This window comes from Streptomyces sp. NBC_01268 (assembly GCF_036240795.1).
Classification (GTDB): Bacteria; Actinomycetota; Actinomycetes; order Streptomycetales; family Streptomycetaceae; genus Streptomyces.
Window position 1 is genome coordinate 7,610,717 of the sequence record NZ_CP108454.1, and the last position, 230,686, is coordinate 7,841,402.

A 230,686-nucleotide genomic window follows, 5' to 3' on the forward strand; every position below is an offset into this window, starting at 1 on the left:
TCCAGGACGTCCGTGCCGTCCTGCGCCTCGACGCGCCGGGCCACGGCGGGATCGTCCAGGACGAGCGCGGCCGTCCCCTCCGGCAGCACACCCCGGGTCGCGCCGGTGACCACCGCGAGCCGGGGCCGGGCGTCGCCGAGCATCCGCGCCACCCGGTCGGCCGGGTAGCGCACGTCGACCGGCACGTAGGCGGCCCCCGACTTGAGCACGGCGAGCAGCGCCACCACCATCTCCGCGGTCCGCGGCAGCGCCAGGGCCACCAGGGTCCCCGGCCCCGCGCCCGCCGCGAGCAGCACGCGCGCCAGCCGGTTCGCCCGGCGGTTCAGCTCCCCGTGGTCGACGGTCCGCCCCCGGTACGTGAGGGCGGGGCGACGCGGGTTCCGCGCGGCCTGCGCCTCGATCAGGGCGGGCAGCGTGCCCGGCGGCACCGGGCGGGCGGTGGCGTTCCACTCCTCCAGCGTCCGCCGCCGCTCGGCGTCCGACAGGACCGGCAGACCGACGACCGGGCGGTAGGGGTCCTCGGCGATCGCCTCCAGGATCCGCGCCAGACGCTCGGCGACCCCCTCCACGGTCGCGCGCCCGAGCAGATCGGGACGGAAGTCGAGCCGGAGGCCCAGCTCCTCCGCCGGCGTGCAGATCAGGGAGAGCGGGTAGTGGGTGGCGTCGAAGCCCGTGACGTCGACGAGCAGGGCCTCGCCGAGCCGGCGCCGGCCCGCGCCCATCGGGTAGTTGTCGAAGACGGCCGTGGTGTCGAACAGGGCCCCGAAGCCCGCCCGGCCCTGGATCTCCGTCAGCCCGACGTGGTGGTGCTCCAGCAGGTCGAGCTGCTCGTCCTGGACCCGTTCGAGCAGGTCCAGCAGCGTGTCCCGCGGCTCCGTCCGCACCCGCGCCGGGACGGTGTTGATGAGGAGCCCCACCATCGACTCGACGCCGTCGACGTCGGCTGTCCGCCCCGACACCGTCATCCCGAACAGCACGTCGCTCTGCCCGGTCAGCTGCCGCAGCACCAGCCCCCACGCGACCTGCATCACCGTGCCGAGGGTGACCCCCGCCTCCCGGGCCCGTTCCGTCAGCGCGGCCGTCGTCGCGGCGGGCAGCGCGCGCACCACGCGTTCGGGGACCACCGTGCCCGCGGCCCGGGCCCGGGGCGCGACCAGCGTCGGCCCCTCGATCCCGGCGAGCGCCTCCGCCCAGGCGTCCCCGGACCAGTCCGGGTCGACCTCGCCGAGCCAGTCCAGGAAGGAGCCGTACGCGGGGGCGGGCGGGAGCGGGTCCGCCGCGGTGGCGCCGTCCCGCGCGTCCGACGCCTCGTGCCCGTCGTGCGCGTCGTACAGCTGGAACAGCTCGTCGAGAAGGATCGAGGTGGACCAGCCGTCCAGGATGATGTGATGGTTCGTCAGCACGAACCGCCACCGGGCGTCGCCGAGCCGGACCAGCAGGAAGCGGAGCAGCGGCGGCCGGGCGACGTCGAAGCGCCGCCGCCGCTCCTCCTCGACCAGCCGCACCGCCTCGGCCTCCCGGCCGCCCGGCGCGGTTCCGGTCAGGTCGGCCTGCCGCCACTCCAGTGGGACCCGGGGCGGCACGAACCGTACGGGCGCGCCGGAGGAGTCCGTACGGAATCCGGAACGCAGGCTGTCGTGCCGGTCCTGGAGCACCTGGCAGACCTCGCGCAGGCGCACCGGGTCGACCGGGCCCTCGAAGTCCAGTGCCATCTGGATGGTGTAGATGTCCTGGCCGTCCGCGTCGAACGCCGTGTGGAAGAACAGCCCCTGCTGGAGCGGCGACGGCCTCGACGTCGGCCCGTCGGGGTGGGTGCGGTCGGGTGTGCTCACGCCGTGTCTCCCGGTTCGCCGCTGCGTGCGGTCAGGTTCGTCGAGTTCGTCGAGTTCGTCGGGTTCGTCGAGTTCTTCGGGTTCGTCGAGTAGGTCGGGTTCTTCGGGTTCGTCAGGGTGTCCAGGGCCTGGAACCAGGCGTCGGCCAGGGTCTCCACCCGGTCCCGGTCCAGCAGGTGCCCCGGGTACATCCAGGTGACGTGGAGCTCCGGCCGGTCCCCGCGGTCGTGGACCACCGCGGACACCTCCAGGAGGTGCGTCAGGGGCATCTCGGGGTCACCCCCTCCGGCGACCGCGCCGGCCTCCGGTGCCAGACCCCAGTCGGTCCCGTCCGTCCGGTCGAACCGGCCCAGGTAGTTGAACAGGACCTGCGCCTCGGGACGGGTCCTGAGCACCGGCCGGGCCTCCGGATGCAGATGGCGCAGCAGGCCGAAGCCGAGCCCCTTGTCGGGCATGCTCGTCAGCTGCTGCTCCACGGCCCGTACGGCGTCCACCGCACCGTCCGGATCGACCGGTCGCCCCGCGAGCCGTACGGGAAACATGCTGGTGAACCAGCCCACGGTCGCCGACAGGTCGAGGCCCTCGGCGATCTCCTCGCGCCCGTGCCCCTCCACGTCCACGAGGAACGGCGTGTCCGCGGAGGCGCCTTCGGGCCCGAACCGGGCACGCCAGTGCCCCGCCGCCGTGCCGAGCGCGCCGAGCAGGACCGCGTTCACACCGACGCCGAGCCGGGCGGGCACGTCCGACAGGAGCGGTTGCGTCCGGTCGGCGGGGAGGACCCGGGTCACGGCGTGCTTCGTGGCCTCCACGTCGCGGGCGGCCACGAGCTCCACACCGGGGACGAGGGCGCCCGCCCCGTCGAGGAGGCCGAGCCAGAAGGGGAGTTCGGCCGTCCGCCCGCGCGCCTCGCGCTCCAGGAGCCGTCCCCAGTCGGCGAACGACACGGGTGCGAGGTCCGGCTCCGCCGTCCCCGCCGTCCGGGGGGCGGCGCCGGTGCCCAGGTCCTCCAGGAGGATCCGCCACGAGACGCCGTCCACGACCAGGTGGTTGATCATCAGGAGCAGCCGGCCGGGCCGGCCGGGACCCGCGTCGAACCAGACCGCCTGGAGCATGTTCCCTTCCTCCGGGGCCAGTCGCCGCCGTGCCGCGTCCGCCTCGGCGCGGACCCGCTCCGCGAGCTCCCCGGCCGCGAGCCCGGCCGCGTCGATCCGGACGAGGCGCCCGGCCGTGTCGACCGCCTCGCGGGGCAGCACCTCAAGGCGCCACGCGGGGGTGCGCGTCAGGCGCGTCCGCAGGGCGTCGTGCCGGTCGACCAGAGCCCGGAGCAGTCCCCGCAGGCGTCCCTCGGACAGGTCGGCCGGGGTCCGGACGAGCACCGACTGGTGGAAGCCGTCGACAGGACCGCCCCGCTCGCGCTGCCAGTGCACGATCGGAGTGAGCGGCACCTCGCCCGTCGGCACCGACGCCACCGGGGCCGGTACCGATGCCACCGGCGCGGGTCCCGTCGCCTTGCCCGCCTTGGGCGGCCGCACCTTGGCATGGGCGGCCAGTTCGGCGACGGTGCGGTACCGGAAGACGTCCCGCGTGGAGAGCGCGAGACCACGGGAGCGGGCCCGGGACACCAGCCGGATCGACACGATGCTGTCGCCGCCGAGCGCGAAGAAGTCGTCCTCGACGCCGACGGAGGGCCGTCCGAGGACAGCCGCGAACAGCTCGCAGAGGATCTCCTCGGCGGGCGTGCCCGGCTCCCGGACCACCCGTGCGGCGGGCGCCTGCGGGGCGGGCAGCGCGGACCGGTCCAGCTTCCCGTTGGGCGTGAGCGGCAGCCCGTCCGGAAGGACGACGACCGTGGGGACCATGTACGGCGGCAGCACCCGCCGTGCCCGCTCGGTGAGTTCGCCGGCGAGGCCCTCCGTGCCGGCCACGCCGTCGGCCGCCCGGACGGGAGCGACGTAGCCGACGAGCCGACGCTCGCCCGGCCGGTCCTCGCGCACCACGACCGCACTGCGCGCGACCCGGTGGTGCCGGTCCAGGACCGCCTCGATCTCGCGCGGCTCGATCCGGAAGCCGCGCAGCTTCACCTGGGCGTCGGTGCGCCCGAGGAACGCGAGCTCCCCCTCGGGGGTCCACCGGACCAGGTCGCCGGTGCGGTACAGACGGGTGCCGGGCGGACCGTACGGATCGGCGACGAACCGCTCGGCCGTCAGCCCCGGCCGCCCGAAGTAGCCCCGGGCCACGCCCGCGCCCCCGAGGTACAGCTCGCCCGGCACCCCCACGGGCACCGGTCGCAGCACCTCGTCCAGGACGTACACCCGGGTGTCGCCCAGCGGGGAGCCGAGCGGCGGGCGGTCCGCGTTGTGCGGACCGATCGAGGCGGCGAGGGACCAGATGGTCGTCTCGGTCGGCCCGTACACGTTGGTGACCTCCGAGGCCAGGGCGACGAGCCCGTCGGCCAGGGCGGGCGGCAGCGCCTCTCCGCCGACGAGGACGCGCAGGCCCCGTACGGCGTCGGGGACCTCGGTGACCAGCCCGGACCACAGGGACGGCGTCGCCTGGACGGCGGTGACCTCGTGCCGGGCGACGAGCCGCCCCAGGGCCTGCGGATCACGTACCTCGTCGGGGGAGGCGAGGACGACCGCGGCGCCGTCGAGCAGCGGCAGCAGGAGCTCCAGGTGGGCGATGTCGAAGGCGACGGTCGTCACGGCGAGCAGGCGGTCGGCCGGGCCGAGCGGCAGCCGGTGCCGCACGGCCGCGAGCAGATGGGCGAGATTGCGGTGGGTGACCGTGACGCCCTTCGGCCGGCCCGTCGAACCGGAGGTGTAGAGGACGTACGCCGTGCCGTCGGCCGGGATCGCCCGCCCGGCCCCCTGCCCTTCGGGGCTCGCCTCCACCGTGCCGAACCGGGGGTCGTCCACGGTCAGCCAGGCGTCGGTGCCGAGCGCGTCGCGGGTGGCGGGGTCCGTGAGCACCAGGAGCGGCGCCGCCTCGGTCAGCACGGACGCCACCCGGTCCTTGGGGTGGTGCGGATCGACCGGGAGGTATCCGGCACCGGTCCGGTGCACGGCGAGGAGCGCGACCAGAAGATCGGGCGTGCGGCCCATCGCGACGGCGACCAGCCGCTCCGGACCGGCGCCGAGCCCGCGCAGCCGCCCGGCCAGCAGCTCCACCCGCGCGTCGAGCTCTCCGTACGTGATCCTCCGGGACCCGTGGAGCACCGCCGGCGCGCCCGGCGTCCGGGCGGCCTGCTCCCGGAACCGCTCCGGGACGAGGACGTCCGTCACATCCGCCGCGCCCGCGCCCGGTCCGCCCCACCGGGTGAGGAGGGTGTGCCGCTCGGCGGGGGTGAGGAGGTCCAGTCGCCGCACCGGCAGGGCGGGACGGGAGACGGCGTCCGCGAGGAAGGTGGCGAACCAGCGGGCGAACCGCTCCGCCGTGCCCGGGTCGAAGAGGTCGCGGGCGTAGACGAGGGTGCCGTCGAGACCGCCGCGGGACTCGGTGAGGTCGAAGAGGAGGTCGAAGGGGATCGTGTGGTGCCGGTCGTGGTCCAGCGCCTCGACGCGCAGGCCCGGCAGGTCCACGGTGCCGGTCGCGTTGTTCTGCAGGCTCAGCATGACCTGGAAGAGCGGGTGCCGGGCCGCCGACCGGACCGGGGCGACGGCGTCCACGACCCGGTCGAAGGGCACGTCCTGGTGCTCCAGAGCGGCGAGGACACGGGGGCGGACACGGTCGACCAGGTCACCGAAGCCGGGATCCCCGGAGACGTCGGTCCTTATCACCACGGTGTTCACGAAGCAGCCGACCAGCTCGTCGAGGCCGCTGTCGGCCCGCCCGGCGACCGGGCTGCCGACCAGGACGTCGGTCCCGGCGCCGAGCCGCCGGAGCAGGGCCGCGAGAGCGGCGTGCAGCACCATGAACACGCTCGCGCCGTGCTCCCGCGCCAGGGCGGTGAGGCGCGCGAAGTCCTCGGGGCCGACCCGGAACGGCACCTCGCCCGCGCGCTGGCCGGCGGTGGCGGGGCGCGGCCGGTCGGCGGGCAGCGGGAGCTCCTCGGGCGCGTCGGCCAGCGCCCCGGTCCAGTGGGCGAGCTGCCGGGCGTAGAGGCTCGCGGGGTCGTCGGGCTCCCCGAGCGCCGCCCGCTGCCACAGGGCGAAGTCGGCGTACTGCACCGGCAGTTCGGGCAGCTCGGGGACCTGCCCGCGCAGCCGCGCGGCATAGGAGGCGGAGAGGTCGCGGAGGAAGGGGGCGGCGGACCAGCCGTCGAAGGCGATGTGGTGGTGGGTGACCGCGAGGACGTGCTCCTCGGGTCCGCAGGCGAACAGTTCGGCCCGCACGGGCATCTCGCGCGCCAGGTCGAAGCCGCGCTCCGAGGCCGCGGCCACCGCCGCCTCGACGTCCGCCCGGGACACCTCCCGCACCGGCAGATCGAACTCGACCTCCTCCAGGACGAGTTGGCGAGGGGTGCCGTCGGTGACGGGGAACACGGTGCGCAGGCTCTCGTGCCGGGCCACCACGTCCCCCAGGGCCGCCGCCAGCGCGGCGGCGTCCAGCGGGCCCGTGAGCCGGAGGGCGGTCGTGACGCTCGGCGAGGCGGCGCCCGCCGCCAGCTCGCCCTGGAGCCAGAACCGCAGCTGCGAGAAGGACGGGGGCAGCACGTCCCCGCGCGGCCCGGGCCGCAGCGGGCCGCGTCCGGCGCCCGCGACCCCGAACCTCTCGGCGAGCCCGGCGGGCGTCGGCGACTCGAAGACCGCACTCATCCCGATCCCGGCGTCCAGCACCTCGCGCAGCCGGTTCACCAGCCGGATCGCCAGCAGCGAATGCCCGCCCAGCGCGAAGAAGTCGGCGTCCGCGCCGACCCCCGGCACCCCCAGGACCTCGGAGAACAGCCCGCACAGCAGCCGCTCGGCCGGCGTCGCGGGTGGGCGGGAGCCGGAGCTTCGCGCGGGGGAGGGCAGCGCCGCCCGGTCCAGCTTGCCGTTGGGCGTCAGGGGCAGCCCGTCGGGGAGCACCACGACGAGGGGGACCATGTAGTCGGGCAGGGCCCGACGTGCGTACGCGTCGAGTTCCGTCGCGGGATCGGCGTCGGGGTGCCGTACGGGATCGGCGTCGGGGCGCCGTACGGGCTCGGCGTCGGCGCGCGACGCGGGCACGACGTAGGCGACCAGGTCACGCTCCCCCGGCCGGTCCTCCCGTACGAGGACGGCGGCGCGGGCGACCGCCGGGTGGCGCTCCAGGACGGCCCCGATCTCGCCGGGTTCGATGCGGAAGCCGCGTATCTTCACCTGGTCGTCGGTGCGGGCGAGGAAGTCGAGCTGGCCGTCGGCGGTCCAGCGCACCACGTCCCCCGTGCGGTACATGCGGGTCCCCGGCGGGCCGTACGGATCGGCGACGAAGAGCCCCGCCGTCAGCTCCGGACGGCCGAGGTAGCCACGGGCCAGTCCGGCGCCCGCGAGGTACAGCTCGCCCGGCACCCCCACGGGCACCGGCCGCAGCCACGGGTCCAGCACGTACGCCCGGGTGTTCGCCATCGGCCGGCCGATCGGCGGCTTCCCGCCGTCCGCGTCCCGGCCCGGGTCCACGCGCCCGAACGTGGTGAACGTCGTGTTCTCGGTCGGCCCGTAGACATGGGTCAGCGCGGTCCCGGGGAACTCCGCCAGCATCCGCCGCACGGCCCCCGCCGACGGCTGCTCGCCCCCCGTCCAGACCTGCCCGACCCGGCCGAGCAGCGAACTCCGCTCCGCGACCAGCAGGTTGAAGAGCGAGGTGGTGAGGAACACGCTCGTCGCGCCCCCGTCGGCCGCGGCCCGCTCCAGCGCCCGCGGCGAGGAGTCGCCGGGCGGCACGAGCACGACCGCGCCGCCGGCGAGCAGCGGCACCCACAGCTCGTACGTCGAGGCGTCGAAGGAGTGCGGGGAATGGGCCAGCACCCGCGCGTGGCCGCCGTCCGCCGCCCAGCAGGGATCGGCGGCGAGGGCGACGATGTTCCGGTGCGTCACCAGGACGCCCTTCGGGCGCCCGGTGGAGCCGGAGGTGTACATCACGTACGCGGCCCGCCCGGCGTCGATCGCGGGCCAGGCCGTCGCCTCCGCACCGGGATCGCCCGGATCGGCGCCCGGCGCCCCGCCCGCGCCCCCGTCCCTTCCGGCCGGACCGGTCCCCTCGACCAGCACCACGGGCACGTCCGGCGCCGCGCCCGCGAGCGCCTCGGCCCGCTCCTTCATGGACGCGTCGGCCAGGAGGAGACAGGGCCGCGCCTCCTCCAGGACGATGCGCTGCCGTGCGGCCGGGTTGCGCGGGTCCAGGGGCAGGTAGGCAGCCCCCGTCTTGAGTACCGCGAGCAGTGCGACGACCAGGTCGGGCGAGCGGTCCATCGCCACGGCGACCAGCCGTTCCGGGCCCGCGCCCCGGTGGCGCAGGCGCCGGGCGAGGCCGTCGGACCGGGCATCGAGCTCCGCGTAGGTGAGCCGGGAGGTGCCGCAGACCACGGCGAGGGCGTCGGGGGCGGCGGCCGCGCGGCGCCGGAACAGCTGCGGCACGGATCCGTCCGGGAGCGCGGTGGCCGGGCCGTTCCAGGTCTCCAGCACCGTGCGGCGCTCGTCGGGCGCGAGGAGCTCCACGGCGCTCGTGGGCCGTTCCGGTGCGGCGACCGCCTGGGTGAGGAAGGCGGTGAAGCAGCGGACCAGGCGCTCCGCGGTGGCGCGGTCGAAGAGGTCGCGGGCGTAGACCAGGCTGCCGTCGAGCGCCCCGTCGGTCTCGGTGAGGTCGAGGAGCAGGTCGAAGGCGGTCGTCCGGTGCGGGGCCGGGTCCAGCAGCCGGGCGTCGAGGCGGGGGAGCCGTACGGCGGTGCCCGCGTTGTTCCGGAGGCTCAGCATGACCTGGAAGAGGGGGTGCCGGGCCGCCGACCGCGCCGGGTTGACGGCCTCGACGACCTGCTCGAACGGCACGTCCTGATGGTCGAGGGCGGCCATGACACCGGTCCGGGCCTTGCGGACCAGGTCGTGGAAGTCGGGGTCGCCGGAGACGTCGGTCCGGACGACGACGGTGTTCACGAAGCAGCCCACGAGCTCGTCGAGGCCGACGTCGGTGCGGCCGGCGACCGGGCTGCCGACCAGGACGTCCGTACCGGCCCCGAGGCGCCGCAGGAGCCCTGCCAGGGCCGCGTGGAGCACCATGAAGGTGCTGGCGCCGTGCCGGAGGGCGAGCCGGGACAGGTCGCGGAAGGCGTCGGGCGGCAGGTGGAAGGGGACGGCTCCGGCCCGGTGGGTGGCGGTGGCGGGGCGCGGCCGGTCGGCGGGCAGGGGAAGCTCGGCGGGCGCGTCGGCGAGGGCGCCGGTCCAGTGGGCCAGCTGCTCGGCGAAGAGGCTGCCGGGGTCGTCGGGCGCGCCCAGCTCCTTGCCCTGCCACAGGGTGAAGTCGACGTACTGGAAGGGGAGTTCCGCCCAGGACGGCGGCCGGCCTTCGAGGCGCGCGGCGTAGGCGGCCGAGAGGTCGCGGAGGAAGGGGCCGACGGACCAGCCGTCGAAGGCGATGTGGTGCACGGTGATCGCCAGCACATGCCGGTCGGGCCCGCCGACGGCCAGCAGGACGGCCCGCAGCGGGAGTTCGCGTCCCAGGTCGAAGACGTGCCCGGTCGCGTCGGCCACGGCCGCCTCGACGTCCCGCTCCGCGACCCGCCGTACGGGCAGCTCGACGTCGACCGCCTCCAGGATCCGCTGCCCCGGTACGCCGTCGGTGACCGGGAAGACGGTGCGCAGGATCTCGTGCCGCGCCACCACGTCGCCCAGCGCCTCGCGCAGCGCCGCCTCGTCCAGGTGGCCGGTCAGCCGGAGCACCATCGAGGCGTTGGGCCATGCGCCGTCGCGGTCCAGCTCTTCCTGGAACCAGAACCGCAGCTGCGAAAACGACAGAGGGATCACGGTGGTCTCGGCCTTTCGGGTCTCTCGGGTCTCTCGGTCCGCCGGGTGCGCCCGGATCGGCGCTCGGGTCAGGGCGCGTCGAAGGCCGCGCGCAGGGCGTTCAGATGGTGCAGCCCGTCCAGCACGGTCTTGGTCTCGATGCCGAAGTCGATCAGGCAGGCGATCTCGTCCACCCCGACGCCGCGCAGCCGCTCGACCGTCGTGGACGCGTCCGCCACCGTTCCGAACAGGCCCCGCTGCTCGACATAGGTGTCGAGGGACTGGTCGACGAGGAAGTCGAGGTCCTCGTCCTCCAGCGCGTCGATGTCGAAGTCCGGGTCGAGAGCGCCGAACGAGCGGGCGAGGAGATGGACCGAGCTCCTCAGGTAGGCGCGCAGCGGCGCTTCGACGGTGGCACGCACCTCGTCGCGGTCGGCCCCGAGGAACGAGTGCAGCATGAGGACGACGTGCCCCTGCCAGCCGTCGTGGGCCGCGCGCGCCGCCCGCCGGTACTCGGCGATCTTCCCGGCGAGTTCGTCGACGTCCTGGTGCAGCAGATGGGTGAGGACCCCGGCCCGCGCCCGCGCGGCCGTACGGAAGGTCTCCGCGTCGCCCGCGCTGGTCACCCAGAGCGGCAGCTCCCGCTGCACGGGAGGCGGGAAGGCCCGCACGGTCGCCGGGGCGCCGTTGCCGTCCACGACCTCGACGCCCTCCCCGCGCCACAGCCCGCGGAGCTGCTCGACGCTGTCCGCCAGCAGGCGCTTGCGGTCCTCGTACGGTGCCCGGCCGAGCGCGAAGTCCACCGGGTGCCAGCCGGAGGCGAGGGACACCCCGGCCCGTCCGCCGGAGAGGTTGTCCACGACGGCCCACTCCTCGGCGATCCGCAGCGGATGGTGGAGGGGCGCGACGACGCTCCCCGCGCGGATGGCGACCCTGCTCGTGATCATCGCCAGGGCGGCGCCCACCACGGACGGGTTCGGGTAGAGCCCGCCGAAGGGGTGGAAGTGGCGTTCGGGCGTCCACACCGCGCGGAAGCCGTTCCGGTCGGCGAAGCGGGCGCCTTCCAGCAGCAGCTCGTACCGGCCGGCGTCCCCGCCCGATGTGCTGTCGTCGGCGAAGTAGAAGAGGCTGAAGTCCATCCGGGATCCCTCGATAACACTGGTGGTGATCAGGTCGTGTGCCCGTGCCCGTGCCCGTGCCCGCGCTCGTGTCGGCGCCGCTGTCAGTCGGGGCGGGGCATCCTCCGCAGCGCCGGTCTCGCCCGGCGGGCACCCGTCAGCCGGGCCGCGAGGCCTGCTACGGTGGGCGCCTCGAAGACCGTGGCCACCTGGACCTCCACCCCCAGCTCCGCGCGGACGCGGCTCACCAGCCGGGTCACGAGCAGGGAATGGCCGCCGAGTTCGAAGAAGTCGTCGTCGATCCCCACGACGTGCCCGGAGCGCGCGGAGTCCGGCGCGTCCCCGTCCTGCCCGTCGCCGTCCGGCCCGCGCAGCTCGTCCTGCGCTTCGTGCGCGTCGTGCGTGGGGGATCCGTCGGGCGGTCCCGCCGTGCCGAGCCCGAGCACCTCGGCGTACATGCGGCACAGCGCCGTCTCCTGCGAGGTCCGCGGCGGGCGGCCGGCGCCGCGCCGGGTGCCGTGCGGGGCGGGCAGGGCGGCCCGGTCCAGCTTCCCGTGCGGGGTGAGCGGGAACGCGTCGAGGACCACGACCGCGGACGGCATCATGGACCCGGGGAGGTACCCGGCCGCCCACGCGGTGACCTCCCGGACGAGCTCGGTGTCGTCGCCGGCCGCGAACGGCACGTTGACGTGCCGCTCGGGATCCGTCATCGGCCCGGTCCCCTGGGTCCCGGTGCCCACGGTCCCGGTCCCCGGCGGGAAGTCCCCCTCCCCGGAGCCGAATTCGACGTCGACGTGGTCGGGCCCCGCCTTCGCGGACCAGCGCACCACGACGTGGTACCCGAGCCGTTCGCCGAGCCGCGTCAGCTCCTCGGGGTCGGCGCCGGCGCCGGGCGTCCCGCCCGACGCGCGCAGATCGTCGGCGAGGCGCGCGTTCGGCACCCCGGCGACCCGCACGGGGGAGTGGTCCCCGGCGTGGTCGCGCAGCGCGTCGGCGAGGGCGTCGAGCGTCCGCACGTCCGCTCCCCACCGGAGCTCCGTCACCGTGCCGTGCCCGGCGGGCGCCCCGTCGCCGGGCCGCGCGTCGTCGGCGCGGCGCAGGACGACGTCGTAGCGGTAACGGGTGAGCTCGTTGTGGTGGCTTCCCCGCTTCAGCCGTACGTCGCAGCTCGCGAACAGCGGCGCGGCACCCTCGGTCGCGACCGTCAGGGACGGGAAGAACGCCGGGTCCACCAGCAGCTCCGGCTCCATGGCCAGGCCGCGCGCCGTCGCGCGGCGGTGCTCCGGGCCGCCCGGCGCGTCACCGGCCGTCCGGGCCGCGACCGCGCCGTGGAAGGTCTCCGCGAGCCCCAGGTGCCGGACGTCGCCCACGAACACCGAACCACCCGGCCGCAGCGCGGCCGCCGCGAGACCGAGGACCCGCGCCAGGTGCCGCCCGCTGGGGAAGTACTGGGCGACGGAGTTGAGGACGACCACGTCGAAGTGCCCGCGCGGCACGCCCTCGTGGGCGTCGGCCGGCCTGCTGTGCAGCACGACCCGCCCGGCCAGGTCCGCTCGCGCGTCCACCTGCCGCCGCAGCCGCTCGATCACGCGGGGCGAGAGGTCGAGCCCCCAGTACGACTCCGGCTCGGTGAGACCAGGGGCGAGCCGCGACAGCAACAGGCCGCTTCCCACGCCGAGTTCGAGGATCCGCCGGGGCCGCAGGGAACGGATGCTCCGGACCGTCGCGTCGCGCCACTCCCGCAGCTGCTCCAGCGGCAGCGCGCCGCCGTCGTACGCGCTGTTCCATCCGGTGAAGTCCTCGCCGAAGGGGGTCGAGGCGTCGGCCGGTACGGCGTCGTGGACCCGCCGCCACGCGGCCACGCGGTCCGCGTCGCTCGGGCGCGCGGCGTCCGGGGGCGCCGTCGGCTCGCGGCGGACGTAGGCGATGAGCCGCCGGTCGCCGTCCTGGTCCTCGCGCACGGTCACCGCGGCGGCGGCCACCCGGGGGTGGGCGGCCAGCCGCGCCTCGATCTCGCCCGGCTCGATCCGGTGCCCGCGGACCTTCACCTGGTCGTCCGCGCGACCGGCGAACTCCAGTTCGCCGGAGGCCGTCCAGCGGGCCAGGTCGCCGGTGCGGTACATCCGTGTCCCGGGCGGCCCGTACGGGTCCGCGACGAAACGCCGCGCCGTCAGTCCGGGCCGGCCGAGGTAGCCGCGGGCCAGCCCGGCCCCCGCGACGTACAGCTCGCCCACCGCTCCGGCGGGCACCGGGCGCAGCGCGGCGTCGAGGAGGTGCAGCCGCGTGCCCCGGATCGCCCCGCCGATCGGCGGCGTGGTGGTGCTCTCCGTGAGGGGCCGGCTCATGGTGGCGCAGACCGTGGTCTCGGTCGGCCCGTACGCGTTGATCAGGGTGCGGCCCGGAGCCCAGCGCCGTACCTGTTCCGCGTCCAGTGCCTCACCGGCGGCGACCAGGACGCGTACGCCCGGGAGGGCGTCGGCGGGCAGGACGCGCAGCACCGACGGCGGCAGGGTCGCGTGGGTGATCCGCCGGTCCTCGGCGAGACGGCTCAGACCGGGCCCGGGCAGCAGGCTGCGGGCGGGCGCCAGGACGAGCGCCGCCCCCGCGGACAGCGCCATCGCCAGCTCCCAGAAGAACGCGTCGAAGCCCGGCGAGGCGAACTGCAGCACCCGGCTCTCGGCGTCCACGGCGAGGGTGTCGCGCTGGTGGGCGGTCAGGTTGGCGAGCCCGGCGCGGGTCACGACCACGCCCTTGGGCCGGCCCGTGGACCCCGAGGTGTAGATGACGTACGCGGGGAGGCCGCACTCGGCGCGCCGGGCGCCGGCCGGCGGGCCGGACGCCGGGGCCCGCAGCAGCGCCGCGCGGGTCTCCGGAGCGTCCAGGTCGGTACGGGGGACCGCGCTGCCGGCCGGGAGGACCGTGCCGGACTCCGCGAGGAGCAGCGCGGGGGCCGCGTCGCCCAGGATGTGGGCGATGCGCTCCTCCGGGTAGCCGGGGTCCACCGGAAGGTGGGCGGCCCCGGTCTTCAGGACCGCGAGGACGGCGACGACCAGCTCCACGGAGCGGTCGACCGCCGAGGCGACCACCGTCCCCGGTCCGGCCCCCCGCGCGGCCAGCAGGTGGGCCAGCCGGTCGGCGCGCGCGTCGAGTTCCGCGTACGTGACCGCCTCCTCCTCGAAGAGCACGGCCGTGGCGTCCGGGGCGGTCGTGACCCGCTCCTCGAAGAGGTCGAGCAACGGGCGCGCGGGGGCGTGCGCGTCGTCCTGGGACGCGGCGCCCTCGGCGCTCCGGACGTTCGCGTCCGGGGCTGCGCCCTCGGGAGGTAACGGGTGTTCGGGCGCGCTGGTGACCACGGACAGCTCCTTGCACGGGAAAGGGGGTGGTGCCGGTGCGGGTGCAGCCGGGGTGACCGGGCGCGGGCGCGAGCTGGACGTCGTCGAGCCTAAGCGGCACCAGCGGGAAATGGCCACTCTGGTTTCCAGGGCGGGGAACTTGTACGATCCAGCACCAACTCCCGGCCCCCGCACGTACGCTGAGGCGCGTTCGAACATCCGTCGCGTCTGCTCCATCGGCGTGTGACCGAAGTCCGGAGGCCGTGCCGGTGTCCGCCCCGCCCACTGCCGCGCGGTCCGCGCGAGGCCACGCCCCCCGCCCGCACCGGAACGTCCGGTTGCTGCTCGTCGGCGAGACCACCAGCAAGCTGGGCACCAGCGTGACGTCCGTCCTGCTGCCCCTCGTGGCCGTCACCGCCCTCGACGCCTCGCCGTTCATGATGGGCGTGCTCACCGCCGCCCCGTGGCTGCCGTGGCTGCTCATCGGTCTGCCCGCCGGTGCGTGGGTCGACCGGCTCGCCCCGCGCCGGGTGATGCTCGTGTGCAACGGCGTCTCCGCGGCGGTGTTCGTGAGCGTGCCGCTCACCTGGTGGCTGGGCGCGCTCACCCTGGGGCACGTCCTGGCGGCGGCCCTGGTCTCCGGCGCCGCCTCCGTCTTCTTCTCCACCGCCTACTCGGCCTATCTGCCCCGGCTGGTCCCGACGGACGCCCTGATGGGACGCAACGCGCAACTCCAGGCCGGGGACCAGGCCGCCAGGGTCGCGGGTCCGGGGCTCGGGGGGGTGATCGCCCAGACCGTCGGCAGCGTGCCGGGCCTGCTGCTCGACGCGGCGTCCTTCGTCGTCTCGACGGTCTGTCTCCTCGCCATCCGCACCGAAGGTCCGGGCCCCGCCCCGGCGCCCCGGCGCCCGCTGGGCCGGGAGATCGCCGACGGCCTGCGGTTCGTCGTCGGGGATCCGTGGGTCCGGGCCGTCACCGCGTTCGGCGCCGCGGTCAACCTGGCGATGGCCGGGTTCCAGGCCGTCCAGATCGTCTTCCTCGTACGGACCGTCGGCGTCGGCTCGGACACCCTGGGGTGGCTCGTCTCCTGCGGCGGTCTCGGCGGGGTCCTCGGCGGCCTCGTGGCCGGGCGGCTCGCCCGACGCCTGGGCACGGCGCGCGCCCTGCTGGCCGTCCAGTTCGCCGCCGCGCCCTTCGGGCTGCTCGCCGGGCTCGCCGGGCCCGGGCCGAGGCTGGCGTTCTTCGTGCTCGGTACGGGCGTGATGTTCGCGGGGGTCGTGGCCTGCAACGTCATCGTCGTCAGCTTCCGGCAGGCCTACTGCCCGCCCGGGATGCTGGGCCGTGTCACCGCGACGACCCTGTTCCTCAACTTCGGCACCATCCCGGTCGGCGCCCTCCTGGGCGGCTCCCTCGCCTCCCTCGTCGGCGCCCGCGCCACGCTGTGGGTCGTGACCGCCGCGCTGCCGGCCGCCGGCCTCTTCCTGGTCGTGGGGCCGCTGCGCGGCCTCCGCGACCTCCCCGGCGCGCCGGCCGCCGACGGCTGACCAGCGCACGGGGGGGTGACGTCCGCCGGTGCCCGGTGGGCACCGGCGAACCGGTTCACCTGGTCTGCGTGGAGAGGCTCACCCCGCTGAAGTCCTGCGCGGCGGCGAGGCTGAAGTAGACCCAGCCGGCGGGCGGGTTGTCGATCGTCAGCGTCTCGCCGTTCCCGGAGTTGGTGGACTTCGCCTGGTAGGCGGTGGTGGTGGCCCAGCTGCCGCCGCCGTAGTAGAGGTCGGCGTTGCCGGTGCCGCCGCTGCTGGTGATCGTCAGCTGCTTCACGCCGGCCGGCAGGTACACGAAGTGGTAGCTGTAGTTCCCGGTGGCGGCGGAGAGGCCGTCCCGGCGGCAGTTCTGGTCGAACTGACGGGTGTCCGCGATGGTGCAGAGCGGGACGGCAGCGGCCGTCGAGGCGTCCGGCAGCGTTCCGCAGCCGTTGGTCGCGCAGTCCGTCGACAGCCAGGTCGCGAAGTCGGCGTCGTAGCGGGTGCCGATGGTCTGCTTCAGGACGGCACGGGCGCCCGTCCAGTCACCGGAGCGGTACTTGCCGAGCACGGTCTGGACGTCCGCGGGGTGCTTCTGCAGCATGTAGCGGACCGCGAGCCAGCCCCAGCGGTAGACCCGGTTCGAGTTGACCTCGGGGTCCTCCTCCTGGCCGTAGACGGTGTCGAAGAGGTCGCTGAGCTTGTACGTGTTCTTGGCGGCCTCGGCGATCGCGTCGGAGTTGCGCTCGTTGCGGTAGCCGTACGAGATGTTCTCGGCTATGCCCTCGACCCACCAGATCGTCGGCGTGACGATGCCCGCCTCGAAGTCGCCGTACATGTTGTAGCGGCCGTCGAGGTAGTGGGTGTACTCGTGGTTCAGGTTCCAGATCTGGAAGTCCGGGCGCAGCCAGCTGGCCTCGTGGGCGATGAAGCGGGCCTGGTTGCCGGGGACGGCCGGGTTGCCCTCCTCGTACATGCCGCCGTTGTCGACGTCGATGTTGTAGATCGCCCAGGCGTACAGCGCGTACTGGGTGTAGTCGTCGAAGGCGACGACCTCCAGGTTGGTGTTCACGTCACCGGGGATCGCGCCCTTGTCACCGATGATCCGGTGGAAGTAGGCGTCCTGGTTGACCAGGCTCGTGCAGGTGCTCGCCAGCTGCGCGGGCGACATGTCCTGGGCGCGGATCGTGAGCTCGGGGCCACAGGTGTGCTGGATCGGCAGGACCAGCGGCAGCACCCGCTCGCCCAGGTCGCAGATGGCGTACGCGGCGCAGTTGCCCTTGTCGTACTGGCGCGTGGCCCAGCCCAGGTTCATGGTGATCGGCGCGGTGGGGCCGACGTTCGGGTACCGGTTGATCAGGTTCTTCAGGAGCGGGCGGACCCGGTCCTTGAGCTCGGGGACGTCGAGGGCGTAGCCGAGGTAGCGGCCGACGTTGCTGACGACGTCGAGACGGTTCAGCTGCGCCTCGTTGCGCGTGATGAAGCCGGCCCAGGTGTCGAGGATGGCGGGGTCGGCCTTGAGGGCGGCCCGCCAGCCGCGGGCGTCGTTCTTCGCCTTGAAGCCGTTCTCGACGACCCACTCGACGTGCTGCATGGTGAGGTTCATCTGGCTCGGCCACGTGCCGTCGTAGCCGCCGAGCAGCCACTTCACGACACCGGCGTAGCGGCCGGCCTCGTGGGTGCTGTCGATCAGCGTGACGACCTCGTTGAGGATCGCGCCGTTGGCGTCGGTGACGTCCTTGCTGCGCGGGGCGGCGAAGAACGCGTCGAGCGCGCCGCGCGCCGCGCCCTGCAGCGCGGTGCCGTAGTCGCCGACGACGTCCGCGTTGTTGTCCTGCACGTAGTAGCCGGCGCGCAGGAACAGGACCAGCTGCCCGACGGAGGCGCTGTTGTCGCCGGTGTAGGTGGCGGAGCTGTCGCGCAGCGCGTTGGCGACGGTCACCATCTGGGCCTCGCGGAAGGTCTTCCGCGCGTCCTCGCCGGTGAGGCTGAACAGGGGGTACGTACAGGTGATCTGCGGGAGCGCCTTGAGCTGCTGGACCAGCGTGCTGCCCGTGGAGTTGATGACGCCGGAGAGGTCACCGCACGCGTCCGCGGCGGCCGACGCCGACTTGCTCGCCTTGAGGGCGGGGGCCGCGACCGGGCCGGACTCCTCGGCGCCGTCCTGCGAGGAGAGCCGGAAGCGCGGGTTCTTGCTGATCGCGTTCGGCGACTTGGGGACCGGGATCGCCCGCGGCGCCGGGGCCGCGGCGCCGTGCGCCCGCGCACCGGCCGGAGCGGTGTCGCCGAGGGCGGCGGCCTGGCCCTGCGGGGCGAACAGACCGAGCGTGATGAAGACGGCTGCGCCGAGGACCGGAAGTCTTCGCGCGCGGGTCTTCGCTGTCCGGAAGGGATGCATCTGTGGGGGCCTCCGGGGCCGTTGAGGCCACGTGCTGGGTAACACGGGCAGTCGACATGTGACGTGTAAAATTTCACATGTCGCATTGTTCTGGAAGCCCTCTGGCCGGATTCCTTTTCCGGCTTCGTGGAAAGCCCCGGCTCAATGCCCCGGTATGGCTCTTTAGCTGGCGCTATGTGGCAGACGCCGTTGCGCGGGTGCCGAGCGGGAACCGCCGCCCCGGCGAGCCGAGGCGGCCCAGGAGACGGGCGGGAGGAGGTCGCGCAGCTGCCGCTCGTTGCAGGCGGCGGTGCCGACGATGGACTGGGCGAGCCAGGAGAGCAGGAACAGCAGGGCCATCGCGGTCCCCGGGGACCGCGAGTACAGGTGCTGCCGCCGGCCCTTCGTCCCCGCCCAGCGCGGCGAGTCGGCGTGGGCGTGCGCGCCGATCTCCTGCTCACCGTCGCTCTCCGGACCCGCCTTGTGGAGCTCCTTGGACTCGGGCGAGCCCCCCCCGCGACCTTCCACCCGCGACGCGTCGGCCCCGCACCCGGACAACAGGAGGGCCGTCAGCGCCACGCCCAGGACCGCCGCCGCGCTCCTCCCGCGGGGCCCGCGGGAGGAGCGCCGGCAAGGACCGTCACTCGCCCGCGCTCGGCACCGCGAGGGGAGCCCGGGAAGCCCTGCCCTTCTCGGCCTCCAGCCGCTCGCCGAGCTCGGTGAGCCGATTGCGCCCCATCGCCTTCCGTACGTCGGGGAACCACTCCTTCTCCTCTTCCTCGACGTGGTGGCGGACGTTCTCGATCAGCACGGTCGTCTTGGCCTCGAAGCGTTCGTCGGCCGCGTCCATGTCCTGGAGCTCGGAGAGCGTCCACACCACGGCGTGGTGCTCCTCGATGCTCTCGAGGATGTGATCAGTGGTGTCCGGAGCGGCCTCGCGGGCGGCGGGATAGCCCTCCCGGCCCCGACCGGCGGCCGGCCGTCTGTGCCTCCGCGGCTACCCCGGCACACGTCCCGCAACGGCATCGGGTGCCTCGGGGGCCGGGCCCGCCACGAAGGGGCGGATCACGGCCGCGCGTCCCCCGTTACGCGGCGCATCTTCGGGTAGCCGCACCGCATGACCCCTCCCAAGCCCTTCGCGGCTCCCCTGCACGACGGCACCCTCGGCGCGCTGGCCCAGGGGTACGCGTGGCTTCCCGACCGGATGCGGTCCGTCGACGGCGCGGTGTACCGGACCCGCCTGCTGGGCAGGCCCGCCATCGCCGTCCGGGGGCCGGAGGCGGTGCGCTTCTTCTACGACGAGGGGCATGTCGTGAGGAAGGAGGCGCTGCCCGGACCCGTTCTGGACACCCTCTTCGGGCACGGGGCCGTGCAGAGCCTCGACGGGGAGGCGCACCGGGCCCGCGAGGTGCTGTTCCCGGCCCTCCTCAAGGACGAGAGGGGCATCGCGGACCTGGACGCCCACGTCAGGCGCCGTTGGCGCGAGGCGGCGGCAGCGGCGGCCCGGCACGGCGACCCCGTCGTGCTGTTCGACGAGGTCGCCCAGGTCCTGGCCCTCGCCGTGCGTGACTGGGCGGGCCTCCCCCTGTCCGACGCGGAGACCGGGGAGCTCGCGCGCGACTGCACGGCCATGGTCGACGGTTTCGCCACCCCCGGTCTGCGCCACCTGCGAGCCCGCAGGGCCCGGACCCGGCAGGAGACGGCGCTGGGTGCCCTCGTCGACGCCGTGCGCGAGGAACCGCCGCCGGCCGTCGGCCGGCCGACGGTGCTGGAAGAGGTGGCGCGGCACCGGGACCCGGACGGCACGCTCCTCGACCCGCACACGGCGGTGGTGGAACTGCTGAACATCGTCCGCCCCACGATCGCGATCGCCTGGTTCGTGACCTTCGCGGCGCACGCCCTGCACCGCTGGCCGCATCATCGGGGGCTGCTGCGCGCCGACCCCACCGGCGTGCATGCCGTGGCCTTCGCCCATGAGGTGCGGCGCTTCTACCCGTTCGCGCCCTTCGTCGGCGGTCTCGCCGCCCGGGACCTCACGTGGCAGGGCGAACGGATCGAAGAGGGCGCCATGGTCCTGCTCGACCTCTACGGGCAGAACCACGACCCGGATTTGTGGGACCACCCCTACCGCTTCGACCCGCACCGTTTCGCCGGTGCCCACCGACCCCCCGACCGGCTCGTGCCCCAGAGGGGAGGAGACCCGGCCCTCGGGCACCGCTGCCCCGGCGAGGACATCACCGTCACGCTGCTCGCGACGCTCGTGGGCGAACTGGCCCGGCTGGAGTACGCCGTCCCCGACCAGGATCTGACCATTCCCCTGTCGAGGGTGCCGACCCTCCCCCGCAGCGGCCTCGTCCTCCGCTTGCCGTGACGAGGCGATCGTGGGATTGATCCGCATTCTGGCGGGTACGCGCGCAGAGATCCCGATTGGTCCTTGAGGAAGCGAAGGAGGAAATGATCGTGAGCATGGTGGAGCAGACGATCGACGTGGATGTCCCGCTGCGGAACGTCTACAACCAGTGGACCCAGTTCGAGGACTTCCCGCACTTCATGGAGGGCGTGGAGGACGTCCGGCAGATCGACGACAGCCACTGCCACTGGAGCACCAAGGTCGGCGGAGTCCGGCGCGAGTTCGACACCGAGATCATCGACCAGCTCCCGGACGAGCGCATCGCCTGGCGCACCGTGGGCGGCGACGTCAAGCAGAAGGGTGTCGTCACCTTCCAGTCGCTCGACCCGGACCACACGCGGGTACGGCTGGCCATGGACATGGACCCGCAGGGCATGACCGAGAAGGCCGGCGACGCGCTCGGCTTCCTGGACCGCCGCGTCAAGGGTGACCTCAAGCGGTTCAAGGGCTTCATCGAGGAGCACGGGCACGAGACCGGCCAGTGGCGCGGCCGCATCCGCCCGTCCGACAGGACGTCGCCCGGCGGGATGGCGACCGGCGGGCCGCCCTCCGGGCAGACGCCCCCCGGTGGGATGACCCCGGATCCGCTGCGGGACGGGGGCCCCATGGGCGGTGGCACGACGGGTCAGCCCGGGCCCCGCCCCGCCCCCGACACCTGGCAGCTGCCGCCGGGGCCGGGTGACCCGGGAATCCGCTGACGCCGCCGCGTTCCCCACCCGGACGACAAGGCGTCCGACGGGGCGAACCAGACCCTGCCCGTGCCCGCCCCGCCGGACGCCGAACGCCGGACCGACGCGGGCGGCCGCGGCAGGGCCTGACAGATCCGACGGGCCGCCGTAGGCATCGGCCGGGCCGGGCTGGGCAGACGCTCACCGGTGGGTCGCGCCTCACGTAGTACAGGAGCACCGATGCGCACCGTCGGAGTCGAAGAGGAACTGCTGCTCGTCAGCGCCACGACCGGGGCGCCGATCGCCGTCTCGTCCGCGGTGCTCGCCGCCCTGGCGCTCGGCGGTGACGAACACGCGCGGGGCGTCTTCGAGAAGGAGCTGCACCAGGAGCAGCTGGAATTCGCCACCCGTCCCCTGAGCGACATGCGCGAACTGCGCACCGAGATCGTCCGGTGGCGCGGTGAGGCCGCCCGCCACGCGAAGGAGGCGGGGGCGGGGGTCGCCGCCCTGGCGACCTCGCCGCTGCCCGTGGAGCCCTCCAGGAACCTCGGCCGCCGCTACCGCTGGATGGCGGAACAGTTCGCCCTCACCACGCAGGAACAGCTGACCTGCGGGTGTCACGTCCACGTGTCCGTGGAGTCCGACGAGGAGGGCGTCGGCGTGCTGGACCGGATCCGGCCCTGGCTGTACCTCCTCAACGCGATCAGCGGCAACTCGCCGTTCTGGGGCGGCCAGGACAGCGGGTACAGCAGCTACCGGAGCCGCGTCTGGAACCGGTGGCCGTCCGCCGGGCCGTACGAGCCGTTCGGCAGCGCCGAGGGCTATCACGAGCAGGTGCGCGACATGCTGGCCACCGGTGTCCTGCGCGACAAGGGTATGATCTACTTCGACGCCCGGCTCTCCCACAGCTACCCCACCGTGGAGATCCGCGTCGCCGACGTCTGTCTGGACGTGGACACCACCGTGCTGGTGGCGACCCTCGCCCGCGGCCTCGTCGAGACCGCCGCCCGCGCCTGGCGCGAGGGCGCGCCGCCCGCCCGCGTCCCGGTGGGCGTGCTGCGGCTCGCGTCCTGGCGGGCCGCCCGGTCCGGACTCCGCGGGCCGTTGCTCGACCCCCGCACCCTGCGCGAGACTCCGGCCGAGGCGGCCCTGGAGGTCCTGCTCGACCACACCGACGCGGCCCTGCGCGCCTGCGGCGACCGCGACCGGGCGCATCGGACCCTGGCGGCCCTGATCACCCGCGGCGGCGGCGCACAGCGACAGCGCGAACTCCACCGGGACGGCCGGGACCTCGTTGAGGTGGTTCGGGAGTGCGTACGGATCACGGCCGACGCCGACGCCTGACGGTGCCCGTGTCCGCATCTGTGCCCGTACGCGCACCCCGGTCCACGCTGCGGCGCCGAACCCGTCGCGCCGTGTCACGCAGCCAGAGGGCGCTGCGTTTGGGCGTGCGGGACTGGGTCCCGCGGTCGACGCGCACGATGCCGAAGCGGCCCGCGTAGCCGTACGCCCATTCGAAGTTGTCGAGCAGGGACCAGACGAAGTAGCCCCGCACGTCGGCTCCGGCGGTACGGGCCCGGGAGACGGCCGCCAGGTGGGCGGAGAGGTAGGCGGTGCGCGCCGCGTCGTCGACGAAGCCGTCGGCGTCCGGCTGGTCGTCGTAGGCGGCGCCGTTCTCCGTGACGATCATCGGGGTGCCGGGGTAGTCGCGTGCGACGCGCAGGAGCAGGTCGGTGAGGTCGTGGGGCATGACCTCCCAGCCGAGGCCGGTGACCGGGAGGCCGCCGTGCGGGAGGGCCCGGGTGACGGGGAGGCCGCGGGCGCCGGCGGCCGAGCCGTGCTCGTCCACGCCCGAACTGCGCATCGAGCGATAGTAGTTGACGCCGAGGGTGTCGATGGGGGCGGCGATGACCTCCAGGTCGCCGGCGCGGACGGGGATCTCGATCCGGTGGGCGGCGAGGTCCTCGATCAGGTCCCGCGGATAGCGGCCGCGCAGGATCGGGTCGAGGTAGAAGCGGAAGCCGAAGGCGTCGGCCCGGCGGGCCGCCTCACGGTCGGCGGCGGAGTCCGTGGCGGGGCCGCTGGTGCCCAGGAGGTGGGTGACGGCGAGGTCGAGCGGTCGGCGGGCGGCGGCGCGCAGCCGCTGGACGGCGAGGCCGTGCGCGAGGTGCAGGTGGTGGACGGCCCGGACGCCGTCGGCGAGGGAGCGGCCGCCCGGCGCGTGGACGCCCTCGACATGGCCGAGGACCGCCGAGCAGAACGGCTCGTTGAGCGTGGTCCAGTGGGTGACGCGGTCGCCGAGGCGGGCGTGGACGAGCTCGGCGTAGTCGGCGAACCGGAAGGCGGTGTCACGGGTCGGCCAGCCGCCGGCGTCCTGGAGCTCCTGGGGCAGGTCCCAGTGGTAGAGGGTCAGCCAGGGCGTGACGCCGCGGTCGAGGAGCTCGTCGACCAGACGGTCGTAGAAGGCGAGTCCCGCCGGGTTCGCCGGGCCCCGCCCGCCGGGCTGGACCCGGGACCACGAGACGGAGAAGCGGTAGCTGTCGAGGCCGAGCGCGGCGAGGAGGGCCACGTCCTCGGGCATGCGGTGGTAGTGGTCGCAGGCCACGTCGCCGGTGTCGCCGTCCGCGACGGCGCCGGGCACGCGGCAGAAGGTGTCCCAGATGGAGGGGGTGCGGCCGTCCTCGGCGGCGGCACCCTCGATCTGGAAGGCGGAGGTGGCGGCGCCGAGCCGGAAGTCCGGGGGCAGGAGGCCGATCACGGCCTCGTCGTCGGTCGCGGCGTACGGGCTCCACGTCATGGCGTACGGACTCCTCGGAGGGCGTCGGTACGGCCCGGGCGCGCCGTGCGGGCGTCCGGGCCGTACGGGGGAGGGGACGGGAAGAGGCACGGGTGGAAGAGGGACGGGTGACGCGGGCGGGGAGGGGCGCCGGAAGCGGACCGGGCCGGACCGGACCGGACCGGACCGGGAAGGGTCAGGGCAGGCGGTAGTCGGCGCCCAGGACGGCTCCGCGTCCGGGCTGGTTCTGGTCGTAGCCGCGGGCGTCGCACTGGAGGCCGCCCACGACGCAGTGGTCGACGAGGGCCTTCAGGGTGCGGTCCTCCCATGCGTTGAAGAAGTCGTAGTGGAAGGAGTGGCCGCTGCCACTGGAGAGCCGCACCCGTGCCATGTCGCCGGCGACCGGGAAGGCCATCTTGAACTCGACCATCGGCACGGCCACGGGGTGCGACGGCGGGCAGACGTCGTCGTTGGTGCCGGGCTTGACCACGGGGTACGCCATGTGGCTCCGGTGGTCGGGGGTGTCGAGGTACCGGCCGTCCCAGCAACTCGGGGACTGCATGCGGATGTTGAGCTGGGTGCCGGCCGGGCAGTGAGCGGGGAAGTCGACGTTCTTGAAGCTGTCGCCGCACTCCCACCCCTCGACCCAGCCGTCATGGGCGCGGAACTCCTCGGCGGACTGGGTGGGGCTGCCGACGACGAACCGCAGCCCTTTCGGGAAGGGCCGCACGCTCCGGTAGTCGGTGACCCCCGACTTGTAGTAGATGACCTGCGGGCCGACGGGCAGGACCTTCCGGTCGCCGTCGAACAGCGAGGGCATCCAGTACGCGGAGGCGTCGGCCGGTGCGTTGCAGGTGGTCGGGCGGTCGACGAGCGTCGCCGTGACGGAGTGGGCGTTCGTGGTGGTGTTGCCCAGGAACGTGTGGTCGTGCGAGGCGCCGGGCTGCCCCGGGTAGACGATCGGGTCGTCCGGCGCGCTGTGGCCGGCGGCACAGTTGGCCTGGAACTCGTGGAAGTAGGCCGGGGGCGGCACTTCCTGGGAGGGAGTGACCCCGGTGACGGGCGGGTTCGCGGGGATGTAGCCGTCGCCGTCCGGGTCGTCCCCGGAGGGCAGGGCGGAGGCGGCCATGGCGTGCCCGAGGTGCGGGGCGGCGGCCGGGGCGCCGCCGCGGGCGGTCGTGCCACCGGCTGCCGTGACGGCGTCGACGGAGAGGGCGGACACGCCCAGGGCGGTGGCGAGCAGTAAGGCGGACAGGGTACGGCCGCGGATTCTCATCGGACTTCTCCTCAGGTGGTCTGCTGTCCGGGGTTCCTGGATCGGGTGCGGGTCAGGCGTAGATGCCGAGTTCGTACAGCGAGTAGCCCCAGCCGGTGGCCCGGGCGGTGAGCCGGAGGCGTACGTGGCGGGCGGTGGCGGCCGCGTCGATCGTGTCGACGTCGCCGTCGCCGGCGGTCGTGGTGTGGACGGTGCGCCAGGTCGCCCCGTCGTCGGACACCTGGACCTCGTAGGCCCGCGCGTAGGCCGGGTCCCAGACCAGCTGGAGCCGGCTGAAGGAGCGCACGGATCCGAGGTCGACCCGGATCCACTGCGGGTCGCTCCAGTCGCTCGCCCAGCGGGTGGCGGCGTTCCCGTCGGTGGCACGCTCGGGCGGGCAGGGGCAGTCGCCGTACGAGGACTGGGAGGAGGAGGCGGTGGTGGGGCGGCCGAGGGCGATGTTCGTGCCCGCGACGGGCGGCGCGACGACCCGGACGGACCGGGCCTCGATCCCGGCGTTGCCGTGCCCGTCCTCGGCCTGGACGTACACCTTCCACACGCCCAGCTTCTGCGGCGCGGTGACGGCGAACGCGCCGTCGGGGAGGGTGCGTCGGGTGACCTCGACGAGCCGCTTGTCGCCGTCGGCGTAGTTCCCGCTGAGGAAGATCCGGGTGGTGACGGGGTCGCCGTCGGGGTCGCGGACGTCGGCGCGGACGGTGAACTCGCCGCCCGCCGGGGCGGATCCGGAGGGCGTCACGCTCATCCCGCCGATCACCGGTGGTGTGTTGTCGCCCGCGGTGCTGCCGCTGTACGCCTTCTTCACCGCGTAGTACGAGAGGCGCTTGAGGCCGTCGGGCAGGAGGTTGAACCAGACCCCGCCGAAGTCGTGCTCGGTGCCGTAGTGGAAGACGGTGGCGCCGAGGGCCACGCCCCGGTGTCCGGTGACGCAGTTCCAGGCGCGGGTGTAGCCCTCGGCCTTCTGCACGTCCGTGGGCTCGTCGGCGACCCCGTTGGCGTCCTTCGGCGTCTCCCACTCGCCGGCCGGGCCGGTCTCGGTGATGAGGTACGGCTTGGTGTAGCCGCCGTCCGTCCAGTCCTGGCGCACGCCGCAGATGTCGCCGTAGGCGTTCATCGAGTACAGGTCCAGGTCCGGCGCGTTGCGCCGGTAGTACGGCCAGGCGCCGGTCCAGGCGTCCGTGGAGGTCACGGGGTGGTCGGGGTCGATGGTGTGGATCTTCTTGGCGACGTCGTTGACGAAGGTGGTGTACGCGTTGCGCTGCGCTTCGAGCTCGGCGCCGCCGTAACAGTTCTGGAGGCCGAGGACGGACTCGTTGCCGACGTTCCACATGAGCGTCGCGGGGTGGGACCGGTACGTCTCGACCCACTTCGCGACCTCGTCGAGCATGGTGCTCCTGTACGCGGTGTCGGTCACGTAGTTCACGCAGCCGCCGGAGCCGGGACCGCCGCCCGGCTGCAGCCAGAAGCCGTTGATGACGCGGATGCCGTGCGCGGCCGCCGTGTCGAGCAGGGGTTTCGTGCCGCCGTCGGTGCCCCAGGTGCGGAGGGTGTTGACGCCCATCGCCTTCACGTCGGGCATGTAGCGGGCGGCGTCCGCGACGGCCGGACCCCAGGTGACGCCCTTGACGGTGTACGGCTGGCCGCCCGCGGTCAGCTGCCAGTCGCCCTGGGTGCCGGTGACCCGGACCGCCCCGCCGGGCGCGGGCGGCTCGTCGGCGGGGGTGCCGTACACCTGGAACTCCCACAGGGAGTAGCCGTATCCGGTGCCCCGGCGGAGACCGTTCATCCGGACGTAGCGGCCGGTGCCGGAGAGCGTGAGGTCGTCGGTGCCTCCGTCCCCGGCGGTCACGGAGGTCACCGTGTGCCAGTCCGTGCCGTTGTCGGAGAGCTGGATGTCGTACGCACTGCCGTAGGCGGCCTCCCAGGTCAGGACGGCCCGGCTGAGGTCGGCGCGCCGGCCCAGGTCGATCCGGATCCACTGGGCGTCGCTCCACTGGCTGGCCCAGCGGGTGCCGGTGAGGTCGCCGTCGACGACGGCGCCCGGGGCGAAGGGGCCCTCCTCGGAGGACGCGGTGACGGGCCTGCCCTGGGAGAGCAGGGCGGGCGCCGCGCCGGCGGGGGCGGCGGTGAGGGCGGTGAGGGAGGCGGCGAGCAGGGCGCCGAGGGAGACGAGCGAGACGAGGGGCGCTGTCGTGCGGGCAAGCCGGTGACGACGTGGTGCCGTCGGAGTGTGCGCGGACATGGCGGCTCCTGGACGGGCAAGGGGGTGGGGGCCTTCCGGGCGGCCCGCGGGGACGGTCGGCCGCCCGGAAGGGGGCTGCGGGGCCGGCGCCGCGCGGCGTGAGGGGGCGCGGCGCCGGCGGGGCCGTCAGGGGAAGCTGACGACGGTCGAGGGGACGGTCGCGGTGCCCTCGGTGGGGGCGCCGGTGTCGTTGATGACGTGGTTGAACTGCCCGTTGCCGCCGAGCGAGACGGTCAGCAGGCCGTGGAACCTCACGCCGGGCTTCACCGGGGCCTTGAAGCCGTGGTCCTGACGGATCGTCGGGTCGACGTTGTAGTAGCAGTAGCTGCCGAGCCCCCAGCCCTCGTGGGTGGTCACCGAGTCGTCGACGCGGTAGGCGGCGTACCCCTTGGTGGCCCCGTTCTGGACGGCGGCCTGGTTCGGGGCGTCGTAGGCCTTCTCGTTCTGGAAGAACACGGTGCGCCCGCGGTCGCCGTACCACTCGACGTCGTACTTGTTGAAGTGCTCCACGAACAGGCCCGTGGCGAGCACGTCGTCGCCGTTGACGCGGACGCCGTAGTCGGCCCGGTTGGTCTCCCAGCCGACGCCCTCGCCGTGGTCGGCCCGCCAGACCCAGGTGTGGTCCACGAGGGTGTCGTCGTTGTTGACGATGATGCCGACGGTGGCCTTGCCGGCGCCCGCGCCGCCGACCCGGACGTAGACGTCCTGCACGGTGGTGGGGTTGGCGGCGTGGTCGGCGCCGGCGTTCTGCGGGCCGACCTCCAGGAGCGAGGGCGAGTTGACCGGGCCCGCGTCGAGCAGGAAGCCCGCGAGCCGGACGCCGTCGACGTCGGCGACGCGCATCGCGGTCACCCCGTTGTCCGGGACGAGCGTGGCCAGGCCCAGTCCGAGGACGATCGTGTTCGCCCGGTTCACCTCGATCGTCCGGTCGACGTGGTAGACACCGGGCGTGAACAGCAGGTGCAGGCCCTGGGCGAGCGCCTGGTTGAGGGTGGCGGCGGTGGCACCGGGCTTGACGACGTAGAACTGGCTCAGCGGGATCTTCTCGCCCTGGGGCGCGCCGTTCGCCCAGGTGGTGCCGCGGGCGTTGGTCCGCTTGGCCGGGGAGAACACCTTGTACTGGTTGTCCTCCCAGATCAGGTACGGCTTCTCGCGGGAGACCGGGGTGGTGTCGAGGGTGGTGTACCTCGGCTCGGGGAAGGCCTGCGCGGGGGCGCCCTCGGTGCCGGAGAAGACCTGGTTCCAGACGGAGTTGGACCAGCCGCCGATGGAGCTGTCGCGGGTGTACCACTGCTGCTGCGAGTAGTTGCCGACCTGGCCGTCGATCTTCGAGTCGGCGATGTAGCCGCCGCTGGCCCAGCCGTAGCCGTTGGGTGCCAGGTTCAGCCCGCCCTTGACGTGCATGCGGCGGAACGACGAGGCCTGGGCGACGGCCCAGCGGTCCGTGCCGTTCACCGGGTTCAGGGCGAGGCCCTCGGCGCCGCGCCAGAAGTTCTGGGTGGCGTTGCCGTTGAACCAGCCCGCGTCGACGGTGACGTCGCCGTTGATCGTGGTGTCGTCGGGGCGGACGCCGAGACCCGCGATCTGCGTGTAGAAGCCGATCTGGGCGTTGAGGCCGTTGTACGTGCCCGGCTTGAAGAGGAAGGCGTGCCGGCCGTTGCCGAACTGGGCCGACTCCTGCTGCCGGAAGACGTCGTCCAACTGGCCCTGGACGTTCGGCGTGGTCGGGTCGACGACGTGCACGTTGGGGCCGAGGTCGCCGCCGCCGGGAAGGGGCGTGCCGCCGCCGGCCGGGGTGCCGTACACCTGGAACTCCCACAGGGAGTAGCCCCAGGCGGTGCCCCGGACCAGGCCGTTCATCCGGACGTAGCGGCCGGTGCCGGAGAGGGCGATGTCGTCGGTGCCGCCGTCGCCGCCGGTCACCGTGGTGACGGTGCGCCAGTCGGTGCCGTTCTCCGAGGCCTGGATCTGGTAGCTCTTGCCGTAGGCGGCCTCCCAGGTCAGGACGGCGCCGCTGAGCGTGGCGCTCTGGCCGAGGTCGACCTGGAGCCACTGGGCGTCGGTCCAGTCGCTCGCCCACCGGGTCCCGGCGAGGTCGCCGTCGACGGCGCCGCCCGCGGTGAACGGGCCTTCGGTGGAGGAGGCGGTGGCCGGCTTCCCCTGGGAGAGCAGGGCGGGTGCGGCGGAGGCCGTCGCGGCGGGGACGACCGCGAGGAGGCCGCCGGCGAGCGAGGCGACGAGGGCGCCGACGGTGGTCCGTCGGACGGCTGGGACGGGGCGCCGGAAGGCCGGCGGGGACCCGACGGAAGACATGGGGGCTCCTGGGGGGAGGTGGGGGAAGGGGGGAGAGCGTTCTCAGAAACCTTGCCCGGCGGGGGAGTTGGTGGTCAAGGCGTGCGACAAGGCTTTTCTTTTGTCTTTCATTAAGTGTCGATTCCAGCCTTTCCGGAGACCGCCGGAGACCCGCGGAGACCGCGGGAGCCGCGGGGCCGCGGCTCCGCACGCGGACGACCCGCTGCCGGTGAAGCCGGTGGCAGCGGGTCGTCCGAAGGTGGTGGGGTCAGCTGTGGTCCGCCCGATGGGCGCGGATGAGCTCCGCGTACCGCCGGCCGCTCGTCTTGACCGTCCGGCGCTGGGTCGCGTAGTCCACGTGCACCAGGCCGAAGCGCTTGTCGTAGCCGTAGGCCCACTCGAAGTTGTCGAGCAGGGACCAGGCGTAGTAGCCGGCCAGCGGAGCGCCCTTGCGCACGGCGCGGGCGCAGGCCGCGAGGTGCTGCTCCAGGTAGCGGGTGCGGTCCGGGTCGTGCACCTGGCCGTCGGGGCCGACGGTGTCGGGGAAGGCGCAGCCGTTCTCGGTGACGTACAGCTCGCGCACCCCGTACTCCTCGGTGAGGCGCAGCAGGAAGGCCTCCAGGCCGCCGGCGTCGATCTGCCAGTCCATACCGGTCCGCGGCACGTCGGGGAGCCGTACCGCGCGGGCGTGCGGGACGGGCCCCGCCGGGTCGTCGGCGACCGTCTCCGGGAAGTAGTAGTTGAGGCCGTGCCAGTCGAGCGGGGCCGCGATCAGCTCCGCGTCGCCGGGCCGCTCGGGGAGGTCGACGCCGTACAGCTCGCGCATGTCGGCGGGGAAGCCGCGGCCGTAGACCGGGTCGAGCCACCAGCGGTTGGTGTGCCCGTCGGCGCGGCGGGCCGCCGCGACGTCCTCGGGGCGGGTGGAGGCGGGGGCGATGGTGGAGTGGTTGGTGACGAGGCCGATCCGGGCGCCGGGGACGGCGGCGCGGACGGCGGCGGTGGCGAGGCCGTGGCCGAGGAGCAGGTGGTAGGAGGCGCGGACGGCGGCGGTGAGGTCGGTCAGGCCCGGGGCCATCCGCCCCTCCAGATGCCCGATCCAGGCCGAGCAGAGCGGCTCGTTGAGCGTGGCCCACCGGGTGACCCGGTCACCGAGGCGGCCGGCCACGACGGCGGCGTAGGCGGCGAAGTGCTCGGCGGTGGCGCGCTCGGTCCACCCGCCGCGGTCCTGGAGGGCCTGCGGCAGGTCCCAGTGGTAGAGCGTGACGTTGGGGGTGATGTCGGCGGCGAGGAGGGCGTCGACGAGCCGGTCGTAGAAGTCGAGCCCGGCCGCGTTGACGGGGCCGTCGCCACCGGGCAGGACGCGGGGCCAGGCGATCGACATCCGGTACGCGTCGGTGCCGAGCTCCTTCATGAGGGCGATGTCCTCGGGCCAGCGGTGGTAGTGGTCGCAGGCCGTGTCGCCGTGGTCCGCGTTGTCGATCTTGCCGGGGGTGTGGCTGAAGGTGTCCCAGATGGAGGGGGCCCGCCCGTCCTCGGCGACGGCGCCCTCGATCTGGTAGGCGGAGGTGGCGGTGCCCCAGGCGAAGTCGGCAGGGAAGGCCCCCAGGTCGAGCGTGCGGTGGTGAGTGGATTCGGACACGGGGCACCTTTTCGTGACGGGCCGGAGGGCGGCGGAGGGAGCGACTCGGACGGCGGGCGCGGCGGGGCGGGTCACTTGACCGCGCCCGCCGTGAGGCCGGTGACGAGGTAGCGCTGCAGCAGGAGGAACCCGGCGACGACGGGCACGCTCACCACGAGGGAGGCGGCCATGACCTGGTTCCAGTAGACGTCGTTCTGGGTGGCGTAGCCCTGGAGGCCGACGGCCAGGGTCCGGGTGGTGTCGTTGGTCATGACGGAGGCGAAGAGCACCTCGCCCCAGGCGGTCATGAAGGCGTAGACGGCGACCGCGACGATGCCCGGGGACGCGGCGGGGACGATCACCCGGAGCAGGGCGCCGACCGGGCCGCAGCCGTCGACTTTGGCGGCCTCGTCGAGCTCCCGGGGGATCGAGTCGAAGTACCCGGTGAGCATCCAGACGGAGAAGGGCAGGGAGAAGGTCAGATAGGTGAGGATCAGGCCTTCGCGCGAGCCGAAGAGCGCGATGCCGGTGGCGTTTCCGATGTTGACGTAGAGGAGGAAGAGCGGCAGCAGGAAGAGGATGCCGGGGAACATCTGCGTCGACAGGACGGTGACGGCGAAGACCCGCTTGCCGCGGAAGTCGTAGCGGCTGAGGGCGTACGCGGCGAAGACCGCCACCGCGACGGAGAGCACGGTCGCCGCGCTCGCCACGGCCAGCGAGTTCACGAAGTAGTCGGCGAGCGGGACGGTGTCCCAGATGTCGAGGTACGGGCGGACCGTGAGACCGGAGGGGATCCACCGGAACTTCCCGGACACGTCGGCCAGGGGCTTCAGGGAGCTGGAGACCATCACGTACACCGGCAGCAGCACGAAGCCGGTGAGCAGGGTGAGGAAGATCCGGCGGGTCCAGAGGAAGGAGCGCGGGGCGGCCATCGGGGAGCGGGGGGCGCGCCCGCGGGGGCGGGCCGCCGGGGCGGCGGCGAGCGCCGTGCCACCAGGGTGGGGCTCAGGCATCGGAGGACTTCCTTCCCCTGGTGGTGAGCAGGAGGTAGACGCCCGTGACGAGGAGCAGGAAGAGCAGGAGCAGCACGGACATCGCCGATCCGGTGCCGAAGTTCCACGTCTGGAAGGACGACTGGTAGATGTGCAGGGAGATCAGGTCGGCCGCTTCCGGAGCCGCCTTGCCGAAGAGCACGAACGGCGTGTTGAAGTCGTTGAACGTCCACAGGAACAGCACCAGGACGAGGACCTGGTTGACCTGCCGCAGCGACGGCAGGGTGATGTGGCGGACCTGCTTCCACACCCCGGCCCCGTCGAGGGCGGCCGCCTCGTACATGTCCCGGGGGATGTTCTGCAGACCGGCCATGACCGTGAGGAAGGCGAACGGCCAGCCCTTCCAGACGGAGACCACGAGCAGCGCCCAGAAGCTGTTGTCGCCGATGAGCCAGAACAGGGGGCTGTCGCCGATGCCCAGCTGGTCGTGCAGCACGTGGTTGATCAGGCCGTTGTCCCGCTGGAACATGAACGACCAGGTGATGACCGCCGCGTAGACCGGCAGGGCGTAGGGGACGAGGAACAGGGTCCGCAGGATGCCGCGGCCGCGGAAGTTCTCCTGGAGGAAGACGGCGGCGGCCGTGCCGAGGAGCCAGCACAGGGCCACCGACGCCAGGGTGAACAGGCAGGTGGTGAGGAAGGACTTCAGGAGCGCCTGGCCGACCGGCGCGTCGAAGTCGATCGAGACGCCGTAGTTGTCGAGGCCGGCCCAGGGCGCGGCCGACCAGTCCCGGATGAAGAACTGGGTGAGTTCCTTGAAGCTCATCCCGATGCCCATGAGCATCGGCAGGAGGTGGACGAGGAGTTCGAGGACGAGTGCGGGGAACAGCAGCAGGTAGGGGAGGGCGATGCGGCGGCGCCCGGAGCGGTGCGGTGCGGGCGCCTCACCGGGTGCGGCCTTGCGCACCGCGCGCTCACTCCGCTGAGTGACGGCGGTCTGGGTCATGGAGGCGCTGCCTACTTCTTCGGCATCTGCTGCTGGGCCTTGTCCAGCTTGGCCCGCACGGACTCGGCGGTGACCGGGCGGCCGGCGGCGGCGTCGGCGAAGAGCTCCTTCACCGCGGTGCCGACGACGGTCTCGAACTGGGACTCCTCCGGGACCTGAGGCAGCGCGGAGGCGCTCTGGGCGAGGGTGTCGCGGATGACCGCGAGCGAGGCCGTGCCGAAGGCGGCGTCGGCCTGCGCGGTCTTGACCGGCGGGACGGAGCCGTACGTCTTGTTGAGGAGGATCTGCTCCTCGTCGCCGGTCATGAACTTCACGAACCGGAGGGCGCCGTCCAGGTTCCTGGTGTTCTTGAAGACGGAGATGTTGATGCCGGCGACCATCGAGTTGGTCTGGGCCCCCTGGCCGGGCGCGCCGGACGGGACGGGGGCCGGGACGACGCCCCACTCCTCGGGCTTCATGCCCTGGGCGGCGAAGGTCTGGGAGGGCGTCTGCCACAGGACCATGCCGGTGCGGTTCTTGGCGAAGTCGGCGAGCGACTGGTTCTGCGCGTACTCGGCGTTGCCGGGCGCGACGATCTTCGAGGCGGCCATCAGGTCGACGTACTGCTTGACCGCGGCGACGGCGCCGTCGGAGGTGAAGTCGGGCTTGCCGTCGGGGGTGAAGAAGTCGGCGCCGTGCTGCTTGCCGAGGACGAACACCTGGTGGATGTTGTTGGAGAGGTTGGAGCCCTCGACCCCGATGCCCCACTTGCCGTCCTTGCTCAGCCTCCTTCCGGCGGCGTCGACCTCGGCCCAGGTGGTCGGCGGCTTCGCTATGCCGGCGTCGGCGAACATCTTCTTGTTGTAGTAGAGCGCGTAGGCCATGGAGTACAGCGGCACGGCGGCCGGGTCCTTGCCGGGGGCGCCGGTGGAGCCGAGCGCGGAGTCGACGAAGCGGTCCTTGCCGCCGATCGCGCCGAAGTTCTTCGCGTCCCAGGGCAGCAGGGCGCCGGTCGACTGGAGCGAGGCGCTCCAGGTGTTGCCGATGTTGAGGACGTCGGGGCCCTGGCCGGAGGTGGTGGCGGTGAGGATGCGGTTGAGCAGGTCGGACCAGGGGATGACCTCCAGCTTGACCTTGATCCCGGTTCGCTTCTCGAACTTCGCGAGCTCGGGAAGGAGGACCTTCTTGTCGGCCTCCAGGCTGGGGCCCTGGTTGGTGGCCCAGTAGGTGAGCGTCTTCGGCTGGGAGTCGGAGCCACCCGAGCCGTCTGTGGTGCCGCCGCCGCAGGCGGTGGCGGCGAAGGCGAGGGAGAGGGTGACGGCACCGGTGACGGCGGCTCTGATTGTGCGCATGCTCCAGGACCCTTCAGGGACGACGGGAGGACCGAAACGGTGGGCGGGCCCGGCCGCCTCCGTGGCATCGGCTTAATTTAGGATGTGAGTTAAACCTCACGAGAAGGTCGCGTCAAGGCCTGGAATCCGGGTATGTTGCACCCAAGGACTTCAGAGACGGGAACCCACGTGCACGCGACACATGGCCGTACGGTGCGTGACCTGCGGCGCGAGAACCGCACCGCGGTACTGCGAAGGCTGTACTTCGACGGACCGATGAGCCGTCTGATGCTCGGACCCGCCATCGGGTTGAGCTCCGGATCGGTCAGCAACGTGGTCGCCGAGCTCGTCGCGGAGGGCCTCGTCGAGGAGGCCGGCAGCGTCGACTCGGCCGGCGGCCGCCCCCAGACCCTGCTGCGGATCAGCGCCGGAAGCGGCTGCATGATCGGCGTCGACGTCGGCGAAACCCGTGTCAGGGTCGAGCTGTTCGACCTCACCCTCAACGAACTCGCCCGCACGGAGCGCGCGTTGCCCAGCACCGGGCCGCGAACCGACCGCTACGACGTGGACCTGGTGGTCCGTCACGTCCGGGACGGCATCGCTGAGGTCCTGCGCGCGGCGGGCGTCTCTCCCGAACAGCTCCTCGGCGTGGGTGTCGGCGTGCCCGGCATCATCGCCTACACCCCCGAGGAGGGCGCCGTCGTCCACGGGCAGACCGTCGGCTGGGACGCCGTCCCCTTCGAACGCCTGCTGCGCCAGGCGGTCGACCTCCCCGACAGCGTCCCCTACTGGATCGACAACGGTGCCAAGACCCTCGGCCAGGCAGAGATGTGGTTCGGCGCCGGACGCGGCGCCCGCAGCGCCGTGACCGTCCTCTTCGGCTCCGGCGTCGGCGCCTGCGTCGTCACCGACCCGCTCGGCTCCGGGCGCGCCCTCGAATGGGGCCACCTCACCGTCAGCGTCCGGGGGCGCCGCTGCCGTTGCGGCTCCCAGGGCTGCCTCGAGGCGTACGCGGGCGCCGAAGCCCTCCTGGAGCGCTGGGCCGAAGCGGGCGGCCGCCCGCCCGCCGGCACCGACGAGGAGACCGCCCTCACCGCGATGCTCGCCGCCGCCTACCCGGCCGACGGCTCGGGGACCGCCCCCGACGCCACGGCCCTGGCCGTCCTGGAGGAGACCGCCGAGTACCTCGGCGCCGGCTTCTCCGACCTCGTCAACCTCTTCCAGCCCGAACGCATCCTCGTCGGCGGCTGGGCCGGCCTCCAGCTCGGCACCCGCTTCCTCGACACCGTCACCCGGTACGCCACCCGCTACTCGCTGCGGTACCCGGCGAGCCGCACCAGCGTGGCCCTCGGCACCCTGGGCCCGGAGGCGGTCACCGTCGGCGCCGCCCTCCTGCCCCTCGCGGACTTCTTCGCCCGCGGCGGCCGCCGTCCCGAGACCACCCCGAGCGCCCCGGCCCCGGCCTGGCAGACGGCCCTCGCGGACCGGGTCACGCCTTAGGCCTCCGGGCCACCGGCGCCGAACTCGACCTCGACGAGGACGACTTGGCAGGGGCCCGGGAGCCCGGGAGGACGTCGGCTGAGCGCTCGCGGCATCCGCGGCGCTCCGGTCAGATGTCGACGCCTCCGATCTCGAAGGTCTGCACGCTCTGCGCGTCGAACCACGACCAGAACCGCTTGCCGTGCAGGTACGTGTCGTCGTTGCGGTAGGCGTACCGCTGGCTGCCGGCGGTGGACGTGTACCAGCGCTCCACGAGGGCTCCGTCGGTCGACACGGTGGTGAAGCGCGAGAGGTCGAAGTCGATGTACTGGCCCGCGCCGTGGTTGGCGGCCACGATCACCAGCTTGCGCGAGGGACGGTCGTAGGCGGCGACCACGTCGGGGTGACCGGACTCGATGATCCGCATGCCGGGCCGGATGTGGCGCATGTACTGGGCCAGGACGTAGTACTTCGTGTTGACGAGGCCGAGTCGGCCGTCGACGAGCTCGATGGGGCCCCAGCCGCCACCGTTGCTGTTGTCGACGATCTGCCAGTGGATCCACGCCGTGGGGTGGAGCCAGCGCATGTCGTAGCCGATGCTCCGGGCGATGGTCATCCCGCTGGCGTCGCCGTCGGTGTACTCGGACATCCAGATCCGCTTGCCCGACTCCGCCGCGGCGGCGTGGAGCAGGTCGCGCCGGGTGTCGGAGCGGTATCCGTGGACGTTGATCCGTCCGACCGCCTGCCGGGTGTCGGGGCCGAACTCGTTCCAGGCGGTCAGCGCGTAGTCGTAGCCGTTCTCGTCCATGGCCGGGATCTCCATCCAGGACAGGCCACGGGCGTCGAGCTGCGTGCGGGTCTCCTTGACGAGCCGCGCCTGCTGGGCGGGATCGAAGAAGCAGCCCTCCTGGCCGCGGCCCATCTCCGGGGTCCACGGCAGGCCCGGCTCGTTGACCGGCTGCACCGAGCGGAAGTCGATGCCCCAGTGGTCGTGGGCGTACCGGGCGATGGTGGCCAGATAGGCCGCGTGGCGCCCGTAGTTGCCGTCCTGGAGGTTGCTCGTCCACCCCGCGTCGTGGCCGCGCGGGTCGTCGTTCCGCAGCATCCACCACATGGGCGAGTTGGAGAACAGCTCGAAGGTGTCGGCCCCACGGTCCCTGGCCAGCCACATCATGTCGCGCTGGTTCGCGTCCGCGTACCAGTTCCAGCTGGCGGAGGAGGGATCGGCGTCGTACCAGTCGAGCTGGTACCCCTCGATCTGCTTGTACCCGTCGATGCTCGGCGCCGGCTTCATCGTGCGCCCGTCGATGCTGTTCGTCCCCGACGCCCCGGCGTTGTAGCGCACGATGTTCATGCCGAGCCCGGGCAGGGTCTGCCCCAGCAACTGGACCGTACCCCGCCCGAACAGGGCGTCCGCCAGCTTCGGATCCGGCCCCACCGCCTTGGCCCACCAGCTCAGCGAGGTGCCCCAGCCCTCCCACGTGCCCCGGTCGGCGGCGGGGTCGATGACCGTCGCGAAGTCGGCCCTCGCCGTTCCCGCGCCCAGACCCGCCAGCGCGGCGGCGCCCGGTACCGCCGCCAGTCCGCGCAGCACGTTGCGTCGGTTCAGCATCACAAACCCCCACCTGTTCCACGAGCCCCCTCGGGCCCCGACCGATTGTCAGGGACTCGTCCAAGATCGACAACCAGGGGCGGGCCGGGGTGCGCGCCGGGCCCTTCGTGCGTCGAGACGCACCGTCGCCGCCTCAGACCGAGAGCAGGTCCACGACGAAGACCAGGGTCGAGCCCGCCGGGATCAGGGGCGAGGGCGACTGCTTGCCGTAGCCGAGGCGCGGGGGAACGATGATCTCGCGACGCCCGCCGACCCTCATCCCCCGAACGCCGCGGTCCCAGCCCTTGATGACCCGGCCACCGCCCACGGCGAACTTGAACGGCTGGCCCCGGTCCCAGGAGGCGTCGAACTCCTTCCCGGACTCGAAGGTGACCCCGACGTAGTGAACCCGGACGACCATGCCCGGCTTCGCCTCGGCCCCGTCCCCGACGACCAGGTCCCGGATGGTCAGCTCGGTAGGAGCGTCACCCTCCGGAACACGCACCTCGGGCTTGGTCGGTTCGGTCATGGCAGCCTCATTCGCTCTTCGCCGGAACTCTTCGCGGGAACTCTTCGCCGGAATCCGTCGCACGGACCGGCAGGCCGCACGGATGCTCCACGCGGCAGACGAACACGCTACCGAGAGTGCCGACCGCCGCGGTGCACCGCATCCCCGGCACCCGCGCACCCGCGCACGCGCGCACGTGCCGAGGACGCCGGTCCCGCCGTTCTGCTAGCCTTCCGGAGGCCGTGCGAGAGAACGAGGAGGTGGTACCCGTGAACGCAGTTTCGACATGGGTGCTCCCCTCCGGGGTCACGGTCGGACGATAGGCAGGTCGTCCGGGAGCGCCGTTCCGAGCCCTCCCGAAAGGCACGACCGTGCACTTCACTTCCGAGAACCGCCTCGACGACGGCGTCCTCGAACGCGCATTCACCCTCGGCGAGATCCCCGGCATCCTGTGGACACCCGAGTCCGCAGCGGCGCCGACCCCTCTGATCCTGATCGGCCACCCCCCGCTCGGACTGCGCAGGATGTACCCGCGCCTTGTGGGACGCGCCCGGTACTACGCGGCGGAGTACGGCTTCGCCGCGGCCACCATCGAGCTTCCCGGGAGCGGTGACCGGCCCCGCTGGCCCGCCCTCGAGCAGGCCCGCGCCGACCTGCGGCGGACGATGGAGGCCGGCGGGCCGGTCGGCGACGACATCGTCGACGCGCTCGTCCTCCCGCTGGTCGAGAAGGCGGTCCCCGAATGGCGGGCCGCCCTGGACGCCCTCCTGTCACTGCCCGGGATCGACGGCCCGGTCGGGTACGAGGGCGGCGTGATCTCCGTCGGCATCCGGCTGGCGGTGGTCGAGCCGCGCATCGTGGCCGCCGGCTTCTTCGCCGGGAGCCTCGTGCCCGCCGTCATGTTCGAGGAGGCCCGCCGGGTCACCATTCCCCTGCACGTCCTGCTGCAGTGGGACGACGAGGGGAACGACCGGCAGGCGGCCCTTGACCTGTTCGACGCCTTCGGCACCAAGGAGAAGACCCTGCACGCCAACATGGGCGGACACACCGGCGTGCCGCAGTTCGAACTCGACCCGGGGGCCCGGTTCTTCGCCCGGCACCTGCGCTAGCCCGGACGGGTGGAGGCGGCATGGACCCGGTCGGCGGGCGGCTGGATACTGGCCGCTGACCGCAGGACCCGACCCCCTGGAGACGCCGTGCGTACCCGCCTCGCCACCGCCCTCGGTTCGTCCGCCCTGCTGACGTGCGCCACCCTGCTGGCCGCCGCCCCGCCGTCGAGCGCTGCCGCCTATCCGGTCAGCGGCTTCGATGTCACGTACGGTCAGACGTACACGCGGGGCACCATCACCTGGTACGGGCGGTCGGTGGTGGTGGCGGGTGAGCACAAGTCGGTCGACGTGAACAGCTGCCGTGGCACCACGGCGTTCACGCTCGACTCGCAGAGCCACCAGATGGGCGTGGGCCTGTCCGGCAACGTCTGCGGGGCGAGCGACACGTTCTCCTTCACCGTGCCGGCGGACGCCCCGGGAGGAGCCGCGGTGGTGCGGGTGTGTCTCGACAACGGGGCGGACGGCCCGCAGGTCGTGTACCTGAAGTGCGTGAGGTACGGCCACCCGTGACACCCCCTCCGCGGGGCGGGCGGGGCCGCGGCACACGGGACCCCCGTGTACCGCGGCCCCGCGGTCCCCGCAGCGGCGGGCCGTTCACGCACCGGTGAGCACCGGGCCGAGGAAGCGGATGTGGGGGCGCCCGTCCGGACCGGGGCGGGTCACCGCGGCCCGGACGCCGTAGACGTCCGCGACGAGCCGTTCGGTGAGGACCTCCTCGACCGCACCGGCGGCCACCACCCCGCCCTCGCACAGGACCACCACGTGATCGCAGTACATCGCCGCGAGGTTGAGGTCGTGCAGGGCCACGACGCAGGTGAGGCGCAGGCCCGCTACGAGGGTCAGGAGGTCCAGCTGGTGCTGGATGTCGAGGTGGTTCGTCGGCTCGTCGAGGAGGAGCTCGCGGGGCTCCTGGGCGAGGGCGCGTGCGAGGTGGACGCGCTGGCGTTCGCCGCCTGAGAGGGTCCGCCAGGTGCGGTGCGCGAGCCCGGTCAGCCCGGTGTGCGCGAGCGCGGACCGGACGGCCTCCTCGTCCGCGGCCGTCGTCGGCGACCAGGCCCGGCGGTGCGGGACGCGGCCGAGCCGTACGGCGTCGGCCACGGTCAGGTCGACCTGGGTGTCGGCGTTCTGCTCGACGACGGCGACGCGCCGGGCGAGCGCGCGGCGCGGGACGGCGTCCAGCGGGTCGCCGTCCAGGGTCACCACCCCGGTGTCCGGCGCGAGGACACCGGCCAGCAGCCGCAGGAGGGTGGACTTCCCCGAACCGTTCGGGCCCAGAAGGCCGGTGAGCGTGCCGGGGCGCGGCGCGAGGGTCACGCCGTCCAGGACGAGGGCGCCCCCGGCCGTGCGGGAGACGCCTTCGGCCCGCAGCCCCGCGGCCCCGCCGGGGCGGATCTCCGAGCCGGTCATCGGGTGCTCCTGGTGCGGTACAGGACGAGGACGAACGCGGGGACGCCGATGATCGAGGTGACCACACCGACCGGGACCTCCTGGGGGTCGAGCACCGTACGGGCGAGGGTGTCGGCCCACACCAGGAAGACCGCCCCGGCCAGTGCGGACAGCGGCAGCAGCCGGGCGTGACCGGGGCCCGCGAGGGCCCGGATCGCGTGCGGCAGGACCAGGCCGACGAAGCCGATCGCACCCGCGGAGGAGACCAGGACCGCGGTCAGCAGGGCCGTCACCGACAGGAGGACCAGGCGGGTCCGGGCCACGGAGACGCCGAGCGCCGCCGCCGCGTCCTCGCCGAACGCGAACGCGTCCAGGGTGCGGGCGTGCCCGAGGCAGACGGCCAGCCCGACGGCGAGCACGGCGCCGCACACCCCGACGTCCGTCCAGCCGGCGCCGCCGAGCGAGCCGAGCAGCCAGAAGAGGATGCCCCGGGTGGTCTCGGCGTCGGCTGCGGTCATCACCACGAACGAGGTGAGGGCCGAGAACAGCTGCATCGCCGCCACCCCTGCCAGCACGACGCGGTCGGCCGACCCGCCCAGCACGTGGCTGAGGAGCAGGACCAGGGCGAAGGAGCAGAGCGCGCCGAGGAACGCGCCCCCGGTGACGGACAGCAGGCCCCCGCCCGCACCGAGGACGACGACCGCGACCGCCCCGGTCGACGCGCCCGAGGAGACGCCGAGGACGAACGGGTCGGCGAGCGGATTGCGCAGCAGCGACTGCATCACCGCCCCGCACACCGCCAGACCCGCTCCGCACACGGCCGCGAGAAGCGTGCGGGGCAGCCGCAGGTCCCACACGATGCCGTCCCGGATGGCGCTCAGGCCGGACGGGTCCCCGCCGAGGTGGGAGGCCACCACGGACCAGGAGTCCGCGACGCGGATGTCCGCCGGACCGATGGTGAGGGCGAGGGCGACCGAGACGCACAGGAGGACAACCCCGCCGATCGTGGCGACCGGCGCGAGTGCCCGGGAGGAGCGGATGGCGGCCCGAGCGGACGGGGTCACCGCCGCCGGGCGGCCGGCGGCGGGCGCGCCCGCCGCGGCCACGGTCTCCGGCCCGGTCCGGGTCACTTCGCGAGACCGTACGTCTTCAGCGCGGCGGCCACCTTCTCGATGCCCTCGACGGTGCGGATCGTGGGGTTCATGGCCTGTCCGCTGAGGATCACGTACCGCTTGTGCTTCACCGCCGTCATGTTCCGGGTGACGGGGTGCGTCTCCAGGAACTCGATCTTCTTGGCGGCGCTCTCGGCCGACTGCGCCTTGCGGGTCAGATCGGCGATCACCAGCACGTCGGGATCGCGGTCGGCGACGGTCTCCCAGTTGATCTGCGGCCACTCCTCCTTCGTGTCGTCGAAGACGTTCCGCACGCCGAGCGCCCCGCTGACGATCCCCGGTGCGCCGCAGCACCCGGCCATGTACGGGCCCTGGGAGTCGGAGAACCAGTAGAGGGCGGACGCGTCGCCGAAGTCGGCCCCGGCCGTGGCCTTCCCGACCCGCGCGCGGAGCTCCCCGACCAGCTTCTCGCCGCGCTCCGGCACGCCGAACACCCGGGCGAGGTCGCGGATCTCCCCGTACACGGTGTCCATGGTCAGCGGCTCGGTCCGCACGCCGTCGCCGTCGCCGCTGTTGTCCTTGCCGACGCAGTCGGTGGGGGAGAGGTAGGTGGGGACCCCGAGTTTCGCGAACTGCTCCCGGGGGGCCACGCCGCCCTTGCCCAGGGTGTAGAGGAAGGAGGCGCTGACGAAGTCGGGCTCGGTGTCGAGGACCTTCTCGAACGACGGGTAGCGATCGGCGAGCCGGGGCACGGCGGCGTTCGCCTTCTCCAGTCCCTCGAGGACGGGGTCGGTCCAGGTGGCGGTGCCCACCATGCGGTCGCCCAGTCCGAGGGAGAGCAGGATCTCGGCCGATCCCTGGTCGAGGGCGACGGCACGGCGCGGCGTGCGGTCGACCTCGACCCGCTGCCCGCAGTTGTCGAGCCGGACCGGGTGGCCCGCTCCCTTGGCCTCGGGCGAAGCGGCCTCGGTGCCGGTGCCGGTGCCGCAGCCTGCGACGAGAACGGCACCGGCCACGAACAGCACGGCGGAACGGGCGGAGTGTGCGAGGGGCACGGAAGGAGTCCTCTGCGTCACGGCTCATGCGCGGAGCCTGTCGTACGGTGCTCCCCGGGCGACGGCGCGCGACGCCAGGGCCGCCAGCAGGTCTTCGGACTCGGGGTCGTCCGGACGGAGCGCCTTCCCGGGCCCCTCGGGGCCCAGTGGCCGATGCTCCGCCCGTCACCCTCACCGCTGCGCGTCAGCTCCGGATTCCCACCGGATTCCCTGACCCGTGCACATACCGTGTCGATACGTACAGAGGTGCGACTGGCCCGGGCAAGTTACCACAGGCCGCCCCTGCTCCTGACGGGTCGTCCGTCAGGAGGAAGCCCCGGTACGGGACACCTCGTCGCGGACGGCACGGGCCGCCGCCACGAGGTTCTCCAGGGAGACACGGGTCTCGGGCCAGCCGCGGGTCTTCAGCCCGCAGTCGGGGTTGACCCAGAGCCGCTCCGCGGGGATCGCCTCAAGTCCCGCGCGGAGCAGGGCGGTGGCCTCCTCCGGGGACGGGACGCGGGGGGAGTGGATGTCCCAGACGCCGGGACCGGCCTCGCGGGGGTAGCCGTGGGCGGCGAGTTCGCGGGCGACCTGCATGTGGGAGCGGGCCGCCTCCAGGCTGATCACGTCGGCGTCGAGGTCGTCGATGGCCTGGACGACGTCGCCGAACTCGGCGTAGCACATGTGGGTGTGGATCTGGGTGTCGGGCCGCACTCCCGCGGTGGTGAGCCGGAACGACTCGGTCGCCCAGGCGAGATACGCCGGGTGGTCGGCCTCCCGCAGCGGCAGGGTCTCGCGCAGCGCGGGCTCGTCGACCTGGATGACGGAGGTGCCGGCGGCCTCCAGGTCGTTCACCTCGTCGCGCAGCGCGAGGGCCACCTGCCGGGCGGTCTCGCCCAGCGGCTGGTCGTCGCGGACGAAGGACCAGGCGAGCATGGTGACCGGGCCGGTGAGCATGCCCTTGACCGGCTTGGGCGTCAGGGACTGCGCGTACGTCGTCCAGCGCACCGTCATCGGCCGCGGACGGGAGATGTCACCGGCGAGGATCGGCGGACGGACGTACCGGGTGCCGTACGACTGCACCCAGCCGTGCCGGGTGGCGAGGTAGCCGTCGAGCTGTTCGGCGAAGTACTGCACCATGTCGTTGCGTTCGGGCTCGCCGTGCACCAGGACGTCGAGCCCCGCCTTCTCCTGGAAGGAGACGACCTCCTGGATCTCCGCCCGGATGCGCTCCTCGTAGCCCTCGTCCCCGATCCGTCCGGCGCGCAGGTCCGCGCGAGCGGCGCGCAGTTCGGCCGTCTGCGGGAAGGACCCGATGGTGGTGGTCGGGAGCAGCGGAAGCCCGAGGTGGGCCCGCTGGGCGGCGGCACGCCGCGCGTAGGACGGCGAGCGGCGGCGGTCCGCCTCGGTGACGGCCCGGACCCGGGCCCGGACGGCGGGGTCGCGGGTGAGGGGGGAGGCGGCGCGGGCGGAGCGCGCGCTCCGGTTGGCGGCCAGCTCGCCGCTGATGGCGTCGGTGCCCAGGGACAGGCCCTTGGCCAGGGCGACGACCTCGTCCGTCTTCTGCCGGGCGAAGGCGAGCCAGGCCAGGACCTGCGGGTCGACGTCCTCCTCGGCCGCGGCGTCGAGCGGCACGTGGAGCAGCGAGCACGAGGCCGACACGTCCACGTGGCCGGCGAGACCGAGGAGGGTGCCGAGGGTGGTGAGGGAGCTCTGCAGGTCGTCGACCCAGACGTTGCGGCCGTCGACCACGCCGGCGACGAGCCGCTTGCCGGGCAGGCCTCCGACGGCCGCGAGTCCGTCGAGGTTCGCGGCGGCGGGCCCGGTGAAGTCGAGGGCGAGTCCCTCGACGGGCGCCTTCGCGAGCACCGGGAGGGCGTCGCCCAGCCGGTCGAAGTAGGAGGCGACGAGCAGCTTCGGCCGGTCCCGGGCGGCGCCGAGATCGCGGTAGGCCCGTGCGGCGGCGGCGAGTTCGGCGGGCGTGCGGTCCTGCACCAGGGCCGGTTCGTCGATCTGCACCCACTCCGCGCCGGCGGCCCGGAGGTCGGCGAGGACCTCGGCGTAGACGGGCAGCAGGCGGTCCAGCAGGGTCAGCGGCTCGAACTCCGCCGCCACGCCGGGGGCGGGCTTCGCCAGCAGGAGATAGGTGACCGGTCCCACCAGGACGGGTCGGGCGGTCAGACCCAGCGCGAGGGCCTCGCGCAGCTCCGTGACCTGCTTGGCCGAGTCCGCCGAGAAGACGGTGTCAGGGCCCAGTTCGGGGACGAGGTAGTGGTAGTTGGTGTCGAACCACTTGGTCATCTCCAGCGGCGCCACGTCCTGGGTGCCGCGGGCCATGGCGAAGTAGCCGTCCGTCGCGTCGGCCGCCACGGCCTCCTGGTGGCGGCGGGGGATCGCGCCCACCATGACGGTGGTGTCCAGGACGTGGTCGTAGTACGAGAAGTCGCCGGTCGGCACTTCGGTGATGCCGGCGTCGGCGAGCTGCAGCCAGTTCGTCCGGCGCAGCGCGGCGCCGGTGTTCCGGAGGGCGTCGGCGGTGACGCGGCCCTTCCAGTAGCCCTCGATCGCCTTCTTGAGTTCGCGGTTCCGCCCCTGACGGGGGTAGCCGTACACGGTGGCCCGTGCTGCCGCGGCTGCGGACTTCGTGGTCACGGAGATCTCCTTCGCGAGATGAATCCCTGAGGTCCGGAGACCTGACGAGGGGCGAAGGGAGACCGGGAACAGGCGGATGCGCACGCGCGCAGCAAGGCACGCTCGTCCGCCTGTATGGTCGCCGACCCGCCCTCGAGGTCACCGGATGGCCGCGCGCGGAATCGTCCGCGTGCGGGCAACGGGCAGGTCTTCGGACTCGCGGGCACGTCCCGTCGTACGGGACTCCTACTGGCCGTCGCTTCCCAGGTCCGGTACGTCGGACCCAGTGCTGTGTGACGGCGGTCGTTCCCACTCACCGCTGCGGGGCAGTCCCGGATTCCCACCGGGTTCCCTCTTACGACGCATCCCGCCTGGCGGACGGGGCGAACCAGCTGCGCCCTCACTCTAGACCACGGGCCACACCGGCCGGCGGGTGAAGCCGGGCCCGGCACACCGGAGTTCACGTCGCGACCAGGCCGCAGGGGATCAAGGACCCTGTGGAGGTGGCTGGTTCTGTGCCATCGGTCAGGGTCGGGTCCTCCTTCAGGGGGAGATGATGCCGTCCTTCGGGGGGATTCCGGCAAGTCCCCTCTGAGCAAGGGTTCTTGGGACAGAACGTCCACCTCCCGCGAGGATCTCCATCACCGTGCGAAGCAGACGAACAGCGCCCGCCGTGGCCCTCGGCGCCATCGCGACGCTCCTCCCCGTTCTCACCCCCGCCGTGGCCTCGGCGGCCGGACCGGCGCCCCGGGCCGCCACCGCGACCACCGCCACCCCGTCACCCGACCCGCTCGCCCGCTACGGCCGGCAGAAGCCGCGCTGGAGTCGCTGCGACGCCGAAGGGCCGGCGGAGTACGAGTGCGCGACGATCGAGGTGCCCCTCGACTACGCCCGCCCGAACGGCCGCACGCTCGACCTCGCCGTGTCCCGGACGAAGGCGACCAGCGCCCGTGACCGGCGCGGTGTGCTGCTGCTGAACCCCGGCGGGCCCGGCGGATCGGGCCTCGACATGCCGGTCTGGATGGCGCCGATGCTGTCGGACGACGTGAGGAAGCGGTACGACCTGATCGGCTTCGACCCCCGGGGCGTCGGCCGGAGCAGCCCGGTGAGCTGCGGACTGAACGACGCGGAGACCGCGTGGCAACGCCCTTACAAGGCAGCGACGTTCAAGCGGGACGTCCAGTGGGCGCGGACCGTCGCGGAGAAGTGCCGGGCGCGGAACGGCGCCGTCCTGTCGCACCTCACCACCCGCGACACGGCACGGGACATGGACGTCATCCGCGCGGTGCTCGGCGAGAAGAAGATCTCGTACCTCGGCTACTCCTACGGCACCTATCTGGGAGCCGTCTACACGCAGATGTTCCCCAAGCGCGCCGACCGGTTCGTGCTCGACAGCGCGGTCGACCCGGAGCGGATCTGGCGCGGCATGATCCGGATATGGGCCGAGGGGGCGGAACCGGCGTTCACGCGGTGGACCGGCTGGGCCGCCGAGCGGAACGCGACCTACGGGCTCGGCGCCATCCCTGCCGAGGTCGGCGCGACGTTCTGGGCGCTGGTCGCCCGGGCGGACCGCGAGCCGATCGAGCTCGACGGCGTCGCCCTGACGGGCGACGACATCCGGCTCGGGTCGCGGGCCGTCTTCTTCGACGTGGCCTACGCCGCCGAGGCGGTCGTACGGCTCAAGGACGCCGCGGAGGGCCGGACCCCGGCGCCGGCGCGGCGCGGCACGCCGCCCGCCCCGGTACCGTCGGCCTTCGCCCGCGCGGCCGACGCCCCGGCCGACGCACCCGCCGTCCCGGCGGACAACATGGACGCCGCCTTCTGGTCCGTGGTGTGCGCCGACACCCGCGCGTGGCCGCGCGACCCGGAGCGGTACCGGCGCGACGCGATCCGCGACAAGCGCCGGTACCCGCTGTACGGGGACTTCGCGTCGAACATCAAGCCGTGTGCGTTCTGGCGGGGCGGGGCCGAGCCCGCCACCGAGGTGAACAACTCCGTCGCCGCCCTCGTCCTGCAGAACGAGTGGGACTCCCAGACACCCCTGGCCAGTGGGCAGGGGCTGCGCCGTGCGATGAAGGGGGCCCGGATGGTCACCGTCCTCGGCGGCCAGGGCCACGGCGTCTACGGCCTGGGATCCTGCGCGGACGCGACCGCCACCGCCTACCTGGTCACGGGCCGTCTGCCCGCCGGGGACCTCACCTGCCGGACCCCGGCCGACCAGGCCCACCGCTCCACCGGGCTCCCGCTGCCGACCCTCCCGCAGCGCCTCCCGATCGGGCAGGGCCGCTTCTGACGGCCCCCTGACCGGCCCTGAGGGCGGGACCCCGCGCGGCGGGGCCCCGCCCGCATGGGCGACCAGGGTTCACGATCCGCCGGTCGGGATCAGGCCGCGGGGGCCCTGAAGTGGCAGTTCGTGGAGATGGACGAGGTGGTCGTGCCGTCGGTGGTGCGGACCCGCCAGCCGTAGGCGTGGCCCGGGATCAGCTGGGGGACAGGGACGGAGACGGTGCCCTGGCCGCGGACCTTGGTGCTCGCCGAGCCGGCCGCGCCCATGGTGATCGGCTGGGGCTGGGTCTGGTCGGTGTTGTCCCAGACGGAGAACTCGGCCCACACCTCCTTCGACGGGTCCGGGTGCGTGACCTTCGCCGTCAGCGTCGGCGTGAGGGTGGTCGCCGTGCCGTAGTCGGCGCCGAAGGGATCGAGGTTCTGGTGGCAGCCCTGGGACAGCGGCTCGCCCGGGGCCTCGCGCAGCTGCGTGCCGCGGCCGGTCGGCGCCGTCAGCTTGCCGGCGTACGAGGCGATCTGGTCGTCGCGCAGCGGGTAGTCGAAGGCCGCCACGCGCTGCACGGAGCCGTTGAAGTAGGCGTTGTAGGCGCCCTTCACCTTGTCGCGACCGACGACGAACGGGCCCGTGGCGGCCCAGCGGTCGGCGTCGGCGTGGACGGCCGTGGCCTTCTTCACGCCGTCCACGTAGAGGGAGACCGCGCCGGTGGTGGCGTCGTACACGCCCGTGAGGCGGGTCCACGTGCCGACCGTGGCGCCGGGAGCGATGGCCTGGTCGACGCTCCACGTGGTGCTGTCGGCCTTCGGCAGGGCGAAGCGCCAGGAGCTGTCGCCCGGGTTGTAGAAGAGCATCATGCCGCTGATCGTCGTCCCGTCCTGGGACAGCACGACCGAGGTGCCCGCGCCAGGGTTCACCTTCGCCCAGGCGGAGACGGTGAAGCTGCGGGTGGTGTCCACGACGGGCCCGGCCGCCGTGGCGGTACCGGTGGAGCCGTCGAGGGCCAGCGCCCCGCCGTGCTCGCCCGGCGCCCAGGAGGCGCCGCCCGTCAGGGTGCCGCCGAATCCGTCGGGGCTGCCGTCGAGCCGCCAGGAGAGCGCCCCGCCACCCTGCGTGTGGCCGTACAGCGGGGTGTGGTCGGAGTAGCCGGTCGCGTCCGGCCTGCACGGGTCGGGGACGCTGGACGGCGTCGTCTTCGTGCAGGTCGGCTGGACGGAGACCCGGTAGTCCGTCTGGTCCGCGAAGTCGGTCCGGGAGTCGCAGCCGGTGAAGCCGCCGGTGGCGAAGAGGTAGTCGATCTTCGTGGTCGTGTACCCGGAGTACGACAGGATCCCGCCGTTCGCGTCCTGCGTCACGCCGCCGAGCGTGAACTTGGTCGGCTCGTTGGAGGCGTCGCCGATGCCGTACGCCCGCTGGTCGCACTCCGACATCAGGCTGTAGAGCGGCTGGAGCCGGTCCTGGAGCCGGGTGTTGAAGTCACCGCCGATGACGACGGACGGGAACGCCCCGACCACGTCCGCGACCGTCGCGATCTGGTCGTCGTAGTACTGGTCGGCCTGCGCCTGCGTCAGCAGCCCCTTCGGGACGTCGGCCCCGAAGTTGGACACGTGCGTCGTGCACAGGTGGTTCTCCCAGCCGGCCGCCTCCACGCACAGCACGCTGCCGCGGCCCATCGACAGACCGAGCGGGGTGGTGAAGTCCGTCTCGGTCTTCCAGGTGATCCGGCCCTTGACGCCGATGGCCACGCCCAGCGTGCCGGACAGCGAGCCACGGCACTTCGAGCCCTGCGTGTCGATGAGCTCGACTCCCGGCTGGTCCGGCTGGTACGTGTCGCCCGGGCGCGTCCCGCCCGCGAGTGCGAACGTCCAGTCGGAGCCCGGGTCGTCGGCCTCCAGCTTCGCCTCCAGCGGGGCCAGGTGGCTGACCGAGCACACCTCCTGGAGCATGACCACGTTGAGGTCCCGCTCCGCGACCAGCTGGGCGATGCCCTCGATCTTCTTGCCGGGCACGTTGCGGTACGGGCAGTAGCCGTCGTCCGTGGCGATCCGCCCGCCCGCCTCCCCGCAGATGTTCCAGGTCATCGCCCGGACCGACTCCCGGGTGGTGGCCGTGCCGGCCGCGTCCCCCGGGACCGTCGTGACGGCGGCGGCGGGCGCCGCCTGCCCTCCGAGCAGGACGACGGTCGCGAGGACCGTCGCCATGATGTGCAGCCCGTGGGCCGCGATTCTTCTCATGAGTCGTCTCTTACCGGCGGACCTGTGGGGGTCCGCTGCTCCCCCCGCCCCGGCTCCGGGGCGGTGTCATGACTCTGCCAGCCGCATCGGTGCAGGTCGACGCCCGGGTCGCCCTTCGCGGGCTCAGGCGAGGGCGGCGACGAGGAAGGTGAAGGCGGCGATGATGACGGCGACGCGGACGTAGTGGAGGCGGTCCCAGCGGTTCGACTGCTCCTTCCAGTCGGCGGGCCGGTTCTCGGGGGTCCAGTTCTTGCCCTGGTCGTTGATCGGGACGAGGAGCAGGACCGACATGATCACGCTCACGATCAGCAGCGCGCCGGCGGTGACGACGAGGCCGGCTCCGGGGCGGTGCCATCCGGCGACGGCCCAGACGGCGGAGAGGACGAGCGAGGTGATGTACCAGACCGGCATCGCGGCGCCGAGCATCCGGCCCCCGTGGGCGCGGCCGAGGAGGCCGCTGTCCTCGGGGAGTGCCTTGAGGATCGGGTTCATGACGAAGGCGACGGAGAACTCCACCCCCACCATCAGGCCGACGATCACGGTGGTGAAGACCTCGAGTGCGGTGAACATGATGACCCCTCCAAGGATCTAGCAGCGCTAGGTGATGTGGCAACGCTAGTACTGCTGCCGCTCGCTTGTCTAGCGGTGCTAGGATCGAATCATGTCGGTACAGGAACGCAAGCAGCGCGAACGGGCGGACCGCGAACGCCTCATCGTGGCGACCGCCCGCGAACTCGCCGAGCAGCAGGGCTGGGACGCGGTCACCACCCGTCGGCTCGCCGAGCGCATCGAATACAGCCAGCCCGTCCTCTACAGCCATTTCCGCGGCAAGCGCGAGATCATCGGCGCCGTCGCCCTCGAAGGCGCCGCCGACATGGCCGCGGCGCTGCGGGCGGCGACCTCCGCCGCGGACGGCCCTCGCGCCCGCGTCACGGCCCTCGCCCGCGCGTACCTCGGCTTCGCCGAGCGCAACCCGGCGGTCTACGACGCGATGTTCCAGCTCGACGGCGGCCTGGCGTTCGCCCAGGAGGACACGCCGGAGCAGCTGAAGGACGCCTTCGCCGCTTTGCTGGAGAGCCTCGGCGAGGTGGCGGGGGAGGGCGTCGACCCGGGCTTGTTCACGGAGGTGTTCTGGGCGGCCCTGCACGGGCTGGCCACCCTGACCCGGGCACGACGCCTGCCGCCGGAGGACACCGAGCGCAGGGTGGAGCTGGTGGTGGACCGGCTCGCCGTGTTCTGAGCCGGCGGGCGGGGGAGCCGGATCCTCCCGAGGGGCTACCTCACCGCGCTCAGCGTCGCGTAGACGACGGTGTTGGCCCGGTAGCCGGTCTTCTCGGACCAGGTGCCGCCGCAGGTGATCAGGCGCAGTTCGGGGCGGGTGGAGCCGCCGTAGACCTTCTCGTCGGGGAAGGCGTCCTTCGCGTGGACCTCCACCGCGTCGACCCTGAACAGAGCCGTCCGGCCGTCCTGGCGGTCGACCGCGATCTCGGCCCCCTTCTCCAGGGCGCCGAGCTCGTGGAAGACGGCCGGTCCATGAGGGGTGTCCACGTGCCCTGCCACGACGGCCGTCCCCCGCGAGCCCGGGGCGGTCCCGTCGGCGTACCAGCCGGCCAGGGCGGGAGCCGACGCCGGTGGCGGCTGCAGGGTGCCCTCGGCGTCCAGCTCCAGGCGCGCCAGGAAGGCGTCGACCTTGATGGCCGGGATCCGGATCCGCACCGGGGCCGACGCGGGCAGCGGACCGGGGCCGGGGCCTTTCGCGGCGGTCCCGGGATCCGTCCGTGCCCCGGGCCGCAGGCCGGCCTGGGCGGCCGTGGGCTGCGGCGGGTCGTCGTGCCGCAGCGCACCGGCCACCAGCAGCGATCCGAACAGCGCGACCCAGGCGAGCGTCCTGAACGAAGGGGCGCGCCGCGGCGGCTCGCCGGGGGACTCGGGCCTGGAGCCTTGCCTCATGGTGCTGGTGCCTTTGCTCGGTGCCGGGCGCCCGACGGCCCCCGGCCACCTCGCGGGGTGCCGGGGGCCGGGGCTGCGGGCCGGGTCGGACGTACCGTCAGGCCGAGGTCCCCGCTCGCGCGGAACGCCGGCGCATGCGGAGCACACCGCCCGCCACGGCTCCGCCCAGCAGCAGTGCGCCCAGGGCGAGCTGGGTGGTGTCGACGCTGCTCTCGTCGGCACCGGCCGCCCAGCCGAAGCCCGCCGCGACGGCGCCGTGCGGACGGCCGGAGATCTGGTACGTGACGGTCTGCTTGATCCGCGGCGGGCACTTGAGGGTCACCGTGTCCGTGCCCGAGGCGGCGTCCTCGGGCACCTGGAACGTGCCCACCAGGACGCCCTTCCGGTCACCCGGCAGGAGGTGGAACTTGCCCCCCACCTCCGACTCGCCCTTGCCGTAGGTCTCCTTGCCGCAGGCGCTCGTGCTGACGGTGACGGTGGAACCGGGAAAGGCCTTGTGAGGGCTGAGCCGGACCGTGCCGGCGGCATCCACGGTGGTGGCCGGGCCCGCGGCGCCGGAGTCCCCGTCGGAGCTCCCGTCGACGGCGAGGGCGGAGGGGGCGGACAGGATGAGGGCGCCGACGATCAGGGCGACCGGCAGACCGCTACGTGCGAGACGCATGTATCTCTCTTTCTGCTTCCACGGAGCTTTCTCGGCCGGCCTGTGCGCGGCGCCTGTGCTGTGCTCCGTGCACGAGCGAAACGCCCCCCTGTGACCACCGCAACGCGAGAAGCGCGACCCGGTGTCCTCCGTCAGGGTGGCCCTCGGCCCCGTCCGCTTCCGTCGCCGCAGGTCACGAGGGGTCGAGCGGGGCGAAAGAAAGGATCTTGCCCGAGTGGCGAACGGCCTAGCCTCCGACCGGCCGGCACGGCGCCCGGGGACCTTCCGGGGGACATGCGGCTCACCCGGGGGATCAGCGGTGGCAGACCGGAACTCCCCCTCATAGCTTCGCCATATGACCAAGCGACAGATCGCAGGCCTCGCCTGCGCCGTGGCCCTCGCGGGCTCCGGACTGGGCGCCGCCGTCCCCGCGGCCGCCGGAAGTCCCACCGTGCACCGGGTGAAGCCAGGCGAGTCCATCCAGAAGGCCGTGGACGCCGCCGAGCCGGGGGACGTCGTCGTCCTCTCGCCCGGCACCTACCGCGAGAGCGTCCGCCTCACCACACCGAACCTGACCCTGCGGGGCTCGACCGTCTTCCCCACCGTCCTCGCGCCCGGCGAGGCCGCCGCCGGCGACACCTGTGCCAAGGCCGGCCACGGCATCTGCGTGACCGGCACGGACGGCGCGCCCGTCAAGGGCGTCACCGTGCGCTCGCTGACGCTCCGGGGCTTCGCCAAGAACGGCCTGTGGGCGTCGCGGACCGACCGCCTGAAGGTCGACCGGGTGACGGCCGAGAAGAACGGCAACTGGGGCATCGCCCTGGAGCGGTCCGTCCGCAGCGTGCTGACCCACAACGTCGCACGGGACAACGCGGACGCCGGACTGTTCGTCTCCAACACCGTCGACACGGAGGCCGGGGCCGTCGACACCGAGGGGACCCGGATCAGCCGCAACCGCCTCTCCGGCAACCGCGTCGGCATCACGGTGCGGCGTCTGCGGAACCTGACCGTCGACCACAACGAGGCGACCGGCAACTGCGCCGCGGTCTTCGTGGTGGGCGACGAGTCCACCCCGCGCGCCGGGGCGATGAGCCTGCGCCGCAACCACATCCACGCCAACAACAAGCTCTGCCCCAAGACCCCCCGGCTGCCCTTCCTGCAGGGCTCCGGAATCGTCCTCACCGGCGCCGAGGAGACGCTGGTGGCGGAGAACCGGGTCGAGGACAACGTGGGCGCCTCACCGCTGTCCGGCGGCATCGTGCTGTTCAAGAGCTTCGTGGGCGCCCGCAACGAACGCAACGACATCCGCGACAACGTCGTGCTGCGCAACGGCTCGGCCGACCTGGCCGACCGGGACACCGGCCAGGGCAACACCTTCCGCGGCAACACCTGCGGGGTCTCGGAGCCCGCGGGCATGTGCTGACCGGCCGGTCCCTACCCCCCACCCACGGCACCACCACCGCACAGACAAGGCGACAGATGACGACTGTTGAACCGGCTCCTGCCCATCCGGCGACCCCGCCGCCCATGCGGCTGCGGGAGCTCGTCTTCGGGGCGGCCTGCGCCGCCGCCGTACGCGCGGCCGCCCGCCTGGGCGTGGCGGACGCCCTGGGAGACACCCCCATGACCGTGGAGGACCTGGCGGCGGCGGTGAAGACCCAGCCGCGGACCCTGCGGCGGCTGCTGCGCGCACTGTCCTGCCAGGGCGTGTTCACCGAACACGCCGACGGGACCTTCGCGCACACCGAGATGTCCCGGCTGCTGCGCGAGGACGATCCGCAGAGCCTGCGGTACATCGCGCTCTGGTGCACCGAGCCGTGGACGTGGGACGTCTGGCCGAAGCTGGACGAGGCGGTGCGCTCCGGCCGCAACGTCTTCGAGGACGTGTACGAGAGGGAGTTCTTCGCGTACCTCAACGAGGACGCGCCCGAGTCCGCGTACGTCTTCAACCGGGCCATGACGACGTCCAGCCGGCAGTCGGCCCAGGACGTCGCCGACCTGCTCGATCTGCACGGCGTGTCGTCGGTCGTGGACATCGGCGGCGGTCAGGGGCACGTCCTGGCGAGCCTGCTGGAGAAGCACCCCGGCCTGCACGGCGCCCTGCTCGATCTGCCGAGGGTGGTGGAGAACGCCGATCCGCGGCTGCGGGCCGGCGGCGAGCTGGCCTCCCGGGTCCGCATCGTGCCCGGGGACTGCCGCGAGGACATCCCGGTCCAGGCCGACCTCTACATCATCAAGAACATCCTGGAGTGGGACGACGACAGCACCCGCAGGGCGCTGGCCAACGTCCGCAAGGCGGCGCTGCCCGGCGCCCGTGTCGTCGTGATCGAGAACCTGGTGGACGACACTCCGTCGATGAGGTTCACGACGGCCATGGACCTGCTGCTGCTCCTCAACGTCGGCGGTGCGAAGCACACCCGGCAGAGCATGGTCGACCGGCTCACCGACGCCGGGCTGGCCATCGGCGAGATCCGTCCGGTCAACGCGTACCTCCACGCCTTCGAGTGCACCGTGCCCGCCTGACGGGGGCGCAACCCGAGGCCGCCCGCTCCGCGTCTGTCGCGGGGCGGGCGGCCTCGGGTCTCCGCGCCGTGCGTGCGCACGGGAAGGAGCTCAGGAACGGGCGTCCCGCTCCCAGCGGTAGAAGCAGTGCGCCATGGCGTCCTTGGGACTGCGCCAGGTCGTCGGGTCGTACGCGCTGACGTACGCCGACAGCTTCTCGCTGGTGTCCCGGAACTCCGGGTGCCCCGTCAGCTTCGCGATGGCGGGCGCCGGGTCCCGCTCGGACTCGATCAGGTGCAGATAGACGTCCCCGAACTGGAAGAGGCTGCGCCGGGTGACGCCGACCAGGTGGGGGAGTTCGCCGCGGTCGGAGGCGGCGAACACGTCGGCGATCGCCGGCGCCGAACCGGGTGCCATGCGGGCGACGATCAGGGCGTGGTGCATCGGGCGTCCTTCCTGGGTGTGCGGGTGTGGAGGCGTGCGGTGGGGGGCCGGACGGTGCGTGGGCCTCAGCCGGGCAGGACCGGAGCACCCCGGCGGTCGCGGGCGACCTGCTCGATGCGGTCCCGGATGAGCGCCATCTGGGTGCGGGAGTTGCGGTTGATGTTGTCCGTCATCCAGGTGTCGTCGACCGGGGCGTCGGGCTTCATCGCGAAGTCCTGCACCCAGCGCATGCGGACGCCGGCCGGCGTCTGTGCGTACTCCCACCGGATGTCCATGTGCGCGAAGGGTCCGGTCTCGACGCGGCGGGCACGGACCGTCCGCCCGGGCCGGTCGACGGTGCGCTCCGACACCCAGCTCCAGACCTTCCCCGCCTCGTCCGGGTGCATGGTCAGCCGGAAGGTGGTGGAGTCGCCCTCGCGGGAGAGCACCTCCAGGGAGGCGTACTCGCTGAAGAGGTCCGGCCAGTTCTCGATGTCGTTGGTGATGTCCCAGACGAGGTCGAGGGGAGCGTCGATGGTGATGCTGTTGTCGGTGTGCCCGGCCACGTCAGACTCCCGTCTGCAGCGTCTTGTTGACGAGGCCGACGAACTCGCCCGGCGTCTTGCTGCGCTCCGCGTCGGTGGGCAGGGAGACGCCGTACCGGTTCTCCAGCTCGCCGACGATGCCGAGCAGGCCGAGCGAGTCGAGGCCGAGGGTGCTGAAGGGCGCGTCGGGCGCCTTCTCGAGCTCCCGGGGGTCGGCGGTGACTCCGGCTGCCTCCTTCATCAGGACGGCGAGTTCGTCGAAGGTCAGTGCGGTGGTGATCATGTGTGTGCTTCTCCTTCGTGCCCGGTCTACCGGGCGGATGCGTCGCCGCGGCGCACGACCAGCGCCGCGTTGGATCCCATGAGTCCCCTGCTGAGGACGAGGGCCGTGCGCAGCTCGGCGGGGCGAGCGCGGGACATCACCAGATCGAGGTCGTGGCTGATGTCGAACACGTTGGGGGTGGGGGGGACCAGACCCTGTTCCATCGCGAAGACGGCGGCCGCGATGTCGAGGACGGGTGCCCCGCAGTAGGCCCGGCCGATCCCGGTCTTGGGCGCGGTGACCGGCACGCGGGTGGCGTGGGCCCCGAGGACGTCGGCGATCGCGAGCGCCTCGGCGCGGTCCGCCTCCGGAACGCCCAGGGCGTCGGCGAAGACGACGTCGATCTCCTCCGGGGCGCACGCGGCCTCGGCGAGGGCGTCACGGACGGCGCGGGCGAGCCCCTCGCGGGACTCCTCCCAGCGGGAGGCGCCGGTGAACGTGGCGCCGTGACCGGCCACGACCGCCCGGAGGGCCGCTCCCCGGTCACGGGCGCGGGTCTCGTCCTCGACGACCAGCATGGCGCCGCCCTCCGCCGGGACGAAGCCGCAGGCTCCGGTGGTGAAGGGGCGGTAGGCGCGGTCCGGCTCCTCCACGGTGCTGAGCTCGGGGTATCCGAGCTGGCAGACCATCGAGTACGGGGCGAGGGGGGCCTCGGCGGCGCCGACGATCACCGCGCCCGTGCCGCGCCGCACGGCGCGGGCCGCATGGGCGACGGAGTCCAGACCGCCCGCCTCGTCGCTGGCGACCACGCCGCACGGCCCCTTGAAGCCGCTCCGGATGGAGATCTGGCCGGTGCTCGCCGCGTAGAACCAGGCGATGGACTGGTAGGGGCCGACGAACTTGGACCCCTGCCCCCACAGCTTCTGCAGCTCGCGCTGACCGAACTCGCCGCCGCCGGACCCGGCGGCGGTGACCACCCCGATGTCGAAGGGCTCCGCCGGGTCGTCGCCGAGGCCGGCGTCGTCGAGGGCCATCGAGGCCGCGGCCATGGCGTAGTGGCTGAACCGGTCGGTCTGGACGACGAAGCGCTCCTCGATGAGGGAGGAGGCCTCGAAGCCCCGCACCTCGCCCGCGACCTTCAGGGGCAGGTGCTCGCACCCTTCGCGGGTGATCCGGTCCAGAGCCCCGACGCCCTCGCGTACCGCCTTCCAGTACGCCTCGGCGCTCAGGCCGTTGGGGGCGATCACACCGATGCCGGTGACGACCGCGCGCCGTGGTCGGTGACTGCTCATCGTGACCTCCCTCCCGGCCCGGTCAGGAGGACCGCGGACTGGAATCCGCCGAATCCGCTGCCCACGGAGAGCACGTTCCTCAGCTTCCGCGAGCGGGCGGTGCGCGGCACGTAGTCCAGGTCGCACTCGGGGTCGGGCGTCTCGTAGTTCGCCGTGGGCGGTACCACCTGGTGCTTCAGCGCCAGGACGCAGGCGACCACCTCTATCGCGCCGATCGCGCCGAGTGAGTGCCCCACCATCGACTTGATCGAACTCATGGGGGTGTCGTAGGCGTGGGCGCCGAGGGAACGCTTCACGGCGGCGGTCTCGTGCCGGTCGTTCTGCCGGGTGCCCGAGCCGTGCGCGTTGACGTAGTCGATCAGCGTGGGATCGAGCCGGGCCTGGTCGAGCGAGGAGTCGATCGCCCGGGCCATCTCCAGCCCCTCACCGGTCAGACCGGTCATGTGGTACGCGTTGCCGAAGGTGGCGTAGCCGCCGATCTCGCAGTAGATGTGCGCACCGCGGGCCCTGGCGTGTTCGTACTCCTCCAGGACGAGGACCGCCGCGCCCTCGCCCATGACGAACCCGTTGCGGCGGTCGTCGAAGGGCCGGGAGGCGTGCTCGGGGTCGTCGTTGTCGGGCGACGTCGCCTTGATGGCGTCGAAGCAGGCCATGGTGATCGGGGATATCGGCGAGTCCGACGCGCCGGCGATGCAGACGTCCGCCCGGCCTTCCTGGAGGGTGTGGAAGGCGTAACCGACGGCGTCGAGGCCGGAGGTGCACCCGGTGGAGACGGTCTGCACCGGGCCCCGGGCGCCGAACTGCTCGGCCACGACCGAGGCGAGCGTGCTCGGCGAGAACGCCATGTGCAGCTTCGGATCGGCCGCGCGGTGGTCCACGTCCCACCGCTGCCCGCCCGCGCTGACCAGGACGTAGTCGTGTTCGAGCCGGGTGGTGCCGCCGACGGCGCTGCCCAGGGAGACGGCGACGCGCCAGGGGTCTTCCGTGTCGGTGTCGAGCCCGGAGTCCTGCACGGCTTCCCCGGCGGCGACCATGGCGAACTGGATGTACCGGTCGGCGTGTCGGCTCACCTCCGGGTCCAGGCCGTGGGCCGTCGGGTCGAAGTCGCACTCGGCGGCTATGCGGGAGCGCAGGCCGGCCGGGTCGAACAGGGTGATGCCGCGGGTCGAGGTGCGGCCGGCGGCGAGGAGGTCCCAGAACGCCTTCGCCCCGGTGCCGCCCGGAGCGACCACACCGATGCCGGTGACGGCCACGCGCCGGGTCACTCGATGGCCCCGCTTCGCTCGGACACCTGGACCGGGTCGTGCACGGTCAGGTGCGGCCCCGTCGCGGCGAGCTCGCCGTCCTCGGCGACCTCGGTGTCGACGTGGCCGAGGCTCGGTCGCGGGGCGAGCGGGCCCAGGTGGAAGACCATGCGGGCCTCCACGTCACCGACGTTGCGGAACCGGTGCCGCATGTCGATGGGGATCAGGAGGCCGTGGTCGGGCTGGAGCGCGAACGTCTCGCCGTCCAGGTCGACCTCGAGTGAGCCCGAGACGACGTACACGAACTCCTCGGAGTACGGGTGGTAGTGCTCACCGATGCGCTCGCCGGGTGCGACGATCGCCAGGCCCATGAAGCCGCTGGTGGAGCCCACGGTGGCCGGCGTGAGCATGGCCCGCAGGTCACCCCCGCGCCTGCGGTTGGGTTCCGTCTCGCTCAGGGACACGATGCGAGGACGCTGCTTGAGCATGGTTGTTACCTCCGGTGTGGAAGTGGCGTGCGGAGGGGCGACGGCCGCGGCCCTTGCCGCGGCCGTCGCCGCACGTCAGGAAACCGCCGAGCTGCGGTCGGTGACGGGCAGCATGTCGGCGTGCGACAGGAGGCGGTTGATGTTGCGCTCCGTCTCCAGGGAGCCCTCGACGCCGATCGCGGCACCGTCGAGGAGTCGTTCCAGCTCAGCGGCGATTCCGGGGCCCTTGAGGCCCAGCGAGGCGACGGGGTCGGCGTCGAGCTCGCCGGTGAGGTCGACGAGGCGCACCACGATGTCGTCACGCTGGAAGACGGTGCTGCCGTACACCGGGCTCTTCGGGTCGTCCGCGGCCGCCGCGTCCTGATGGGCGAGCAGCCGGGCCAGCTCCATCCCGAGGCCTTCCTTGGCCGGGTAGTACAGCGCGTGGCGCCGCACGTCGTCCGGTGCCGGACGGCCGGACACCACGTGGTGCACGGCCGGGAGCGCGGCCCGGGTGAAGAAGACCCGCGCCGACTCGGGGTCGGTCAGGTCCCGGTCCTGCTCCAGGTACGGGTTGATGGCCTCCTCGACCGCGCGCACCTCGGGCTGGCGGGCGACGTGGCGCAGGGCCGCGAGGAGGTCGCCCTCCACTTCCACGGCCCGCACGACACGGTTGCCGTGCATGAACAGCGAGGTGCGGCGCAGGCGGGTGTTCTCGTCGACCTGGGCCTCGGGCGACTCGTACCCGGCCAGCAGCTCCGCGACCTTCGACTCGGAGCCCGGCTTGACGGTGAAGGTCAGGGCGTGGCGGGCCGCTCCGTCGCCGACGCGGGCGGCCACCTGTCGGCGGGCCGCCGCCGACTCGGGCGCGAGCGGCTGACGGGGGCCGGTCTCCCTGAGGATGCTGTAGCGCATCGACCGGGTGTCCCGGACGCAGCTGTGCATCGGCTTGACGGTTTCCACGTGCTCTTCGCTGTTCACCCAGGCGAGGAACGGCGGAGCACTCTCCCACTCGCTGGTGATGAGCCACTGCGAGGGGTTCTCGATCGACTGGCAGAGCTGGTCACTGATGTGACCGGGTACGGACGCGACCTGCTTGCACATGAGCTCGTACGCGTCGAGGAACTGCTGCTGGGCGCCTTCGTACAGATCGAGCAGCAGGATCACCCGCAGCCTCGAGCCGTCGAACGCCGATTGCGAAATACGTCCCGAGATGGACATCCAGCGCACCACTTTCTCTTCCGCGAGGAGGGCCGGGAAGGACCGCCGGGCCCCGGAGGCCCGCGGTCGTCATGTGCCGATCGTTGGCGCAGGGCGCGATCCGCGCGAGCCCCACGGGGCACCTGAGTGAACCGCTCGTTCATTCAGGTGCCCCGGACACGCGATCCGGCCCGTAGCGGGCATGCATCTGCAGTCCACCCCTGGCTTGCGTCGAAGACGACGCTGGAGGCGATCAATGAACCGAATGGAAAAGGCCGGCGACGTCGGTCACCACACGCCCGTCCTCATCGTCGGCGGCTCGCTGGTAGGCCTTGCCACCTCGCTGTTCCTGGGGCGTCTCGGCGTGCCGCACACGCTCGTCGAACGGCACCGGGGCACCTCGTTCCACCCCCGAGGGCGCGGCAACAACGTGCGCACGATGGAGCTGTTCCGCGGCGCCGGTGTCGAGCGGCGCATCCACGAGGCCGCGGACGTCCTGGCGCGGAACAACGGCATCCTGCAGACGCCGAGCCTGGTGGGCGATGTCGGCGAGTGGCTGTTCAAGCAGATCGACCCCGGCGGCGGGGTCGCGCGGTTCAGCCCCGCCGGATGGTGCCTCTGCAGCCAGAACGACCTCGAACCGGTGCTCCTCGACAGCGCTCGCGAGCTCGGCGGAGACCTCCGGTACTCCACCGAGCTGATGTCGTTCGAACAGGACGCCGAGGGAGTGACCGCCCAGGTCAAGAGCCGTGACACGGGTGAGCACCAGACGATTCGCGCCGACTACCTCGTCGCGGCGGACGGCCCGCGCAGCCCCATCCGCGAACGGCTCGGCATCGGGCACAACGGCCCGGGCGACCTGTTCCACAACGTGAGCATCACCTTCGAGTCCCGAAGGCTCGCGGACGTCGTCGGCGACCGGCGCTTCGTCGTCTGCTACCTGACGAACCCGGAGGCCGACGGGGCGCTGCTGCCGGTCGACAACCGGGAGCGCTGGGTGTTCCACGCGCCCTGGCATCCCGAGAACGGCGAGTCGGAGGAGGCGTTCACCGACGAGCGGTGCCGGGAGCACATCCGACGGGCCGTGGGAGTGCCGGACCTCGACGTGGAGATCACGGGCAGAGCGCCCTGGCACGCGGCGGAGAGGGTCGCCGAACGGTACGCGGACGGCCGGGTGTTCCTCGCCGGTGACGCGGCCCACGAGATGTCGCCCACCGGGGCGTTCGGCTCCAACACCGGCATCCAGGACGCGCACAACCTGGCCTGGAAGCTGGCCGCCGTCCTGGGCGGATGGGCCGGCCCCGGCCTGCTGGAGACCTACGACGCGGAGCGCAGGCCCGTCGCCGAGGCGACGAGCTCCCGCGCCTCGGCCCGTTCGGTCGAGCACAGCCACCCCGGCTACGCCCCCTCTCCGGAAGCCGCCGGCGCCGGTGCCGGTCCCGGGGGAAGGAAGGGCGGGATCCTCAACGTGGCGCTGGGCTACCGCTACCCGCAGGGCGCCGTCCAGGGCGCGGACCAGGAGGTCCCGGTCGTCCCGGACGGCCTGCGGTTGACGGGCGAGCCCGGCAGCCGGGCGCCCCACATGTGGCTCCGCCGCGCCGGCGAGCGGGTCTCCACCCTCGACCTGTACGAGCGGTCGATGGTGCTCCTGAGCGCCGCGGACGGCTCCGGCGGGTGGCACACCGCGGCGCAGCAGGTCGCGGAGCGGCTCGCCGTACCGGTCGACGCGTACCGCGTCGGTGCCGGACCCGGCGCGGAGCTGTCCCCGGAGGGCGAGACGGACTGGGCGGAACTCCACGGCGTGAGCGCGGACGGTGCGGTCCTCGTGCGCCCTGACGGGTTCGTCGCCTGGCGGTCCGAAGGGGCGGTCGCGGACCCCGGAGAGGCACTGCGGCAGGTCCTCACGGTGATCCTCGACCGCGACTGACCGCATCCCGGCACCTCCGTGACGGCTGCCCGGGGCGCCCCTGACCTCAGGGGCGCCCCGACGCGTCCGGGGACGTCACCCTTCCTGCTCCTGCCGCAGGCTCATGACGAGCTCCCGCGGCAGTCCGTGGGTGTCGTGGAGGTAGTGCAAGTCGCCCTCGCCGAGCGGCCCTTGGAAGCGGGTGCGGTTCAGGACCTGCCGGCCGCGATCGAGGAGCCGTCCGAACCGCCGCTGCTCGTCGAGCAGCACGCCCCGGATCTCGCCGACGTCCATCCGCTGCCGGAAGTGGTCGAGGGTGTGCTCGACCAGCTCGACCGGCAGCTCCTCCAGGCTCCGGGACGGATCGCCCCGCCACAGCACGGTGAGCACCCTGCGCAGCAGGCGGCGCGGCACGTAGCCCCGCCCGGTGTTGCTCGGGTGCACGCCGTCGCCGAGGATCACCACGGCCGAGCGCAGATGGTCGTAGACCAGGCGCAGCGAGGACTCCTCCAGCGGCCACATCGGGGGCACGAGCCGGCGCCAGGGGTCGAAGACGTCGCCCTCGTACACGGACGACCGGCCCTGCAGCAGCGAGGCCAGCCGCTCCAGACCGAGCCCCGTGTCGACGTTGCGCTGCGGCAGCGGCACGAGGGAGCCGTCGTCGAGGCGGCGGTGACGCATCATCACGTGGTTCCACACCTCGACCCAGCGGTCGTCCTGGGTGGGTGTGGACCGCGGCGGGGTGTCGCCGCTCCACAGGAAGATCTCCGAGTCGGGGCCGCACGGCCCGGTCGGCCCGTTGGACCACCAGTTGTCCTCCACGGTGAGCTCCACCGGGACGCCCCGGCTCTGCCAGAACTCCAGGGAGGCGGTGTCCGGGCCGGTCCGGTCGTCGCCCCCGTGGACCGTGGCGTGCAGCAGCCCCGGATCGATGCCGAGCCCCTCGGTGAGCAGCCCGTACCCCCAGTCGAGGCTCTGCGGGCCCTCGTAGTCGCCGAGGGACCACGTGCCGAGCATCTCGAAGACGGTCAGATGCGTGGCGTCGCCGACCTCCTCCAGATCCGTCGTGCGCAGGCAGCGCTGTACGTTGACCAGCCGCCCGCCCAGCGGATGCGGACGCCCCTCCAGGTACGGGGTGAGCGGATGCATCCCCGAGGTGGTGAACAGCACGGGGTCACCGGGCGGCGGCAGGAGCGTCGAGCCGGTGACGCGACGATGGCTGCGCTCCTCGAAGTACTCGACGAACGTGCGGACGATGTGTTCGGTCTTCATGGGATGACTCCTTCGCGTCACTGCAAGGGAGGCACCGGAGAACGGGGCCGGCTCGGGCGTGGGGGCCGGGGCTGGGACGCCACGAGAGAACACCGGCGGACCGTTTCCGGTCGCCGGTGGGAGAAGAGAAGGTCAGGCGGCGGCAACCGGCGAGCTGGTCGCTCGTGCGGTCGCGGTGGTGTTTCGGCCGATGACGTTCATGCGGTCGATCATAACGTGGGGCGTTGCCGCGCACGCGGATTTCCGTGGGGGAACGGGCGGCGGGGGAGACCGTACGTGCTCCAGGGCGGCGGTGGGCGGCTGGTTCCGTGTTCCCCGGGGTGTCCGCATAGGCTTGTCGCGTGGGTGACGCGCAGACGGAGACGATCGTGACGGACGAGGGCAACACGGCCGACCTGCAGCGGTTCGCGGTCGCCCTGCGGCGGACGATCGGCGAGATGAACCGCCTGGTCCACGGCTTCGCCCTGAACGAGGGTCTGCATCCCACCGACGTCCACGCGCTGGCGTTCGTGCTCGACCACCCGGACACGGCCACCCCCGGACTCCTCAGGGAGCACCTGGGTCTCACGTCCGGCGCGGTGACCGCGTGCCTCGACCGCCTGGAGAAGGCCGGACACATCCGGCGCAGCCGGGCCGCGGACGACCGCAGGGTGGTGCGCATCCACTACGCCCCGGGAGCGCGAGCCTCGGCGAGGGCCCACTTCCTGCCGCTCGCCCAGGCCGCGGGCCGTGCGCGCGAGCGGTTCAGCGGCGACGAACTCGCCGTCGTCCTGCGGTATCTGGACGCCCTGAACGAGGAGCTCGGCGCGTTGCGCGCCCCGCGCCGCTGAGCCACGGCCACGCCGCCGGGGTGCTCTTCCGTCCGGATGCCGTGCCGCTCAGGCCGCACCCGAGCGGAGGTCGTCCAGGACCGTGCGGGCCGCCCGCGCTCCGGACGCCAGCGCGCCCTGGAGGGAGGCGGTCGCCCGGTGGTCCCCGCAGGTGTACCGGCCGGGCGCCCAGCGCGCGGTGCGGGCCAGCGGCGTCGGGCCCGGCATGGCCGGCAGGGCGTCGGCGACCGTGACGTGGTGGACCAGCTCCCAGCCGCTCGTGTCGACGCCGTACACGTCGCCCAGGTCGCGCTGGACGGCGGCCGCGTCGGCCGCGCCGGCGGAGCCGAGCACCGACGTGGACACCAGCGCCCGGCCGTCGGTGGAGAACCCGGGCTGGACGGCGGTCAGGACGCAGGTGTTGAGGAACCTGCGCCGGGAGTCGACGACGAGGACGGGTTCCTCCAGCGGAGGCCGGGCGGCCGCGTGGTACAGCGTCGTCACCGTCCGGCCGTCCGGTACGCGCAGCCCCGGGAGCAGCTCCGCCGCGGCCCGTTGGCCGGTCGCGACGACGACCGTCCGTGAGGGCACCTCGCGGCCGTCCGCGAGGGTCACGCCCCCGGGCGTCACGGCGGAGACGGGGGTGGCCGTGCGCAGCACGCGCGGCGGCAGTCGCGACGCGAGCTGGGCGGGTACCGCGCCGATCCCCCCGGCGGGCAGGCAGAGGGTGCCGCGCAGCATGCTCCGCCACACCAGGTGGAAGAAGCGCGCCGAGGTCTCCAGGCGGTCCTCCAGGAAGACGCCGGAGAGGAACGGGCGGAAGAACGTCTCCACCAGTCGCGGTGACACGCCCGCCGCCGCCAGGGCGTCGCGGGTCGTGCCGTCGGCGCCGTGGCGCAGCACGGACGCCGGTGCCAGGGCGTCCCGGGCCGACAGCGCGGAGAGGGCGAGCAGGTCGCGTCCGGACGCGAGCCGCCCGGGGAGCATGTCCCGGATCCGCCTCGGACGCCGGCTCGGGTCCGTGAACCGGCGCAACCCGTCCTCCGTGTGCACGAGCACCCCGGGGGTGAACGGCCGCAGCCGCAGTGCCTTGAGCTCCATGCGGCGCTTCACCTGGGGGTACGCGGTGTTGAAGACCTGGAAGCCGCGGTCCACGGTGAAGCCGGCCACCCGGTCGGTGCGCATCCGCCCGCCGACCTCGTCGCCGGCTTCCACGAGCAGCACCCGCAGCCCCGCCGCGCACAGGTCGCCGGCGCAGGCGAGCCCGGCGGCGCCCGCTCCGACGACCACCACGTCGTAGGGTCCGCTGTCCTTCGTCCTCGCCATCCCGTCCTCCTTCGGTCCGGACTCCCGGTCCCGGTGCCCGCCGTCCCGCATCCGTCCGTGCCGGGTGTTCCGTCGCGCCACCCCGTACTCCTTCGCCCCGGAGGCGGTCGACGGATGCGGCGGGCGCCACGGCCAACCGGCGGATTCCGCTCCGGCCGCATCCACGACGCACCGATGTACGGAACAGGGGGTGTCGCGCGGGCCCGGTCCGCCCTGCGGGCAGGGCGGCTCCACGGACCCCCTCGGGCGCCGTGGTTCAATATCTCTCGATTATTGAGATAGTCGACCATCAAGAGATTGTGGGGCCGCTCCATGTCCACACCCGCGCGCTGGGCGAGCAGGCTGCTGCCCCTGCTGGTGCTCGTCGTCTGGCTCGCCGTCGGAGGCGGGCTCGGCCCCTACGCGGGCAAGCTGGGGGAGGTGGCCACCAACGACCAGGCCGCCTTCCTGCCCCGGAGCGCCGAGTCCACGCAGGTCCTGCGGGCCCAGGAGGCGTTCCGCCAGGAGGAGACCCTTCCCGCCCTGGTCCTGTGGACCGCCGAGGACGGCGGCACCGTCGACCCGTCCGCGCGGGCCGCCGCCACCCGGGCACTGGCCTCCCTCAAGGGCGCCGAGGGCGTCGTCGGCGCACCCTCCCCGGCCTTCCCGTCCGAGGACGGCGAAGCGCTGCGCGGCGTCGTCCAGCTACGGCCCGACCTCGGCGACGGACTGCCCACCGTGCTGGAGGAGATCGACGCGGCGGCGTCCGCCGTGCCGGGCACCCGAGCGTGGCTGGGCGGCCCCGCCGCGACCCGGGCCGACCTCGGCGACGCGTTCGCGGGCATCGACGGCCTCCTGCTGGTCGTCGCACTCGTCGCCGTCCTGACGATCCTGCTCCTGGTCTACCGGAGCGTCCTGCTCCCGGTGCTCATCATCGTCGGCGCCGTGTTCGCCCTGGGACTCGCCTGCGCCGTCGTCTACGTCCTGGCCGACCACGGCATCGTCCGGGTCGACGGCCAGGTACAGGGCATCCTGTCCATCCTGGTCATCGGCGCCGCCACCGACTACGCCCTGCTCCTCGCCGCCCGCTACCGCGAGGAACTGGGCGCCCGTGACGGTGATCGCGTACCCGCCATGCGGGCCGCCCTCAAGCAGTCCTTCGGCCCGATCGTGGCCAGCGCCGCCACGGTCGCGCTCGGCCTGCTGGCCCTGCTCTTCAGCGACCTCACCAACAACCGCGCCCTCGGCCCCGTCGGCGCCATCGGCATCGCCTGCGCCGTCCTGAGCGCGGTGACCTTCCTGCCCGCCGCCCTCGTCCTGCTCGGCCGCGCCGCGTACTGGCCGGCCCGCCCCAGGGCCACGGCGGACGGCGAGGCGGCCCACCCCGCCTGGCGCAAGGTCGCGGCGCTCGTCGACCGCGCACCCCGCAAGGTCTGGGCGGCGTCCCTCGCGGCACTCCTCGCCTGCGCCGCCTTCTCCATCACCCTCGACTCCAAGGGGGTGCCGCTCGACGAGATCTTCGTCAACGACGCGCCGTCCGTCACCGCTCAGGAGCGCCTGAGCCGGCACTTCCCCGGCGGCGCCGGCAACCCCGCCGTCGTCATCGCCGACGCGGACGCCGCGCAAGAGGTGCGCACGGCGGCCGAAGGCGTCGACGGCGTCGCCTCCGCCACCCTCTTCGCCGTCCCCGGCACGTCGCGGCCGCTCGTCGCCGACGGGCGCGTCCGGGTCGACGTGACCCTCGCCGACGCGGCGGACTCCGACGCCGCCAAGAAGACCGTCGCCGCGCTGCGCACCACCCTGCACGCGGTCCCCGGCGCCGACGCCCTCGTCGGCGGCACGACGGCCCAGCAGTACGACACCCAGGTCACGGCCGAACGGGACAGGAAGCTCATCGTCCCCGTCGTGCTGGCGATCATCCTGGTGATCCTGGTCGGACTGCTGCGCTCGCTGCTGCTGCCCGTGCTCCTGGTGGCCACCGTCGCGCTCAACTTCCTGGCGACGCTGGGCGTCTCGGCCCTCGTCTTCGGGCACGTCTTCGGGTTCACCGGCACCGACTCGGCCGTCCCGCTGTACGGCTTCGTCTTCCTGGTCGCCCTCGGCGTCGACTACAACATCTTCCTCATGTCGCGGGTGCGCGAGGAGACGGAGCTGCACGGCACCCGCGAGGGCCTGCGCCGGGGTCTGGTCGCCACCGGCGGGGTCATCACCTCGGCCGGTGTCGTCCTCGCCGCGACCTTCGCGGCGCTGGGCGTGATCCCGCTGGCGTTCCTCGTCCAGATCGCCTTCATCGTCGCCTTCGGCGTCCTGCTCGACACCCTCGTCGTCCGGTCGCTCCTCGTGCCGGCCCTCGTCCGGGACATCGGCCCCGCGGTCTGGTGGCCGGGCGCACTGCGCCACCGGCCCTGACCCACAGAGGGCCGGGCCGTACGGGCGGGGGCGTGCGGCGGTCCCCGCCCGGCACCGGCGACGGGAGGGAACCGTCTCCGGGGCCTGGGGCCCGGAGACCGTTACCCCTGTTGCGCCGCGTCCCGGACCTGCTCGGCGATGTCCTCCAGCACGGCCTTCGGGTCGGCGGACGGGGCGACGGCCTTGCCGATGTTCCGCTTGATGGTGTCGCTGGCCCGCAACCAGGAGGGGTCGTCGACCGGGTAGAGGCGGGCCGTGCGCAGCGCGGTCAGGAACTGCTCGGCCCCGGGATCCGTCGCGGCGTCCCGGGAGGCCTGGGTGGCGGACACCGTCGAGGGCAGCAGGTGGTAGCGACCGGCGAACGCGGTGAGGTTCTCGTCCTCGTAGACGAAGTCCAGGAAGGAGCCCACGAGTTCGCGGTTGCCGTCGTGCTTGAACGCCATCATCCAGTCGGCGACCCCCACCGACGGTGGAGTCTCCCGGCCGCTCAGCGCGTCCGACACCGGCATGGTCAGCGTGCCGACCCTCATGCCCTTCGCCCGCGCCTCGTGGAGGAGGGAGGGGTAGCCGTTGACCATGCCGACGTCGCCGCGCAGGAAGGCGTCGAAGGCGTCCTGCCGGTCGAGCCGGGCGGGCGGTACCGGGCCGGTGAGCTTCGGCGTGACCAGGTTGTCCCTGATCCAGCGGAACGTCTGCGTGTTCTGCGCGGACGCGATGCTGTAGCTGCCGCTGTTGTCGGTGTATCCGCCGCCGTTGCTCAGTTCCCAGATCAGCGCTTCGGCGTGCGCCTCCTCGGGGCCGAGCGGCAGGGCGTACGGGTAGAGCACGCCCTCCTCCTTCAGCGCCTCGGCCGACTCCTTCAGCTCCGACCAGGTCCGGGGCGGTTCCGTTCCGGCCTTCTCGAACAACTCCTTGTTGTAGAAGAGCAGTCGGCTGCTGGCCACGAAAGGCAGGCCGTAGAGGGTGTAGTCGACCGAGCCGGCCTCCCGGAGCGGAGGAAGGAAGTTCGCCTCCGACCTGACCGACAGCACCTCGTCGGCGGAGTACAGGCGGTCCTGCGCGGCGAAGTCGGAGTACGCGCCCATCAGGGCCACGTCCGGGGCGTCGTTCTCCTTCACCATGCGCGTGACCTCGCGGTCGATGTCGGCCCACGGGTAGAGCGTCACCTCGACCGTCTTCCCGGGGTGGGCGGCGGCGAAGGCGGCGGTCAGCTTGTCCCAGTACACCTTGGAGCTCGTCGCCGGCCTGTCGCCGTACTCGGGGACCACCAGGCGCAGCGTCGTCCCTTCGCTCCCGGACGAGCCGCAGGCGGTGAGGAGGGAGCCCAGGAGTCCGCATGCGGCCAGGGAGGCGGCGATGCCGGAGATTCTTGGTCGCACGGATATTTCCTCTGGATCTTTTTGGACAGTGCGTCCGGAATCCTCTCCCGGTCCCGGGGTGTATTTCGCCCCCTACTGGCGGGTTGTAGTGAGAGATCCAAGCGGGTCCATTCCGAATGGTGCTTTCCGATATACCCGACGTCCTCTGTGGGCCACGCCCTTTCGCGACGTCGCGCGTGCCGCGGGTGCCGTGCCGAGTGGTTGCCCGCACCCGGTACGGGGGCGCCCCGCGCCATTCGAGCGGGAAGGCGATCCGACGCAGTGCCTCGTCGGGGGTCACGGCAGCGGGTTCCACCGGTGGCGTCGACGAGCTCACCGGTGATGCGCGTCCATGTGGTCCGGCCGCCCGGATTGTCGACGCGTAGCCGGTCCCGGCGAGAAGAGCCGTGCGGACGACCCGGCTCGCCCCGCACGGCCGGTCGGCGATCAGGGGGCCCGGGGCCGTGGAGTGCGCGGCGCACCCCGGCATAGGAGCCTGGTGGTGTGGTGAACCGGAGGAAGGCGGCGGACAGAGCGCATCGGCGGGGCTGGCTGCGCGGGGCCCCGCCGCCCCGCTGGGTGCGGGTCCTGCCCGTACTGCTGCTCCTGGGGGTCGGGGTGGCCTCCCTCACCGACTCCGTTCCGGTGGACATCGGTTTCCTGCTCGGCGCGGTGCCTCCGCTGGCCGTCCTGGCCTACGGGCCGTTGGCCACGGCCCTTCTCGGCGCCGCGACGATCGGCCTGCTGACCCTTCCCGTCTTCCATCTGAACCGGCCCGGCAACACCGACCTCTTCACGCTCGGCTTCGTCGCCATGCTGAGCGTCTTCGTCTCCTTCGTCCGCGGGCGCCGGGACGAGCAGCTCGACCTGGAACGCACCGTCGCCGAGACGGCCCAGCGGGCCATCGTCCCGGACGTACGGCGGCGGGTCGGGCCCGTGCGCTGCGCGAGCCTGTACCGCGCCGCCGAGCGCGGCACGCTGGTGGGCGGCGACTTCTTCGACGTCCGGCCCGGCCCCCACGGGGTGCGGGCGGTCCTCGGCGACGTACAGGGGCACGGCCTGTCCGCCGTCGCGACGGTCGCCTCCGTCCTGGGGGCGTTCCGCGAGGCCGTGCTGGACGACGTGGACGCGGAGGCGGTCGCGGCACGGCTGGACCGCAGGCTCGTGGTCGACTCCGCGGGCGAGGAGCACGCGGAACTCTTCGCCACGGCCGTCCTCCTGGACTTCGCGCCGAGCGGGCGGGAGGTCCGTGTCCTGGCCTGCGGCCACCCGGCGCCGGTCCTGTTGCGCGGCGGATCCGTGAGCACCCTGGAACTCGACCCCGGACCGCCGCTGGGGCTGGGCCTCGCCGACGCCTTGCCCGGAACCGCCGCCACGGTGTCGCTGCTGCCGGGGGACCGGCTGCTCCTGGCGTCGGACGGCGTCCTGGAGACGCGCGACGCCTCCGGTGCCTTCTACCCCTTCGTCGAGCGTCTGGCCCGCATGACCGCTGTCGGCCTGGACCGGCTGCCCGACGAGATCTGGGCCGACCTGAGCCGCTTCGCCCCCAGGATCCAGGACGACGTCACCCTCCTGGTCCTCACCCTGGACCCCACAGGGCCGGGCTGACGGGACAGGGCCCCGGCGCGCCGGGCCGCGTCCACGGGCGGTTGCGCGGGCGCCGGCCCCGGCCGCGTGCCTGAGGTCGCGCAGCCACGCCTCCAGGCCCTCGCGCGGGAGCCGGGGCACGACGGGGACGTCCGCCTCCACCTCGGCGCCGCTGTGGGTCTCCTCGGCCCGCACCAGGACCCCGCCCCCACCCCGTTCGACGCCCACCTGGAGACCCACCGGAAGGGGGCCGGAGACCACCCGGCCCTGGCCGGCGCGCTCCACCGGTTCCTGGTGAGGCGACCGCGGCCCGCGGGGCGTTCGCCATGCCCTGCTCGGCGGACCCGGTTAGCGTCCACGACAGGCGGGGAACTCCCCGCTGACCGTCCTGAGCCTTCTTCAAGGGGAGAACCGGATGACCTCCAAGAAGACCGTCCTGATCACCGGCACCTCCTCCGGCATCGGCCTGGCCGCGGCCGTCGCCGCTGCCCAGGCCGGCTGGACCACCGTCGCCACCATGCGCGACACCGGCAAGGCCGAGGCCCTGCTCGAGGCCGCCGCCGCGTCCGGGGTCGCCGACCTCGTCCAGGTCAAGCGCCTGGACGTGGTCGACCCGGAGAGAGTCGCCGCCTGCGTGGACGAGGTGGTCTCCGAGCACCGCCGCCTCGACGCGCTGGTCAACAACGCCGGCGCCGCCCACATCGGCACCATCGAAACGGGCGGCCTCGAAGCGGTCCGCGCCGCGATGGAGGTCAACTTCTTCGGCGTGGTGGCCACCACCCGCGCCGCCCTGCCGCACCTGCGCGCCGCTCGGGGCCGGGTCGTCACGGTCACGAGCGTGGGCGGTGTCGTCGGGCAGCCCTTCAACGAGGCCTACTGCGCGGCAAAGTTCGCCGTCGAGGGCTTCATGGAGTCCCTGGCGCCCGTCGCCGCCACCGTCGGCGTCGATGTCGCCGTCGTCGAACCGGGCGCGGTGGCCAGCGAGTTCGTTGCCAACCTCGGCCTGGACGTCCCCGCCCTGCTGGCCGCGGCCGGCCCGTACGCCCCGGCCCTCCAGGCGTACATCGCGCGCACCCAGAAGTCCTTCGGCAACGCCCAGACCCCCGCCGAGGCCGCCGCCCCGATCATCGAGGCCCTGAGCGGCGACCGCCCGGCCTTCCGGATCCAGACCTCCGCATGGGCCCGTGACTTCGTCGCTGCCAAGCTCGCCGACCTCGACGGCTCGGCCGTCCAGACCCTCACCCACGACTGGGTGCGCTGAACCGACCGCCCGCAAGGCCCGGCGAGGCAGTGGCCGCCTGACCTGCTCGACTCGTCGGGTGCCGCCGGGTCCGGCCTGGGACAATGGAGTGCGGGAGGCGATCGGACGCCCTCGCGCCCGAGGTCCCGCCGTCCGGCTCACCCGGGAGGACGTCCCCGTCGCACCGGCGCCCATCGTGTGGAGCGGAAGGACTGACGCGAAGCCCGTGGAACCGAGCATTGACCACAAGGCGTTGTTCATGGCCACGCCCAGTCCGTATCTGGTGCTGGATCCGGGCCTGGTGATCGTCGACGTCAACGAGGCGTACCTGGAGGCCACCGGCCGGAGCCGACAGGACCTGGTCGGCCAGTACCTGTTCGACGCGTTCCCGGACAATCCGGCGGATGCGCACGCGGACGGGGTGCGGAACCTGCACGACTCGCTGCGACGCGTCCTGCGGTCGAGGGAGCCGGACACGATGGCGGTGCAGAAGTACGACATCCCCCTCCCGTCCCGGAACGGGATGTTCGAGGAGCGGTGGTGGTCGCCCATCAACACCCCCGTCCTCGGCCCGGACGGGCAGGTGGCGTGGATCATCCACCGGGTGGAGGACGTGACCGAGTTCGTCCGCTCGCGCCCGTCCGACCCGGCAGGAGGACCCCGGGGCCGACGGGACGTGATGGAGGCCGAGCTGTACGCGCGGGCGCGGGAGCTGCAGCGCCTGAACGAGGAGCTGCGGCAGGCGCACGCCCGGGAACGCCGGGTCGCCGTGACCCTGCAGGAAGCCATGCTGCACTCGCCCGACCTGGACCGGCACGAGGACATCGCGGTCCGCTACGTGCCGGCCGTCGGGTCGCTGAACGTGTGCGGCGACTGGTACGACGTCGTCGACCTGCCCGACGGTTGCTTCGCCGTCGCCGTCGGTGACGTCGTGGGCCACGGCCTCGAAGCCGCCGCCGTCATGGGCATGCTCCGCAGCGCACTGAGCGCCGCCGTCAGGGCCCTGCACGAACCGGCCAGGTCGCTGGAGCTGCTCGACCTGTACTCCCGGGCCGTCGAAGGGGCGCTGGCCACCACCGCCGTCCAGGCCGTCGTCGACACCCACCACCAGCGGATCACCTACAGCAGCGCCGGTCACCCGCCACCCGTACTGCTCCACCCCGACGGCACCTACGAGCTGCTGGACCAGGCCACCGACCCTCCCCTCGGCGCGCGCCCCGACCACGTCCCGCGGCCGCAGGCCGGGGTGCCCTACCACCCGGGTGGCTACCTGGTGCTGTACTCGGACGGCCTCATCGAACGCCGCGACCAGGACATCGACGTCGGGCTGCGGCAGCTCGCCGACGCCCTCGCCCGCCATGCCCGCATGAGCCCCGATCGCCTCGCGGACGCCGTCCTGGCCCGCCTCGGCGTCGCCGGCGGCGCACGCGACGACATCGCCCTGATCGCCGTCCGCCTCTGACGGCGCGCCGAGGCGGACGGCGCTCACCCGCACGCGCCGGAGCCCCGCACACGGCTTCAGGGCAGGGTCCAGAACTGCCGCGTCACGAGGTAGAGGACGATCACCCAGAAGCCGAGCGTCGCCGCGACGATGCCGCGGCCGACGAGGCCGGTCCGCGCCTCCAACGCGACCGTGAGCGTGATCATCGGGCCGGCGGGGAGCGACGTGCAGATGCTCCCGCCGACGGTGCAGGTGGCACCTATTCGAGGCCGGCGTCGCTCGGGACGAGCGGGTCCCAGGGCAGCGACGTCAGGTCGACCAGGCGCCGCAGGCCGGGCTGTTCCGTGGAGAACAGCCAGGTGACGCCCGCGAGCCAGGCGTCCCCGTCGTGCCAGTCGGAACCCGGCCGGTCGGCCGGGTGTCGGACGACCTCGGCGACGGTGTTGAGGTCCATGGGCATCGAGCTCCCTCACGAAGGATCGTGAACTGCTCAGGGGCGGACCGGCCCGGCGCGGAGCTTCCCTTTCACGGTACCCACAACGGGTCACGCGGTCGCGCGGGACGCGTAGGCGCGGACGTCGGCGTCCGGGTCGTGGGCGGCTGCCGCGAGGGCCGTCCGGGCATCGGGGTCGGCGCCGTGCTCCAGGAGGGACAGGACGGCGGCCTTGCGGACGTCCGCGTCGGGGTCGGCCAGGGCGCGCGCGAGGGCCGTCACGGCCTCGGTGACCGGGGCCGCCCGCAGAGCGCTCGCGGCACCCGCCCTGACCTGCCAGGCCGGATCGGCCAGGGCGGCCGCGGCCCGCGCCGCGAACGGCTGCGGGCAGCCGGTCAGGGCCAGCGCGCCCCATGCCGCGCCCCTGACGAGCGGGTCCGGGTCGTCCAGCAGTCGGTCGAGCGTCGCCGGATCCGGGGCGTTCACGGCCGCGAGACCACGGGCCACCGCGACCCGCACCTCACGGGCCGGGTCGTCCGCGGCCACCGCCAGTTCGTCGACCGCGTCCACGGACACCAGGGCCCGCACGGCGGTCACGCGCACCTCGATGTCGGCGTCGGCCAGCGCGGCCGCGTAGGTCACGGCATCGCCCAGCCGCAAGGCGCGCGACACGTCGAGCGCCGCCGCTCGGACGCCCGGGTCGGCGACGGCCGACGCAGCCTTGAGCGCGGTGCCCAACTCGGGTGCGGCGGGCAGCACTTCGACGAGCTCGCGCAGCACCGCCGCGGCGGCGGACCGGACCACCGGTGCGGTGTCCAGCAGCCGAGCGGCGAGGACGGGCCCGGCGCCGGCCGGCGCCGTCTCGCCGAGGGCGGCCACGGCCGCCGCCCGTACCGCCGGATCGGCGTCGGTGAGGTACGGACGGAACTTCTCCAGCCCGGCGGACTCCTCGGTGAGGGAGAGGAGGCGGAGCAGGGCCGGGCTGGGTGCGGCGCCCCCTGCCGGGGCCGAGTCGGCCGCCTTCTCGGCGGGACCGGCGGGACCGGCGGTCGGGCGGGCGGCGAGCGCCGTCGTCGAGGCGGCGGGGGCGGCGTCCTTCGGCCCCGCCGTGGCGACCGGCACCAGGGCGACCTCGCCCAGTCGCCGCTCGGGCCCGGGCTCCGGCGCGAACCCCGGCACCGGCACCACGTACGGCTCCACCGGCCGCGCGGTGAACTCCATCGCCCCCGAGGCGGACTTGCGCAGGTCGAGGTGGTGCAGCCAGCCCGCGTCGTCCCGACCCGGGTGGTCCAGCCGCTCGTGGTACAGGCCCCACCGCGACTCGGTCCTGGCCAGGGAGGCCCGGGCGGCCATCTCCGCGCAGTCCCTGATGAAGGAGACCTCGGCGCACCGCATCAGCTCGTGCGGCGTGCGCGCCCCCATCCCGTCGATCTCCGCCGACATCCGCGTGAACGCCTCGACAGCCAGGGACAGCTTCGCCCCGGTCTTCGGCGGTGCCACGTAGTCGTTGACGAACCGGCGCAGCTTGTACTCGACCTGCGGCTGCGGCGGTCCGTCGGGATGGCGCAGCGGCCGGTAGACGAGCTCATGGGCGGCGGCGAGTTGGTCCGCGGGCAACTCGCCCTCGAACGCGCGGTACCGGGCCGCGTCCTCACCGGCCAGATCACCGAAGACGAACGCGCCGATCATGTAGTTGTGCGGGACGCAGGCCAGGTCGCCCGCCGCGTACAGCCGGGGCACCGTCGTACGGGCGTGGGCGTCCACGCGTACCCCGGAGGCGGAGTGTCCGCCGCACAGCCCGATCTCCGAGATGTGCATCTCGATGTCGTGGGTGCGGTAGTCATGGCCGCGGTTCGCGTGGAACGTGCCGCGGGTGGGCCGTTCCGTCGTGTGCAGGATCGACTCGACGGCGCCGACGGTCTCCTCCGGCAGATGGCTGAGCTTGAGGTACACCGGCCCCCGGTCGGAGGCGAGTTCGGCGGCGAACTCGGACATCATCCGGCCCGACCAGTAGTCCGACTCGACGAAGCGCTCGCCGTGCCGGTTCACCTGGTACCCGCCGAACGGGTTCGCGACGTACGCGCACGCCGGCCCGTTGTAGTCCTTGATCAGCGGGTTGATCTGGAAGCACTCGATCCCGGTGAGCGCGGCCCCCGCGTGGTAGGCCATGGCGTAGCCGTCGCCGGCGTTGGTGGGGTTCTCGTACGTGCCGTACAGATAGCCCGAGGCAGGCAGGCCGAGCCGGCCGCACGGACCGGTGGCCAGGATCACCGCGCCCGCCCGGACGACCACGAAGTCGCCCGTACGGGTGTGGAATCCCGCCGCGCCTATCGCCCGTCCGTCGTCCGGGTGCGTGAGCACCCGCACCGGCATGACCCGGTTCTCGATCCGGATCCGCTCGCGCATCTCCCGCCGCCGCAGCTGCCGGTAGAGCACCTTCTTGACGTCCTTGCCCTCCGGCATCGGCAGTACGTACGAGCCGGAGCGGTGCACCTGGCGGACCGCGTACTCGCCGTGCTCGTCCTTCTCGAACTTCACCCCGTACGACTCCAGGCGCTGGACCATCCCGAAGCCCCGGGTCGCGGTCTGCCGGACGGTGGACTGGTCGACGACGCCGTCGTTGGCGCGGGTGATCTCGGCGACGTAGTCGTCGGGTTCCGCCCGGCCCGGGATGACCGCGTTGTTGACCCCGTCCATTCCCATGGCCAGGGCGCCGGAGTGACGGACGTGCGCCTTCTCCAGGAGCAGCACGGACGCGCCGTTTCCGGCGGCGGTCAGCGCGGCCATCGTGCCCGCGGTACCGCCGCCGATGACCAGCACGTCGCAGGAGAGTTCGGTGGCGTCGGCGAGCGCGGGGATGGCCGGAGGGGTGTCCACGGGGGTGCCTTTCGGGGGAGAGGTGGGGAGCGGAGACTCGGATGGGTCTCGGGACGGCCCCTGGGCGGATTTCACAGGGACGCGAGGATGCGGCGGCGCGCCTCTGTGGTGCCGGGGGCCGTGCGGGCGTCGCGATCGCGCGGGTGCGGGACGTCCAGCACCCGCCCGGAGCCGAGTCGGAGGACCCGGTCGCCGAGGTGCAGGGCCTCGTCCACGTCGTGGGTGACGAAGACGACGGTGGCACCGGTACCGCGCAGGATGTCGACCAGCAGGTCCTGCATCCCGGCCCGGGTGTGCGCGTCCAGCGCACCGAAGGGCTCGTCCATCAGGACCGCACGGGGGCTGCCGACCAGGGCGCGGGCCAGCTGGACCCGTTGGCGCTGGCCGCCGGACAGCTGGTGCGGCAGCTTGTGGGCGTGGTCTGCGAGGCCGACCCGGTCCAGCCAGTCGGCCGCCGAGCGCCGCCGCTCGGCACGAGGGACCCGGCGGATCGCGAGCGGCAGCTCCACGTTGGCGCGGACGGTCCGCCAGGGCAGCAGCGCGTCGTGCTGGAACACCAGGGCCCGGTCGGCGGACGGCCGGTCGATCGGCTCCCCGTCCTGGCTGACCCTTCCCTCCCGTGGGGGCAGCAGCCCCGCGAGGGTGCGCAGCAGCGTCGACTTGCCGCAGCCGGAGGGTCCGACCACGGCCAGGAGCTCGCCGGGCGGGATGCCCAGCGTCACGGTGCCCGGAACGGTGGCGCCGTCCGGGTGGCCGAGCCGCACGGCGTCCAGGGTGAGTTCGGCGCCGGCGGCCGCGGGTGCGTGTGTCATGGAACCGGCTCCTTGCGGGGAACGGCGGTGGGGTGCGCGGTGTCGGCGAGGGCGTCGTGGGCGGGGGTCTCAGGGGTCGTACGGGCCGTCGGTGCGGCCCGGCGGAGCAGTGCGCGCGAGGCGTCGGCTCCGCCACCCGCCGTCGGACGGGGCAGCCACGACGTCGCGCGACGGCCCAGGGACTCCACCGCCGTCGACGTGAGCCAACCGAGGCCGCCGATGGTGGCCATGCCGACGAACATTCCCGGATAGTCGACGACCGTGTAGTCCTGCCAGGTCCGGTAGCCGACCCCGTACTCGCCGGAGATCATCTCCGCGGAGATCACGCAGATCCACGCGACGCCGACGCCCACCGACAGCCCGCCGAAGACGCCCGGGAGGGCTCCCGGCAGCACCACCGAGCGCAGCACCCGCAGCCGGCCGCCGCCCATGGTGAGCACGGCCTCTTCCCAGGCCGGAGTGAGCGCCCGGACCGCGTGCCGGGTCGACACCAGAACGGGGAAGAAGGCGGCGGTGAGGGTGATGAAGACGATGCCCTGCTCGTTGGTGGGCAGCAGCAGGATGGCGACCGGGACCAGGGCGATGGCCGGCACGGGCCGTACCACCTCGACCAGGGGGCCCAGCAGGTCGGCGGCGAGCCGGGAGCGGGCGACGGCCGTGCCGGCCGCCACCCCCAGGACCGCGGCCAGCAGGAAGCCCGCCGCGATCCGTCCCAGGCTGTGCCCCAGGTCCTGCCAGTACGTCGCGGTACCGACGCGGTCGGCGAAGGCCGAGGCCACCTCGACGACGGTCGGGAACTGCTCGAACCGCAGCCACAGGTTGACGTCCAGCGAGGTCAGCAGGTGCCAGATCAGGAGGGCCGCGGCGAGCGAGCCGGCGCGGACCAGACGGCGGCCCGCGCTCATGACGCGAGCCGAACGGCGTCCGGATAGCCCACGACCCGGGCTCCGGGATGCCCGGAGACGTACGTCCGCGCGTTGGCCGGGGTGACGAAGGCCCGCAGCCGCCGGCCGTCCGCGACCCACACCGCCTTGTCGGCGAACCACAGGGTGCCGGTCAGCGCGTCCGGCACGTAGGCGGCTCTCACGTCGGCGCCCTTGGCGGCCTTCAGGAGTTCCTCGGGAGTGTCGAAGGAACGCGTGGTGGCCTGCCCCTTGAGCCACAGCTCAGGCTTGACCGTGGTCGTCTTCGGGTACGCCGGGCTCGACGCGGCCCGCTGGAGCGGAGCCGTGTCGACGAACGCGTCCACGTCGACGTCGCCGACCAGCTTGGCGGCCTTCAGCAGCGGCACGTCCTCCTTCAGAGCGGCGATCAGCTCCGGGCGGAGCCGCGGGTCGAAGGTGGAGATGCCGTTCGCACCGTTGTAGAGGTAGACGACCTCGGCGGGAAGTCCGGTGGCCTTCGCCACCGATTCGGCCGCCGCGACGGGCTGGGTGCGCAGGTGGTCGGTGGCCCGGCGCTGCGCCGTGAGGAAGTCGTCGAGGATCCCGGGGCGTCGTTCGGCGAACTTCTGCCGCACGGTGACCCCGTGGAAGGTCGGCAGATCGAGCACCGCACCGTCGTACAGGGCTTCGGCCCGGCCCTCGAAGGCCAGCAGGCCCGGCCACGCGACGAACTGGGACAGCGCGTCGACACTGCCGGCGGTCAGCGCCGACGCGCCCACGCTGGGCTGCTGGTTGAGCTTCCGGACGTCCTTCTGCGGGTCGATGCCGGCCCGCTCCAGCGCCCGCACGAGGGTCCCGTCGGCGGCCGAGCCGACACTGGTGGACACCTTCCTGCCGCGCAGGTCGGCCAGCGACTTCAGGGGCGAACCGGGGGCGGTCACCACGGTGTTGAGGCCGCCGCGCAGGTTGTAGCCGGTGACCGCGACCAGCCGGGTCGGCTGCCCCAGTTGCTTCCCGCGGGCCGCGTTGATGAGCAGGGGGAAGTCGCCCATCGACCCGATGTCGATCTTCCCGGCCGTCATCTGGGCGGTGATCGGCGCACCGGTCGCGTAGTCCTGCCACACGACCTTGTACGAGACGCCGTCCTTCTTCCCGCGCGCCGCGAGCTCCTCCTCGAAGTAGCCGAGGGAGCGCAGCAGTGTGCCGGCGGTGACGGTGTTGATGGTCTTCGACTGGTAGCCGACGGTCACCGTGACCGTCTTCCCGTCGTCGCTGTCGGCGCCTGCCGTGCCGCCGCAGGAGACGGCGAGGGGAAGCAGTGCGGTGGCCAGGAGCGGGAGCAGGGGAACTCTCTTGCGGGGCATGGAAGGCCGGCCTTTCAGCGGAGCAGATAGGGCATGTTGACGGTGACCGCACCGGTGGGACAGCGCGCCGCACACGGGCCGCAGTACCAGCACTCGTCCACGTGCATGTACGCCTTGCCGTCGTCCTCGCGGATGGCGAGCGAGTCGAGCGGACACATGTCGACGCAGAGCGTGCAGCCGTCGATGCACTTGGACTCGTCGATGGTCACGGGCACGTCCGTGCGCTGTGGAACAAGAGGCATGACTGTCTCCAAGACCCGAAGGGGCGGGAACGAGAAAGAAGGGGGGAAGGGAGATGGCGGAATGCGGAATGCGGAATGCGGAATGCCGAGCTGGGAGCTGGGAGCTGGGAGCTGGGAGCCGGGAGCCGGGAGCCGGGAGCCGGGAGCCAGAAGTCGGGAGCCCGGGGCCGGCTCCCTCGCGTCACGGTGACCGGCGCAGCACGCCGCTCATGGTGATGCGGTCGCCGCGGAACCGGATGAACTCCAGATCCACCGGGCGCCCGCCGGGCAGACAGGTCAGCCGCTCCAGCAGCAGCACGGCCGCGCCGCGCGGGGCCTGGAGCACCGCGGCGGAGTGCGCGTCGGCCGTGACCGCCTCCAGGGTGATCTCGGCATGCCCCAGCGGACCGCCGGTGAGCGCTTCCAGGAGCCGGAACACATCCGTGTTCTCCAGGTCGCAGCCGAGCAGTTCACCGCCCACGTCCATGGGCAGGTAGGACAGGTCCAAGGACAGCGGAAGTCCATTCAGGCGGCGCAGCCGCTCGATACAGAGCACGTCGCTGTGATCGGGCAGCCCGAGTCGGTGCGCCACCGGGCCCGGGGCGGAGACGGGGCCGACGGTACGGACCTCGTTGGTGACCCGGCCGTGCTCGTGCAGGGTCTCGGCCAGGCCCTGGAGGCGGTCCAGGCCGTGGGGGTACTTCTCGCACACCACCACGGTGCCGACGCCGGGCTGCCGCTCGACGAGCTGTTCGCCGCGCAGCAGGTCCAGGGCCTGTCGCACGGTGTTGCGGCTGGCCCGGTAGTCCGCGGCGATGACGTCTTCGAGGGGGAGGACCCGCTGGGGGAAGACGCCGGCGAGGATCTGGTGGCGTAGCAGATCGGCGAGCTGTCGCGCCCGGTCCGCACGCAGTCGTCGACGGCGCGCGGCGGCGACCGGGCGGGCTGCGGGGGTGGGTTCGGCTGGCATGGCAGGGAACGTACCGGTGGAGTGCCGCCGATGGTGTTGCCGCAGTATTGCGCCACCTGACGCCTTGTGTGAACCCTTCTGACCTGGGATTTCTCCGGCCGAGTGGCAAGATCCGCCACAGCGGCGTCCACCACGTGGACGGCAGGACCTGATCGCGCGTCGGCCGCACCCCACGGACGCCCGCAAGTCGCTCGTCGAGCTGACGGGCGCCGGCCGGACCGCACTCGAAGCAGAGCGCGGCCGCAGGGCCGGCTGGCTCGCTCAGGCCATCGAGTCCGAACGCACGGCCGAGGAGCGGGCGTTGCCGGCACGGAGCGCGGTACTCCTGGAACGACTCGCCACCCGCTGACCCCTCGACGGGCCCAGGCCTCTCCGGTGGCCGTTCCGGAACGAGGCCGTCAGCCGGGGCCGGACCAGTCGAAGGTGATGGTCTTGCTGGACTTGCCGGTGCGGTTCCAGGTGAAGCCGAAGGCGTCGGCCTGGTCGGTGAGGGCGCGGCCCCAGGTGGCGAGCTGGCCGGGGCCGGTTTCGCAGCCGGGGAGGTTGGTCGACTGCACGCGGGCGCCGGCCGGGGTGGTCGGGCCGGTGAGTGCCTCGGCGCGGGCCTCGAGCCGCCCGGGGACGCTCGCCCGCCAGCTGGCCAGGTCCTCGTCGATCTCCACCTCGATGGGCGCGAAGTCCATGCCCCGCACCTCGAAGGCACCCATGCTGACCAGCTGCGCGGGCCAGCTGCCGGCCTGGCCGCTGAAGATCATCTGCAGGGCTTGGCGCTGCCCGTCGTCGGCCCGCTCGTCGAAGATGAACGCCGCGTACGAGTCCGAGTGCTCGGCCCACACATTGCCGACGAAGACGCCGAGCATCACCATGTTCAGCCCGTCCAGTCGGACGTCGCCGTAGGTGCCCTCGCGTATGTGCCACACCAGGATGCCTTCGCAGTCGCCGGTGGTCGGCGGCTGGGCGAACGAGCACGGGCACGGAATGTCGCACTTGCACACGTCGAACCAGTCACCCGCCAGACGCCAGGCCGGCACGGTCACTGCCGCCTGTGTCATCGCGCTCACTCCTCCCACAACCATGCAGGTCCGCGGGTCGCGGGAGGGAGCAGAAGGGTCGGGCCCGGATCCGCGTTCCTTCGTCCGGCCGCGCCCGGCGACCGGAACGGGGCGATTCCTTTCCTCACCTCCATGGTGCGCCCGGGCCGCCGGGGCGGCCAGTGGCGAGAGCGGTTGCCGTGCTCGGGATCCGTGCTGTGCTGGAAGGATCCGATGGGAGTGCGTCATGCGTACGGTTCGGCGGCCGGACAGGACCGACCACCCGCTGCGGGCGGGAGTGCTGCTGCCGGTCCGGGACCTCGCCGTGGCCTGGGCGCTGATCGTCCTGATCGCGGCCCTGGCCTGGGTGCTCACCGTGGACCAGGCCCGGGGCATGGGGGTCGGGCCCGGCACGATGGGGATGGCGCTGCCGCTGTTCCTCCTGCTGTGGCTGGCGATGATGGCGGCGATGATGCTGCCCTCCGTCGCCCCCGTCGCGGTGACCTGGGCCAAGGGGATCGCCCGCCAGTCCAGCGGAGCCGGGCGGGCGCTGCGCACCACCGAGTTCGTCTCCGGCTACCTGGTGGTGTGGACGGCGTTCGGCCTCCTCGCGTACGGCGGGCTGGCGCTCACTGGCGCCCTGGTCGATCGTGACCCGGACGTCGGGAAGTGGATCGGGGCGGCCGCCTTCGCACTGGCCGGGCTGTACCAGCTGGGCCCGCTCAAGGACATCTGCCTCCGGCACTGCCGCAGCCCCATGGCCCAGCTGATGCGGTACGCCGCGTACCGGCCGCGGCTGCGCGACCTGCGGGTGGGGCTGCACCACGGCGCGTACTGCGTCGGCTGCTGCTGGGCGCTGATGGGCGTCCTGATCCCGCTCGGTGTCATGAACGTCGCGGCGATGGCGGGGGTGGCGGCGCTGATCTTCCTGGAGAAGCTCTGGTCCCGGGGGCCACAGCTGGCCCGGCTGGCCGGCGTCGCGTTCCTGGTGCTGGCCGTGTTGGCGCTCTTCCAGGACTGGCTGCTGCCGGGCCTGCGGAGTTCGATGACGCCGATGTGAGGTCCTGCTGCATCAGGGGCGGCCCCCTTCCGCAGTCGTCTCCTCCGCCGTGCGGGCGCGGATCCGACCGGTTGCCGCCCGCCTCGACGGCCGCCGATGTTCCCGGGAGGCCCAGCGCCGGACGCGGTCGGGGTCGAGGGGAGTGCCGTGGCCGACGTGGAGGCTCGTGGGGTTGAGGGCGAGCATCTTCCGCAGGCTGGCGAGGTTGAGCACGGGGTCGTCGTGGAAGGGCGGATTGGCCGGCCGCGGACGGGACCGAAGAAGGAGTTGGCGCTCAGGTCGCCCGCGACGAGGTCGCCTCCGACGGTCAGGACGGAGACCGATCCGGCGGTGTGCCCGGGGGCATGATGCGTGCCGTGATCCCGAAGTCCTCCAGGTCGGTCTCGCCGGTCACGAGCACGTCGGGTCCGAACGGTTCGACCTGCGCGTGGAGGTCCTCGTTCCTGGCCATGAGGCGGCCCATCGGGCCGGTGGGCAGATAGGGCTCGCGGACCCGGCCGGTGCGGTACGGACCGAGGGGCCCGTACCCGTCCGGCGGCGACCGCCTTCGCCGGGGCGCCCGCCGCCGAACCGGCCGACGCCCCGCGCTCGGTAGCCGACCGGTGACGGGTCAGATCCAGCCGCGGCGTGCGGCGACGACGCCGGCCTGGAAGCGGTTCACCGCGCCCAGGAGTTCGTGGAGGCGGCTCATGCGCCGGCGCATGGTGCGGACCGACCAGCCGAGCTGGCGGGCTATGGCCTCGTCCTTGAGGCCGCTGACCAGCAGGGTGAGCATCAGACGGTCCTCCTCACCGAGCGGGTCCTCTGCGGGTACGTCGAGGGGCAGGGCCTGCTTCCAGCACAGTTCCCAGTAGTCGGTCAGGGCGTCCAGCAGGGTGGAGGGGCGGATGACCGCGGCGCGCACGCCGTCGAGGTCCAGGGAGAGCGGCATCAGCGCCAGCCGGCGGTCCGCGATGGCCAGTTTGATCCGCAGGCCCGGCATCACCCGGGCCTGCTCGCCCCGGCGCACGAGTCCGCGGATGTCCTCGAGCACCCCCGGCCACTCCAGCGCCTCGGGGGCGTAGACCGCGCGGTAGCGCACGCCTCGCCCCAGCGCCGCGCTCTCCACCGGGTTGGAGGTGGTCAGCGCGTACGGCGGCCGGTCCAGTGTCCTGACGTCCGCGTCCGCCTCCTGCTGGAGGCGGACGAACCAACGGCCGAGCGCCTCCCGGCCGGTGACGATCTCCACCTCCTCCTCCCCGGCGGTGCCGGCCTGGGCCGCCGCGAAGAGGCGGGACAGCTCACCCGCCGCCGAACGGACCCGGTCCAACTCCGCGGTCCTGGCCCGTACGAGGGATTCGACCGCGGCGCCCGGCTCGATCGCCGCGTACCGGCGACGGACGCCCGCGAGCCGCCCGACCAGGCCGTGGTCGTGCAGCCGGTCCAGCGCTCTGGCGGCGCGGAGAAGGGAGCAGCCGAGGTCGGCGGCGAGCTCGGTCGGGGCTGCCGTACGCCGGGTCAACACGGCCCGGTAGACGCTCTCGTCGAACGGGTCGATGCCTGCCGCGGTGAGCTCGTTCGTCATATGCGGATCCTGGCCCACTTGTGCCAGGTGCAGCAATGGGCCGTCAGGATCCGTTGTACGGAGAGTGACTTCGGCGCTAGGACTTCTTCCCATGGCCAAGAACCCACGTAGAAGCCGACGCCTGGTCGCCGCCACGGTCACCACCGTCGCGCTGGCCGGGACCCTCACCGCGGCACCCGGCACCGCGACCGCGAAGTCACCGGACCCGAACCAGCGGGTCATCGTCGAGCTGTCCGGGGACGCCGCCGTCGCAGCCGCCCCCGACGGCTCGCTCACCTCGCTGTCCGCCGGCACCACCTCCGCCGTCGGCGACGCCCGACGGGCCCTGGCGGAACGGCAGGACGCCTTCGTCAGAACGGTGCGGAACGCCGGACTGCACCCCGGCTCCCCCCGCAAGCTGGCTCTGCTCGTCAACGCCGTGGCGATGACGGTGCCCGCCTCCGAGGCGGCGCGGCTCGCCGCGCTGCCGGGCGTCAGCGCCGTCCGGCCCGACACCCGGATACAGGTGCGCACGGACACCAGCGTCCCGCTGACCGGCGCTCCCGAGGTCTGGAAGCGCGAGGACCCGGCCGGGGTGAAGGCCACCGGCAAGGGCACCGTCGTGGCGGTCCTGGACAGCGGCGTGGATTACGGCCATCCCGACCTGGGCGGCGGCTTCGGCAAGGGCCACAAGGTCGTCGGCGGCTTCGACTTCGCCAACGGTGACGACGACCCGATGGACGACAACGGTCACGGCACCCACGTCGCGGGCATCATCGCGGGCAAGGCGGCCAGGAAGGGAGGGACCACCGGCATGGCGCCCGACGCGCGCCTGCTGGCCTACAAGGTCATCGGCGCCGACGGCAGCGGCTACACCTCCGACATCATCGCCGGCATCGAGGCGGCGGCCGACCCGGCCAACCCCTACCCGGCCGACGTCATCAACATGAGCCTCGGCGGCCCCGGTGACGGCACCGACCCGCTGGGCCGCGCGGCGACCGCGGCCGTACGGGCCGGAGTGGTCGTCGTCGCGGCGGCGGGCAACGAGGGACCCGGCAGCGGCACCGTCGGCACTCCGGCGTCGGCCGACGGCGTCATCGCGGTCGGCGCCTCCACCAGCGGGCTGCGGATACCCAGCGCGTACCTGGCGGGCAAGGAGCCCGAACTGATCCAGACGTACCGAGGCGTCCTGTCCGCGAACCCGCCCGCGAAGCCGGTCACCGCGCCGCTCGTGGACGTCGGTGCGGGCACCGCCGAGGACTGGAAGCGGGTCGGTGACGTACGGGGCAAGATCCTTCGGGCCGACATCCTCGTCGCGCCCGCCACGGACGTCCTGAGCCAGAGCGACATCGACTGGGCGCGCGAAGCCGAGAAGCGCGGCGCGCTCGCCGTGCTCGGCGGCCTCCCGTCCCACGCCGGACCCGTGCTCGCCGCCACCCCGGGAACGGTCGAGGCCCGGGAGACCCCGGCCCGTCCCGACCTCACGAGGACCGCGGCCTCCGGCGACTCGTTGCGCATGGACCGCCTGGTCGTCATGGGCATCGACACGACCCAGTACGCCCAGCTGAGCCGTGAACTGGCCGCCGGGAAGGTGTCCGTCACCCTGAGCGGCACCGACTCCACCGACGCCATCGCCTCGTTCTCGTCGCGCGGACCCGGCACCGGCTTCGGCCTCAAGCCCGACCTGGTCGCACCCGGCGTGGAGATCCGCTCCACGATCCCGACCTCGATGTACGAACCCGGTGTCTACCGCATGTCGGGCACCTCGATGGCGAGCCCGCACGTCGCCGGAGCCGCCGCCCTGCTGCGCCAACTGCGCCCGGACCAGGACCCCGACGGGGTGCGGTCCGCACTGGTCGGCACCGCGAAGCAGCTCGCCGGCACCGGCCTCACCGTCCAGGGCAACGGACGGCTCGACGTGGCCGCCGCGGCGTCGGCCACCCTCGGCGCCTCCCCGACGAGCGTGTCGTTCGGCCTCGCCGACCTGGCGGACAGGACCGTCGGCGGCACCGCGAAGGTACGGCTGGCCAACCCCGACGGCCGACCGCTGACCGTCGACCTCACCAGCACCGGGCCCACCACCGTGTCTCCCCGGCGGGTCACCGTCCCCGCCCGGGGGTCGGCAACCGTCGACGTCACCCTGCGGGCGGACCGCCCGGCCACCGACACGGAGATCAGCGGCCGGATCACGGCCACCCCGCCGCGCGGCCCGGCCCTCCGGGTGCCGTACCTGCTCGTCGTCCGGCACCTGGTCGTCCAGGCGTCCCCCGACCCGAGCGACGGCCGCTCCACCGTGCACGTCGCCGCCCCGGCCGCCCTGGACGCGCCGCCGGAGATCACGGTGACGCCGCCGCACGGCAAGGCCTTCACGCTGCCCACCACCATGAACGGCGCCGGCTACTACCAGGCCGACGTGACCGGGAAGGCGGCCGGCGCCTACCGGTTGGCCGTGCGGGCCACGACCACCGACGGCCGTAGGATCACCGGAACCGGCGCCTTCGAGGTCACCCCCGCCGCCGGCCGCGGCGACCGCTGGGAGCCCATCGGCCCGAACAGCGAGGCCGGTCACGTCGCGCTCTCGCCCGCCCGGCCGAGGCAGGCCGTCGTGACCCAGTTCCGGAAGGCCGCCCCCTGGCTGACCACCGACGGCGGCGCCCACTGGCGCCAGGTGGGCAGGCTGCCGATCGCCGACGGCAACGGAACCGGAGCGGTCGTGGTCGACGCCCACCGCCCCGATCGCTGGTGGTACGCCGTGAACAGGGCCGCCGACCCCACCCGTCGTGGCACGATCCTGCGTACCGACGACAACGGCCGCACCTGGCGCAAGCTCGACGTGCCCGACGCGCACATCGACGCGTTCGTCGCGGACGAGCAGACCCGCACCCTCGCCGCGGTGGTCGACGGCACGCTGCTGGTCAGCACGGACGCGGGCGACAGCTGGGCGACGTACCCCACCGGCGTGAGGGGTGACGTCCGCGACGCCACCCTCGTCGGCGACACCCTCTACCTGGCGACCTTCGACAGCGTCTGGCGGATCGACGGCGTCGGCAGGGGCGACCCCGGTACGGCGCACCTCGTCCTCGACGAGCGGGTGAGCACCCTCCGCGGCATGGCGGCCGACTCCACCGTGGTGGCGGCCTACGTCCCCGGGACGGGCGTCCGCGGCTCCTACGACAAGGGCCGCACCTGGACCACGCTGCTGCCTCTGGCGGCGGGCGGCGACGGACTGTCCGCCTCCGGCGGCGACCTGTACCTGCGCGCGCTGTTCGGCGCCGGGCAGGTGAGCCGCGACCACGGCAGGACCTGGAAGCCCATGCCCGCCCCCTCGAAGGCCGCCATCGCGATGGACTACGACCGCTGGGCCGACGGATCGGTGACCGTGTCCAGCGAACAGGACGGCCTGTACCGCGGCTCGGCCGACGGCACCGGCTACCGGAGGATCGGCGTGCAGGGCCTGACCACCTTCGCCCTCGCGGCCGCCGGCGACCAGCTGCTCGCCGGAACGGTGAGCGGCACCTACCGCACCGCGATCCCCGTCGCCGGCCCCGAGTGGGGCCAGTCCGGGGCGGAGGGCAGGACCGGTCGCCTCACCTCGCACATCGCCGTCTCGCCCAAGGACACCAAGGTGGTGTGGCAGGTCCGGCGCACCGCGACCGGCCTCTTCGAGGTCTCCCGCAGCGGTGACGCCGGCCGGACCTGGCAGGTGAAGGGCACGTCGTCGGAGATACCGACCTCGATCCTGGTCCACCCCGCCGACCCGGACCGGGTGGCGATCAGCTTCCGGAGCATCTTCGGCGACGGACTGTTCTCCACGTCCGACGGCGGCAGGACGTGGAAGAACCTCTTCCACGAGAGGTCCTTCGACGCCCTGGCCGGTGACCCGCGCGACCCGCGACGCCTCTGGCTCGGCAACGCCTCGGGCCTCTACCGCTCGGACGACGGCGGCGTCACCAAGACCAAGGTCGCCGAGGGCCCCGTCTCCGCGATCGCGACGGACGGCCGACGCCTGGTCGTCGGCGGTTCGTCCGTCCGGGTCAGTACCGATGACGGCAGGACCTTCCGCACCGCCGACACCGGCCCGCTCGCGGTCCACGTCGCGGACCTGCTGAGGGTCGGCGGAGCGCTCTACGCGGCCACCACCGGCTCGACCGCGTCCGGACTCGTCCAGGGCGGCCGGGGCGTACTGCGCAGCACCGACAACGGCCTCACCTGGGAGAACGTTTCGAGCGGTCTGCAGAACACCGACACCACGAAGCTGGCCGCCGCTCCCGACGGGCGCACGCTCTACGTCGGCACGGTCGACGGCGGCGTCCACCGCCTGAAGCTACGCCGCTGACCCACCCCGCACCTCACGCGTGTGACCGTACGACCGACGCGCCCCCCTTGACCGGCGCGAACGCATGACCGCGGCGATCGCCGACCGGACCCGGAAGCACCGGGTCCGGTCGGCGATCGTGCGCGTGGCCGGCGGGACTCGAGTGCGAGGCGCCGTCGAGTGTTGCATGTGCCTCACCGGTAGGTGCTGTTCAAGGGGAGCTCTCGACGGCCAAGCTGAGCGGCGTGCTCCGGATCATCGCGGGCACACCCCGATCGAGTCGAGAACACGCCGGTGTCGGCCAGAGCAGCGAACGGGAGAACACTCGTGATTGTCGGAGTCCTCAAGGAAGCGCGGGCAGGTGAGCATCGCGCGTCGGCAACGCCGGCCACGATCGAACAGATCCGCAGACTGGGGTACGACGTAGTCGTCGAATCGGGCGCGGGCGTCGCCGCCGGCTTCACCGACAGCGCCTACGAGGCCGCCGGTGCCACCGTCGGCGACGCGACGGCCGCGGACGTGGTGCTGGGCGTCAACGCCCCGACCCCGTCCCAGCTGGACCGGGTACGGCCGACGGCGACCGTGATCGCCCTGTTCGCCCCGGCCTTCGACCCGGCGATGGTCGAGGAGCTGGGCCGACGTCCCTTCACGGCGCTGTCGATGGACGCCGTGCCGCGCATCAGCCGCGCGCAGTCGATGGACGTGCTGTCGTCCATGGCGAACATCGCCGGCTACCGGGCCGTCATCGAGGCCGCGCACGAGTTCGGGCGCTTCTTCACCGGCCAGGTGACCGCGGCGGGCAAGGTGCCCCCGGCGAAGGTGCTCGTCGCGGGCGCCGGCGTCGCCGGCCTCGCGGCGATCGGCGCGTCGGGAGCGCTCGGTGCGATCGTGCGGGCGACCGACCCGCGACCGGAGGTGGCCGACCAGGTCCACTCGCTGGGCGGCGAGTACCTGTCGATCGCCTCCCCGGAGGTCGAGGTCTCGGCCACCGGCTACGCCAAGGAGATGGGCGACGACTACAAGGCGCGCGAGGTCGAGCTCTACGCCGCGCAGTGCCGCGAGGTCGACATCGTCATCACCACCGCACTGATCCCCGGTCGTCCCGCGCCGACACTGATCACCGCGGAGATGGTGGCGAGCATGAAGCCGGGATCGGTGATCGTCGACATGGCCGCCGCCAACGGCGGCAACGTCGTCGGCACCGAGAAGGGCGAGAAGGTCGTCACGGACAACGGTGTGACGATCATCGGCTACACCGACCTGGCGGGCCGCCTGTCGGCGCAGGCCTCGCAGCTCTACGGCACGAACCTGGTGAACCTGCTCAAGCTGATGACGCCGGACAAGGACGGCCGTCTGGTGCTGGACTGGGACGACCCGGTGCAGCGCTCGATCACCGTCGTACGCAAGGGTGAGCCGGCGTGGCCGCCTCCGCCGGTACAGGTGTCGGCGGCTCCCGCCGCCGGTCCCGCCGCGGCGCAGACGGCGCCGAAGAAGCCGTCGATGACGGCGAGGCGGAAGCTCGGCGGCGTGGCCCTCGGCGCCCTGGCGCTGTTCCTCACCGCCGGACTCGCCCCCGCGGCGATGCTGCCGCACGTGACGGTCTTCGTCCTCGCGATCGTGATCGGCTACTACGTGATCGGGCACGTCCACCACGCGCTGCACACACCGCTGATGTCGGTGACGAACGCGATCTCCGGCATCATCGTCGTCGGCGCGCTGCTGCAGATCGGCCACACGAGCACCGCGGTCACGGTGCTGTCGGTCGTCGCGATCCTTCTGGCCAGTATCAACGTCTTCGGCGGCTTCGCGGTGACGCGTCGCATGCTCGCCATGTTCAACCGGAGCTGACATGTCTGCGACCCTCGCCGCACAGTCGGCCTATCTTGTTGCCGCGCTGCTCTTCATCCTTGCGCTGGCAGGACTTTCCAAGCACGAGTCGGCACGGCTCGGCAACGCGTTCGGCATGCTCGGCATGGGCGTCGCGCTCGTCGCGACGGTCGTGCTCGCGGTGGACGGCGACGCCGGCACCGCCGGCCTCGGCCTGATGGCCGTGGCGATGCTCATCGGCGCGCTCATCGGTGTCCGGCGGGCCCGCGGCGTCGAGATGACCGGCATGCCCGAACTGATCGCGCTGCTGCACTCCTTCGTCGGCCTGGCCGCCGTACTGGTCAGCTGGAACGGCTTCCTGAACGTCGAGCACGACCCGGACGGCCACGAGGCCGAGGCCCTGGACGCGCTCGGCACCCTGGGAATCCACCACGCCGAGGTGTTCATCGGCCTGTTCATCGGCGCCGTGACCTTCACCGGCTCCATCGTGGCCTACCTCAAGCTCGCCGCCAGGATCGACTCCAAGCCGCTGACGCTGCGGGGCAAGAACGCCCTCAACCTCGGCGCGCTGCTCCTGTTCGTCGCCCTGACCGTGTGGTTCGTGATCACACCGGAGCTGGGGCTGCTGATCACCGTGACGGTCCTGGCGCTGGCCCTCGGCTGGCACCTGGTCGCCTCGATCGGCGGCGGCGACATGCCGGTCGTGGTCTCGATGCTCAACAGCTACTCCGGCTGGGCCGCGGCCGCCTCCGGCTTCCTGCTCGGCAACGACCTGCTGATCATCACCGGTGCGCTGGTCGGCTCCTCGGGTGCCTACCTGTCCGCCCTCATGTGCAAGGCCATGAACCGCTCGTTCCTCTCCGTCATCGCCGGCGGCTTCGGCATCGAGGCGCCCTCGACCTCGGACGTCGACTACGGGGAGCACGCGGAGATCACCCCGGAGGGCGCCGCCGAGCTGCTCGCGTCGGCCCGGTCGGTGGTCATCACGCCCGGCTACGGCATGGCCGTGGCCCAGGCGCAGTACCCGGTCGCCGAGCTCACCTCCAAGCTGCGCGCGAAGGGCGTCGACGTACGGTTCGGCATCCACCCGGTCGCCGGCCGCCTGCCCGGACACATGAACGTCCTGCTGGCCGAGGCCAAGGTGCCGTACGACATCGTCCTCGAAATGGACGAGATCAACGAGGACTTCGCCAAGACCGACGTGGTCCTCGTCATCGGCGCCAACGACACGGTCAACCCGGCCGGGGCCGAGGACCCCGCCAGCCCGCTCGCCGGCATGCCGGTCCTCACGGTCTGGGAGGCAGGCAAGGTCATCGTCTTCAAGCGCTCCATGGCCTCCGGGTACGCGGGCGTCCAGAACCCCCTGTTCTTCCGTGAGAACACCTCGATGCTCTTCGGTGACGCGAAGGCCAGGGTCGAGGACATCGTCGGCGCACTCTGACCCGCGGACGGGGACCGGGCGGGGAACACGCGGCGCGCCCGGCGGCGAACACGCCGGGCGCTCGTGATCGACTCGCGCCCCCGACCGGCTCCCCGCCCTCGGCCCGCGGCGCGCACGGGGGGCCACGGCGCGGCGCGCCCACGCGGCGGGGCGGCGTCCGCCGGACAGGCCTCACCTCCAGTCGCCGAACCTCTCGAAGAAGGCCTCGGCGGAGCGCACGCTCGCCGCCACGACGGCGTCCCGTTGCACCTCCCAGTCGCCGGCGAACGCCTCGACGAGCACCTCCGCCGCCCTGGGCGTACCGATCACCCTGCGCAGGCACTCCTCGCGGCGCGAGCCGTCGAAATGGACGAGGGCCACCCGTGCCACGTTGTACGCACGGCTCGCGGAGCTCAGACGGTAGGGCGGGTACGGGCGGAACCGGTGCTCCAGCCGTGCCGACGGGACCGCCAGCACGTCGATCCCGGCGCGCCACGCCCGCAGGCTGAAGTCGACGTCCTCGAGCCCCAGCTCGCGAAAGGCCCCGAAGCCGCCCAGCCGCTCGAACACCGCCCGCCGCACCGCCAGGCAGCCGCCCGGCGCGACGGGCACCGGGTACGGGGCGCCGTCCGGTCCCGGCGGCAGCCAGCGCACCCGAAGGTCGGCGTCGATCAGGCGGGCGCCGCAGCCCGGCGCCGTGCCGCCGAAGTCGCGCAGGGCGGGTGCGAGGACCGCATCGGGTCCGGCCGCCAGCGCAGCCCGCAGCCGGCCGAGGCAGTCCCGCTCCAGCCGGCAGTGCGCGTCCAGGAACAGCAGGTGGGTGCCCCGGGCGAGCCGGGCGCCCGCGTTGCGGGCCGCCGCGACGCCGCTGCGCGGGATGCGGTGGACCACGACCCCCCGCGCGCGCCACTCCTCCAGCTCCAGGGCGGCACAACTGCCGTCGGTGCCGCCGTCGTCGACGACGATGGTCTCGTCGGCGACGTCCGACCCGGCGAACACGGACCTCAGGGTCTCGTGCAGCTCCAGGCCCTCGTCCAGGCTCGCGATCACCAGCGAGACGGTCGTCGAGCGCCCGAGAGGCACCCGCCCCGCCCCGGACGCCGTGCGGGTCATTCCATCGGGGGGCCGGGCGTGCCGGGCGGAACTCCCCCGGGAGGAGACGTGGCGATCAGGTCGATCAGCCCCGGCAGCACGGCCGCGTACCGGATCGAGTCCTGCAGGTAGGCCGCGATCCCGGCGCTCAGCGCGAAGTGGTAGGAGTTCAGCCGGTCGAGCTCGCCGCCGTCCAGGGCGAGTGCCAGAAGGTCGCCGAGCCGCAGCCGGCCCAGGCTCAGCACGTCGAGCACCTTCTGCGGTGCGGCGGAGAACTCCAGGTAGTCGGCGAAGTCGGTGGACGACTGGAAGTCGGCCTCGGTGAAACCGGACTGCTGGAGCGCCCGCTCGAGAGCCCGGTCGCCCTGGCGGACCAGGTATCCGGCCGACGGCACGTTCGCCTCGCGCAGGTGCTCCAGCAGCTGCTTGGTCACGGCACCGACGAGGCCGATGTTGGTGGCGTTGCGCCGGTCCGTCAGGACAGGGGTGAGATGGGCCCGGTTCTCGCTGCCGATCATGGCGATGCCCACGGCCTCGACGGTCTGCGACCCGATGCCCTTGGGCGGCCAAGGCCGCTCCGTCGTGGCCAGCGCCAGCACCAGGCCGCCCCGGGACAACAGCGGTTCGAGGACCTCCGAGTAGAGGTACGGGTACCGGTTGCGACGGCAGAACGCGGCGAGTGCGGTCCGCGTCTCGACGTCGGGCTCCTTGGTCACCGCCATCCGGACCGACTCGTTCGTGGGGGAGTGGTGGGTCATCGTGGGCCTCCGAGAGCGGGGGAGTCTGCACGGGACATCCACCCCGCGACCGCGTACCGCGTGCCGTCGCGCACGTGGGCCACCTCGTGCATCAGGGAGGAGCGGAACAACAGCAGCATGCCGGGCTCGGGCACCACGACCACCCGGCGGTCGCGCAGGCCCGGGTCCGTCTCGTAGACGGTGAGCGCACCGCCGTCGAACGTCGGCAGGTCCTCGCCGCCGTCGCGCCCGTTGAGGTAGAGCAGCAGCGACCACCGGTGGGCGGCCAGCCGGGGCGGATCGTCCTTGTGGTTGGCCACGTCCCGGTGCGCGCGGAAGTAGCTGCCCTTCTCGTACGACATGAAGTACGGTCCGTACAGATAGTCCGCGTCCGAGTCGAACTCCGCGCGGTGGTCGCCGAAATAGGAGGCCATGCGCGCGCCGATGCGACGCTTGAAGTCCTCCGGGAAGTGATGGTCGAAACACAGGCGCAGCGACTCGTCCAGGATGGACTCACCCGCGCGCACGATCTGGGCCCTCTCCCGCCGCGCCTGCGCCATGGCCCGGATGACCTCGGCGCATTCGGCGACCGAAAGGAATCCGGGGGCCGACGCGATGTTCTGCGTCCTGAACTGGGGCTGCATGTCCTGGCGCCTCCCGGTCGCGTACGTCTCATGGGCCGGCACGAGACTCCTCCAGCCAAGCGCCGACCGGCATGCGCCGCACGCCGGACTAGCCCGACCGACGGGTACGCCCACCGATGGGCCGGCCGATGGCCCCGCCGCCCCGCCCCGGCCGGTGCCCCGTCGCCGAGGGAGGTCAGGGCGGCGCGGCACCGGGGGGCGACAACGACATGGACCTCACCGCCGGGGACACTTCGGCGGGAAGCGAGGTCCTCGGCTGGACGCCCTGCAGGTGCAAGAACAACCAGGTCTGGGATCTGCACGCCGACGACCAGAACATCCGGCGCATGGCCCCCATGGCACTCCACTCCCGGCACGTGTCCTACGACGCGCGGGACAAGACCGTCACCCTGATGGACGCGGTTGTCGACAACAAGGGCGCGCAGTGGCGCCCCGAAGCGGTCGGAGGCGTCGAACGACCTGGGCCAGCTCTGGAAGATCCCACTGAACAACCGGTAAGCACGGCGCACCCCTTCACGGCACGGTGCCTACCGAGCCGCGACCGCTCGACCGGGACCCCCTCGCGGGGAGGGGACCTCGGCGGGCGGTCAGCCCGCGACTGAACTGCGGCGCTCCAAAAGGATCACGTCGCGCCAGTTGCCGTGGTGCCGACCGATCCGCTCCCGAGTGCCGATGATCCGGAAGCCGGTGCGCTCGTGCAGGGCGAGGCTGGCGGTGTTCTCGGGGAAGATCCCCGACTGGATCGTCCAGATCCCGGCCGCCTCGGTGGATGCGACCAGGGCGTCCAGGAGGGCGCGGGCCACGCCGCGGCCACGGACGTCGGGGTGAACGTAGACGGAGTGCTCGACCACGCCCGCGTACGCGCACCGGTCGGAGACCGCGCTCGCCGCCACCCAGCCCAGCACCCGCCCGTCGTCGAGGGCGACGAAGCGGTGGCCGGGCAGCTTGGCCTCGTCGAACGCGGCCCACTCGGGCGCCTGGGTCTCGAAGGTGGCGTTGCCCTCGTCGATCCCCGCCTGGTAGATGCCCAGCACCTGCTCGGCATGCTCGTCCACCATCGCCTCGATCCGCACGCCGGTCACGCCGCCTTCGCGGGGCCGGCCGACAGAGGGCCCTCGTTCAGCGGGGGGCGGCAGGCCTCGACGAGGTCCGGCTCCCCGGGCGGCAGAACCTTCACGTTCGACATACGCCCATGTTGACATGCGTCGAACCAAGGCGTCCGGGTGGGGTGCGGGCCAGGTGGACGGCCAGGCCCGGCCTGTGTCGGGTCGACGCCTCGGAGCGGGCTCGGGTCCACGAGGACGCAGCGGGTGCCGGTGTAGATCGTCGGCATGCAGCGGTTTGCCGTGGACGCACAGGGACGTAGATGGTCATGCCGGAAGGTGCCTTCCTGGACCGGACGGTGGGTCAGTGGTTGAAGGCCAGGAGCTTGGCGATGCCGTTGCGCTGGATCTCGGAGGTGCCGGTGAGGACACGGAACATGCGGATCTTGCGGAAGAGGTACTCGATCTCACTGCCCTGGGTGAGTCCTTCCTTGCCGTGGATCTGCACGGCCTCGTCGAGGATGCGGAAGGCGGACTCGGCGACGAACAGCTCGCACATGAACGCCTCGGTGTGGACCTCGCGGCCCTCGTCCAGCGCCGCCAGCGCGTCGTACGTCATGGAGCGCGCGGCGTACAGCCCGGTGGCCATGTCGGCGACCTTGTGCTGGATCGCCTGGAGCATGAGCAGCGGCGCGCCCGCGACCTGCCGGGTCCGGGTCCGGTCGAGCGTCAGCTTGACGGCGCGGCGGGTGGCGCCGAGCACGGTGGGGCAGTGCAGGAGGCGGTTGGTGGTCACGCGGCCGAGCGCGACGCGCATGCCCTTGCCCTCCTCGCCGAGCAGGTTGGCGGCGGGGACGAAGCAGTCGTCCAGGACGATGTCGCTCTCGATGTGCTCGCCGGACATCGGGGTCGCTCCGTCCTCGACGCGGCAGCCGGGGCTGTCGAGGTCCACGAGGAACGCGGAGAACAGCGGCTTGTCGCCCTCCTCCTCACCGGTACCGGCCATGCGTGCGACGACGATCGAGAAGTCGGCGAAGGGGCCGGCCGAGGAGAACACCTTGTGTCCGGTGAGCCGGTAGCCGTCCCCGTCCGGCACGGCGACGGTGCGCATGGAGCGGACGTCGGAGCCCGCGTCGGTCTCGGTGAGGGAGAAGCAGCAGGCCCGCTCGCCGCGGATCAGCACGGCACCGAGCCGCACACCCCCGCACTTCAACGCCTCGGCGGCCAAGTCCTACATCGGCCTGATGGTGGCGACCCTGGCGCACCAGGGCCTCCTGGACCGGTCCGCCCCCGCATCCGCCCACGTTCCCGAACTCGCCGGTACGGCGTTCGGCGACGCCACGATCGAGGACCTGCTGCACATGGGCACCCAGGTCTGCTACGCGGGCAGGCCCTTCGACAAGGCGATCGAGGCCCAGCGGTACTTCGCCGTCATCGCCCCGCAGCTACGGCCGTACGGCTACAACGGCCCCACCACCATCCGCGAACACCTCCTGACCGCCCGCGCCACCGGCCGGCCGGGCACCGGGTTCCGCTACGAGAACGGCAACGTCGAGACGCTGGCCGAGGTCCTGCGCCGGGTCACGGGCCTGACCACCTCCGCGCTGCTCAGCGAGATGATCTGGTCGAAGATCGGTGCCGAGGAGGACGCCTACTACATCCTCGACGGCGACGGCGTCGAGGCAGCGTGCGGCGGCTTCAGCGCCACCGCGCGCGACGTCGCCCGGCTCGGCGAGATGCTGCGCTGCGGCGGCGCGATCGGCGACCGGCAGGTCGTTCCCGAGGGGGTGGCGACGACGATCACCAGCGGCGTCCCCGACGGCTATCCCCGGCGCGTACGCTTCCCGGCCGCACCGCCCGAGTCGCCGGCGACGCTCTCGTACCACGATCTGTGGTGGATCCCGAACGACCCGTACGGCTCCTACCTCGCCAGCGGCATCCACGGCCAGCGGCTCCTCGTCTCTCCCGGGCTCGACCTCGTCGCCGTCCACTTCGGAGCGCAGGTCATCTCCCCGGACGTGCCCGTCGCCCGCTCGTCCAGGCGTTCCTGCGGATCGGGACCCACCTCGCATCGACTCGGTGAACTTCCTGTGAATCAGGCAGCGGTGACAGCGGCCCTGCCGGGGATCCGGGCCTCGCCCTGCGGAGTGAGGCCCGGAACTCCCAGGAAGTTCCCAGAATCTCTCCGGAGGTGATCAGGACGGGCTGACAGCGTTCGGTGCCTGTTCCGATACGCCTCGACCGACCTGGAGCGTCTGCTGTGGCCACATTCCTTTCCCGGCTGGGCCGGTTCTCCTTCCGGAGGCGCCGGCTGGTCGCGTTGCTGTGGGTGGTACTGCTCGTGGGGACGGGGGTGCTGGCCGGGAGGGCCCCCGCCCCGCCCCCCAACGACTTCTCGATGCCCGGCACCGAGGCCCAGCAGGCCTACGACCTCCTCGACAGGAACTTCCCCGAGCTGAACGCCGACGGCGCGACGGCCAGGGTCGTTTTCCGCGCGCAGGACGGCAGGATCACCGACCCGGAGGCGACGAGGGCCGTCCAGGAGACGGTCCGGGAACTCGCCGACGATCCGCAGGTCACGCGGGTCACCGACCCGTACGCCACCCGGTCCGTGAGCGCCGACGGCTCCACCGCCTACGCGCAGGTCGCCTACGAGGTGCCCGCCTCGAAACTGGCGGAGAGCTCGCGCACGGCGCTGCGGGACACCGTCGGGCAGGCGGGCTCGACGGAGCTGACGGTCGAGGTCGGCGGCAACGCCGTCGACGCGGTCGCCGGCGGCCACTCCTCCGAGGCCCTGGGCCTGGCGGTGGCCGCCGTGGTGCTCGTCATCACCTTCGGCGCGCTGCTCGCCGCCGGACTCCCGCTGCTCACCGCCATCCTCGGCGTGGGCATCGGCGGGCTGGCGATCAAGGTACTGGCGGAGCCGCTCGGGCTCGGCTCGACCACGAGCGGTCTCGCCACCATGATCGGCCTCGCGGTCGGCATCGACTACGCCCTGTTCGTCGTCTCCCGCTACCGAGCCGAACTCGCCCGCGGCCGCAGCCGCGAGGAGGCGGCCGGGCACGCGGTGGGCACCGCCGGATCGGCAGTCGTGTTCGCGGGCCTGACCGTGGTCATCGCCCTCGCGGGGTTGGCTGTCGTGGGCATTCCGTTGCTCACGCGGATGGGACTCGCCGCGGCCGGCACGGTCGTCCTCGCGGTGCTCATCGCCGTCACGCTGATCCCCGCCCTGCTCGGGATCTGCGGCCGCCGGATCGGTCCGCCCCGCGCCGGGCGGCGCCGGGGCGAGGACGACGGCCCGAAGCCGGCCATGGGCGTGCGCTGGGCCCGCTTCGTCGTCCGGCGACCGGTCGCCGTCCTCCTGGGCGGCATCGCCCTGCTCGGCGTGATCGCCGTGCCGGCGGCGTCCCTGGAGATGGGGCTGCCGGGCGACGAGAGCAAGCCCGCCTCGACCACGCAGCGCCGCGCGTACGACCTGGTCGCCGACCGCTTCGGCCCCGGCTACAACGGCCCGCTCACCGTGGTCGTCCAGGCAGCGGGAGGCGGCAGCGCCCAGGCCACCGCCCAGGGCGTGGCCGAGGACATCCGCGACAGGAAGGACGTCGCGGCGGTCGGACAGCCGAGGCTGAGCGAGAACGGTGACACCGCCGTCCTGAACGTCGTCCCGGCGACCGCGCCGTCGAGCACCGAGACGGCCGACCTCGTGCACGCGCTGCGCGACCCGTCACTCGCGGGTGACAACGAGGCCCACGTCCTGGTCGCCGGAACGACGGCGATGAACGTGGACGTCTCGCAGAAACTCTCCGACGCACTGCTCCCGTACCTGGGACTCGTGGTCGGCCTGGCCTTCCTGCTGCTCATCGCCGTCTTCCGCTCCCTCCTCGTCCCGCTCAAGGCGGCCCTCGGCTTCCTGCTCTCCGTCCTCGCCGGCCTCGGCGCGGTGGTCGCGGTGTTCCAGTGGGGCTGGCTGTCCTCGGTCTTCGGGGTCGCGGTACCGGGACCGGTGATGTCGATGACGCCCATCTTCATGGTGGGCGTCGTCTTCGGACTCGCCATGGACTACGAGGTGTTCCTCGTGACCCGGATGCGCGAGGCGTACGTCCACGGGCAGTCGCCGAAGGACTCCGTGGTCAGCGGATTCGAGCACAGCGCACGCGTGGTGACGGCGGCTGCCGTGATCATGATCTCGGTGTTCGCGTCCTTCATGGGCAGCGACGAGCAGATGCTCAAGACCATCGGCTTCGGTCTCGCCGCCGCCGTCCTGTTCGACGCCTTCATCGTGCGCATGGCACTCGTCCCGGCGGTCCTGGCCCTGCTCGGCCGGCGCGCGTGGCGGCTGCCCCGATGGCTGGACCGCCTCGTGCCCGACCTGGACGTCGAGGGCGAGCGGCTTGAACGGGACCAGGCCGATCCCACGGGTACGGGAGGCGAAGCGTCACCCGACGGCGGCCGGGACCCGGTCGTCGAAACCGCGGGAAGGGGCCCGGGCCACTGAGCCCGATCCCCTGAGCGGGGCCCGCGCACGTCGATCCCGCATCCGCATCCGCACCCGCACCCGCATCCGCACCCGCGCACCCGCACCCGCACCCGCGCACCGGCGTCCACGCATCCGCGTCCACGCGCCCATGTCCACGGGGCGGCGGCCCCCTCCCGCCGCCCCGTGCCCTCTCCCGTACCCGGTCGTCTCGCACCCAGGAGCCTGCCCATGTCCTCCGCCCCGCCGCCCCCTCGTCCTCCCGGCTCGGCCTGGCGCCACGCCCTTGAAGGAGCGCTCTCTGTTGCGACCGCCGTCCTGGCGATGACGGCCGCCGCGTGGGCGGCGCTCGCGGTCCTCGGCGCCGGGGCGGTCGCCCCCCTTTCCCGCCTCGTGCCGACGTTGGTGAGCATGGCCGTCGGCGGCGGTGTCACCGTGGAATCGGCGCCCTCCGCCGAGTCCTCCGACGGCGGCCTCGGCGGGCTGCTCGGGGGACTGGGGGGCGGAGGTGGAGGCCTGAGCCTCGGCCTGACCGGTGAAGCGGCGGTGACGCCACTGATGCTGACGTTCCTCGGCACGGCCGTCCTGGCGATCGGCTTCTTCCGGCCCCTGCGCCGACGGCAGCGGCCTGCCCCGGCGCTGCTGTGGGTCCGGTGCGGCGGCGCGCTGGTGACCACGGTCGTGGTCCTCCCCATCCTGGCCGGCATGGCCCAGGGCACGGCCCGGTTGCCGGAGAGCGTGACCCAGCGCTTCGGGAAGGGGGCCTCGTCGGGAGCGTTCAGCCGGTTCGGAGGCGGCGGGGGAGGAGGTCTCACCAAGGGCCTGTCGTCGGTGATGTTCGAGACCGATACCGCGGCGACCGTCCTCTTCGGTCTGCTGTGGGTCGGCGTCGTCCTCGCCCTCGGCTGCCTCGCCGCCCGTCGGACGACCCTCCCGCGCCCCCTCGCCCTCAGCCGCCTGCGCCTGAAGTGGCATGCCGTCAGCTCCACCGTGACCGGGATCGGAGCCGTGCTGTGCTGCTCGGCCCTGGTCGTCGCGCTCCTGGCCGGGGCCGCGTCCCTGACCGGCCGCGACCAGGCGGCCAAGGCGGCCGGTCTGCTGCTGCTCCTCGCCCCCAACCTGATCGCCGTCCTGCTCACCGCCGGCCTCGGCGCCTCCTGGCAGGCCGGCATGGAAAGGCTGCAGCCCGAAGGCGGTGGCGGGATGCTCGGCATGCTGGGCGGTGCGGGCGCGGCTCAGGGTGACGCGGCGGGTACGGACAAGTCGGTCGACCTCGGCGGCTGGTCGGGCGCCGGCGTGCCGCTGTGGCTGCTCGCCATGGCCCTCATGCTGCTCCTCCTGGTGATCGCCGGGTACGTGGCCTCCGCCCGCACCCCGGCCCGCACCCCGCGCGAGGACTCCGAGGCCCTGCTCGACCGCCACGCGGAGATCGCCCTGCGCACGGGCGTCGCGGTGGGTGTCTCCGCACTGCTGCTTCCCCTTCTCGCGCAGGGCTCGCTGCGGATCGGCATCAGTCTCATGGGCAACGAGATGGGCGGCATGACCGCGGGCCTGGAAGGCGGCCCGGGGCTGTCCGCGCTGACCGGCTTCGTCCTGGCCGCCCTCGCCTCGTACGCCGGCAGCCGCCTGCACGGCCGACGGGCCCGGCGTTCCGGCCCGGCCCCGCGGCGGCGCGACATCACGGGCGGCCCGCCGGCCGCCGACCGACCCGCCCGCCGGGTCCCCTCGGACACGGTGTCGTGAGCTCCATGTGATCTCCTGAGAAGGCCCCTGTCAGCCCAGTCCCCAGTCCGTGAAGGCGGCGATCCACACCATGGCGGCAACCGCACCTACCCCGCACTCCGTGGGTCGCCCCGGCCGGGACCACCTGCTCGTCGTCGACGACGAGCCGACCGTCCGGGAACTGCTGCGCACCGCACTGAGCTACGCCGGCTTCGCCGTCGACGCCGCCGCCACAGGTCAGGAAGCCCTCGACCTGGCCGCGGACCGTACACCGGATCTCGTCCTGCTCGACGTGATGCTCCCGGACATGGACGGCTTCGAGGTGATCCGCCGCCTGCGGGCCCAGCCCCGCTCACCCCTGCCCGGCCGAGGCGGCGACGTGCCCGTCCTCTTCGTCACCGCACGCGACGCCCGTCAGGACCGCCTGAACGGCCTGCGGCTCGGCGGAGACGACTACGTCACCAAACCCTTCGACCTGGAAGAACTGATCGCCCGCATCCACGCCGTACTGCGCCGTACCCGGGGCGAGCAGCCGGCCCGGATCACCGTCGGCGACCTGACGCTGGAACCCGACAGCCACCACGTCGCCCGGGCGGGACGGACCGTCCGGCTGTCCCCGACCGAATTCCGCCTCCTGCACTTCCTCGTCGCCAACGCCGAGCGGACCATGACGAAGAACCAGATCCTGGACGCCGTGTGGGAGTACGACTTCGGCGGCGACCCCAGCATCGTCGACACCTACATCAGCTATCTGCGCCGCAAGGTCGACAAGGGCGAGCCCAGGCTGATCCACACCGTCCGAGGCGTCGGCTACGTGATCCGAGAGCCCCGGTCGTGAAGCGGCCCGCCCTGAGGCCGCCCGGACACCGGTGGCTGCGCCGGCTGTCACTCCGCACCCGACTGCTGTGCCTGACCACGGCCCTGGTCGCGGTCGGCCTCCTCGGCACCGGCGTGATCGTCACCGCGGCCCTGCACGGCTATCTCCAGAACCGCGTCGACGACCGGCTCGTCCTCACCGGCGAGATCGCCGCCCGCCTCGTTCCGCCCGCCGACACCGGGACCCCGCCCAGTGTGCAGGCCCTCAGCGTCCTCGGCGACACCACCGTGACCTATCTGGACGACGACGGCGCCACCCGCAGGACGTTCGAGACGAGCACCGTACCCCCGGGTGGCGGCCCGGAACTCCCGCCCCTCGACCGAACGTCCGTCGTCGCCCACGGGGCCCGGCCCTTCACCGTGCCCTCGAAGGACGGCGACCACGAGTGGCGGGTCATCGCCCTCACCCAGCCGGCGCAGCTGTTCCCGCCCGAAGACGCCGAGAGCGGCGGCGTCGTCGTCGTGGCCACCTCCCTCGACGAGGTCGACCGCACCGTCACCAAGACCCGCAACCTCTCCCTCACCGTGGGCGCCGCCCTGCTCGTCGTCCTCACCGCCGCCGGCTGGTTCGCCGTCCGCTCCGGGCTGCGCCCGCTGACCCGCATCGAGGAGACCGCGACGGCCATCACCGCCGGCGACTACTCCCACCGGGTCCCCGAACTGGCCGCACCCCACACCGAGGTGGGACACCTGACGGCATGCCTCAACCAGATGCTCGGGCGGATCGACACGGCCTTCCGGGCCCGCGCGGAGGCCGAGGCGAGGACCCGCCGCTTCTTCGCCGACGCCGGCCACGAACTCCGCACGCCCCTCGTCGGGATCAAGGGCTACACCGACCTCTACCGGATGGGCGCCCTGCCCACCCGCGAGGACGTCGACCAGACCATGACCCGGATCGCCGCCGAGTCCGAACGCCTCACCCGGCTGGTGGAGGAGATGTTCCTCCTGGCCCGGCTGGACGAGGAGGCGGTCTCCGACCGCGAGCCGGCCCTCGCCCTCGATCTCGCCCCCATGGACCTGCGCACCCTGGCCGCCGACGCACTCCACGACGTACGCGCCCTGGACGCCGCCCGTCCCGTCACCCTCACCGGACCCGGCGGGGGGAGACCCGCCACCGCCCCCGCCGTCGCCGACGAGGCCCGCCTCCGCCAGGTCGTCACCAACCTCATCGGAAACGCCGTCACCCACACCCCGCACGGCACCCCGATCCGTATCGGCGTCGGCACCGTCGACGACCGGGCGGTGCTCGAAGTCGCCGACGAGGGCCCGGGCCTCACCCCGGCCGAACGCGACCGCGTCTTCGACCGCTTCTACCGCACCGACGACTCCCGCGCCCGCACCACCGGCGGCTCCGGCCTCGGCCTCGCCATCGCCCACGCCCTCGTCACCGCCCACGACGGTCGGCTCACCCTGGACACCGCGCCCGGCCGGGGCTGTACGTTCCGCATCGAACTCCCCCTGACCGGTCCGTAGCCCGAAGAGGCCGAGTCCCTGGCCGGAAGTCGGCCGATCAGCCGAAAAAGGGTGCATGCTGAGCATCAACAGCGGTCGAGTTCCTGTTCTGGAGGTCGAAAAAATGAACGGCGGCGAGGGAAGACGGCGCCTGGCCGCCCGTGCTTCGGCCGGAAAGGGTGCCGCGGCGCACCGCTCGGCCGGAGCCCGCAGACGACTCGCCCGGGGCGGCGAGGTGCCGCTCGACCGGCTCACGACGCGAGGTCGGCTCGCTTGGCTGAACTCCGCCGGTTCCCGCATCGGCACCACCCTCGACCTGGAACGCACGGCCCAGGAGCTGGCCGAGTTCACCGTGCCCCGCTTCGCCGACGGCGCTGCCGTCGACGTCCTGGAGAGTGTCCTGCGCGGCGACGAGGGCGCACAGTGGACGGGTACGGGCGTCCCGCTCATGCGGGCCACCGCGCTGTGCTGCATCGATGAGCTGTCCTCCCTGGAGCCCACACCGGTGGGCGAGACCTTCGTCCGCGCCGAAGAGGCGCACGAGACGCTGCTGCACCGCTACTGTCTGCGACAGGGCAGGCCGGTGCTGGTGAGCCGTATGCGGAGCGAGGACTTCATCAAGGTCGCGCCGACGGAGAGCGCGGCGGCGAAGATGCGGGCCGCCGGAGTGCACAGCTATCTCGCCGTGCCGCTGATCGCCCGCGGGCTGTTGCTCGGCAGCGCGGACTTCGTCCGCGGCCGCGGAGCACCTCCGTTCTCCTCCACCGACCTCGCGCTGGCGGAACAGCTGGCCTCCCAGGCCGCCGTCTACATCGACAACGCCCGGCTGTACGGGCGTGAGCGCGAGCACGTCGTCTCGCTGCAACGCGCACTGCTGCCGCGCGCGACCCCGGTGACGCCAGGGCTGCGCGTGCACTCCGAGTACGCGCCCTCGACGGCGCACCACGGCGTGGGCGGGGACTGGTACGACATCATGGCTCTGCCCGGCGGACGTACGGCCCTGATGGTGGGCGACGTCATGGGCCACGGTCTGCCCGCCGCCGCCACCATGGGGCGTCTGCGTACGGTGGCGCGCACCCTGATGACCCTGGACATGGCTCCGGAGCGCGTCCTGGCCCGGCTCGACCTCGCCACGCGTGATCTGGAGGACGAGCAGGTCGCCACCTTCCTCTGTGCGGTGTTCGACCCGGCCGACTCCACGTACACGCTGGCCAGCGCCGGGCACCTGCCGCCGCTGTTCCTTGACGGACACGGCTCCGCCGAGTTCGTGGACGTACCCGTCGGCGCGCCGCTCGGGGCCGGAGTGATCCCGTACGACCCGATCCGTTTCAAGGTGCCGAGGGGCGGCAACCTGGTCATGTACACGGACGGGCTCGTCAAGTCCCGGCGCGAGGACATCGACCACCAGTTGGAGCGTCTGCGCTCCACGGCCTGCGGCCTGGCATCGGAGGCTCTCGAAGCCGGCGGCCTGATCGAGCGTGCCCCGGCCGACGCCAACCGTTTCGACGAGGCCGTCCTCGTCGTCGCGACGGCCGTCTCGGACGTCCCGGCCGATCTGTGCGAGTGGCAGTTGCCGCAGGAAGGGCGAGCGGCGTCCGTCGCCCGGAGCCTGGTCACGGACCAGCTCGCCGAGTGGGACCTGACGGAGCTCGCCGACGTCTTCGAACTCGTCGTCTCCGAACTCGTCGGCAACGCCCTGCGCTATGGCAACGGGCCCGGCAGGCTCCGGCTGCTGCGCGGCGACCGACTTGTCGTGGAGGTCTCGGACACGGGCCCCGACCTGCCCCAGATCCAGCACGCGGATCTCAGTGACGAGGGCGGCCGAGGTCTCCAGCTCATCAACATGTTGTGCCGCCGATGGGGTTCCTGCCGCACCGTGACCGGCAAGGTGGTGTGGGCGGAACAGAACCTGCCCTCCTGAGGACGGCGGGAACGCCGACGCCGGGGCCGCACGGGGAGTGGCCGGCCGCACCCACGTTCATCGGCCCTCGCGCCGAGGCCGCGACCACGCCGCCGGACCGCTTCCCGAGGCCTTCGGACCCTCGGGAAGCCCCCTGGGATCCGCCTCGCTCCCGGAGATCGCCGCGTGCAGCATCCGCAGGGCGATCAGGAGGACGCCGATGTCGTCCAGATAGACCGGGTCAGGGATCAGGTCGACCGGGGAGACCGTGTAGACCACCGCTGCCCAGAACAGGGCCTTGGACCGCAACGGGACACCGGCGTCCAGCAGGAGCCTCCGAGCCCGGAAGACGCGGACGAGCAGAACAGCCGCGAATCCCGCCGCGACGAGCACGAGAACCACGGCCACGATGAGGAAGAGGGAGCTGTCCATGCCGCTCTCCTGCCCCGCAGTGGTCCAGGCCACGCGGGGGTGCGCGGCTGTCACAAGGCTACGGCACCGGGACCGCGGCCCGGCTCCATGGGCCGTGCCCGTCGTCGGCTCCGTCCGGCCGATCCGGTGCCACGGGCAGGCCGTCGCCTCGGAACGGGGCGAAGGGCCGGCCGGCGGGAGTCGCCAGGGCTCGCGGGGCCACACCTCGCCCACAGGCACGGCTCACGGCGCGTGCAGGCGTACGGCCAAGGCGGCGATGTCATCGTCGAGGGCGCCCCTGCTGTGACGGAGGAGGTCGTGGTGCAGCGCCGTGAGCAGATCACGGGGAGGCGTGGGGGGCTGCCGGCGCATCCACGCGGTCAAGGGGAAGAACTCACCGTCCCGGGCGCGGGTTTCGGCGATCCCGTCCGTATAGAGGAGGAGAAGCTCGCCGGGAGCGAAGTCGAAGGCGTCCGCACGGTACTGGTCGCCGAGCAGTTCCGCGAGGCTGAGCAGAGGCGAGGGGACGGACGGCTCGAGGACGCGCACATCCTTGAAGCCGTGGATCAGGGGCGGAGGGTGTCCGCAGTTGACGATGGTGATGCGGCCGCCTTGATGCGGGATCTCGACGAGCAGCGCCGTGGCGAAGCGTTCCATCGGTGCCTCGGGTGGATGGGCGGCGTTGTGCCGGGCACAGCTCGCGTCGAGCTTGCGGGCGACCTCGGCCATGGAGGCCTCGCCATGTGCCGCCTCCCGGAAGGCGTTGACGATCGCCGCGGCCGCCCCCACGGCCGGCAGGCCCTTCCCCCGCACGTCGCCGATGAGCAGCCGTGCCCCGTACGGCGTATCGACCACCTCGTAGAAGTCCCCGCCGATGCGGGCTTCCGCGGCGGCCGCGAGGTACAGCGATTCGATCTCGACGTTCCGGAAACGGTGCGGCAGGGGCCGCAGTACCACCTGCTGGGCCGCGTCGGCGACGAGCCGCACCTGGAAGAGCGTGCGCTCCCGTTGAAGTCGGACATGGCTTCCGTAGGCGGCGGCCACGGTGACCGCGACGATTCCCCCGCACGTCCACCACGTCCCGAGATCGGGGAAGACGAAGCTGAGGCCGATCATCAGAAGGAGGCAGACGGTCCCCAGGAGCACAGTCGGGAGGACCGGCCACATGGCGGCGGCCAGAGCAGGCGCCGCGGGCAGGAGGCGGCTGAAGGCCATCTCCGGCGGAGTGGCGTAGGCCAGGCCGGCGATCACGACGGTCAGAACCACCGGCGACAGCCGCACGAGCGTGCCGTAGCCGTAGCTCCGACGGAGCCACGGCCGTCCGGACTCGATCATGAATCCCAGAGTATCCGCGAGGGGCTCGCTCAGCGACGTGACAGGCGGGCGCCCCACCTGTCCGCCCGGGACGTCATGACACCCGTGCCACGCCCCTTCGTGGACGAGTGGTGCTCTTGAGGCACGACGTGACGGCGGGTTCCCTCGAAGGGTGCCCTCCACCTCACCTTAGGGTGATTCCCGGGCCCGCGCGCAGCGGCAGCACGTACCGGCCCGCGTCACGCCGTCGCCAGGACGGGGCGACACCGGCGGCCTAAGCTGATCGGGTGCTGTCCGGTCCGCCTCAACGTCGGCGCACAGGTGCTCCGCATGCGGTCGGCCGGGCTGAAAGGGGCCCGCGATGGAGGACTATCCCCTGATCGAGGACCACGGTCTGATCGGTGATCTGCAGACCGCGGCCCTTGTGACGACCGACGCGACGATCGACTGGTTCTGTTGCCCTCGCTTCGACTCGCCGAGCGTCTTCGGCTCACTGCTCGACCGGCGGAAGGGCGGCCACTTCACCGTGCGGCCGGTTGCCGACACGTTCACGACCAAACAGCTCTACCACCCGGACACGGCCGTTCTGGTGACGCGCTTCATGACGGAGGCAGGGGCGGGGGAGGTCGTGGACTTCATGCCGGTGACGGGAGCCACCGCGACCGATCGGCACCGTCTCGTCCGCCTGCTCCGCTGTGTGCGCGGCAGCATGACGTTCGAAGGGGAGATCGCTCCGCGCTTCGACTACGGACGCAAGCCGCACGAACTCCACCTGTCCGAGCACGGCGCCCTGTTCACCTCGGAAGACCTGAACCTGGCCGTCCACGCCGTCCGTGAGCCGCAGGACGAGCGGCGGATGAGCGTCCTTCCGGGAGCCGACGACGACCTGCGCTTCTCCTTGAGCCTGCGGGCGGGGGAGCAGCGCGGCCTGGTCATGGAATCCGCCCCCGACGGGCCTCCGCGCGAGGTGCGCCTGGAGGAGTTCGAGCGGCTCTTCCACGAGACGGTCCGCTTCTGGCGTTCCTGGCTGGGACAGTCCACCTACTCAGGGCGCTGGCGGGAGGCGGTGGAACGCTCGGCCATCACGCTGAAGCTGATGACCTACGCGCCGACCGGCGCCCTGGTCGCGGCGCCCACGGCGGGGCTCCCGGAGCAACTGGGCGGGGAGCGCAACTGGGACTACCGGTTCACCTGGATCCGTGACGCCTCCTTCTCGGTGTACGCCCTGCTGGGCCTGGGGTTCAAGGAAGAGGCGTCCGCGTTCATCAACTGGCTGCACGACAGGGTCAAGCAGGAGGCCGGTCAGGGCAACGGTTCGGGGCCGCTGAACATCATGTACCGGGTCGACGGCTCCGCCGACCTGTTCGAGGAGACCCTCGGTCACTGGGAGGGATACCGAGGCTCCGCCCCGGTCCGGATCGGCAACGGCGCGGCGAGCCAGCTCCAGCTGGACATCTACGGCGAGGCGCTCGACAGCATCTACTTCGCGCACGAGCACGGCATGCACCTCGACCACGGGGGCTGGAAGGCCCTGCACACCCTGCTCGACTGGCTGGTCGACCACTGGGACCAGCCCGGCGAAGGGCTCTGGGAGACGCGCGGGGGCCGGAAGGACTTCACCTACGGTCGCGTGATGTCCTGGGTCGCCTTCGACCGGGCCCTGCGGATCGCCTACGACGACGGCCGCCCCGCGGCCGGCGGACGCTGGGTCGACGCACGGGACGAGATCTACGCGCAGGTGTACGACCGCGGCTGGGACCCGGGTAAGCGGGCTTTCGTACAGCACTACGGCGACGACGTGCTCGACTCGGCGCTGCTTCGCATGCCGACGGTCGGCTTCATCACGCCGGACGATCCCATGTGGAAGTCCACTCTGGACGCCATGGAGCGTGAGCTCGTCAGCGACAGCCTCGTCTACCGCTACAACCCCGAGGCGTCCCCCGACGGGCTGCGCGGCTCCGAGGGAACCTTCTCCCTGTGCACCTTCATGTACGTCGACGCCCTGGCCCGGGCGGGACGCACCGACATGGCCAGGCTGGTGCTGGAGAAGATGCTCACCTACGCCAACCACCTCGGGCTGTACTCCGAGGAGATCGACCTGACGGGACGGCAGCTGGGAAACTTCCCCCAGGCCTTCACCCATCTGGCACTGATCGACGCCGCGATCACCCTGGACTCGCTGCTTCAGGACACGCGGCGCGCCGGACCGTAGGCCGGGCGTACGCCGCACCGGCGCCTGCGTCACCTCATGGACCTGGCCGGAGTCAGGACCCGGATGCAGCTCGGGGCCCACGCCATGCGAAACGGCTGGGCAGAAGTTCCTTGACCAGCCGGCACCGGCGCGCCGTCCCGCGCGGCACCGCCCCGCTCGAGTCGTCGCGGGGCGATGCCGGACGGTGTGATCAGGAGACGCGCTTGAGGGTCCAGGCGTTGTTGTTGAAGCCGGAGTTCGGCCAGGCGACGCACGAGCTGCTGTAGTAGGAGCTGGTCGCGGTCCAGCCGGCGGGGTAGTACGTGGACCCGCAGGCCTGGACGACGGTGCCTATGGGCAGGCCGGTGAGCTGCTTGATCTGCTTGATGTTCGGGTCGAAGTTCTGGGTGCCGCAGCTGGCGCTGTACCCCCAGCTGACATCGACGTAGCCGAACGGGGTGGCGGTGCTCGCACACGTGGTCGTCACGTCACCGGGGGCTGCCTGGGCGGGCGCGGCACTGAGGGCGAACATCGCGGCGGCGCCGGCGAGGGCCATGGTGGTGGTGCGGAAACGGCTCATGGTGGGCTCCTTGGATCCAAAAATGACCAATGGCATAGGGCAGCCCTGTTTCTACGGTGTGTACGCGAGCCGTAACAGCCTGTTTCCGGTCTGGTGGAATCAGGCCACGCCGCCGGTAGGCCCGGACCCGAGCCCTCCCCGCTTCAGGCCCCTAGAAGAACCCGAGCCTCTTCGGCGAGTAGCTGACCAGCAGATTCCTCGTCTGCTGGGTGTACGGCAGATGCACCCAGGCTGACCGGGGGAAAGGCAGTTCATGCGGCTCCCTGCCGGGGGCTGGTCCGGACCTGGTCCGGGAGGCCCTCGGGCGGAGAGGCCGGGGTGGGTTGCCGCCCACCCACTCGCGGCTTGACGCACGACATGAGGGTCTACCCGCCACGAACGGCCCGGTACTCCGAGGCGGGTGCCTCTGGTCCCACCTGTGCGGGTACGGATCCCGATCCTGACGCTTGGCGGGTTTCCGGCCGCACCCCGAGGTGCCGTGCCGCACGTCGGCACAGGAGAGGCAGGAAGGTGTAGAAGCGGTCGGGGAGGAACACGGCGTCCGCGACGATCATCGCGCCGGAGAACAGGGGGAGCCCCATGAGTACGGCGATACCGATGTGCATGCCGAGCAGTACGGTCAGAACGGGATACTTGAGCCTGCCGAAGAGCACGAACGGGAAGGCGACCTGCACGAGGACCGTCACGTAGCTGGCGATCGCGATCACCATCGGGAACTCGTCCACGAGGTGGGAGAGCGCGGGCCAGGGCTGGAACAGTTCGAGGTTCAGCGCGTAGTGCAGAGCGGTGCCGCCGCCCCAGGTCGAACCCTGGACCTTGTACAGGCCGGCCGATCCGTAGAGGAAGCAGACCTGTGCGGCGATGATGAGCATGCCGCAGTTGTGCACCACCGTGGTGAGGGTGACGCGGGCCTCTGTGACGTGCTGGGCGTGGAAACCCCTCACCGGTTGCGGTGCGTCGGCCGCGCGAGCCGTCCTGAGCCGGTGTCGGCGTGCGTCCAGGGACCAGCGCCGACCGCATGCGGTGAGAACGAGGTACAGCACCATCAGCAGGACCAGGTTGTCGCCCCCGTCCGTCATGAAGATCGCTCTTGCGTGGAACGAGATCACCACGACGGCGAAGAGGACGGACATGAGGCGGGTCCGCCAGCCCAGCGTGAACAGCGCCGACGTGACGAGGGCCATCACGTAGCAGAGTTCGAAGTACACGCGGCTCTCGGAGAGGGTCAGGATGCTGTTCCAGCCCGTCTGATCGAAGAGCTGCTCTGCCAGTGCGGGTGTCCAGGGGGAGTCGGGGCCCCAGATCTCGTCACGGTGCGGGAACTCGCGGAGCAGAAAGGTCAGGTAGAGCAGCCCGTAGCCGATGCGCAGGACCGAGGCGGCGTACAGCGACAGCGGCTGGGTGGTGAGAAGCACCCACAGGGCGCCGACCCGGTCGAGGAGCCCTCCGTGGACGGTGGGGACGAGCGGTGTCTCCCGGTCCACGGGGCGATGCGGTGCGGGGGCTGTCGGGGGGAGTCGCGGTGTCTGCTCAGTTCCCACGGGGGACCACCTTCCACCAGGGCAGGAGCCGGTTCTCGGTGGGCACCGGCGGGCGGTTCCCGGCCGTGCCGGGCGCAGCGACGGGCAGCGTGATGACCCGGAGCTGAATGAACTCGAACGTGCCGCTGTCGTCACGGGCGGCGACGCGGTCCGCGGCGATGTTGCTCAGATACTTCTGCAGCATCACAGCCCTTTCCGAGCGTGCCGTGTCGCTGCCTCCGTGTGTATCGACGTAGGAACTCCAGGCGCGGCGCAAGAGGTTCTGAGCCGTATGGCTCGGGAATGCACTGTGATCGACTGCGGAATTGTCCACGGCGGTGAGGTCGAACCAGCGGCTCACCCGTACCGATCCGTCGGAATCCGTGTGCGCGGTTCTCGCCAGAACCTGCCGGTTGAAGGAGTCGGGGTCCGGGGCGAAGAGCCGCCAGTTCTGTTCGAAGAAGGGGTACACCCATCCGTTGACCTGTGAGCTGTAGCGTTTCGACACCGGGTTGGGCGGGGCCACATGAAGGAACACCATGACGACATGGGCCAGCGTCGTCATCAGGCACAGGACGACGGCGGTGTACAGCCCTGCCTTCAGCGCCCGGGCGCCCGGGGGCCGGATGCCCGGCACGACCGTTCCGTCATGAGGTGGCCGGGAGGCCGTATCGGAATCGGACTGCTGAAGTTCCTTCACGGCCGCTGACTCGGTTGCGCTCGACACCGCCCACCCTCTCCTTCTCGTATGAGCTGCTCATGCCTGAGGTCTCCGCGATTCTCGGAAACTGCGCGCGGTGCGCGGCGGATTCGGTGAGGATTCCGCCGCGCACCGGCATCCGGTGATTCGCTCCGTGAAGCCTGCTGCCTAGCCCTCGTGGCCTTCGTATCCCTCATGGCCCGCCGGCTGGTCGGCGTATCCGTAGTTCCCTTCAGGGTGCTCACCGTGGTCCGGCTTGCCGGGGCCTTCGTCATGCCCGTGGTCCGGCCCGCCGTGGTCCGGCCCGCCGTGGTCCGGCCCGCCGTGGTCCGGGCCGCCGTGGTCCGGGCCGCCGTGGTCCGGCCCGCCGGGCTTGCCGCCGTTCGCGCCGGCGACGTTCCCCCCGGTGATGGACCCGCCGGTCGTGTTTCCGGCGGTGTTGCCCGTCGTGGCCCCGCCCGTGGTGTTCCCCGCGGTGTTGCCCGCGGTGTTCCCGGAGGTGTTGCCGGCGACGTTCCCCGAGGTGCCGCCGCCCACCAGGTTGACGCTCGGCCCGCCGATGAGGCTGCCGCCGATCAGACCCAGAGTCGTACCGGTCGTGGTTCCGGTCGTCGTTCCCGTGGTTGCTCCGGTGGTCGTGCCGGTCGTCGTTCCCGTGGTTGCTCCGGTGGTCGTGCCGGTCGTTGTCGCACCCGTGGCGCACCCGCCGAGGAAGATCCTGTTGTTGTTGAGCGTCACCTCGCCGTTACGGGCCAGCGCCCGGCCCTCGACGCTCGCCCCCTGGTTCACGAAGATCGAGGTCAGAGCCATGATGGTGCCCACGAAGGTGGAGGTGGTGCCGAGGGTCGCCGAACTCCCGATCTGCCAGTAGACGTTGCACGGCGAAGCGCCGTTCGTGAGCAGGATCCGGCTGTTGGAGGCCGTCGTGAGGGCTTCGGGGATCTGGAAGACCCAGACCGCGTTGGGGTTTCCTCCGGCGTTCAGGATCAGGTCACCGGTGAGGCCGACACCGGAGGTGGCCCGGTGGACGCCGGGAAGCAGCTCCTGGCCCCCGCCGATGCCTGCGGCGAGCGGGAAGTCCGGTGCCTGGCCCGTCAATTGGCCGGCCGCGTTGTTGTACGCCACGATCAGATCGCTCTTGGCCTGGGCGGCTGCGGCGTCCGCGGGGTGCACCGCGCCGAGCACGAGGCCGGGAGGGAATCCGGTGATGGCGGGGTTCGGGTGCGTCCCGAGGTCGTGGTCAAGCACCGAGTTGCCGGTGTTGGTGACTCCCTGACCCGCCAGAACGGAGTAGCTGGCTGTCGTGCCCAGAGGCACGGGCGTTGCGATGGCCAGTGCCTGTGTCGACGTCACGGCGACCATGACGCCGGCAACCGTTGCGGCGAGGGCCGAGGCCAAGCCGCCGGACAGGAGGCGGCGCCGAGTCCTTCTAGGGATGTGCAGCTTCATCAAGAGGCCAATTTCTGTGCGGGGCCGTGGCATACCGGGCCCTACCGAGTTCCCGGCATGCCTTCTAGCTGTCGCCGCATATTACGCAGGAAAATCCACGCGCCAATGCCGAGTGAGAGCGGGGAGGGGGGGATTGATATAAGCACATTCAACTTCGCGGGGCGTGATGAAAATATGCAGCCTTTTACCTTCGATTGACCCGAACATCACTGGATGAGTGGGGCTCGGTCGGCTCGCGCGAACTGGCTCCGTACACCTGTCCATAAAGCCGGCCTCGATGTGAACACGGATGTACGGCCGGCCGGGTTAAATCCGAAATCCCGCGGAGTGGGCGTGGCGCACCGCTTCCGGCGCACGCGGGCCGAAGCGCGGCGGACGGGACAAGAGGCGGACAAGGCCGCAGATCCGTAGGAGCGGCAGCGGCTGAGGGGCAGGGCCCGCCGGATCAGGCAGCAGAGCGACCGGGAGAGCGGTGAGGGTGTCGATCCGATGCGGGTCTGCTGACCGTGTCAGCGTGCTGTGCGGCTGCCTCTGGTTCCGCCTGGTGGCGTGGTCGTCGTCGTCACGGACTCGGGGAGTCGGCCCTCAGGTGTTCATGACGCGGAGACCTTGATGGCGTCGGCGATGAGATGCCTGCTGTGCTCCGGGGTGAGGGCCCGGGCGCGCAGGTGGGCGTGCGTCACGCTGTACTGCTGCACGTCGGACGGCTTGTCCAGGCGGAGGCCGCTGCAGAACCTCTTCAGGTACACCACTGCCTCGCGGCTGTCGGGGAACTCCAGGACGGAGAATTGTCCCGACACGCCTGGGTGAGCGCCCGCGCTGTGAGGAAGGACTTGCACGGTGATGTGTGGCTCGGTACTGAGCGCGTGCAGGTGATCCAGTTGCTCGCGCATGATCTCCCGGCTGCCGACGACGCGCCGCAGGGCTGATTCGTCCAGGACGACCCGCAGGTGCAACCGGTGGGCAGGATCGTAGATCCGGTACTGACGGCGAAGCCGCACCCTCAACTGCGCGGTGGCCTGGTCGACCGTAGGGAGAGGGATCGATTCCTCGATGACCGAGGCAGCGTAGGCGGGTGTCTGCAGCAGTCCGGGGATCACCATGGGCCCGTACGCGCGAATGGACGCGGCGGCTGCCTCCAGGTCCAGGTAGACGCTGTGGGGGATGTCGCCGTAAGCCTGCCACCAGCCCTGCCGGCTCGACTCCCTGGCCAGCGCTGTCAGCTTGTCGACGACATGCCGGTCGGCGACGCCGTAGAGCCTGCAGAGGTCGCGCACGTCGCGGGGGCTGACCGCACGACGGCCGGTCTCCATGTGGCTGACCTTGGCTTGGGAGATCAGCAGTCGCGCCGCCACCTGTGTGCCGGTCAGACCGCTGTCCTTGCGGAGCCGACGCAGCTCCGTTCCCAGTCGTCGTCCTGTGACGGTGGGGTTGTTGTTGTTCGCCGCCATGGGCGGTGTACCTCCGGCTCCAAGCCACTTCGTGCCCGAGCAGGGTGGCATGTTCCAGCGGCTGCTGATCACGCGACGTGCCGCCTGTGCCGGGCGACGGGAAAAAGGATTGTGACGGTGTAATTTGCCGTGCGGCGCGCTGGGCCGTGAGGCGGCGGACCCGGTTCGCTCCGGGCTTGATCGGCGGGGTCGAGACCGCCGAGGAGCACTACGTCATGGCGCTGGGGCTGCTGGAGCGCACCGGCGCGAGCGGCGATCTCGCCGATCTGTGCCGTCTGCTGGCCTGCGTCCGCCAGTCGGCGGCGACGGCCGGGAGGGGGACCTGGGCCTCAGAGCCAGCCGTGACGACTCGCCTGGACGCCGAGCTGGAAGCGGGTCCGTGCGCCGAGGAGTTCCTGGAGACGGGTGATGCGGCGGCCCACGGTCCTTTCGCTGACTCCGAGTTCGCGGGCGATCGACTCGTCGGTGAGACCACCGCTGAGACAGGTGAGGAGCTGTCGGGTCTCGGCGGTGGGAGTCGCACCGGTGTCGTCCACCGTGTCGACGGCGTTGGGCAGCGGGACGGCGATCTGCCAGTACGACTCGAAGACGCCGATCAACGCCTCCAGGAGGTCCGATCGCCGCACGACGATGTGGTGACGGCGATCCCAGTCGCTCGCCGGGGGACACACGAGGGCGAAGCGGTCGTCGCAGATGCCCATGTTCAGGGGGACGCCGGTGAAGACACGCGCCTGCTCGCCGAGGTCGATGGAGTTCTGGACGGCCTCCAGGGCGGGCCTGTCGTGCAGGACCTGGGACCCGTAGACGACCGAGGTCCTGACACCGCGTGACAGTGCCTCCCTACAGCCCGGGGCCATCATGTTGGGGCGTGCCGACCGGCCGCTGTAGCCGATGGTCAGGGCGCGGATCTGGTCTGTGGCCTCGTCGTACAACCGTCGGCCGATCGCGGTGCGGCCCGCCTCCGTGCGGACGATCTCGAGGTAGCCGGCGCTCTCCGCGTGGTGGTCGTGCCAGAACCGGGTCAGCTCCTCGACACCGTCGCGCAGCGTGGCGAGTTCCCTGCTCCGGCTCTCCACCAGGGCGTCGAGCGCGGCGCGTGGCGGGTGGGCCACGAGCCCCGCGCCGTCCGGGGCCACCAGGCCGAGGGCGGTGAGTTCACCGACCGCCGCGGTCATGGCGTGCGGGGTCACGTGCAGGACGTCCGCCAGTTCGGCCGCCGTCGTCGGGCCACGCTCGACGAGGGAGAGGTAGACGTCCTCGGCGGTCGCGCTGATGCCAATTCCTTGAAGTGAATACACGTTCAGACTATTACATGACCGGCCACGAGGGTCGTCGCGGTCTTCGCGGGCGGGGCCTGTCCTCTTTCCGCCATGCCGGTATCCGACACCGTGATCCCTTCACTCCCGCACAGGTTCCTCGCACACTCTGCGTACGGCATGACCGGCCGACCGCGCCTTATCCCATAGGAATATTCCGGGACTCGAGGATTCCGCGAGTGCGGTGTCGTGCGCATTCGGGCGCCCGCGTCCCCGCGTGGGTTCCTTCGTGCTGCCCTGCGCCCGCTATCAGCTGTGCCACCGATCATGAACTCCCGCTGAGATTGAGTCTGTTGGGTGCACGCATGTTGACTCTTGAGTTGTTGTGTTCAAGTATGTGCGAAGTTGATTCGTCGGCGGGAAGGGTGCCGTCGGCGAGGTGGGCGTCGCCTCCCGGACTCGGAAAGCGCGTGCAGGGATACGCGGGCCTTTTGAATTCGCGTGAGTTCGGCGATGCGTTGCCGTTCGCGTGACGCCGGTGCTTTTCGAGCCGTCTCTCAAGGAGTAATTCCATGTCCCCTCATCGCAGCCGCCGACGTGTCGCCGCCGTCGCCCTGGGAACGGTCGTCACCCTGGCGCTCGGCGCGTGTTCCAGTGGCCAGGACACCGTGACGCCGGGTGGCGACGACGCGGCGAAGGTCGAGGGGAGGATCTCGCTGACGTATCTGCAGAAGCAGGGAGACCAGGAGTACTTCATCGGTGAAGCCGCGGGGGCCAAGGCGAAGGCCCAGGAGCTCGGCATCGACCTGAGCGTGGTCAACCTGGGCAACGACGCCAACAAGGCGATCAGCGAGGTGCAGTCCGCCATCGCGCAGAAGGCGAACGGCCTCATCGTCGTCGTACCGGACCCCGCCGTCGGCCCCCAGCTCGTCCAGACCGCCAAGGACGGCAAGGTCGCGCTGCTCACCTCCGACGACCAGATCTGCACCACCGGCCCGGATCCGGCTGCCTGCGCTTCCGACGCCCTGGTGCCGCGCATCGGGTTCAGTGGCGCCCAGATGGGTGGTGAGGTCGGCAAGCGTGCCGCCGAGGAGTTCAGGAAGGCCGGCTGGAACGCCGCCGACACCCGGACCGTGTCCGCCTGGAAGCAGGACGTCACGGTCTGCACCGACCGGGTGAAGGCGGCGGAGAAGGCCTTCCAGGACGGCGCGGGCGCGGACGTGAAGAACATCGCGGTCCCGACCGACAACACGCCGACCGGCGCTCAGGACAAGATCGCGGCGACCGTCACCGCCAACCCCGGCGTCAAGCACTGGATCGTCTGGGGCTGCAACGACGAGAACGTCCAGGGCGGTGTCACCGCACTGGAGAACGCCGGTTTCAAGGCCTCCGACGTCGTCGGCGTCGGCCTCGGCGCCTACCTGGCCTGCAAGAACTGGAGCTCGGACAAGCCATCCGGGATGAAGGCCGCTCTCTTCATCGACGGGGCCGACGTCGGTGCCCTGGCCGTCCAGACCATGTACGACAGGCTCAAGAACGGCAAGGCGTTCCCGAAGGAGGCCTTCGCGCCGACCAAGATGGTCGACGCCGCCAACTGGAAGGCCTCCGGGGTCACGTGCAGCTGACCGGGCGCCTCACGCCGGCCGGCTGATCCGACGCTCCTCGCCGGCCCGGCGTGGCGCCCCTCCGCGACCGCCACGCCGGCCTGCCACCACCACTGCCGTCGCTGCCCGGGGCCCCGCCACCGCGGCGTGCCCCGAGCGGCGCGGCCCCCCTCACCCCCGTGCCACCGCCGAGCCCGACCCGCTTCCAGCCTGCGAGGCCCCCATGAGCAAACCCGGCGCCGAACCACCGGAGCCCATGCCCCCCACCGACCGCCCCGGCCCGGTGATCACCGTCGAGAACGTCGTCAAGCGGTTCGGGGCCGTCCAAGCGCTCGGCGGTGTCACGCTCGACTTCCGCGCGGGGCAGGTCACCGCGCTGATGGGGGAGAACGGCGCGGGGAAGTCGACCCTGCTGAAGATCCTCACCGGCGACCACCAGCCCACCGAGGGCCGTGTCCTGCTCGACGGCGAACCGGTCGCGTTCGCCGCCCCTCAGGACGCCCTCAGGGCCGGCATCCGGATCATTCCGCAGGAACCGGAGATCATCCCGCACGTCTCGGTGGCGGAGAACGTGTACGCGGGCTCCCTGCCCCGCAAGCGCGGACGCGTCCTCGACCGTGCGGAACTCCGTCGCCGGGTCTCGGCCGACCTCACCCGCCTGGGCTTCGACAAGGTCATCGACCCCGACGCCATCGGCTCCGAACTCACCGCTGCCCAGCGTCAGTTGGTCGAGATCCTGCGGGCGCTGACCGGCGAGGCCAAAGTCATCGCCTTCGACGAGCCCACCTCCTCGCTGTCCGAGCACGAGGTGGAGGCGCTGTTCGGGCTCATCGGCCGCCTCCGCGCCCGAGGCATCGCCGTCATCTACGTCTCGCACCGCATGAAGGAGATATTCCGGCTCGCCGACCGGATCGCCGTCCTGCGCGACGGCACGGTGGCCGGAGTGCTGGACGCCACGGCGACAAGCGAGGAGGAGGTCGTCCGGCTCATGGTGGGCCGCGACCTCTCCTCGCTCTTCGTCCGCCAGGACGTCGCACGGGACGAGGTCGTCCTCGAACTCCACGACGTCACCACCGACGACGTGACCGGCGTCAATCTTCGGATCCGGGCCGGTGAGGTCGTCGCCCTCGCCGGACTCATCGGCGCCGGACGCTCGGAACTGGCCGGCGCGATCGCCGGAGACCTCCCGATCCGCTCCGGCAGCATCGGCATGAACGGCCGCCGCCTCTCCCTGCGCGGCCCGAAGGACGCCATCGAGGCCGGTATCGGGCTCGCCCCCGAGGAACGCAAGGCGCAGGCGCTGTTCCTCCAGCGCTCCATCCGGGACAACACCTCACTCGTCAGCCTCGCGAGGCTGCGCCGCCTCCGATTCGTGAGAAGGCGTCAGGAGCGTGCCGTCGCCCAGGAGTACACCGACCGGCTCCGGGTCCGCACGCCCTCCATCGAGCACGAGACCGGCAGACTCTCCGGTGGCAACCAGCAGAAGGTGGTCCTCGCCCGCTGGCTGGCCGGCGCGCCCCGGCTGCTGATCCTCGACGAGCCCACCCGCGGCATCGACATCGGAGCCAAGGCCGAGATCTACCAGATCATCGCGGACCTCGCCCGCAGCGGCGTCGCCCTGCTGGTGATCTCCTCCGAACTCCCCGAGGTGCTCGGACTCGCGGACCGTATCGCCGTCATGCAGAACGGCCGGATCACCGGGGAACTCAGCCGGGCCGAAGCCACCGAGGAGGCCATCCTCGGCCTCGCCATGGCCGACGACCTCACCACCCCCGCCATCCCCCTTGGAGCACTCCGATGACCGACACCACCGTCTCCCGTACCCCGGACCGGACGGAGGACGCTCCGGCGCCCGCCGTGTCCGGCCGCCGGTTCCGGATCGCCGCGGTCGGCGGGCAGAACCTCAGCCTGATCGGTGCCCTCGTCGTGGTGCTCGCGCTGTTCGGGTCGCTCAACGACAACTACCTCAGCTGGTCGAACATGCAGGTCATCGGCGAGGCCGCGACCCTCGTCGGGCTCCTCGCCGTCGTCCAGACCGTCGTCATCATCTGCGGCGCGCTGGACATCTCCGTCGGCTCCCAGGCCGGACTCGCCTCCGTCGTCAGCGCCATGGCGTTCACCTCCACGGGCTCCAGCGCCGTCGTCGGCATCGCCGCGGCCCTCGGCACCGGAGCCCTCGCCGGCGTGTTGAACGGCGTGATCATCGTCTACGGGCGGGTCAACCCGACCATCGCGACGCTCGCCGGACTCGCCGCGTACAAGGGCATCGCCCAGCTCGTCTCGGACGGCCGGGCGCAGGGCTACGTCCTCAACGACAGCTTCTTCGTCTTCCTCGGCCGAGGGAAGATCGCCGGACTGCCGGTGATGATCTGGATCCTGGCCGTCGTCGCGCTCTCGGTGCACGTCCTCCTCACGTACACGGACATCGGCCGCAACCTCTACGCCATCGGCGGCAACGACACCGCGGCCCGTCTCGCCGGCATCTCCATCAACAAGTACCTCATCGCCGCCTACGCCCTCTGCGGCGTGGTAGCGGCCGTCGCCGGCGTCCTGCTCACCGCACGCACCGGCTCGGGACAGCCCGTGTCCGGCAGCGAGGGCCTGGAGCTCAAGGCCATCACCGCCGCCGCACTGGGCGGTTGCGCCCTCAAGGGCGGCAAGGGCGGCATCGGCGGCACTCTCCTCGCGGTCGCCCTGCTCGGCGCCCTCGAGAACGGGCTCACCGTCCAGGGCATCAACACCTTCTGGCAGAACGTCGCCCAGGGCGCGCTGCTCGTCGTCGCCGTCGCCATCCAGCAGCGCCGCAACAAGGAACGCCGCATCGGCCTCCCCACCTGAGGAGACCACGAACGGACAGCAACACCCCGTCTCACAAGGAGTGGAGATTTGACGCGCAGACCTACCTTCCTCAGGGCCGGAACCGCCGTGGTGTCGGGAGTCGTGGCCGGCTCGCTGCGCTCAGGGACCGCGACGGCCGCCCCCGGGACCGTCGACGGAGCGGGAGCGGGGGCCCCGGCCGGCGCCCTGCCGCAGCCCACGGTCACCCTGACGCCCGTGCCCGACACCGTCGCCGGGGTGCGCGAGCCGGTGCTGAGCCTCAACGGCAGCTGGTCGATCGCCACCGAACCGCCCGCGGAGTTCTGGCGCGACGACGTCGACACCTCGGGCTGGCCGCGGATCGAGGTGCCCGCAGAGCCCGCCATGCAGGGCGTGGACGTGGAACCACCCGGACTTCGGTTACGGCGGCGGTGACTACTACCGGCCGGCGGTGCGGGTCACCGACGGTAGGACGGGCACGGTGTCGCTGCGGCTGGGCACGTTCGCGACGACCACCTGACGTGTGGGGCCGAAGGGCCCCTTCCTCTTCCCCGCAGGCATTCCGGCGCCAGGAGTCCACTCCGGGCGCCGCCACCCAGAAGGAGTCCACATGACCCGGGCACCCGTGCGCGTCCGCCGCACGCTCGCCGCGTTGCTGGGCCTGTCGTTGAGCGTGCTCAGCGGCCTGGTCGCTCCCACCGTCGCACAGGCCGCACCCCCGCCGCCGCCCGCGTCCACGACGTCGATCACGGTCAACGGGACCAAGCCGGGCCTGACCTTCGACGGCGTCGGCGCGATCTCCGGCGGCGGCGGCAACTCCCGTCTCCTGGCCGACTATCCGGAACCGCAGCGAAGCGAGCTGCTCGACTACCTCTACAAGCCCGGCTACGGTGCCTCCCTCCAGCTGCTCAAGCTGGAGATCGGCGGCGACACCAACTCGACCGACGGCGCCGAACCCAGTCACATGCACACGGCCGGCACCGTCGACTGCGACCAGGGCTACGAGTGGTGGATGGCCGAGCAGGCCAAGGCCCGTAACCCGCGCGTCAAACTCGCCGCGCTGTCCTGGGGCGCCCCCGGCTGGATCGGCGGCGGCGACTTCTGGTCCCAGGACACCATCGACTACCTGATGTCCTGGATGGACTGCGCCGATCAGCACGGACTGACGATCGACTACCTCGGCGGCTGGAACGAACGCGGCTACGACAAGACCTGGTACCGGAACCTCAAGGCCGCGCTGGTCTCGCACGGCTACGCGACCAAGGTCGTCGCCGCGGACAGCGACTGGGGCGTGGCCGACGCCATGGCCCAGGACCAGGCATTCAAGGACGTCGTCGACGTCGTCGGCGTGCACTACCCGTGCGGCTACCTCGGCGCCTACACCGACTGCCCCAGCACCACGACCGCCCAGCGTCTGGGCAAGCCGCTGTGGGCCAGCGAGAACGGTTCCCAGGACGCCCACACCGGCGCGGCCGCAGTGGCGCGGTCGATCAACCGCGGTTACCTCGACGGAAAGATGACCGCCTACTTCAACTGGCCGGTGATCGCGGCCCTCTACCCGAACCTCTTCTTCTCCACCGACGGCATGTCCGTCGCCAACCAGCCCTGGTCCGGGAACTACAGCATCGGCAAGACCACATGGGTGACCGCGCACACCACGCAGTTCACCCGGCCGGGCTGGCACTACATCGACTCGGCGGGCGGCTACCTGGGCGGCAAGCGCCCCAACGGCAGTTACGTGACGCTGAAGTCGACGAACAACACCGACTACAGCACGGTCATCGAGACGATGGACGCCACCGCCGTCCAGACCGCCTCCTTCTCGGTCACCGGAGGTCTGTCCACCGGCCAGGTCCACGTCTGGGACACCGACGTCAGGTCGGACGACTCCTCGCGCTGGTTCGTCCGGCAGCAGGACGTCGTCCCGAGCGGCGGAACGTACACACTCACCCTTCAGCCCGGCCACGTCTACACCGTGACCACCACGACCGGCCAGGGCAAGGGCACCGCGACGGCGCCGGCCCGCCAGGCGCTCGGTCTGCCGTACGCCGACAGCTTCGAGACCCCCGCCGCCACCACCTCGCCGAAGTACTTCACCGACATGAACGGCGCCTTCCAGACCGTCTCCTGCGGCGGTGGACGAGCGGGCACCTGCCTGCGTCAGATGGCCCCCATGTCGCCGATCCGGTGGACCGACGAGCCGTACAACGCCCCGTACACGATCATGGGCGACGGCACCTGGAGCAACTACACCGTCAAGGTCGACACACTCTTCGAGCAGTCGGGAAGCGTCGAACTCCTCGGTCGCGTCAACCAGCAGGGCAGGAACAACAACGGCCTGAACGCCTATCACCTGCGGGTGAGCGACACCGGCGCCTGGTCCATCGACAAGAGCGACATCAAGTGGAACTTCACCACCCTGGCGAGCGGTACCACCAGCGCACTCGGCACCGGCAGCTGGCACACCGTCGCGTTCACCCTTGAGGGGGCGACCCTCACCGCGGCGGTGGACGGCGTGACCCTCGGCAGCGCCACCGACTTCGGCTACAGCAACGGCCAGGCCGGTCTCGGCGTCACCGGCTACCGCACCGACCAGTTCGACGACTTCGCCCTGACCCCGGGCACGGTCACGACCCACCAGGGCCCGGTCACCTCCGGTCTGACCGGCAAGTGCGCCGAGGGTTCGGGCGATGTCGGCGGCACTCCGGTACGGCTCTGGGACTGCGACGGGGGCACCACCCAGGAGTGGACCTGGTCCAACGGAACCCTCACCCACCACGGACGGTGCATGGACGTCACGGGGCAGGGCACCACCAGTGGCACGGCGGTGATCCTGTGGGACTGTTCGGGCGGGGCGAACCAGCAATGGGAGCCGCAGCCCGACGGCAGCCTGAAGGGTGTCCAGTCGGGACGCTGCCTCGACGTCCCCGGAGGCTCGACCGCCAACGGCACCGAGCTGGTGATCTGGGACTGCAACGGCGGAGCCAACCAGCGGTGGACGCTCCCCTAGTCTGTCGGCCCGGCTGACGAAGCACCACAGGCCGAGGGGCTGTCCGGGTGACCCCGGACAGCCCCTCGGTGTCCTTTCCCGCTCCCCCCCGCCCGGACAGGTCGAGGACTCCGTGGGGACGGCCCACTCGTTCACCGTCGCCACCGTCGGGTCAGGTCGGGTCCGAGGCGGGCCGCCTCTTCGACGGCATCGGTTCTGCCCCTGTCGCGCTGCGGCAAAGAGATCCGATGATTCATTTGATGTCGGAAACGTGAGCGGCGTAAGGGCGGCGTCTCGTGAAGGCCGCTGCACGGGTATTGCCCCATAGATCGGATGTATTGGAGACTCCGGTGCTGCAACCAAGCCCTTCGGACAGCCGCGCTCGGTTCGCTACAGGAGGCCTGAGAGATGAGACGACGATGGTGGAGGCCGGCCTGGGCCGGTGTTCTGACGACGGCGCTGGTGGCGGCGGTGCTCGCCACCGGCGAGACGCCCGCCCTGTCGGCTGCCGCCGCACCCGACCCGTACACCCTCTGGTACGCACAGCCGGCGGCGGACTGGGAGAAGGAAGCGCTGCCCATCGGCAACGGGGCCATGGGTGCCATGGTGTTCGGGGGCGTGAGCTCGGAGCAGCTGCAGTTCAACGAGAAGACCCTGTGGACCGGCGGCCCCGGTTCCCCCGGCTACGACTTCGGCAACTGGACCTCGCCCAGACCGACCGCGCTTCAGGAGGTCGTCGACGAGATCGACGCCAAGGGCAAGGCGGACCCGGGCTGGGTGGCGGGCAGGCTCGGGCAGCCCAAGACCGGTTTCGGCTCCCACCAGACCTTCGGCGACCTGCGCCTTGACATGGCGGGTGGCGCCGCGTCCGGCACCGGGTACCGGCGGTCCCTCGACATCGAGGACGCCCTCGCCAAGGTCACGTACACCAGCTCCGGCGTGGCCTACACCCGTGAGTACTTCGCCAGCCACCCCGACAACGTGATCGCCGGACGGCTGAGCGCGAACCGTCCCGGGAAGATGTCCTTCACCCTGCGCTACACCTCACCCCGCAGCGACTTCGCCGCCACCGCGAACGGCGGGCGGCTGACCATCCGGGGCAGGCTCGCCGACAACGGCATGACCTTCGAGTCCCAGGTCCGGGTCATGGCCGACGGCGGGACGGTCACCGCCGGCAACGGACAGATCAAGGTGTCCGGGGCGAACAGCGCAACCTTCGTGATGAGCGCCGGCACCGACTACGCCCAGTCCTACCCGACCTACCGCGGAGCGGACCCGCACGCGAAGGTGACGGCCGCCGTCGACGCGGCAGCGGCCCGCTCGTACGACAGCCTGAAAAGCACCCACACAGCCGACCACCGGGCGCTGTTCGACCGGGTACGACTCGACGTCGGCGGGGTCATGCCCGACAAGCCCACCAGCCAGCTCCTGGCCGCCTACACGGGTGGCGGTTCCTCCGACGACCGCGCGCTGGAGTCGCTGTTCTACCAGTACGGCCGCTACCTGCTCATCGCCTCCTCGCGGCCCGGGTCCCTGCCGGCGAACCTGCAGGGCGTGTGGAACAACTCCACCTCACCGCCGTGGAGCGCCGACTACCACACCAACATCAACGTCCAGATGAACTACTGGCAGGCAGCCCAGGCCAATCTCGCCGAGACCGCCGAGCCGTTCACCGCGTTCGTCGAGAACCTGAGGCAGGCGGGCACGGTCAGCGCCACGGAGATGTTCGGCTCTCCCGGCTGGGTCGTACAGAACGAGACCAATCCCTTCGGGTTCACCGGCGTGCACGACTGGTCCACCGCCTTCTGGTTCCCCGAGGCCAACGGCTGGCTCGCCTCCCAGGTCTACGACCTGTACCAGTTCGACAGGGACCAGGCGTACCTGCGCGACCGGGCCTACCCGCTGCTCAAGGGCGCGGCCGCATACTGGCTGGCGAACCTGCGCACCGACCCCCGCGACGGCAAGCTCGTCGTGACCCCCAGCTACTCGCCCGAGCACGGCGACTTCACGGCCGGTGCCTCCATGGCCCAGCAGATCGTCCACGGCCTGTTCACCGACACCCTCGCTGCCGCGAAGCAGCTCGACACGGACACGGAGCTGCAGGGCCGACTCACCACCGCGCTCGGAAAGCTCGACCCGGGCCTGCGGGTCGGCTCCTGGGGGCAGCTCCAGGAGTGGAAGGCCGATCTGGACGACCCGAGCGACACCCACCGGCACGTCTCCCACCTCTACGCGCTCCACCCGGGCCACCAGATCTCGCCCGACACGGCCCCCCAGCTCGCGGCCGCCGCCAAGGTCTCCCTGAAGGCCCGGGGCGACGGCGGCACCGGCTGGTCCAAGGCCTGGAAGATCAACTTCTGGGCGCGGCTCCTCGACGGCGACCACGCGCACAAGCTGCTCGTCGAGCAGTTGCGGGGCAGCACCCTGACCAACCTGTTCGACACCCATCCGCCGTTCCAGATCGACGGCAACTTCGGTGCCACCGCCGGCATGACGGAGATGCTGGTGCAGAGCCAGAACGGCGAGATCCGGATGCTGCCTGCCCTGCCCGCCGCCTGGTCGGCAGGCTCGGTCAGCGGCCTCAAGGCGCGGGGTGACGTGACGGTCGGCGCCACCTGGCAGGCCGACGGAAGCACGGAGTTCACCCTCGCACCACGCGACAGCGGGCAACTCGCCGTTCGCGACGCCCTGTTCACCCATCCGTACAGCTTGGTGGACACCACGACCGGCCGGACGCAGACGGTCTCCGCCTCCGGTGACCGGATCACCTTCGCCGCGGTCGCGGGCCACACCTACCGCGTCAGCGGGACACGCGCGGTGAGGCCGGAGAACGGCCGCACGTACACCATGACCAGCATGTCCAGTGGCAAGGCGGCCGACGTCCGGGACGCCTCCACCGCCGACGGCGCCGCGGTCATCCAGTACACGCCGGGCGACGCCGCCAACCAGAAGTGGCGGCTCACCGACACCGGGAGCGGGACCTTCACCCTGACCGCCGCACACAGCGGCAAGTGCCTGGAGGTGCCGGCCGGATCGACCGGTACCGAAGGCGCCGGCATCCGGCAGTGGGGCTGCTCGACCGGCACCCACCAGCAATGGCGCTTCGAGCCGGCCGGGCCCGACGTCTACCGGCTGGTGTCCGCCGGCGGCACATGCCTGGACGTGCCGGGGTCCTCGAACGCCGACGGCGTCCAGCTGATCCAGTGGACGTGCGGCACGGCCGCCAACCAGAAGTGGAGACTCGCCCTGGCCGAGTGAGCCACCCATGGCGAACGGCGCCCGCCTTCCGGCGGGCGCCGTTCCTGTGTGTCGGGGCGCCGTCTCCGTGTCAGGGGGTGCACACGGCGAGGCCGGGGGAGCCGACGGCCGTGCCGTCCGCCAGCCAGTGCTCGACGGCGGCGACATGCACGGCGCTGGCACTCGCGGCGAGCGACGCGTCACCCGCGGCGAGCGCGCGCCAGATGGCCTCGTGCTCGCGGTGGGCCTGCTGCCGGGCGGGTGCGTAGCGCGTCCCCCGGACGATGCGCAGCCGCTGGGTGTGGGTGGAGAGGATGCCGAGCAGGGTGGAGAGGACCGGGTTGCCGACGGCGTCGGCGATGATCCGGTGGAACTCCATGTCCAGCTCGACGAACTCCTCGATGCCGATGTCCGCGGCGCACTGGTCGAGGACGGTACGCAGCGTCCCCAGCTGTTCCGCGGAGAGCCGGCCGGCCGCCAGCGCGGTCACCTGGGGTTCCAGCAGGCGCCGGACCTCCAGGAGCTGACGGGCCGTGTGGCCCTCGGAGACGTCGGCGGCGAAGGACAGCGATTCGAGGAGAAGGTGCGGTTCGAGCCCGGAGACGTACGTCCCGTCGCCCTGCCGGGGGACCAGGATGCGCATCGCGGTGAGCGCCCGGACGGCCTCGCGCAGCGAGCTGCGGGACAGACCGAGCTGGTCGGCGAGATCGGCTTCGTTCGGCAGCCTGGCACCGGGCCGGAGAGCACCGCGGACGATCATCTCCTTGATCTTCTCGATCGCCTGGTCGGTCACGGCCATCGTGGGGACTCCCTCGTGGGTGGGGTGAGGAGGACGGCAGGGGGTGACGGCGGAGCGGCGCGCCCCTGGTGGGACACGCCGCTCCGACGGCTCGCCGACCGCCCCGGGGGGCGTGATGTCACTCCTGCTTCTCGCCGGAGGCGAAGCGGGAGATGATCAGCGCGACGATGATGATCGCGCCGTTGAGGAACTGGTTCCACAGCGGTGGTACGCCGGCCAGCGTCATGACGTTGACCACGAGCTGGAGCGTCAGCACACCGGTGAGGGCGCCGAAGAGCGTGCCACGGCCGCCGTTCAGGCTGACACCGCCGATGACGGTGGCCGCGAAGACCTGGAAGATCCAGCCGCTGCCCTGGTCGGCGGAGATGGAGCCGTAGTGGCCGGTGTAGAGGATGCCGGCGAAGGCGGCGAGCAGACTGCCCAGGATGAGCACCGTCCAGACGATCCGGTCCACGCGGATGCCCGCGGCGCGCGCCGCCTCCGCGTTGCCGCCGATCGCGTAGAGCGCGCGTCCGTGCCGCAGCCAGGCGAGGGCCGAGCCGCCGAGCAGGAACAGCACCGCGCAGATCCACACCGCCGCGGGGACGCCGAACCAGCTCGCGCGCCCGAGGTAGCTGAAGGAGGCGGGCACGTTGACGATCGACTGGCCCTCGGAGATGGCGATCTGCAGGCCCCGGAGCAGGGTGAGCCCGCCCAGCGTGACGATGAAGCCGTTGAGCCGCAGCTTGAGGATGAGGAACCCGTTGATCGCCCCGATGATCGCGCCCACCAGCAGACAGAGGGGGACGGACATCCACTCCGGGAACAGCCCGAGGCCGGTGAACCTCGCCCCGTGGTCGGGCAGCACCAGCCACACGGCGACGACCGGCGCGAGGCCGATGGTGGACTCCAGGGAGAGGTCCATCCGGCCGATGATCAGGATCAACGCCTGAGCCAGGACCAGCAGGCTCAGCTCGGTGGCCTGCTGGCCCACGCCGAGCAGGTTGTCCGACGTGAGGAAGGCGGGCGAGACGATGAAACCGATGACGCCCAGGACGAGGAGGACGGGTACCAGCGAGAGATCGCGGAACCGCGCCAGCGCGAAGCGTCGGCCGGAGGGCTCGGGGACGGTGGCCGTCGGCGGCTCGCGCAGCTCAAGGGTGGGGGACATGCTGTTCCTTCTCGGTCGGCTTCTCGGTCGGGACGGCCATGCCTTCCATGGCCGCGACCAGGTCTTCGTCGCTCCATCCGTGCGCGAACTCCGCGACCACCCGGCCGTGGAACATGGCCACGACCCGGTCGCAGACGCGCAGGTCGTCGAGTTCGTCGGAGACGATCACGGCGGTCCGGCCTTCGTCGGCGACCCGGCGGACGGCGCCGAGCAGGGACTCCTTGGACTTGACGTCCACGCCGTTGGTCGGACGGATCGCGACCAGGACGTGCGGGGCGGTGGCCAGCGCGCGGGCGATGACGACCTTCTGCTGATTGCCGCCCGACAGGGCGGTGACGGGGACGGCGGGGCCGGGAGTCTTGATGTCGAGGTCGTCGATCATGCGCTGCGCGAAGGCCCGTGTCCTCGACGGCAGTACCAGGCCGTACGGACCCAGTTGGCCGGTCACGGTCAGGGTGGCGTTCTCGGCCACGCTCCGCTGCGGGACGAGGCCCTGGATGTGCCGGTCCTCCGGTACGAAGCCGATGCCGGCCGCCAGCGCGGCGGGGACCTGCCCGGTGCGGACCGCGCGGCCCGCCACGGTGATCGTGCCGTAGTCGGGCCGGCGCAGACCGGCGAGGGTCTCGCCGAGCCGGACGTTGCCGCTGGCGGCGGCCCCGGCCAGCCCCACCACCTCACCCGCGTGCGCGGTGAGGGAGACGTCCTGGTAGCTGCCGGACAGTCCGAGGCCTGCCACGTCGAGCAGCGCGGGCCCGTCCGGCCGACTGGTGCCGCTCACCGGCCGGCCGGGCTCCGCCCTCCCGGAACCCTCACCGGTCATCGCCTCCACCAGGGCCCGCTGGTCGAGCTCCGCGACGGGCGCGGTGACGATGTGGCGGGCGTCCCGGTAGACGGTCACCGTGCCGCACAGCTCGTACACCTCCTGGAGGTGGTGGGAGATGAACAGGAAGGCGACACCCTGCTCCTGGAGCGCGCGCAGCTTGCCGAAGAGCCGGTCGATCCCGCGCGCGTCGAGCTTCGCGGTGGGTTCGTCGAGGATGATGAAGCGGGCGCCGAAGGACAGTGCCCGGGCGATCTCGACGAACTGGCGCTGCTCCACCGTCAGGTCCTCGGCGCGCGCGTCGGGGTCGACGTCCACTCCGTACTCGGCCAGCAGCTCCGTGGCGCGGTGTCGCAGCCGCTTCCAGCTGATGGGGCGGAGCGCCCCGTCGCTCTGCCGGTCCAGGAAGAGGTTCTCGGCGACGGTGAGGGCGGGGATGATCGTGGAGCGCTGGTAGACGCAGGCGACCCGGGAGCGCCAGGCACGGGTGTCGCCGAGGGCGGGGGCGGGCTCCCCGCCGAACCGCAGGGTGCCGGTGTCCGGACTCCGCAGGCCGGTGAGGAGGGAGACGAGCGTGGACTTGCCGGCGCCGTTGCGGCCCACCAGGGCGTGTGACTCGCCGGGTGCGACGCTGATGCGGGCGTCCTTGAGCGCGACCGTGGCGCCGAAGCGCTTGCTGATGCCGTCGGCTTCGACGACGGGAGCCCGGACGGGGCTGGAGTCCGCCATGGCGGGAGGTTTCCTTTCCGCGGTGGCCGTGAACGGCGTGCGCGCGGGCGGGGCGTTGGATGACAGCCCGCCGCTCACGGGGCCTGTGGACGGGGCTTGACCGGCGAGCTCCGGAAGACCGGAAGAGACGGCCTAGCCGATGGTGTTGCCCCAGAGCGCCTTGTCGTCCACGTTGTCCTTGGTGACGAGCGGAGCGGGGAGCTGGTCCTCCAGACCGTTGGGCAGCTCGACGATGGTGGAGTCGTGGTCGGTGGGGCCCGGCTTGAAGGTCTTGCCCTCGGTGGCCGCCTTGGCGTAGTACAGGGCGTACTTGGCGTACAGGTCGGCGGGCTGGGAGACGGTCGCGTCGATCTGGCCCTTGCGGATCGCGTCGAACTCGGCCGGGATGCCGTCGTTGGAGACGATGGCGATGTGCCCGGGCGTTCCGGCCGGCTTGAGCAGGCCCTTCTGCTGGAGCAGGGTGAGGGTCGGCTGCAGGAAGACGCCGCCGGCCTGCATGTAGACGCCCTTGAGGTCCGGGTGCGCGGTGAGGGTCGACTGGAGCTTCGCCGAGGCGACGTCGCCCTTCCAGTCGGTGGCCAGCTCGATGACCTGGATGCCGGGGAACTCCTCCTTCATGCAGGCGGCGAAGGCCTCGGAACGGTCGCGGCCGTTGACGGAGTCGAGAGCCCCCTGGAGCTCGGCGACCTTGCCCTTGCCGCCGAGCTGCTTGCCGAGGAACTCGCAGGCCTGGGTGCCGTACGCCTTGTTGTCGGCCCGCACCACCATGTAGACGTTCCCCTTGTCGGGGCGGGTGTCGACGCTGACCACCGGGATCCTCGCGGCTTCGAGCCGGTCGAGGGTGGAGGCGATCGCGCCGGTGTCCTGCGGGGCCATGACGACGGCCTTTGCGCCGGTGTTCTGGAGGACCTGGACGTTGGCGACCAGCTTGGTCACGTCGTTCTGGGAGTTGCTCACCGGCAGCGCGTCGAGGCCGAGGGCCTTGGTCTCGCTGTCGATGTACTGGGCGTAGGAGTTCCAGAAGTCGGAGTCCGCCCGCGGGAGATCGATGCCGATGGCGGCCTTGCCTGCGGAGCCGGAGTCGGCGCCCTCCCGGTTGCAGGCGGTACCGAGACCGGCCACGGCGACCACGGTGGCGGCCATGGCCACGATTCTGGCGGAGCGAGGCTTCATGCTGGGGATCTCCTTGGCTGGGATGCCGGCGTACCCGTGCGGGGCGTGAGCCGGGGTGTCCGGCCCGGCGGGGAGGGCCCGCGGAAGAGGCGGGTGACCTGGTGGATCTGGGGGCCGACGACATGGATCGCGCCTCTGAAGTCATCCGATGACTTCCGGGTCACGAGGACCATACGAGTCGGAAACCCGGCTGACAAGAGGGGGGAGCGGATCTCTCGCGACCACTTCTCACGTGCCCGGATGGGGTGGTGGGGCCCTGTCGTCTGCTGGTGAGTCGCACCGGTGGGAGGTGGTGGGCGGATTCGATCCGCAGACATCGGATGTCTTCTTGCGGCCGCGCGGCTCGGACTCGTATGGTCCTGGGCAAGCAGATTCATCCGATGTGTTGGTGAGGCGACGACTCGCCCTCCCGGCACCAGGACAGGAGACGGATCATGAGGCTATTGCGCGTCGGTGCCCCGGGGGCGGAGATCCCGGCGGTCCTCGGCGGCGACGGCACCGCCCACGCGCTCACCGGACTCACCGCCGACATCGACGGGGCGTTCCTCGCCTCCGACGGCGTCGAGCGCGTCCGGCGGGCGCTCGCCGAAGGCACGCTGCCGCCCCTCGACACGGAGGGACAGCGGATCGCCGCCCCCGTCGCCCGCCCCGGCAAGATCGTCTGCATCGGCCTCAACTACCGTGACCACGCGGCGGAGACCGGCGCCCCCGTGCCGGAGCGGCCGGTGGTGTTCATGAAGGATCCGGCCACCGTCGTGGGGCCGTACGACGAGGTGCTGATCCCGCGCGGTTCGGTGAAGACCGACTGGGAGGTGGAGCTCGCCGTCGTGATCGGCCGCCGCGCCCGGTACCTCGACTCGCCCGAGCAGGCACTCGGCCATGTCGCGGGGTACGCGATCAGCAACGACGTGTCCGAGCGGGAGTACCAGCTGGAGTACTCGGGGCAGTGGGACCTCGGCAAGTCCTGCGAGACGTTCAACCCGCTGGGGCCCTGGCTGGTGACCCCCGACGAGGCCGGTGACCCGCAGGCGCTGGGTCTCCGGCTCGCCGTCAACGGCGACACGCGCCAGGACGGCGACACCCAGAACATGATCTTCGGCGTCGCCCACGTCGTCTGGTACCTGAGCCGGTACATGGTGCTCAACCCCGGCGACATCATCAACACCGGTACCCCGGCGGGCGTGGCCCTCGGTCTGCCCGGCACCCCCTACCTGCGCGCGGGCGATGTGGTCGAGCTGTCCATCGACGGCCTCGGCACCCAGCGCCAGACCTTCGCACACGCCTGAAAGGCACCACGTTGAGCGCACACGCCGCGCGGATCACCGCCCTCGACACGTACGACATACGCTTCCCCACCTCGCGCGAGCTCGACGGCTCCGACGCGATGAACCCCGACCCCGACTACTCGGCCGCCTACCTCGTCCTGCGCACCGACGCGGGCGACGGCGCGGAGGGCCACGGCTTCACCTTCACCATCGGGCGCGGCAACGACGTCCAGGTCGCGGCCATCGGCGCCCTGCGCGAGCACGTGCTCGGCCGGCCGGTCGCCGACCTGTGCGCCGACCCCGGCTCCCTGTACCGCGATCTGATCGGCGACAGCCAGCTGCGCTGGCTGGGCCCCGAGAAGGGCGTGATGCACATGGCGATCGGCGCCGTCGTCAACGCCGTCTGGGACCTGGCCGCGAAGCGGGAGGGCAAGCCCCTGTGGCAGCTCCTCGCCGACGCGGAACCCGCATGGCTGGTCGGGCAGGTCGACTTCCGCTACATCGAGGACGCCCTGACGCCCGCCGAGGCACTGGAGCTCCTGACCGCGGGCAGGCAGGGAGCCGGGGAGAGGGCCGCGCGACTGCGCGAGCGGGGCTACCCGGCGTACACGACCTCGCCCGGCTGGCTCGGCTACTCCGACGAGAAGCTCACCCGCCTCGCCCGGGAGGCCGTCGCCGACGGCTTCACCCAGATCAAGCTGAAGGTCGGCGCCGACCTGGAGGACGACATCCGCCGCTGCCGCGCCGCCCGCGCGGCCGTGGGACCGGACATCCGGATGGCGATCGACGCCAACCAGCGCTGGAACGTCGCCGAGGCCATCAGCTGGACGAAGGCGCTCGCCGAGTTCGACCCGTACTGGATCGAGGAGCCCACCAGCCCCGACGACATCCTCGGTCACGCCGCCGTCCGGCAGGGCGTCCACCCGGTCAAGGTCGCCACCGGAGAGCATGTACAGAACCGGATCGTCTTCAAGCAGCTTCTCCAGGCCGATGCCATCGACGTCCTCCAACTGGACTCCGCCCGCGTGGGCGGAGTCAACGAGAACCTCGCGATCCTGCTGCTCGCCGCCAAGTTCGGCGTTCCCGTCTGCCCGCACGCGGGCGGCGTGGGACTGTGCGAACTCGTCCAGCACCTCTCGATGTTCGACTACGTGGCCCTGTCGGGCACGGTCGAGGACCGCGTCGTCGAGTACGTCGACCATCTCCACGAGCACTTCGTCGACCCCGTCGTCATCGAGGCCGGTCACTACCGGGCACCCACCACGCCCGGCTTCTCCGCCACCCTGTACCAGAGCACCATCGACACGTTCACCTATCCCCACGGCACCTTCTGGGCCGCCGACGCGGCCCCCGTCGCCGCGACCACGGCCGGTGCGGACACGGAGGATGCGGCATGACCCTCGACCTCGGCGGACTCACCGCCCTCGTCACCGGAGGCGCCTCCGGCATCGGACTGGCCACCGCCCGGCTCCTGCGCGAGCGCGGGGCGGACGTCGCCGTCCTCGACCTCGACCCGAGCGGCGCCGACGCTCCGCTGCACGGCTTCACCGCCGACGTCGCCGACGACGCCTCCGTCCGTTCGGCCGTCGAGGGGGCGGCCGAACGGCTCGGCGGCATCGACATCCTCGTCAACAACGCCGGCATCGGCGCCGCCGGCACCGTGGAGGACAACGACGACGAGCAGTGGCACCGCGTCCTGGACGTGAACGTGCTCGGCATCGTCCGCACCACCCGCGCCGCCCTCCCGTACCTGCGCCGTTCGACGGCCGCCGCCGTGGTCAACACCTGCTCCATCGCCGCCACCGCCGGACTCCCGCAGCGCGCGCTGTACTCGGCGAGCAAGGGCGCCGTCCTGTCGCTGACCCTCGCCATGGCCGCGGACCACGTCCGCGAGGGCATCCGCGTCAACTGCGTCAACCCCGGCACCGTCGACACGCCCTGGGTGGGCCGGCTCCTCGACCAGGCGCCCGACCCCGCCGCCGAACGCGCGGCGCTCGACGCCCGCCAGCCCACCGGCCGGCTCGTCACCGCCGACGAGGTCGCCGCCGCCATCGCCTACCTCGCCTCACCCTCCGCCTCCTCCGTCACCGGCACCGCACTCGCCGTCGACGGCGGAATGGCCGGCCTGCGCCTGCGCCCGGAGCCGAAGTCATGAGCCGACGCGACGACCCACTCGGCCGCGGCACACTGCGCGTCAGCGAACTCGCCTTCGGCGCCGCCGGGATCGGGAACCTCTTCACCCCGGTCAGCGACGCCCAGGCCGAACGGGCCGTCCTGGCCGCCTGGGAATCCGGCGTACGGTACTTCGACACCGCCCCGCACTACGGCCTCGGCCTGTCCGAACGGCGCCTCGGCGCCGCTCTGCGCGGTCTGCCCAGGGACGAGTACGTCCTGTCCACCAAGGTCGGCCGACTGCTCCGTCCCCGGACGGAGGCCGCCGGCGACGACCTGGCCCACGGCTTCGCCGTCCCCGCCACCCACGAGCGGGTCTGGGACTTCAGCGCGGACGGCGTACGCGGGAGCCTGGAGGCCAGCCTGGAGCGGCTGGGCCTGGACCGGGTCGACATCGTCTACCTGCACGATCCGGACGACCACGCCGAGCAGGCGCTGACCCAGGCGTATCCCGCGCTGGAGGCACTGCGCGCGGAAGGAGTCGTGGGCGCGATCGGCGTCGGCATGAACCAGGCCGGGCTCCTCGCCCGCTTCGTCCGCGAGACCGACGTCGACGCCGTCCTGCTGGCCGGCCGCTACAGCCTGCTCGACCAACGTGGCCTCGACGACCTGCTTCCCCTGGCGGCCGGGCGGGGGGTCGGCGTGGTCGTCGGCGGCGTCTTCAACTCAGGGCTGCTCGCCGACCCCCGCCCCGGCGCCACGTTCGACTACGTCACCGCGCCCGACGGCGTACTGGCCCGCGCCCTCGCGCTCAAGACCGTGTGCGAGGACCACGGCGTGCCCTTGCGCGCCGCCGCCCTGCGCTTCCCGTTCGGGCACCGGGCCGTCACGAGCGTCCTGGTCGGGGCACGCAGCGCCGCCGAGGCCCAGGACGCCGCCGCCATGCTCCGCACCCACGTGCCGGCCGCGCTGTGGGGGGAACTCAAGGAACGCGGGCTGCTCCCCGCCGACGTCCCGACCCCCGAGGGGACGGACTGATGCGCGTCGCCCTGTTCATCACCTGCTTCAACGACACCCTCTTCCCCGGCAGCGGACGGGCCGTGGTGAGCGTCCTCGAACGGCTCGGCCACACCGTCGACTTCCCGACGGAGCAGACCTGTTGCGGGCAGATGCACTTCAACACCGGATACCGCCGGGACGCCGTGCCGCTGGTGACCCGGTTCGCCCGGACCTTCGCCGAGTACGACGCCGTGGTCATCCCGTCCGCGTCCTGTGCCGGGATGGTACGGGAGAACCACCCGCTGCTCGCCGAGCGGTACGGGGAGACCGTCCTCCAGCGGCAGGTGGACGAACTGATGCCCCGGGTCCATGAGTTCACCGAGTTCCTCACCGACGTCCTGGGCGTCACCGACGTCGGCGCGCACTTCCCCCGCCGGGTCGCCTACCACCCCACCTGCCACTCGCTGCGCGGCCTGCGGCTGGGTGACCGGCCCCAGCGCCTCCTGAGCGCGGTCGACGGCCTCGAACGCGTCGACCTGCCCTCCGCCGACTCCTGCTGCGGCTTCGGCGGCACCTTCGCGGTCAAGAACGCCGATACGTCGAACGCGATGCTCGCCGACAAGGCCGCCGCAGTCCGGGACAGCGGTGCCGAGGTGCTGTGCGCCGCCGACAACTCCTGCCTCATGCACATCGGCGGCGGCCTCTCCCGACAGGGCGACCGGGTCCGGAGCATGCATCTGGCCGAGATCCTGGCGAGCACCGAAGGAGAGCCGTGGTGAGCGATCCCCGCGGCCGCGGCGTGATCTGGCTGGGCTCCCCGGCCTTCCCCGAGGCGGCCCGCACCGCCCTCGCGGACGAGCAGCTGCGCGCCAACCTGAAGCGGGCCACCGGCACGATCCGCGACAAGCGGCTCGCGGTGGCGGCCGAGCTGGACGACTGGGAGGAGCTGCGCGAGTCCGCCGCCGCGATCAAGAAGCGCGTCTCGCGCCACCTGGACCGCTACCTGCTGGAACTGGAAGCCTCGGTCACCGCGGCGGGCGGTACCGTCCACTGGGCCGCCGACGCGGCCGAGGCCAACCGCATCGTCACCGAACTCGTCCGCGCCACCGGCGAGTCGGAGGTCGTCAAGGTCAAGTCCATGGCCACCCAGGAGATCGGCCTCAACGAACACCTCGCCGAGGCCGGCATCACCGCCTACGAGACCGACCTGGCCGAGCTCATCGTCCAGCTCGGCGACGACCGGCCCTCCCACATCCTGGTCCCCGCGATCCACAAGAACCGCACCGAGGTCCGCGACCTGTTCGCCGCCGAGATGGGCCACTGGGGGCAGCCCGCCCCCGAGCACCTGAGCGACGACCCCCGTGAACTCGCCGAGGCCGCGCGCCTGCACCTGCGGGAGAAGTTCCTCACCGCGAAGGTCGCCGTCTCCGGCGCCAACTTCGCCGTCGCCGACACCGGAACCGTGATGGTCGTCGAGTCGGAGGGCAACGGCCGCATGTGCCTCACCCTGCCCGAGACCCTCATCACCGTCATGGGCATCGAGAAGGTGATCCCCACCTGGCAGGACCTGGAGGTGTTCCTGCAACTCCTGCCCCGCTCCTCCACCGGCGAGCGCATGAACCCCTACACCTCGACCTGGACCGGAACGACCGAGGGCGACGGCCCTCGGGACTTCCATCTCGTCCTGCTCGACAACGGCCGCACCGACACACTCGCCGACGAGACCGGCCGCCAGGCACTCGCCTGCATCCGCTGCTCGGCCTGCCTCAACGTCTGCCCCGTCTTCGAACGCACCGGCGGCCACGCCTACGGTTCCGTCTATCCCGGGCCCATCGGCGCCGTCCTCACCCCCCAGCTCGTCGGCATCGAGAACGCTGCTTCCCTCCCCTTCGCCTCCACCCTGTGCGGAGCCTGCTACGACGCCTGTCCCGTCAAGATCAACATCCCGGAGGTCCTCACCCACCTCCGCGCCGAGGCCGTCGAGGCGAAAGGCAGGACATCCGCCGAAGCACTCGCCATGAAAGCGGCGGCCACCGTCCTCGACTCACCCCGCCTGCTCGCCACCGCGCAACGCGCCGCCGCCCTCGGCGGCAGGGTGCTCGGGCGGAACGGGCGCATCGGCCGCCTGCCGGGACCGCTCAGCGGCTGGTCCGACACCCGTGACACCCCCGCACCGCCCGCGGAGTCCTTCCGCACCTGGTGGCGCAAGAACAGGAAAGAGGAGCGCCCGTGAGCAGCCGCGAGGCCGTCCTCGCCCGCATCCGCGCCGCCCTCGCCGACGTGCCGGCCGAGGAGCGACCCGAGGACGTGCCCGTCCCCCGCGCCTACCGCCGCAGCCACGTCGAGCCCGGGCAGGACGTCGTCGCCCTGTTCGCGGAACGGGTCGCCGACTACCGCGCGAACGTCATCCGGACCGACGAGGCCGGGCTGCCCCTCGCCCTCGCGGCGGCGCTCGGCGGGCGGGGCGCCCGGAACCTGGCCGTGCCCCGGGGGTTCCCCGCCGGCATGCTGCCGACCGGCGCGTGGCAGTGGCACGCCGAGCCCCTGGACGTCCCCGAGCTGGACGCCCTGGACGGAGCGATCACGCTGGCCGCCGCGGGGATCGCGGTCACCGGCACGATCGTCCTCGACACCGGCGCCGGACAGGGACGGCGTGCCCTCACCCTCGTCCCCGACCACCACCTGTGCGTCGTCCGCGCCGAGCAGATCGCCGACGACCTCCCGGAAGCCATCGGACGCCTCGACCCGAGTCACCCGCTCACCTTCATATCCGGCCCGTCCGCCACCAGCGACATCGAACTCGACCGGGTGGAAGGCGTCCACGGTCCCCGCACCCTGGACGTCGTCATCGTCGACCCCGCCCCACCGGAGCAGCAGCTATGAGGATCGCCCTGCACACCCGCCTCCGCGTCGGACCGGATCGACGAGTACGAGGCGGCCCACCGGGTCGTTCCGGCCGAACTCACCGCCGCCATCCGGGCCGCGGGCGTCACGTCGTGGACCATCTGGCGCAGCGACCGCGAGCTCTTCCACGTACTCGACTGCGAGGACTACGCCCGCCTCCTGGCCGAGCTGGAACCCCTCCCCGTCAACATCGCCTGGCAGGCGGAGATGGCCGAACTCCTCGACACCGTCCACGACTACTCCTCGGCGGGGGCCGGGGCCGGACTTCCGGTGGTGTGGCGGCTGTGACGACCCGGGAGATCATCGACGCCCATCACCACGTCTGGGACCTGACGGTGCGGCCGCAGCCCTGGATCACCGGCGACGGCCTCGCCCCGCTCGCCCGCAGCTTCACGATGGACGACCTCGCGACCAAGGCGCGGGCGGCGGGCGTGGTCGGCACCGTCCTCGTCCAGACCGTCTGCGTTCCCGAGGAGACGCCCGAGATGCTGGCGCTCGCGGCCGACAGCGACCTGATCGCGGGAGTCGTCGGCTGGACGGACCTGACCGCGCCGGGCGTCGCCGACGCGCTCGCCGCCCTGCGCGAGGCGCCGGGCGGAGACCGTCTCGTCGGCATCCGCCACCAGGTCCAGGAGGAGCCCGACCCCGAGTGGCTGCTCCGCCCCGACGTACGGCGCGGACTGGCGGCCGTCGCGGAGGCGGGGCTCGCGTACGACCTCGTCGTCACGCCGCGGCAGCTGCCCGCCGCGACCGCGGCGGCCGCACGGGTCCCCGGTCTGACGTTCGTGCTCGACCATCTCGGCAAGCCGCCGGTCGCCGGTGGCGAACCCGGCCCCTGGGCGGCCGACCTCCGTCGTCTGGCGGCCCTCCCCAACACGGTCGCCAAGCTCTCCGGCCTCGTCACCGAGGCCGCCCCCGGAGCCTGGCGGACCGAGGACCTGGCACCGTACGCCGACACGGCGCTGGACGCGTTCGGCCCGGGCCGGCTGCTGTTCGGCTCCGACTGGCCGGTCTGCACCCTGGCCGCCGACTACACGACGGTCGTCGATATCGCCGAGACACTCGTGCACGCGCTCGCCAGGGCGGAGAAGGACGCGGTGTTCCGCGGCAACGCGATCCGTGTCTACGGACTCGAGGAGACCGGTCGGCCACCAGTGGGGGAGACGGGCGCCCCGCGCTCGGGTGAGCCCGGCACTCTCGGCCCGGGCTGAGCGGGGCGACCGCGGGAGCGAGGACTATGCTGCACGGAGCAGGAGCGAGGGAGGCGGAGCGGGTGCCGGTCACGGACGAGGCGATCGAGAAGATCAAGGCCATGATCGTCAGTGGCGAGCTCGGACCCGGCTCGAAACTCCCCAAGGAGGCCGATCTCGCCGAGCGGCTCGGGCTGTCGCGCAACTCCCTGCGGGAGGCGGTCAAGGCCCTCTCCGTCATCCGGGTGCTCGACGTGCGCCAGGGCGACGGCACGTACGTGACCAGTCTGCAGCCCGAACTTCTGCTGGACACGCTGGGCTTCGTCGTCGACTTCCATCAGGACGACACCGTCCTGGAGTTCCTGGAGGTCCGCCGCATCCTGGAGCCCGCCGCCGCTGCCATGGCCGCACGCGTCATGCCCGACGAGGACATCGCCGCGCTGCGGGAGGTGCTGGACGACCTCGCCGAGGACGCCTCGCTGGAGGAGCTGATCGCCAACGACTTCGCCTTTCACCGCGCGATCGCCGTCGGCTCGGGCAACACCGTGCTCTGCTCGCTGATCGAGGGACTCTCCGGGCCGACCGCGCGAGCGCGGACATGGCGCGGGGTGACGGAGGAGGGCGCCGTGGAGCGGACCCGGCAGCAACACCGGGCCATCTTCGAGGCCATCGCGGGTCGTCGTCCCGATCTCGCGCATTCCTGGGCGACGGTCCATGTGGCAGGAGTCGAGCAGTGGCTGCGCGACACCCTCGGCGCGGACGGGTCTCCGCTCGGCTGAGGCGTGGCCACGGCGGTGAGGCGCCGGCGCCGTATGGCGCGGTCTTCGGCGGGTACAGCTACCGGCTGGCGCCTCGTGGACGTGGTCCTGTGTCCAGGCCGGGTTGGCGGCCCGCGGCTCGTTTGCAAGGAAGGCCACCGGCCTTCCCGAACGGGACCACCTGACACGTCAGGCCGCCTGACGCGACACCAGTCCACGTCACTGACCCTGCGTCAACTCTCCCTGGACCTCCGGGGGTCGTCGAACGTGACCATTTCAGGGAGGAGTCGGCGTGGCGGCGTGTGCGAGGTGGAGGCGATGCGGAGGGTCTCTTAAGAAACCTTGTTGAATAACGGCTTACCTCGGGTTCGCTCTTGATTTGCTCCTGTCAATCCGCACAGGGTTCTCTCGAACGTTTGACGCCCCACACGTCAACACGAGGAGAGATCCCCTTTCATGGCAACTCACAAGCGATCCCACGGTCTTCGCAACGCGGCCATAGCCACAGGTGTGGCAGGTGCCGCCGCCGCGGCGCTGTTCGCCGGCAACCTCGCCGGGGCGGCCGCCCCGGCCGAGGGGACCGTGTACGGACTCGGCGCCCCGGGCGCCGTCGACGGCAGCTTCGTCGTCATCCTCGACGCATCCGCGAACAAGGCGGACCTCGCGAAGAAGTACGGCGGAACCCTCCAGCGCGCCTACGGCTCGGAGGTGAACGGCTTCTCGGCTTCGGGTCTGACCGTCCAGGAGGCCAAGCGGCTCGCCGCCGACCCGGCCGTCGACACGGTCGTCCAGAACAAGCGCTTCAGCATCAAGGAGACGCAGGAGAAGCCCCCGTCCTGGGGCCTGGACCGGATCGACCAGACCGAGACGGCCGGCGACGAGAAGTACACGTACCCGGACGGCGGGGGAGAGGGCGTCACCGCGTACGTCATCGACACCGGCGTCCGGATCTCGCACCAGGACTTCGGCGGCCGGGCCACCCACGGCTTCGACGCCGTCGACAACGACGACTCGGCCGACGACGGCAACGGCCACGGCACCCACGTCGCGGGCACCATCGCCGGCACCGCCCACGGCGTCGCCAAGAAGGCCAAGATCGTCGCCGTGCGGGTGCTCGACGACAACGGCTCCGGCACCACCGAGCAGGTCGTGGCGGGCATCGACTGGGTGACGAAGAACCACTCCGGCCCCTCGGTCGCGAACATGAGCCTCGGCGGCGGCGCCGACGAGGCGCTCGACGCCGCCGTCCAGCGCGCCATCGCCTCCGGCGTGACCTTCGCGGTCGCGGCCGGCAACGAGTCCACCGACGCCGGCCAGGGCTCGCCTGCGCGGGTGCCCGAGGCGATCACCGTGGCGTCCAGCACCAAGGACGACGAGCAGTCGGACTTCTCGAACTTCGGTGCGGTGGTGGACCTGTACGCCCCCGGCTCGGACATCACGTCGGACTGGAACGACAGCGACACCGGCGTCAAGACGATCTCCGGTACGTCCATGGCCACGCCGCACGTGGTGGGGGCCGCGGCCCTCTATCTGGCGGCCCACCCGTCGGCGACGCCCGCCGACACGGCCGCCGCACTGACCGGGGCGGCCACGCCGGACGCCATCAAGAACGCCTCCTCCGGCACGGCGAACAAGCTCCTGAAGGTGGCGCCGTAAGCGCACACCGACAGCCGAAGCGGATGGCCCCCACGACGTGGGGGCCATCCCCGTTCCGGCCGGGTAGTGGGTGACGAACAGCCCCTGTCGCGGCCCCGGCCGCGCAGGTGGTCGACCAGCTGAGCGATCGCTTGTCCCGCCCCTGGTCGGTACCTGCCCGTGGAGCACTCCTGTCGACGTGCTGGGGATCCCGTTCAGCGCGCACCCCACGCCTCGCGCGGGACCTGGCTTGCGGCTCGGCGGCCGGGAGCCGTCAGTGCCGAGGTGTCCCGTCGTCCCCTGCGGTGAGCAGGGCGGGAAGGTCGGCGAAGGAGTCGAGGACGTGGTCGGGCGTGCCGGACGCGGCGTGGTGCGTCTCGGGAAGGTACTTGCCGGTCCTCACCAGTACGCCGGTGATGCCGGACCGTTGGGCGGCCAGTACGTCGGACTCGATGTCGTCGCCGACCATCAGTGCCTCCGAGGCGTCGACGTCGAGGTGGGCGAGGGCGATCTCGAAGAACGCGGGAGCCGGCTTGCCCGTCACCTCCGCCTCGGTGCGGGCGGCCTTCTCGAGGCCTGCGAGGAAGGCACCGGTGTCCAGGTCGAGGCCGCCCTCCGTGCGCCAGTACAGATTGCGGTGCATCGACACCAGCCGGGCCCCACGCTGCAGCTGCCGGAAGACGCGGTTGAGGGCCTCGTAGCCGAACTCGGGCCCCGCGCCGCCGAGCACGACGACGTCGGCGTCACCCCCCTCGACGAGTGTGACGCCCGGTAGGTCGTCCCGTACGTCTCCGCTGTTCAGGAGGAGGCAGCGCGCGCCGGGGAAGTGCTCGCGCAGATACGCCGCCGTGGCCGCCGGGGCGGTCAGGACGTCTCCGGCAGCGATGGGGAAGCCGAGGCCGGCCAGGCGCGAGGCGAGGGCGGCCCGGGTGCGGGACGTGTTGTTGGTGACCAGTGCGACGCGGAGTCCCGCGGCGCGCAGCTGCTCCATGGCCGGGACCGCTCCCGGCAGGGCCTTCCAGGAGACGGTGAGGACGCCGTCGATGTCGACCAGGACCGCTCGGATTCGCTCCATGGAGCCGACGGTAGCTCCTGGAGCTCGGGGCCGCCGCGTCCGCGGCACGCGGGTCGCGACAACCACCCTTGTCGCACCGTGTGAGGCGGACATCCGCCTCACACCGCATGCCCCTGACCACCGCCGTCACGGAGATGACCGCTCATGGCTCCGTCGTAAGCGCCACCGGCAGGCGGCCCGCCGACAGTTGCGGATTGCGTACGACCTGTTCACCCCCATGGGCAGGACCGCTTTCGCGGGGCGGTCCGCCGGGCAGCGCTGCGTCCGTGGCGTGCCAGACGCCCATGGCCGGCGTCTGCGACGAGTCGGCGTACCGAAAGGGTTGCGGCGTGAAGTTCGTGTCCCCCGGGGCCGGGGAGCCGTCCTGGTGCAGCTCAGTGGGCAGGGTTGACGAAGTGCAGGGCCTCACGGGCCAGTCCGTCCCAGCCGAGCTCGGAGTCGGGATCCAGGCTGAGCCACTCGCGCATGAGTCGCCCGTGCCCCGGGTCGAAGCGCTCGCCCTGACCCGCGTCGACCAGCTCGTCGACCCGGGCCCGCGGGAGCTTCACCACGAGACGGCCCTGCGCGAGCATCGCGAAGATCTTCCCGCCCACCTTGAGCGCAGCAGCGCCGAACTTGCCCTCCTGTCCGGGCTCGTCGCCAGGGAGGGTTACCCCGTCCATCTCCGCGAACTGCGCGATCAGCTGCTCGTACCGTTTCTCGGGGGAGACTGCACGCCGTCGCTGCATCGGCTCCTCGAATCGTGCCGGCCGGTGTGGGGTCTCCTGCGGCGGTGGACCGCGACGCGTAGGCGCGTCTTCGACCCGACCGGACTCAAGCCTGGTCGTCCGTCGGTGTCGAGGCCGGCGAATGGCGACCCTCAGTGACCTGGGCGAGGAGGAGCACGGTGTCGTCGGTCGGGCCGGTCGGGAGCAGGTGTGTGAGGATGCTGTCCGCCCTCTCTTCCAACGTACCCGTAACACCGGCCAGTTGGGTGCGGAGTGCTTCGATGCCTTCGTCGATGTCCTTGCCGCGCGCCTCGATGAGGCCGTCGGTGCACAGGGCCAGGATGTCTCCCTGGTGGAGTGCGATCTCGATCGTGCCGAAGGGGAAGCCGCCGACACCGAGGGGGACTCCCAGCACGTCGTCGATGATTCTCACCGTGCCGTTCGGCCGGCGTACGAGGGGCGGGGGGTGGCCGGCGTTCGCGATGTGGGCTCGGCCCGTTTCGGGCTCGTAGCGGATGTAGAGGCAGGTCGCCAGCTCGATGCCCGCCTCCTGGGCGCAGGCGTCGAGTTCCGCGAGGAGGTCGTCGGGTTCGAGGTTCTGGCGGGCCAGTGCCTTGGCGGTGATCCGTAGCCTGCCCATCGCCGCGGCCGCCGGTACGCCGTGTCCCATGACGTCGCCGACCACGAGGGCCACCCGTCCGCCCGGCAGGTCGATCACGTCGTACCAGTCGCCCCCGACCTCCGTGAGGTGGCTGCCGGGGAGGTAGCGGTGGGCGATGCGCAGCGACGGGCTGGTCGCCAGGTTGGTGGGGAGCAGCGCGCGCTGGAGGGTGAGCGCGATCTCCTGGACCTGGCTGTAGAGGCGGGCGTTGTCCAGGCACAGGGCGGCGCGCGAGGCGAGTTCGCCGGCCAGGCTGAGGTCCTGCTCGGTGAAGGCAGGGCGGGCGGCGGAGCGGCCGAACATGGTGATTCCCTGGACCGTACCCCGGGCGATGAGGGGAGCGATGAGGAGGCAGGTCAGGCCGCTGTCGATCAGCAACCGACTCCGGGCCTGGTGGATCACGGTCCGGGTCATGAACTCCTCGTTCACGGGGACGCAGACGGGCAGCCCCGTTCTCAGTGTCTCGTGGATCGTGGAGCCCGGTGGGTACGTCACGCGTTCCAGTCCGCCGACGAGTTCGGGGGCCGGAGGCGGCAGGCTGGTACCGGATGCGATGCGTCGCGTGACCAGGGGCATGTCCGGGTCGAACATCTCGGGTTCGTCCATCCACTCCACGACTTCCACGACGGAGGCGTCGGCGAACTCCGGAACAGCTGCTCCGACCAGCTCACGGGCGGTGACGTCCACGTCCAGTGTGGTGCCGATCCGGGCCGCGGCCCGGTCCAGCAGAGCCAGCCGCTGCCGTCCGGCCGTCGCTTCCACGATGGCCTGCTCGCGGTCGGTGACGTCCACGAGGAGACCGCCCAGCCCCGGCCGCGTATCGCCCGCCTGGCTCAGGGGGAAGAAGCTCACCGACCGCACCTGGTCCCGGTCGGGGCGGCCCGGTGTGCGAAGTACGACCAATGCGCTCACGACGGGCCGCCCCTCGTCGGCGACGGCGTGCAGCATGCGCTGGTACTCGCCGCCGTCGGACGTGATCATGAAGTCTTCCACGCTGCGTCCGATGTGGTCCTCGATCGGGATCCCGTCCATGTCGGCGAGGGCCTGGTTGAGGTGGGCGTAGCGCAGGTCCTCATCGAGCATGACGAGGCCGATCGGGCACGTCTCGAAGAGTGCGTCGAGGAAGGCGAGGTTGGTCTTCACACGGTCGAGTTCGTCGCCTCTGCTGGCCAGGCCGACGATGACGGAGCGGCCTTTGTCGCCCGTCACGGGGAAGACCCGGAATCCGCAGTCGAAGACCGTGCCGTCCTGGCGCAGGGCGGGCATTCTTACCCGCCAGTAGCCCAGGGTGCGGCCACGTTCCGCGAGCCGTTCCGCCGCACTGGTCCCGTCCACGGGGGCGGCGGGGAAAAGGGTGGCGGCGGGCTTGGAAAGGACGTCCCCGGCCTCGTATCCGAAGAGCCTCTGCGCTCCGGGTCCCCAGTAGCAGATCCGGTCCTCTTCATCCATCCCGAGCACGGCGACGGCCACGTGCTCCAGCAGGGTTCCCGGTTCCGACCAGATCGGACCGGGAGCCCGCGCTTCCCCCGGTGGATTCGATGACACCAGGTGTCCTTTCCCGCGCACACGCCGCAGCGGAGTGCCCCACTCACCGGCGGACTGGAGCCTTACGTCAATTCTGCTCGCCGTCTGAGGTTCGGACATCACGGAGACAGCACGCCGACCGAGGAGGGGAGGGGCGGTGGGGCGCGAGGGAATCCGACCCCCTCATGGCCTACGCGGACGACGGGCAGATCCTGCGGGCCGTGCACGTCGCGGCCGGCGACGGCGGACTGATCACGATGTACGCCGGGACAACGTGCGCGTTGTCGTGTGGTTCGACGACCGAGGGCCAGCCGTCGGGCGGCCCGGCACACCGGAGGCGCCTGACGGCGAAGCCAGGGACGGGGCTGGCGACGTGCCAGGTGAGCTGGTCGGGGATCTGCCGACCGCCGCCCGCTCGCAGTCCGTCGCGTGTCGGCATCTGAGGGCTCCGTTCGCCCGCCGCCCTGTCGGGATCGGCCGGGTCTGAACATGAACGGCTCGATACGGCCTTGATAAGTGCGTGCCGGATCCGTTGACGCCTCCCTCTGTAGGCCCTACAACACTAAACACATAGGTGACAGTGCACATAGGGGCGGTGGGTCGGTGAAGTTCGAGTACGTGCTGCTCGCGTTGATCGCGGGACGTCCGCGGAGCGGTTTCGATCTGGGGCGTTGGGTCGAGTCGGAGGGACAGTTCCTGCGGTCGCGGGCGCATCACAGCCAGATTTACCGGCTGCTCGGCCGGATGACGGCCGACGGCTGGGTGGCGTTCGACGTCGATCCGCGGGAGGGGCGGCCGGACGCGAAGGTGTACCGGCTCACCCCGCGCGGGAGTGAGGTGCTGTGGGGATGGGTGCGTTCGCCGTACGAACCGACCAGCCGATTCCAAGACCCGGACTTCCTGGCCCGCTTCGCCTTCACCGCACCCCTCGACCGGCAGGCCGCGATCGAGCTGATCGACACCGAACTCGCCTACCGGCGCGCCCAGATCGCCCGCAACCGCAACCGCGACCGAGACCGCGTCCTGCGCTTCGAGAGCCCGCTCCCCGAGATGGACAAGGGGCTGGCCCAGGAGGTCTTCGACGAGCTGCACGCGTACGGCTCGTCGGCGGTCGACACCTGGGTGGACTGGCTTGAGGGCATGCGGCACCGCCTCGAACAGCACCGGACGCCGGACACCGAGAGAGGGGATTCCCCCGCATGAAGGCCATCATGGTCATGTTCGACAGCCTCAATCGGCGCATGCTTCCACCGTACGGATCCGACTGGACCCATACGCCGAACTTCGCTCGCCTCGCCGAACGGGCGGTCACGTACGACAACGCGTACGCGGGTTCGCTGCCCTGCATGCCGGCCCGCCGGGAGTTGCACACCGGCCGTCACAACTTCCTGCACCGCAGCTGGGGACCGCTGGAGCCGTTCGACGACTCCATGCCCGAACTGCTCTCGCGGAACGGCGTCTACACCCATCTCGCGAGCGACCATCCGCACTACTGGGAGGACGGCGGGGCCACCTACCACGGCCGGTACAACACCTGGGAGTTCTTCCGCGGGCAGGAGGGCGACCCGTGGAAGGGCCACGTCGCCGACCCCGAGATGCCCGAGGGGCTGAAGCGGATGCGTACCCCCGCGTACCGCCAGGACTGGATCAACCGCTCCTACATGGCGACGGAGGACCGGCATCCGCAGACACTGACCTTCGACGCCGGCCTGGAGTTCGTCCGCGCCAACAAGGACGCCGACCGCTGGTTCGTACAGATCGAGACCTTCGACCCGCACGAGCCCTTCTTCTCCCACCAGCGGTACAAGGACCTCTACCCGCACGAGTACGACGGGCCGCACTTCGACTGGCCCGACTACAAGCGGGTGACCGAGAGCGACGACCAGGTGGCGCACGCCCGCTTCGAATACGCGGCGCTGCTGTCCATGTGCGACCGCTCGCTCGGCCGCGTCCTGGACACCATGGACGAACTGGAACTGTGGGACGACACGCTCCTGATCGTCAACACCGACCACGGGTTCCTGCTGGGCGAGAAGGGATGGTGGGCCAAGTGGGTGCAGCCCTGGTACAACGAGCTCGTCCATCTGCCGCTGTTCGCCTGGGACCCGCGGCATCCGGGGGCGGCGGGCGAGCGGCGTTCGGCGCTCGTTCAGACGATCGACCTGGCGCCCACGATCCTGGAGTACTTCGGCGTCGACCGCCCGGCCGACATGCAGGGCGTACCGCTGTCGGTCGCCGACGACACTCCCGTACGAGAAGCCGGCCTCTTCGGCGCGCACGGCGGGCACGTCAACGTCACCGACGGTCGGTACGTGTACATGCGGGCGCCCGTCTCACCCGACAACGCCCCGCTGTACGAGCACACGTTGATGCCCACCCACATGCGCGGCCGGTTCAGCCCGGCCGAGCTGGTGGACGCGGAGCTGGCCGAGCCGTTCGGCTTCACCAAGGGCGTCCGTCCCCTGCGCACGCCCGGGCGCAGCCTCCTCAACCCCTATCAGCACGGCACTCTCCTTTTCGACCTGGCGAGCGATCCGGAGCAGCAGGCCCCGCTGGTCGACGACGAGGCCGAGCTGCGCATGGCCTCCCTGCTGGTCGGCCTGCTGAGGGAGGGGGACGCGCCGCCGAGCCAGTTCGAGCGGCTCGGGCTGCCCGCCGACGGCCCGGTGACCGAGAAGCACCTGCTGGTGCGTGCCCAGCGCGCCCAGGCCGAGCGGGCTGCGGAAGCGCTGCCGCGTCCCGAGGAGTTCCCGGCCGGGCGCCTGTCGCTGCGGACGCCGATGCGGACCCTGATGTCCGACCCGGTCACCTCCGTCGTACTGCGCAGGCATCTGCCCAGCCTGTTCGACTCCGAGCTCCTCCAGCTCCTCGGGCCCATGCCGCTGATCGACGTCGCGGCGGTGGCGGCCGGGGCCATGCCCCGCGACGCGCTCATGGCGGTCGCCGAGGAACTCGCCGCACTCTGAGCCACCGACGAATTGGCCGGTGACGGGGTTGCCGCCCCGTCACCAGCCGACACACCCCTTCTCCCCGTGCATCTCCAGCGAAGAGACCACACACCTAGAGGAAGCGAGGCGCCATGCCCGAGCTTATCCACGATCCCTCCAGAACCGGACCGGCCCCGAACACCAGAGTTCCCGGCCGCTGGCGACAGCTGTCGCTCCTGGGCGGCGCCATGCTCGTCGACAACACCGAGGCCGGCATGATCGGCGGCCTGTTCCCGGTGATCCGGCAGGCCCTCGGGCTTTCGCTCGGAGCTCTGGGCGTCCTGACCGCCGCCGGCAAACTGATCGGCGTGATCACCACACCGCTGTGGGTGTGGGCCGCCGAGCGCTGGTCCCGCAAGGCGGTGCTCGTCCTCTGCGCCGGCATGTGGGGCGTATGGGGCATCGCCGCTGGCTTCGCGCAGAACTTCACCCAGCTCCTGCTGTTCTCGACGCTGCTCACCGCGGGATACGCCGGAGCCCACCCGATCATCACCACCTTCGTCGGTGACCTGTTCGACAGCTCGTCCCGCGGCCGGGCCGTCGGCATGCTCTTCGGGGCGACCGCGCTGGCGTCGTCGGTCTTCGCCGCGCTCAAGGGCCAGCTGGCGGGCGTGGAAGACGGGTGGCGCTGGGGCCTGTGGGCGATCGGTACGTTCAGCATCCTCTTCGGCCTCGTGCTGTGGCGGTTCCTGCGCGACCCGGGCCGGGGCGCCTCCGAGCCGCAGCTCGCCGACCTCGACCCCGCCACCCGGAACGCCACCGGCCTGGTGAACCGACGCCAGGTCGCCTCTCTCCTGAAGATCCCCACCCTGGTGGTCCTCCTCGTCTCCCGGCTCCTCTCCGGCCACCTCCTCGTCTTCTCCTTCGCCGTCGTCTTCCTCGTCGAGGTCTACGGATTCACCACCCAGACCGCGTCCGTCGTCCTCATGCCCCTGGGGACCGGCTATTTCGCCGGAACGATCCTCGGCGGCCTGGCCGCCGACCGGGCCGCCCGCCTCAGCCCGCGCCACGGGCTGCCCGCCGTGCTCCAGGCGGCCCAGATCCTCTTCGCCGCCCTGGCATTCCTCGGCACCCAGTTCCACTACGCCGGCATCGGGCTGTACGCGCTGTTCTTCGGCCTCATGGGGGTGGCGCAGGGCGTCAACCCGGGCATCAACCGGCCGATGATCATGGCTGTGGTTCCGCCCGAGCTGCGGCCTGCGGCCTTCACCCTCTACATCTCCGTCTTCGAGGCGATCGCCTGGGCTCTGTTCGGCCTCGGCGCCGGCTTCCTCGGCGACGCGATCGGGCTGCGGCCCGTCTTCCTGTGGGTCCTGGTGATCCTGATGCTGGTCAACGGGGCGTTCCTGACCCTGCTGCACCGCACGTACGCCCGCGACACCGCCCGCCTGCAGGCCGAGCTCGACCGGCGGCGCGAGCAGGCCCTGTCATGAGCCAGGGACCCTTCGCGCCGGTTCAGGGCGAGGAGGCGGAGCCGTACGCCCCCGGCACCCCAGCCGCCTGCTGCGCACCCGGACGGCGGCCCGGCCTCCCTGACGCACCTCTCCGGCTGCTCTCGCCACCGCGGCCACGGCACGACACCTCGGCCGTCGGGATGGTCATGCTGCCAGGAGGCGAGTTCCTCATGGGAACGGACGACGCGGAGGGCTTTCCCGGCGACGGTGAGGGACCCATCAGGCGGGTGCGGCTGAAGCCGTTCCTCATCGACACCCGTGCCGTCACCAACGACGCCTTCGCCCGCTTCGTCGCCGACACCGGTCACGTCACCGAAGCCGAACGCTTCGGCTGGTCGTACGTGTTCGCCGGCTTTCTGCACGCCACACTGCGGCGCGGCGCTCCACGCCCGGAACGCACCCCGTGGTGGTGCGGAGTCTCCGGGGCTGCCTGGAACAGGCCCGAGGGACCCGGAAGCACCCTGGAAGGGCGTGGAGACCATCCGGTCGTGCACGTCTCCTGGAACGACGCGGCCGCCTACGCGGCCTGGGCCGGCAAGCGTCTGCCGACCGAGGCCGAGTGGGAGTACGCCGCCCGCGGGGGCCTGGAGCAGAAGCGCTACCCCTGGGGCGACGAACTCGACCCGGACGGCATCCACCGCTGCAACATCTGGCGGGGAACCTTCCCCGCGAAGAACACCGCCGCCGACGGCTTCCGCGGCACCGCCCCGGTCGACGCCTTCGAGCCGAACGGACACGGCCTGTACAACACCTCGGGCAACGTGTGGGAGTGGTGCGCCGACTGGTGGACCACCGACCATCCCGCCCGGCGCCCACTGGACGATCCGGCCGGCCCCGCCACCGGAACCGCGAAGGTCATCCGCGGCGGATCCCACCTGTGCCACCGCTCGTACTGCAACCGCTACCGCGTCGCCGCCCGCACCGCGAACACCCCGGACAGCACCAGCGGCCACGCCGGATTCCGCTGCGCCCGCAGCGCCTGAGCACCCCGTCCCGTACGCACCGCCAGGAGACCCCCATGCGCAAGAGCCGTACCTTCGGCATGCCCAGAACCCGCCTCCGTGCCCTCGCCGCCGTCCTCGCCGCGCTGACGACCACGGCTCTCGGCCTCACCACGACCGACCCCGCACACGCCGCCCCCGCCACGGGGGTCCACTACGTGGCCCTCGGCGACTCCTACTCCGCCGGCGGCGGCTCCTCGACCACGTACCTCAACGACTGCAACCAGAGCGTCAACTCGTACCCCTACCTCTACGCGCAGCTCACCGCCCCCGCCACCTTCGACTTCCAAGCGTGCGGCGCCGCGAAGACCACCGACGTCCTCGACAAGCAGCTGGCTCCGCTGGGCGACACCACCACGCTGGTCAGCATGACCATCGGAGGCAATGACATCGGTCTCGGCACGGTCATGGCCACCTGCCTGTTCGGCAGTGACAGCGCCTGCCTCGACGCCATCGCCACCGCCGGGACCACCGCACACGCCGAACTCCCCGGCAAACTCGACACCGTCTACGACGCCATCCGCACCCGCGCCCCACAGGCCCGCGTCGTGATCCTCGGCTACCCGAGGTTCTACGACCTCGCTGCCACCGCCTGCCCCGGCATCAGCGCCACCAAGCGCACCGCGCTCAACAAGGGAGCCGACGTCCTCAACAGCGTGATCCGCGACGAGGTCGCCCAGCACAGCGGCTTCGTCTACGAAGACGTCGCCGACCGTTTCACGGGCCACCAACTGTGCGACAGCACCCCCTGGCTCCACGCCCTCAACTGGCCGATCGGGCAGTCCTTCCACCCCAACGCGGCCGGCCAGTCGGGCGCCTACCTGCCCGCCCTCCAGAACGCCGCCTGAACGCGAGCGGGCCACCCGCTCCGGCGGCTCGGTGTGGCGGACAAGAGCGTCGTCCGCCAGCCGCCACCACTCCTCCAGCCGGCCACGCAACTGTTCCAGGCCCTCGGACGGCAGCGCGAAGACGATCTCCGCGTCGGCGAGGAGGCCCGCGACCGCTCGCCGGGCCACCTCGTCGACGCCGATCGCGAGTGGGACGTCGACGGACAGTCACCCGGCCCCCTCCTGCCTGTCCCACTCGTCCAGGGTGCGCAACGCGTGGGCGCGGATGGCCGGGTAGGGGTCGTGGGCGGCGCGTTCGAGGGCGGGGAGGGCCTGGGCTCCGGCGCTCCGGCCGAGGTTCTCCAGGGCCGCGTGACGGACCGCGGGTGCGGGGTGGTGGACGGTGAGGTGTTCCAGCAGCGGGGTGTTCCGGTCGTCCGCGAGGTGGCCGGCGAGGTCGCACAGCAGGCGGTGCGCGGAGACGGACCGGCTGTGGTTCGTGCGGGTGATGGTCGAGGTGGCGGGGTCGAAGAAGCGTTGCTCGGCCAGGGGGTCGGGGCTGTCGAGCAGGAGGTTCAGCGACACCGACAGTTCGGTGGGGTGGTGCTGGGCGTGGATGTCACGGCTTGCCCGGTAGTACATGATCTTGCCGGGCGGGAGCGTGGTCTGTTCGAGGAAGGTCAGGTCGACGGGTTCGCCGGGGTGGCCGTTGACAGCTGTGGGGTCGTACTCCCAGATGGTGGTGGCGTATCCGGGGCCGAGGTGTCCGACGGTCAGGAACGAGAAGTCGTGGTCGTGCGGGGTTTCGTAGGAATGCAGGGCCTGTTCCTCGTCGGCGGTCAGTGAGCTGGGCGGCATCCAGATGTTGGCGCGGACCAGGAAGCCCTCGCCTCGGCCCAGGAGCAGGCTCTGTCCCGCGTAGCGGTTGTCGGACTGCCAGCTGGCCAGGTCGGCCAGCTCCTGGTGGAGGTGGTCGACCAGCAGGTCGGTGTTGTCGCTCAGCGCGCGCAGCGCGCCGGCGGACTCCAGGACGGAGTCCGGGTCGTGGGGGTCGACGGTGGCGCGGATGTGGTCGAGGTAGTCGGCCAGCTCCAGGCGGCCGGACTCGGCCGGGGTCAGGGTATGGGTCACGCGGGGGCCTGGGATTTCGGGAGCGGAGCCTGGACGGCGGTCTGGGATTTCGGGAGCAGGGCCTGGAGGGCAGCCTGGCGGACCTCGGGATGTGGGTCGTGGGTGGCGTCGTGGAGGAGTTCTCGGCCGGCCGCCGGATCGATGCGGTGCACGGCGCGGATCGCCTCCCATCGCACCTCGTGCGACGGGTGCCCGGCGAGCGATCGCAGGACGGGCAGGGAGGAGGGCCGGCGGCAGGCGGCGAGCAGGCGGACGGTGTACGTCAGGCGGGACGCCGTGCCGTCCGTGCTGATCATCCGCACCGGCCCGAGCGTGGCCCGGTCGTAGGCGAACCGGTAGGACAGATGCGGATGGGCGGCGAGCACCAGGTGCACCAGCCCTGTGTCACCTGGCGTCAGACGCGCCACCTGGGAATCCGCGCTCAGGGTGAACACCTGCCCCGGCCGGAGGGGGTGCCGGCCACGCGGTGTGAGCCGAGCCGCCGGGTCGAGGAGATCGGGGCGGGTCCCGGCCGGCCGGTCGAAGCACTCCATGCTCCCGCCGTCCCGTGCGCCGGAGGGGACGGCGAGCATGTAGTCGGCCGCTGAGGTGACCAGCAGGTTCTCCGGCAGGGAAGGCGCTGTCGCCCGCAGCGTCAGAGACCAGCCCGACCCCCGCGCAAGCACGAAGGACCCGCCGTCGAACCCCGCCACCCGGTGCCGGGGCCCGGCCTCGACAGCGCGGCGCAACAACCGGTGCACCGCCTCCGCCACAGTGGCCGACCGTGCCAGCTCCTCCAACAGGCCACGGCAGCCGGCCAGCGACGGCCGTGCGCCGTCGGCAGCCGGCTGTCGGTCGATCCGTTCACCGAACGCGGCGAACAGCCCGTCACCCGCCGAAGGACCGGAGCCCCTCGGCGAGATGACCTCATCAGCCATCGCTACTGCTTCTCACCGCCGTCGGAGACGCCCCACCCGAAGATGGCCGGCTCCCACGCGACCAGGTTCTCGACCGACCCGACCGCACCACCGACCGGCGCCACGGGCGTCGCCAGGTCGGGAAGCTCACCCTCGCCGCAGGAGTCCACCGAGATGCCGGACGAGGCACCCGATCCCGTACCCGCGGCCGTGTTCTTGACGACACCAGTGCTCATGCGCTGACTCCTGGATGAAGGAAGGAACGTGATCAGTACTCGACGGACCGTGCAACGACCACGGTCCGCCCGGGTCACGGCCGGGACTTGCGGGAACCGGTTCTCGCGGAGCACGGCGACGGGTGCCTCTTCGGGGTGAGGGACCTTCTGATCCTCTGACGGTGGGTCACCTCGCGCGATAGACGTACCGCATGGGGGTCGCCGTGCTGTTCACCCGGCAGGGGGCCGTCCAGCGGAGACCGTTCCACCCCCGCGGGCGCGCCCGCGACGGCTCCGCGCCTGTCACCAACCGGTCCGGCCCCGGGCAGCACCGGCAACGGCGACTTCCGTACCTGTCCGGCCCCGGTCTGCGCCGGGTCACCAGCACGACCGCGGGTCTTGTACGTGCTCTGGCGAGTGCCGGTCCTCCCCCCTGCCCAGGCCGGTCCGGACCAGGAAGCCGGGGTCCGCGTCCCACGGAGGGGCAGCGATGTGCACCCGCTGGGTGCCGGGGATGCCCACCTCGACGAGGGCCCCGCCGCGGAACATCCACAGACCGAACAGGTCGTCGTCCTCGTCGTGCAGCATGACCTGCACGCATGCGGGGTCGTTCCACGGCAGGGTCTCTGACGGTGGCCGGGCGTCGCCTGTCCTTCCTCGACTTCGGCGGTCCGGGTCGCCCTCTACTCGCCCTGCACGGGCACTTCGGAGATGGCCGCACCTTCGCGCACCTGGCCCGGGAGCTGAGGAACTCCTGGCGGATCATCGCGCTCGACCAGCGTGGACACGGCCTCTCCGACAGGCCTTCCGATTTCTCCCGCACCGGCTACGTCGAGGACGCAGCGACGGCGCTACAACATCTGGGGATCCACCGGGCGGCCGTACTCGGCCACTCCCTGGGCGGCGTCAACGCCTACCAGCTCGCGTCCCGGTTCCCCGGACTTGTGGACGCACTCATCGTCGAGGACATCGGCGCCGAGGTCGATGACGACGTGTCCTTCAGCCTGGCCTGGCCGCACCGGGCACCGACCCGGGCCGAACTGTTGGAAGAACTCGGCGCCTCGGCGCGATACCTCATAGGCGCAGTCCGTGAGTACCCCGACGGATGGGGCCTTGCCTTCGACCCGAAGGATATGAACGCCTCGCAGCAGGAGCTCAACGGGGACCACTGGAACGACTGGACCTCCAGTGACTGCCCAGCCTTGCTTGTCCGCGGCAGCCGGAGCACAGTGCTCAGCGCGGAGCACGCGAAGGACATGGCGACGCGGCGCCCCCATACCCAGCTCATGGAACTTCCCGCCGGCCACACCGTCCACGAGACGGTCCCAGACGAGTTCGCCGCAGCTGTCAACGAGTTCCTCGGTTCACCGTGGACCTACCCGAATGAGACCTTCAGTCGGTAACCCACCGTAACGGACCGCACGACCTGAGCCAGGGCCTGAGCTTCGACAGCAGTTCCTGTTCCGAATCGCCTGGTGCGCCACGGCGGTCGGGCTGGTCATGTCGGCGGCGGTGCCGGCCCAGCCTGCCGCCGCCGACACGACCCCTCGGCTCCTGGTGGTCCAGGTGGTCGAGGAGACGAGGACCGTCGGCGACTTCCAGCAGGTCTTCGCGTGGTGCGGCGACGGGTCCGAGGCCATCAGCGGCGGCGTCGAGGCGGCCGCCCCCAGCGTCGGATACGACGCCGTGGCCCTGGTCGCGAGCTTCCCCTACGCCCGATACGGCGAGAACAAGGCGCGGGGGTGGGTCGCCGACGCCCGCAATTTCGGCGGGAGGCCACCACCGTGACCGTCTGGCCGGCCTGCGCCGCCCCTGACGAGGGTGACGTCGTCGGGCCAGTCGTGGGCGAACGCCGCGCTGGTGGCGTGGGGAACGACGGTGTCGGCGGTGCCGTGGAAGAGAAGCACGGGCTGCTTCGGGCCGCCGCTGTGCCGGTTGGCGGTCAGGGTGTCGACGGCGTCGAGGTCAGCGCCGGAGCGGATTTCCACGAACGCGGAGAGGACGTCGGTGACGGCTCCGGGCAGGGAGAATCGATCGACGATCGTGCTGATGGCGGCGCCGTAGTCCAGTGCGGGGGAGTCCACGACGGCCCCGCGAACGAGACTGGTGTCCGTGGCGCGGTCCAGGTTGGTCTCGACGATGCCGCCGCCCATGGAGAACCCGTACAGGACCACGCCGTTGGCAAGCGTCCGCTGCGGGCGAGGCCGTGGGTGATGGCCTCGTGCGCGCTGCCGGTGTGCTGGTAGTGCTCGCGGATGGAGATCAAGGCAGCCACAGAGCTCGACCTCCTGGAACATCGCATGTTCGAGGCCACCCCCGAACTCCAGGCCCTGCGGAGCATTCACTACTCCGACGCAGTCCGGGCGGGCACCGCCTCGATCGCCCGCGACATCGGAGCGGCCCCCGACGATGCCGGGCCCGCCCTCGCCGCCGCTGCCATCGTCGCCGTCATCACCCAGGCGTACGCCCCAGCCGAGAACCAGGACGCAGAACAGGCCCTGCGGACCGGCTTCGTCTTCCTCGAAGCCGGCATCGCATCTCTCGCCCAACCATCGAAACCCTGAGGGGTCGTCGCCCGGAAGCGGCCGGACGTGCCCAGGTCAGGCGCCCCTTTCTGTGGTGCCTGGCGAAGAATGCGTCCGCGCGTCCGAAGCGTCGGTGAGTTCGAGTGCCGCCCGCCATGTCGCACCGCCGGCATGCCGTTGGGTGCCGTGCCGTGCTGAGCAGGAAGGGCGGCGACGATGGCCATACCGGATGGACAGGAGGCGCCGGAACGGGGGGGCGGTGCGGGATGGGGCCGACGTGGTCGTCCCGACCACTCGTCAGGCGAGGACGTTGACGGCACGGGCGACCACGAGCCCGAGAATGAGCAGGGAGACCAGGGACTGAACGCCCATGGTGATCTTGGCCCAGGGTGCCAGGGGCATGACGTCGGTGGGGCTGAAGGCGGTGGCGTTGGTGAGTGCGAGGTAGAGGTAGTCGATGTAGCGGGGCCGCCAGTCGGCGCTGCTCAGCCGGGGATCGAGCTGTTGGGGGAAGGCGAGCGCGGGGGTGGAGGGCATGCGGTGGGCGCGGGAGGCGGGCCCACCGCTGTCGAGCTCGAAGAACAACAGGGAGAAGGCGAGGACGGTGCAGGCCCACACCGTGCCGCCGGTCTGCAGCAGGCTGGTGGCGGAGCTGGTCTCCTTCCCGGCATGGAGGATGTCGTCGACCAGTTGCACGGTCGACCAGACGGCACTGAGGGCCAGAACTCCCACCAGGGCGATCGACATGCTCCGCAAGGCGGCCGTGCGCCGGTCGATCCGGCCCGGGTCGCCGGCGATGAGCGCCAACAGGAGCAGTCCCTCGATGGCAGGGAGAACCCAGCGAGGTGCCAGACGGAGGTCGTCGGGGAGGAAGACGGTCAGCACCATGGCGGTGACGACGGCCGCCGCCATCGGCCATCGCGGCTCGCCCAAGGACTCGTCCGGTCTCGGTCTCTCGGTCGTCTCTGGGGTGCGTCCGGTCACGGTGGCGGCCCTAACGGTCGAATGTGGAGTGATGGCGCTGTCCTGCCCTCGGAAGGTATAGCCGCCGGGCGGGCGGGCGTCGGATCCCACGCGTGGTGCGCGACAGCGCCGGACCCGACCGTGAGATGCGCAAGGAGGCAAAGGACGGTACGACCCGCGGTCCAAGCGCCCGTGGGACGACGAGGGACGACACCTCCATGGCACAGGCCCACCAGCCCACCGGCACCGACTCCGGGGCCCGTTCGCCGGGCTTGGCGTCGGGTGCGCCGACGCAGGGGGTGTCCAGGTACGCGGGGTCCGGAACCGCCGGACAGAACGCCGGGAGCAGGCCGAAGGTGACGTCCGGTTCGGGGTGGGGCCCTTCCCACGTGTGCCGGGTGGCGGCTGACCAGACGCCCACGCGGGATCGACGCCCGGTCCTGGGCCCGAGGGCTGCTCCAAGGCCCGGGGAGTCGAACGGACCCGAGCTTCTTCGGCGAGTACGACACGAGAAGGTTCTTGGCCTGCTGGCGGTACGGCATCGGCAGGTGTCTGATCAGCGGAAGCGATGGCCACCGGGCATGAAGTCAGCCAGGTGGTCCGGGAATGGTCCGGCGTCCGGTCACGGCAGGGTGATTCCCGCCGATGCCCTGGTGGTCGGCCTGCTCCGCGACGGCTCGGCGGGCGGAGTCGGTGAATTCGCGCTCGATCGCCTCCTGTAGGAGGAGCAACTGCGCGCGTACGGCGGGGTGCTGAGATGGCGGCAGGGCGTCGAGCAGGCCGTCGAGCATGGCCCGGAGCCTCCGGCAGATCTGGACGGACGAACCTCCGTAGTCACGGATCTCGCAGACGGCGAGCTCGAGGTAGTTGTCCCAGTCCCGGCCCGGGAGCACGAGCCGCGCGTCCCCGCCACGATCGGCCAGGACGTAACGTCCGGGCAGCCGCGTGTTGCCGACCGTGTGCAGGAACCACTCGATGTAGTTGATGACCTGCACCGCGGTCGTGGGGTCGTTCACCGCGGGAGAGAGGGCCCTGATCGCGACGTCGACGAGGACTCTGAGCGCGAAGGCGGGATCCTGTTCGATCGTACGCTCGGCTCCGAGGGCGACATGACGGTTCACCCGCTCCGGGTCGGGTCTGGACGTGCCCCCATGGACCTCCACCAGCACGGTTCCGGGCGGTACGAAGTCCCCGATCAGCCGGGTCACGACGAAGACGCACTCGTGGCGGGCCGCCTCCGCGATCAGACCGGGCACGTCGAAGGCCTGGATGGCTCCGCCGCGCACGGTACGGATCTGCAGCACCGGACCGTCGGACGGTACGGCTCCGTCTCCGCGGGGCGCGGCACCGCGGATCGCCGCGGCGCCGTCGGTGAAGACGGTCTCTCCCATGCGGGCGACCAGCTCCGCGATGGCCACCGGGCGGAGGCTGTGGGTGAACCGGTTGAGGTAGATGAGCAGGAGTACCAGACTGACGGCCACCGCCGCGCCGGCCAGGGTGACCCCGAGGTCGGGGACCGATGCGGATTCGACGCTCCGCAGCAGGGAGAAGGCGAACGCGAACGTCCCCGTGAAGGTCGCCAGAACCGCTTTCTGCAGCCGGTCCCGGTACCACAGGCGCATGTACCGGGGGGAGAGGGTTCCCGTGGCCTGCTGCACCACCAGCACGCCGATGGTGACGACGAAGCCGAGCAGCGCCACCATCGCGCCCACGATGGCGGTGAGCACGCCGCTCGCGGTCGTGGCGGAGTAGTGCCAGCCGCTCGGCGGCCAGTCCGCGCTGTCGACGGCGAGGGCGGCCTCGGCGAGCAGGGTGCCGACGACGAGACCGATGAGCGGCACGATCCACAGGCTGGCCTTGACGTACTGCCGCAACCTGAACCTGTCCGCCCAGGACGTCATGACACCCATGCCAAGGCCCTTCGCGGGAGGAGGAGGTGCGCTCGAGGCACGACCGACGCCGGGTTCCCTCGACGGGTTCCCTCCCTCTCACGGTAGGGCGATTCCCGGCCCCGCGCGCAGCGGACACGGAAGGCCGTGGACCCGCTTGCACCGGACGCGGACGCTGGACTGCGAAAGGACGGGCGTGGCAGTGGCATCCGCCAGACGGGGCACTTCGTCAGCGTCGCCGAACGCTCCAGGCACCATCGATTCAGCGACTCGGTAGCTTCGTGACCAGGTGCCCTCGCACACGGATGCCCTGAGGCGCCTGCGAGGCCGTTCGACGATGGTCCGAGGCGAGGAGAGCAGCGTGTCCCTACCTGTCACTGTGGGAGTGGACGGCTCTGAAGGAAGCACGGCGGCGGTGGACTGGGCGGCCGCCGAGGCGGAGCTGCGCGACGGTGGTCTACGGCTGGTGTACGCCACACGGTGGGCGGAGCATCAGCTGGGGGCGATGAAGGTGTCGCACCAGGACCGTGCCGGCGCGGCGGAGGGCGTGCTCGCCGTTACCGGGCGACACGTCGGTTCTCGGCATCCGGACCTCGCCCTGACCGCCGACGAGGTCGAGGACGCCCCCGTCAGCGTGTTGCTCGCCGCCGCCGCCGAGGCGGAGCTGCTCGTCGTGGGCTCTCACGGGTTGGGTAGCGTCCGCGGTTTCATCATCGGTTCCGTGGGACAGGAGGTCGTCGCCGAAGCAGAGCGCCCGGTGGTTCTCGTTCGCCCCGGAAGCGAGCAGGACGGCTCCGCCGCGCCCGCGGGCAACAGCCGCCGGAAGGTGGTCCTGGGCCTGGATGTGAACGAGGTCAAGGACGAGGTACTGCACTTCGCGTTCGATTTCGCCGGGCGGCACCACGTCCCGCTGGAGATCGTGCACACGTCGCATGACTCGTTCGTCCACCACTCCGGCGCCGCCGCCGAGGAGGAGAGGGCGTCAGCGCTCGCCAACGCGGTTCGACCCTTCCGGGACCAATTTCCGGCGACGGAGGTGGTGGAGGTGACGGCTTCGGGACGGGCGGCCGAGCATCTCGTCGAAGCCGCGTCGGACGCGCGCCTGCTGGTCGTCGGCCGGCGCAGGGCGGCCAGGGGCTCTCATATCGGATCCATCACCCACGCCGTCATCCACCACGCCTCCTGTCCTGTGGCCGTCGTGCCGCACACCTGACAGCCCGGGACACCGGTCATCCAGGGGACGGCACAACGTCCACGTTTCGCTGGCCCCGGGGCAGCGGAGCTGGAACTAGGCTCGTGACGTGGAACCGCCCCAGCGCCGCGCCGAAGGCGCGGGACCGTTCACCACCCGGCTCACCTGGCACCGCCCCGAAGGGGGGACGGTGGTATGGGAGTCGCGGCTCGCGCGCAAGCGGGGGGCCCTGTCCGTCCACGGCCCCGGGGGCACGGTCGCCACGCCCCCCACCGCCGACACCCAGGCCCTGGACCGACTTCGCAGGCTCAATTCCGTCGCGTCGGTGGCGTTCTTCCTCGGCGGAATCCTCTTCGCTCTCGGCGCCGGGGTCGCCCAGTTCGGCTCGGGCGACCCGGTCGAGAGCGCCTCGATCTACTTCGTGGGCGGGCTGTTCTTCAACACCGGGGGCTACACCTCGCTCTTGCAGGTCCTGAACGCGCCTCGTCACTCCCCAGGCAGCGGCGCACTGGCCACGGCCGGCTGGCGGTGGTGGGGGTACGAACCGATGCGTCTGGACTGGCTCAGCACGTTCGTGCTGTTCACCGGGACGCTCGTGTTCGGAGTCAACCTGCTCGACTCCTTCCTGCAGGGGCTCTCCGTCGAGCAGACCAACCGGCTGATCTGGACTCCCGACGTGATCGGATGCGTGCTCTTCCTGGTCTCGGGTCACCTTGCGTTCGCCGAGATCTGCCATCGCTCCCGCCCCTGCCTCCGCTCGCGCAGCCTCGGCTGGTGGGTGGTCGCGGTGAACCAGTTCGGGTCGATTCTCTTCATGGTCTCCGCCTTGGCCGCCTTCACCCGGGCCGCCACCCAGAGCCCGGTCAACGCCGACATCGCCAACTGGGGGACGTTGTGCGGTGCGCTTTGCTTCTCGTTCGGTGGTGCACTGCAGGCCTTCGAACGACCCTAGGTTCTGAGCCGCGGCCCTTCGGCGCGGGTGGTGACCGGCGTGCCCTTGCGGTCGATCCGGTCACCGAAGTGGCCGAAGATGACGCCACCGAGCTGTCGGACGTACAGCCCCGTCGCCCGCAGCCTTGTCCTCAGGCGGTGGGCAGCGGCCACCAGGCCGGTGGAGTGTCCCAGCCCAGTGCCCTCGGCAGGTCCGCCCCCATCACGTGTTCGAGCTCGTGCAGGCCGGCGAGGAACCAGAAGGCAGCCAGGGAGACGGGGACGCCGATGAGCGCGCTGAACACCAGGACCTTGCGAGGGGCGGTCCTTCCGGAACTGGGGCACGGAGGTCACGGTTCGGGATCCTCCGGTGCCGAGGAGGACCGGCGTCGCTCCAGGCCGATCCGGGCCGCTCCGACGATGACCTTCGCGATCACACCTACGAGGATGAGATCGGCCACCATCTGGCCCGTGGTCAGCACCCGAGCGGTCTGCGACACCGGCACGATGTCGCCGAAGCCGACGGTGGCGAAGACGGTCACCGTGAAGTAGAGAGCGTCGTTCCTGCTGAGCGGTTCGGAGAAGGAGGGTTCTCCGTGCCCTCGCGCGTAGAGGTAGTAGGTGGCCGAGAACAGCAGCAGAAACAGGGGGACCGCGGTGGACAGGGCTTCCACGGCGCGCAGCCGCGGGTACGGCGATCCGATGATGCTGACGGCTTGAAGGGCCAGCAGCGCGCCGATCGCCGTGATCCCCAGGACCAGCACGATGCCCGTGTGTTGGTCGAGGTCTCTGTCGAGGGGCAGCAGGAAGTAGGCCGTGGTGGCCGCCGTCACCACGACCGCCGAACGCAGGAGGGGCAGGAGCAGGCGAACGCGCCGGGGACGGATCCGGCGGCCCTGTTCGCCTTCCCGCGGTGCGCTCACGGGGACCGAGGCTCCTTCCCGGCGACGAACCCGGCCACGGCGAGCGTCGTTGGCACCGGCCAGGGCTGGGCTTCCATACGGATCTCCTGCAGAGCGGTCCGCGGGTGGCCGCGAGCGGCGGAGCGTCCGTCGCCCGTCCAGCAAAGGCGCTCTCGCCGGGTCTCGCGACCGGAGCGGCGCCGCATGTCCTCGTCCGGCGGCCGATGCGTCGTGGCGCCACCGAAGGACTTCGGCCCGATCGCGCTTGAGGATCTTGCCCGTGGCGTTGGTGGGCCGGACATCGAGGAATTCCGCCGGACGGGGTACCTGTGGCCCGCCGCGAGCTCGGCGAGAAGGGTGCCGAGGACGAGACCGATCATCGGCACGATGCACGGGCCGGCCCTGGCCCTCATCGACGCCGCGATCTCCCTGGACTCGATGCTCCAAGAGCCGCGGCGCGCCGGACCGTGGGCCGCGAGGCCCTCAGGGCGATGCGGTGGTCGTCGCGGGCCCGAGGAGGACGACGGTGTCACCCTCCTGCGGCACGGTCTCCCGTCTCTCCGTGACGGGATCCAGCCGGTGGTCGGCCCGCACCACGAAGAGCGTGTCGTACTCCTGCGGCAGCGGGGCGGCGGCCGGCTGCACCACGAACCGGGCACCCCGTCCGTAGCGTTCCGCGAGGACGTGCCGGACCAGGGAGCGGCCGAAGAGGATGTCGCCGCCGGTGTAGGGAGCGACCACGCCGTGGCTGTCGTGCGGTGGCCCCACCCGGTAGACGGGACCCTCGACGTTGTCCTGCATCACGATCGAGGCGAGCGCGTTGAAGTCGTCGTCGTCGGTGGCCAGGAAGACGGCCGTCACGCCCTCCAGACGAGCCCCGGGGTTGATGGCCGTGGCCAGCAGATCGCCCTTGGCGAGGTCGAGGCCCGCCTGTTTGATCTCCTCGCGTTCTTCGTCGACTCCCGCCCACATCAGCACGTCGAGGCCGGCGGATCTCAGGGCCCTGCCCAGGTCGACCACCCACGGCTCGCCACCCACCAGGAGGACGCGCGTGCCCTCCGCTCTGACGACGCCCAGACGTCTGGCCACCGGGGCCGCCGTCAGCGCGTACAGCAGAACGGTTCCCACGATCACCAGGAAGGTGATGGGAAGGATCTCCGCGGCCCCGGCGACCCCCCGCTGTACCAGGCCGGCGGAGAAGGCCGAGGCCGTCGCTGCCGCGACGATGCCGCGTGGGTCCATCCACCCGACGAAGGCGCGCTCCCCCCGTGAAAGGTCCGTGCGCGCCGCGGCGCCGAAGGCCACGATCGGCCGGACGACCAGGACGAGGATCGCGATCAGTCCGAGCCCGGGGAGGAGTACCGGCACCAGGGACGCCGGGGACACGGTGGAGGAGATGGAGATGAACAGCAGTCCGATGATCAGCTGGACCAGGGTCTCCAGGAAGGGCCGGCGCGAGGGCATGTCGAAGCCGCGGATGTTGGAGACGGCCAGTCCCGCCAGGATGGCGGCGATGAGCCCGGTGTCGTCCCGCACGACGTCACAGCCCGCCGAGATGCCGATCACGATGGCGAGCTGTGCCAGCGTTCCGAGGGTCTCGCCGAGTCGCAGGGTGCGCAGGGTGAACCACAGCAGCGCGGTTCCCACGACTCCGCCCACCATCCCGACGGCGAGGCTGAGTGCGAACTGACCCAGCTGGTAACCCCGACCGATGTCGACGTGGTGTGACGAGGCGACCGCGTGGAAGGTGAGGGCGCCGAGGATGGCGCCGATCGGGTCGGTCAGCGTCCCCTCCCAGATCAGGATGCGCCGTACCTTGTCGCTCGGCCGCACGAAGTCGAGGATCGGCCCCACGACCGTGGGCCCGGAGACGACGAGGATCATGCCGAGCATCGCGGCCACGCGCAGGGGCATGTCGAACATCGCCGGTGCCACCGCGCTGGTGACGAAGAAGGTGAGCAGCACGCCGTACACGAGCAGCCTGACCACGATCCCTCGGGTGTGGTGGGCCAGCTTGCGCAGGTCGAGTCCCAGACCGGCGTCGTAGAGGATCACCGCGACGGACAGCGACACGAGGGCGGAGAAGTCCGGACCCAGGAGTCTGTCCGGGTGGATGACGTCGGTGATCGCGCCGGCGGCGAATCCGACGGGAAGCAGGATGATCAGGGCCGGGACGCGCAGCTTGCTGGCCAGGATCTGCGATCCGGTGGCGAGCACCACCGTCAGGGCGAGTCCGAGAAGGATCTCGTCGTCGGTCACAGCGGCTTCCTTCCTCGGAGTCCGGACGTGAGGGGCGTCCAGGACGCGTGCGAACGGGCGATCAGAGGTCGGGTGCCGCGTCGTCACCCGTGGTGCCGCTCCCCTTGCGCAGCTCGGCGTCGGTGAGCTCTTCGAGCTCACCGTGGGTGTCGAGCCAGTAGAGGAGGACCACGGCTGGTACGACGAGCAGCAGGGCCACCAGGGTGACGATCGCCAGCCACGTCAGCGTGGCGGGCGCGCCCGCGGCGTCGGCCACGGTCAGCGAGGTCGGCAGCAGATAGGGGCGCTGGGCCATACCCCAGGCGACGACGGCCGACGCGACGACGCCGATCGCCGTGACACGCATCCAGGTGCTCGGAGGCCGTAGGAGCATCACCAGGGTGGCGAGGGCGGCTGCTCCGGCCACGACGACGAAGAACAACCCCAGGCCGTGGGTGAGTCCGTGCCACACATAGGGGGCGTCCTCGTGGGTGACAAACGCGGTGACCACCGCCAGCACGGTGAGTACGGCGAGACTGCACAGCGCCCGTCGCCGGAAGTAGTCGACCAGATCGGGCGCGTCGAACCTGCGGGCGTCCCCGGTCAGGAACACCGCGCCGAGGAAGGCCGTGGTCGCGACGGCGACGAGCCCGAACACGAGGGAGGTGGGGCTGGTCCAGATGTCGGCCGAGGCCTCGGTGCCGGGAGCCACGCGTTCCGACGCGACCCCGCCGACGGCGGCACCCAGGAGGAACGGCGTGACGAGCGAGGCCACGGCGAACATGGCGCCGTACAGGCGACGGCCGGCGAGCCGCCGGGTCGGCTTGCGGAAGGCGAATCCGGCGCCACGCAGGACCATGCCCACGACGGCCAGGGCCAGCGGGAGCCACATCGCGGAGAACACGGTCTGGAACAGGACGGGGAATCCGGTCCACATGATGACGAGAACGAAGATCAGCCAGACGTTGTTGACCTCCCATACGGGAGCCATGGCGTGGTCGATGAGCCACCGGGGCCGCCGGCCGCGCGCCGTCCCACCGGCCGTCAGGTCCCAGAAGCCGGCCCCGTAGTCGGTACCACCGGCGCAGGCGTACGCGGTCACGGCCAGGAGCAGGACCACGGCGATGAGGTCGGCTGTCACGAGCGGTCACCCCCGGGCCGCCCGGCTCCGTCTCCGGTGGGAGGGGCGTCTCCCACGGGAAGGGGGGCTCGCGGCCCGTAGGGGAGGTCGTCCTCCGGCGGACGGCCCGTCCCTGCGGCGGCCTGCCGGTCGGCGAGGCGCCACCGGGTGCGCATCTTCAGCAGGATGACGAGGAACGAGCCGAAGAGGAACACGTACACCGCCATCACCACACCGAGCATGATCCACAGGCTGGTGGAGCGGGTCGACGTCACCGCCTCGGCGACCCGCATGTTCTGGTACACGATCCAGGGCTGGCGTCCGACCTCGGTGGCGATCCAGCCGCACTCGACGGCCACCACGGAGGCGACGCCCGCGCAGGCCGCCGAGCGGTAGAACCAGGTCGAGGCGGGCAGTCGGCGGTGCCGCAACCAGACGAACCCGTACCAGAGGGCGAGCAGCACCAGCACGGATCCGATCAGGACCATGAGGTCGAAGGCCCAGTGGGCGATGGTCGCCTGTGTGGCCGTGGGGCGTTGGTCCGCCGGTACGGACGTCAGTCCCACCACCTCGGTGTCCGGGCTGAACCCGGCCAGCACCGAGTCGAGCAAGGGGATCTTGATGCCGCCCGAGACGGTGCCGTTCTCGTTCAGACGTCCGAAGAGGTACTCCGGCACCCTGGTGTCGGTCTTCCAGACGATCTCCATCGCGGCGAACTTCACCGGTTGCTTGTGGAACACCGACCGGGCGATGGAATCGCCGAGGACGAACTGCACCGGGGCGGCGACGGCGGCGATGGTGAACGGAACGGCGAAGCCGAGCCGGTGGTAGCGGTCCCGGCGGCCGCGCAGCCAGCCGACGGCATAGACCCCGGCCACCATGAAGCCCGCGGTGAGGACCATCGCCACGACGAAGTGCCAGTACTGCGGTCCGAACATCGGCGTGAAGATCGCCTTCCAGACGTTCACGTCGACCGGGTTGCCACCGGAGTCGAGCGAGAAGCCCTGTGGCGTGTTCATCCAGGAGTTGGCGGCCAGGATGCCGAACGCTCCGAGCAGCGCGGCGAACGGCAGGGGCAGGCCCAGGAGGAAGTGCGTCCGCGGCTTCAGCCGCCGCCATCCGTACAGGTAGATGGCGATGAGCACGGCCTCCAGGAAGAAGGCCCAGGCCTCGACGCCGAATCCGATGCCGAAGACATCACCCCACCGCCCCATCAGGCCGGGCCAGAGCAGACCGAACTCGAACGAGAGCACCGTGCCGGTGACGATGCCGAGCGCGAACTGCACCGCCATGACGGCCGACCAGCGTCGTGCCAGGAGCAGTGCCGTGGCGTCCTTGTGGCGCAGTCCGCGGTAGTGCATGACAAGGGTGATGAAGGGGAAGGCGACGCCGAGCGGTACCAGGATGATGTGGGAGGCCAGAGTGAAGGCCATGAGTTCCCGGGCCGGCAGCAGTTGGGCCGGGGCATCCGCCAGCAGGTGGAGCGACGTGGACATGCAAGCCTTCGCTGTTCGTGGACGTGACAGGCCGGGAGACGGTCACCCGCCTGTGGCGAATCCCGGGAAGAGGGTCATGCCGCCGTCGACGTACAGGGTGGTTCCCACCACGTAGTCCATGAGGTCGGAGGCGAGCGCGACGACGGCGTTCGCGATGTCCTCGGGGTCACCGATGCGGTCGTACGGAATGAGCCGCAGGAGGTCCTCCCGCGCTTCCTGCGTCTCCCAGGCGGCGCGGTTGATCGGCGTCCTGATCGCTCCCGGGGCGACCGCGTTCACGCGGATCTTCTCGGGTGCGAGCTCCTGGGCCAGGGTCTGCATCATCATCTGCACGCCGCCCTTGGAGGAGGCGTAGTTGACGTGGCCCGACCAGGGGATGATCTGGTGCACGGAACTCATGCAGATGATCTTCCCGGCGGAGCGGGACACCTCGGGGACCACGCCCCGGCGCCGGAACTCCTTGGTCGCCTCCCGGGCGCAGAGGAACTGACCGGTGAGATTGACGTCGATGACCTTCTGCCACTGAGCGAGCGTCATCTCCGTGAGCCGGGCGTCCCGCTGCAGTCCCGCGTTGGCCACGAGGACGTCGATGGTGCCGAACTCCCGGACCATGCGGTCCATCATGGCGACGACCTGGTCCTCCTGGGACACGTCGGCCTCGTACGCCGCGGCGCGGACCCCGAACGAGGCGATCTCCGCGACCACCTCCTCGGCGGCCTCGCGCCCCGCCACGTAGTTCACGACCACGTCGGCACCGGCTCGGCCCAGACCGATGGCCGTGGCCTTGCCGATGCCCGAATTGGCCCCGGTGACCAGAGCCTTCTGGCCGTGCAGCAAACGCGCCGGGATCACATCCTGAGGTGCCCCCACAGTGGAATCCATTCCCTGCCTCCTCGCTGCGCAGTCGCCTGGGCCCGGGGCCGGCGCGGCCGGGCAGCTCACGCAATCACCCGATGAGGCGGTCGGCATCTCCTCCGCATCGTCTTTGGGCCGTTGAGCCCAGCATCTTCGTCCGGACGGACCACCTACGGGCCCGGCCGCGCCGATCTCACCCCAGCCGGGCCACGAGGTGATCCCCGACCCGCAGGGCGTTGGCGATGGCCGTCAAGGACGGGTTGACCGCGCCGATGCTCGGGAAGAAGCTCGTGTCCACGACGTACAGGTTGTCGAGGTCGTGGGCCTTGCAGTTCACGTCCAGCGCGGAGGCGGCAGGATCGGCGCCGAAGCGTACGGTGCCCGCTTGGTGCGCCGTCGCACCGATCGGCATGCCCTTGTGCAGGTAGATGCTGCGGGACAGCAGGTGGTGCTCGTGCATGCCGAGATGGCCCAGCATTCCCTGCAGCTTGTGCCTCAACCGCTTCAGGCCTTCGACGTTGTTCTTCTCGTCGAGAGTGAGACGGATACGTGCGTCGCCGTCGAGCGTGACCCGGTTGTCGGGCAGGGGGAGGTCCTCGCCGCACAGCCAGAAGTCGACGGCGTGACGCGCGAGCACCTCGAACGGCATGTCGGGCGTCACCGCACCGGCCCATCGGGGGGCCTCGCCGTGGATCTGTTCGGCGTCCGACTTGCCCAGCATCTGGATGCCGCCCAACGGGAAGTCCCAGTCGTCCGCGCCGAGGTACCAGTCGTTGAGGGCGAGGGTCTTCTGGAATCGGGTGTCATTGGGTTCCTTCGACACCGCCATCAGAGCGAGGTTGTTGTGCCGCATGTAGAAGCGGCCGACCACGTCCGAGCTGTTGGCGAGGCCACGGGGATGGTGTTCGTTCGCCGAGGCCAGCAGCAGCGCCGCGGAGTTGACCGCCCCGCAGGAGACGACCACCACGTCCGCCGTGTACCGGACCTCGGAACCGTCCGCCAGCCGGCCGACGACCGCGCTGACCCGGCGTCCCCCGTCATCCGTCTCCAGCCGCACCACCTGGGTGTGCGTGACCATCTCGACGTTGGGGTGCTCCAGAGCCGGTTCCACACAGATCACCTCGGCGTCGGACTTCCCGCGCACCAGACACGGAAAGCCGTCGACCCGGTCGCACCGGATGCAGACGCTGGAGTGGGTGGCCCGCCCGCCGTTCTCCTGGATCAGGTTGACGCCGATCGGGAGGTGGAAGGGGTGCAGGCCGCGCTTCTCGAGATCGTCGCTCAGCTGCTGGATGCGCGGCTCGTGCTCCACCGGTGGATGGGCGTACTGCGCGCTCACCGGGCCTTCGCCGGGATCCTCGCCGTGTCGTCCGTGGACGAGGTAGAGGTGCTCGGCCTGCGTGTAGTACGGCTCCAGGTCCTCGTACCGGATCGGCCAGGCCGGGGAGATGCCGCCGTGATGACGGATCTCGCCGAAGTCCTCCGGACGCAGCCGGAAGAGGGCGGCCCCGTAGAACTTGGTGTTGCCGCCGACGTAGTAGTTGACCTCGGGCGGGAAGTCGTCGCCGTTCCTGTCCAGCCAGAACTCCGGCGCACGGTACTTGCCCCTGACGAACACCGCCGTCGAGTCCCAGTTGTCCCGCTCGCGCGGAAGGTAGCCGCCGCGTTCGACGAGGAGGACGCGTTTGCCGGACGGGGCGAGCCGATGGGCGAGAGTGCCTCCGCCGGCGCCGGTGCCGATGATGATGACGTCATAGTGAGGGGCGTCGCCCATGGCGACCACCGTCCTTGGAATCATGGCCCCGACCCGATGTCAGGCGCCTGGCGCCCCGAGGGGCGAGGGTCCGGCGGCCCCACCTCTCTCGAAGGTAGCTGCCCTCCTCGTGGACGGCGACCGGAGTGGTGTTCCCTGGCGGGCAAGGCCTTCTCGCGCCACTGCGACGGTCCCCGACGCCAGGCCGTCACAGCACCGCGACCGGGTTCACGGGCGACCCCGTGGCTCCGGTCAGCCGCAGGGGGGCCACCACACAGAGGAAACTCCAGCGCCCGGCCCGAGTGCAGACCGGGACGAGGTCCTCGAACCCCAGGTAGTCCATGAGAGGGACCCCCATGGCGTGGATGGCCAGGACGTGTACGGGGAAGGCGATGTCCTCCACCACGCTGGGCGCGGTGTCGTTGTTGCCGTCTCCGCCCAGAACGGAGACCTCGCGCTCGGCCAGGAACTCCACGGCGGTCGGGTGCAGACCCACCCGCGCCCCGGCCGAGTCCCACGGCCCGAGTTCGGTGCGCCGAAGACGATGCCCCACCCTGACGAACAGCAGGTCGCCCGGTCCGACGCGGACTCCCTGCGCGGCCTCGGCGGCCGTCAGGTCGCCCGAGGTCACGACGTCGCCCGGTTCCAGCCAGGGCACGCCGCGCAGCCGCGGGATGTCCAGCAGGACACCCCGGCCGACGATGCCGTCGCCGAGCAGGTCGACGGAGAGCCGACCGGCCCCTGCGTCGGTCACGGTGCTCGCGGGCACCCCGCCGTAGAGTTCCCCGTCGAACACCACATGGCAGAGGGCGTCGAGATGGCTGTCCGCGTCGCCGTGCACGTTCATGGCGAAGCGGTCGGTGGCGAAGTGGAGCGCGTCGGAGCGGAGGTCGCGCGGGCTCGGGCCGGTCATGCGGTGCACCGCGGGCTCGGGGTCGTCGGGACCCGGTACGGTCTCGATCGGAGCCGCCATCGACACGGTGCGACCGAGCCGGACCTCCGAGGCGGCCGCCACCACCCGCTCAGGTGTGAGATGGCGGAGCGCACCACACCGGCCGTTCACCGCCGGCGGCGCCGCCCGGCTCCGGAGCCGCTCGTAGAGCGCCCGGAAATCGTGCGCGGTCATGTCGCCCGTCCTCGACGGCTCGACGGACGGTGTCACGCGTACCCCCAGGGAATCAGCCCCCAGCGGAGCACGTGGGTCGCGCCCGGCTGCAGGACGACGAGGTCCGTTCCGCTCCGGAAGGCGTCCGGTGGACAGGACATCGCCTCCACGGCGACTCCCCGTCGCCGGCGCTCGGGTTCGGCCAGGGTGTCGCCCGTGTACACCTGCACCCAGCGAGTGCCCTCGCCCAGCCACAGATCGACGCCCCGCCGCCCGGAGGGGTGCGCCAGCCGCACGATCGCCCGCCCGTCGGGATCGCGGTCGAGTCCGGTGAAGGCGGTGTCCAGCCGCAGGTCGCCGATGGGGCGGGCGGTGCGGAAGTCGTACGGGGTGCCCTCGACGGGCTCCTGGCCGATCGGCAGGCCCCTGTCGTCGGTACGCAGCAGGGTCCGGGCCGGAACGGTCAGCACGGCGCTGTCGACGAGTTCGGTGCCGACCGTGAGATAGGGATGCTGGCCCACACCGTAAGGCACGGGATCGGTACCGGTGTTGGTGGCCCGGACCGCGGTCCTGAGCCCGTCGGCCCCCAGCCGGTACTCGACACGGACATCGAGGAGGAACGGATATCCGGGCTGGGGACAGAGCGTCGTGCCCAGCGTCACCGAGTCAGCGGTGCGGGCGAGCAGTTCCCACAGGGTCCAGCGAAGCAGTCCGTGGATCGCGTTGCCCTTCTCCACCTCGGTCAGGGGGAGTTGCAGTTCCCTGCCGTCGAAGCGGTAGCGTCCGCCGCCCACGCGGTTCGGCCAGGGCACGAGCAGTTGCCCGCGCCCGCCCGTGACGGTGGACCCCGTGGGGAACCCGTCGAGCAGCGGTCGGCCGTTCACGACGTAGTCGCGCAGGGCGCCGCCCAGCTGGACCACTTCCGCGCTCTGCTCTTCCCGGACCAACCGCCACGACGCGCCCGTGGGGCTGGGGGACGCGGAAGAACTCTCGCGTACGACGGCGTGGACGGCCCGCTCCGGGCCCGGCCCGTCGGCCGGAACCCCGACACCGGAGTCCCGGCGCATCAGCGACAGCACGGCTGTGACGACGGCCTCCGGAGGCTGGTCGATCTCCACCACCACCGGGTGCTCATCGGGCTCCGGCTCCTGGAGGACCGCGAGCTGGCTGTCCAGCAGGGCCGCCGGGAAGAAATGACCGTGCCGCGAGGCCAGCCGGGACTCCAGCAGCCCGCGCGAGCCGTGCAGGTACACCAGAACAGTGTCGGGCCGCCCTGCCAGCAGCTTGTCCCGGTAGTGACGCTTGAGCGCCGAGCAGGTGACGACGGCCCGCTGACCGGTCGCGGTCGCCCGGTCCATCCACTCCCCGATCGCTTCGAGCCACGGCTCCCGGTCGCTGTCCGTGAGGGCATGGCCGGCAGCCATCCTGGCGCGGTCGGCCTCGGAGTGGAACTCGTCCGCGTCCCGGTACGCCCAACCCAGCCGCTCGGCGAGAAGACGCCCCACCGTCGACTTGCCCGACCCGGCGACGCCGACGACGAGAACCAGTCGCGGCGACTCATCTGTCGTTTCGCGAGCCATGGTCTGACAGGCTCCTCCATGTCGTCTGCCCGCCGAGACGTCTCCGTCCGGCGGGTCGGATATCTCCAATCTGACCCCCGTCGTCCCCCGGCGCATGTCGGTACCCGCGACCTGCCACGTCCTTCCGCCCGGAACCGCGCGGTCCACGACTGACAAGCCTTGGCCGAGCGAGCGTGACCTCGCCCGGATCGACGCCCCGCTACTACGCGGCGGCGGCGGGCGGCTCGCGGAAGGCCACCGGCCCGACTTCACCCTCAGCCCGTCCTCCGGCATGCCCGAGCTCGAGTGGCACCCGGACACCCGCACGGAGCGGGTGACCCCGGGCCCGGTCCGGAGGGATTTCCACTCAGGGCGTCGACGGACCGCTGCCCTGGTCGATGGTGTCGGGCGACAACACGTACGCCGAGGCTGCCGTCCGCGGCTCAGGACGCCGGCAGTTCCTCCGCGGGCAGCCGGCCCGCGCGCACCGCGTCCACCAGGGCCTGGTGGTCTCGCTCGTTCTGGTCGGCGTACGCCTCCGCGAAGGTGGCGAGGGCTCGGTCGAACGAGTCGCCGCCGCCCAGATACGCGGCGATCGCGATGCGGTCGCCGGACCGCGCGTGCGCACGAGCCAGTGTGACCCCGCACAGTTCGCCGAACGCCTGCATGTCCTTCGGCCGCATCCTCTCCGGCATGGCGATGCCTTTCCAGTCGCGCAACTGGCGGACGTAGAAGTCGCGCTTCTTGCCGTCGATCCCGTCCACTCGCTCCCAGCCGAGGAAGACGTCACTCGTGGCCTGCATCAGCCGCTGGCCCGACACCACCCGCTCGCCCTGGTTGCGGTACCGGCTCGCGCCGACGTGTGCGGCCAGCACGGAGGCGTCGGCCTCCTTGGCCTGGAGGAAGAGCGGGTCCTGGTCGTCCCGGCCGAGCAGGAGGAAGATCCAGCACCGGGTGCCGACGCTGCCGACGCCGACCACCTTGCGGGCGACGTCCGCCAGTCGGTAGTCCTCCAGGAGGGTGCGCCGGTCGGAAGCGAGAGTGAGGCCGTACCGCTCGATCAGGCCGCGGAACTGGCGCTCGAGCGTGGCGCGCTCGACGTCCGGCAGCAGGTCGCCGACCGGGACGAGCAGCGGGGGGTCCGCCGCGATCCTGGGCCGATCGTCGACCGTCTCGGTGAGCTTGTCGAAAGCCTGCAGGCTGTCGCGGGTACGGGCCTTCGCCAGCGCGTGGGCCAGGTTCCGCCGACCGTGCTTCGTCGCGTGGAGCCGGCCCGCTGCCAGGGACTCGAGGAGGTCCGCATCGATCTTCGCGTACCAGACGTCGATGGTGCGCATCCCTGCGAAGCGGATCATGGCCTCGCGATACGAACGAACCGTCGAACGGACGATTCGGGCACGCTCGGTGTCGTCGAAGTCGTTCGCCCGCCCCGCGATGACGAAGCTCGCGGAGAGCCGCTTGACGTCCCACTCCCAGGGGCCCGGCAGTGTCTCGTCGAAGTCGTTGATGTCGAACATCAGCTGCCGCTCCGGTGAGGCGAGCAGGCGGAAGTTCAGAAGGTGGGCGTCCCCGCACAGCTGGGCCGTGAGTCCCGAGCGCGGGGTGTCGGCCAGGTCGGAGGCCATGATCGCGGCAGCCCCCCGGTAGAAGCGGAACGGGGATTCCGTCATCCGGCCGTAGCGGATCGGCACGAGTTCGGGCACTCGTGCCGCGGACTGCGCCTCCAGGATCGCCAGGGGATCCGTCCGCCCGCGAGCCGGCTCGTACACGGCGTGGCCCGACCGCGGCGAGTGGCGCCGGGCCTTCCTGCCGAGGGCCGCGCGTTCCTTGGGTGTGGCGTGGGCCGCCGCGCGCATCGCAGAGGTCGGGTTCTGAGGCATTGAGGACTCTCCTGCCTGGTGCTGTGGCTGTCCGGGATGTCCGGCACAGGGCAAGCGGGGGCCTGAACGGCTCGGAGGCCTGCTCCGACGTCGGGCCGCGCCGGGCGTCGATGCCGGGTGGGCCGTCCGCTCTCGGCCCGGGCCTCGATCTCGGCATCCGCGATGGCGACGGCGAGTGCCGTGGCGGAGCTCCCTTCAACCCTAGGTCGCATCCCGGCCTCTCGCCTGGGAGGCACGGCAGCGGGGCTCGCGCTGCGGTCCGGCGGCGGCCCCCCCTGCCACGGCAGCTTGGCCGCCCCGCCGACGGTGCGGCCGGTGGCCAGCGCGTCTCGTACACGCTGACCGACCCGGACTCGGTCGGCGGGAGCCTGTACGAGGGTCGCCTGCCCCGTCAGGGGCAGGCGCTGGCAGGGTCGTCGTGGACGAGAGCGCAGATCATCTGGGCGCCGCGCCGGTGATCGGGGTACGTCTTGAGCAGCTCGGCCTTGAAATCGTTCCACTGGCGCGTGATCTCGGCGGTGGCTCCGGCCGTGGAGTGCCGGAAGTTGTCGTCCGTCTGGGAGCGGGCTGATGCGGCGGTGTCCTTGTTCAGCGCGCGGTTGTGGGAGACGCGGCCGTCGCAGTCGGCGGGTTTGACACCCGTCGAATCGACATCGGTGTAGCAGCCCGTGGTGAGGTCGACGGGAATGAGGGCGCGCGCGTCCCGGGTCCAGTCGGCGTCCTTCATGGCGCTGTAGCGGCCCATGGCGAGGAACGGCGCGACCTCGGTGCGCTCCAGTCCGGGTGGGTTGTCGAGCCCGACCCGACCAGGGGCGGCCCGGTCCGTCCAGTTGGAGTGAGAGTAGAAGTCCTCGATCTGGTGCCAGCCGCGGCCGAGCTGTTCGAGGACGTCGCACTTGGCCCGTTGGGGCTTCTCGCCCCATGTGCAGTGCGAGGACAGGTCGCTCTGGTCGGCGTGCACCTTGCCGTGGGCGTCGACGAGGCCGTCGGCGGCCTCGACCGCGTTGCGGAAGCGGGTTACGGAGGTACGGATGCACGCGAGGAGCTCGGTGGTCGCCTCGTCCCGAGTGCGGGGGTAGGCGGGGGCGTAGCGGGGCTCGAGGTAGTCGGCGTTGTCGCAGTGCAGGGGGCCGACATCGAAGTACGGAGGGTGGTCGTTGGCGTTGATCGCCCCGTCGCGGGCATCGGCCATCTCGGTCAGCGTCATGGGCTGCCAGGGCAGTGCGGCCCTGGTGATGTCCTCGTGGTTGCCGCCGGTGAAGGCATGGGCGGGGCCGGTCGGCACGGTGGCCAGAACGGCCGTCAGGAGGGCCGCGAGCGTTGCGCAGGCCGTTCGGGGCAGGCCGGGCGGCAGACGGTGGGACATACGGGCTCCAGGCGTACTGAGGGCGTGGGCCGGCAGGGAAGCGTCGTCGAAGTAGGCCAGGCCGCAGGGTGGGGCAGCGCTGTCCCCGAGATCCTTCGTGGATGCGGGGCGAACGCGGTGGCGGCGTCGGTCCAGGCGCGGATGGGTTCCGAAGCTCTCCTGGTCGGCGCCTGCAGGAGGGCCACTCGATCGGGATCCCGGTCATGGTCGGGTGCGCTGGGCACGCAGGCCGTCGAACGGTTCCCCGGGAGCGGGAGTACAGCCATGCCTCCATGCTGCGCGTCCGCCCTCAGCCCCGCGACGCCGGCGCCCTCCCGCGCTCGGCGACGGTGGTGCGGTCGGTGGGGAGGGGGCGTAGCGGGTGAGGATCACGGTGACGACCGCGGGAGCGGGATCCAGGGCTGACGCCGCCACCACCCGGTGCCACGATGGAGGGGCAGAGGCCTTGCTGCCGGGTGCTTCAGGGAGGCAACCATGAGCCGCGAGTATCACTTTCATTGCGAGCACGCCGGCTGCTCGGTCACCGTGGGCCTGCGGATGGGGGGCACGCGGGAGCTGGAGCTCCTCGTGGACGGGAAACAGGTCGCCGCCGCCCGCGCCCATGGTCACCACGCCCAGACGACGGTGCTGACCACGATCCTGCCCACCGACCCGCCTCGCGGCATCGATGTCGAGGTGACGCTCCCGGGCATGCTCGGCGGCGATCCGGCCAGCACGCTGCTCGCCGGTGGCGAGCGCCGGCCCATGCCCGCCCGGGAGGTGCCCCGGCGGGCGCGGGCGACGGAGGCCGACTGGTACTCCTGACCGTGTCGGGGCGCCCCGGCTCGGCCGGGGTGGGCTCGCCGCAGGCACCTCTGCAAGCCGGGGTCTGGGCAGGGGGCCCAAGCCCCTGTCCGGCTGGACCGATCGGTGGCAGGAAGGCACGCTGAGTGTGCGCTGCGGATCGTGTCAGTCCCCGGGAAGTCTTGCGAATCGCGCGGGCCCATGGTGTACCTGACGGTAGATCACCGCACCGGCGCTCCTTCGTGAGCGGGAGCCTGCGCCCCGCCGGTCGGTGGCGGGCTGAGTCGCTTCGACGCGACATAGGCGACGACGACGGTGACGATGACGAGCGGCATGACGGTGAGGCCCTGCGATCCCAGCAGCAGGGTGGCCAACAGCACCGAGGTCAGAGGGAGCCCGAGCATGGTGACCGACATGGCTCCGATCCCCATCGCGAACGCAGGGGTGAGCCCCAGCCCGGGAAGGTGTGACAGCGCGATACCGCCCGCCGCACCCAGGAACATCGCCGGGAAGATCGGACCTCCCCTGAACGCGCTCAGTGAGGCGCAGTACGCCAGTCCCTTGCACGCGACGAGCAGGGTCAACGTACCGACGGAGTATTCCGCGCTGTTCGCGATCAGCGGGCCGAGGGCGGTCTGCCCCGAGTACAGCACCTCGGTCGCGGCTTTCCCCGTGCCTTCGGCGTAGGCGATGGCGAGCCCTGCGACCACCAGCCCCATCAGCACGGTGGCGGTCACCCGGCGCCGCTCGACACGGGGCTGCGCCAGGAGGGCGAGCCGCCGGATGCCCGTGCCGACGAGGGCCGCCACCAGCCCGATGACGAGTGCCCAGCCGAACTCGGCGACATCGGGCGTGTCGGCGTGCGGGACCTCCGGAAGCGCCAGGGAGTACGTGCCGAGACCGGTCCAGTTGTCCAGGCCGGTGAAGACGAGCGAGCCGATGCCGGCGGCGAGCAGGCCTGGCACCAGGACGACCCCGAGCATCGGCCCGCCGATTCCCGACGCCTCCATGAGGAGGAACGCCCCGGTGATGGGTGACCCGAGCAGGGTGCTGACCGCGGCGAAGCTTCCGGCCGCGCCGACCACGGCCCCGCCCCGCTCCGGCAGGTCCGGCTTGACCAGGCGTACGAGCCAGACGGCCGCGCCGCTGCCGAGGGCGATGAGCGGTGCCTCGGGGCCGATGACGGCACCGAGGGCCAACGAGGCCACGGCGGCGAGGAAGATGCCGGGAAGTTCGAGCGGCTTCGGTGCGCCGGCCATCGACAGCCCCTCCGCGGGCTTGTGACCGCCGATTCCGGGCAGGTATCGGATGGTCGCTCCGACCAGCAGGCCTGCGACACCCAGCAGCGGCAGGGGCCACCAGGGAGGGGTTGCCTGGAAGCCCAGCGCCTTGGGCAGGTCGGTGTAGGTCCACGGCTGGAGTTCGTTGACCAGTGCGAGGAAGCCGTACGCGGCTGCGGAGATCGGCACTCCGAGCGCCGCCGCCATGACCAGGAGCCCGACGTAACCGCGGGTCCTGACCAGGGCGAAGGGATCCGGCGGCGGCTTGCCCGGTGCTCCGACGGGACTGTCGGCCGACACGCGCATCAGCTCCTTGGCTCGACATTCGTCGGGATCGCGGCGATTCACCGGCGTCTTCCTGACGTGGTATCACGTGGCGGGCACCGCACCGAGCGGGCTCACCGCCTTTGTGCGGCGGTGGAGTGACGGTCGTTCAGGCGGACCGAGGCCCTCGCGGGGACGATGTCGCCGAAGCCCACGGTGGAGAACACCGTGACCGTGAAGTACACGGCCCCCGTACGGGTCAGGGAGGGGCCAGTCCAGCGGGGAGGTCCCGGGGGCGCTGTCGTCATCGATGGCGACGGCGTGGTCGAAGGAACCCTCGGACGACTCGCCCCCCCCCGTAAGCCGGTGCCACTGACCCGGGGACGGTGGGGCCGGCACGACGCCGGCCACCCGGCCGCGCCGTCCGTGGGACGTCCGTGCTCATCCGCCCCCTCGCCTTCGGTCCCGTCACCCGGCAGGACGCCGGGGCCTTGCGGACTCCGGGGGGCCCGGGGAGTGGTGACCCGGTTCCGGGGTGCGTCGCTCTTATCGTGGAGCATCAGCAAACGACGGTCGGCGCCGAGGCGGGCAGTACATGAGGAATCCGCAGATTGACTACGGGGCGGTCTTCCGTGCCCTGCCCGGCATGGTGGCTCTGCTCACTCCTGACCTGCTGTACGCGGACGCCAACGAGGACTTCCTCCGGCTCGCGGGGCGCAGCCGCGACCAGCTGGTGGGCCGCTACATCTTCGACGTCTTCCCCGAACACCCCGACGAACCGGCCGCGGCCGGCATGCGGGAGACCCGGGAGTCGATGCTGCGCGTGGTGTCCTCCGGCGAGCGCGACACCATGGCGCTGTTGCGTTACGACATCGAGGACACGGCACGACCAGGACGCTGGGTGGAGCACTTCTGGAGTCCGGTCAACGCGCCCGTGTTCGGCTCGGACGGGAGCGTGGTGCTGATTGTGCACCGGGTGGAGGAGGTCACCGAACTCGTCCGCGCCCGCGGCGGCCCGGGCGGTGGCAGTCACGTCCACGCGCTGGAGGCCGAGCTCTACACCCGCGCCCGTGAACTGCAGGACATCAACGAACGCCTGCGCCAGTCGCAGGCGCGTGACCGTGAGGTCGCCCTCGCCCTGCAGGCGGCGATGCTGCCGGCCCCCACGCCGGTCGGGCATCACCGGGCAGCCGTCCGCTACCAGCCCGCCGTCGGCGCCCTGAACGTGTGCGGCGACTGGTACGACCTGGTCGACCTGCCCGGTGACCGGATCGCGGTCGCCGTCGGCGACGTCGTCGGCCACGGCCTGGAAGCGGCCTGCGTCATGGGGCAGCTGCGCAGCGCGCTGAGCGCCGCCGCCCGTGTCGCCGACGGTCCGGCCCGGGCCCTGGAAGCCCTCGGACTGTATGCCCGCAGCGTCGAGGGGGCCGAGTCGACCACTGTGGTGAAGACCTTCATCGACTGGGACACCCACACCATCACGTACAGCAGCGCCGGCCATCCCCCTCCTGCCCTGCTCGACCCCGACGGCACCGTGACCTTCCTCGACCAGGCGACCGATCCACCTCTGGGCGCGCGCCCCGAACACGTCCCGCGACCGGAAAGCAGCAGGGCGTTCACCGAAGGCGCCACCCTGGTCCTCTACACCGACGGCCTGATCGAACGCCGTACGGAGGACATCGACACCGGACTGGGCCGCCTCGCCGCCTCCCTCACCCGCCATGGACGAGCCGGACCGGAGGACCTGGCCGACGCCCTCCTTGCCGACTTGCTCCCGCCTGACGGCAACACCGACGACACGGCGTTGGTCGTCCTCCGTCTGTGACCGGCACCGACGGACCTGAAGGAGTTCGAGACGGGGCGGAGCACCGTCGCGGACTGCGCGCTGCTGTGGGGTGCCGGCGAGCTGACAGCGGTGGGCCTGCCCTCGCCTCCGTGATCGAGCCGATCATCGACCGTGAACGCGAAGTCCTGGAGCGCCTGGCGCAGATGATGTCCATCGTGGCTCTCGGTCGCCACGCCGGCCCATCGCCGCCCGAACCGCGGACGCGTCGCGCACGATCGCGAGTCCGCAGTCGTAGGGGACGTTCCACGTCTTGTGGGCGTCCGTCGCCAGGCCGGCGGCATGGGGGCACCGCAGGACGCCCGCCTGGGGCTCGTCATGCTCCGTCCGGAATCCCACGATTCACGCCTGGCAAGCCTTTGCCATGGCGAGGACTTGCCGCCGTGAGGCCTTCACGACGGCGTTCACGGGTCGATAGACCCATGGCATGTCTTCCCCCTCTCGTACTTCCGCCTTCCGGCGCGGGCGCTGGCGGCTGATCTCGGTTGCCACCGCGGTGCCGCTGCTGGCGTCGGGGCTTGCGGTCCTGCAAGCGCCCGCACAAGCCACTCCGAGCAAGCCCACCGTTCCTGCCAAGCCCTCGGCGACCCACAAGGTCACCCTGGTCACCGGCGACGTCGTCACCGTCACCACGACGGCCGACGGCAGGCAGATCGCCGAGGTCGACCGGCCCGACAGCGCCGTCGGCGGCGTGAAGCTCCAGGAGATCAAGGGCGACCTCTTCGTCATCCCGGACGAGGCGGCGCCGCTGCTGGACACGGACACGCTGGACCGACGGCTGTTCAACGTCACCGACCTGATCGAGATGGGCTACGACGACGCGAAAGCGGCTGAGGTACCGCTGATCGCGACGTACACCCAGCCGAAGTCCCGCGCGGCCGTCGAGCCCACGGCTCCCCGGGGCAGCAGGCTCACCCGAAAGCTCAAGGGCATCCGAGGCGCCGCGCTCAGCACGGAGAAGCGGCGGACCCGCACCTTCTGGAACACCGTCGCGCCGCAGGGCAGCCCGTCTCTGGGCGCGGGCGTGGCGAAGCTGTGGCTCGACGGTCGCGTGAAGGCCAGTCTGAAGGAGAGCGTGCCGCTGATCGGCGCGCCCGAGGCCTGGGCGGCCGGCTACGACGGCAAAGGCGTCAAGGTCGCGGTGCTCGACACCGGCATCGACGTCAACCACCCCGACTTCGCAGGCCTGATCGACGGCACGGCGAGCTTCGTGCCGGGTGAGGCCGTCACCGACGTCAACGGGCACGGCTCGCATGTCGCCGGCACGATCGTCGGTTCGGGCGCCGCCTCCGGGGGCGACTACAAGGGCGTCGCCCCCGGCGCCGACCTGTACGTCGGCAAGGTGCTCGGCGGCGCCGAGGGCTACGGTCAGGACTCCTGGGTCATGGCCGGCATGCAGTGGGCTGCCGAATCCGGCGCGGACGTGGTCAACATGAGCCTCGGCGACTCCTACCCGACGGACGGCAGCGACCCCATGTCGCAGTCGGTCGACGCGCTGTCCGCCCAGTACGGCACGCTGTTCGTCATAGCCGCCGGCAACTCCGGCCCGGAGAGCATCTCCGCCCCGGGCGCGGCCGCCTCGGCGCTGACCGTGGCCGCCACGGACAAGCAGGACCGGCTCGCGTCCTTCTCCAGCACCGGCCCGCTGGCCTACTCCGGCGGTATGAAGCCGGACATCGCGGCGCCCGGCGTGGACATCACCGCGGCCCGCTCGCAGGAGATGACCGGCGGTGGTGAGGGCCTCTACCGCACCATCAGCGGCACCTCGATGGCCACCCCGCATGTGGTCGGTGCGGCGGCGATCCTGGCCCAGCAGCACCCGGACTGGACCGGCGCGCAGCTCAAGGAACACCTGATGAGCACCGCCAAGGGCCTGGACGGCGGGTACTCGCCGTACGAGGTCGGCACCGGCCGTCTCGACGTGGCCGCCGCCGTGCGCACCACGGTCCGCGGCACCGGATCGCTCTTCTTCGGCAACCACACATGGCCGCACGAGCCGAGCGACGGCGCCGTCACCAAGGACCTGACCTTCACCAACACCGGCTCCGCCGACGTCACGCTGAACCTGGCGCTGAGCGACGACGACGGCGGCCCGTTCACGCTGGGAGCCACGACGGTCACCGTCCCGGCGGGCGGCACCGCCGCCGTCCCGGTGACCGGTGACCCGCAGGCCGCCTCGGCAGGCCGGCACGTCGGCTATGTGACGGCCACCGACGCGGCCACCGGGCAGCCGGTGACCCGCACGTCCGTGGCGCTGCTCAAGGAGGAGGAGCGCTACGACCTGAACATCAAGCTGCTCGGGCGGGACGGCAAGCCCGGCGCCGGCTGGGTCACGATCAACCTGGCCGGCGACTTCTGGCCGTGGCAGGTCTACGTCGACGGCTCGACCACCATGCGCATGGCACCCGGCCTGTACACCGTCGCGGGGTACCTCGACGTGACCGGCGAGAAGGCGGACCGCTCGGGTCTGGCCGTGCTGGTCGACCCGGAGACCGTGCTCAAGGACGGCGCCGCGGACGTGGTGCTCGACGCGAGCAAGGCACGCCTGCTGCAGACCGAGGCGCCGCAGCGCACCGAGGACCGCCAGCGCAAGGTCGACTTCAACGTCCACTACAAGGACCTGGACCCGTTCATGGACTACCGCAGCGCGTACGTGCTGCCGCCGACGTACGACGACGTCTACGTCGCGCCGACGGAGCCGATGAAGCAGGGCACGTTCATGCTGACCACCCGTTGGCGCAAGGGCGAGCCGCAGCTCAGCCTGAGCACGAAGGGCGGTCGACTCCGGTTCGAGGCACTGGCGCAGGCGGGCAGCGCCCTGGGCACGTCCACGGACACGCTGGACGCCGTCTACGCGGGCAACGGTGCGGCGGCCGCGTACGAGCGGGGCAACGCCAGGGGCAAGGTCGTCGTCATCGAGCGCAGCGACGAGGTCTCGCCCCAGGAGCGCACGGAGGCCGCGGTCGCGGCCGGGGCGAAGGCGCTGATCGTGGTCAACGACGGTGTCGGTCCCCTGATGGAGTACGTCGGCGAGTCGGCCATCCCGGTCGCCACCGTGCACCGTGACGCGGGCAAGACCCTCGTCACCATGGCCAAGGCCGGCATGTTCAAGCTGACCGTGAAGCAGACCGAGTACACACCGTTCGTCTACGACCTCACCCGGGAGTACCCCGGCCAGGTTCCGGACCGTGCCCTGGTCTACAAGCCGACCAAGGACGACCTCGCCCGGATCGACGCCCGCTACTACTCCGCCACGGCCGGCGGGCCGGCGGAGGGCTACCGGTCCGACTTCACCCTCAGCCCGTCCTTCAACTTCCCCGAGCGCGAGTGGCACCCGGGCACCCGCACCGAATGGGTGACTCCGGGCCAGGTCTGGAGGGAGTTCCACGCGCAGGGCGTCGACGGCGGCCTGCCGTGGGTGATGGTGTCGGGGGACAACACGTACACCAAGGGCAGCACCACCCGACTGGACTGGTTCGCTCCGGTGACCAGGCCCGGCCAGAGCGAGTCGTTCGGCGTGTACAACTCCCGCTGGCAGAACTACATGACCTGGAACGTGCAGGCGTGGGCCTCCTCCAGTGACACCATGCGCCTCGGCGGCTTCCTGCCGTGGGGTGAGACGCCGACCCACCTGCAGGTCTTCCAGGGCGACACGCTGATCCACGACAACCCGAACAGCACGGACATGCAGTGGGTGGAGGTGCCGGCGGGCAACCTGCCCTACCGCGCCGTCCTGGACGCGGAGCGGCCCGCTGACGTCTTCCGGCTCTCGACGCGCACCCATACCGAGTGGACGTTCATGTCCGACACCGTCGATTCGGACTTCTTCGAGCCGTTTCCGGTGCTGAACCTGGACTACGAGCTGGAGTCGGACCTGCACGGCGACGTCAAGGCCAACGCGACCCAGCGGATCGCGCTCAAGCCGGTGTCGATGGGCCGAGGCACCGTGCCGGGCACCGTCACCACGGTGAAGCTGGACGTCTCGTACGACGACGGTGCCACCTGGCGGAAGGTATCCGTGACGAAGGGCCCTGACGGCTACTGGACGGGTTCGTTCAGGACGGCCACGAAGCCCGGCGGCTTCGTCTCGGTCCGCGCGAGCGCCGAGACGGGCAGGGGCTTCAGCGTCAAGAACGAGATCATCCGGGCGTACGGCCTGCGATGAACCGTACTGTTGGGCCCCGGGGCGGAGACTCCCCGGGGCCCTTCCCCTCGCACCTACTCCCATCAGGGACTATCCAGAATCTGCCGCCGTGGCACATACTCTCCCCGCTGCGCCGAGCGGAGGAGAGACGGTCGCCGATGTTGGATGTCCTGGGCCTCGAACCCGATGACGAGCGCGTCTACCGGGCGCTGCTCGGACGCCCGAACTCCACCGCGATCGTGTTGTCCGACCAGCTCGACCTGCCGCACGCGCACGTCGACAAGGCGTTGTCCCGCCTGGTCGAGTGGGGACTCGTGACCAGGTCGGCGGACGAGCGGTTCACCGCCGCACCGCCGGCCATGGCGCTCGGCGCTCTCATCAGCCAGCGCCGGGACGGGCTGCGGATGGCCGAGCACGCCCTGGTGACCTTCGCCGAGGAACACCGGGCGGCGATGACCGGGAGCAGCATCAGCGACCTGATCGAGGTCGTCACGGGCGTCGACGCCATCCGCCATCGCTTCCTCCAGGTACAGCAGGCGGCCCGTACGCAGGTCCGCTCCTTCATCACCGCGCCGTTCGTCGCCCTGCCGCCCGACGAGAACACGGCCGAACCCATGGCCATCGGCCGCGGCGTACGGTTCAGGGCGGTACTGGACCGGGCCGTGCTGGCTGAGCCGGGCATCCTCGACGACGCGATCGATTCCCTGCGCAGGGGAGTGCAACTGCGCGTCGCCGACCAGCTGCCGATGAAGCTCGTGCTGGCCGACGCCGACCTCGGCCTCGTCCCGCTCGCGGTCACACCGGACGGGGAGCCCGGCGCCGCGCTGCTGCACCGCAGCGGACTGCTGGACGCGCTGGACGCTCTGTTCGAGACGGTGTGGCGCGCTGCCGACCCGCTCGCGCTGGCGGCCAGGGTCGGAGAGTCCGAACCCACCGTCGAGGTCGGTCCGCACGGCCCGACCGAGCTCGACCGCAGGATCCTCGCGCTGCTCCTGGCCGGCCTGACGGACCTGGCGGCAGCGACGCAACTCGGTCTGTCACCGCGCACGCTCCACCGGCGCCTGCGCCATCTCATGGACCTGGCCGGAGTCCGGACCCGGATGCAGCTCGGCGCCTGCGCGGTGCGAAACGGCTGGGCGGAGCCCCTGCGGGCGTGATGGGCAAGCGTCGGCGCTGCACCGCGGGAGCCGTGCGGCCGACGTGGTCGTCCCGACCACTCCGTGCCCAGGGAGGGGTGCTCGAGCCGTACCGACAGACACCCGTGGACGTCCAGGTGACCTACCGAGGCGCGTGCCGCTGACTCGCATCTGTGCGCCGGGCACACTCATCACCGGGGTCGCTGTGCTCGCAGCATGGTTCCGGCCGTGATGGCCTGTTTATGGTGCCTCGCATTCACACCGAACCCGATGGTGTGCGTCTCGGTACCAGTGCCAGGAGGGCAGCCGATGAGCACAGTCTCAGTACAGTCCGGATCTCCACCGGCCCCACCCCACCGGTGGGGCGCCCCTCGCGCACCCGGTCCAGGTCCGGCTTCCCGAAGAGCAGCCCGGCAGTCCCGGAATCCCACACGGTCGCCTCCGGATCCAGACAGGCGTCGATCCGCGCGGGGTCTCCGGCCGAGTAGGCCTCGTACATGGTGGTGATCACCCGCCAGATGGCGGCTGCCGTCTCAGGGGCCGCGCCGGGGCGGGCACCGGCGGGGGACGAGGGGGACACGGGCATGGCGGGGCCTCCGGAGCTGTGGGAGAGAGGTCGCGCGCCTCCCAACGGGACGGCGACGGGCAGTCAACCTACACACCCGGGTAGCTCATCACGCGCGCCCTTGCGCCCGGGCTCCCGTCGGAATCCTGGCCCGACATCTGGATCGTGACTGGTCCGGGACGGCGGTGGCCTGGAGTTCGGTGCGGGCTCGGGACGCCCATGGCCGGGCGTCGAGTCTCCGCGCCGTTGTCGACCGGGCCAACACTGCCTGATCCGGAAGCGCTGTACGCCGGTGGTGCCGTCGATGCGTTTCCGGAGCAGGTCGGCGTGGCCGTTGTGGCGGCGTACTCCTCGATCATGTGGACGTAGATCCAGCGGAGGCTGACGTCCTGCTCCATGAAGCGGCCGGTGTCGGGCAGAGCGCGGTCGGCGCAGTGCTCGCGGGCGCGGGCGGTCTCCGCGTGCCAGGTGGCCAGAGCGTCGCGCAGGGTGGCGCCCTCGGCCGGTTCGAAGCCGCCGTCGGGGGCATCGGGGTCGGCCTGCGGGTCGTAGATGGGCGGGGCCTGCTCTCCGGCGCACACTCGGCGGAACCAGTGCCGCTCCACCTCCGCCATGTGCTGGACGAGGCCGGTCAGTGTGAACGCGGACGGGGGCACGGATGCGACGGCGGCCTTCTCATCGTCCAGGCCCTCGCACTTCATGGCGAGGGTGGTGCGATGAAGAAAGTGGCCTGCTTGGCTCCCTTCCTGACGCGCCCGCGGCGGACCCGGTAGGCCTGCCGGGTCCGCCGCACTTCCCCACGGCATGAGCCCCCGCCCGCGTCGCCGCCGCTGGTCGTCCGTCGCGCCCGCTCCGTCCTCATCCCACGCCCCGAGGCTCCGGCGAGGCGGGCCGACCGCGGGCGTAGCGGCGGCCGATGGGCTCGGCGCTCAGACCGTGCAACACGATGCTGACCATGACGGTGATCACCATCACCCGGCTGATGAAGTCACCGCCACCGGCCGCAGGCAGTTCGATCGCGGCGAGGAGGCCGAAGACCACCGAGGTCACTCCTCTGGGCCCCATCCACCCCAGGAACAGCCTGTCGGACAGCGACAGATCCGTACCGATCAGCGCGAGCATCACGGGCACCAGGCGCACCAGTGTGACGGCGAGGAGGGCGTAGAGGACGACGGAGAGGTGGAAGCCGTCCCAGAATTCGTCACTGACCAACTGGCCGAAGAGGAACCACAGGGCGAGTGTCAGCAAGGTGACCAGGTCGTCGGTCATCTTCACGGTGTCCCCGGGGAGATGCCGCATCGCCGGCGCGATGCAGACGCCGGCGACGAACGAGGCGACGAACCCGTTGCCGCCCAGCGCCGCGGACAGGGTGTAAGCGGCGATGGGCACGCTCAGCACCGCGAGGCGCGTGGCGCCAGGCAGCGTCCAGCCCCTCGCCCAGGAGCGCTGCAACAGCCATCCGGTCACGTAGCCGACGAGCGATCCGGCCCCGACGGCCCAGCCCGCCGCTCCGACGGCGTCGAGGAGCGCCTCGGTGTAGTCGTCGCCGACCGTGTGGTACTCGGTGGCGGCGGTGACACAGATCAGGAACACCGGTGAGACGATTCCGTCGCTCAGGCCGCCCTCGACGTTGAGTACCTCCCGGAGGCGCGCCGGGATGCGCTTGTCCCGCACGACGGCCGAGGCGGGCGCCAGATCGAGGGGGACGACGACGGTCGCCAGTGTCGCCAGCACCCATCCGGGCTCGTCGGGGAAGAAGGCGAGCGCGGTCAGAAAGGCAGCGACCAGGGTCAGCGGCAGACCGGTGCCCAGGAGACGGGCGACGACGCTCCTCTCGCGTCGGATGACTCCCGCCGGAACCTCGGTCGCATCGACGAAGAGCAGCAGGGCGAGGACGACCTCCACCGCGTGCTCGAAGCCGGCCATGTCCCCGAGGTCGAAGACGAGTGGCGGGTCCGAGCCACTGGTGAGGGCGATGCCCGCCACCATCATGGCGATCGGTGCGGTGATGCTCCACAGCGCGAGCCGGCGCGACAGAACGCACCAGGTGAACAGAATGCCCGCGATGACGGTTACGGCAAGCAAGACGTCCGCGCTTTCGGAAGGGGTCTCGGGGAGACGCAGAGTAGGGCGAATGCCGCGCCGACTCGTGCGAGCACGCCGACAAGAGCCACGCACGAGGGTGCGCGTTCCCTCGCGGGACTTCGGCCCCGCGAGGACACCACCGGTCTCCGCCACCATGCCCGGGAGCGAGGAGGTCAGGCGGCGGGCACTGGGTTCGCCGGGACATTGCGGGCAGCGCCGCCGACCACGGGGCTGCTCACGCGTACCGTGCCGTCTCCCGTTCGGGTCCCGACGGGGCGCCGCTGCCGAAAGCGCGGCGGTAGGCGGCGGGCGAGACACCGAAGGCCGTACGCATGTGCGCGCGCAGGGAGTTCCCGGAGCCGAGGCCGGCGCGGTGGGCGACGAGGTCGACCGGAAGGTCGGTCGTCTCCAGCAGTCGCTTGGCCGGCTCGAGGCGTTGTGCCGTGAGCCACCGCACGGGGGCGCCCCGACCTCGTTGCGCAACCGGCGGGTGAAGGACCGCAGGCTCATCCGGGAGTGCTCGGCGAGCCGGGCGAGGGTGAGGGGCCGCGGAGGTGTTCCAGGGCCCAGGCGTGGGTGGTGGTGGTACCGGCCAGGGTGGGATCCGGTACGGGCCGGTCGACACCCGCTGGTGGGCCGAGCTTGGACCGGAAAGAAACCGGAACGGCTGGCCGGGAGCGGGATACGGGTGGGACGAACCGGGAGTTCCGACGCAAGTCGGCTGCTGCGATGGAGGAGATCACAGGGAGGTGCCTGATAGGCAAAAGCCCAGGTCAGGCGCCTCTTTTCATGCCCCTAGAAGAAGCCGAGCTTCTTCGGTGAGTTAACGACACCAGCAGACTCTTCGTCTGTTGGTGGTGCGCCGCCAGCATCGATGCTGACCTGCAGAAGCGATCGTCGCAGTGCCGTCGGTCGGCGTCGCGGTCCGGGTGTGGTCCGGATCTTGGTCGGGACCCCCACGGGCGTCCTGGAGGCCGGGCCGGCTGCCACAGCTTTACGACGGTCTGCTGCGGGAAGGTGCCCGCGTCGGCCGTCCGGGGCGGGCACGTCGGTGACCCGGGTGAGGGCTTCGGGGCTGCTTGCGGGCTGTTCGGCGCCGCCCATGGGACCGCCCCGCGGGCGCGGTCCCCGGCCGGAGTCCCGACGGTAGCGCCGAGGGGCATGGGCGCCGACAGGGCGAGAGCGGGGGAGAGGCGGATGCGACGTGACTACTGGGATGCCTCCCCAACGTGTGGCTATCGCACTACAGCTGCCGTTTCCTACTGCCCTCACGTCGCGAATTGCGCTGGAATTCGTGTGCGAAGGAGCGGCGGTGGCACGGCTACGTCCATGGCCGAGCCCTGCGCTGTTCCGCCTCGGCGTGTCCGCCGTAGAAGCGGTCTCCGGCGCTGTTTGAATCCGTGCATGACCAAGCGTGACGACATGGCCCTGTTCGGTAACCGATTCTTGACCGTGCCCGCTCCTTCGGACACATTCCCCGAGGAGGGCATGTCCGCGACGGATGCGATGAGGCTCGTGGACGTGGACCTCGCCATGGAGGGTGATCCACAGCGCAACCTTGCCACGTTCGTCACCACGTGGATGGAGCCGGAGGCGCAGCGGCTGATCGCCGAGAATCTCCACCGCAATTTCATCGACCATGCGGAGTACCCGATTTCTGCGGAGATCGAGCAGCGTTGTGTGCGCATGCTTGCCGATCTCTTCAACGCGCCGGGCAGGACGACCGGATGTCGGACGCAGGGTTCGTCCGAGGCGATCATGCTCGGTGCGCTGTCGTTGAAGTGGAAGTGGCGGGAGCGCCGCAAGGCGGTCAACTTGTCGGTCGACCGCCCGAACTTGGTCTTCGGCGGAGACGTCCATGTCGTGTGGGAGAAGTTCTGCCGCTACTTCGACGTCGAGCCGCGGATCGTGCCGCTCGCCGAGGGCAAGTACACGATCGGCCCGGAGGACGTGGAGCCTCACCTCGACGAGAACACGATCGGCGTCGTCGCCGTCCTCGGTACCACGTTCACCGGCCACAAGGACGACGTCGTCGGGATCGACAAGCTCCTGAGGGACGTCCGCAAGGAGCGGGACCTCGACATCCCGATCCATGTCGATGGAGCCAGCGGCGCCTTCGTGTGGCCCTTCCTCTACCCGGACTCGAAATGGGACTTCCGGCTGGAGCAGGTCCGCTCCATCAACGTCTCGGGGCACAAGTACGGCCTGGTCTACCCCGGCATCGGCTGGCTGGTCTTCCGTGAGGAGTCCGACCTGCCCAAGGATCTCGTTTTCTACGAGAACTACCTGGGCAAGACCGACGCGACGTTCACGCTGAACTTCTCCACCGGCGCGTCGATGGTGCTCGCGCAGTACTACAACTTCGTCCGGCTCGGCCGCCAGGGCTACACGTACGTCATGAAGATGATGCAGGAGAACGCCGACGTGCTGGCGGAGAACCTGCGGAGCAGCGGCCGCTTCGAAGTGATCGGGAGGGACCTCGAGCAGCTCCCGCTGGTCGCCTTCCGCCTTGCCGGCAAGCACGCCTACGACGAGTCCGACGTGGCCTGGCAGCTCGCGGCCGAGCGGGGCTGGATGGTGCCCGCCTATACGCTCCCGCCCAACGCGGAGGGGGTGAAGATCATGCGTGCCCTGGTCAAGGAGACCCTGAGCCGCGAGCACATCGACCGCCTGAGTCAGGACATCGCCGACGCGTGTCGCACGTTGGACGAGAAGGGCGCGACACACGGGACCGAGCGTGCTCAGGTCAAGCGCGGCACCGGCTACTGATGCGCTCCGCCCCCAGGTGCACGCCTGTCCCCCCAGGTCAGGCGCCTCTTTTCGTGCCTCTAGAAGAAGCCGAGATTCTTCGGCGAGTACGAGACCAGCAGATTCTTCGTGTGCTGGTGGTACACGACTCGTGTGGCCGCTGACCAGCGGAAACGGCTGTGCATTCGGCCAAGCCGCGGGCGGCTGGTCCGCGTATGGCCCGGATCTCGGTCGGTCTCGCCCCTGACCCCGAAGAGCGACCGCCATGCGGGAGTTCGCACCCAAGGACGATGGACGCTGAGCCCTGCCCCGAGCGTGGCGGGACGCTGGGCGTCCGACGTGAACGACGCCGTGCTGACGGCGCTCGTCGCCGCGGGGGCCGCGATCGGCGGCGGAGCGCTGACGGGGGGTGTTCGCCCTCGCTGCCGCCAAGCGGCAGGCAGCGGGCGGCGGGGGAGCGGCAGGCCGCTGCCGCCCTGGGAGCCCGGCCGACAGGCGGCCGCCTCCTAGGACGCGGGGCAGTTCCAGGCCATGGCCCAGCTCGACGCGTCCCGCCGGACGCTCACGGAACAGGCCGCCGGCTCAGGACCGTGCATCTCCGACACCATCACGCACCAGCTTGATAGCGCCGGACAGGTCCCATGCCTTGCAGTCGTCGTACGGCTCCTGATGCCTGCGCCGGCTCCGGCGCGGGGATCACGGATTCTGGGGTCCGCCGGGTGGGGCTGCCCGGCTCTCGGCGGTGCCGGGCGGACCCGGTGAGGGCTCGCCCGCCGCGAGGTGCTCCAGGACCTCTGCCAGTTCCTGGCAGGCGCGGCGCACCGACCGGCGGGTCGCACGCTGCTCGGTGATGACGGAGGCGAGAAGCAGGGCGGTCAGGGCGGCGGAACCGTTGAACGCCTGGAGCTTGGCCATGATCTCGACGTCCGTGAGGTGGAGGAACGCGCCCCGTCCGGAGGTCGCCTCGAAGGTGGCGAGCACGGAGGCGAAGAGCGCGCACAGCATGCTTCCGGCGAGCTGGAAGCGGAGCGCTGCCCAGATCAGCAGGGGGAAGACGAGGAAGAGCATGCTCATCGGGCTGAGCACGGCCATGGGCATGAGGATCAGGGTCGTCAGCCCCAGAAAGGCCGCCTCTTTCCAGCGCCGTACCCGGAACCGTCCGGCCGGCCCCGCGAGGACGAGCAGGAGCGGGGCGACGAGCAGCACCCCCATCGTGTCGCCCACCCACCAGGCCAGCCAGACGGGCCAGAACTCGCTTTTGTCCAGGGAGCCCTTCGCCACTTGCAGTCCGACCCCCGCGGTCGCGCTGATCAGCATGGCGCCGAACCCGCCGAGGAAGACCAGGGAGAGTCCGTCCCGCAGCCGCGCCATGTCGAGCCGGAAGCCGGCCCGTCGCAGCAGCAGGAAGGCGCAGAGTGGCGCGACGGTGTTGCTGACCACGGTGACCACTGTGGTGGGCCCCGGAGTGGTGAGGGAGGCGATGACGAGGAAGGAGCCGAGGGCGATCCCAGGCCAGACCCGCGCGCCGAGCAGCAGCAGGGCGGCGACGGCGACGCCGGTGGGCGGCCAGATCGGGGTGACCACCACGCCTTCGACGACGAGGCGGCCCATCAGACCGAGTCGTCCGGCCGCGTAGTAGCAAACCGCCACGGTCAGCGACATCAGAGCCGCCTGCGTAGAGGGCCGGAACTGCCGAGTATCCAACACGTCAGCCATCAGACACCGGCCGGGCCGCCACGACCGGGAAGGCCCCTGCGTGTCGGGCGCCGCCGTCCGGCACGGGCCCGGGCGGGTCTGAGCACCGGCCCGGCCCGAGGACCGGCCCGGCCCGAGGCGAGCCGCTTCCCCTCACTCCTCGGCCGCCAGCCGGGCCGGACCGCCGTCATGGCCGACGACCAGGACGGCCGCGTCGTCCTCGTGCCCCACCGTGGCCGCCAGCTTCATGACGGCGGTCGCGAGCGCGTCGACGCCCAGCCCGGCGACGGCGGTGATCCCGGCGAGCCGCGTTACCCGGTCCAGACCCTCGTCGACGTGGAGCGAGGGCCCCTCCACCACCCCGTCGGTCAGGAGGACGAAGACGCCGTCGGCGGTGAGCCGGCGGCGCGTGGCCGGGTAGTCGACGCCGCGCAGCACACCCAGCGGAGGCCCGCCCTCGCTGTCGTCGATGCCGGAGCGGCCGTCGGTGGTAGCCCAGATGTGGGGGATGTGACCGGCTCGGGCACACTCCAGGGTGCCGGCAGCGGGGTCGAGCCGCAGGAAGGTACAGGTGGCGAAGAGGTCGGCGCCCAGAGAGATGAGCAGGTCGTTGGTGCGACCGAGCAGCTCTCCCGGGTCTCCGGTGACGGAGGCCAGCGCGCGCAGTGCCACGCGGACCTGTCCCATGAAGGCGGCGGCCTCGATGTTGTGTCCTTGCACGTCACCGATGGACATGCCGATCTGGCCGCCAGGCATGGAGAAGGCGTCGTACCAGTCACCGCCGACGTTGAGCCCGTGGTTGGCGGGCTCATAGCGGACGGCCAGCCGGGCGCCCGGAAAACTGGGCAGGTCCGAGGGCAGCATGCCGCGCTGAAGGGCCACGGCGAGCTCGACACGGGAACGCTGCGTCTTGGCCAACTCCCGCGCCCTGGCGGTCAGCGACCCGAGCCGGACCAAAAGGTCCTCGCTGCTGTCGGCCGGCCGTCTGCGGAACATCGATCACTCCCGCGTCACGACAATCCTCGCATCACTCCGTCCCGTCTCCAGCACGCGGGACCACACGGGACCACCTCAGTACGAACAGGTTCCCTCCTACTCTGCCTGGAGGGGACAGCGTCCGCATCTCATCGGCGGAGAACGCGGCGGATTCCAGCGGGGCCACCCCACACCGCCGGAAACGAGCAGCGGTCAGGGGCGGGGCGATATCGAAGGCATCGCCCCGCCCCTGACCTACGTCCGGACCGAGCAGGCCGACGCCGCGCGACTCGCAAGACACCGGCGGCCCCAAGGACGCCGGGCATGAACACGAACCACACCCTCGTTCCCCGGCGCGAAGAGTTCTGCGCCGGTCCTCCTCGCCGCCGACACATCCGAGGTGACCCAGCGCCGGTAGCGCGGCAGTCTCCCGCGGATCTTCGACCACACGCTCGACAGCCGGCGCCCGGTTCGCTCGGTCATTCCCGCGTGTGGGCTGGGTAGCCCCACCGATGGGGAGGGGTGACGAGAGGAGCGGTAGCGCGATGACCGAGTACGGCTACTTCCTGTCGTGTGAGCAGTTCACCCCGGACGAGCTGATCGCCCAGGCCCGCCGAGCCCAGCAGGCCGGATTCACGAGACTGGCGATCTCCGACCACTTCCACTTCCACCCCTGGAACGATGCCCAGGGCAACGGCGCGTTCGTGTGGTCGATGATCGGCGCTCTGAACGTTCACGCGTACGCCGATCGTGGGCACGGTGCGAAGGACATGCCAAAACGTGCCGGCCCCGCTCTGGTCACGCTGAACGGCCGGAAATCCCACTCCCACAGGCCACACCACGTCCTAGACTGCGACCGCTCCAAGACCTGGAGATCATCGGGAGGGCGTGCAAGATGAGACGAGCACTGATCAGTGCATTCGCGGCCGTGGCGTTGGTGGTGACCGGCGGGAGCGTCGCCACCGCTTCCGACAGTGCTCCGCCGATCACCACGCACGGTCCTTGCCAGTACAGCCAGACCCCGGACGAGCCGCCGGCGCGCCGTGTTCCGCTGCCGCCCGACCCACGGCGCACCCCTGTTCGTGGCACGGTCGACTTGGCTGTTCCGACCAGTCAGGGCCCGCTTCCGCTGCGCTTGGACCGGGCCAAGGCGCCGTGCACGGTCCAGAGTTTCCTGCACCTGGCAAGGCACGGTTTCTATGACCGTACGGTGTGTCACCGTCTGACGGCGTACCCGACGCTGAAGGTCTTGCAGTGCGGCGACCCGACCGGCACGGGTGAGGGCGGGCCCGGGTACAAGTACAAGGACGAACTGCCGGTGGACCTGCCGCCCGCAGCCACCGATCCCACGGGCACGCGCCGGCTCTACGGACGCGGCCTGCTGGCGATGGCCAACGCCGGCCCGAACACGAACGGCTCACAGTTCTTCGTCGTCTACGGCGACTCCGCGCTGCGACCGAACTACACGGTGTTCGGCACGGTCGGCCCCGCCGGTCTGGCGACACTCGACAAGGTCGCCGCCGGAGGCATCGAGCCGACGGCGGAGGACCCGGCACCGGTCGACGGCACGCCCGCACTGCGGACAGAGCTGCTTCACGTCCGGCTGTCCTGTCGGTCCTGACGCACCGCGATGTCGCCGCGTCCACGACGACATGCCTGGCGGCGTGCGGGGTCGGCTTGCGGCGACACTCGAAAGGTCAGTGAATCCCCTGGCTCCTCCATGGAGTCAGAGCGATCGCGTCCCCTTCGCGTCACATCCGGGTCGGCAGCCGCCCCCGGTCCCCGATCCGGTTCAGAGTCCAGACTGCTCGATCAGCCCTCGGGCCGAAGCCGCTGACGAGCCGCCTCAAGCCGCTGGTCATAGTCAGGCGCGAACAGCTCCGGAAGTGCCTTGTCGAGCGTTCCGGCGATCCGATGGATCGGCGCCCAGACCGCCGGATCGTCGACAACGCGACTGAGGTCCGTCATCTGGAGTTTCTCCAGCCAGTGCGACAGCACCAGTGCCTCGTCACCCGTGAGCTTGATCGTGACCTGGCTGTCACTCATGCACACCCCCTACGGCTCAGCCCGCCCCTGCGCGCGGCTCGTCCGTGCCCCGGCCCTGATCTGCCCTGCCGTCGGTCTCGTCGCTGGTCGGCTGCGTGGAGTGGTAGCCGCGTGGCCGGGGCGCCGCCCTGCTGGATGGGCGCCTTGTTCAGGGAGCGAGGTCTGGCCAACGGCTCGGTCACGCCGCTGGTGGAGAGCGTATCTCCGTGTGTCCGCGCCCGTCAGCCGCCCAGGATCTCGCCGTTCGGATCGAAGGTGTGGAACCAAGGTTCCGTCCACGATCCACAGCCGGTCGACGTCGGCGACCGGCCGCGCGGCCGGCTCCAGGGCCAGCAACGGATGCGGGCGGTGGATGACCCGGCAGACGGTGGCCGGAGAGATCCCGAAGAGCGGGGCGAGCTGCCGCATGGTGAGGTCGGTCCGGTAGGAGACGGCCACCAGCAGGGCCCGGTTGGCCAGCGGCAGGCACCACGGCCGGCCACCGCCCGGACCGTTCCCGCCCCGCTCCCTCACTACGTTCACCAGCTTCGCGAACCGCTCGATACGCAAGCCCGTGAACGCCTCGACCCACACCGGCTCAGCCCGCAACACCCCACCCATACAGGAGAAATGTCCGGAACCGAGCCTTCTACAACACCCTTTGCTGGAAGTTCCCCCGTGAAGAACCAGCACAAGGTGGACGGGGTCCTGTAGAACTTCGCCCAGTATGGGGCGTGGACAGACTCGTCGGCCAGCCGTGCATGCCACTCAACCGCCGGAATCCGTACGGGATTGGATCGCCGAACAGGGAGAGTTGCTCGTCAACGTGAACGGGCCACAGTGACGCTGTTCTACGCGGCCGATTCCCCCCCAGTTGCTCCCCAAAGGGCCTTCGTCCTCCCCGGATTCTCCCCAGCGGCAGGTGGTGGTGGGGGTGGATCGTGGCTGTTCAGAGGGCGGGTTTCGGGCGCTGCTCCGTTGCGCAGCGTAGCCCCGTCGGGGGGCGGACGGTGCGATCGGACGCCAGACGGACCCGCTGTACTTGGCACCGCTTCCGGCGTCCGTCCGTTTTCCTTGACGAACGCGGTGACGAGGTGGACGCGGGCGTGGCGGTAGCCGGGCAGGTGGGGCAGCCGTTCGGTGAGCAGACGGTGGATGTCGTCGGCGCGGAGCTGATGCAGGCGTTGCCGGACGGTGGCCGTGGAGGTGCCGGTCCGGTCGGCGAGCTGCTTCAGTCCGGCGCGGCCGTCCTCGGCGAGGGCCTCGGCGAGCCCGTGTTCCTCGGAGGTCGGCCGGGGGCCGGGGCGCGGGCCTACGACGGTGTAGGGGTGTCGTACGGCGTCGGTCTGGCCGGGGGTGAGCAGGGGCAGGCCCGCGCGGCCGGGTCGTGCTGTGCGCGCGGCTCGGGCGAGACGCACCGATGGGCGTTCCGGAGCTCCGCCGTCGGACTACGAGGCGGTGACGGCGGGGCCGCCGGCGATTCTTTCCTGGTTGGCCGGCCGGGACGTTTCTTCGGTGAACCTGATAGCCCGCCCGAGCGAGAACCTTGAAGATCGCGGGACGAAGAGGAGCGCGGGCCGCTGTCCAAGTGCTCGTGATCCTGGGCACCATCGACGGCCGCGACCGCGCGCACAGCGTCGGCGTCACGGCCCAGGAGGCCGCCGAGGTCATGGAGTGGCTCGGTGCCAAGGACGCGCTCAGCCTGGGCATCGGCGGCGACACCACCCTCGTCTCGAAGGGCGCCCTCGCCAACCGGCCCATGGACAGCTGGACCGCGACCGGGCCCACGGAGCGCAAGGTCGGCAAGGCCGTCGTCGTCGTGAACAAGTAGGGGCACGGGCCTCGGCGGAGGCCCATTTCTCAATGCGTCAACAAGACTCCAGAGTTGGCGAGTTGTGGCCGATTCGTGCCGCGCAATCGGTCCTGCCGTGGTGCGCGGCCGGGCCGGGCACGACGGGTCACGCTGATCACAGGGGGACATGATGAACGCTGGTGCCTACAAGAACCGCAGAAGTTCCGGCCGGCGAAGGACGTACGCGCTGGGCGCCACCGCGGTCGCCGCGCTGCTGGCGACCACCGCGTGCGGGCCCGCCTCGGACGACGCCGCGGGCGGGAACGGGACACCAGGCCGGCCGGACTCGTCGGCGTCGACCGGATCCACGGCGTCGGCGAGCCCGTCGGACTCGCCGCACCCGTCCAAGCCGAGCCCGTCGACGTCGAAGCGGCCCGGCTCGGGCAAGAGGAGCCGCGGCGGCGCCGACGACAGCTCCGGCATCCCGCTGTGCACCATGGAGGACCTGTCCGTCTCCGCCACGAACTACGACGAGAAGGGCCGGCCCGTCCGGCACATCCTCCTCGTCGTCACCAACGTGAGCAGCGCGAAGTGCGACCTCCAGGGCGCCCCCGAGGTCACCCTCGGGGGCGCCAAGGGCCCGGCCTCGGTCAAGCGGGAGACCGACCAGGCGAGGTCCTCACCCTCACCCCCGGCCACGAGGCGTACGCCGGGCTGCTCGCGACGGGCGGCAAGATGGGCACCTACGACGTGCGGTCCACGACCCTCGGCCCCGGCAGCCCCGGCGGCGAGAGCGAACCGGGGAAGCCGGTCGACGTGCCGATGCCCGTCGCGAGCTTCCAGGCCGACGACGGCCAGCGCGTCACCTACTGGGCGGCACCGAGGGCATGGCGATGCGCCCGGTGACGCAGTCCTGGCGTGTCCGCGGCATGCGGAAAGGGGTGAGCCCCCGGCCCCCGAGGGCACCGGGGGCTCACCCCGTGAAGGACGGTCAGGCCGTGCGTCGCCTCCCCGGAATCATCCGAAGGACTTGATGCCGGCCCAGTTCACCGAGAGGACCGTCTTGACGGCGGCGTTCGTGTTGGTGGTGCTGGGGTGGTAGATCTTCATCGTTCCGTCGGCGCCGGAGCGGACCCAGAGGTCGGGGATCTTGTCGCCGTTGACGTCGGGGATGCCGATGACCGCGGTGATGTTGGTCGTCGTCCAGCCGGTGCCGTACGAGGTGTCGACACCCTGGCGGGAGGCCGCGGCGGTCTTCAGCGAGTCGATGTCGACGCTGCCGGCGACCGGGCCGGGCTTGCCGTGACGGATGTAGATCGTGCCGGAGTCGAGGCTGCGCCAGAGCAGGTCGGGCGTGTTGTCCAGGTCGATGTCCGCGATGTTCACGATGTCACGGGGGGCCCAGGCGGTGCCCTCCATGAGGGTGGCGGTCTGGAAGGTCGCTCCGGTGTAGCCGGAGAGGATCCAGAACTGGGTGCCGGTGGTGATCGCGACGTCGGGCAGCTTGTCGCCGGTGATGTCGCCGACCGCCTTCATCTCCGTCCACGTCGACGGCGCGGGCGTGTTGGAGGGAAGGCGGATCTTGAGGCGGTCGTCGACGTTGAAGGAGCCGTAGCCGTCGCCCGGGTAGAGGTAGAAGGTGCCGTCGGGGTCCACGGCGAACAGGTCAGTGGTGCCGTCGCCGGGGTAGACGTCCTGGTAGTGGCTGATCAGGGCGGCCTTGGTGCCGTTCCACCACGGGGCCTTCGGTGCGAGGACCGGCGTGCCGTCGTCGCCCATGGTGTAGGAGCCGGTCAGACCGGCGTAGAGCTCTCCGTCCGGGGAGCCGGGGTAGGAGAAGAAGTTGCCGTTGGCGTCGATGATCATCAGGTCGGCGATGCCGTCGCCGCCGACGTCACCGGGGCCGTCCGCGGAGTCGCGCGGCGGGATGTAGGTGGCGTAGTCGGTGCGGGCACTGAGGTTGCCGAGCGCGTCGAGCGCGAAGAGGTGGATCCAGTTCGGGCCCGCGTGCGGCGGCTTGAGACCGGTGAAGGTGTACGAGCCGTCGGTCGCGTTGTAGTCCGTGTAGGACATGCCCTCCCAGCCGAAGCGGAACTTGGCCGCGCCGGGGGAGGTGACGGTGAGGTCGCCGGTGGAGCCGAACTTCACGCTCGCCCAGGTCGCGCCGTCGGAGGTGGCCCGCTTGAACGGGGTGGTGTCCTCGTCGACCGTGGGCGGCGGCGGGGCCGAACCGTCCACGGTGAGCGCGCAGTTCTCGGCGGTGTTGGCCGGGAAGTAGGTCGAGGCGGCGCCGACGCTGTCCTCGGCCCGGACGGCCCAGTAGTAGGTGGCCTTGTCCTGGAGCGTGGTCGACGGGATCGTCGTCGAGGCCCAGCCGCCGCTCGGGGTGACGAGGGTGCCGGCCGGGACGGCGTCGCCCGCCTTCCAGAACTTGAAGCGCAGGCTCTTGAGGTTGCCGTCGTTGTCCGAGGCGTATGCCTTGAGGACGATGTTGGTCTTGCCGACCGTGACACCGGCACCCGGACCGAGCACGCAGGCGCCACCGGGGTTGGAGGTGCCGCTGGTGGGCTCGTTCGGCGGCGTGTTGTAGTCCACCTCCAGCGTCGCGGAGGTGGCACGGAACTTGCGCCAGGTCTGCGTGTCCGACTCGCTGGTGGCCCGCATGCCGAAGGTGATGTTCGACCAGCCGCCGTCGGCGGCCTTCTGGGCGGCGGAGACGACGGCGGAGTTGTTGAACGTCTCGTATTCGTCGGGGCAGGAGGTCGAGGACCAGCCGTGGGCGAAGGACTTCGACTGGAGGTGCGTGGTCCAGGACGGCTGCGCGTTCCACGTCGTACCGGAGGAGATGCCGCCGGTCAGATAGAACTTGAACTCACGGGCGGTGCAGGACCAGGAGTGGTTGTTCTGCACCTTGAAGGCCGCCGAGGTGACGGTGGCGCCCTCCATCTTGGGGTCGAAGCCCATGCGCCAGAAGGAGCGGCCCAGGCCGCCGGTGTCCGACTCGTAGCCGACGCGGGCGTCGGAGGTGCCGGAGGAGAAGTTGGTGCCGTTGTAGAAGCTGGAGTTGGGGTACGGGCGGTAGGCCGTGGTCCAGGCCTGCCAGCCGGAGTTCATCGTCGGGTCGACGAAGAGCGGGTACGTCACGCCGTCCCGGGCGAGCAGGCCCGATGCGGCGACGTCCAGGGTGAGACGCGCGTCCCCGGTCCCGTCACCCGCCAGCTCGACGGGCAGCTGGGCGGACTTGGCACGCGGCTCGATGCCGGTGAGGCCGGACAGCTTGAGCACCTCGGCGGGCGTGCCCGTGGCGGTGCGGTTCGGCGAGCCCGCGGGGAGCTCGGGGTCGCGGCCGCTGGAGTCCCAGGCGAAGGGGGTCGGGATGGAGCCGACCTCCTTGCCGGCCTTGTCGAGGACGAGGACGCGGTTGGCCCTGGTGTCGTGGCGGAAGGTCGCCGTCGAGGAACGCAGCCCGTACGAGACGGACTTGAGCGCCTCCTGCCTCGCGGCCTGCTCGGTCTTGACGATGAGGACCTGGGCGAAGCCGCCTTCCTCGCGTGCGACGAGGAGGAGGTCGACGCCGGGCAGGACCTCGGAGTAGAGGGCGCGGGGGCCGTCGAGGACGGGTTCGGGCAGGGCGCCGGGCCAGGTGTAGGCGAGGGTGTGGCCGCCGAACTCGATCTCGGCGAGCGGGGACTGGCCGGGCGTCTGGGTGCGGGCGAAGGAACGGTCCGCACGCGCGGCCTGCCCGCTGCCGCTGGAGAAGCGCACCGGGTGGACGGCGTTCACGGGTGCGATGCCGAGCCCGCGGGGTGCCTTGCCGGTACGGGTGAGCTTGTTGTCGATCGGGGCCCAGTTCCCGGCGGCGTTCTTCGCTCGCTGGGGGAGGGCGTGCGTCTGCGAACGCATCTGGCCGTTGGGCAGGGCCCAGGTCAGCGAGGTCGCGGTGGTGGCGGTGTCGACGAGGACCTTCTTGCCGCTGCGGATGGCCTCGGCCCTCGCGGCCACCTCGTCCTTGGGGCCGGTCGAAGCCCGTTTGGCCTCGGTGGCCTTGCCACCGGCCGTCACGGGCACGGAATCGGGCTGCCACCAGGGCAAAAGGGCAGCGGTGAGAGCGGCCAGTACGAGGCCGATGGTCAGTGACAGCCGCGTGCGCGTGCGCACGAAGGGGCTGAGATAGGGCGGCGCGGTCACGGCGGTCTACTCCCGTGTGAACCAGACGGATGGTGGACAGCACAACCAGCCCCTGACGGCAGGCCGCGGGGCAGAGAGCGGACACACGATCACACAGCCGTCACAGCCCGTCCACACATGAGAACTTTATAAGACCGTTACCTGGGCGGGACGTGAGCCGCGCGAGCCGTCAACGGCGGCCGTCCTGGGGTGATTTGAGGTGGCCGCGCGTCACCGATGTCCGGATTGACTTAGCTGGGGCAAAGGTCATCGCTGATGGCCGTCTATGGCGAACTAGGGTGTGACGTAAGTCACTTCATGCTCGCGCAACCGAAAATGCTCGATCTTGCTCCGTGCTGCGTCCATGGCAGACAGTACCCACGCACGCGCCTGAACCAGGCGTGTGCACTTTGGTGTTTCCGCACCTCATTCGACGTCTGTATCGCCAGGGTGGGAGTCGAACGCGTATGCGTGCTTCAGGTCCGTTGTCATGGCTGGGGCTAGGACGCCCAGCCATGACGGAGTCACAACGACGGCGCTTGCGGCGAAGCCGCGTAGCGACCGTCCTTCTATTGTCCTCGACACTGACGGTGACGAGCCTGGGCGGGCAGGCGCTCGCCATCCCCGGCCCGGGCATGAACCGCGAGAGTTCGACCACGTCGGTCGACCTCCCGGACATTCCGAAGAGCACGGAGCTCGAAGGCGACGTCACGGCGGAGAAGGACCTGACGCTCGCGCAGAACGCCGAGATCCCGCAGTACTCGGCGGGCAACGCGAACGCCTGGCCCTCGGGCACGGGCTCCGCGACGCTCTCGACGTCCAGCACGCCCGGTGCGACGGTCCCGGTCACGAACAACCTGCCGATCGCCATCGGTGTGCCCGAGGGCGGCGACCCGGCCGCGCTCGCGGGCGACTGGAGCGTCGGCCTTGCGCCGACCACGACCTCGCAGGACGCGGGCGTCTCGGGCCTGATCATGAAGGTGACCCCGCCGGCGAGTGTCGACCCGGCCGCCGAGGTCGCCCTCAGCGTCGACACCACAGGCTTCGCCGACCTCTACGGGCCACAGGCGGCCGACCGCTTCGGTCTGATGCTGCTCCCGGAGTGCGTCTACTCCTCCCCGACCACGGGTGACTGCGCGGACGACGGCGGCACCACGCCCATGTCCGTCGGCGAGGACGACAAGGACGCCAAGAACGGGCGGCAGCACTTCCAGCGCCTGAACTCCACGGTGATGACCGTCCCCGCCTCGAAGGCGCCGACGAAGACCACCGCCGCGAAGAGCGCGAAGACCCGCAGCATCGTCACCGGCACGGTCCCGGTCGCCAGCCTGCTCGGTGAGGGCTTCACGGCCAAGCCGACGAAGGCGTCCTACTCGGACGGTGTGCGGCCCGCCGCCAACGCGGCCGGCGGCAGCGCGGTCGGCATGCTCGACACCGGCTCGTCGGTGCAGGGTGACTTCACGGCCTCGCCCTTGCTGTCCTCGGGTTCGTGGTCGGCGGGTTCGTCCTCGGGCGCGTTCACGTACGGCTACCAGGTCCAGGTCCCGGAGACCGCCGGCGGCCTGATGCCGAAGGTGAACCTCTCGTACTCCTCGCAGTCGGTCGACGGCCGTACGTCGTCGTCGAACAACCAGGCGTCCTGGATCGGCGACGGCTGGGACTACAACGCGGGCTCCATCACCCGCACGTACGTCAACTGCCGCCAGGACTCGAAGAAGGCCGGCTCCAACAACTCCACCCACCGGACGGCGGACCTCTGCTGGGGCTCGGACAACGCCACCCTCTCGCTCGGCGGCACGACCACCGAGCTGGTGTGGGACGCCGCGAAGGGCAAGTGGTTCACCGCCAACGGGGACGGCGCGAAGATCGAGCGCGTCACCGGCCAGGCCACGGGCAACGGTGCGAAGGACGGTGAGTACTGGGTCGTCACGACGAAGGACGGCACCCGGTACCACTTCGGTCTGAACAAGCTGCCGGGCTGGTCCGACAACGGCACCGCGGCCGACGACCCGACCACGGACTCCGTCCTGACGGTCCCGGTCTACGGCAATCACCCGGGCGAGGACTGCTACAAGGGCTCCACGACCGAGGACTGGAAGAACTCCTCCTGCACGCAGGGCTGGCGCTGGGGCCTCGACTACGTCGAGGACGTCCACGGCAACGCCATGTCGCTGTGGTGGAAGAAGGACCAGAACTACTACGCCAAGAACTTCAACTTCAAGGCGCCGGTCATCTACGACCGCGACGGCTACCTGTCGCACATCTACTACGGCCAGCGCAAGGACTCGATCTTCTCCGCCACCGCCCCGGCCCGCGTGGGCTTCACGGTCGCCGAGCGCTGCTACACCGTCGGAACGGTCAACTGCACCGAGGACAACTTCAAGTCCAAGGACCCCGGTCAGTACCGGCCCTGGTTCGACACTCCGGTCGACCTGCGCTGCGAGTCCGGCAAGAAGTGCTGGAACGCCGGCCCGTCCTTCTGGACCCGCAAGCGCCTCGACAAGATCACGACCTCGACGCAGCGCCGCACCGACACCAGCGCGCGTCAGGTCGTGGACGAGTACCAGCTCAAGCAGTCCTTCGCCGAGCTGAAGACCGGCCCGAACACCGCCCTGTGGCTGGAGTCCGTCCAGCGCACCGGCTACGCCCGCAACGGTTCGACCGACGCGAGCGTCACGCTCAACCCCGTGCGGTTCGAGCCGAACACCGAGGACATGCCGAACCGCGTGAAGGCGGTCAACCCGCAGCGTCCGGGCTTCTCCCGGCTGCGTATCGCGCGCGTGATCAACGAGTACGGCGGCGAGACCGTCGTGTCGTACAAGCCGGTCGCGGGCAAGTGCCTTTCGGGCGCGGGACTGCCGTCGAAGACAGACACCGCGGGTCTGAAGGCGAACGGCGAGCTCTGCTACCCCTCGTTCTGGAACCCGGACCCGGAGTTCGAGGACATCGACTGGTTCCACAAGTACGTCGTGGAGTCCATCGAGGAGCTTCCGAACATCAGCGGCGCGTACCCGACGAAGACCGGCTACGCGTACAAGAACCCCGGCTGGAAGTTCGCCGACGGCGAGTTCACGAAGAAGTCGACCCGGACCTGGTCGCAGTTCGCGGGCTTCGAGCAGACCACGGTGCTCACCGGTTCCGAGGACCCGGCGATCGGCAGCAAGCAGTCGAAGGCCGTCACGCGCTACTTCCGCGGCATGGGCGACACCGTCCCGGTCACGGACGTCCAAGGCGACGTCATCAAGGCGTCGGACGGTTCGACCGTCTACGACCGTGAGCCCTTCGCCGGCCGCATCTCCGAGGAGCTGACCTACTCCAACGCCACGGACGCGGACACCGACTGGCTGTCCCGCGGCGTCACGATCCCCGAGGCCACCGAGCTGGCCCGGCGCAACCGCGACGACGGCCTCGACCCGCTGAAGGCGTGGCGCGTCACGGAGCCCGAGGAGATCGCGTACACCAAGTCCTCGGGCACCAACACGGACGACCCGCGCACGGTCCGCGAGGTCCGCACGAAGACGACCTACGAGTCGGCGTACGGCCTGCCGACCCAGGTCGAGTCGCTGGGCGACACCGGCAAGACCGGTGACGAGTCCTGCACCAAGTCCGAGTACGTCAACGAGACCTCCAAGAACATCATCGGCCTCTCGAAGCAGGTTCTGTCCTCGCCGACGACCTGCGCGGCGGCGAACTTCGCCGACCTCACGACGCTGACCGGTGCCGTGCGCACCGCCTACGACGGCACCGCGTACGGAACGGCGCTCGCGGGCTCCACGCGGGGCCTGGCGACCGAGTCGTGGGCGCTGAACGGCGACGGCACCGGCTTCGAGAGCTCCGGCACCACCGGCTTCGACGCCGTCGGCCGCGTGGTCAGGCAGACCGACCCGTACCAGCTGAAGCAGGCGACCCCGAAGGCGTCCACGATCGCCTACACCTCCGTGGGCCCGGCCACCGGCCAGGTCTTCAAGGTCACCCAGACCAACAGCCTCGGCTACACCCAGACCCAGGAGCTGGAGCCGGGCCGCTCGGTCACGGTGAAGACGACCGACGCCAACAACCTGGTCAGCGAAGCCGTGTTCGACCCGATGGGCCGGCTCGCCGAGGCATGGTCCCCGGGCCGTACCCCCGGCTCCGGCGTGCCGGACTTCCGCGCGGTCTACACGATCCCCGAGGAGGAGACCTCCCCGGAGGACCCGAACAAGAAGATCCGCAAGCCTCCGTTCGTCACGACGTACGCGCGTGGCTACGAGGACCGGATCGAGACCTCGGTGACGCTGTACGACGGCCTCGGCCGCGAGCGGCAGTCGCTGGAGGAGGCGGACAACGACGCCGGCTTCCTCGTCACGGACACCCTCTACAACAGCTCCGGTGAGGTCTGGCAGACCAACAACGCCTACCTGACCAAGGAGGCCAAGCCGGGCGAGCTCTTCACCCCGCTCGCCGACACCGCGATCCCGAACATCACCCGCTACACGTACGACGGTCTGGGCCGCGTGGTCCAGGAGACCCCGTACATGAAGTACGTGGACCCGACGACCAAGGAGACCTCCTCCCTGGCGTACCCGGAGCGGGCCGTCCGCTACGAGTACGGCCAGGACTGGTCGAAGGTCGTCCAGCCGCAGGGCGACTCGTCCTACAGGGTCTGGACCGACGCACTCGGCCGCACCATCCGTACGGACACGTTCAACCCGGCGGCGCCCGGCGGCTTCACGTCGACGCGCTACGAGTACGACACGCAGGGCCAGCCGGTGAAGGCGACCGCCTCCGCCGATCCGACGCACCCGTGGACCTGGACCTACGACCACCGTGGGCGCATGGAGACCGCGACCGACCCGGACACGGGCACGACGCGGACCGAGTACGACTTCCTCGGGCGTCCGCTGACCACGACCAACTCCCGTGGCGTGAAGGTCTGGAACGGCTACGACGAGCTGTCGCGGCCGACCCAGCAGCGTCTCGACAGCGCCACCGGTGCCCTCCAGGCGGAGTACACCTACGACACCGTCCCGGGCGGCAAGGGCATGCCCGCCACCGCCACCCGCTACACGGACGGCCTGGCGTACACGCAGAAGGTCAACGGCTACACCAAGGACTACCAGCCGACCTCGACCACCCTGTCCCTGCCGCAGTCGATCGCCGACACCTGGGGTCTCGCCAAGGACTACGCGTACGACTACACGTACTCCGACAACGGACTCCTGGACGAGAGCACCCTTCCCGCGGTGGGCAGGTTCGCCGCCGAGAAGATGGTCGTCCGCTACAACAAGGACGGCAAGCCGCTCTCCATCTCCGGCAAGGACTGGTACGGCGCCGAGACCGTCTACTCCCCGTACGGCCAGGTCCTGCGCTCCACCCTGGGCTCCCAGCCCTACCGGGTGTGGACGCAGAGCTCCTTCGACGAGGGCAGCGGTGAGCTGAAGGAACAGGCGGTCTACCGGGAGAAGAACGACGCCTCCCTGGTCGGCGGCAACCTGGTGTCGAACCGCGGGTACACCTACGACCCGGCCGGCAACGTCACCTCGATCCAGGAGAAGTCCGTCGGGATCGAGGAGCGCCAGTGCTTCTCCTACGACCCGCTGGGCCAGCTCAAGTCGGCCTGGACCTCCAAGGACCAGACGACCTGTGTCAACCCGCGCAACGCCGACGGTTCGCTGAACAAGAACACCGACGGCACGATGCGGGTCGCCGCGGGCGCGGACGGCTCCGGCTACTGGCAGGAGTACGAATACGACCTGCTCGGCAACCGCACCAAGCTGACCGAGAACGACCTCACCGGCGACACCACCAAGAACGCCGTCTCGACGTACGCGTACGGCAAGAACGCAGCCAAGGACCAGCCGCACACGCTGACCAAGGTGACGAAGGCGTACAAGACCCCCGCGGGGGCCCAGGTCACCGCCGAGGCGACCCGTCTGTACGAGCTGACCGGCGAGACGAAGTCCGTCACCTCGGTCCAGAACGGCGACAAGCAGGACATCGCCTGGACTTATGACGGCAAGGTCGACCGGATCACCGGTCAGGGCTCGAACGGCAAGACCCCCTACGTGGGTCTGGGCCAGAAGTGCCTCGACCTCAAGTCCGGTCTCGCGGCCGCCGGTCAGCCGACGCAGCTCTACGGCTGCAACGGCACCGTCGCGCAGTCCTGGCACTTCGACCCGGCCCCCGGCCAGGCCGACGCCAACCTCGGCACGCTCCAGGTGTACGGCACCTGGTGCGTCCAGCCGACCGCCAACACGGCCGGCTCGGCCGCGGTGCTCCAGAAGTGCAACGGCACCACCGCGCAGCAGCTCAAGCGCAACGCGTCCGGCCAGCTCACCCACGTCTCCTCCGGCCTGTGCCTCGCGGTCCAGGGCGCGGCGAACGTGAACCAGACGCCGATCGTGCTGGCCACCTGCGACGCCGCCTCCGCGGCCCAGCAGTGGCTGCCGCAGAACGACACCCGTCACATCTACGGCCCCGACGGCGAGCGCCTGCTCACCATCCAGGGCAAGCAGGCCACCCTCAACCTCGGCGAGGCCCAGGTCACCGTCCAGCAGGGCGGCGTCCTGGTCCGTACCGAGCGCACCTACGCCGCCCCCGGCGGCGCGGTCATGCGCTACGCCAACGGCACGGGCAGCGAGACACTGGTCGCGCAGACCGCCGACCACCAGGGCAGCGCCTACACCGAGGTCGGCCTCTACAGCGGCATGCCGGTCCGGGTGCGCAAGCAGGACCCGTTCGGCAACCAGCGCGGCGCCGACACCGCGGGTCAGAACGTCCAGAACAGCCGGGGCTTCCTCGGCAAGACGCGGGACGACGCCTCCGGCTTCCAGCCGCTGGGCGCCCGTCTCTACGACCCGCTGGTCGGACGCTTCCTGTCCGCCGACCCCGTGCTGGACCTGAACGACCCGCTGCAGGCCAACGGGTACGTCTACGCGCAGAACAACCCGGCCACGTACTCCGACCCGACCGGTGAGTCGATCGTCCTGACGGCCTCGGAGCGGGCCGCGGCCCTCGCGGGCGCGGGTCTGTCGGCGGCGCAGGTCGCGCAGGCCGAGGCGATGCAGGGCAAGTCCCTCACCTCCGTCATCCTCGCCGTGGCGTGGGAGACCCTGAAGGACTTCATCGGCATCAACGACGCCATCGCCTGCTTCGGCGGCGACATGTGGTCCTGCGTCAGCATCGTGGTCGACGCCATTCCGTGGTCGAAGCTGGGGAAGATCCCGGCCGTGATCAAGGCGGTCAACCGCACCATCGACGCCATCAAGGCGTTCAAGGTGGCGAAGAAGGCCGCCGAGCTCGTCCTGAAGGCGGCCAAGGCCGCCGAGGAGGCCGCGCTACGGGCGAAGAAGCTGGCGATCGAGAAGGCCAAGAAGGAGGCGGCCCAGAGAGCCAAGAAGAAGGCCGCCGAGGAGGCCAAGAGAAAGGCCGACGCGGCAGCCGCCGCGAAACGCAAGACGGGTAACGCCCCCCAGAAGAAGGCCCAGACCAAGTCCGCGCCGAAGGTCTCCTCCCAGTCCGGCGGGGGCAAGCGCGGCGGTGGCGGAGGCAAGAGCTCCGCCGGCAGCAAGAGCTCCGGAGGCGGAGGCGGCGGCAAGTCCGGCGGTTCCGCTCGCAGCAAGGGCGGCACCAGCGGCAGCGGCGGTTCCGGCAAGGCCGAGGGCGGGAAGTGCAACAGCTTCGTGCCCGGCACGAAGGTGCTGATGGCCGACGGCTCCACCAAGCCGATCGAGCAGGTCAGGACGGGTGACGAGGTCCTGGCGACCGACCCGGGGACCGGGGAGACCCGGACCGAGACGGTCACCGCCGAGATCAAGGGCCAGGGCCTCAAGCACCTGGTCAGGGTCACGATCGACGTCGACGGCGCCAAGGGCTCGAAGACGGCCCAGGTCACCGCGACCGACGGGCACCCGATCTGGGTCCCGGAGCTCGGGGACTGGGTCAAGGCCACCGACCTGAAGTCGGGCCAGTGGCTTCGGACGAGCAGCGGTACGCATGTCCAGATCTCCGCGATCGAGCGGTGGTCCGAGGTCAGGTCCGCCGTACACAACCTGACCGTCTCGGACGTCCACACCTACTACGTGCTGGCGGGGGCCACCCCGTTCCTCGTCCACAACTGCGGTGAGTCCGCGGATGCCGACGGCGCGGCCGACGAGATCGACCACGTCGCGCTCGGCCGCGAGATGAAGGACGGCACGGCCAGCGTCACGAAGTTCGCGGAGACGGTGGGCGCGCGCCACTTCATGAGCTCCACCGACTGGCAGGCGGACGTCCTCGACGCCGTCGCCGCCACGTCCCGGGGCGAGGCGCGGATCTCCTTCCTGCTCGACGGCCTGCCAGGAGCCAGCCAGGGTCCGGCCAAGGCGCTGAAGCTCGCGAGAGAGGCGATGACCGCCAAGGGCGGCCCCCTGGCCACACAATGGGAGCTCGTCCAGGTCGCCGACGCCGGGCTGATGGATACGGTGGACTTCTACCGGTGGAACCGGCGGTTCAACGAATACAGGAGGGTGGCCACCTGATGACGGCATCGCCGGGCACGGGATTCTCGGACGGCCGGAGCTTCAGCCTCATCGGCTACCGGCACAGCCACGCGCAGGTGATCCTGCGCGGGTTCCCTCCCTTCGACGACCTGGTGGTCGAGAACGGTGAGGGCACCGTCCTGGACGTCTGCTTCAACGGCGTACAGCGGGTGGCCTGCGGGCGGGACATCGGACCCCTGCACCTGAGGATCGCGAGCGCCGACGAGAGGAGCGCGCTGGAGGAGCGGATCGGGCCCCTCCGCTGGGGCGAGGTCTTCCTCCTGGAGCCGGACTCCGTCGAGAGCTACGTCGTGGCGGGGAAGGCGCGCTGGGCCGAGTTCCTGGTGCCCGTCCCGTTCACGCTGCCGAGTCCGCTCGACGCCGACAACAAGGAGGAGGCCGCGGCCTACCCGCCGGTCGGCGGCACGGTGCACCTGCTGCCCGCGTCGTGACCGCGGGAGGGTTCGATCCGGAGCGGCGGTGCCGTCACCGCTGATCCGGACCGGACCCGGCATGACCAAGCACGGGGCCTCCCCCACCACCGGTGGGGGAGGCCCCGTCGTCCTTCCGGAGGCGCGGCATGATGGGAGGCCCGCCGACGACCCCCGAGATGCGATGCGTGCCCGTGCCTGAGCCCGAGCGCACCCCTGTGACGATCCTGCTCGTCGAGGACGACGAGGTGATCCGCCGGTCCGTCGCGATGGCGCTGGAACGTTACGGCTACCGCACGACCGTCGCGGGCGACGGGGGGGCGAACAGGATGGCCGCCCAGGCCGAGATCTTCAAGAAGTCCTCGCCCTCGGGGCGCTGACCTGCACAGATAGACGTCTATGGGGTGCTGATCTGCGACTTTGCTCCTTTCCGGAGCTTTCACGATGACACCGCCTTACGCGGTCGATTCTCCCCAGACGCTCCCCAAGGCGGCTTGATTCTCCCCAGATTCTCCCCGGCTGGCACTGCTTCGGCAGGAGCACAGCCCCTGGTCAAGGCTAAGGGCTGTCCCGAAAGTGATCTCTGGTGCGCTGGGTGACCTGCGTGTTCCTCAGTCACCCGGCGAGGATCAGATTGTGCAGTCGAGCAATTCCGAGCATGGCGTGGTGGACGCCGTCGCCCTTGAGGCGGCAGTCTCGGAGGATCTTCCAGGTCTTCATGCGAGCGAAGGCACGCTCAACGCGGGCCCGGACCTTGCGATGGGAAGCGTGGTGTTCCTCTTTCCAGTCGCGGAGCTCGGTCCGGCCCTTCTCGCGGCGGTGCGGGATGACCAGGCCGGTACCCCGATAGCCGCCGTCCGCGATCACCGTGGTCTTCCCGACGGCATCCTTGGCGCCGGACAGTTCCCAAGCCTTGCAGTCGTTGCGGTTGCCGGGCAGCGGCCGGCCGACGGCGACGACGAGTCGGGTTTCGGCGTCGATGACGGCCTGGTGGTTGGTCGAGTACCGGTAGTTCTTCGACTGCTCGGCGACGGTGTGATCGCGGGTGGGAACCAGGGTGCCATCCACGATCAGCACGGCGTCCGTGCGGAACCGCCTGCGCTGCTGGAACGCGAGCAGCGGACCGAGGTGGTCGATGATGCGGTCGGCGGCCGACTTGGACACCCCGAACAGCGGTGCCAGCTGCCGCAACGTCAGGTTGGTCCGCCAGTACGCAGTAACCAGCAGAACCCGGTCCTCCAGCGGCAGCCTCCACGGCCGGCCCTTACGGACAGGATCCGCACCCTCGCGCCGCAACGCGGTGATCAACTTTCCGAACTGCCCCGGGCTCAGCCCGGTGAACGGGGCTATCCAAGACGGCTCCGACGCCGTAACGACACCAGCCAAGGCAGGAATGATCCCTCGTCAAGATGCTGGTGGCGGAGGTCAGTCGATCAGTAGCTCGTCAAGACGCTGGACGGAACGCGGCGTGTGCATCTCATCGGCCATAGCTACCAGGGCCGCGAGGTACTGCCGGGTGATGGGGAGAGCATCCTCGTAGATCCACGAGCACATGGTGTCGAACGCCAGAGCCTCCTCGCCGTGTGACAGCAGATGGCGCACATCCGTGATGACCGCCTCTGAGGCGAGCGGCGAGTCCTCAAGTAGCGCCGCCACCCGCGCTCGATACGACAGGCTCACGGGCTGTCCCCACTCCATGGACGAACGGATCGATGACCCCGCATCCTCGCTGTTCAGCGGAGGGCTTGTCGACTCTCCTGATCAGTTACGGGACAGCCTTTGGGGACTGTTCGGTGATCATGCTGCGGTGACCCGCTGTCGATCTCCACCACCGAGCCGAACAGAACCAGGCGGCCCGCCGTCGCGTGTTCGAGACCCGCGATGGGCTCCGGGTCCCCAGGCGCACCGGGTCCCCACACTGGGGGCTGACTGGCCGCGACCAGGACCGGTCGGTGATCTAGGCGAGGTGGTGGGGTGGGGCGGCCCCCGGCGCCGGCGGCTTCATGGAGAAGTCCGAAGAACTGGCGCTGGAAGTCCGGGTCCCGGGCGGTGCGCTGAGCGAGAAGCCACGCCTCGTCGGCGTGCTGCTCGCCGACGAGCGTGACCCGCGGCCAGCCATACCGAGCGAACCCGTTGAGCCGGCGGGTGTTGTCGGCGTTGATGCGGACAAGGTCTGGGGGGAGGGTGCGCGCCCATTTGCTGTGACCGATCTCGGACGGCTTGACGCCCGGTGTGCCGCAGCCGTTGTGCAGCCGGCCGCGGAGCACCTCCTGCGGACGCGCGCCAGCCGCCCCTTGCGGGGAGGCTGACCCCTGTCGTGGGTAGCTGGCACGCAGGGCGCGGTCCCGTGTTCGCCGGCTTCACAGGAAGGCGGCGACGGCACCTCGGACTTGCGGGTGAACAGCGGGGCCTGGGCGAGGGCAACCGTGTTGACGCAGGTGATGCGGCGCGGGCCTCGTCTGGGTGGAGGTCGGTGATGGCCACCAGTCGCCTCCGAACTGTGATCGACGGCGACCGAGGCCGATCCTCATCCTCTGACGGGCAGTCCGTGATCAGGGCACGCGCAGTGTCCGCTGCCGTGGACCACCAGGAAATTGTCGATCGGGCGGAGGCGGCGATCGAATGCGAAGGCACAGAAGTGATCCTCGGAAAAGGCAGACAGGTTGCGAGCATTAGGGGGGAGGTTCGAGATCGCTCACGGCAGATAGGAATCTCGCGGACAGGACTGGAACGACGCGCAGGGGCATGCCAATCTACACATCCACTGATTCGGCCCCTGTCAAGCAGCGGACCTAAATCCTGATGGAGGTGGCACCTGTCCCCGCCGCTGCTCGAATCCCTCCGATCCGCGTTTCCCCTCCTTCTCGCGCTCGGGACGGTGAACGGCTGTCGTGTCCTCACTGCAGGGCAACCTTGGCGGCGACTCGGCCGCCCTGTGCCTATGCGTACGTGTCGTTGGCCTCTTTGCCGAAGACAAGGAGCAACAGGACTTGCTGATCGGACAGCGGATTCTGGCGAGGGTGGCCGTCCGCTCGGAGGCAACCGCTGAGAGCGTTTTGTCCCGACGGGGGTGTTTGGTATCGCCGGTTTGTTTGAGGAGTTCTGCAGGTGTGGTGGGTGTGGCGGTCGATGTCAGCGTAGGGTGGGAGGATCACGGGATGCCTCTGCCTCAGCCTGATGATCTGACCTCGCTCGTACTGCGTACCGACTTCGGTGACGACGGAGCTTGGGACGCGGTTCGAGCTGCGCTCGACGCGGCCGATGAGTACCCCCACGCCACGTATGTCAGCGAGTTTCGCTTCGCCGACGCGGAGGTCCGGGCATTGGTGGATGAAGAGGCTGCCGCGGATGAAGAAGCGCAGATCGTCCATGTCTTTCTGGCGGACGCGGCCACGATGAAGGATCCGGATCACTCGCTCCTGGCCGTGGATCTCTCGGACGAGCCCGGGCGGACATTCAGGCTCCCCGCGCGGTGGTTTCCTGACGTCTCGGCCAACCTCAGCATCGCCAACATGGACTTTGCGGAGTTCGCCGACGCTGCTGATGGATCAGGAACCTTCCGCGGCTTTGACGAGGGCTGACCCTCTATCTGGGTGAGCTATGTGCCGCGCCGGTTCAGAGTGGCTTCGCGGGTGAGGCGGCGGCTCATCAGGTCGATCATGGCAAGGCGGATCATGGCTTCGGAGCGGTGGGGGTGGGTCTCGTAGTCGCGGGCGAGGCGGCGGTGGTGCATGAGCCAGCCGAAGGTCCGCTCGACGACCCAGCGCCGCGGAATCACCTTGAAGCCCTTCTGGGCGGGGTCGCGGCGGGTGACCTCGACGTCGATGCCCAGGCGGGCGCCGTGGTCGATGACCTTGGTGCGGTAGCCCATGTCGGCCCAAGCCTTCGTGACACGCGGTTGGTCTGCCGCGATGCTTGAGAGAACCTGAATGCCGCCGACGTTGTCGGAGACGCTGGCGGCGGTGACCAGCACGGCCAGGAGCCTCGCCGCGGCCAGTGCCCGATTGACGGTGCGTTGGGTGAGGGTGAGTTCCCGGCCCGGTGGTCGTTTGAGCCCGGTGGTGACCCAGGGCCCGGCGCCCTGGTAGGCGCGGTCGGCGAGGATCGGGACGCCCTGACGCTCGCAGATCCGGATGATGCGATGGGTGCGGGCTGCGGTGAGGTCGTGAGTGCGGCCCGGCAGCGCCGGCGAGATCCACAGGATCTCACCGGCGGGGTCGGTGACGACCTGGACGTTCACGCCGTGCCGGCGGTGCTTGGCCGAGTAGTCCGCCCGGCTGTCACCGACACGGTCGCACTCGGCGAGAGTGCCGTCCAGCAGGACGAACTTCGGATCGTGCTCGCGCAGAGACTTGAGCAGACCCGGGGCCCGGTCGGCGAGCAGGCCGGTCACGGCGGTGACATACGCGTGAGCGGTGCCGACGGATATCCCGAAACCGGACGCGATCCGGGTGAGGGTGTCGTGGCAGCGCAGGTACACCAGAGCGACGAGCGCACGCTGGTGCGGCGGGAGCTTGCAGCGGCGGTCACCCTCGCGGGTGACGATGAGCATGGTGACCCACTCGACCAGGGCGTGAGGGAGGTCGAGTGCGGCAGGATAGGGAACCAACAGGGCTCCTGTGCCGGTGGGTTGAGACGTCGAACACCTCCCTCAACGGCACGGGAGCTTTGTGCGTTGCGGCCCTCACCTCGACCTGACCGGCGTCACCCGATCAGTGGCCACGCTGAAAACGCGCACTGGTTGCAACGGGCTCCGGTCCTCTCTCGGGGCAACTCTGGAGCGGATCATGGAGCATCTGACCGAGGAGGAAGACGACTAGGGTCTGTCCGATGGACCGGGCGCTGCGCTCGTCCCTGCTGACGCCGCCGGAGACAATGTGGGGCCGCGTGGGCGCGCTGTGCGGCCCGCTACCAGGCGCCGGCGAAACCGCGGCAGCAGTGGACGAACAGGGCGTCGCCATCGCGTACGGCGCAGTCGGGGTGTGCCGTTGTCGCCGAGGGAAGCTATCTCTCAGTTCTTCCGCCCGTCACCGAGCGGAGCGTCCACGAATACGGCTTCTCCACCCTGCCGACCACCGGACACGGGGGCGACTACCCGGACGGCGTCTGGTCCCGTCTCTTCTACCGGGGCCGGGTGCCCGACGACGGCCGCATCGACCCGGACGAGGCCGCCGTCCGGACCGCCGAGCAGTGGCTCGCCCATCCTCCTGAGAGCCCCTGGGTGCTGTTCGTGCCGCTGGTGGCCCCGCACTGTCCGTTCCAGGTCGAGGAACCCTGGTTCTCCCGTTTCGACCGGGCCGCCGTGCCCGGCCCCGCAGCCCCCGGCGATCCCTCCGGCGAACCCGGCTACATGCGGGCCGTCCGCGACCGCCACGGCATCGCCGAGGTCAGCCCCGGACAGTGGCGCGAGGTCGTGGCCACGTGTTACGGCATGGTCGCCCGCCTCGACGACCAACTCGGCCGGATCACACGGGCGGTCGAGGCGGCGGGCGCGGCCGACGACACCGTCACCCTCTTCTTCGCCGACCACGGCGAATACCTCGGTGATTACGGCCTGATCGAGAAGTGGCCCTCCGCCATGCACGACTGAGTCACCCGCGATCCGCTGATCATCAGCGGCGGTGGATTCACCGGCGGCCAAGTCAGCGACGCGATGGTGGAGATGATCGATGTCCTGCCGACCGTCCTGGAACTGGCCGGTGTCGAGGCCCCCCTACCGCCACTTCGGCCGCAGCCTCACCCCGCTGCCGTGCGACCCGGACGCCCCGCACCGTACGTACGCCTTCACCGAGGGCGGTTTCACGGTGGAGGAGGAGCCGCAGATGGAACGCCCCGGCTTCCCGTACGACCTCAAGGGCGCCATCCAGCACGAACGGCCCGAACTGGTCGGCAAGGCGGTCGCAGTACGGGACCATGAGTGGACGTACGTATGGCGGCTCTACGAGCAGCCCGAGCTGTACGACCGCACGAAGGACCCGCGCGAGCGGACCAACAAGGCGGGCGACCCCGCCCACGCGGTCATCGAGCGGCGTCTCCACGACGCGGTGCTCCGATGGCTGGTGGAGACCACCGACGTCATCCCCACCGTTCCCGACCCCCGCCTCCCGCAGGTGTCTCTCCCCGCACCGGGCGGTGGCGGCGGGACCGGTTGAGCCCGGGAGGGATCCGCAGGCCGAGGAGCGCTCGTGAACGGCCGCGGCGGCGCAAGCGTCCCGCAGCCTTCAGCAACACGCTTTATACCGTGTCCTATGTGGTGAGGCGGACGAGTCGTTTGTAGCAGCAGATGGCGGCTGCGAGGCCGAGAAAGGGCAGGTAGTTGCGGGGGTGTCGTTCGTAGCGGTGGTTGACCGGATACCGCCGGCTCAACCCAGTAGGGTCGGGGTGGTGGTGCGGGCCGTCGGTGTGCGCACGGCGGCGGCTGCCAGGAGGACCGCGGCGACCAATTACAGTGCTGCGGTCTCCCTTCCGCAGCGGTGTCAGCCGCCTGGAGACGAACTTCTCCTGGATGAAGCGAAGGGAAAGTCTACGGACGCCCGTACTTCACCTGTGGTGGCGACGGTGAGCAATGAGTAGCCCGGCAGGGCGGTGATCCACTGATGTGCCTCGCGAGCGCCCAGGACCATCGCAGCCGTTGCGTAGACGTCGGCCCACATCAGATCCGGGCCCGTCACGGTCGCCGCAAGTAGCTCCGTGGCCGGGGTTCGGGTGCGCGGGTCGATGATGTGGTTGCCTCGCTCGGTCGTGCCCGAGGTGGCGATCGCCTGGTCCCGGCCTGTCACCACGGTCAGGAGCTGTCCCGGATTCCTGGGGTCGGCGATTCCGGTGCTCCAGAGGCCCGCAGCGCCTGGTGCCCCTCCGACCCGTACGTCACCGCCCGCGTTCACGCACGCGTCCGTACCGCCCGCCTCCCGCAGTACCCGCCAGGCTCGTTGGGCAGCCCAGCCCTTGACCAGGCCACACGGATCGGGCCGACCGTCCACCCAGATGTCGAAGGCGCCCCGGGTGCGGCTGTGCGCGACGTCGCACAGTTCCAGCACGCGCCGTACCGCCGGAGTGGTGTCCGCGCGGCCTGACTCGCCGCGCCGCAGTCGGCTCACGGCACTCTCCGGCAAGTAGGGGGAGAACTCCTGGTCGACCGCGTGCAGGAGCGCCACGGCTCTGTCCAGTGCGGCCCGTAGCCCGGGCGTCCGCCGGTGGCGCAGGGTGAAGGAGACCACAGTGCCCATCACCGGTTCGGCGTGCCGCCAGGGCGCGGCCCCGGCGTTGGTCAGGTCATCCATGAGCCTGGTCCAGTGCGCTCTGGAGGGACTGGATGTAGCCCTCACTCGTGTAGGTGGCCCCCGACACCGTGTCGATGTGTGCGCCCTGTGCGGTGAGAGCCTCACCGGTCAGCGTCGGCACCGCGTAACCGGCGATCTCGCGGTCGCGTTCGTTGCCGGACGGTGTCCGGACCGCTGTGACACCGGTGAGTCGTCCGTCGGCGATCGTGATGCGGACCTGGACCGGCCCGTATCGCGTGTCGACCACCTCTCCCGTGTACGTGCCAGAGGCAGGGGTTCCCCGTGCAGTGCCGGCGGTGTCCGGACGGGTCGAAACGGTCACGGCGCTCTGGTGCGGCTTCAGGGCGAGCAGCGAACAGACTCCGGCCACGGTGACAGCGATGGAGAGCAGCAGCCGACGCATGGGACCTCCTTTGTGGGGGCGGCGGGACGATCTCTCGAGGCGCGACCTGGAGGTCACCAGGCGAAGGACTCGTGGTGGATCCGGCGCGCAGGCACCCCCGCCTCACGCAGCGCCGCCTCCGCCGCCGCCGTCCAGCCAGGGGGGCCACACAGGAAGCAGGCCCGCACCGCCACGTCCGGGACCAGGCCCCGCAGTGTGGCGGCATCCACAGGCAGGCGGTACCCCGCCGGGTGACCGACGGAGTAGTAGGCGCGCGCGCCTCGACGGGCCGCGATCGCCTCGATCTCCTTGCGGAGTACCAGATCCTCGGGACGGCGTCCCCAATGGATCAGGACAGGATCCCTGGGCAGGGTCTCGAAGAGCACCCGCAGAGGGGTGATGCCCACCCCGGCCGCGAGCAGGAGGGTGGGGCGTCCCGCCGCGCGGTCTCGAGTGAGAGCACCGTACGGGCCCTCGGCCCAGACCCGGGTGCCGGGGCGGAGCGTGGCGAGTGCGGCACTGTGTCCGCCCAGCGCCTTCACGGTGATGCGCAGGGCGTGTCCGTCCGGAACGGCGGACACCGAGTACGGCGACGCGGTCCACCACAACCCCGGCGCCAGGAAGCGCCATCGGAAGAACTGACCGGGTCGGACGGTGAGTGCGTCGAGGCGATCGCCGCTGACGAGGACGGACACCACGTCCGGGGCCTCGCTTCGGACCTCAGCGACGCGGAGCCGGTGGCGCCGCGCCATCTGTACCGGCACGAGTATCCGGTACCGCGCGATCAGCGCGAGGGCCACCGCGTACAGCGCGTACCAGGCGGATCGCGCGAAGGGCCGATCGAAGTCCGCTCCGTTCGCGATCTGATGGCCGAAGGCCAGAAAGATCGCCGTGTAAGTGAGGAGGTGCAGGTAGTACCAGGTCTCGTGGCTGAGTCGACGGCGGGCGGCGCGCGCCGAGACAGCCGCGGTGAGCAGGAGAAGCAGCAGTGCGACCGTCGCCTTGAGCATGTCCGGGTAGTGCAGGACGACCCGGACGCTCTCGGTGACCGGATCCGTCCGGCCGGTGAGAGCGTAGCCTTCGATGATCAGCAGCGCATGGGCCACTGTCAGGCCGATCGTGTAGCGACCGGCCATCGCGTGCCAGCGAGCCATCCGGTCGGGGCCCACGGTGCGATCCAGGAACGGCACCCGTGCCATGAGGACGACCAGCACCGCGCAGGCGTATCCCGCGAGGAGACCTGTGATGCGGCCCGCGCCGGTGAACCAGCCGGCGGGTCCCACGACCGAGGCCGTGTCCACCCACCACAGGCCGATCGCTGCTGCGGCCCCTGCCCAGATCACCGCTTGGACCCCGAACATCGCTACGGCCGCGGACCCGGCGGGGCCACGGCCGGCACGACGTCGGCCGCCTGGCCGCGCCGTCCGTGCTGCGTCCGTACTCATCGGCTCCCTCGCCCTCGGTTCGTTCGCCCAGCGGGGCGCTGGGTCTTGCTCACTGTGGTGCGTGATCCTGTGAGAAGCCTCTGAACCGGATCCCGATCAGACCTGCCGTACGACCTCGGAGCCGCCCGGGAGCGGAGGTGGCACGGCAGGCGGCGGGGAACCGTTCAGAGGAAACTCAGAGGTGGGGAGGGATCTCCGTCTCCATGCCGTCCGGCATCCTGGAAGGACCATGAACCCATCGCCGCGAACCGGGGTGCGCCGCCTCGACGGCACCAGCCCGAGGATCCTTGTCGTCGACGACGAGCCGGACCTCACCGAGGTGCTGGCCGCAGCCCTGCGCACCGAAGGCTGGGAGGTCCGCACCGCGGGAACGGCCGCGGAGGCGATCGCGGCCGCCGAGGACTTCGGCCCGGACGCGGTCGTCCTCGACTGGATGCTGCCGGATCACGACGGCCCTCAGGTGCTGGCCAGGCTGCGCACGGCCCGTCCCACCCTGTGCGTTCTGTTCCTGACTGCGCGCGACGCGGTCGAGGACCGGATCGCCGGAATCACAGCCGGTGCCGACGACTACGTCACCAAGCCGTTCAGCCTCGAGGAGGTGCTGGCCCGGCTGCGAGGACTGCTGCGTCGAGCGGGGCTCGCGGGGGTCACGCACGGGGCCGGACCGCGTCTGGTCCTTGCCGATCTCGTCATGGACGAAGAGGGGTACGAGGTTGCCCGCGGCGGTGTGCCCATCGACCTTTCCCGCACCGAGTTCGAACTGCTGCGCTATCTCCTGCGCAACGCGCACCGCGTGCTGTCCAAGCGGCAGATCCTCGACCACGTCTGGCGTTACGACTTCGGCGGTCGCGCCCATGTGGTCGAGCTCTACATCAGCTACCTGCGCAAGAAGATCGACGCCGGCCGCCCGCCGCTCATCCATACCGTGCGTGGTGTCGGCTACGTGCTGCGCCCCGAGCGTCGATGAACCCGCATCGTCCGTCGCGGGTCCGAGGGCGGCGCCTCCGGCTCGGTCTGCCCCGTTCTCTCCGTGCTCGGCTGACCGCCGGGCTCGTCGTGCTTCTCGCCTTCGCCTGTCTCGTCGTCGGGCTGGTCACGGTGTTCTCCCTGCGGAGTTTTCTGATCAGCCGCCTTGACCAGCAGATCGTGGCGAGTGGAGGCCGGTTCGCCGTCAGCCTCGAACACGAGGACCGGCCCGACGCGGACGGCCGGGGCGACACACGGGGGCAGGCCGACGGAACTCTCGGGGTCCGGCTGCTGCGGGGCCGGATCTCGCAGGCCGCCCTCGTGCGGGGCACCGGTGATGTCGCGGTGCCGCTGACCGCCGACGACGAGCGGGCGCTCGCGGCCGTCGACGCCGGTGGCCGGCCCCGAACCCTGCACCTGGCCTCCCTGGGGGACTATCGTGTGGCGGCCTGGAGCGGCGACGACGGCGACGTCCTGCTGTCCGGTCTGCCGCTGCACCCGGTCGAGGAGACGGTGGAGCGGCTCGTGGCCGTGGAGGCGATCGTGTTCGCGATCGTCCTCACCATGGCCGGGGTCGCCACCGCAGTGTGGACCAGACTCTCGCTGCGACCTCTCGAACGTCTTGCGGCGACCGCCGACGAGGTGACCCGACTTCCGCTTGCCACGGGGCAGGTCGCCATGCCGCCGCCGCTCCCCGACACCCGGCCGGACTCGGAGACGGGCCGGCTCACCGGCGCGTTCAACCGGATGCTCGGCCATGTCGGCGACGCCTTGGATCGCCGGCACGTCGTGGAGGAACGGCTGCGCACCTTCGCGGCCGACGCGGGACATGAGCTGCGTACGCCTGTCGCCACGGTGCGGGCCCGGGCCGAGCTCGCGCTCCGCCATCACGGAGACACCCTGCCCGACGAGGTTCGACACGCTCTCGAACGTATCGACGCCGAATCTCGTCGCATGAGCCTTCTGGTGGACGAACTGCTTCTCCTGGCCCGGCTGGACGCGGGGCGCAGCCTGCGCCGGGACGACGTCGACCTGAGCAGACTGGTCCTCGATTCGGTCGCGGACGCGTCTGCCCGGCACCCTGGACATCTGTGGGAACTGGACCTCCCCGAGGAACCGGTCCATGTCATGGGCGACGGTGACCGTCTCCACCAGGTTCTCGGGAATCTGCTCGCGAACGCCGGCGGGCACACTCCGGAAGGGACACGGGTCACGGTCGCTCTCGGCACGGATGCCGAAGGGGTTGCCGTCACCGTCACGGATGATGGCCCCGGCATTCCCGCGGAGTTGCTGCCCGGCGTCTTCCACCGGTTCACCCGCGGCGACTCCTCACGATCCCGCACGACAGGCTCGACCGGGCTGGGCCTTGCCATCGTGGACGCCGTGGCCCGAGCGCACGACGGCCGGGCGACAGTCACCAGCCGTCCTGGCCACACCCGCTTCACTCTGCGCCTGCCTGACCGGCGTGCGGACACCGATGTCCGTGGTGAGGCGCATGGGGGGCCCAGGGATCCGCGTACGCGGCGTGGTCCGCAGTCCGTGGACTGAGCGAGTCGTCTGCTCACCGCACATGACGGGGCGCATGCCTGCCCCCCGTCATGTGCACGGGAGTCTGGGCCAAGGCTTGTCCCGTAAACGATCTCTGAGGCGGTGCGGATGTGCGTGGGTCGTGGGCCGAAGTCAAGAAGGGACTCGACACGTTCTTGCGCACCGCGGGAGCGTCGCGTGAGTTCACCCAGGTGCGACTGATCGGATACTGCTACGACGAGACCTTCGACGTGGGCTGAGGCTGATCATCTTGAGCGAATACAACATCTACGCCGGCCACCGGCAGCCGCAGGCCCCTGGGGCCACCCTCGCGAAGACCCTGTGGGCGGACCTCGAAGCGGACCTCGGCATCAGGTTCTCCGGTGACGCCGATGGGCAGTCCCCCTCCTTCACTTGGGGGACAACGAGCGCTGGCTGAGCGTCTGGGTCGCCGTGCCGCCAGACCTGGACGAGCCGCGCCACTCCCACCCGGCCCGGGTCACTGCCAATCAGCCGGACTCGGACGCCTGGGCCCACCGGGTCTTCAACGCCCTGGACGCAACGGGCCGGTACTCGCTGTTCATGATCGAGGACAACGAGGACTTGGTCCGGACGAACTCGGAGCTCGCCCGCATCCAGTGGGAAGACCGCTGATCCCCTGACCCGCAGCCAAGGACCTGTGCCTGTCCAGGAAGTGATCAGCGGCAGTACCGGCGGGAACCGTGTGAGGATCTCGCCGTGACTGGTGTGATCACGGCGTCACAGCCGTCCTGGACAGCCCCGTTCACCGGGCTGAGCGCGCGGCAGTTCGGCAAGCTGATCACCCTCCTGCGGCGCGAGGGCGCGGATCCGGTCCGCAAGCCGACCCTGGAGCCTGCCCCTGGAGGACCGGGTCCTGCTGGTCGCCGCGTACTGGCGCACCGACCTCACCCTGCGCCAGCTCGCCCCGCTGTCCGGGGTGTCGAAGTCGGCCGCCGACCGCATCATCGGCCACCTCGGGCCGTTGCTCGCGCTGCACCAGCGCCGGCGGTTCCGCAAGGACACCGTCCTGATCGTGGACGGCACCCTGGTCCCCACCCGCGACCACAGCGTCGCCGAGCAGTCGAAGAACTACCGGTACTCCACCAACCACCACATCGTGATCGACGCGGACACGGCTCGTCGTCGTCGGCCGGCCGCTGCCGGGCAACCGCAACGACTGCAAGGCGTGGGAGTTGTCCGGCGCGAAGGGCGCCGTGGGCAGGACGACCGTGATCGCGGACGGCGGCTAACGGGGCACCGGCCTGGTCATCCCGCACCGCCGCGAACCCGGCCAGGCCGAACTCCTGGCCTGGAAAGAGGAACACAACGCCTCCCACCGCAAGGTCCGCGCCCGCGTCGAGCACACCTTCCCCCGCATGAAGACCTGGAAGATCCTCCGCGACTGCCGCCTCAAGGCGACGGCGTCCACCACGCCATGCTCGGCATCGCCCGCCTGCACAGCTTCGCCCTCGCCGGGCGACGGAGGAAGGCGCAGGTCATCCAGCACGCCGTAGATCATTTACGGGACAACGCTCAGCGCAACCTACTCGGATCCGCAGGTGCTGCGGCGCGCCTTCCACTCGTGGGCGTTCAACAAGAACGCCTGGGCTGAGGAGCCGTCGGAGGAGTCGCGGCGGGCAGTGGATTGGATGAAGCGGAACTCCTGGCCTGTCGGCGATCTTGTGGAAGCCGAGGTCCGTCAATGGCTCCGCCGGCCGCATCGCCGCGTAGTACATGCAGCCGAAGAACGCCTCCAGATGGCCGGCTGTTCCGGAACCAGGCCGGCAACTACGTGGACCCAGCGGCCTATGGCACGACATGGGCGCGGGCGCGGAAGCATGTGCTGACACGCATGGAGCTCAGCTCCGGGCTGGCCCGGAGCCCCTACGATCTCCGGCACGCCCGTATCTCGTTCTGGCTGTACTCCGGTGTGGACCCGGCCGAGTGTGCTCGCCGCGCGGGTCGGAGCATCGAGGTCCTCTTCCGGCACTACGCCAAGTTCCTGGACGGCATGCGGGAGCAGGCCAACAGCCTCATCGAGCAGTCGATGGAGGAGTGGGACCGCGTCAGCCAGGGTCAGGTGCCCTGTGCGGTGAGTCCGGAGTCTGGTCCGTGACTGGTCCGGAAGTGCTGGTCAGAAGTGGGATACCGGTGGGGCGAACTGGGAGTTTGGGTGTAAATGCGACCCCTCCCTGCGCGGGGCGAGTGAGAGGCGCCTGACGGGCAAAAGACCAGGTCAGGCGCCTCTTTTCGTGCCGCTAGAAGAACCCGAGCTTCTTCGGCGAGTAGCTGACCAGCAGGTTCTTCGTCTGCTGGTAGTGGTCCAGCATCATCTTGTGGGTCTCCCGGCCCACGCCCGACTGCTTGTAGCCGCCGAAGGCCGCGTGCGCCGGATACGCGTGGTAGCAGTTGGTCCAGACGCGGCCCGCCTGGATGGCGCGGCCCGCGCGGTAGGCGGTGGTGGTGTCGCGGGTCCAGACGCCGGCACCGAGGCCGTACAGGGTGTCGTTGGCCGTGCGGATGGCGTCGTCGAAGTCGGTGAAGGAGGTGACGGCGACGACCGGGCCGAAGATCTCCTCCTGGAAGATCCGCATGTGGTTGTCGCCCTCGAAGATGGTCGGCTGGACGTAGTAGCCGCCCGCCAACTCGCCGTCGTAGTCGAGGCGCTGACCACCCGTCAGGATCTTGGCGCCCTCCTGCTGGCCGATCTCCAGGTACGAGAGGATCTTCTGGAGCTGGTCGTCGGAGGCCTGCGCGCCGATCATCGTCGCCGTGTCCAGGGGGTGCCCGGGGAGGATCAGCTCCGTGCGGGCCACCGCCGCTTCCAGGAACTCGCGGTAGTGGCCGCGCTGGACCAGGGCGCGGGAGGGGCAGGTGCAGACCTCGCCCTGGTTGAGGGCGAACATGGTGAAGCCTTCGAGGGCCTTGTCGCGGAAGTCGTCGTCCGCCGCCCACACGTCGTCGAAGAAGATGTTCGGCGACTTGCCCCCCAGCTCCAGGCTGACCGGCTTCAGGTTCTCCGCCGCGTACTGCATGATCAGCCGGCCCGTCGACGTCTCGCCGGTGAAGGCGATCTTCGCGACCCGGGGCGAGGACGCCAGGGGCTTGCCCGCCTCCTCGCCGAAGCCGTTGACGATGTTCAGCACGCCCGGCGGCAACAGGTCGGCGACCAGGCTCAGCCAGAAGTGGATGGAGACCGGGGTCTGTTCGGCCGGCTTCAGGACGACCGCGTTGCCCGCCGCGAGGGCCGGGGCCAGCTTCCACACCGCCATCAGGATCGGGAAGTTCCACGGGATGATCTGGGCGACGACCCCCAGCGGCTCGTGGTAGTGGTACGCCACGGTGTCCTCGTCGAGCTCGCTGAGCGAGCCCTCCTGGGCCCGCAGCGCCCCCGCGAAGTAGCGGAAGTGGTCGATCGCCAGCGGGATGTCCGCCGCCAGCGTCTCGCGCACCGGCTTGCCGTTCTCCCAGCTCTCCGCGACGGCCAGCGCCTCCAGGTTCGCCTCCATCCGGTCCGCGATCCGCAGCAGCACCTGGGCGCGCTCCGCCGGCGCCGTGCGGCCCCAGGCCGGCGCCGCCGCGTGCGCGGCGTCCAGCGCGCGCTCCACGTCCTCGGCCGTTCCGCGGGCCACCTCAGTGAACGCCCGGCCGTCGACCGGGCTCGGGTTCTCGAAGTACCGGCCGCGCGCCGGGGCGACGTGCTCACCGCCGATCCAGTGGTCGTAGCGGGGCTCGTACGACATGATCGAACCCTCGGTGCCGGGGGCCGCGTAACGGGTCATGGGCAGGACCTCCTCGTACCGCGCCGGCCGTCCCTGGCCGGCTGCGCTCAGCGGCGAGTCTGCGCGGATCGACGTTGCAACCCCGTTGCGCCCGCCGAGAGTTCGGCGTCCAGCGCGGACAGCCGCGCCCGTACGGCCGGAGCCTGCGCCGCCGGTACGGCGGCGGCCAGCGCCCGCCACACCACCACGTCGTCCTCTCCCCACGCGCTGTACGCCCAGTCCGCGAGCAGCCCCGGATCCGCCCGGTCCACCAGCGCCGCCCGCAGCCGGCCGGCCAGCCGCTCCCGGAGGCGTACCACCCCCGGGGCCCGCGATCCCGGCAGCAGCGGCCCCGCGTACTCCCCGAGCGCCGTCGCCACCGCCCCCGAGGCGAGCCGCCGGTCCACCGTCAGGAAGTCCGCGTCGACCTCCCCGGTCAGCCGGTACGGGCGCGACGCCAGCAGCCCCGCACCGAGCAGCCCCCGCAACCGGGACATCTCCGCCCGCAACGTCACCGGGGTCACCGACTCGTCCTCGTAGAGCAGCGTCAGCAGTTCGTCGCCGCCCACCCCCTCCGGCCGGTGGGCCAGCACCGTCAGGATCTCGCTGTGCCTGCGGGTCAGCCGCAGCCGCCGCCCCGCCACCTGCAAGAGCGCCTCGTCCCTGCCCAGCGCCGCGAGACGCGGCCGCGCCCGCGCCGGGGCCGGGGCGAGAAGCGCCAGCTGCGACTCCGCCGCCCTCGCCACCGCCTGCACGAACGCCAGGCTGTGCGGATGCGCCAGACCGTCCCCGCCCGTGATGTCCACCGCGCCCAGCAGCCGCCCGCTGCGCGGGTCGTGCACCGGCGCCGCCGCACACGTCCACGCCTGCGCCGGGCGCTGGAAGTGCTCCGCGGCGCACACCTGCACCGGCCGGTCCACGGCGAGCGCGGTCCCCGGCGCGTTGGTCCCCGCCGCCGTCTCCGACCAGCGCGCCCCCGGCACGAAGTTCATCCGGCGCGCACTCCGGAGCGTCTCCGGGTGTCCCTCCACCCACAGCATCCGCCCCGCCGCGTCACAGACCGCGATCAGATGCTCGCCGTCCCGCGCGTACGCCCCCATCAGCTCCCGGATCACCGGCATCGCCGCCGCCAGCGGATGCTCCTCCCGGTGCCCCGCCAGCTCCTCCTCGTCGAGCTCGACCCGCGCCGCGCCGTCCGGGCTCACCCGCGCCCGTACCGAGCGCCGCCACGAATCGGCGACCAGCGGCCGCACCGGCGGGAAACCGAGCGGGCCCCCGGCCGTGAACGCCTCGTGCGCCCGGCGTACGGCAGCGGTGCCTCCCGGGGCCGGACCCGCCGCTCCGGCCGCACCCGCCGCGCCCGTCACCGCACCGCTCAACTCGGCCTCCCCGGCGAGGCCGTTGGCCTCGTGGACGTCATCGTCATCGCCATCGTCGTGCGCGCGGGAGGCGCCGACAAGCGTCCGCGCGGCCTCGCCTGTGCCTCCTGTCCGGTACCCGTCACGCGGACCGTCACGTACAGTGGTGCCGGGCCGTGACTGGCGCTTGAGGTGGATCACCACCGGGGAGCGGTCCGGCGGACGCGCTCACCGGCGCGGCCGTGTCGCGGTCGCGCGCCTGGGCATCCACCGGTCATCGTCGACGCCCAGGAGTGGCCCATGTCCACCAGCACCGCCCGCCTCATGGACGGCACCGCGCTCGCCCGCCGCACGGTCGAGGAGACCGCCGTCCGCGCCGCCGAGATCACCCGCCGCACCGGCGTCACCCCCTGTCTGGCCACCGTCCTCGTCGGCGCCGACCCGGCCTCCGTCACGTACGTCAAGATGAAGCAGAACCGGTGCGCGAAGGCCGGAATCCGCTCCAAGCACGTCGAACTGCCCGCCGACACCACCACCGAAGAGCTCGTCGCGGCGATCACCGCCCTCTCCGAGGACCCCGAGGTCCACGGCATCCTGCTCCAGCACCCCGTCGGCCCGCACATCGACGAGCGCGCCGCCTTCGAGGCCATCGCCCCGGAGAAGGACGTCGACGGCGTCACCATGGCCTCCTTCGCCGCCATGGGCTTCGGCCTGCCCGGCTTCGTCTCCTGCACGCCCGGCGGCATCATGCGCCTGCTCGACGCGTACGACGTCGAGCTCAGCGGCAAGCGGGCCGTGGTCGTCGGCCGCAGCGCCATCCTCGGCAAGCCGGCCGGTCTGCTGCTCCTCGGCCGCGACGCCACCGTGACCTACTGCCACTCCCGCACCACCGACCTCTCCGCGGCCATCCGAGAGGCCGACATCCTCGTCGCCGCCGTCGGCAAGCCCCACTTCATCAAGGGCGAGGACATCAAGCCGGGCGCCGTCGTGATCGACGCCGGCTACAACCCGGGCAACGTCGGCGACGTCGACTTCGAGAGCGCCGCCGAGCGCGCCTCCCTCATCACCCCCGTGCCCGGCGGTGTCGGCCCGATGACCATCGCCGTCCTGCTCGCCCAGACCGTCGAGGGGGCAGAGCGCCAGCTCGGGCTCTGATCCGCACGGTTCGGGGGCTGCGCCGTCGCGGCGGGCCCGTACCGGTGGGCGATCGGGTGCGTGTCCGGGGCCGGCCCCGGTCCCTGCCCCGCGCCCGTCCGGTGCCGTGCCCGGTGCCGTGTCCGGCGCCTGTCGGGTACCGCGCCCGGCGCCCGTCCGGTGCCGTGTCCGGCGCCTGTCGGGTACCGCGCCCCGCGCCCGTCCGGTGCCGTTTCCTGGCGCCTGTCCCGGTTTGCGAAGAGGTGTCCGTCGGCGCCGCCCCCGGACCGTCGGTCCCCGCCGTTCGTTTCGTGTCCCTCGGGCCGTGATCAGGGTCTCGCCCCAGCAGCGGGATTGTCACGGTTCTGTACGAGCGGTGCCCAAGTCGCGGATATCGCTCGCCACATGGGCGACGCCGGGTGAACCTGTTCCCTATGCTCCACCCGCCGACGGCATCCCCGTCCCGCGGCGCCCGGGATCCCCGACGGCCGGGCGCCGG

The 230,686-nt window shown here is 71.5% G+C and carries 172 protein-coding genes, 15 pseudogenes and 3 riboswitches (2 of these 190 cut by a window edge); of the genes and pseudogenes, 81 read left to right on the forward strand and 106 right to left on the reverse strand.

Annotation, left to right across the window (positions count from 1 at the left end; genetic code table 11):
* The 4 genes and pseudogenes from OG309_RS34105 to OG309_RS34120 form a co-directional block, all read right to left on the reverse strand.
* Positions 1 to 1,832, reverse strand: partial view of an amino acid adenylation domain-containing protein gene (locus OG309_RS34105; protein ID WP_329426891.1) — the 5' portion only. 2,131 nt of this gene lie to the left of the window's left edge; the window shows 1,832 of its 3,963 coding nt (coding positions 1-1,832); the start codon lies at positions 1,830 to 1,832; the stop codon falls past the left edge of the window.
* Positions 1,829 to 9,745, reverse strand: a complete 7,917-nt coding sequence (locus OG309_RS34110) for a non-ribosomal peptide synthetase (protein WP_329426892.1) — start codon at positions 9,743 to 9,745, stop codon at positions 1,829 to 1,831. The genes OG309_RS34105 and OG309_RS34110 overlap by 4 nt, the downstream gene beginning before the upstream one ends.
* A gap of 68 nt (positions 9,746 to 9,813) precedes the next feature.
* Positions 9,814 to 10,863 (reverse strand): MupA/Atu3671 family FMN-dependent luciferase-like monooxygenase, encoded by a 1,050-nt coding sequence (locus tag OG309_RS34115; protein ID WP_329426894.1) that lies wholly within the window; start codon positions 10,861 to 10,863, stop codon positions 9,814 to 9,816.
* Positions 10,864 to 10,952: 89 nt separating this feature from the next.
* Positions 10,953 to 14,195, reverse strand: a pseudogene (locus OG309_RS34120) (amino acid adenylation domain-containing protein); the annotation flags it as partial.
* A gap of 248 nt (positions 14,196 to 14,443) precedes the next feature.
* On the opposite strand from OG309_RS34120, the gene OG309_RS34125 reads away from it, so the two are divergent.
* On the forward strand, positions 14,444 to 15,718 hold the full coding sequence (locus OG309_RS34125) for an MFS transporter (RefSeq protein ID WP_329426898.1): 1,275 nt from the start codon (positions 14,444 to 14,446) through the stop codon (positions 15,716 to 15,718).
* Positions 15,719 to 15,773: 55 nt separating this feature from the next.
* Here OG309_RS34125 and OG309_RS34130 read toward each other — a convergent pair whose 3' ends face one another.
* From OG309_RS34130 to OG309_RS34140, 3 genes and pseudogenes are all read right to left on the reverse strand, one after another.
* Positions 15,774 to 18,095: a M9 family metallopeptidase gene (locus tag OG309_RS34130; RefSeq protein ID WP_329426900.1), complete on the reverse strand. Its 2,322-nt coding sequence runs from the start codon at positions 18,093 to 18,095 to the stop codon at positions 15,774 to 15,776.
* Between the two features lie 162 nt (positions 18,096 to 18,257).
* Positions 18,258 to 18,653, reverse strand: a complete 396-nt coding sequence (locus OG309_RS34135) for a DUF6766 family protein (RefSeq protein WP_329426902.1) — start codon at positions 18,651 to 18,653, stop codon at positions 18,258 to 18,260.
* A 61-nt stretch (positions 18,654 to 18,714) separates the two neighbouring features.
* Positions 18,715 to 19,014: pseudogene (locus OG309_RS34140) on the reverse strand (hemerythrin domain-containing protein); the annotation flags it as partial.
* 177 nt (positions 19,015 to 19,191) lie between these two features.
* Here OG309_RS34140 and OG309_RS34145 point away from each other — a divergent pair.
* The 3 genes and pseudogenes from OG309_RS34145 (at position 19,192) to OG309_RS34155 (ending at position 22,496) form a co-directional block, all read left to right on the forward strand.
* Positions 19,192 to 20,445 (forward strand): cytochrome P450, encoded by a 1,254-nt coding sequence (locus tag OG309_RS34145; RefSeq protein ID WP_329426904.1) that lies wholly within the window; start codon positions 19,192 to 19,194, stop codon positions 20,443 to 20,445.
* 89 nt (positions 20,446 to 20,534) lie between these two features.
* Positions 20,535 to 21,002: pseudogene (locus OG309_RS34150) on the forward strand (SRPBCC family protein); the annotation flags it as partial.
* 390 nt (positions 21,003 to 21,392) lie between these two features.
* Positions 21,393 to 22,496, forward strand: coding sequence for a glutamate--cysteine ligase (locus OG309_RS34155; RefSeq protein WP_329426906.1), 1,104 nt, complete (start codon positions 21,393 to 21,395; stop codon positions 22,494 to 22,496).
* Here OG309_RS34155 and OG309_RS34160 read toward each other — a convergent pair.
* From OG309_RS34160 to OG309_RS34195, 8 genes are all read right to left on the reverse strand, one after another.
* Positions 22,474 to 23,949 (reverse strand): GH1 family beta-glucosidase, encoded by a 1,476-nt coding sequence (locus OG309_RS34160; protein WP_329426908.1) that lies wholly within the window; start codon positions 23,947 to 23,949, stop codon positions 22,474 to 22,476. The genes OG309_RS34155 and OG309_RS34160 overlap by 23 nt on opposite strands.
* 175 nt (positions 23,950 to 24,124) lie before the next feature.
* Positions 24,125 to 25,204: a DUF1996 domain-containing protein gene (locus OG309_RS34165; protein ID WP_329426910.1), complete on the reverse strand. Its 1,080-nt coding sequence runs from the start codon at positions 25,202 to 25,204 to the stop codon at positions 24,125 to 24,127.
* Between the two features lie 52 nt (positions 25,205 to 25,256).
* Positions 25,257 to 27,443, reverse strand: a complete 2,187-nt coding sequence (locus OG309_RS34170) for a discoidin domain-containing protein (protein ID WP_329426912.1) — start codon at positions 27,441 to 27,443, stop codon at positions 25,257 to 25,259.
* A 126-nt stretch (positions 27,444 to 27,569) separates the two neighbouring features.
* Positions 27,570 to 29,756, reverse strand: coding sequence for a discoidin domain-containing protein (locus OG309_RS34175; protein ID WP_329426914.1), 2,187 nt, complete (start codon positions 29,754 to 29,756; stop codon positions 27,570 to 27,572).
* A 247-nt stretch (positions 29,757 to 30,003) separates the two neighbouring features.
* Complete coding sequence (locus OG309_RS34180; RefSeq protein ID WP_329426916.1) at positions 30,004 to 31,374, reverse strand: GH1 family beta-glucosidase; 1,371 nt, start codon at positions 31,372 to 31,374, stop codon at positions 30,004 to 30,006.
* Positions 31,375 to 31,445: 71 nt separating this feature from the next.
* Complete coding sequence (locus OG309_RS34185; RefSeq protein WP_329428692.1) at positions 31,446 to 32,285, reverse strand: carbohydrate ABC transporter permease; 840 nt, start codon at positions 32,283 to 32,285, stop codon at positions 31,446 to 31,448.
* Positions 32,286 to 32,358: 73 nt separating this feature from the next.
* On the reverse strand, positions 32,359 to 33,351 hold the full coding sequence (locus OG309_RS34190; protein WP_329426918.1) for a carbohydrate ABC transporter permease: 993 nt from the start codon (positions 33,349 to 33,351) through the stop codon (positions 32,359 to 32,361).
* A gap of 11 nt (positions 33,352 to 33,362) precedes the next feature.
* Complete coding sequence (locus tag OG309_RS34195; protein WP_329426920.1) at positions 33,363 to 34,682, reverse strand: ABC transporter substrate-binding protein; 1,320 nt, start codon at positions 34,680 to 34,682, stop codon at positions 33,363 to 33,365.
* A 132-nt stretch (positions 34,683 to 34,814) separates the two neighbouring features.
* Here OG309_RS34195 and OG309_RS34200 point away from each other — a divergent pair, with 132 nt between their 5' ends.
* On the forward strand, positions 34,815 to 36,161 hold the full coding sequence (locus tag OG309_RS34200; protein ID WP_329426922.1) for an ROK family transcriptional regulator: 1,347 nt from the start codon (positions 34,815 to 34,817) through the stop codon (positions 36,159 to 36,161).
* A gap of 109 nt (positions 36,162 to 36,270) precedes the next feature.
* Here the strand turns inward: OG309_RS34200 and OG309_RS34205 are convergent, their stop codons facing one another.
* Positions 36,271 to 37,752, reverse strand: coding sequence for a glycoside hydrolase (locus OG309_RS34205; protein ID WP_329426924.1), 1,482 nt, complete (start codon positions 37,750 to 37,752; stop codon positions 36,271 to 36,273).
* 133 nt (positions 37,753 to 37,885) lie between these two features.
* Positions 37,886 to 38,260, reverse strand: coding sequence for an FKBP-type peptidyl-prolyl cis-trans isomerase (locus OG309_RS34210; protein WP_329426927.1), 375 nt, complete (start codon positions 38,258 to 38,260; stop codon positions 37,886 to 37,888).
* Between the two features lie 350 nt (positions 38,261 to 38,610).
* Here OG309_RS34210 and OG309_RS34215 point away from each other — a divergent pair, with 350 nt between their 5' ends.
* The gene (locus OG309_RS34215) at positions 38,611 to 39,348 is read left to right on the forward strand and encodes an alpha/beta hydrolase (protein ID WP_329426930.1); all 738 of its coding nucleotides are present in this window, start codon (positions 38,611 to 38,613) and stop codon (positions 39,346 to 39,348) included.
* An 87-nt stretch (positions 39,349 to 39,435) separates the two neighbouring features.
* Positions 39,436 to 39,858, forward strand: coding sequence for a hypothetical protein (locus tag OG309_RS34220; RefSeq protein WP_329426931.1), 423 nt, complete (start codon positions 39,436 to 39,438; stop codon positions 39,856 to 39,858).
* A gap of 84 nt (positions 39,859 to 39,942) precedes the next feature.
* On the opposite strand, the gene OG309_RS34225 is transcribed toward OG309_RS34220, so the two are convergent.
* The 4 genes from OG309_RS34225 to metE all read right to left on the reverse strand — a co-directional run bounded on the left by OG309_RS34225 (position 39,943) and on the right by metE (position 45,535).
* Complete coding sequence (locus OG309_RS34225) at positions 39,943 to 40,755, reverse strand: ABC transporter ATP-binding protein (protein WP_329426933.1); 813 nt, start codon at positions 40,753 to 40,755, stop codon at positions 39,943 to 39,945.
* Positions 40,752 to 41,774 carry a FecCD family ABC transporter permease gene (locus OG309_RS34230; protein WP_329428694.1) on the reverse strand — a complete coding sequence of 341 codons (1,023 nt, stop codon included), beginning with the start codon at positions 41,772 to 41,774 and terminating at the stop codon, positions 40,752 to 40,754. The genes OG309_RS34225 and OG309_RS34230 overlap by 4 nt, the downstream gene beginning before the upstream one ends.
* 86 nt (positions 41,775 to 41,860) lie before the next feature.
* Positions 41,861 to 42,901: an ABC transporter substrate-binding protein gene (locus OG309_RS34235; RefSeq protein ID WP_329426935.1), complete on the reverse strand. Its 1,041-nt coding sequence runs from the start codon at positions 42,899 to 42,901 to the stop codon at positions 41,861 to 41,863.
* Between the two features lie 68 nt (positions 42,902 to 42,969).
* Positions 42,970 to 43,171: riboswitch (cobalamin riboswitch) on the reverse strand.
* Between the two features lie 33 nt (positions 43,172 to 43,204).
* Positions 43,205 to 45,535, reverse strand: coding sequence for a 5-methyltetrahydropteroyltriglutamate--homocysteine S-methyltransferase (gene metE, locus OG309_RS34240; protein ID WP_329426937.1), 2,331 nt, complete (start codon positions 45,533 to 45,535; stop codon positions 43,205 to 43,207).
* 164 nt (positions 45,536 to 45,699) lie between these two features.
* A riboswitch (cobalamin riboswitch) is annotated at positions 45,700 to 45,922 on the reverse strand.
* 238 nt (positions 45,923 to 46,160) lie between these two features.
* On the opposite strand from metE, the gene OG309_RS34245 reads away from it, so the two are divergent.
* Entirely contained in the window at positions 46,161 to 47,807 is a 1,647-nt protein-coding gene (locus OG309_RS34245) for an alpha/beta hydrolase (RefSeq protein WP_329426939.1), read from the forward strand.
* 89 nt (positions 47,808 to 47,896) lie between these two features.
* Here the strand turns inward: OG309_RS34245 and OG309_RS34250 are convergent, their stop codons facing one another.
* The gene (locus OG309_RS34250; RefSeq protein WP_329426941.1) at positions 47,897 to 50,029 is read right to left on the reverse strand and encodes a LamG-like jellyroll fold domain-containing protein; all 2,133 of its coding nucleotides are present in this window, start codon (positions 50,027 to 50,029) and stop codon (positions 47,897 to 47,899) included.
* 123 nt (positions 50,030 to 50,152) lie between these two features.
* The gene (locus tag OG309_RS34255; protein ID WP_329426943.1) at positions 50,153 to 50,599 is read right to left on the reverse strand and encodes a DUF1772 domain-containing protein; all 447 of its coding nucleotides are present in this window, start codon (positions 50,597 to 50,599) and stop codon (positions 50,153 to 50,155) included.
* Between the two features lie 91 nt (positions 50,600 to 50,690).
* Here OG309_RS34255 and OG309_RS34260 point away from each other — a divergent pair, with 91 nt between their 5' ends.
* Entirely contained in the window at positions 50,691 to 51,269 is a 579-nt protein-coding gene (locus OG309_RS34260; RefSeq protein ID WP_329426945.1) for a TetR/AcrR family transcriptional regulator, read from the forward strand.
* Between the two features lie 35 nt (positions 51,270 to 51,304).
* On the opposite strand, the gene OG309_RS34265 is transcribed toward OG309_RS34260, so the two are convergent.
* Together OG309_RS34265 and OG309_RS34270 are read right to left on the reverse strand one after the other, a co-directional pair.
* Positions 51,305 to 51,979, reverse strand: a complete 675-nt coding sequence (locus OG309_RS34265) for a class F sortase (RefSeq protein WP_329426946.1) — start codon at positions 51,977 to 51,979, stop codon at positions 51,305 to 51,307.
* A gap of 97 nt (positions 51,980 to 52,076) precedes the next feature.
* On the reverse strand, positions 52,077 to 52,640 hold the full coding sequence (locus tag OG309_RS34270; protein WP_329426948.1) for a sortase: 564 nt from the start codon (positions 52,638 to 52,640) through the stop codon (positions 52,077 to 52,079).
* Between the two features lie 334 nt (positions 52,641 to 52,974).
* Here OG309_RS34270 and OG309_RS34275 point away from each other — a divergent pair, with 334 nt between their 5' ends.
* Positions 52,975 to 54,042: a right-handed parallel beta-helix repeat-containing protein gene (locus OG309_RS34275; protein WP_329426950.1), complete on the forward strand. Its 1,068-nt coding sequence runs from the start codon at positions 52,975 to 52,977 to the stop codon at positions 54,040 to 54,042.
* A 56-nt stretch (positions 54,043 to 54,098) separates the two neighbouring features.
* A complete protein-coding gene (locus OG309_RS34280; protein WP_329426952.1) occupies positions 54,099 to 55,142 on the forward strand; it encodes a methyltransferase in 1,044 nt (347 codons plus the stop codon).
* Between the two features lie 90 nt (positions 55,143 to 55,232).
* On the opposite strand, the gene OG309_RS34285 is transcribed toward OG309_RS34280, so the two are convergent.
* The 7 genes from OG309_RS34285 to OG309_RS34315 form a co-directional block, all read right to left on the reverse strand.
* Entirely contained in the window at positions 55,233 to 55,565 is a 333-nt protein-coding gene (locus tag OG309_RS34285; protein ID WP_329426954.1) for a TcmI family type II polyketide cyclase, read from the reverse strand.
* Between the two features lie 65 nt (positions 55,566 to 55,630).
* Positions 55,631 to 56,110, reverse strand: a complete 480-nt coding sequence (locus OG309_RS34290; protein WP_329426956.1) for an SRPBCC family protein — start codon at positions 56,108 to 56,110, stop codon at positions 55,631 to 55,633.
* Position 56,111: 1 nt separating this feature from the next.
* A complete protein-coding gene (locus OG309_RS34295; RefSeq protein ID WP_329426958.1) occupies positions 56,112 to 56,372 on the reverse strand; it encodes a phosphopantetheine-binding protein in 261 nt (86 codons plus the stop codon).
* A gap of 26 nt (positions 56,373 to 56,398) precedes the next feature.
* Positions 56,399 to 57,643, reverse strand: a complete 1,245-nt coding sequence (locus OG309_RS34300) for a ketosynthase chain-length factor (RefSeq protein WP_329426959.1) — start codon at positions 57,641 to 57,643, stop codon at positions 56,399 to 56,401.
* Entirely contained in the window at positions 57,640 to 58,908 is a 1,269-nt protein-coding gene (locus tag OG309_RS34305) for a beta-ketoacyl-[acyl-carrier-protein] synthase family protein (protein ID WP_329426961.1), read from the reverse strand. The genes OG309_RS34300 and OG309_RS34305 overlap by 4 nt, the downstream gene beginning before the upstream one ends.
* Positions 58,905 to 59,375 carry a cupin domain-containing protein gene (locus tag OG309_RS34310; protein ID WP_329426963.1) on the reverse strand — a complete coding sequence of 157 codons (471 nt, stop codon included), beginning with the start codon at positions 59,373 to 59,375 and terminating at the stop codon, positions 58,905 to 58,907. Before OG309_RS34310 ends, OG309_RS34305 begins: the two co-directional genes overlap by 4 nt.
* A 75-nt stretch (positions 59,376 to 59,450) precedes the next feature.
* The gene (locus tag OG309_RS34315; protein ID WP_329426965.1) at positions 59,451 to 60,575 is read right to left on the reverse strand and encodes a SchA/CurD-like domain-containing protein; all 1,125 of its coding nucleotides are present in this window, start codon (positions 60,573 to 60,575) and stop codon (positions 59,451 to 59,453) included.
* A 235-nt stretch (positions 60,576 to 60,810) separates the two neighbouring features.
* Here OG309_RS34315 and OG309_RS34320 point away from each other — a divergent pair, with 235 nt between their 5' ends.
* Positions 60,811 to 62,481 carry an FAD-dependent oxidoreductase gene (locus OG309_RS34320; protein ID WP_329426967.1) on the forward strand — a complete coding sequence of 557 codons (1,671 nt, stop codon included), beginning with the start codon at positions 60,811 to 60,813 and terminating at the stop codon, positions 62,479 to 62,481.
* Positions 62,482 to 62,556: 75 nt separating this feature from the next.
* Here OG309_RS34320 and OG309_RS34325 read toward each other — a convergent pair whose 3' ends face one another.
* Positions 62,557 to 63,732, reverse strand: a complete 1,176-nt coding sequence (locus tag OG309_RS34325; protein WP_329426968.1) for an alanine--tRNA ligase-related protein — start codon at positions 63,730 to 63,732, stop codon at positions 62,557 to 62,559.
* Positions 63,733 to 64,073: 341 nt separating this feature from the next.
* Between OG309_RS34325 and OG309_RS34330 the strand changes: the two genes are divergently transcribed.
* Entirely contained in the window at positions 64,074 to 64,562 is a 489-nt protein-coding gene (locus tag OG309_RS34330; RefSeq protein WP_329426970.1) for a MarR family winged helix-turn-helix transcriptional regulator, read from the forward strand.
* A gap of 48 nt (positions 64,563 to 64,610) precedes the next feature.
* Here the strand turns inward: OG309_RS34330 and OG309_RS34335 are convergent, their stop codons facing one another.
* Positions 64,611 to 65,867, reverse strand: a complete 1,257-nt coding sequence (locus tag OG309_RS34335; RefSeq protein ID WP_329426972.1) for an NAD(P)/FAD-dependent oxidoreductase — start codon at positions 65,865 to 65,867, stop codon at positions 64,611 to 64,613.
* Positions 65,868 to 66,179: 312 nt separating this feature from the next.
* On the opposite strand from OG309_RS34335, the gene OG309_RS34340 reads away from it, so the two are divergent.
* Complete coding sequence (locus OG309_RS34340; RefSeq protein WP_329426973.1) at positions 66,180 to 68,255, forward strand: MMPL family transporter; 2,076 nt, start codon at positions 66,180 to 66,182, stop codon at positions 68,253 to 68,255.
* Positions 68,256 to 68,356: 101 nt separating this feature from the next.
* On the opposite strand, the gene OG309_RS34345 is transcribed toward OG309_RS34340, so the two are convergent.
* Entirely contained in the window at positions 68,357 to 69,634 is a 1,278-nt protein-coding gene (locus OG309_RS34345; protein ID WP_329426975.1) for an extracellular solute-binding protein, read from the reverse strand.
* A gap of 483 nt (positions 69,635 to 70,117) precedes the next feature.
* Between OG309_RS34345 and OG309_RS34350 the strand changes: the two genes are divergently transcribed.
* From OG309_RS34350 to OG309_RS34360, 3 genes are all read left to right on the forward strand, one after another.
* Positions 70,118 to 71,221: a PP2C family protein-serine/threonine phosphatase gene (locus tag OG309_RS34350; RefSeq protein WP_329426977.1), complete on the forward strand. Its 1,104-nt coding sequence runs from the start codon at positions 70,118 to 70,120 to the stop codon at positions 71,219 to 71,221.
* A gap of 394 nt (positions 71,222 to 71,615) precedes the next feature.
* On the forward strand, positions 71,616 to 72,461 hold the full coding sequence (locus OG309_RS34355) for an SDR family NAD(P)-dependent oxidoreductase (protein WP_329426979.1): 846 nt from the start codon (positions 71,616 to 71,618) through the stop codon (positions 72,459 to 72,461).
* A 238-nt stretch (positions 72,462 to 72,699) separates the two neighbouring features.
* Entirely contained in the window at positions 72,700 to 73,902 is a 1,203-nt protein-coding gene (locus OG309_RS34360) for a PP2C family protein-serine/threonine phosphatase (protein ID WP_402543832.1), read from the forward strand.
* Positions 73,903 to 73,958: 56 nt separating this feature from the next.
* Here OG309_RS34360 and OG309_RS34365 read toward each other — a convergent pair whose 3' ends face one another.
* The 8 genes from OG309_RS34365 to OG309_RS34400 all read right to left on the reverse strand — a co-directional run bounded on the left by OG309_RS34365 (position 73,959) and on the right by OG309_RS34400 (position 81,442).
* Positions 73,959 to 74,087, reverse strand: coding sequence for a hypothetical protein (locus OG309_RS34365; RefSeq protein WP_329426983.1), 129 nt, complete (start codon positions 74,085 to 74,087; stop codon positions 73,959 to 73,961).
* Between the two features lie 53 nt (positions 74,088 to 74,140).
* The gene (locus OG309_RS34370) at positions 74,141 to 74,335 is read right to left on the reverse strand and encodes a hypothetical protein (RefSeq protein WP_329426985.1); all 195 of its coding nucleotides are present in this window, start codon (positions 74,333 to 74,335) and stop codon (positions 74,141 to 74,143) included.
* Between the two features lie 90 nt (positions 74,336 to 74,425).
* The gene (locus OG309_RS34375; protein ID WP_329426986.1) at positions 74,426 to 77,191 is read right to left on the reverse strand and encodes a fumarate reductase/succinate dehydrogenase flavoprotein subunit; all 2,766 of its coding nucleotides are present in this window, start codon (positions 77,189 to 77,191) and stop codon (positions 74,426 to 74,428) included.
* A gap of 71 nt (positions 77,192 to 77,262) precedes the next feature.
* Positions 77,263 to 78,003, reverse strand: a complete 741-nt coding sequence (locus tag OG309_RS34380) for an ABC transporter ATP-binding protein (RefSeq protein WP_329426987.1) — start codon at positions 78,001 to 78,003, stop codon at positions 77,263 to 77,265.
* Positions 78,000 to 78,908: an ABC transporter permease gene (locus tag OG309_RS34385; protein ID WP_329426988.1), complete on the reverse strand. Its 909-nt coding sequence runs from the start codon at positions 78,906 to 78,908 to the stop codon at positions 78,000 to 78,002. Before OG309_RS34385 ends, OG309_RS34380 begins: the two co-directional genes overlap by 4 nt.
* A complete protein-coding gene (locus tag OG309_RS34390; protein ID WP_329426990.1) occupies positions 78,905 to 80,251 on the reverse strand; it encodes an ABC transporter substrate-binding protein in 1,347 nt (448 codons plus the stop codon). Before OG309_RS34390 ends, OG309_RS34385 begins: the two co-directional genes overlap by 4 nt.
* A gap of 14 nt (positions 80,252 to 80,265) precedes the next feature.
* Positions 80,266 to 80,493 (reverse strand): indolepyruvate ferredoxin oxidoreductase subunit alpha, encoded by a 228-nt coding sequence (locus tag OG309_RS34395; protein ID WP_100109755.1) that lies wholly within the window; start codon positions 80,491 to 80,493, stop codon positions 80,266 to 80,268.
* A 181-nt stretch (positions 80,494 to 80,674) separates the two neighbouring features.
* A complete protein-coding gene (locus OG309_RS34400; RefSeq protein ID WP_329426993.1) occupies positions 80,675 to 81,442 on the reverse strand; it encodes a GntR family transcriptional regulator in 768 nt (255 codons plus the stop codon).
* A gap of 142 nt (positions 81,443 to 81,584) precedes the next feature.
* Here OG309_RS34400 and OG309_RS34405 point away from each other — a divergent pair.
* Positions 81,585 to 81,791: pseudogene (locus tag OG309_RS34405) on the forward strand (MarR family transcriptional regulator); the annotation flags it as partial.
* Positions 81,792 to 81,840: 49 nt separating this feature from the next.
* Here OG309_RS34405 and OG309_RS34410 read toward each other — a convergent pair.
* Complete coding sequence (locus tag OG309_RS34410) at positions 81,841 to 82,494, reverse strand: DUF1326 domain-containing protein (RefSeq protein WP_329426995.1); 654 nt, start codon at positions 82,492 to 82,494, stop codon at positions 81,841 to 81,843.
* A gap of 226 nt (positions 82,495 to 82,720) precedes the next feature.
* Here OG309_RS34410 and OG309_RS34415 point away from each other — a divergent pair, with 226 nt between their 5' ends.
* Positions 82,721 to 83,533: a DUF2182 domain-containing protein gene (locus tag OG309_RS34415; RefSeq protein ID WP_329426997.1), complete on the forward strand. Its 813-nt coding sequence runs from the start codon at positions 82,721 to 82,723 to the stop codon at positions 83,531 to 83,533.
* A 307-nt stretch (positions 83,534 to 83,840) separates the two neighbouring features.
* Here the strand turns inward: OG309_RS34415 and OG309_RS34420 are convergent, their stop codons facing one another.
* Positions 83,841 to 83,984: a hypothetical protein gene (locus tag OG309_RS34420; RefSeq protein WP_329426999.1), complete on the reverse strand. Its 144-nt coding sequence runs from the start codon at positions 83,982 to 83,984 to the stop codon at positions 83,841 to 83,843.
* Between the two features lie 159 nt (positions 83,985 to 84,143).
* A complete protein-coding gene (locus tag OG309_RS34425) occupies positions 84,144 to 85,097 on the reverse strand; it encodes a helix-turn-helix domain-containing protein (RefSeq protein ID WP_329427001.1) in 954 nt (317 codons plus the stop codon).
* Between the two features lie 91 nt (positions 85,098 to 85,188).
* Here OG309_RS34425 and OG309_RS34430 point away from each other — a divergent pair, with 91 nt between their 5' ends.
* From OG309_RS34430 to pntB, 3 genes are all read left to right on the forward strand, one after another.
* On the forward strand, positions 85,189 to 89,412 hold the full coding sequence (locus tag OG309_RS34430; RefSeq protein WP_329427003.1) for a S8 family serine peptidase: 4,224 nt from the start codon (positions 85,189 to 85,191) through the stop codon (positions 89,410 to 89,412).
* Between the two features lie 306 nt (positions 89,413 to 89,718).
* Complete coding sequence (locus OG309_RS34435; RefSeq protein WP_329427005.1) at positions 89,719 to 91,239, forward strand: Re/Si-specific NAD(P)(+) transhydrogenase subunit alpha; 1,521 nt, start codon at positions 89,719 to 89,721, stop codon at positions 91,237 to 91,239.
* Between the two features lies 1 nt (position 91,240).
* Positions 91,241 to 92,659, forward strand: a complete 1,419-nt coding sequence (pntB, locus tag OG309_RS34440; RefSeq protein WP_329427007.1) for a Re/Si-specific NAD(P)(+) transhydrogenase subunit beta — start codon at positions 91,241 to 91,243, stop codon at positions 92,657 to 92,659.
* Between the two features lie 171 nt (positions 92,660 to 92,830).
* Here the strand turns inward: pntB and OG309_RS34445 are convergent, their stop codons facing one another.
* The 5 genes from OG309_RS34445 to OG309_RS34465 form a co-directional block, all read right to left on the reverse strand.
* Entirely contained in the window at positions 92,831 to 93,721 is an 891-nt protein-coding gene (locus OG309_RS34445) for a glycosyltransferase family 2 protein (RefSeq protein WP_329427009.1), read from the reverse strand.
* A 26-nt stretch (positions 93,722 to 93,747) separates the two neighbouring features.
* On the reverse strand, positions 93,748 to 94,488 hold the full coding sequence (locus OG309_RS34450) for a hypothetical protein (RefSeq protein ID WP_329427011.1): 741 nt from the start codon (positions 94,486 to 94,488) through the stop codon (positions 93,748 to 93,750).
* Positions 94,485 to 95,153, reverse strand: coding sequence for a 2OG-Fe(II) oxygenase (locus OG309_RS34455; protein WP_329427013.1), 669 nt, complete (start codon positions 95,151 to 95,153; stop codon positions 94,485 to 94,487). The genes OG309_RS34450 and OG309_RS34455 overlap by 4 nt, the downstream gene beginning before the upstream one ends.
* Before the next feature lie 545 nt (positions 95,154 to 95,698).
* Positions 95,699 to 96,169, reverse strand: coding sequence for a GNAT family N-acetyltransferase (locus OG309_RS34460; protein ID WP_329428696.1), 471 nt, complete (start codon positions 96,167 to 96,169; stop codon positions 95,699 to 95,701).
* 349 nt (positions 96,170 to 96,518) lie between these two features.
* Complete coding sequence (locus OG309_RS34465) at positions 96,519 to 97,337, reverse strand: acyl-CoA dehydrogenase (protein WP_329427015.1); 819 nt, start codon at positions 97,335 to 97,337, stop codon at positions 96,519 to 96,521.
* On the opposite strand from OG309_RS34465, the gene OG309_RS34470 reads away from it, so the two are divergent.
* From OG309_RS34470 to OG309_RS34495, 6 genes are all read left to right on the forward strand, one after another.
* The gene (locus OG309_RS34470) at positions 97,297 to 98,349 is read left to right on the forward strand and encodes a serine hydrolase domain-containing protein (protein WP_329427017.1); all 1,053 of its coding nucleotides are present in this window, start codon (positions 97,297 to 97,299) and stop codon (positions 98,347 to 98,349) included. The two genes, OG309_RS34465 and OG309_RS34470, sit on opposite strands and share 41 nt — an antisense overlap.
* Positions 98,350 to 98,414: 65 nt before the next feature.
* Positions 98,415 to 100,649: an MMPL family transporter gene (locus tag OG309_RS34475; protein WP_329427019.1), complete on the forward strand. Its 2,235-nt coding sequence runs from the start codon at positions 98,415 to 98,417 to the stop codon at positions 100,647 to 100,649.
* A 210-nt stretch (positions 100,650 to 100,859) separates the two neighbouring features.
* Complete coding sequence (locus OG309_RS34480; RefSeq protein WP_329427021.1) at positions 100,860 to 102,371, forward strand: streptophobe family protein; 1,512 nt, start codon at positions 100,860 to 100,862, stop codon at positions 102,369 to 102,371.
* A gap of 70 nt (positions 102,372 to 102,441) precedes the next feature.
* On the forward strand, positions 102,442 to 103,188 hold the full coding sequence (locus OG309_RS34485) for a response regulator transcription factor (RefSeq protein WP_329427023.1): 747 nt from the start codon (positions 102,442 to 102,444) through the stop codon (positions 103,186 to 103,188).
* On the forward strand, positions 103,185 to 104,699 hold the full coding sequence (locus OG309_RS34490) for a HAMP domain-containing sensor histidine kinase (RefSeq protein ID WP_329427025.1): 1,515 nt from the start codon (positions 103,185 to 103,187) through the stop codon (positions 104,697 to 104,699). Before OG309_RS34485 ends, OG309_RS34490 begins: the two co-directional genes overlap by 4 nt.
* A gap of 103 nt (positions 104,700 to 104,802) precedes the next feature.
* Positions 104,803 to 106,599 carry an ATP-binding SpoIIE family protein phosphatase gene (locus tag OG309_RS34495; protein WP_329428698.1) on the forward strand — a complete coding sequence of 599 codons (1,797 nt, stop codon included), beginning with the start codon at positions 104,803 to 104,805 and terminating at the stop codon, positions 106,597 to 106,599.
* A 57-nt stretch (positions 106,600 to 106,656) separates the two neighbouring features.
* On the opposite strand, the gene OG309_RS34500 is transcribed toward OG309_RS34495, so the two are convergent.
* Positions 106,657 to 107,010: a YkvA family protein gene (locus OG309_RS34500; protein ID WP_329427027.1), complete on the reverse strand. Its 354-nt coding sequence runs from the start codon at positions 107,008 to 107,010 to the stop codon at positions 106,657 to 106,659.
* A gap of 222 nt (positions 107,011 to 107,232) precedes the next feature.
* Positions 107,233 to 108,324: a PP2C family protein-serine/threonine phosphatase gene (locus OG309_RS34505; protein WP_329428700.1), complete on the reverse strand. Its 1,092-nt coding sequence runs from the start codon at positions 108,322 to 108,324 to the stop codon at positions 107,233 to 107,235.
* Between the two features lie 340 nt (positions 108,325 to 108,664).
* Here OG309_RS34505 and OG309_RS34510 point away from each other — a divergent pair, with 340 nt between their 5' ends.
* Entirely contained in the window at positions 108,665 to 110,515 is a 1,851-nt protein-coding gene (locus OG309_RS34510; RefSeq protein ID WP_329427029.1) for a glycoside hydrolase family 15 protein, read from the forward strand.
* Between the two features lie 190 nt (positions 110,516 to 110,705).
* On the opposite strand, the gene OG309_RS34515 is transcribed toward OG309_RS34510, so the two are convergent.
* From OG309_RS34515 to OG309_RS34530, 4 genes are all read right to left on the reverse strand, one after another.
* Positions 110,706 to 111,074: a hypothetical protein gene (locus OG309_RS34515; protein ID WP_329427032.1), complete on the reverse strand. Its 369-nt coding sequence runs from the start codon at positions 111,072 to 111,074 to the stop codon at positions 110,706 to 110,708.
* Between the two features lie 365 nt (positions 111,075 to 111,439).
* On the reverse strand, positions 111,440 to 112,558 hold the full coding sequence (locus tag OG309_RS34520; RefSeq protein ID WP_329427034.1) for an HTTM domain-containing protein: 1,119 nt from the start codon (positions 112,556 to 112,558) through the stop codon (positions 111,440 to 111,442).
* Between the two features lie 46 nt (positions 112,559 to 112,604).
* The gene (locus OG309_RS34525) at positions 112,605 to 113,321 is read right to left on the reverse strand and encodes a DUF5819 family protein (protein ID WP_329427037.1); all 717 of its coding nucleotides are present in this window, start codon (positions 113,319 to 113,321) and stop codon (positions 112,605 to 112,607) included.
* Positions 113,322 to 113,462: 141 nt separating this feature from the next.
* Positions 113,463 to 114,743 (reverse strand): ice-binding family protein, encoded by a 1,281-nt coding sequence (locus OG309_RS34530; RefSeq protein WP_329427038.1) that lies wholly within the window; start codon positions 114,741 to 114,743, stop codon positions 113,463 to 113,465.
* 420 nt (positions 114,744 to 115,163) lie between these two features.
* On the opposite strand from OG309_RS34530, the pseudogene OG309_RS38185 reads away from it, so the two are divergent.
* Positions 115,164 to 115,247, forward strand: a pseudogene (locus tag OG309_RS38185) (hypothetical protein); the annotation flags it as partial.
* Between the two features lie 89 nt (positions 115,248 to 115,336).
* On the opposite strand, the gene OG309_RS34535 reads toward OG309_RS38185, so the two are convergent.
* Together OG309_RS34535 and OG309_RS34540 are read right to left on the reverse strand one after the other, a co-directional pair.
* A complete protein-coding gene (locus OG309_RS34535; protein WP_329427041.1) occupies positions 115,337 to 116,194 on the reverse strand; it encodes a helix-turn-helix domain-containing protein in 858 nt (285 codons plus the stop codon).
* Positions 116,195 to 116,523: 329 nt separating this feature from the next.
* Entirely contained in the window at positions 116,524 to 117,492 is a 969-nt protein-coding gene (locus tag OG309_RS34540) for a LuxR C-terminal-related transcriptional regulator (RefSeq protein WP_329427043.1), read from the reverse strand.
* Positions 117,493 to 118,022: 530 nt separating this feature from the next.
* Here OG309_RS34540 and OG309_RS34545 point away from each other — a divergent pair.
* The 6 genes from OG309_RS34545 (at position 118,023) to OG309_RS34570 (ending at position 128,118) form a co-directional block, all read left to right on the forward strand.
* Positions 118,023 to 119,075 carry a substrate-binding domain-containing protein gene (locus OG309_RS34545; protein ID WP_329427045.1) on the forward strand — a complete coding sequence of 351 codons (1,053 nt, stop codon included), beginning with the start codon at positions 118,023 to 118,025 and terminating at the stop codon, positions 119,073 to 119,075.
* A 235-nt stretch (positions 119,076 to 119,310) separates the two neighbouring features.
* Positions 119,311 to 120,855 (forward strand): sugar ABC transporter ATP-binding protein, encoded by a 1,545-nt coding sequence (locus tag OG309_RS34550; RefSeq protein WP_329427047.1) that lies wholly within the window; start codon positions 119,311 to 119,313, stop codon positions 120,853 to 120,855.
* Positions 120,852 to 121,892 carry an ABC transporter permease gene (locus tag OG309_RS34555; RefSeq protein ID WP_329427049.1) on the forward strand — a complete coding sequence of 347 codons (1,041 nt, stop codon included), beginning with the start codon at positions 120,852 to 120,854 and terminating at the stop codon, positions 121,890 to 121,892. The genes OG309_RS34550 and OG309_RS34555 overlap by 4 nt, the downstream gene beginning before the upstream one ends.
* A 48-nt stretch (positions 121,893 to 121,940) precedes the next feature.
* On the forward strand, positions 121,941 to 122,306 hold the full coding sequence (locus OG309_RS34560; protein ID WP_329427051.1) for a hypothetical protein: 366 nt from the start codon (positions 121,941 to 121,943) through the stop codon (positions 122,304 to 122,306).
* A 175-nt stretch (positions 122,307 to 122,481) separates the two neighbouring features.
* Positions 122,482 to 124,881, forward strand: coding sequence for a ricin-type beta-trefoil lectin domain protein (locus tag OG309_RS34565; protein WP_329427053.1), 2,400 nt, complete (start codon positions 122,482 to 122,484; stop codon positions 124,879 to 124,881).
* Between the two features lie 387 nt (positions 124,882 to 125,268).
* Entirely contained in the window at positions 125,269 to 128,118 is a 2,850-nt protein-coding gene (locus OG309_RS34570; RefSeq protein ID WP_443067610.1) for a glycosyl hydrolase family 95 catalytic domain-containing protein, read from the forward strand.
* 70 nt (positions 128,119 to 128,188) lie between these two features.
* Here the strand turns inward: OG309_RS34570 and OG309_RS34580 are convergent, their stop codons facing one another.
* The 4 genes from OG309_RS34580 to OG309_RS34595 form a co-directional block, all read right to left on the reverse strand.
* Positions 128,189 to 128,896 (reverse strand): FadR/GntR family transcriptional regulator, encoded by a 708-nt coding sequence (locus tag OG309_RS34580; RefSeq protein WP_329427054.1) that lies wholly within the window; start codon positions 128,894 to 128,896, stop codon positions 128,189 to 128,191.
* A gap of 118 nt (positions 128,897 to 129,014) precedes the next feature.
* Complete coding sequence (locus OG309_RS34585) at positions 129,015 to 130,046, reverse strand: ABC transporter permease (protein ID WP_329427056.1); 1,032 nt, start codon at positions 130,044 to 130,046, stop codon at positions 129,015 to 129,017.
* On the reverse strand, positions 130,030 to 131,595 hold the full coding sequence (locus OG309_RS34590) for a sugar ABC transporter ATP-binding protein (protein WP_329427058.1): 1,566 nt from the start codon (positions 131,593 to 131,595) through the stop codon (positions 130,030 to 130,032). Before OG309_RS34590 ends, OG309_RS34585 begins: the two co-directional genes overlap by 17 nt.
* Positions 131,596 to 131,727: 132 nt before the next feature.
* Positions 131,728 to 132,768, reverse strand: coding sequence for a sugar ABC transporter substrate-binding protein (locus OG309_RS34595; RefSeq protein ID WP_329427060.1), 1,041 nt, complete (start codon positions 132,766 to 132,768; stop codon positions 131,728 to 131,730).
* A gap of 434 nt (positions 132,769 to 133,202) precedes the next feature.
* Between OG309_RS34595 and OG309_RS34600 the strand changes: the two genes are divergently transcribed.
* From OG309_RS34600 to OG309_RS34650, 11 genes and pseudogenes are all read left to right on the forward strand, one after another.
* Entirely contained in the window at positions 133,203 to 134,054 is an 852-nt protein-coding gene (locus OG309_RS34600) for a fumarylacetoacetate hydrolase family protein (RefSeq protein ID WP_329427062.1), read from the forward strand.
* Positions 134,055 to 134,065: 11 nt separating this feature from the next.
* A complete protein-coding gene (locus tag OG309_RS34605) occupies positions 134,066 to 135,430 on the forward strand; it encodes an enolase C-terminal domain-like protein (RefSeq protein ID WP_329427064.1) in 1,365 nt (454 codons plus the stop codon).
* Positions 135,427 to 136,188, forward strand: a complete 762-nt coding sequence (locus OG309_RS34610) for an SDR family NAD(P)-dependent oxidoreductase (protein ID WP_329427066.1) — start codon at positions 135,427 to 135,429, stop codon at positions 136,186 to 136,188. The genes OG309_RS34605 and OG309_RS34610 overlap by 4 nt, the downstream gene beginning before the upstream one ends.
* Positions 136,185 to 137,183, forward strand: coding sequence for an aldo/keto reductase (locus OG309_RS34615; protein ID WP_329427068.1), 999 nt, complete (start codon positions 136,185 to 136,187; stop codon positions 137,181 to 137,183). Before OG309_RS34610 ends, OG309_RS34615 begins: the two co-directional genes overlap by 4 nt.
* Positions 137,183 to 137,923, forward strand: a complete 741-nt coding sequence (locus OG309_RS34620) for a (Fe-S)-binding protein (protein WP_329427069.1) — start codon at positions 137,183 to 137,185, stop codon at positions 137,921 to 137,923. Before OG309_RS34615 ends, OG309_RS34620 begins: the two co-directional genes overlap by 1 nt.
* Positions 137,920 to 139,377 carry a LutB/LldF family L-lactate oxidation iron-sulfur protein gene (locus OG309_RS34625; RefSeq protein ID WP_329427071.1) on the forward strand — a complete coding sequence of 486 codons (1,458 nt, stop codon included), beginning with the start codon at positions 137,920 to 137,922 and terminating at the stop codon, positions 139,375 to 139,377. The genes OG309_RS34620 and OG309_RS34625 overlap by 4 nt, the downstream gene beginning before the upstream one ends.
* On the forward strand, positions 139,374 to 140,027 hold the full coding sequence (locus tag OG309_RS34630) for a LutC/YkgG family protein (RefSeq protein ID WP_329427073.1): 654 nt from the start codon (positions 139,374 to 139,376) through the stop codon (positions 140,025 to 140,027). Before OG309_RS34625 ends, OG309_RS34630 begins: the two co-directional genes overlap by 4 nt.
* Positions 140,024 to 140,336 (forward strand): annotated as a pseudogene (locus OG309_RS34635) (L-rhamnose mutarotase). Before OG309_RS34630 ends, OG309_RS34635 begins: the two are co-directional and overlap by 4 nt.
* The gene (locus OG309_RS34640; RefSeq protein ID WP_329427074.1) at positions 140,333 to 141,259 is read left to right on the forward strand and encodes an amidohydrolase family protein; all 927 of its coding nucleotides are present in this window, start codon (positions 140,333 to 140,335) and stop codon (positions 141,257 to 141,259) included. Before OG309_RS34635 ends, OG309_RS34640 begins: the two are co-directional and overlap by 4 nt.
* Before the next feature lie 62 nt (positions 141,260 to 141,321).
* Positions 141,322 to 142,017 carry a FadR/GntR family transcriptional regulator gene (locus OG309_RS34645; RefSeq protein WP_329428704.1) on the forward strand — a complete coding sequence of 232 codons (696 nt, stop codon included), beginning with the start codon at positions 141,322 to 141,324 and terminating at the stop codon, positions 142,015 to 142,017.
* Between the two features lie 435 nt (positions 142,018 to 142,452).
* On the forward strand, positions 142,453 to 143,652 hold the full coding sequence (locus OG309_RS34650; RefSeq protein ID WP_329427076.1) for a S8 family peptidase: 1,200 nt from the start codon (positions 142,453 to 142,455) through the stop codon (positions 143,650 to 143,652).
* Between the two features lie 253 nt (positions 143,653 to 143,905).
* Here OG309_RS34650 and OG309_RS34655 read toward each other — a convergent pair whose 3' ends face one another.
* From OG309_RS34655 to OG309_RS34665, 3 genes are all read right to left on the reverse strand, one after another.
* Entirely contained in the window at positions 143,906 to 144,706 is an 801-nt protein-coding gene (locus OG309_RS34655) for a TIGR01458 family HAD-type hydrolase (RefSeq protein WP_329427077.1), read from the reverse strand.
* Between the two features lie 374 nt (positions 144,707 to 145,080).
* A complete protein-coding gene (locus tag OG309_RS34660) occupies positions 145,081 to 145,434 on the reverse strand; it encodes a hypothetical protein (protein ID WP_329427079.1) in 354 nt (117 codons plus the stop codon).
* Between the two features lie 85 nt (positions 145,435 to 145,519).
* Complete coding sequence (locus OG309_RS34665; protein ID WP_329427081.1) at positions 145,520 to 147,640, reverse strand: SpoIIE family protein phosphatase; 2,121 nt, start codon at positions 147,638 to 147,640, stop codon at positions 145,520 to 145,522.
* A gap of 561 nt (positions 147,641 to 148,201) precedes the next feature.
* Here OG309_RS34665 and OG309_RS34670 point away from each other — a divergent pair.
* From OG309_RS34670 to OG309_RS34690, 5 genes are all read left to right on the forward strand, one after another.
* The gene (locus OG309_RS34670; RefSeq protein WP_329427082.1) at positions 148,202 to 148,801 is read left to right on the forward strand and encodes a PadR family transcriptional regulator; all 600 of its coding nucleotides are present in this window, start codon (positions 148,202 to 148,204) and stop codon (positions 148,799 to 148,801) included.
* Complete coding sequence (locus tag OG309_RS34675) at positions 148,798 to 150,564, forward strand: sulfatase (protein ID WP_329427084.1); 1,767 nt, start codon at positions 148,798 to 148,800, stop codon at positions 150,562 to 150,564. Before OG309_RS34670 ends, OG309_RS34675 begins: the two co-directional genes overlap by 4 nt.
* Positions 150,565 to 150,677: 113 nt before the next feature.
* Positions 150,678 to 152,018, forward strand: a complete 1,341-nt coding sequence (locus OG309_RS34680; protein ID WP_329427086.1) for an MFS transporter — start codon at positions 150,678 to 150,680, stop codon at positions 152,016 to 152,018.
* A gap of 161 nt (positions 152,019 to 152,179) precedes the next feature.
* A complete protein-coding gene (locus OG309_RS34685; protein WP_329428705.1) occupies positions 152,180 to 153,022 on the forward strand; it encodes a formylglycine-generating enzyme family protein in 843 nt (280 codons plus the stop codon).
* 35 nt (positions 153,023 to 153,057) lie between these two features.
* Complete coding sequence (locus OG309_RS34690; protein WP_329427088.1) at positions 153,058 to 153,888, forward strand: SGNH/GDSL hydrolase family protein; 831 nt, start codon at positions 153,058 to 153,060, stop codon at positions 153,886 to 153,888.
* 207 nt (positions 153,889 to 154,095) lie between these two features.
* Here the strand turns inward: OG309_RS34690 and OG309_RS34695 are convergent, their stop codons facing one another.
* The 4 genes from OG309_RS34695 to OG309_RS34710 form a co-directional block, all read right to left on the reverse strand.
* A complete protein-coding gene (locus OG309_RS34695; protein WP_329427089.1) occupies positions 154,096 to 154,998 on the reverse strand; it encodes a HEAT repeat domain-containing protein in 903 nt (300 codons plus the stop codon).
* Complete coding sequence (locus tag OG309_RS34700) at positions 154,995 to 155,915, reverse strand: HEAT repeat domain-containing protein (protein ID WP_329427091.1); 921 nt, start codon at positions 155,913 to 155,915, stop codon at positions 154,995 to 154,997. Before OG309_RS34700 ends, OG309_RS34695 begins: the two co-directional genes overlap by 4 nt.
* A gap of 2 nt (positions 155,916 to 155,917) precedes the next feature.
* Entirely contained in the window at positions 155,918 to 156,130 is a 213-nt protein-coding gene (locus OG309_RS34705; protein WP_329427093.1) for a hypothetical protein, read from the reverse strand.
* A 357-nt stretch (positions 156,131 to 156,487) separates the two neighbouring features.
* Entirely contained in the window at positions 156,488 to 156,697 is a 210-nt protein-coding gene (locus tag OG309_RS34710) for a hypothetical protein (RefSeq protein ID WP_329427095.1), read from the reverse strand.
* A gap of 44 nt (positions 156,698 to 156,741) precedes the next feature.
* Between OG309_RS34710 and OG309_RS34715 the strand changes: the two genes are divergently transcribed.
* Entirely contained in the window at positions 156,742 to 157,512 is a 771-nt protein-coding gene (locus OG309_RS34715) for an alpha/beta fold hydrolase (RefSeq protein WP_329427097.1), read from the forward strand.
* Positions 157,513 to 157,621: 109 nt separating this feature from the next.
* A complete protein-coding gene (locus OG309_RS34720; RefSeq protein WP_329427100.1) occupies positions 157,622 to 157,897 on the forward strand; it encodes a hypothetical protein in 276 nt (91 codons plus the stop codon).
* Here the strand turns inward: OG309_RS34720 and OG309_RS34725 are convergent.
* Positions 157,819 to 158,283, reverse strand: a complete 465-nt coding sequence (locus OG309_RS34725) for a hypothetical protein (protein ID WP_329427101.1) — start codon at positions 158,281 to 158,283, stop codon at positions 157,819 to 157,821. The genes OG309_RS34720 and OG309_RS34725 overlap by 79 nt on opposite strands.
* Positions 158,284 to 158,364: 81 nt before the next feature.
* Here OG309_RS34725 and OG309_RS34730 point away from each other — a divergent pair, with 81 nt between their 5' ends.
* Positions 158,365 to 158,673 (forward strand): acyl-CoA-like ligand-binding transcription factor, encoded by a 309-nt coding sequence (locus OG309_RS34730; protein ID WP_329427103.1) that lies wholly within the window; start codon positions 158,365 to 158,367, stop codon positions 158,671 to 158,673.
* A 258-nt stretch (positions 158,674 to 158,931) separates the two neighbouring features.
* On the opposite strand, the gene OG309_RS34735 is transcribed toward OG309_RS34730, so the two are convergent.
* Together OG309_RS34735 and OG309_RS34740 are read right to left on the reverse strand one after the other, a co-directional pair.
* On the reverse strand, positions 158,932 to 159,567 hold the full coding sequence (locus OG309_RS34735; protein ID WP_329427105.1) for a hypothetical protein: 636 nt from the start codon (positions 159,565 to 159,567) through the stop codon (positions 158,932 to 158,934).
* Between the two features lie 617 nt (positions 159,568 to 160,184).
* Positions 160,185 to 161,507, reverse strand: a complete 1,323-nt coding sequence (locus OG309_RS34740; protein ID WP_329427107.1) for a DUF2254 domain-containing protein — start codon at positions 161,505 to 161,507, stop codon at positions 160,185 to 160,187.
* A 316-nt stretch (positions 161,508 to 161,823) separates the two neighbouring features.
* Between OG309_RS34740 and OG309_RS34745 the strand changes: the two genes are divergently transcribed.
* Both OG309_RS34745 and OG309_RS34750 read left to right on the forward strand, forming a co-directional pair.
* Positions 161,824 to 162,699 carry a universal stress protein gene (locus OG309_RS34745; protein WP_329427109.1) on the forward strand — a complete coding sequence of 292 codons (876 nt, stop codon included), beginning with the start codon at positions 161,824 to 161,826 and terminating at the stop codon, positions 162,697 to 162,699.
* Positions 162,700 to 162,787: 88 nt separating this feature from the next.
* Positions 162,788 to 163,630 carry a hypothetical protein gene (locus tag OG309_RS34750; RefSeq protein WP_329427110.1) on the forward strand — a complete coding sequence of 281 codons (843 nt, stop codon included), beginning with the start codon at positions 162,788 to 162,790 and terminating at the stop codon, positions 163,628 to 163,630.
* A 130-nt stretch (positions 163,631 to 163,760) separates the two neighbouring features.
* On the opposite strand, the gene OG309_RS34755 is transcribed toward OG309_RS34750, so the two are convergent.
* The 11 genes from OG309_RS34755 to OG309_RS34805 form a co-directional block, all read right to left on the reverse strand.
* On the reverse strand, positions 163,761 to 163,913 hold the full coding sequence (locus tag OG309_RS34755) for a hypothetical protein (protein ID WP_329427112.1): 153 nt from the start codon (positions 163,911 to 163,913) through the stop codon (positions 163,761 to 163,763).
* Between the two features lie 45 nt (positions 163,914 to 163,958).
* Positions 163,959 to 164,531 carry a potassium channel family protein gene (locus tag OG309_RS34760; RefSeq protein ID WP_329427114.1) on the reverse strand — a complete coding sequence of 191 codons (573 nt, stop codon included), beginning with the start codon at positions 164,529 to 164,531 and terminating at the stop codon, positions 163,959 to 163,961.
* A gap of 462 nt (positions 164,532 to 164,993) precedes the next feature.
* On the reverse strand, positions 164,994 to 166,769 hold the full coding sequence (locus tag OG309_RS34765) for a cation:proton antiporter (RefSeq protein WP_329427116.1): 1,776 nt from the start codon (positions 166,767 to 166,769) through the stop codon (positions 164,994 to 164,996).
* Positions 166,770 to 166,830: 61 nt separating this feature from the next.
* The gene (locus OG309_RS34770; protein ID WP_329427118.1) at positions 166,831 to 167,889 is read right to left on the reverse strand and encodes a cytochrome d ubiquinol oxidase subunit II; all 1,059 of its coding nucleotides are present in this window, start codon (positions 167,887 to 167,889) and stop codon (positions 166,831 to 166,833) included.
* Complete coding sequence (locus OG309_RS34775) at positions 167,886 to 169,364, reverse strand: cytochrome ubiquinol oxidase subunit I (RefSeq protein WP_329427120.1); 1,479 nt, start codon at positions 169,362 to 169,364, stop codon at positions 167,886 to 167,888. Before OG309_RS34775 ends, OG309_RS34770 begins: the two co-directional genes overlap by 4 nt.
* A 42-nt stretch (positions 169,365 to 169,406) precedes the next feature.
* Positions 169,407 to 170,246: an SDR family oxidoreductase gene (locus tag OG309_RS34780; protein WP_329427122.1), complete on the reverse strand. Its 840-nt coding sequence runs from the start codon at positions 170,244 to 170,246 to the stop codon at positions 169,407 to 169,409.
* Positions 170,247 to 170,412: 166 nt separating this feature from the next.
* Positions 170,413 to 171,993 (reverse strand): GMC family oxidoreductase, encoded by a 1,581-nt coding sequence (locus OG309_RS34785; RefSeq protein WP_329427124.1) that lies wholly within the window; start codon positions 171,991 to 171,993, stop codon positions 170,413 to 170,415.
* Positions 171,994 to 172,180: 187 nt separating this feature from the next.
* Complete coding sequence (locus OG309_RS34790; protein ID WP_329427126.1) at positions 172,181 to 173,098, reverse strand: cyclase family protein; 918 nt, start codon at positions 173,096 to 173,098, stop codon at positions 172,181 to 172,183.
* Positions 173,099 to 173,130: 32 nt separating this feature from the next.
* Positions 173,131 to 174,657, reverse strand: a complete 1,527-nt coding sequence (locus tag OG309_RS34795; protein WP_329427127.1) for an aldose epimerase family protein — start codon at positions 174,655 to 174,657, stop codon at positions 173,131 to 173,133.
* A gap of 422 nt (positions 174,658 to 175,079) precedes the next feature.
* Entirely contained in the window at positions 175,080 to 176,516 is a 1,437-nt protein-coding gene (locus tag OG309_RS34800) for a DUF2252 domain-containing protein (RefSeq protein WP_329427129.1), read from the reverse strand.
* A 391-nt stretch (positions 176,517 to 176,907) separates the two neighbouring features.
* Positions 176,908 to 177,882 carry a hypothetical protein gene (locus OG309_RS34805; RefSeq protein WP_329427130.1) on the reverse strand — a complete coding sequence of 325 codons (975 nt, stop codon included), beginning with the start codon at positions 177,880 to 177,882 and terminating at the stop codon, positions 176,908 to 176,910.
* Between the two features lie 474 nt (positions 177,883 to 178,356).
* Between OG309_RS34805 and OG309_RS34810 the strand changes: the two genes are divergently transcribed.
* Positions 178,357 to 178,686, forward strand: a complete 330-nt coding sequence (locus tag OG309_RS34810) for a hypothetical protein (protein ID WP_266900265.1) — start codon at positions 178,357 to 178,359, stop codon at positions 178,684 to 178,686.
* A gap of 200 nt (positions 178,687 to 178,886) precedes the next feature.
* On the opposite strand, the gene OG309_RS34815 is transcribed toward OG309_RS34810, so the two are convergent.
* Both OG309_RS34815 and OG309_RS34820 read right to left on the reverse strand, forming a co-directional pair.
* A complete protein-coding gene (locus OG309_RS34815; RefSeq protein WP_443067611.1) occupies positions 178,887 to 180,251 on the reverse strand; it encodes a chloride channel protein in 1,365 nt (454 codons plus the stop codon).
* A gap of 92 nt (positions 180,252 to 180,343) precedes the next feature.
* Positions 180,344 to 180,769 carry a potassium channel family protein gene (locus tag OG309_RS34820; RefSeq protein ID WP_329428707.1) on the reverse strand — a complete coding sequence of 142 codons (426 nt, stop codon included), beginning with the start codon at positions 180,767 to 180,769 and terminating at the stop codon, positions 180,344 to 180,346.
* Between the two features lie 35 nt (positions 180,770 to 180,804).
* Here OG309_RS34820 and OG309_RS34825 point away from each other — a divergent pair, with 35 nt between their 5' ends.
* The 3 genes from OG309_RS34825 (at position 180,805) to OG309_RS34835 (ending at position 187,353) form a co-directional block, all read left to right on the forward strand.
* The gene (locus OG309_RS34825; RefSeq protein ID WP_329427135.1) at positions 180,805 to 182,034 is read left to right on the forward strand and encodes a PP2C family protein-serine/threonine phosphatase; all 1,230 of its coding nucleotides are present in this window, start codon (positions 180,805 to 180,807) and stop codon (positions 182,032 to 182,034) included.
* 445 nt (positions 182,035 to 182,479) lie between these two features.
* The gene (locus OG309_RS34830; RefSeq protein WP_329427137.1) at positions 182,480 to 186,217 is read left to right on the forward strand and encodes a S8 family peptidase; all 3,738 of its coding nucleotides are present in this window, start codon (positions 182,480 to 182,482) and stop codon (positions 186,215 to 186,217) included.
* Between the two features lie 137 nt (positions 186,218 to 186,354).
* Positions 186,355 to 187,353, forward strand: coding sequence for a helix-turn-helix domain-containing protein (locus OG309_RS34835; protein ID WP_329427139.1), 999 nt, complete (start codon positions 186,355 to 186,357; stop codon positions 187,351 to 187,353).
* A gap of 829 nt (positions 187,354 to 188,182) precedes the next feature.
* On the opposite strand, the pseudogene OG309_RS34840 reads toward OG309_RS34835, so the two are convergent.
* From OG309_RS34840 to OG309_RS34850, 3 genes and pseudogenes are all read right to left on the reverse strand, one after another.
* Positions 188,183 to 188,703: pseudogene (locus OG309_RS34840) on the reverse strand (DinB family protein); the annotation flags it as partial.
* Between the two features lie 52 nt (positions 188,704 to 188,755).
* Positions 188,756 to 190,138, reverse strand: coding sequence for a cation:proton antiporter (locus OG309_RS34845; RefSeq protein WP_329427143.1), 1,383 nt, complete (start codon positions 190,136 to 190,138; stop codon positions 188,756 to 188,758).
* A 79-nt stretch (positions 190,139 to 190,217) separates the two neighbouring features.
* A pseudogene (locus OG309_RS34850) lies at positions 190,218 to 190,605 on the reverse strand (helix-turn-helix domain-containing protein); the annotation flags it as partial.
* A 781-nt stretch (positions 190,606 to 191,386) separates the two neighbouring features.
* Between OG309_RS34850 and OG309_RS34855 the strand changes: the two are divergent.
* The gene (locus tag OG309_RS34855; RefSeq protein ID WP_329427145.1) at positions 191,387 to 192,751 is read left to right on the forward strand and encodes a glutamate decarboxylase; all 1,365 of its coding nucleotides are present in this window, start codon (positions 191,387 to 191,389) and stop codon (positions 192,749 to 192,751) included.
* 675 nt (positions 192,752 to 193,426) lie between these two features.
* Here OG309_RS34855 and OG309_RS34860 read toward each other — a convergent pair.
* Positions 193,427 to 194,392: an MASE1 domain-containing protein gene (locus OG309_RS34860; RefSeq protein ID WP_329427147.1), complete on the reverse strand. Its 966-nt coding sequence runs from the start codon at positions 194,390 to 194,392 to the stop codon at positions 193,427 to 193,429.
* 186 nt (positions 194,393 to 194,578) lie between these two features.
* On the reverse strand, positions 194,579 to 195,421 hold the full coding sequence (locus OG309_RS34865) for a PP2C family protein-serine/threonine phosphatase (RefSeq protein ID WP_329427149.1): 843 nt from the start codon (positions 195,419 to 195,421) through the stop codon (positions 194,579 to 194,581).
* 524 nt (positions 195,422 to 195,945) lie between these two features.
* Here OG309_RS34865 and OG309_RS34870 point away from each other — a divergent pair.
* Both OG309_RS34870 and OG309_RS34875 read left to right on the forward strand, forming a co-directional pair.
* Positions 195,946 to 196,131, forward strand: a pseudogene (locus tag OG309_RS34870) (LLM class F420-dependent oxidoreductase); the annotation flags it as partial.
* Between the two features lie 164 nt (positions 196,132 to 196,295).
* Positions 196,296 to 197,021 (forward strand): peptidylprolyl isomerase, encoded by a 726-nt coding sequence (locus OG309_RS34875; RefSeq protein ID WP_329427151.1) that lies wholly within the window; start codon positions 196,296 to 196,298, stop codon positions 197,019 to 197,021.
* A 191-nt stretch (positions 197,022 to 197,212) separates the two neighbouring features.
* On the opposite strand, the gene OG309_RS34880 is transcribed toward OG309_RS34875, so the two are convergent.
* The 3 genes and pseudogenes from OG309_RS34880 to OG309_RS34890 form a co-directional block, all read right to left on the reverse strand.
* Positions 197,213 to 197,446 carry a hypothetical protein gene (locus tag OG309_RS34880; protein WP_190103238.1) on the reverse strand — a complete coding sequence of 78 codons (234 nt, stop codon included), beginning with the start codon at positions 197,444 to 197,446 and terminating at the stop codon, positions 197,213 to 197,215.
* 258 nt (positions 197,447 to 197,704) lie between these two features.
* A pseudogene (locus tag OG309_RS34885) lies at positions 197,705 to 198,046 on the reverse strand (helix-turn-helix domain-containing protein); the annotation flags it as partial.
* A 230-nt stretch (positions 198,047 to 198,276) separates the two neighbouring features.
* Positions 198,277 to 198,843 carry an AsnC family protein gene (locus tag OG309_RS34890; RefSeq protein WP_329427156.1) on the reverse strand — a complete coding sequence of 189 codons (567 nt, stop codon included), beginning with the start codon at positions 198,841 to 198,843 and terminating at the stop codon, positions 198,277 to 198,279.
* A 170-nt stretch (positions 198,844 to 199,013) separates the two neighbouring features.
* On the opposite strand from OG309_RS34890, the gene OG309_RS34895 reads away from it, so the two are divergent.
* Entirely contained in the window at positions 199,014 to 199,256 is a 243-nt protein-coding gene (locus OG309_RS34895) for a phosphodiester glycosidase family protein (protein ID WP_329427158.1), read from the forward strand.
* Between the two features lie 165 nt (positions 199,257 to 199,421).
* On the opposite strand, the gene OG309_RS34900 is transcribed toward OG309_RS34895, so the two are convergent.
* Positions 199,422 to 199,739, reverse strand: a complete 318-nt coding sequence (locus OG309_RS34900; RefSeq protein WP_329427160.1) for a hypothetical protein — start codon at positions 199,737 to 199,739, stop codon at positions 199,422 to 199,424.
* Between OG309_RS34900 and OG309_RS38190 the strand changes: the two are divergent.
* Positions 199,714 to 199,836 (forward strand): annotated as a pseudogene (locus tag OG309_RS38190) (DUF4232 domain-containing protein); the annotation flags it as partial. The gene OG309_RS34900 and the pseudogene OG309_RS38190 sit on opposite strands and share 26 nt — an antisense overlap.
* 116 nt (positions 199,837 to 199,952) lie before the next feature.
* On the forward strand, positions 199,953 to 200,123 hold the full coding sequence (locus OG309_RS34905; RefSeq protein ID WP_329427162.1) for a hypothetical protein: 171 nt from the start codon (positions 199,953 to 199,955) through the stop codon (positions 200,121 to 200,123).
* A 111-nt stretch (positions 200,124 to 200,234) separates the two neighbouring features.
* On the opposite strand, the gene OG309_RS34910 is transcribed toward OG309_RS34905, so the two are convergent.
* The gene (locus tag OG309_RS34910; protein ID WP_329427165.1) at positions 200,235 to 203,405 is read right to left on the reverse strand and encodes a hypothetical protein; all 3,171 of its coding nucleotides are present in this window, start codon (positions 203,403 to 203,405) and stop codon (positions 200,235 to 200,237) included.
* Positions 203,406 to 204,019: 614 nt separating this feature from the next.
* On the opposite strand from OG309_RS34910, the gene OG309_RS34915 reads away from it, so the two are divergent.
* The 3 genes and pseudogenes from OG309_RS34915 to OG309_RS34925 form a co-directional block, all read left to right on the forward strand.
* On the forward strand, positions 204,020 to 211,882 hold the full coding sequence (locus OG309_RS34915; protein WP_329428709.1) for a ricin-type beta-trefoil lectin domain protein: 7,863 nt from the start codon (positions 204,020 to 204,022) through the stop codon (positions 211,880 to 211,882).
* Complete coding sequence (locus tag OG309_RS34920) at positions 211,882 to 212,334, forward strand: hypothetical protein (RefSeq protein ID WP_329427167.1); 453 nt, start codon at positions 211,882 to 211,884, stop codon at positions 212,332 to 212,334. The genes OG309_RS34915 and OG309_RS34920 overlap by 1 nt, the downstream gene beginning before the upstream one ends.
* Positions 212,335 to 212,492: 158 nt before the next feature.
* A pseudogene (locus OG309_RS34925) lies at positions 212,493 to 212,630 on the forward strand (DNA-binding response regulator); the annotation flags it as partial.
* 298 nt (positions 212,631 to 212,928) lie between these two features.
* Here the strand turns inward: OG309_RS34925 and OG309_RS34930 are convergent.
* A complete protein-coding gene (locus OG309_RS34930) occupies positions 212,929 to 213,699 on the reverse strand; it encodes a transposase (RefSeq protein WP_329427169.1) in 771 nt (256 codons plus the stop codon).
* A gap of 39 nt (positions 213,700 to 213,738) precedes the next feature.
* A complete protein-coding gene (locus tag OG309_RS34935) occupies positions 213,739 to 213,993 on the reverse strand; it encodes a MafI family immunity protein (protein WP_329427171.1) in 255 nt (84 codons plus the stop codon).
* 323 nt (positions 213,994 to 214,316) lie between these two features.
* On the opposite strand from OG309_RS34935, the gene OG309_RS34940 reads away from it, so the two are divergent.
* On the forward strand, positions 214,317 to 214,622 hold the full coding sequence (locus OG309_RS34940; RefSeq protein ID WP_329427172.1) for a hypothetical protein: 306 nt from the start codon (positions 214,317 to 214,319) through the stop codon (positions 214,620 to 214,622).
* A gap of 582 nt (positions 214,623 to 215,204) precedes the next feature.
* Entirely contained in the window at positions 215,205 to 215,894 is a 690-nt protein-coding gene (locus OG309_RS34945; RefSeq protein ID WP_329427173.1) for a DUF6924 domain-containing protein, read from the forward strand.
* Between the two features lie 17 nt (positions 215,895 to 215,911).
* Here OG309_RS34945 and OG309_RS34950 read toward each other — a convergent pair whose 3' ends face one another.
* Positions 215,912 to 216,184 carry a transposase gene (locus OG309_RS34950; RefSeq protein ID WP_443067647.1) on the reverse strand — a complete coding sequence of 91 codons (273 nt, stop codon included), beginning with the start codon at positions 216,182 to 216,184 and terminating at the stop codon, positions 215,912 to 215,914.
* A 111-nt stretch (positions 216,185 to 216,295) separates the two neighbouring features.
* A pseudogene (locus OG309_RS34955) lies at positions 216,296 to 216,922 on the reverse strand (transposase family protein); the annotation flags it as partial.
* Between the two features lie 525 nt (positions 216,923 to 217,447).
* On the opposite strand from OG309_RS34955, the gene OG309_RS34960 reads away from it, so the two are divergent.
* Together OG309_RS34960 and OG309_RS34965 are read left to right on the forward strand one after the other, a co-directional pair.
* Positions 217,448 to 217,903 (forward strand): sulfatase-like hydrolase/transferase, encoded by a 456-nt coding sequence (locus OG309_RS34960; RefSeq protein ID WP_329427174.1) that lies wholly within the window; start codon positions 217,448 to 217,450, stop codon positions 217,901 to 217,903.
* Positions 217,904 to 218,012: 109 nt separating this feature from the next.
* Entirely contained in the window at positions 218,013 to 218,465 is a 453-nt protein-coding gene (locus OG309_RS34965; RefSeq protein ID WP_329427176.1) for a hypothetical protein, read from the forward strand.
* 94 nt (positions 218,466 to 218,559) lie between these two features.
* On the opposite strand, the pseudogene OG309_RS34970 reads toward OG309_RS34965, so the two are convergent.
* From OG309_RS34970 to OG309_RS34985, 4 genes and pseudogenes are all read right to left on the reverse strand, one after another.
* Positions 218,560 to 218,652 (reverse strand): annotated as a pseudogene (locus OG309_RS34970) (IS5/IS1182 family transposase); the annotation flags it as partial.
* 137 nt (positions 218,653 to 218,789) lie between these two features.
* Complete coding sequence (locus OG309_RS34975) at positions 218,790 to 219,593, reverse strand: FAD:protein FMN transferase (RefSeq protein WP_329427178.1); 804 nt, start codon at positions 219,591 to 219,593, stop codon at positions 218,790 to 218,792.
* Positions 219,586 to 219,996: an FMN-binding protein gene (locus tag OG309_RS34980; protein ID WP_329427180.1), complete on the reverse strand. Its 411-nt coding sequence runs from the start codon at positions 219,994 to 219,996 to the stop codon at positions 219,586 to 219,588. The genes OG309_RS34975 and OG309_RS34980 overlap by 8 nt, the downstream gene beginning before the upstream one ends.
* Before the next feature lie 53 nt (positions 219,997 to 220,049).
* Positions 220,050 to 221,420, reverse strand: a complete 1,371-nt coding sequence (locus tag OG309_RS34985; RefSeq protein ID WP_329427182.1) for a ferredoxin reductase family protein — start codon at positions 221,418 to 221,420, stop codon at positions 220,050 to 220,052.
* 229 nt (positions 221,421 to 221,649) lie between these two features.
* Between OG309_RS34985 and OG309_RS34990 the strand changes: the two genes are divergently transcribed.
* From OG309_RS34990 to OG309_RS35010, 5 genes and pseudogenes are all read left to right on the forward strand, one after another.
* Positions 221,650 to 222,387: a response regulator transcription factor gene (locus OG309_RS34990; protein WP_329427184.1), complete on the forward strand. Its 738-nt coding sequence runs from the start codon at positions 221,650 to 221,652 to the stop codon at positions 222,385 to 222,387.
* Positions 222,384 to 223,934 (forward strand): sensor histidine kinase, encoded by a 1,551-nt coding sequence (locus OG309_RS34995; RefSeq protein ID WP_329427186.1) that lies wholly within the window; start codon positions 222,384 to 222,386, stop codon positions 223,932 to 223,934. The genes OG309_RS34990 and OG309_RS34995 overlap by 4 nt, the downstream gene beginning before the upstream one ends.
* A 393-nt stretch (positions 223,935 to 224,327) precedes the next feature.
* On the forward strand, positions 224,328 to 224,567 hold the full coding sequence (locus OG309_RS35000) for a hypothetical protein (protein ID WP_329427188.1): 240 nt from the start codon (positions 224,328 to 224,330) through the stop codon (positions 224,565 to 224,567).
* A gap of 84 nt (positions 224,568 to 224,651) precedes the next feature.
* Positions 224,652 to 225,411 (forward strand): annotated as a pseudogene (locus OG309_RS35005) (transposase); the annotation flags it as partial.
* A 375-nt stretch (positions 225,412 to 225,786) separates the two neighbouring features.
* Positions 225,787 to 226,050 (forward strand): hypothetical protein, encoded by a 264-nt coding sequence (locus tag OG309_RS35010; RefSeq protein WP_329427189.1) that lies wholly within the window; start codon positions 225,787 to 225,789, stop codon positions 226,048 to 226,050.
* Between the two features lie 142 nt (positions 226,051 to 226,192).
* Here the strand turns inward: OG309_RS35010 and exaC are convergent, their stop codons facing one another.
* Complete coding sequence (gene exaC, locus OG309_RS35015) at positions 226,193 to 227,716, reverse strand: acetaldehyde dehydrogenase ExaC (RefSeq protein WP_329427191.1); 1,524 nt, start codon at positions 227,714 to 227,716, stop codon at positions 226,193 to 226,195.
* 47 nt (positions 227,717 to 227,763) lie between these two features.
* Positions 227,764 to 229,074 (reverse strand): GAF domain-containing protein, encoded by a 1,311-nt coding sequence (locus OG309_RS35020; RefSeq protein WP_443067612.1) that lies wholly within the window; start codon positions 229,072 to 229,074, stop codon positions 227,764 to 227,766.
* Positions 229,075 to 229,219: 145 nt separating this feature from the next.
* Positions 229,220 to 229,325, forward strand: a riboswitch (ZMP/ZTP riboswitch).
* 28 nt (positions 229,326 to 229,353) lie between these two features.
* Here OG309_RS35020 and OG309_RS35025 point away from each other — a divergent pair.
* Both OG309_RS35025 and OG309_RS35030 read left to right on the forward strand, forming a co-directional pair.
* Complete coding sequence (locus OG309_RS35025) at positions 229,354 to 230,208, forward strand: bifunctional 5,10-methylenetetrahydrofolate dehydrogenase/5,10-methenyltetrahydrofolate cyclohydrolase (protein WP_329427193.1); 855 nt, start codon at positions 229,354 to 229,356, stop codon at positions 230,206 to 230,208.
* A 413-nt stretch (positions 230,209 to 230,621) separates the two neighbouring features.
* Positions 230,622 to 230,686, forward strand: the start of a protein-coding gene (locus OG309_RS35030; RefSeq protein ID WP_329427194.1) for a hypothetical protein. It continues 736 nt past the right edge of the window; only the first 65 of its 801 coding nucleotides appear in the window; the start codon lies at positions 230,622 to 230,624; its stop codon lies beyond the right edge, outside the window.

What these genes read in the sequence shown, in the direction of transcription:
- OG309_RS34115 (WP_329426894.1), bottom strand. Translation starts at nt 10,863, where the DNA reads ATGGACTTCAGCCTCTTCTACTTCGCCGACGACAGCACATCGGGCGGG.
- OG309_RS34130 (WP_329426900.1), bottom strand. Translation starts at nt 18,095, where the DNA reads ATGCATCCCTTCCGGACAGCGAAGACCCGCGCGCGAAGACTTCCGGTC.
- OG309_RS34145 (WP_329426904.1), top strand. Translation starts at nt 19,192, where the DNA reads ATGACCCCTCCCAAGCCCTTCGCGGCTCCCCTGCACGACGGCACCCTC.
- OG309_RS34155 (WP_329426906.1), top strand. Translation starts at nt 21,393, where the DNA reads ATGCGCACCGTCGGAGTCGAAGAGGAACTGCTGCTCGTCAGCGCCACG.
- OG309_RS34160 (WP_329426908.1), bottom strand. Translation starts at nt 23,949, where the DNA reads ATGACGTGGAGCCCGTACGCCGCGACCGACGACGAGGCCGTGATCGGC.
- OG309_RS34165 (WP_329426910.1), bottom strand. Translation starts at nt 25,204, where the DNA reads ATGAGAATCCGCGGCCGTACCCTGTCCGCCTTACTGCTCGCCACCGCC.
- OG309_RS34170 (WP_329426912.1), bottom strand. Translation starts at nt 27,443, where the DNA reads ATGTCCGCGCACACTCCGACGGCACCACGTCGTCACCGGCTTGCCCGC.
- OG309_RS34175 (WP_329426914.1), bottom strand. Translation starts at nt 29,756, where the DNA reads ATGTCTTCCGTCGGGTCCCCGCCGGCCTTCCGGCGCCCCGTCCCAGCC.
- OG309_RS34185 (WP_329428692.1), bottom strand. Translation starts at nt 32,285, where the DNA reads ATGGCCGCCCCGCGCTCCTTCCTCTGGACCCGCCGGATCTTCCTCACC.
- OG309_RS34190 (WP_329426918.1), bottom strand. Translation starts at nt 33,351, where the DNA reads ATGACCCAGACCGCCGTCACTCAGCGGAGTGAGCGCGCGGTGCGCAAG.
- OG309_RS34195 (WP_329426920.1), bottom strand. Translation starts at nt 34,682, where the DNA reads ATGCGCACAATCAGAGCCGCCGTCACCGGTGCCGTCACCCTCTCCCTC.
- OG309_RS34200 (WP_329426922.1), top strand. Translation starts at nt 34,815, where the DNA reads ATGTTGCACCCAAGGACTTCAGAGACGGGAACCCACGTGCACGCGACA.
- OG309_RS34205 (WP_329426924.1), bottom strand. Translation starts at nt 37,752, where the DNA reads ATGCTGAACCGACGCAACGTGCTGCGCGGACTGGCGGCGGTACCGGGC.
- OG309_RS34210 (WP_329426927.1), bottom strand. Translation starts at nt 38,260, where the DNA reads ATGACCGAACCGACCAAGCCCGAGGTGCGTGTTCCGGAGGGTGACGCT.
- OG309_RS34225 (WP_329426933.1), bottom strand. Translation starts at nt 40,755, where the DNA reads ATGACCGGCTCGGAGATCCGCCCCGGCGGGGCCGCGGGGCTGCGGGCC.
- OG309_RS34250 (WP_329426941.1), bottom strand. Translation starts at nt 50,029, where the DNA reads ATGAGAAGAATCGCGGCCCACGGGCTGCACATCATGGCGACGGTCCTC.
- OG309_RS34255 (WP_329426943.1), bottom strand. Translation starts at nt 50,599, where the DNA reads ATGTTCACCGCACTCGAGGTCTTCACCACCGTGATCGTCGGCCTGATG.
- OG309_RS34260 (WP_329426945.1), top strand. Translation starts at nt 50,691, where the DNA reads ATGTCGGTACAGGAACGCAAGCAGCGCGAACGGGCGGACCGCGAACGC.
- OG309_RS34265 (WP_329426946.1), bottom strand. Translation starts at nt 51,979, where the DNA reads ATGAGGCAAGGCTCCAGGCCCGAGTCCCCCGGCGAGCCGCCGCGGCGC.
- OG309_RS34270 (WP_329426948.1), bottom strand. Translation starts at nt 52,640, where the DNA reads ATGCGTCTCGCACGTAGCGGTCTGCCGGTCGCCCTGATCGTCGGCGCC.
- OG309_RS34275 (WP_329426950.1), top strand. Translation starts at nt 52,975, where the DNA reads ATGACCAAGCGACAGATCGCAGGCCTCGCCTGCGCCGTGGCCCTCGCG.
- OG309_RS34280 (WP_329426952.1), top strand. Translation starts at nt 54,099, where the DNA reads ATGACGACTGTTGAACCGGCTCCTGCCCATCCGGCGACCCCGCCGCCC.
- OG309_RS34285 (WP_329426954.1), bottom strand. Translation starts at nt 55,565, where the DNA reads ATGCACCACGCCCTGATCGTCGCCCGCATGGCACCCGGTTCGGCGCCG.
- OG309_RS34295 (WP_329426958.1), bottom strand. Translation starts at nt 56,372, where the DNA reads ATGATCACCACCGCACTGACCTTCGACGAACTCGCCGTCCTGATGAAG.
- OG309_RS34300 (WP_329426959.1), bottom strand. Translation starts at nt 57,643, where the DNA reads ATGAGCAGTCACCGACCACGGCGCGCGGTCGTCACCGGCATCGGTGTG.
- OG309_RS34310 (WP_329426963.1), bottom strand. Translation starts at nt 59,375, where the DNA reads ATGCTCAAGCAGCGTCCTCGCATCGTGTCCCTGAGCGAGACGGAACCC.
- OG309_RS34315 (WP_329426965.1), bottom strand. Translation starts at nt 60,575, where the DNA reads ATGTCCATCTCGGGACGTATTTCGCAATCGGCGTTCGACGGCTCGAGG.
- OG309_RS34320 (WP_329426967.1), top strand. Translation starts at nt 60,811, where the DNA reads ATGAACCGAATGGAAAAGGCCGGCGACGTCGGTCACCACACGCCCGTC.
- OG309_RS34325 (WP_329426968.1), bottom strand. Translation starts at nt 63,732, where the DNA reads ATGAAGACCGAACACATCGTCCGCACGTTCGTCGAGTACTTCGAGGAG.
- OG309_RS34335 (WP_329426972.1), bottom strand. Translation starts at nt 65,867, where the DNA reads ATGGCGAGGACGAAGGACAGCGGACCCTACGACGTGGTGGTCGTCGGA.
- OG309_RS34340 (WP_329426973.1), top strand. Translation starts at nt 66,180, where the DNA reads ATGTCCACACCCGCGCGCTGGGCGAGCAGGCTGCTGCCCCTGCTGGTG.
- OG309_RS34355 (WP_329426979.1), top strand. Translation starts at nt 71,616, where the DNA reads ATGACCTCCAAGAAGACCGTCCTGATCACCGGCACCTCCTCCGGCATC.
- OG309_RS34360 (WP_402543832.1), top strand. Translation starts at nt 72,700, where the DNA reads ATGGCCACGCCCAGTCCGTATCTGGTGCTGGATCCGGGCCTGGTGATC.
- OG309_RS34365 (WP_329426983.1), bottom strand. Translation starts at nt 74,087, where the DNA reads ATGATCACGCTCACGGTCGCGTTGGAGGCGCGGACCGGCCTCGTCGGC.
- OG309_RS34370 (WP_329426985.1), bottom strand. Translation starts at nt 74,335, where the DNA reads ATGGACCTCAACACCGTCGCCGAGGTCGTCCGACACCCGGCCGACCGG.
- OG309_RS34380 (WP_329426987.1), bottom strand. Translation starts at nt 78,003, where the DNA reads ATGACACACGCACCCGCGGCCGCCGGCGCCGAACTCACCCTGGACGCC.
- OG309_RS34385 (WP_329426988.1), bottom strand. Translation starts at nt 78,908, where the DNA reads ATGAGCGCGGGCCGCCGTCTGGTCCGCGCCGGCTCGCTCGCCGCGGCC.
- OG309_RS34390 (WP_329426990.1), bottom strand. Translation starts at nt 80,251, where the DNA reads ATGCCCCGCAAGAGAGTTCCCCTGCTCCCGCTCCTGGCCACCGCACTG.
- OG309_RS34395 (WP_100109755.1), bottom strand. Translation starts at nt 80,493, where the DNA reads ATGCCTCTTGTTCCACAGCGCACGGACGTGCCCGTGACCATCGACGAG.
- OG309_RS34400 (WP_329426993.1), bottom strand. Translation starts at nt 81,442, where the DNA reads ATGCCAGCCGAACCCACCCCCGCAGCCCGCCCGGTCGCCGCCGCGCGC.
- OG309_RS34410 (WP_329426995.1), bottom strand. Translation starts at nt 82,494, where the DNA reads ATGACACAGGCGGCAGTGACCGTGCCGGCCTGGCGTCTGGCGGGTGAC.
- OG309_RS34415 (WP_329426997.1), top strand. Translation starts at nt 82,721, where the DNA reads ATGCGTACGGTTCGGCGGCCGGACAGGACCGACCACCCGCTGCGGGCG.
- OG309_RS34420 (WP_329426999.1), bottom strand. Translation starts at nt 83,984, where the DNA reads ATGGCCAGGAACGAGGACCTCCACGCGCAGGTCGAACCGTTCGGACCC.
- OG309_RS34425 (WP_329427001.1), bottom strand. Translation starts at nt 85,097, where the DNA reads ATGACGAACGAGCTCACCGCGGCAGGCATCGACCCGTTCGACGAGAGC.
- OG309_RS34430 (WP_329427003.1), top strand. Translation starts at nt 85,189, where the DNA reads ATGGCCAAGAACCCACGTAGAAGCCGACGCCTGGTCGCCGCCACGGTC.
- pntB (WP_329427007.1), top strand. Translation starts at nt 91,241, where the DNA reads ATGTCTGCGACCCTCGCCGCACAGTCGGCCTATCTTGTTGCCGCGCTG.
- OG309_RS34450 (WP_329427011.1), bottom strand. Translation starts at nt 94,488, where the DNA reads ATGACCCACCACTCCCCCACGAACGAGTCGGTCCGGATGGCGGTGACC.
- OG309_RS34460 (WP_329428696.1), bottom strand. Translation starts at nt 96,169, where the DNA reads ATGGTGGACGAGCATGCCGAGCAGGTGCTGGGCATCTACCAGGCGGGG.
- OG309_RS34480 (WP_329427021.1), top strand. Translation starts at nt 100,860, where the DNA reads ATGTCCTCCGCCCCGCCGCCCCCTCGTCCTCCCGGCTCGGCCTGGCGC.
- OG309_RS34485 (WP_329427023.1), top strand. Translation starts at nt 102,442, where the DNA reads ATGGCGGCAACCGCACCTACCCCGCACTCCGTGGGTCGCCCCGGCCGG.
- OG309_RS34495 (WP_329428698.1), top strand. Translation starts at nt 104,803, where the DNA reads ATGAACGGCGGCGAGGGAAGACGGCGCCTGGCCGCCCGTGCTTCGGCC.
- OG309_RS34500 (WP_329427027.1), bottom strand. Translation starts at nt 107,010, where the DNA reads ATGGACAGCTCCCTCTTCCTCATCGTGGCCGTGGTTCTCGTGCTCGTC.
- OG309_RS34505 (WP_329428700.1), bottom strand. Translation starts at nt 108,324, where the DNA reads ATGATCGAGTCCGGACGGCCGTGGCTCCGTCGGAGCTACGGCTACGGC.
- OG309_RS34510 (WP_329427029.1), top strand. Translation starts at nt 108,665, where the DNA reads ATGGAGGACTATCCCCTGATCGAGGACCACGGTCTGATCGGTGATCTG.
- OG309_RS34515 (WP_329427032.1), bottom strand. Translation starts at nt 111,074, where the DNA reads ATGAGCCGTTTCCGCACCACCACCATGGCCCTCGCCGGCGCCGCCGCG.
- OG309_RS34530 (WP_329427038.1), bottom strand. Translation starts at nt 114,743, where the DNA reads ATGAAGCTGCACATCCCTAGAAGGACTCGGCGCCGCCTCCTGTCCGGC.
- OG309_RS34535 (WP_329427041.1), bottom strand. Translation starts at nt 116,194, where the DNA reads ATGGCGGCGAACAACAACAACCCCACCGTCACAGGACGACGACTGGGA.
- OG309_RS34545 (WP_329427045.1), top strand. Translation starts at nt 118,023, where the DNA reads ATGTCCCCTCATCGCAGCCGCCGACGTGTCGCCGCCGTCGCCCTGGGA.
- OG309_RS34550 (WP_329427047.1), top strand. Translation starts at nt 119,311, where the DNA reads ATGCCCCCCACCGACCGCCCCGGCCCGGTGATCACCGTCGAGAACGTC.
- OG309_RS34555 (WP_329427049.1), top strand. Translation starts at nt 120,852, where the DNA reads ATGACCGACACCACCGTCTCCCGTACCCCGGACCGGACGGAGGACGCT.
- OG309_RS34565 (WP_329427053.1), top strand. Translation starts at nt 122,482, where the DNA reads ATGACCCGGGCACCCGTGCGCGTCCGCCGCACGCTCGCCGCGTTGCTG.
- OG309_RS34570 (WP_443067610.1), top strand. Translation starts at nt 125,269, where the DNA reads ATGAGACGACGATGGTGGAGGCCGGCCTGGGCCGGTGTTCTGACGACG.
- OG309_RS34580 (WP_329427054.1), bottom strand. Translation starts at nt 128,896, where the DNA reads ATGGCCGTGACCGACCAGGCGATCGAGAAGATCAAGGAGATGATCGTC.
- OG309_RS34585 (WP_329427056.1), bottom strand. Translation starts at nt 130,046, where the DNA reads ATGTCCCCCACCCTTGAGCTGCGCGAGCCGCCGACGGCCACCGTCCCC.
- OG309_RS34590 (WP_329427058.1), bottom strand. Translation starts at nt 131,595, where the DNA reads ATGGCGGACTCCAGCCCCGTCCGGGCTCCCGTCGTCGAAGCCGACGGC.
- OG309_RS34595 (WP_329427060.1), bottom strand. Translation starts at nt 132,768, where the DNA reads ATGAAGCCTCGCTCCGCCAGAATCGTGGCCATGGCCGCCACCGTGGTC.
- OG309_RS34600 (WP_329427062.1), top strand. Translation starts at nt 133,203, where the DNA reads ATGAGGCTATTGCGCGTCGGTGCCCCGGGGGCGGAGATCCCGGCGGTC.
- OG309_RS34610 (WP_329427066.1), top strand. Translation starts at nt 135,427, where the DNA reads ATGACCCTCGACCTCGGCGGACTCACCGCCCTCGTCACCGGAGGCGCC.
- OG309_RS34615 (WP_329427068.1), top strand. Translation starts at nt 136,185, where the DNA reads ATGAGCCGACGCGACGACCCACTCGGCCGCGGCACACTGCGCGTCAGC.
- OG309_RS34620 (WP_329427069.1), top strand. Translation starts at nt 137,183, where the DNA reads ATGCGCGTCGCCCTGTTCATCACCTGCTTCAACGACACCCTCTTCCCC.
- OG309_RS34650 (WP_329427076.1), top strand. Translation starts at nt 142,453, where the DNA reads ATGGCAACTCACAAGCGATCCCACGGTCTTCGCAACGCGGCCATAGCC.
- OG309_RS34655 (WP_329427077.1), bottom strand. Translation starts at nt 144,706, where the DNA reads ATGGAGCGAATCCGAGCGGTCCTGGTCGACATCGACGGCGTCCTCACC.
- OG309_RS34660 (WP_329427079.1), bottom strand. Translation starts at nt 145,434, where the DNA reads ATGCAGCGACGGCGTGCAGTCTCCCCCGAGAAACGGTACGAGCAGCTG.
- OG309_RS34675 (WP_329427084.1), top strand. Translation starts at nt 148,798, where the DNA reads ATGAAGGCCATCATGGTCATGTTCGACAGCCTCAATCGGCGCATGCTT.
- OG309_RS34680 (WP_329427086.1), top strand. Translation starts at nt 150,678, where the DNA reads ATGCCCGAGCTTATCCACGATCCCTCCAGAACCGGACCGGCCCCGAAC.
- OG309_RS34685 (WP_329428705.1), top strand. Translation starts at nt 152,180, where the DNA reads ATGGTCATGCTGCCAGGAGGCGAGTTCCTCATGGGAACGGACGACGCG.
- OG309_RS34690 (WP_329427088.1), top strand. Translation starts at nt 153,058, where the DNA reads ATGCGCAAGAGCCGTACCTTCGGCATGCCCAGAACCCGCCTCCGTGCC.
- OG309_RS34700 (WP_329427091.1), bottom strand. Translation starts at nt 155,915, where the DNA reads ATGGCTGATGAGGTCATCTCGCCGAGGGGCTCCGGTCCTTCGGCGGGT.
- OG309_RS34705 (WP_329427093.1), bottom strand. Translation starts at nt 156,130, where the DNA reads ATGAGCACTGGTGTCGTCAAGAACACGGCCGCGGGTACGGGATCGGGT.
- OG309_RS34710 (WP_329427095.1), bottom strand. Translation starts at nt 156,697, where the DNA reads ATGCTGCACGACGAGGACGACGACCTGTTCGGTCTGTGGATGTTCCGC.
- OG309_RS34730 (WP_329427103.1), top strand. Translation starts at nt 158,365, where the DNA reads ATGGAGATCAAGGCAGCCACAGAGCTCGACCTCCTGGAACATCGCATG.
- OG309_RS34740 (WP_329427107.1), bottom strand. Translation starts at nt 161,507, where the DNA reads ATGGGTGTCATGACGTCCTGGGCGGACAGGTTCAGGTTGCGGCAGTAC.
- OG309_RS34745 (WP_329427109.1), top strand. Translation starts at nt 161,824, where the DNA reads ATGGTCCGAGGCGAGGAGAGCAGCGTGTCCCTACCTGTCACTGTGGGA.
- OG309_RS34775 (WP_329427120.1), bottom strand. Translation starts at nt 169,364, where the DNA reads ATGTCCACGTCGCTCCACCTGCTGGCGGATGCCCCGGCCCAACTGCTG.
- OG309_RS34780 (WP_329427122.1), bottom strand. Translation starts at nt 170,246, where the DNA reads ATGGATTCCACTGTGGGGGCACCTCAGGATGTGATCCCGGCGCGTTTG.
- OG309_RS34785 (WP_329427124.1), bottom strand. Translation starts at nt 171,993, where the DNA reads ATGGGCGACGCCCCTCACTATGACGTCATCATCATCGGCACCGGCGCC.
- OG309_RS34790 (WP_329427126.1), bottom strand. Translation starts at nt 173,098, where the DNA reads ATGACCGCGCACGATTTCCGGGCGCTCTACGAGCGGCTCCGGAGCCGG.
- OG309_RS34795 (WP_329427127.1), bottom strand. Translation starts at nt 174,657, where the DNA reads ATGGCTCGCGAAACGACAGATGAGTCGCCGCGACTGGTTCTCGTCGTC.
- OG309_RS34800 (WP_329427129.1), bottom strand. Translation starts at nt 176,516, where the DNA reads ATGCCTCAGAACCCGACCTCTGCGATGCGCGCGGCGGCCCACGCCACA.
- OG309_RS34805 (WP_329427130.1), bottom strand. Translation starts at nt 177,882, where the DNA reads ATGTCCCACCGTCTGCCGCCCGGCCTGCCCCGAACGGCCTGCGCAACG.
- OG309_RS34810 (WP_266900265.1), top strand. Translation starts at nt 178,357, where the DNA reads ATGAGCCGCGAGTATCACTTTCATTGCGAGCACGCCGGCTGCTCGGTC.
- OG309_RS34815 (WP_443067611.1), bottom strand. Translation starts at nt 180,251, where the DNA reads ATGCGCGTGTCGGCCGACAGTCCCGTCGGAGCACCGGGCAAGCCGCCG.
- OG309_RS34820 (WP_329428707.1), bottom strand. Translation starts at nt 180,769, where the DNA reads ATGCTCCACGATAAGAGCGACGCACCCCGGAACCGGGTCACCACTCCC.
- OG309_RS34825 (WP_329427135.1), top strand. Translation starts at nt 180,805, where the DNA reads ATGAGGAATCCGCAGATTGACTACGGGGCGGTCTTCCGTGCCCTGCCC.
- OG309_RS34830 (WP_329427137.1), top strand. Translation starts at nt 182,480, where the DNA reads ATGTCTTCCCCCTCTCGTACTTCCGCCTTCCGGCGCGGGCGCTGGCGG.
- OG309_RS34835 (WP_329427139.1), top strand. Translation starts at nt 186,355, where the DNA reads ATGTTGGATGTCCTGGGCCTCGAACCCGATGACGAGCGCGTCTACCGG.
- OG309_RS34845 (WP_329427143.1), bottom strand. Translation starts at nt 190,138, where the DNA reads ATGGTGGCGGAGACCGGTGGTGTCCTCGCGGGGCCGAAGTCCCGCGAG.
- OG309_RS34855 (WP_329427145.1), top strand. Translation starts at nt 191,387, where the DNA reads ATGACCAAGCGTGACGACATGGCCCTGTTCGGTAACCGATTCTTGACC.
- OG309_RS34860 (WP_329427147.1), bottom strand. Translation starts at nt 194,392, where the DNA reads ATGTCGCTGACCGTGGCGGTTTGCTACTACGCGGCCGGACGACTCGGT.
- OG309_RS34865 (WP_329427149.1), bottom strand. Translation starts at nt 195,421, where the DNA reads ATGTTCCGCAGACGGCCGGCCGACAGCAGCGAGGACCTTTTGGTCCGG.
- OG309_RS34875 (WP_329427151.1), top strand. Translation starts at nt 196,296, where the DNA reads ATGAGACGAGCACTGATCAGTGCATTCGCGGCCGTGGCGTTGGTGGTG.
- OG309_RS34880 (WP_190103238.1), bottom strand. Translation starts at nt 197,446, where the DNA reads ATGAGTGACAGCCAGGTCACGATCAAGCTCACGGGTGACGAGGCACTG.
- OG309_RS34905 (WP_329427162.1), top strand. Translation starts at nt 199,953, where the DNA reads ATGGGCACCTACGACGTGCGGTCCACGACCCTCGGCCCCGGCAGCCCC.
- OG309_RS34915 (WP_329428709.1), top strand. Translation starts at nt 204,020, where the DNA reads ATGAACCGCGAGAGTTCGACCACGTCGGTCGACCTCCCGGACATTCCG.
- OG309_RS34920 (WP_329427167.1), top strand. Translation starts at nt 211,882, where the DNA reads ATGACGGCATCGCCGGGCACGGGATTCTCGGACGGCCGGAGCTTCAGC.
- OG309_RS34940 (WP_329427172.1), top strand. Translation starts at nt 214,317, where the DNA reads ATGGAGAAGTCCGAAGAACTGGCGCTGGAAGTCCGGGTCCCGGGCGGT.
- OG309_RS34950 (WP_443067647.1), bottom strand. Translation starts at nt 216,184, where the DNA reads ATGGGCTACCGCACCAAGGTCATCGACCACGGCGCCCGCCTGGGCATC.
- OG309_RS34975 (WP_329427178.1), bottom strand. Translation starts at nt 219,593, where the DNA reads ATGGATGACCTGACCAACGCCGGGGCCGCGCCCTGGCGGCACGCCGAA.
- OG309_RS34980 (WP_329427180.1), bottom strand. Translation starts at nt 219,996, where the DNA reads ATGCGTCGGCTGCTGCTCTCCATCGCTGTCACCGTGGCCGGAGTCTGT.
- OG309_RS34985 (WP_329427182.1), bottom strand. Translation starts at nt 221,420, where the DNA reads ATGAGTACGGACGCAGCACGGACGGCGCGGCCAGGCGGCCGACGTCGT.
- OG309_RS34990 (WP_329427184.1), top strand. Translation starts at nt 221,650, where the DNA reads ATGAACCCATCGCCGCGAACCGGGGTGCGCCGCCTCGACGGCACCAGC.
- OG309_RS34995 (WP_329427186.1), top strand. Translation starts at nt 222,384, where the DNA reads ATGAACCCGCATCGTCCGTCGCGGGTCCGAGGGCGGCGCCTCCGGCTC.
- OG309_RS35010 (WP_329427189.1), top strand. Translation starts at nt 225,787, where the DNA reads ATGGAGCTCAGCTCCGGGCTGGCCCGGAGCCCCTACGATCTCCGGCAC.
- exaC (WP_329427191.1), bottom strand. Translation starts at nt 227,716, where the DNA reads ATGACCCGTTACGCGGCCCCCGGCACCGAGGGTTCGATCATGTCGTAC.
- OG309_RS35025 (WP_329427193.1), top strand. Translation starts at nt 229,354, where the DNA reads ATGTCCACCAGCACCGCCCGCCTCATGGACGGCACCGCGCTCGCCCGC.